Source organism: Lysobacterales bacterium, assembly GCA_019634735.1.
Classification (GTDB): domain Bacteria; phylum Pseudomonadota; class Gammaproteobacteria; order Xanthomonadales; family UBA2363; genus Pseudofulvimonas.
Map to the genome: position 1 here is coordinate 57672 of JAHCAT010000003.1, position 230686 is coordinate 288357.

The window sequence follows — 230686 nt, forward strand, 5'->3', positions numbered from 1 at the left end:
CGGGCGCTGCGCAGGGCGGGTTAACCTGCCTGACCGAACCGCTGACCGCGAGGATCCGATGCGCGCCTACCTGTCCCTGCTCCTGCTGGCCGCCACGGCTTCCGTGCAGGCGAACGGCCCGCTGCACGCCGACCCCCGCCACCTGCAGCCGCAGGACGTGTTCCAGCTCGAATGGGCGGACAACCCGGCGATCTCGCCGGACGGCCGGCGCATCGTCTACCAGCGCAACCACTTCGACCTGATGAAGGACCGCCGGCGCAGCCATCTTTGGCTGCTCGACGCCGACGGCGGCCGGCACCGGCCGCTGACCACCGGCCAGGGCAGCGACGGCGCGCCGTTATGGTCGCCGCAGGGCGACCGGATCGCCTGGACCAGTGCCCGCGAGGGCGGCAGCCAGGTCTGGGTGCGCTGGCTGGACAGCGGCGAGCAGGCGGTGCTCAGCCAGCTCACCGAATCGCCCGGCGGCCTGGCCTGGTCGCCGGACGGCAAGTGGCTGGCCTTCACCATGCGCGTGCCGGCCGATACCCGGCCGCTTGCCACCGTGCCGGGCAAGCCGCGTGGTGCCGAATGGGCCGAGCCGGCGCGCCTCATCGACCGCCTTGGCTATCGCGCCGACGGTGCCGGCTTCCTGCAGGCCGGCTACGGCCACGTGTTCGTGTTGCCCGCCGAGGGCGGCACGCCGCGCCAGGTCACCCGCGGCGACTTCCAGCACCGTGGCCGGCCGGTATGGAGCCGCGACGGCCGGCACCTGTACGTGGTCAGCAACTACGCCGACGACTGGGAATACCAGCCGCGCGAGAGCGAGATCTACCGCATCGACGTCGCCACCGGCGAACACCGGGCGATCACCGACCGGCGCGGTCCGGACGGCAGCCCGGCGCTGTCGCCGGACGGCCGGCGCCTGGCCTACGTGGGCTACGACGACGATCGCCGCGGCTGGCAGGTCAGCCACCTGTACGTGCTCGACCTCGACGGCGGCACGCCGCGGCGCCTGACCGCCGGGCTCGACCAGGCCGTGGATTCGCCGGTCTGGGACCGCGCCGGCCGCGGCATCTACTTCAGCTACGAGAAGGAAGGGCAGGGCCGGATCGCCTGGATCGCCGCCACCGGCGGCGCCATCACCGAACTCACCGACGCCATGGACGGCACCGCCATGGGCCGTCCCTACGGCGGTGGCAGCTTCTCGGTGGCCGGCGACCGCATCGCCTATACGCACGGCACCGCGCTGCGCCCGGCCGAGGTCGCCGTGGTCGAGCGCCGGCGCGCGCCGCGCGTGCTGACCGCGCTCAACGAGGACGCGCTCGGCCACAAGACCCTGGGCGAGGTCGAGGCGTTCTGGTTCAAGTCCTCGGCCGACGGCCTGGACATCCAGGCCTGGCTGGTCAAGCCGCCCGGCTTCGATCCGGCGAAGAAATACCCGCTGCTGCTGGAGATCCACGGCGGCCCGTTCGCCAACTACGGGCCGCGCTTCGCGCCCGAGACCCAGCTCTACGCCAGCGCCGGCCACCTGGTCCTGTACGTCAACCCGCGTGGCAGCACCAGCTACGGCCAGGCCTTCGCCGACCACATCCATCACAACTATCCAAGCCAGGACCACGACGACCTGATGAGCGCGGTCGACACCGTGCTGGCGCGCGGCTATGTCGATGCCGACCGCCTGTACATCACCGGCGGCTCCGGTGGCGGCGTGCTGACCGCCTGGGCGATCGGCCATACCGACCGCTTCCGTGCCGCGGTGGTCGCCAAGCCGGTGATCAACTGGACCAGCTTCGTGCTGACCGCCGACGGCTATCCGTTCTTTGCCGGCTACTGGTTCCCGATGCTGCCCTGGGAACCCGGCGGCAACGAGCACTACTGGCGGCGTTCGCCGCTGGCCTACGTCGGCAACGTCAGCACGCCGACCCTGCTGGTCACCGGCGAGGAGGACTGGCGCACGCCGATTTCCGAGACCGAGCAGTACTACCAGGCGCTCAAGCTGCGTCGGGTCGAGGCCGCGATGCTGCGCCTGCCCGGCGCCTCGCACGGCATCAACGCCCGGCCCAGCCAGATGCTGGCCCAGGTGCTCAACACCCTGGCCTGGTTCGAACGCCATGGCGGGCAGGGCGGAGAGGCGGTGCCAGCAGAAGGAACCCGTTGATTTTCAACATCTTGAATCGTTGATGTAACAGGGGCTTGGAAAGGCGCGACTTCACCTTTGCCCCGCAGGTGCCGGGAAAGCAAGGAAAAACCCTTGCCAACCCGGAAAAGGCTGGCGTAGAGTCGCGGGCATGCTCCGGCTCCTGCGCCCGCTGCCCCTGGTCTGTCTGCTGATCGGCCTGCTGTCGGCACCGCAGGCGTTCGCCACCGAGCTGCGCCGCATGCAGACCCAGGTCCAGGAGGGCGGCACCCGCGCCGTGCTGCACCTGGGTGGCCAGCCGGACTACAAGGTGTTCACCCTGGCCGATCCGCACCGCGTCGTCGTCGACATCCGTGGCGGCCGGCTCGGCAACGGCTTCCGGCCGCAGCCCGGCGGCGTGATCGGCAATGTCCGCCATGGCCGCCAGGACAGCGACCTGCGCCTGGTGTTCGACCTCGACGGTCCGGCGGCGCCGCGCAGCTTCGTGCTCAGTCCTTCGCAGCGCGACGGCCACCGCCTGGTGATCGAGCTGGATGGCGTCGCCGCGGCCAGCGCCGCGCCGGTGCCGGTACGCTCGGTGGCCGACGCCGCCGTCGCCGGCGGCGAGCGCGACATCGTCATCGCCATCGATGCCGGCCATGGTGGCCGCGATCCCGGCGCGATTGGCCCGGGTGGCGCGCGCGAGAAGGACATCACCTTGCAGGTCGCGCGCGAACTCAAGCGGGCGATCGATGCCGAGCGCGGCCTCAGCGCCGTGCTGGTGCGCGACAGCGACGTCTACCTGCCGCACGCGCAGCGCTACCAGATCGCCCGCGAGCAGCAGGCCGACCTGTTCGTATCCATCCACGCCGACGCCTTCATCCGGCCCGGCGCGCGCGGTTCCTCGGTGTACGTGATGTCGACCCGTGGCGCCAGCTCGGAATCGGCGCGCTGGCTGGCCGACCGCGAGAACGCCGCCGATCTGGTCGGCGGCGTGCGCCTCAACGACAAGGACAACCTGCTCGCCACCGTGCTGCTCGACCTGTCGCAGAGCGCCACCCTGGAGGCCAGCAACGCGGTCGCCGAGAACGTGCTGCGCTCGCTGGCGCGGGTCGGCAACGTCCACAAGAACGAGGTGCAGCGCGCCAACTTCATGGTGCTGCGCTCGCCCGACGTGCCCTCGTTGCTGGTCGAGACCGCATTCATCTCCAATCCTGAGGAGGAGCGCCGGCTGGGCGATCCGCAGCATCGCCGCCGCCTGGCGGTGGCGATCCGCGACGGCATCAAGGACTACTTCTCGGTGTCGCCGCCGCATGGCACCTGGTACGCCAACAACGTCAAGGCCAACGAACGCCATCATGTGGTCAGCCGCGGCGAGACGCTGAGTCTCATCGCCCGCCGCCACGGCGTCACCGTGCAGTCGATCCGCAGCGCCAACGGATTGGCGAGCGACGCCATCAACGCCGGACGCGTGCTGAGGATTCCCTTGTCCTCATGAATCAGGCCGGCGGGCCCGCCTTGCAGCGGTCCGTCGGACAGACATTGCAACCGGGGGAAAGGGCCAAGGGCGCGTCGAAAGACGCGCCCTTGGCCTTTCTGGCGGGCGACACGATGCGCGTGCGCGCCGCCTGGTCCTGGGCGCCTGCGCAGGCGCGCCGGTCAGCGCTCGAATCCGTCGTCGAACAGGCAATCGGAAATCGCGGACTGGATGCGGCTGATCCGCGCGCCGGTGTAGTGCGAGAGGTAGAGCTGGCGGTCCGGTCCGAACTTGATGTCGTAGGGAAAGTCGGTGAAGCCGGTGCCGACGTCGACCACCTGGCCATCGGCGTCGACCCGGTGCAGGGTTCCAGCCGACTGGTGCAGGACCCACAGGTCGCGCCCGAAGCCGCAGCCAGTCCCGAAATCCATGGCCACCCGCGAGGGGAACTGGGCATGAGTCAGCGCCAGCAGGCTGCCGTCGGCGGCGTACACGGAGATCCGGCCATTGCCGTCGCCGACGAAGACGCGATTGTCGGGGGCGATGGCGAGATGAAACGCGGTGCGATTGTCGGGCAGGGTCGCGAACACCGTGGGAGCTTCCCCCGCTACGCTGATCCAGACCTGTCGCGAGCCGACATCGGCGAACAGTAGACGACCCTGGCGGTCGAAGCGCATCTCCGACGGGTTGGTCCAGACGGTCGAGGTCCACAGGGTCGCCACGCCCTGGTCCGGCCGGATGGCGCTGATCGTGCCGCGCGTGGGAGACACCGAGTTGCCGCCGGTGAGGACGCTGCCCGCCACGCCGGAGACCACGCCCGAGACGTCGACGACCACCGGATCGGGGTCCGGCGTGGTCGCGTTGCCATAGTCGCCGATCGGCGCGCCGCCCGGTCCGATCCGCGTGAGAAAGGCAGGCACGATGCTGCCCGTGGGCGGTGCCGTGTCGCGGCCCGCGTACAGCGTGCCGTCCGGTGCGAAGGCCAGGAACACCGGCCCGGTCACCGGCTGCGCATAGGTGGTCACGTCGAAGCCCGGCACGGTCTGCGCAAACACCGGCGGCGATGCCAGCAGCAAGGCGCCGCCGAACGCGGCGAGCCTGCGGGTGCCTCGGCGAGGTGTGGTGCTCATGGGCGTCTCCATGTCGATGGTGGGGTCGGTCCCGTCCTCCACGGAAATCCGTCGACGCCGGGGCCACTGCCTTCGGGACTCGGGACTCGGCAACCGGGACTCGGGACTCGGGACCCGGGACTCGGGACCCGGGACTCGGTACCCGGGAAGCGGAGCGCGATCTGCTCCCCTCTCCCCCTGGGAGAGGGGCCGGGGGAGAGGGTGGTGCGGAGCGCGGTCGTCGCACATGCGCGAAGCGCGAGCGGAGGAGATCGCAGGCTGATGCGCGACGCGCTGTCCGGGACGGCCCTCTCCCCCGGCCCCTCCCCCGCAGGCGGGGGAGGGGAGAAGTGCGGTGCCGCGGCCAGTGCAAGAGAAGTGCGGTGCCGCGGCCAGTGCAGGAGAAATGCAGTGCCGCGGCCAGTGCAGGAGAGATGCGGCGCCGGGGCGCGTCGGGCTGACGGCCGGCCCGGCGCTCCGCTACGCTGGCGGCAGCCCTGCCGGAGTACGCCATGACCCGACTGTTCGCATTCGTCCTCGCCCTCGTACCGCTGGCTGTCGCGGCAGAGGATCGCCACTTCGACAGCGAGAAGGGTCGCCTGCAGGTGACCCGCATCGCCGGCGACCTCGCCCATCCCTGGGGCATGGCCTTCCTGCCCGACGGCCGCATGCTGGTCACCGAGCGGCCCGGCCGTCTGCGCATCGTGACCGCCGATGGCCAGGTGTCCGAGCCGGTCGCCGGCGTGCCCGAGGTGCATGCCCGTGGCCAGGGCGGCCTGCTCGACGTCGCGCTCGATCCTGGCTTCGCAGGCAACGGCCTGGTGTACCTGTCCTACGCGATGCCCGAGGGTCGCGGCGCCGCGACCGCGGTGGCGCGCGGCCGGCTGGATGGCGAAGCCCTGGTCGACGTGCAGCGCGTGTGGGTGCAGCAGCCGGCGGTGTCCGGCGTCGACGTGCACTTCGGCTCGCGCCTGGTGTTCGCCCGCGACGGCCGGCTGTTCGTCACCACCGGCGACCGCAACCAGCGCGCCGACGCCCAGCGCCTGGACCGCGGCCAGGGCAAGGTGGTGCGCATCGAGTCCTCGGGCATGGTGCCCGCCGACAACCCCTTCGCCAGCCGCCGCGATGCCCTGGCCGAGGTCTGGTCCTACGGCCACCGCAACATCCAGGGCGCCGCCCTGCATCCGGCCACCGGCGAGCTGTGGACGCACGAGCACGGCCCGCGAGGCGGCGACGAGATCAACATCGCGCGCGCCGGTCGCAACTACGGCTGGCCCGTGATCGGCGCCGGCATCAACTATTCCGGCCGGCCGATCCCGGAGACCGAGGGCACCGAACGCGAGGGCATGGAACAGCCGCTGCACCTGTGGAATCCCTCGATCGCGCCCAGCGGCATGGCCTTCTACGAGCACGACCGCTTCCCGGCCTGGCGCGGCAACCTGTTCGTCGGCGCCCTGGCCTTCCAGCTGGTGGCGCGGCTGGAGCTGGACGGCGAGCGGGTGGTCCACGAGGAACGCATCCTGCTCGACCTCAGGCAGCGCATCCGCGACGTGCGCGTCGGCCCGGACGGCTACCTCTATCTGCTGACCGACGCGCCGCGCGGCGAGCTGCTGCGCGTCGGGCTGGTCGCCGGGCGCGAGGGCGAATGAGGCCGGTGCCCGGGCCGTGTCGTCGGCGCCAGAATGCCCGCCCGCGGCGTCGACGCAGCCGCGCGCCGGGTGAGGCGCTGGCGCCGCGCTGTCTGGCCCCTCCTGCGCCGGCCTGAGTCGTCGGGCACCGGCCTCCGCGCCGCCCATGACCACGCCTGAGGTTCACGCCGAAGCGGCACCATCCGGTCCGGAACGGGTCGGTCTCGCCGCCGCCGCTGCTGTCTGGCTGAAGATCGGCCTGCTCGGTTTCGGCGGGCCGGCCGGCCAGATCGCGCTGATGCACCGCGAGCTGGTCGAGCGGCGCGGCTGGCTGGGCGAGCGCCGCTTCCTGCATGCGCTCAACTACTGCATGCTGCTGCCCGGACCCGAGGCCATGCAGCTCGCCACCTACGTCGGCTGGCTGATGCACCGCACCCTGGGCGGCGTGATCGCCGGCGCGCTGTTCGTGCTGCCCGGCCTGCTGGTGATGCTCGCCCTCGCCGTGCTGTACGTCCAGCACGGCCAGCTGGCGCCGGTCGCTGCGGTGTTCGATGGCCTGAAGGCCGCGGTGCTGGCGATCGTCGTGCAGGCCCTGCTGCGCATCGGCGGTCGCGTGCTGCACGGGCCGCGCGCCTGGCTGCTGGCGGCCGCGGCGTTCCTGGCCCTGGCGGTGTTCTCGCTGCCGTTTCCGCTGGTGGTGGCGGGCGCCGCCCTGGTCGGTCTGGCCGGCTGGCTGCCGAACCGGCTGTCCGCGCATGGCGAGCCTGCGGGCGATCGCGAGGGCCTGGTCGACCGCGCCCTGCGCGAAGGGCGGCTCGGCCACGTCGTGCCCTCTCGAGGGCGTGCGCTGCGCACCCTGGCGCTCTGGCTGGCGCTGTGGTGGATGCCAGTGCTGGCCATGGTCGCGATGACCGGCAGCGACAGCGTGCTCACGCAGATGGGCCTGCTGTTCAGCCAGATCGCCGTGCTCGGTTTCGGCGGCGCCTACGCGGTGCTGGCCTGGGTCGGCCAGGCGATGGTGGAGACCTGGGGCTGGCTGACCACCGGGCAGATGCTGGACGGCCTGGCGCTGGCCGAGACCACGCCTGGCCCCCTGGTGCTGGTGCTGCCCTTCGTCGGTTTCCTGGCCGCCCACGGCCACGAGGCGGCGCTGGCCTCGCCCCTGCTCGCCGGCCTGGCCGGCGCCCTCCTGGTCGCCTGGGTGACCTTCGTGCCGTGCTTCCTGTGGATCTTCCTGGGCGCGCCCTGGGTCGAGGCGATCCGCGGCAACGCCCGCGTCTCCGCGGCCCTGGCCGCGGTCACCGCCGCGGTGGTCGGCGTCATCCTCAACCTGGCCGTGTGGTTCGCGCTCAACGTGCTGTTCGCCCGGCAGGGCACGGTCGCGCTGGCCGGCCTGGAGATCGCCGTGCCTGTGCCGGCCAGCCTCGACCCGGTCGCCGCAGGCCTGATCGCACTGGCCTTCGCGCTGGTGTTCGCGCTGCGCGCCAGCCTGCTGGTGGTGCTTGCGGTCATGGCCCTGGCCGGCCTGCTCGCCGGAACGCTGCTCTAGGCGCCTTGCTCACGCGTTGCACTGAGAGACCCGCTCAGCGTCGCTTCCCTTCTAGCGTTGCACGCAAGGCGGCGGTCTGGCGACGGCACCTCACTTCTCCCCTCCCCCGCCTGCGGGGGAGGGGCGGGGGAGAGGGCCCGGGCTTGCCCTGACCTGAGCCGCGTCAGCCGCCCGCGGCGGACCAGCCGCAGTCGCGGCCGGCGTTGCGTTCCTGCAGCCAGGCCATCAGCGGCGCGAAGTAGTCGAGGATGGCGCTGGCGTCCATCTCGCGGGTGCCGGTCAGCTCGAACAGGGTGTCCTGCCAGGGCTGGCTGTTGCCCTTGGCCAGCATCGCCCAGAAGCGCTCGCCGGCCTCCTTGCTGCCGTAGATCGAGCATTCGTGCAGCGGGCCTTCGTGGCCGGCGGCGTCGCAGAGGGCGCGCTGGAACTGGAACTGCAGGATGTGCGCCAGGAAGTAGCGGGTGTAGGGCGTGTTGCCGGGCACGTGGTACTTGGCGCCCGGGTCGAAGTCCTCCTCGCTGCGCGGCATCGGCGCCGACACACCCTGGTAGCGCTGGCGCAGTTCCCACCAGGCGGCGTTGTAGCGCTCCTGGGGCACCCGGCCGTCGAACACCGCCCAGCGCCACTGGTCGATCAGCTTGCCGAACGGCAGGAACACGACCTTGCTGAGCGCCATCTTCATCTGGGCGTTGAGGGTGGCCTGATCGCCGGCACCGGCATCGCCGGCCAGGCCGATCTGCGCCAGGTACTGCGGCGTCAGCGACAGCACCACGGTGTCGCCGATCGCCTCGTGGAAGCCGTCGTGGGCGCCGGCCTGGAACAGCGGCGGCAGCGGGTTGTAGGCCAGGTAGTAATAGATGTGGCCCAGCTCGTGGTAGATGGTGGTGAACTCTTCCTCCGTGGGCTGGATGCACATCTTGATGCGCACGTCACCCTCCAGGTTCATGTCCCAGGCCGAGGCATGGCAGACGACCTCCCGGTCCGCCGGCTTGGTGAACTGCGAGCGCTGGTAGAACGATTCCGGCAGCGCCGGCATGCCCAGCGAGGTGTAGAAATCCTCGGCAAGGCGGGTCATCGCCCTGGCGTCCATGCCGCTGGCCGCGAGCGCCGCGTCGACGTCAAGGCTCGAGGCGCCCGGGAAGGGCTCGAGCATCGGATACAGGGCGCTCCAGTCCTGCGCCCACATGTTGCCGGTGATGTGCGCGGGGATGGTGCCGTCGCCCGGCATGCGCGCGCCGTACTGGCTGCGCAGGGTCTCGCGGACGTGGCAGTGCAACTGCTCGTAGAGCGGCTTGACCTGGTCCCACAGGCGATCGGTCTCGGCCTCGAAGTCGGCCGCCGGCATGTCGTAGCCGGCGCGCCACATCTCGCCGGCGTTGGCGTAGCCCAGCTCGCCCGCGCCCTCGTTGACCAGTGCGGCGAAACGCACGTAGTCGGCACGCATCGGCCGGGAGATGGTGTGCCAGCCGGCCCAGGCATCGAGCTGGGCGTCCCAGTCGCGGTCGCGCGCCAGCACCTGGGACAGGGCGCCCAGGTCGCGGCAGGTGGCCGGGTCGGCCTCGTCGCGGCAATGCTTGCCGCTGCCGTAGGTGGCTTCCAGGCGCGCGGCGATCTCGGTCAGCTCGCTGCGGCGCGCCGGGTCAGAGGGCGCCGGCATGGCGGTGGCCAGGCGCAGCAGGTCCAGGCTGCGCCGCACCGCGGGCGCCAGGCTTTCGGCCTGGCCGGCGTAGCGGCGCGCCTTGGCATTGGCCTCGTTGAGCCAGGCCAGGTGGCGCTCGTTGGCGCGCGAGGCGACCAGCTGCGAGTCCTCGTTGATGTAGGTACTGGCGATCCACTGTGCCGCCGAGATCTCGGGGAAGGCGGCTCGATACTCGTCGTTGAGGCGCTCGACCAGGGCGGCCGCCGAAGTCGCATCGGCCCGGGCGGTGGGTGCCTCGACCACGGGGGGAGGCGTGGTGCCGCTGCCGCACCCGGCCAGCAGCACGGTGGCGAGGGTCAGGCCGGACGCGGCCAGGGGGTGGAGAAGGGTGCGGGACATGGCGTGGCTCGGCGAAGGCGTGGCCGGGCAGCATAGCCGCGCCATGGTAGAAAGACGACTCGCCCAAGACTCGGAGACCGCGCCCATGCGCCACTGCCTGTCGATCCTCGCGCTGCTGCTGGGCGCCCTGGCGTCGGGCTGCGCACGGGCGCCGGCCGAGCAGCGCCTGCGCGACACCATCGCCGCCATGGAGACGGCGATCGAGGCCAACCGCGTCAACGATTTTCTGGACGGCGTCAGTAGCGAGTTCACCGGCAACGCCGGCGAGTACGACCGGCGCAGCCTGCACGCGCTGCTGCGGGCGATGGCGCTGCGCCACCAGCGCGTCTCGGTGGTGCTGGGGCCGCTGGACATCACTGTGCACGAAGGCGGCCGCGCCAGCGTGCGCGTCGACGTGCTGGCCACCGGCAGCGCCGGCGGCCTGCTGCCCGAGGCCGGTCGCCGTTTCCGCATCGACAGCGGCTGGCGCGAGGAAGACGGCCAGTGGCGCTGCATCAGCGCGACCTGGAACGAATGAGCGGATCGACCCGACCATGGCCATGAACGACGCTGTCTCGGCGGCCAGCCCGGACGACAAGGCAGGACAGGACGAGGTCTCGGGCGCGCCGTCGGCGCCCGCGCTCGGCCTCAGCCATGGCCTGGCCGGAGAGCTGCCCGAATTGCAGGCGCGAGCCCGTCCGATGCCGGTGCCGGCGCCGCGCCTGCTGGCCTGGAATGCCCCGCTGGCGCGCGAGTTGGGGCTGGCCCCGGCGCTCGACGACGATCCCGGGCTGCTGGCGCAGCTGTTCAGCGGCGCGCTGCTGCCCGCCGACGCCCGCCCGGTCGCCCTGGCCTATGCCGGCCACCAGTTCGGCCACTTCGTACCCCAGCTCGGCGACGGCCGGGCCCTGCTGCTGGGCGAACGCGTGCTGCCGGACGGCCGGCGCTTCGACCTGCAACTCAAGGGCGCCGGCCATACCGTGTTCTCCCGCGGCGGCGACGGCCGCGCCGCGCTTGGCCCGGTGCTGCGCGAATACCTGGTCAGCGAGGTGATGGCGGCACTGGGCGTACCGACCACCCGCGCGCTGGCCGCGGCGGCGACCGGCGAGGGCGTCTGGCGCGAACGCCCGTTGCCGGGCGCCGTGCTGACCCGCGTCGCCGCCAGCCACCTGCGCATCGGCAGCTTCGAATACCTGGCCGCGCGCGGCCAGGTCGATGCGCTGGCGCGCCTGGTCGATCACGCGCTGGCGCGTCACTACCCGGCGCAGGACGGCGACCAGCCGCCGGCCCTGCGCCTGCTGGCCGCGGTGGCGGACGCTCAGGCGCGCCTGGTCGCGCACTGGCTGGCGGTCGGCTTCGTGCACGGTGTGATGAACACCGACAACGTCGCGATCTCGGGCGAGACCCTGGACTACGGCCCCTGCGCCTTCATGGACGCCTACCATCCGGACACCGTGTTCAGCTCCATCGACCGCCATGGCCGCTACGCCTGGGGCCGGCAGCCGGCCATCGCGCACTGGAACCTCGGCTGCCTGGCGATGGCCCTGCGCCCGCTGCTGGACCTCGAGGAGGACCGCAACCTGGACGACGCGCAGGCCGTGCTCGACGGCTTCCCGGCGCGCATCGACGCGTTGTGGCAGGCGCGTCTGCTCGGCAAGCTGGGCTTGTCGCCGGCCACGGCATCCGACTCGAAGCCAGCGGGCGAGGGCGCAGACCCGCTGCACGATTCGCGCGCCGTCGTCCCGGAGCACGACCGGGCCCTGGCGACCGACCTGCTGGCACTCATGCAGGCCGCCGGCGCCGACTGGACCGCCAGCTTCCGCCACCTGGGCCAGTCCCTGCTGGAAGCGCCGGACTGGCCCGGCCTGCGCGCGCAGTTCGACGGCCACGGCGACGGCCTCACCGCCTGGCTGTCGCGCTGGCACGCGCGACTGGCGCTGGACGGCATCGGCCCCGACGTCCGCGCCGCGGCGATGCACGCCGTCAACCCGGCCCGCATCCCGCGCAACCATCTCGTCGAGGCCGCCCTGGCCGCCGCCCACGACGGCGATTTCGCACCCTTTCGGCGACTGCAGGCGGCGCTTGCCAGCCCCTACGACGAAGCCCCCGCCTTCGCCGACCTCGCCGCCCCGCCGCCCGCGCCCGAGCAGCCCTACCGCACCTTCTGCGGCACCTGAGCGACCGCCACCCTGCCATCGGTGTCACGGCACCCACGTCCCCTTCCCAGGCCTGGCGGGGAGGGGGATTCGGCCGCCCCCGGCCAGCGCGCGCCGTCGGGCCGGCAACGATGCAGATCATGGCCAGCCCCGACCCTCTCCCCCCGGCCCCTCTCCCAGGGGGAGAGGGGAGTGGATCGCGCTCCGCTTCCCGAGTCCCGAGTCCGAGTCCGAGTCCGAGTCCCAGTCCGAGTCCCAGTCCGAGTCCCAGTCCGAGTCCCAGTCCGAGTCCCAGTCCGAGTCCCAGTCCGAGTCCCAGTCCGAGTCCGAGTCCGAGTCCGAGTCCCGAGTCCCGAGTCCCGAGTCCCGAGTCCCGAGTCCCGAGTCCCGAGGTTGCCGAGCTAGCCGCGGCACCGCACTTCTCCCCTCCCCCGCCTGCGGGGGAGGGGCGGGGGAGAGGGCCGCCCCGGCCAGCGCGCGGCCAGCAAGCTTGCGGCAAGGACCCCGGCACGACGCGGCACCGGTCATCGCCACCGCGGCGCTGAATCCAAACGCCCACCTGCCCGCATCCAAGCCCCCGAAGCGCTGCGATCCGCCAGCGCAAGACAGGAGTTGCAGGATGCATGCGAGAACACGAACCCGGGGCGGCCTGATCGCGCTCGCCCTGGCGCTGGCCGGAAGCCTGGCGAACGCCACCGGCGCCCCCGGTGCCGACGCCGCCGAAGGCGGCAATCCGGATGCGGTGCTGGCCCAGGCCTCCGTCTTCTGGCAAACCGTGGCCGCCGATGCACCGGCGCGTCCGGCCCTGCTGGAACGCCACTTCAGTGCAGGCATCCGCGCGCGCAACGGCGACGACAAGCTGCTGGAGACCTTCGCCATGCTGGCCGAGTCGCTGGCGCCGGAACTTGCCACCCTGCCGCCCCCCGAGCGGGCTGGCGAGGACCAGGCCCTGGCCGGCGAGCTGCACTACACCCTGGCCAGCGGCCGCCGCGTGGCGCTGACGCTGGCACTGACCGACACCGATCCGCCGCAGATCGAGCGCTTTTCCCTGCGGCCGCTGCCGCCCAAGGTCGAGGCGGTCGGCCCGTCGGAGTTGCCCGGTGTGATCGACGCGCGGCTGACCGCCGAGGCCGCCGCCGGCCGCTTCTCGGGCGCGGTGCTGGTGGCCCGCGGCGAAGAGGTGATCTTCGAACGCGCGGTCGGCCTGGCGGACCGCGCGACCGGCCGCGCCAACACCCTGGATACGCCGATCAACCTGGGCTCGATCAACAAGATGTTCACCGGCATCGCCATCGCCCAGTTGCAGGAGTCCGGCAAGCTGGACTGGCAGGACACCGTCGGCCGCCACCTGCCGGACTTCCCGAACGCGACGGTCCGCGACACGGTGACCCTGCACCAGCTGCTCACCCACACCTCCGGCGTCGGCTCCTACTGGAACGAAGCCCACGACGCGCGCCTGCCTGCCCTGGACAGCCAGCAGGCCTTCCTGGACACCTTCATCGATCAGCCGCTGCTGTTCGAGCCCGGCCAGGGCCTGGAATACAGCAATGGCGGGCCGGTCGTCCTGGGCCTGGTGATCGAGGCACTGAGCGGCAGCGACTACTACCAGTACATCCGCGAACACATCTACACGCCCGCCGGCATGAAGCACGCCGACCACTACCGGCGCGACGATGCCGACGCAAGCTTCGCGGTGGGCTACGCGCGCGCCGAGGATGGCAGCTGGCGCGACCACCGCGATGGGCTCAGCCTGCGCGGCTCGGCGGCCGGTGGCGGCTATGCCTCCGCCCGCGACCTGCACGGGTTCTCGAAGGCGTTGGCGGACGGCCGCCTGCTGCCGCGCGAGAAGCTGGAAACACTCTGGCAGCCCCATGTCCAGACCGGACCCATGGGCTACGGCTACCTGTTCAGCGTCGGCGGCCGGCCCGGACGGCGATTCATTGGCCACAACGGCGGCGCGTCGGGCATATCCGCGGCATTCATGCATTATCCCGACGACGGTCTGGCGATCGTGGTCCTGGCCAACCAGGACCAGGGCGCCGAGGCGATCAGCGAATGGCTGCAGGCCCAGGTCGAGGCCGCGCTGTTCGGACCCGACAACCCCTGAACGGAGCAGGCCTCATGGAAACCTTCTTCATCCCGCTGGCGCTGGTCCTGCCGCCGATCCTGATCACCGCCATGGTGCTGCGCCATCGGCGCAGCCGCGCCGAGATGCGCTATCGCCTGCTGCTGCAGCTGGCCGAGGCCGGCGTGCCGCTGCCGACGACCTTGCCCGGCGAGGCGGCGCCGCAGCAGTGCGACCGCCGCCGTGCCCTGGTCCTGCTCGCCGGGGGCCTCGGACTGAGCCTCACCCTGCTGGCGCTGCCGCTCGACTACCACGCCGGCCACCGCCTGGCCGAGCTGTGGGGCCTGGGCATCCTGCCGGTCGCGCTGGGCCTGGGCTACCTCGGCAACTGGTACCTGACCCGGCGCGGTCGTGGCCACGGATGACCGCGATGCGCAGGCGCGCATCGACCGCGCCCTGGTCGCCAGGGCCCTGCAGGACGACGGCGCGCGCGCGTTCGAGGCCCTGGTGCGCCGGCACCAGGGCCGTGTGCGCGCGCAACTGCGCCGCCTGCTGGGCGACGATCCGGCGCTGGCCGACGATCTCGCGCAGGACAGCTTCGTGCTGGCCTGGCGCAAGCTGGCGCAGTTCCGCGGCGACTCGCAGTTCGCCACCTGGCTGCACCGCATCGCCCATGCCCGTTTCCTGCAGCACCTGCGCAGCCGGGCAGGGCGGGCAGGGCAGTCGATCGGGCTGGACGGGGACGAGCCCCCGGCCGCCGACCGCGGCGGCCCCGAGGCCGGGCTCGACCTGGAGGCCGCCCTGCGCTGTCTGTCCGCCAACCAGCGCGCGGCGCTGCTGTACTGCGTGCAACTGGATTTCACCCACGAAGAAGCCGCCGAGGTGCTGGACATGCCGCTGGGCACCGTGAAGACGCACGTGGCGCGGGGCAAGGCCAGGCTGCGCACGCTGCTCAGGGACTGGGCGCCGGGAGACAGCAACGATGAATGAACCGGACGAACTCACCGACCGCACGCTGGACGACCTGCTGCGCAAGGGCTTCAAGGGCGAGGTGGCGGACGACGGCTTCTCGACCCGGGTGATGCGCGCCCTGCCGCCGCGTCGCCGCCAGCGACCCTGGCTGCTGCCGGGCGCGGCCCTGGCCGGCGGCCTGCTGGCCTGGCTGGCCGTACTGCCCGCCCAGGCCTGGCAGGACATCGCCCGCGAGTGGCTGGCCGGCGACGTCGGTCCGGTCACCGTCGGCACCGGCATGCTGCTGCTCGTGGTCTCGATGCTCGGCTGCGCCTGGGCGCTGGACGAGGCCTAGGCCCCGGCCTTGGCCCCACCCAGAGCACAAAAAGGTGTCAGGGACAATTGGAAAAAGTGCCAGGGAAAAGGTGCCAGGGACATTTTCCTCGGGCGGGAACCAATTCGAAAAAGGTGCCAGGGACAATCTACTCGGACGGGAACAGGTGCCGGGTAGAGTTTCCCCCGGGGGGCGGCTGTCCGCGGCCGCGTCCGCATCGACGTGGCAAGCGGCACCTTCGCAGTGGCTGTCCGATCATCGTAAAAATTGTCCCCGACACCTTTTCGCCTTCTCGCACGACGAGGTTCCGACGGCCTCGCTACGCGTCGTCATGAGGCATCCAGGCCAGGCGGTGGCCGGGTACCCGCCAGCTGGTCACGGTCGCGAGCACGCTCGGCAGCAATTTGCTGCGTCCTGTGGGCTCACGCAAGCCCTCGCCGACGCCACAGCTCTGCCTGGGCGCGTCGCCATCGCAAAGGTGTCCAAAAAATGGGTGGCGAAAGAATGTAGGGCACGATTGGCGCTGACACAGCGCCAAGCTGCTTTGCTGTCCGCATAGGGTTGCTTGACGATAGTAACGCCTGGCGATAGTATTTTCCGGGGCCATCCGATCCTTTCGATGCAAGGACACTGAAGCCCTGTTCGGTGGCGTACGGGTGCGGCGCTTTGGTGCCATCGAGGCGGTGGCGATGCGCAAGCTGGCGATGCTGAACCGGGCTGCAGCGCTTTCCGATCTCCGGGTTCCGCCAGGCAATCGACTGGAGGCACTCCGGGGCGACAGGCAAGGGCAGCACAGCATCAGGATCAACGATCAGTGGCGGGTTTGCTTCGTCTGGTCGCAGGCTGGTGCCGTTGCGGTCGAGATAGTCGACTATCACTGAGGAACACTCGCATGCGTTGCGTCCCCTATCCACATCCCGGCGAGATCCTGCTTGAAGAGTTCCTCAAGCCGATGGGCATCACGCAGTACCGTCTGGCCAAGGAGATCGGCGTGCCGCAGCGGCGGATCGGAGAGATCGTTGCGGGCAAGCGCGCAGTCACGGCCGATACCGGCCTGCGTCTGTCGCGCTTCTTTGGCATGTCGGAGGGCTTCTGGATTGGCCTGCAGGCCGACTTCGATGCCGCCTTGGCGAAGGACGCCCTCGCAGATGTGCTCGCTGGCATCCGGCCCTGGCCGGTTGACCATGCGGCCTGACCGGTGCGGGGGGCGCTGGATCCGGAAAATTGGGTTCATCGAGGAATCGTGTGGGTAGCTCCGGGGTGGCGTCCCAGGCCGTGGTGCAACAGCAAGCGGAATCGTGAGTGTCCGCCAGCGCTGGGTTGCGGGGATTACCCGGCTACGGCGCGAAGATCGGCGGCCGAAGTAGCAGTCTCATGAAATGCCCAGGCCAGGTGGTATCAGTTCTCGGGCGAAAAGGTGCCCGGGCGGAAAGGTGCCAGGGACGAATTGTTCGGGCGCGACCAGGTGGCGGGGGCAGTTCCCCCGGGGGCGGCTGTCCGCGGCCGCTTCCGCATCGACGTGGCAAGCGGCACCTTCGCAGTGGCCGTCCGAGCACCGTGAAAAATTGTCCCTGACACCTTTTCGCCATGGCATCCCTTGGCTAGGCGCCGGGGGTCGTTGGCGGGCGGGCAGCTGAGGGGAAGTGCCGCGCATGCTCGGTGCGCAGCCGCAGCAGCCAGGCCAGGGGCAGCAGCACGGGCGGGCCGGTCAGCAGCAGGTGGCTGGAGACCTTGGTGTCCGCAGCGGCCGGCTCGCAGGCGCCGATCACGACCAGTAGTCCGAGGAAAAAAGGCACGCACGCCAGCACGACACCGAGCCCAAGCATCACGTGCCAGATCGCCGGCCGATCCGGCAGCGGATCGCGCCGCGCATGGCACAGGTCCAGCAGCAGAACCCAGTAGGCGGTCAGCGCCGCAGCCGCCACCACGAACGCCAGGCTCAGCAGCGGGAACGGCAGTTCGCGCAAGTGAAGACCGACGAGCAGGTACAGGCCAGCCCAGAGCAGGACCGCCACGCTGGTGGGCGCCACGATCAGCACCGAGAGCAGGACCAGAAGGTGTTTTCGGGTTTCCAGGGACACTGCTGAGGACTCCTCTTTGGCATCGCAGGCGAACTCTGACAGTCGAGCACGCCCTCCATCACGCCACACCTCGCCCGCTGTAGAGACTTCCAGGCACGTGCACGAAGCGCGTTGTTGCACACCGTCCTGCCGAAACGCAGGCAAGTTCGTGGCAAATTCAGGGCAGGGGGTCGGTAGGTGCAGGTGCCAGGAAGAAAGTGCCGGGGACAACTCCCTGATGGCAGCATAGGTTTTGCCGCGGAAAGGATGCCGGGGCGAACCTCCCGGAACGGTTGTCCAGGTCCGGTTCCGTGCCCGCGAGTCTGGCGCGGCCGCGCCCCGTGGTTGCGCAGCTTCCTTGCAGTTGTTCCCTTGGCTCTTCTTCGGGGGGCATCCTGCTTGGTGGCGCCGGTTCTCGGCTAACCTTGCCGTCAGCCTGATGTCTGTGCGGCCGGTCTGCGTCGGGGCCTCCCGCGCGTCCGGGTTCCGGTCTGCCATGCAATGCTGACGCGCAGGTGTGTTGCAACCGCTTTGGGTGCGGTACTGTCCGACCCCGGGTGCAACCAACGGCCGCTTGCGCGGCGCTGCGGGAGCGCCGACCAAAGTTCAGCAGCCTGTGTGCCAGGCAGCAGCGGGGGGGCATCGATGTCGGAGTCGGCTGCAATGGATGAGGGCGCGCAGATCACCCTGCTGCTTGCGCGGGTGGCAGAGGGCGACCATGACGCCGACGCGCCGCTGGCCAACGCGGTCGTCCGGCGACTGGAGCGGATCGCGGCACGCGAGCTGGCACCCTACCAGGGCGACGGCGCGCTGCTGACGCTGGAGCCGGGGATGCTCGCCCATGACGCCCTGCTCAAGCTGCTCGACTCGCCGCGCAACTTCGAGAACCGCAGGCACTTCTTCGCCTACGCGACCCAGATCATCGCTCGCGCCCTGATTGACTACCAGCGACGCTGCAACGCCAACAAGCGCGGCGGCGACCAGGCCCGGGTGAGCCTGTCGGTCGCGGCCGAGGAGTCCACCATCGATGTCGAACAGGTCCCGGAGATCCTGGACGAGCTCGAGACGCTGGATGCGCGAAAGGCCGACCTGGTCCGGCTTCGGGTGTTCTGGGGTGCGACCATGCCCGAGATCGCCGAGTTGCTGGGCATCTCATTGGCGACTGCCGAGCGCGACTGGGGCTTCGCCCGTCGCTGGCTGATGGCTCGCCTGCTGCGAGACCAGGGCGGCTGAGGTCCACGCCCGGCTCCAATCCTCGTCTTCCCGCCGGCGACCGACGGACCGATCCGTTTGCGCCAGCGCCTGCCGCCCGAACCTGCCCTGCGTTGCGCCTCCCACGGCAGGACCCTGAAGGGCTTTGCGGTCGCGAATCCGTATCCGTCTGGTAACGGCGATCGCGCAGCGGTGCGACTGCCGTCCAGCCCGGGCGATCCGCGGCACCGTCGGCGAGAACGTCGAGCACGCGCAGGAGCGCAGTGATCGGCGGTTGGCGCCGCGGGCCACGGTGGCTGCCCGGCCAACAGAAGAACGGGAGATTCACCATGTCACGATCCCTGACCGCCCTTGTCGTCGCGCTGGTCCTCATGCCCCAGGCCTGCGCGGCTTCCGTCGAGGCTGCCGGCGATGGCCAGCAGGCCGACGATCCGCCGATGCGCTCGGGCACGTGGGTCATCCGCAACCACACCTGTCCCGGCGGCAACCGCACCGACGCCCTGCATCGGGATGACGACGGCCGTCTGTGGGTGGGTTGCGGTACCGCAGCCGCCGGTTACGGGCTCTACTCAAGCCAGGACGGCGGCCACGCCTGGTCGCGGGTGACGGTCGCGCCGGCCAGCCTGCTCAGCCAGCAGTTCCGGGTGAGCTCGATCTCGCGGGGGCATGACGGCGCGCTCTACGTCGCCGGGTTCGAGTCGACCACCTGGAACATGGTGCTGCGCCTGGACACCGCGGCGACCCCGATCGCCGCCAGCGTGGTGCTCGAGGGCGCCAGCCAGGTCGGCCGGCTGTTCCATGTCGGCGGCTACCGCGAACTCTCCGACGGTCGCGCCATCGCCGAGGCGCTGAACAGCGCCGACCTGCTGTATCGACCGAATGCCTCGACCGGCCCGTCGGCGTCGTCCTGGACCGTGCCCGGCGGCCCGCTCTTCCAGATCCTCGACCTGATGGTGCGCAACGACCAGTTCTTCGGCGTTGGCAGCACGATCGCCGAGCCGCCGCGCGTGTTCCTGCCGCCGACACTGCCGGGCGCCCAGCCCTACGAATGGTCGGTCATGCACTTGCCGACGACCGGCTGGACTGGCGAGATGTGGGGGGTCGCCACCAATGCATCGCGCCTGGTTGCGGTCGGCGTCGACCAGGACGCCAACATCGGCAAGATCTATATCAGCGTCGGCAACCCTTACAACAACAGCTGGTTCGTTCGCGATCTGCCAGATATCGTGGGCAGCGGTGGCGCCGGCACCTGGGCCAGGGGAGTGTGCATGCGCGGACAGAACGTGGTCGTGGTCGGCGAACGCCAGCCGCTCGGTGCCGGAAGCGGCCTGGTCGTGCTTTCCGTCGATGGCGGTCAGACCTTCAGCAACATCACGCCGCCTGGCGTGAGCTCCACCGTCAGTCGTTGCGTGATCGAGCCCGATGGCACCCTGATCGTGGCCGGCTCGTCCGGCTTCATCGGCATACGGCTCGGCGAAGCGATCTTCCGCCATGGCTTCGAGGGCTGATCGCGCTTCCTCCGTGTTCGTGCCGGCGCGCCTGGGAAGGCCGCCGGCGGCAGGGGCCTTGTCGTCGGCAGGGCCCGGAGCGGTTGGATGAGCGATCGCGAGCGCTTCCAGCGCGTCGAGCAGCTGTATCACGAGCTCCTGGGGCTTGGCGAGGACGCGCGCCGGAAGCGACTGGAAGCGCTTGCCATCAGCGACCCCGAGGTGCACGCCGAACTGGCACCGCTGCTGAAGGCCAGTGGCCGGACCCAGGCCAACGAACGGGCCCTGGACGAGCTGGCCGCCATGGCCGGCACGCTGGCCCCCCCATCGCAGGCCAAGGCGCCGGGGCAGATCGGTCCGTACCGCCTGATCCGCCTGCTTGGCGAGGGCGGCATGGGGCAGGTCTACCTGGCCGAACAGGAACAGCCGGTCAGGCGCCAGGTCGCCCTCAAGCTGGTCAGGCAAGGCCTGGGCGGCGAGCAGGTCCGCTCGCGCTTCCGCGCAGAACGCCAGGCCCTGGCGCTGCTCGACCACCCCAACGTCGCACGCGTGTACGACGCCGGAACGCTCGACGATGGCCGGCCCTGGCTGGCCATGGAATTCATCGATGGCGAGCCGATCACGCGCTGGGCGCAGCGGCACGCACTGGACCTCGAGCAGCGCATCCGCCTGCTCCTGCCGGTCTGCGAGGCGGTCCAGCATGCGCACCGCAAGGGATTGATCCACCGCGACCTGAAGCCCTCGAACATTCTCGTGGTGGCCGAGGGCGGGCTGGCGCAGCCCAAGGTCATCGACTTCGGCATCGCCCGGCCGGTCGAACTGGCCGACGATGGCCGGTCGTTCGCCACCTCGTTCGGCGAACTGCTGGGCACGCCGGAGTACATGAGTCCGGAGCAGGCCTCGCTGGGCGAGCTGGATGTCGATACCCGGTCCGACGTCTATGCCTTGGGACTGGTGATGTACGAGCTGCTGGTCGGCGCCTTGCCGTTCAGCAGCGGCGAGCTCCGCAGCATGGGCTTCCAGGCCATGTGCCGGGCGATCCGCGAAGTCGAGCCGCCCAGGCCGAGCAGCGTTGCCGGCGGCGACGCGTCGACCCAGCGCTGGCGGCACCGGCTGCGCGGCGATATCGACTCCGTGCTGCTAAAGGCGCTGGCCAAGGATCGCGAGCAACGCTACGGTACGGTCTCCGCCCTGGCCGACGACCTGCGCCGCTACCTCGGCAACGAGCCGGTCCTGGCGCAGCCGCCCAGTCTTCGCTACCGCGCCGGCAAGTTCGTCCGTCGCCATCGGCTGCCGGTGATCGCCGGCACGGTGGTCGCGGTCGGCCTGGTCGTCAGCGGCATCGTGGCGACGCTCGGCCTGGTGCAGGCGCGCAAGTCGGAGGCCCGTGCGATCGTCGCCGCCGAGCATGCCCGGACCGCGCAGCGCAGCGCGCAGACCTCGGCCGCCTTCCTGGTCGAACTGTTCCAGTCCTCCGATCCGCGCCTGAATCCGGGCCTCGACCTGACCGCAGGCGAACTGCTCGCCCGCGGCGAGGAACGCATCGACGCCCTACGCGGTGAGCCGGGCATCCAGGCCGACCTGCTGGCCAACCTCGGCGATGTCTATCGCGTGCTGGGTCGGGCCGATCGCGCCGAGCCTCTGCTGGTGCGCGCCTTCGGGCTGCGAAGCGAGGGACCCGCCGCCGACGTCCGCCGTCGCGCCGAGCTGGCCAGCAGCCTTGCGGCACTGCTGCGCGACCGCCGCGAGTTCGACCAGGCCGAGGCGCTTTACCGCACCGCCCTGGACGAGCTGCACGACGGCCCGCCGGAGCACCGGCTGGTCGAGGCCACCGTGCTGAACGAGCTGGGCATCCTGCTGGGTCGTACCCGGCGTCTGGACGAGTCCGCCGAGGCCTACCGGCAGGCGCACGCGATCATGCTCGCGCTTCGCCCCGACGCGGACGCTTTCGACCTGGACTGGACGCGCCGGATGAGCGCCCTGCTCGGCAACCTGGCCACCTCGCACAATGCCCGGGGCGACCCGGTCGCCGCCGCCCAGGCGACGCGGCAGGCGCTGGAACTGGCTGCCGGACACCTGCCCGAGGCCGATCCCCGACGCGCGGTCTGGCACAACAACCTGGGCCTGTACGCAGCCCGCCAGGGCGACCTGGTCGAGGCCATCGAGGAGATCGGTCGGGCCGTCGCCATCAACGAGCGAAGCCTGCCGCCGGGGCATCCGGTGGCGGCCCTGCATCGCCTCAACCTGGGCGGCTTCCTGGTCCGCGCCGGCCAGGTGGTGGCGGGCCGCGCGCACCTGACACAAGCCCTGCAGGACGCCAGCGCGCAGCATGGCGTGGACAGCCTGGAGGCGGGTCGGGTGTATCGGTGGCTGGGCAATGCCGCCTGGGCCGAGGGCGACCTCGAGCAGGCTTACGCCTACCTGGATCGTTCCGCGCGGATCGTGCGTGCGGCCGGCGACGCCCAGTCCACCGAGCAGTTGCCCCGCCTGTTGGCCCGGAACGCCGAGCTCGCCCTGGCCCTGGGACGGACGGGGCAGGCCGCCGGGCTGGTGGCCGAAGCGCGGGCACTCAGTGGCGAGCGCGAAGAAGACGCGCCGGTGCTGGCGCTGCTGGCCGCCCTGGTCGAGCGCCAGGCGGTCAGCGACGAGGGCGTACGGGCAGACTTGCCCCAGGTGACCTGCGCGCCGGATCGCCCCTGCTGGCGGCATCGAACCGACGAGCTGGTGCTGCAGGCGCAGTGGTGGGCCCTGCAAGGCGATGCCGAGGTGGCTTTCGCCGCGCTCGAGGAGGCGATCGCCCAGCCGGGCTGGTACGCCTGGATGCTCGATGCGCCCGCGCTGCGGCCACTGCGTTCCAGTCCGCAGTGGCCCCCTCTCGAGCGCCGGTTGCGACAACGTCAGGGCATGCACTGAGCGCCTGCGGAATCTTCAGGCCCGAAAGCCGGTCAAGGCTGGCCGGCGCCGGCTTCGGCATCCGGGTGATCGACCCCGTTGAGCGAATCCCGGCGTCGGTCGGACCCGCGCAACAACACGTGCGCGAGACGCGCGCGTCTTCACAGGCCATGGGCGCACGGTGAGGACCCGATGGCTGCGGTGGCCGTCCGCAGGCACCGCTGTCTGGCGTCGTGGTCGGGCGCATCCGGTTCGCGCAGCGCCCGGCGGTTCATGCGGCGCGCTCCAGCCAGGGTTCCCGGCGGCCGGGGAAGGATCGACTGTGCAGGTCGCCGAGCCCGCAGGCGATTGCGCTTTCGCCCGGTGGCGCAGCCAGGCACGGTCGCAGGGTCCGCATGCCGGCGGTCCGCCAGGGCCGCGACCGGCACCGGCATGCGGGGTCCGCTGTTGTCCGGTGCGTATTCCCCAGTGGGGACGCGCGTCGCGTCGCGCAGATCTCGGCCGGAGGACGCCCCTGTCCGTTCCGTCGCCCGCTCAAGGAATCCACGCCCATGAACCACACCGCGCCGATTCCGGCTCAACGACGAATCCTGCTGGCCTGCCTGCTGGCCTGCCTGGTTGCCGGCCCGGCACTGGCGGGGGTCGGGTGTCCTGCCACCTCGGTCTACGAGGGCGACGAGATGCCCTACCAGGACTGCGTGCCGCAGGTTGCGCAGACCCAGCGTTTCGGCGTCGGCGCGACCCAGGTCCGCATTGCCGCGGAGTGCACGGATCCGGCCGTTCGCGCGGTGCCCCAGAAGCTGCACATGGTCATCGTGCCGGACCAGGTCACCCGTCCGCAGCTCTGGCTGCATCTGGGCGGCACCGGGACCGGTGTGGTCAGCGGCAATCCCGGCAACAGCCAGAACATCGGCACCGCGGCGGCCAGCCTGGGCTACCGGTTCATCAGCCTCGCCTACCCGAACCGGCGCAGCGTCGCCGACCGCTGCTTCTGTCCAGGCCTTGGCCCACGATCACCCGCCTGCGCTGGCGAAATCCGTGCCGAGCTGCTCTATGGCGTGGACCTGACCGACGACTTCGTGATGGTGGCAAGCGAGTCGGTCGTGCACCGGCTGCGCGCCTTGTTGCAATGGCTGCACGCAAGCGACCCTGGTGGCGGCTGGCAGGCCTACCTGGATGCCGATGGCGATCCGAACTGGCCGATGATCGCCGTGTCCGGTTTTTCCCAGGGGGGCGGCATGACCGGCGTCCTCGCCCGCGATCAGCCGCTGGCCCGGGCCGTGTACTTCTCCAAGGCCGCCGATGCCGTCGCCACGGTCGAGCTCGACCCTTACAGCGCCCAGGCCTGCACCGTGCATGAGGAGTGCAGTTCCCTGCGGTGCTGCAGTCTTGCCGAGCCGGACTGCGCGGTGCCGCCTGCCGGTGGCGGCATCTGCATGATCCCGGTGCCGGCGCCCTGGGCGCACCAGGGCCGCGACATCGACGGCGATGGCATCGGCGATGGCGGAGTGGAAACCAGGGCGGTGCCGGGATCGCGGCAGTTCATGCTGGTGCATCGCTGCGAGGATGCGTGGCTGTCCAGTCCGGCCGTGTCCGCGCTCTGGCGGATGGGCGACCGCAGCCGGTTCGAACTGGTCGGGCACGGCCTTGCAGAGGGCGACGGAGGCCGGCTTTTTGCGACCGACATCCAGCCCGGCCCCGGGTGTTCGGCGCACCAGTCGATCGCGGTGGATGCCTGTCAGCCGACCCTGGCGAACGGACTGCCGGTCATGTGGACGGCGTGGCGCCTGATGATGGCCAGCGACTGGCTGGCCGGCGACGACTTCGAGGTGCATGTCGAGCCACCCGCGCCGACGGGCTGCCCGGTGCCGTAGCTCAGCTCTCCCGGAGGGATCTGATCGGCGTCGGGTTTCAGCCCGCTGCCAGTCGGTTTTTCGCCAGTGCGACGGCGCCGCACTTGTCCGCGCCGCCGCCTGTGGGGGAGGGCGGGCAGATGGCCGCCCGGGCCAGCGCACGCTGCTGGGCCGGCGACGATGCAGATCATGGCAAGTGCCGGCCCTCTCCCCCGGCCCCTCTCCCACAGGGAGAGGGGAGCACAGCACGCTCCGCTTACCGAACACCGGGTCATGGCCCTTGGTCCCCGATCCTGAGCTGAGACACGACGCCAAGCAGGTCCGACGGAGAGGGGATCGCGGCTCGTCGCTGCGTATTCCAGATCGACAGTCCAAGCACTGGAGCAACCGATGCCACGTTCATCCCTCGCCGTCCTGGCCGCGATCCTGCTTTGTGCGGGCCAGACTTCCGTCCTTGCCGAAGCGGATCGAGCGCTGCCCCTGGCGGCGCTGCTCGACGAGCACGGCTACCTAAGCCGAGACGTCGACCACGAGGGCCCGATCGACCTGGCGGGCTGGACCCTCGTCTCCGACCCCGGGCAGGCCCTGCGCTTCGGCCGCGGCGACGAGGAGATCGACGGGCAGTGGCTGCCCGGGTACCACGCGCATCGGGGCTGCGCCTTCGACAACGTGTATGCGCTGGCCAGGGACGCCGGCGGCACCGTCTACGTCGCCGGCACCCTGGACCATTGCGACGAGGTGGTGTCCGGAAACATCTTCGCCTTCGATCCGGTCACCCAGCAGTTCTCGGCGCTCGGCGCGGGCGTCAACGGGCCGGTCCGTGCGCTGGCCGTGCACCAGGGGCAGCTGGTCGTCGGCGGCCGGTTCGACCGCGCCGGCGAGGTGCCGGTCAACAACCTGGCGCGTTGGACGGGCAGCCAGTGGCAGGGCCTGGCGGGCGGGGTCCAGCGCGCCAGCGGCACGCCATGGGTGCACGCGCTGGCCAGCGTCGGGGGCGACCTGTATGTCGGCGGCAATTTCGACCAGGCCGGATCGATAGACGCAAGCAACATCGCCCGGTTCAGTGCCGGACAGTGGCACGCACTCGGCGCCGGCACCGACAACGAGGTCCGCGCGATCGAGGCGGCCGGGTCCCTGCTGTTCGTCGGCGGGGCGTTCAGCGCGGCGGGCGGCATGCCGGCAGCGCGCCTGGCGCGCTGGAACGGCAGCGTCTGGTCCGCCGTCGGCAGCAGCGCCGGCCTGCCTTCGATATCCGGCAGCGCCTCCGTCTACACCCTGCACATCGTCGGCTCCGATCTGTGGGTGGGCGGCCGGTTCGCGATCGACGCCGGTGGCCAGCCGGCCCACGCCCTGGCGCGTTGGAACAGCACGACCGACACCTGGACGCCGCTGTGGGGCACCGAGATGCCGGTCTTGCTCACGACAGTCCACGACCTGGCCCAGGTCGGGAGTACGATCTACGTCGCCGGCCTTTTCTACTCGCAGACCGATACCGCAAGGCGGGCGGTCGTGGGCTGGAACAACGGCCAATGGCTGGCCATGCACAGCGGCGAGATCAGCGGCGTGGGCTATTCGCTGCTACCGGTTGGCAACCAGTTGCTGTTCGGTGGCCGCTTCAACCGCATCGACGGCCTGGTCGTCACCAACCTGGCGCGCTGGGACGGCCTGTCCTGGCATGCCGTCTCCCAGTCGTCCGGCCTTGGCCTGGGCGCACCGGTCTACAGCCTGGTCCTGCACCAGGGCGAACTGATCGCGAGCGGCGTGTTCACCAGTGCAGGCGGCACGTTCGCGCGAGGCGTCGCCCGCCGCACGGCCGACGGCTGGCAGGCAATGGACCAGGGGCTGCCCGGCTGGGTGGTCGATCTTGTCAGCCATGGTGGCCAGCTTTTCGCCGCGGTCAGCGAGTACGACGTGGCACCCCGGGTCATGCGCTGGAACGGCAGCACCTGGCAACAGCTGGGTGGCCTGTTCGAGCCCGACCATGCCGGCCAGGCCGATCTGGTGGTCCTGGCCAGTCATGGCGGTTCGCTGTACGCGGGTGGCAGCTTCGACCGGGTCGGCGCGGTGGCGGCGAACAACATCGCGCGCTGGAACGGCAGCGGCTGGGAACCCCTGCTGGACATCGGCGGCAACGGCGTCGGCGGTTCGGTGTGGGCGCTGCGCCCGGCCCCGGACGGACTGCTGGTCGGCGGCGCCTTCACCACGGCGGGCGGCCTGCCCGCGCAGCGCGTCGCCCGGTGGAGCGGCAGCAACTGGTTCACCTATGGCGAGGGGTTCAACGGCGCCGTGCGCGACCTCGCGGTACACCAGGGCACGGTGTACGCGGCCGGGTCGTTTTCCGCGTCCGGCAGCACCCAGGCCCGTGGCATCGCCGTCTGGACCGGCTCGGCATGGGCCGAGCTCGGCGGCGGCCTGACCAGTCCCACTTTCGACGGCACCGGCACGCTGTCCAGCACGGGCCACGTGCTGCGCTCCGGGATCGATGGGCTGTGGGTGGGCGGCAGTTTCGTCGACGCCGGTGCGGTCAGGGCCAACAGGCTTGCCTTGTGGACCGGCAGCGGGTGGCAGGCGGTCGGGCAGGGCGCTGCCCGGGGCGTGCAGACCAGCGGCGGATCCTCGGCCAACGTGGTCGCCATGCTGGTCGAGGACGGCCGTCTGCACGTCGGCGGCGCCTTCGCGCGGGCCGGCGACCAGGGTGCCTGGAACTACGCGGTCTTCCAGTTCGCCGAGGACGACCGGCTGTTCGTTAACGGTTTCGAGCCGGTAAACAACTGAACGCAACTGGAGGCTGATTGCCATGCGATACAACCGAGCGAACCTGATTCTTGCCCTCGCGGCCGCCGCAACGTTCGGAGGCGGCCAGGCATCGGCGCAGGGCAGGGCGCCAGTGGCCACCGAGCCACCCGCCCGCGCCGCGCAGCCGACCGAGCGCAGCCCTGCGCCGGCGCGACCGCTGCGCTTCGACGGCAGGCGGATGAACCAGGCGCTGGCCAACGCCATCGCCGGCGAGCGGCCGCTGGCGCAGTGGAGCGACTGCACGTTCCGCATGAACGCCGACGGGAGACCGGAGCTTCTCCAGCCCGGCGCGACGACATCCGGGCTTACGGCCCCGCTGGCCTGCCTCTACCTGGCGTTCCAGGTCGGCGACCGGATCGACGAGTACTTCCTCACCGACCTGGCCTGCGGCGACCTGCCCGAACGCTTCTGCCTGGGCGGCTACCGGATCGACACCTGGATCGAGACCCGGCTGCACCGCAACAACCAGCGTTCGGCGGACTGGCACCTGGTGGTCGACGCCACGGTACGGACCCTGGTCGATCCCCGCCTGGCGCGGCAACCGGGCCCGGCGACGATCGCATCGCGACCCGGTGCGTCCACCGCTCCCGGTGCAGGCGCGCGGGCAGCGAACCTGGATGCGGCGGTGTCCGCTCGCGGCGGCGGCGAGGCGGCCCGCTGGCATGGCCACCTCCGCATCGAACAACGGCATCGCTTCGCTGGCAGCAGCCACTATTGGGAATACGAGATCCGGGACCGCACCAACCGGCTCATCGAGGGTCCGCTCTCGGGCGGGACCAACGCGAGCGAGGGCGGTGGCGGTGGCGACGGCTGCGCCACCCTGGGCAATAGCGTGACGCATGTCGGTAGTGCCGCAACGACCCTGGTCGCCGGTCTGTTCCTGGCCGGTTCCGTGGCCACCGGCGCGATGATCGGCGGCGTGGTCGGTGGCAGCGAGGGCGCCGTGGCTGGCGGCGTCGTCGGGAGTGCGCCGGGTGCAGTCGGCGGCATGGGCGGCGCCGCTGTCGCCGGCGCGGGATTCGGCGCAATGGTGGGCGGGCTTGGCGGGACAGCCGGGGCTGCGATGATCACCGCATCGGGCATGCTCGCATCGCAGGCTGCGGGATCCGTCGCCACGGCCGTGTGCCGCCTGGTCACCAGCGTCGGCGGACCCGCGGCGCGGCCGACCTTTCCCCCGCTCACCCCGGACGAGCGCCTGGAATTGGACATGCCGCCCTGGAGCTGCCTGGTGTGCAAGCGATGGGCCGGCAGCACCTCGTACATCGACGACAAGACCGGCGAGGTGATCGTCGAGCAGCACCGGAACCCGGTCTGCATGGAATGGGAATTGAACACCAACGGCACCGACAGCAACGACGACGGCTGGTGCGACTGAGTTGCCTGCAAGGCCCCAGCGCCGGCGACCGCACGTGCCGGCAACCGGCCCGGCGGCTGCGCGGCCCCTGGCCCGCAGCCGCGGGGCGATCTCAGCGACGCACCGTCGCGGTCGGCCTGCAGGTCAAGACGTGCCAAAGAAAAAGGTGCCAGGGACATTTTTCCCAGGGGAATGAAAAGGTGCCAGGGACATTTTTCCCGGCGACCTGTCCGTTGCCAGGGAGGCGCCCCGACCGTCCTTCCGATGCGGTAGCGGTCCTCGACGATCGCCGGAGGCTCTGTTTTTCAGGAGTCTGCTCGACGGGAAAGCTTGCGCTTGCACGGATCAGTTATCCCGCAGGCTCACGGCCGGGTCGACGCGCACGGCCTTCCAGGCCGGCGCCAGGGTCGCAAGCGCGCCGGCGACGACGATCAGCAGGGCCACGGCTGCGAAGGTCAGAGGATCGAACGCCGAGACGTTGAACAGGAGGCTGTCGAGGGCGCGACCGAGCGCAACAGCGACCAGCAGACCGATTGCGGCACCGGCAAGCAGGAGGCGGGCGACGCTGCGACCGACCAGACGCAGCACCTGCGAGGGCGGTGCACCCAGGGCCATGCGCAGCCCATACTCCCGCCGCCGCTGCTGCACGGTGTAGGCAAGCACGCCGAACACGCCGATCATCGCCAGCACCAGGACCAGGGCGGCGAAGCTGCCGACCAGGACGGCACGAAAGCGGTGCCGAGCGGTGGCATCGAGGGCGATCTGTTCGAGCGTGCTGACCTCGCGAAGGCCGACCAGTTGCTCGGTGTCGATGCGACGCACGGCATCGAACGCCGGTTGCGCCAGCCAACCGGCCTTGCCCGACTGCGGGCGAACCAGCAGGAAGATGTCGCCGATCGGATGCTGCGCCAACGGTACGTAGAGCTGCACGAAGTCCTCGGCTTCGTCCGGTCGAGCCTTGACCTGGCCGGCGACACCGATCACTTCGCGAATCACGCGCGGGGCGTCGGCGGCTGCCGAGGTCTGCACCTCGATGCGTCGGCCCAGGACGCTGCTGAAATCGCGCGCCGCCCCGCCCTGCCCATCAGCCTGCGGCAGCAGGTGCCGGCGCGCGAAGGCCTCGCTGACCACGGCCACCGGCGGCGCTTCGGCATCGTCGTGCGCGTCGAAGCCGCGGCCGGCCAGGATCGGCACTTCGACGGTGTCGAAGTAGTCTTCGCTGACGATCTGGTAGTCGCTGATCGCACGCCGGTCCGGGTCCGGAACGTCCGCACCTTCGACGGCGATGAAGGCGTCGCCAAAACTGGACGCCCCCATCGGCAGGGTCGTCGCCCATGCGGCATTGCGCACACCCGGCAGGTCGCGCACCTCGCGGCCGACCTCGTCGTAGAAGCGCACCAGGTCGGCGCGCGTCGGATAGCGGTTTCCGAGTGGATCGACCATCACGGTCAGCACGTTGTCGGCACCGTAACCGCGCTGAACGTTGTCCAGCGCATTCAGCGAGCGCATCAACAGGCCGCCGGCAAACAGCAGCGCGACCGCAATCGCCACCTGACCGACGGCCAGGGCGCCGCGCAGCCGCCCGCCGCTGGAAACCAGTCCGCGGCCGTTGCCGCCCATCGCCTGCGCCGGTGCCACATGGCCGGCCTGCCACGCCGGTGCAAGACCGAACAGCACGCCGGTGGCCAAGGCCGCGAACAGGCAGAAACCAGCCAGGCGCAGATCCATCTGCAAGCTCACCGCGTTCGGCAGCAGGCCTTGCGGCAGCAGCGCCGGCGCCACGGCCAGGATCGCCGCGCCGATCAGCAGGCCAAGGGCACCGCCCAGCACGGCCAGCAGCAGGCTCTCGGTCAGCAGTTGCCGGATCACCCGGCCGCGCGAGGCGCCGAGTGCGGTGCGAATCGCCAGTTCGCGCGTACGGGCGCTGGCCCGTGCCAGCAACAGATTCGCGATGTTCGCGCAGCACACCAGCAGCACGAGACCGACGACGGCCAGGAGCAGCATCGACGTGCGGCGCAGATCGCCGCCGACCAGGTGCGCACGCAGTGGCTCGACGCGGACGCCGCGGCCGGCATTGCTGTCCGGGTGCTGCCGGGCAAGACGGCCCGCGATCGCTTCGAGATCGGTGCGCGCCGCGTCGATCGTCACACCGGGTGCGAGCAGGCCGACGACATGCAGGAAGTAGGCTCTGCGGGCACCGTCGGGCATGGCTGCGATCGGCATCAGCGCCCAGACTTCGCTGCGGCCGATCAGTTCGGCCGAGTGCGGCATCACGCCAATGACCGTGTACGGCTCGCCATCCAGGCTGAGGCTCTGACCGATGACGCCAGGGTCGGCGCCGAAGCGGTTGCGCCAGTAGCGCTCGCTGAGCACCAGGACGTTCTCGCCGCGGCGGTCGTCCTCCGCGGTGAATGCGCGGCCGCGCAGCGCCGGCAACCCCATGGCGTCGAAGATGCCGGCGGTCACCCACTGCCGGGCGACGTTCTCGCCACTGCCATCGGGGCGCGTCATCACCATGCTGTTGACGTTGGGCGTGTAGCCGCCCAGGGCCGCGAAGCCCCGGCTCTGCTCGCTCCAGTCGCGCAGGTTGACCGGCGAGACGTTGCTGCGCGGTACGACGTCGGTTCGTTCGGACACGAACAGCACACGCTCGGGCTCGGGCAAGGGCAGCGGTCGCAGCACGGTTGCATCGACCAGGGCGAAGATCGCGGCATTGACGCCGATGCCCAGGGCCAGGGTCAGGATCGCGATGACGGCAAAGCCCGGTTGCCGGCGCAGGGTGTAGGCGGCGTAGCGCAGATCACGCACGACGTCCCGCCACCAGGCGCGCGGTGCGGGCGCTGGCTCCGGTGCCTGCAGCTGACGTGCCTGGCGCAGGCCTTTCAGACGCTCGGGCAGCTCCAGCGCCTCGGCCTCACGACGCACCGCGTGTTCGGCCTCGGCGGCATCCAGGCCGGTGGCACACAGTTCGTCGAAGCGCGCGTCGAGGTGTTGGGAGAGCTCCTCGACCATGTCGGCCAGACGCTCCGCACGCAGGTCCAGTCCGCCCAGCCGATTGCGCAACACGGGTTTCCAGTCAGGCATGGTGGGCTCCGGTGATCAAATCCATGGCCTCGACGAAGTTGCGCCAGGTGTCGCGCTGGCGGACCAGGACCTTGGCCCCTAGCGGGGTCAAGGTGTAGAAGCGGCGCCGGCGCTCACCCGGCTTTTCGACCCAGCGTCCCTGCAACCAGCCGCGCTCTTCCAGCCGGTACAGCAGCGGATACAGAGAGGCGATGTGGAACGCCAGCCGCCCGCCCGAACGCTGTTCGATCAGCTTGCTGATCTCATAGCCGTGCCGGGCGCGGCCCTCGACGATCGACAGGATGATCAGCTCGGCCGAGCCCTTCTTCATCTCGCGGTCGAGGGTGCGGGTGTCCATATCTGCCATAGCCACCTATGGTACTGGCAGGTGCACAACCGGCATGTGCCGGAGGTCATGCCTGCACGGGCCTGAAAGGGCCGGTCTGGAGGCAAAGGTGTCAGGGACATTTTTCCCGTCCACGAAGCGGCCTGAAACGGGTTCCCGAAGGCGCAGGGCCCCCAAGCGTTCAGCTTGACGGCATCGGACAGGCCAGGTCGTCGCAGTCGCCATCCGGGCCAGGCGCAGCGCCCCCACCGGGTTCCTGGCGGCCATGCCCTGGCCTGCCTGCCCCCGTCTCGCCCAGCAACCCGCCCAGCAGCGCCCCCAGGCGCAGGTCGTCGACCTGGCCGAAGGCGCGCAGGCGCAGCCGGCCCTCGGCGTCCAGCACCAGCAGGCTGGGCGTGCCGGCCAGTTGCCAGGCGCGGAAGGTCGCCGGGCGCGGATCGTCGCCGTCGTGGGCGTCGACCGCCACGGGGAAGTCGATGCGGTACTCGTGCAGGAAGGCGGCCAGCGCCACCGGCGTCATCGCCGCGTGGTGCTCGAAGACGCTGTGCAGGCCGATCACCGCGACCCGTTCGGGCGCGAATGACGCGCGCACGCGCTGCACCTGCGGCAGGCCATGGCTGACGCAGCCCGGGCACAGCATCTGGAACGCCTCGACCACCACCACCTTGCCGCGCAGGCCGGCCAGCGTGGGCGCCGCGTCGGTGTTGAACCACGTCGCGACCAGCCACTCCCGCAGCCGCTCGCCACTTGCCGTTCCAGTCATCTCGATCTCCTCCTGACCCGATGAAGGGCAGGGCGCCCCGCATCGCCTCTTCCTCGCACGACCGATGCCTGCCGGAATCCCAGCCCCCGACCGGGAATCCCGCGCTGCACAAAAGGCGCTCCCTGTCCCGACCGCGCCGCGGCACCCCACTTCTCCCCTCCCCCGCCTGCGGGGGAGGGGCCGGCGCGATGAGTCTTCAGGGAAGAGGGCCGCCCCAGCGGCTCCATCCTCCCCCGACCGGAATCGCCACGCCGCAGAAGGCGAGCTTCCTGTTCCGACCGCGCCGCGGCACCCCACTTCTCCCCTTCCCCGCCTGCGGGGGAGGGGCCGGGGGAGAGGGCCGGCACATCCAGCGCGCGCGGATCCACGGCCCCCCCGCGCATCACGCCACCCGCCGAAGCGGCACCGCCGGGAAATCCACCGGCACGTCCAGCGCCACGTTGACGTAGTTGGTGTACAGGTTCAGCGCGACATGGGCGATCACTTCGACGATGGCGCCGTCGTCGAAGCCCTGGGCGCGCAGCGCGGCGATGCGCGCCGGGTCGACCTGGCCGCGCCGCTCGACCAGCTCCAGCGCGAAGGCCAGGGCCGCCGCCGTGGCCGGGTCGTCGGACTCGCCGGCCTGGGCGCGCGCCATCTCGGCGGCGCTGGCGCCGGCCTTGCGGCCCAGGGCGGTGTGCGCGGCCAGGCAGTAGTTGCAGCGGTTGCGGTCGGCGATCGCCACCGCCAGCTTCTCGCCCAGCACCGCGGGCAGGCTGCCCGCGCCGAGGGCGCCGAAGCCGGCCCACATCGAGGCCAGCGCGGCAGGGGAGTTGGCGACCGCGGCGAACATCGCCGGCACGGTGCCGAACGCGCCCTGGATCTGCGCCAGGGTGGCGCGGCTGTCGGCGGGGGCGGTGCTGGCGGTGAGCAGGGGAACCTGGGACATGACGGACTCCTTGGGTTGCTGAAGGTTGGGATACGCCGCTCGGGGCGTGCCGCCATCTTCCCGGCCCGGTCCGGAAGAAAGGTATGCTTTCGTCCATGAAAGTTGACCATCCGTCCGAACCCCCGCCCGACCGCCTGGACGCCCTGCTGCGCCACTTCCGCCTGTCCGCGCGCCTGTTCCACGCCGGCGCCCTGTGCGGCCTGCACGACTTCCCGGGCGACGGCGCCAGCGGCCAGCTGCACCTGGTGCGCGCCGGCGCCGTGCAGGTGCGCCACGCCGGCCAGCCGCCGCTGACCGTCGACCAGCCCAGCCTGCTGTTCTACCCGCGCCCCTGCGCGCACCGCTTCGAGACCGACCCCGAACGCGGCGCCGACATGGCCTGCGCCGACATCGCCTTCGGCGACGGCCCCGACAACCTGCTGGCGCGCGCCCTGCCGCCGTTCGTCGCGATGCCGCTGGCGCAGCTGCCCGCCGCCGGCACCCTGCTGGACACCCTGTTCGAGGAGGCCTTCGCCGCCCGCTGCGGCCGCGCCCTGGTGGTCGACCGCCTGTTCGAGGTGGTGGTGGTGATGCTGCTGCGCCGCCTGCTCGATGCCGGCGTCATCGGCCAGGGCGCCTTCGCCGGCCTGGCCCACCCCGGCCTGGCGCGCGCCCTGGTCGCCCTGCACGCCGCCCCGCAGCGCGACTGGGACCTGCCCGCCCTGGCCGGTACCGCCGGCATGTCGCGCAGCCGCTTCGCCGAGCTGTTCGCGCGCATCGTCGGCCAGACCCCGGCCGCCTACCTGGCCGCCTACCGCATCGAGCTGGCCTGCGCCGCCCTGCAGCGCGGCCGACCCCTGGCCCTGGTCGCCGACGAGGTCGGCTACGGCAGCGCCGCGGCGCTGTCGCGGGCGTTCACGGCGAGGATGGCGATGTCGCCGCGGGCATGGCTTCGACAGGCACAGCCGCAACGCTGATCCCGCCGGCCGGCACCGCCGACTCGTCCGACGCCTGGCGCTCAACCTCCCGCTGCAGCGCCCACACCCAGGCCGGCGGCAGGTTGCCGGCCACGAAGGCCACCCGCCGCGCCCGCAGCCCCAGCCGCCGGCGCAGCGGCGCCGCCACCGGACAGCGCAGCCCGTAGGTGAACTGCACCAGGCGCAGCGCCGGCGCCGAACAGGCCAGCACCGCCGCGACGATGCGCTCCACCTGCGCCGCCGGCATCGCCCGCAGCGGCAGCCCCGACAGCACCACCGCCGGCGGCGCCGGCAGGGCGTCCGCCGTCAGCGCCCCGGCATCGCCCTCGATCACCCGCGCCTGCGGCCAGCGTGCCCGCAGCAGCGCCGCGAACGCCGGCAGCCGCTCGACCAGCACCAGCGCCGCCGGGTCCACCCCGGCCTCGACCAGCGCCCGCGTGAACACACCGGTGCCGGCGCCCAGTTCCAGCACCGGCCCGTCCAGCGGCCCCGCCGCCGCGCACATCGCCCGCGCCAGCGCCCGGCTGGACGGCGCGATCGCGCCGACCGTGCGCGGCGCGGTGAGCCAGTGGCGGAGGAAGGAGAGGAGGTCGGCGGGTGGGCCGGGAGTGTCGTGGTGCACGTGGGGGCTCCGCACAGGCGCCGAAGGGGCGCGGTGGCGGAAGGGTGGGGTGGGGGGATCATACGGAGGTCAAATCGCGGATTTCCGTTCCGGACTACCGTTGCTCATGGCGCGACTTCCTCAAGGCTTGAAGCCCCCGCGACGACGGGGGCGGTGCGCAAGAGTCATTGCCCCAGCGCGTACCGCAGCCCCGCGCACAACGGGACGGGGTTCAGTAGTGTTCATTTGCTGCGTAAAACCGAAAAGCATTGAATTAAGAATCGTACGTCGGCACAATCCGACGTTATGAGGGGGCGCTAGGGTGGTCCGCTTTGGCGAACTGGGTTTCCATCACAGCAGTTCAAATTTTGGGCAATCGATTTCGGTGCTTTCGATTGGCTGAAGGCATGCATAAGGAAAGGGTTCGATGTGGACAGATAACGAGACTGAGCGCGATTTTCTTAACTTTTCCGGTGTTGCCGACACCATCGCCGAGATCATTGCACAGGCCCGGGGGCGACCTATATCAATTGGGGTATCGGGCCAATGGGGGAGGGGCAAGTCCTCACTAATTAAGTTGACTCGGACTTCGCTGGCGGGCCGCGCGAAACAGGATGGCGATCGGGATTTTGTGTTTGTTGAGTTCAACGCTTGGCTCTATCAAGGCTATGACGACGCGCGTGCGGCATTGATGGATGTTATAGCCGAAAAGTTGCAAGAAGAAGCCAGCAAGCGGGGGAAGGGCCAGAGTAAGGTCCGAGAGTTCATTGGGCGAATAAAATGGTTTCGTGCTGCAAAGCTGGTCGCAGGTGATGTGATTGCGCTCTCGCTGGGGCTAGTCCCAACCGGACTTCTTGGAGGGCTCTGGCGCACGGGCAAGGGAATTACTGATGGAGTGAGCCAGCAAGAGTTCGAGCAAGGCAAGGAGCAAGTCAAAGCAGCAGCAGACGAAGCAGGCGCCTTGCTGGGGCCAAAGCCCGACGACTCTCCCCCAAAGGAAATTCAAGCGCTTCGCCACAGTTTTGAAGATGCCCTGGAAGAGCTTGGTGTCACTCTGGTCGTATTGATCGATGACTTAGACCGTTGTTTGCCCCCCACCACTATCTCGACCCTTGAGGCCATCCGGCTCTTTCTGTTCTTGAAGCACACCGCGTTTGTGATCGCTGCCGATGATGCGATGATCAAGCACGCAGTTCGAAAGCACTTTGAGGGGCTCGATGATGACGCACTGGTCACCAACTATTTTGACAAGCTGATACAGGTGCCCATTCGTGTGCCCGCGCTTGGAACGCAGGAAGTTCGGGCTTACATGATGATGTTGTTCGTTGATAACAGCGAACTTGAGGCGCCAGTTAAGGACACAGTTCATCAGAGGGTCGGCGAGCGCCTTCGCCAGAGTTGGCAGGGAAAACGCGTGGATCGTGCTTTCATACAGTCCTTGGATCTGGATCTGCCTTCTAGCTTGTTAGGCCAGTTGGATACCGCCGATCGGCTGGCGCCCCTGATGGTCGCCGCATCGCATATTTCAGGCAACCCGCGCCTCATCAAGCGGTTCCTCAATGCACTTTCGATCCGCATGACTATATCGAAAGCCCAAGGCGTGGGCGTTGATGAAGCCGTTCTCGCCAAGTTGCTGCTTTTTGAACGCCTGGGCGACCCCAACGCTTACGCCGAGTTGATTGCCTCGGTGAGCGCACATGAGAGGGGTTACCCGATCCTGCTTGCGGAATGGGAAGAAAAGGCAATCGGCGGCGCTCCCGTCGAGTTGTCCGCACCCTGGCAAGGATCCTTCGTGCAAGAGTGGTTGAGGTTGCCACCTGCGTTGGCGAAAGAGGATCTTCGCGGTGCGCTTTATGTTGGGCGGGAGCACGCGCCACTGATCACGCCCGAGGACAGGCTGTCGTCGGATGCGGCAGATGTGTTGACAGCATTGCTGGAGAATCCAGAAATGGCGGACGCATTGAAGCCGCGCTTCTCTGCCATCAGCCGTTCCGAGCTGGCCGTCATAATGGATCGCCTTCTGGATCGGGCGCGGCAGGAGCAGCAGTGGGGTGTTCCCGATATCTTGGAGGCTTGCTTGGTTGTCGGGGAGCACGATCCTGCCCAAGGTCTTCGATTGGCCTCCTTCTTACGTGAACGGCCGGTGGCGCAAATACAGCCAAGTATCGTGCCGAAGATAATGAGCCAACCGTGGGTGGACAGCCTTTTCGATCACTGGTTGAAGCAAGGCGTCACTGGGCCGGCGAAGAAAGCAATCCAGCAAAGGAGGAGCTGATGGGCACCTCTCAGAGCAGCAAAGGACCAGGGCCTGGCGTTCCGATGATTCCACCGTGGGCGGATGGTGCGGCGGCAGGCGGCCAAGATGGCGAAGACGGTCAAGGCGGGCAGGACGGAAAAGACGGGCATCCGGGTGACGCACTTGCTCCTGGTCCCACGCCGATAGCGCCACGGGGTAGGTGGACGACTACCCGCAGGAATCTGGGGGACTACGCCCATACGGGCGACAGCAGGGCAATGCGTAGAGCGCTAAAAGGGTATGTGCGCAGTGGGTATGGTGGCTCCCGCATGGCATCTCGTCGGATGGGCAGCACGGCCACAACTGCTGGAACCCTCTCCGCAGCCCTCAGCGGCTTGGCCGGAGGAACAACCCCCGATCCAACTGCGTTGTTGGATCGCGCGTTGCTGGTTGGCCGCAATGCCGACGAGATCATGGACGCGGTCGTCGAGGCCGTGCGACCAGTGGATGGCACCCAAGATGCTGAAGCATCCCGGGCAGCGATTCGAGACGCCTTGTCCGAGCTCTTGGCGCGCTACGAGAACGCCAATCTGCTGCAGCTAACGGACGAACAGCGGGAGTTCGCGATTGAGCGATTTGCCGCAAACGATGTCGTTCGTCGGTTCGAGCTCGACACTGGCCAAGTCATCATCGAGAAAGCGCCCACCACCACTATGGGTTTGGGAAGGCTGAAGGAGATCCGCAGTTACATCAAGCAAACGGTTGCGGCTTCTTTTCGAACGTTGAAGCAGGCGGGACGTCGCCTCAACTCCGACAAGGTCACCCAAGTGGTGAGAGCGGCCCTGCGAGAGACATTTGCGGTGTTCGAGGAGTATGTTTCATGAAGATTTTCTGCGCACCGAAGGGTTGTCCGGCTCCGCCCGGGCAAGACTTAGAGGTTCTGCTCTATGGCCAACGTAACCGTGCTGACAAGCGGCAGGGGAGTGCGGGAGAAGCGGTCCAGCGGAAAATCTACCGCGCTGGACTATTGCCCGATCAGCGAGCTTGGGACTTTCTCTCCCTGGCGTTGGCCGTGGTGACGGCGGATGTCTCAGTGACGCGTAAAGACAGCGCCGATGGATGGACTCGCCAGATTGAGCTGGTCGTTGCCGTTTCAGACCCGGTTTTCTGGTCTACGCAATCCGATGCCATCGAAGCGATGATGGGCTTTCTTTCCACGGATCGTTGGCGGCTCAATTTTGTCGGAGGAGGGCATAAGCCGAAGGCGCCATCGAAGCTGGTGCGGCCCAAGGAAGACTGTGTGGTATTGCTCTCCGGTGGACTGGACAGCTTGGTTGGTGCGATCGACTTGGTGGAAGAGGGCTACTCGCCCTTGGTTGTGAGCAACGTAGTCAGAGGCGACGCGGACAACCAGAGCATGTTCGCTGAACGCATCGGCGGAGGACTCAACCACCTGGCACTCAGTCACAACGCCACTCCGCCGTGGGGCAAGGAAAGCTCGCAGCGCGCTCGATCCATCATCTTCCTAGCATTTGCCGTCGTGGCGGCGACCACGCTCGAACGTTACCAGGCAGGCGAGGAAGTGCCTGTGTTCGTCTGCGAAAATGGCTTCATAGCGCTCAATCCAGCTCTCACCCATATGCGGTTAGGCAGCTTGAGCACGCGCACGGCCCATCCTGAGTTCTTGAGCAGGCTGCGCGACCTTCTGGGCAGCGCAGGGCTGAGAATTCGGCTCGATAACCCGTACGAGAACAAGACCAAGGGGCAGATGCTGAACGAATGTAAGGACCAAGCGTTGCTCGAAGAGCTGGCCCTCTCGTCAGTCAGCTGCGGGCGCTACCGAGTATTCCGTTACACACACTGTGGGCGTTGCGTGCCCTGTCAGGTTCGCCGGGCGGCCATCAACGCTTGGGAACATGTGGACGACACGCGCTACGTTTACAAGAACCTAGGCAAGAAGGACGTTGATCACGCGAAGTTCGATGACGTTAGATCCATCGCGATGGCCATCGCTGAAGTAAAGATAGATGGGATCGATGCCTGGCTGTCTTCCTCCTTGTCCTACCAGCGGATGGGCGACCGGGCACAGCGCCGAGAGCTCGTGGAGCGCGGGTTGGCCGAGCTCGAAAGTTTGCATGCGGAACTTGGTGTGACGTGATTGATTTCCACTGTCACCTGGACCTGTACCCCGATCCGCATGCTGTCGCTACAGCCTGTTTGGAGCGTGGGCTCTATGTCCTTTCGGTCACGACTACGCCTTCCGCCTGGAAAGGCACATCGACACTGGCGTTGGGGAAAAGCCGGATAAAAACCGCACTAGGTCTTCATCCCCAAGTGGCACATCAACGCAAGTCAGAGCTTGAGCTATTTGAACAGCTCGTAGCACAAACGAGCTACGTGGGCGAAATAGGCTTAGATGGGGCGCCCGAGTTCAAGTGCCATTGGGCAGACCAAGTGGAGGTTTTCGAGCGGATCCTTATGGCGTGCGCCAACGCCGGTGGCAAGGTCCTCTCATTACATAGCCGCCGGGCGAGTAAGGAAGTCCTGAGGCGGTTGGCCGACCATCCGCGGGCGGGAATACCAATCCTTCATTGGTTTAGCGGCACTAAAAAGGAGGTCGACAGAGCTGTAGAGCAGGGGTGTTGGTTTAGTGTGGGCCCAGCTATGCTCGCAAGCTCGAAGGGGCGAGCTCTAGTTGAGCGCATGCCCCGGGAGCGGGTGCTAACCGAATCAGATGGACCATTTTCGAAGATGAAAGGTCGCTCGATCTTTCCGTGGGAAACTTCGCTTGCTGTACACGCCCTAAGCGCGTTATGGAAAGTGCCTTGCGCTGAGGTGGACAAACAACTCCTGTTAAACCTTAAGCGGTTAGGATCAGTTTTATTCTACGGGCGGAATGGGTGACGGTCGCAAGGATTGATTGAGGGAGCGCTATTCTCTTGTGGAGATGAGTGTAAAGTGCTGGGTGATGCCTAGCGAAAGGGCTTACGGTGTGCTGCGGGCAGCCTGGATGTGCATGTCCGGGCTGCGCCCACTGCTTCAATCAAACCCATCCGCAAACACCCCATCGATCACCGCCCCCACCTCCACCGCCCCGCTGTCGCAGTTGCCGCCGGCTGGACGCAGGCCGCCGCGCTGGTCGTCGGGGAACAGGGCCAGGGTGCAGTTGGCGACCGGGATGCGGTTGATGGCCGGGCTGCCGGCCGGCGGCGGGCGGGTCGGGGTGGGGCCGCCGTAGTCGCCGTAGGGCTGCAGGGGCAGGGCGATGGCGTTGGCGTCGCCGGTGGCGGTGAAGGCGCCGCCGCAGTTGGTGTCGTCGCTCAGGTTCCAGCCGGTGGAGGACAGCACGCCGGCACAGTTGCCGCCGGGGTTGCCGGCCAGCAGGGAGCCGAACACCTGGACGCTGGAGCTGCCGGCGCCCTCGCTGGCGATGCCGGCGCCGTAGCCGGCGCTGTTGCCGCTCAGGGTGGAATAGAACACGAAGCCGGACGGCGTGCCGGCCTGGGCGATGGCGCCGCCGCCGCTGGCCGGGCCGCTGGCGGTGTTGGCGTGGAAAGTGCTGTTGCCGGTCAGCATCGAGGCCAGGCTGTACAGGGCGCCGCCGTGGCTGCCGGACTGGTTGCCGGTGAAGGCGCTGTTGTAGACGTTGACGACGTTGCCGTAGGCGCTGATCGCGCCGCCGGTGGTGGCCGCGGTATTGGCGGTGAACTGGCTGGACTGCACGAACAGCGTGCCCTCCAGCGACCAGATCGCGCCGCCGTCGCCGACCTGCGCCTGGTTGCCCTGGAAGCGTCCGCGCGCCACCGTGGTGGCGATGCCGCGGCTCTCGATGGCGCCGCCGTAGCCGGCCAGGTTGCCGGTGAACTCGCAGTGCTCCAGGCGCACGCCGGTGCTGCCGCCGCCGATGTACACGGCGCCGCCGTCGAAGGCGCGGTTGCCCTGGAAGCGGCTGTGGCGGATCGACGCCTGGCCGGCCGCGGTGCCGTTGCTGTGGACGGCGCCGCCGGTGCCGGGGAAGTTGCCGGCGTTGACCACGTTGTCCTGGAAGTCGCTGTCCAGCACCAGCAGGCTGCCGCCGTCGTTGTCGATGGCCGCGCCGCGCGCCGGCGCGCGGTTGCCGATGAAGCGGCCGCGGGTGATGGTCGCGGTGCCGTAGTTCAGCACCACGCTGGCCAGGTTGTCCTCGGCGGTGACGGCGGTCAGCCGCAACTGCCCGAAGTTCTCCAGCGGATGCGCGCCGTTGGCGGTGCCGCGGCGCAGGGTCAGCCGGCGCAGGTCCAGGCTGGCGCCGTTGAACACCTGGAAGAAGCCCTGGGTGTTTCCGCCATCGAAGACGATGCGGTCGGCGCCGTCGATCGTCACCGACGAGGAGATCTGCCGGTAGGCACTGAACTCAATGGTCACCGGCGCCGCGCCACAGTTGAAGGTGATCGTGCCGCCGCCGGTGCTCTGCACCTGGCCCAGCGCCGCCACGAAGCCGGCCTCGTTGCAGTTGGCCGGCCCGACCACGGCGTCGGCCGCGGCGGCGGGCGAATGCCAGGGCAGGGCGAGTGCCAGCGCCAGGGCCGGCGCCAGCGGCCAGGCTGCGGCTGACGGCGCGCGGCGATTGGCGCCGGCGCGTGTGAGGACGTGAGCGGGGCGGGGCAGGTCCATGGCGGGGCTCCGAAGCGGATCGGGCAGGAAAGTGACAGGTGGGCGCTGGTCGACTACCGCGCCAGCGCCGGCCGGTTACAGGCCTTACGACACGAATGCCGGAAACGGGCCAGGGCGAACAGGACACCCGCCGGGAGACAGGCCGCGCGTCCTGGGCCTGCAACGGGCGCCCGGATCGCCCGGGCCTGCTGTTCGTTTACGCGGGAGCAGTGCCGGACCCGACAGGGGGTTGGGTGTTGCGCCGCCTCTCGGCCACGGGTCAGCGCTCGCGGATGCGGGCGCCGAGCGTATTCAGGTTGCCGACCATGGACCGGCCAGCGCAGGGCAGGGCGGGACGTCCTTGTTCTTCGCAGGGCCGCCCCGGGCTAGACTTGCCAGGCAGCCAGGAGTGCACGTCATGCAACTCACCGCCGTGATCGTTCCAGCCGAGGAAGGCGGCTACATCGCAATCAATCCGGAAACCGGCACCACCTCGCAGGGCGATTCGGTCGAGGCGGCCTTGGCCAACCTCACGGAGGCGACCGAGCTCTACCTTGAGGAATTTCCAGCCAAGTCTTTTGGCAAGCCGATCCTGACCACCTTCGAGGTGGCGGCACGTGCCGCCTGAGCTTCCCGTCGTTTCGGGGGAGGAGCTGGCAAGGGCACTGCAGAACCTGGGATTCGCTAGGCTCAGGCAGAGTGGCAGCCACGTCATTCTGCGCAGCGGATCAACTGGCCGCGTCGTGCCGCTTCAAGATCTCGGTTAAGAGTCTGCTTCTTTTGAATGGTGTTGTGCAAAAGGTATTCTGGCCCCGTTTTTCCATGTGTTCTGCAATCGGCATGAGGTGCGGAATATCGAGCCTATCCCAGCCATTGTCCTTGGATTTTCTGAAGGCTAGAAGTGAGTCTTCGCTCAGCGCTGCCGAAAAGTGGTTTCAGTCGTGCAGCATCCTGGCGCGTTTCCGAAACAAGTATTCAATTGGCTCTTTGCCCTGGACTCGGCCTCTTCACGGCTCCCCCCGCACTGCGGTTCAAGCGTTATTGGTGAGAAGTATTGCGACGGGCTTCCATCAAGATTGCGGCACCCCGTGACGCGAGTGTACGCGACCACATTGCAAGCACCCGGAGCGGGGGAACTTGGCGGACGCGACGGGATCGGGGGCTGGCCTGGCTGAAATGTTGAGCGTGCAGTCTGCCCTGGCAGCAATGTCCTCGTGCACGCCCAGTTGGATTGCACTTGCGAAACGCAGCCTTGGGTCCCGCTACCGGTTCGGGCTCGCATTGCGAAGCAATAGCGTGAATTGGGTGCCAAGTTCTTGAAAGCGCGACGAGAACGAAGCCCGTAAACCAAACCTTCTCGCCTGGTGCCTCCCGTGATGTCGCGTCCTATTGCGTTGCCGTTCGCGTCTCGAACAGAAATATCGAAGTACATCGTGTGAGGCTGGTCTCCCCAGCCGATCGATCCAGAGCGATTCATGCCCTTACCCGTTGTATTTCTCCAGCTAAGTTCGATGTGTGTATCGGAAAGAGCCTGAGCAACCAGTTGGTTTGGAGTTCCGGGTCTATTGCTACACGATGCCATAGCATCGAGGGTGGGCACGAAAGTGCCAAGCACACAAGCTGCGGCAGCCCTGATCGTCGCCGCAGCGCCGACATTGCGGGAAAAAGAGTAACGTGGGGCGCAGTGCATGCTCTTCATGTCATCTCCGATATAGGTCGATGTTGCTGCAATCCAATCTACACAGGGTGCGTATCGCTGCCGCCACAGCCAACCCTGCTGCGCTGTGCGAGGCGGCTTGTACCCATACTAGGCAGCCTTGGTGCTCATTTGGGCGTTAGAAAGAGGACAACGAGTTCACAGATGGTGGACAATGCCGGCATGGAACTGCCCGACGTCTCGCTGGATCGTCTGAGAGTCTTCCTAACCGTCATGAGTACCGGAGGGTTCACTCTCGCCGCACGGCGACTGCGCGTTGGAAAGAGCGCCGTCAGTCAGCAAATCGCAAAGTTGGAAGCTGAGTTAGGCCATCCTCTGTTCACGCGCACTACCCGCCACGTTGTTCCGACCGAGGCGGCCGCCAGACTCAACGATGTGTGCATGCCGCTGTTGCGCGATCTGGAAACAGCGATTGGATCGATGGGGAGTTCAGGGCTTTCGGGCAACCTTCGGGTCACCGCCCCGTCCGACTATGCAAACATCGTCCTGTGTCGTGCCTTGGCTGAGTTCTCTTCACTGCATTCGCAATTGCGTATCGAGCTGATTGCTGACAGCAAGCCACTTGACCTGGTCGAGCAAGGGCTGGACCTAGGCATACGCCTGGGCTGGCCACGGGATTCAACACTTCGCGCAATCAAGGTGGGCGATTTCGGCCTGACCGTCGTCGCAGCACCCTCATATCTGGCAAAGTGGGGGCCACCCAGGCATCCAGGTGATCTCGCAGGGCGCGATTTCATAGCTCTGAGTGTGTTGCGACAACCGCTTGTTTGGAACTTCTCCAACTTGGTGGGCGAAACTCACAGGGTGCGCGTGCTTGCGCGCTTCAGCGTCAATACGGTTGAGTGCATGCTCGGGTTTGCCCGTTGCGGTCTGGGTATTTCCATCGCAACGGACTTCTCTGTGGGAAGTGACCTGAAGCAGGGTTCCCTTGTGCAGGTGCTATCGGAGTGGAACCTGCCTCGTGCAGGTATCTATCTCACCTGGCCGAACACTCGCGTGGAGTCTCCGAAGGTCCGGACTCTGATCAACTTCCTGCGCGGCTGGTTCAAGCAGAACGGGGCGGCAATCGACCAGCGCTGGCTGAGCATAGGTGGAGAACGTGGGTGAGAGGGGATTTTCCTCAGGCGCGGAGGCATGCAGTGCGCAGTTATCCCGGATTTCCTCAGAGCTGAGCGACGACAACAGGGTGCCAGGCACGCAGCCCACGTCCAACCAATCAAGCCATCTGGCCGCAGAGGCGTCTCGATCTTCCGGGTTGCCTTTGCCTTCGCCGAGGGCGCCCCGGGCGAGTTCGAGCGCGCGGTCTAGTGCTCGATCGGCCGGGACTTCGACGTCGGGCTGGACGCCCACCCCTTGCCAGTTGCCCTGCGTGATCGGGTTGATCGAGCGGCCTTCCGGCAGGTCGAGGGCGAAGTGGGCATGTACGCGGCGGAACTCGTATGGATGGGCGCCGCCGCCGGTCGTTTCGCCGACGATCACCGCCCGGCCCAGCGCCTGCAGGTTGTAGGCAACGGCTTCCGCTGCGGAGAACGTGCGGCGGGAGGTCAGGACGAACAGGGGCTTGGTGCCGCCAAAGCGGCGTCCAGGCACCCAGACGGGCGAGGTGTTGGCGCGCAACGTCTGGGTGGGTCGGTCGTAGGTTCCGCTCAGCGGCTGGTTGGGCTCGTCCAGCAGGTAGCCCGTCACCAGGTTTGCGGCGTCGCCGCCTCCGCCGTTGCGGCGCAGGTCGAGGATCAGCGCATCGCCCTGCGCGACGACGTTCATGGCGGCTGCGATCACGTCGCCGCCCATGTCCGTGGGCGGAAACACGCTCAACTCGAGCAGCATGATGTTCCCGTCCAGGCGCTCGATCCGTTGCACGCCGTGGTTGACGCCCGCGCCATACCAGCGCTCCATCTCGCTGCCGCCGAAGTCGGTTTCGCCCCCGTCCTCGGCGATCGGCGTCTCGCTGTAGCTCAGGCCCAGGTGGCCGTCGCCGGACTGTTCACGCAACCACTCGGTCACCTTGGCCGCATAGGCGTGTGGATCGCCTATGGCGCGCCAGGCCTGAGATGCCCGGGGCAAGGCCCGTGCCAGCCGTCGACCCAGTTCGGGATCGACGTAGCGCTGTTCGAGAAGGACCGCGGCGTTGCGAAGGATCTGGGCCTGGTCCTCCGGATGCAGTGTCTGCGCGTGCAGGTTGCCGGCGAACAGGAGACATACGCACATCGGCAGCAGCGGACGGATCATCGTTGTTCCTCGATACGTGCACGGAAGGGCTTTCGTTCCAGCGCTGCGCAGGCGGCATCGACCGCCTGATACAGGGACACGGGCAGCTCCCGGTCGAGTGCGGCCGCTGCTTCGGCGACGGCCCGCCAGGTCGGTGCAATGCGTCCGACCAGGGCCCGCCCCGCGGCACTGATCTCAACCTCACGCGAACGCCGGTCAGTGCCAGTCCTGACCTTCACCCACCCGGCCGTGGCCATTTCCCGGATGGTCTGGGTGGCCGCGGGTTGGGAGACCTGGGCGATCGCAGCCAGGTCGCCGATGCACAGGGCCTTGCCGTGTGCGAGCTCGATCAGGAAGGGATAGAACCGCGGCCTGAAGTTCTCTCCGGCGTCGTCGTAGATCTGCTGGACGTCGCCGTCGAGCAACAGCAGCAGGCGGCGCAACCGTGTGCCGAGTCCAGGCCGATCGATATCCATAAGCCCTTATATACCGACCCCAGGGTTGGCGGCAAGCGAAAACCGGGGTCGGAGTCGATTCTTTTCAGACGATGACGCGCAGGTGCACTCTGACCCCACCTTCCGCACCCCGGTTTCCGGCTGCGGACGATGAGGCGCGGCTGCCGGAGCGGGTCCAAGCAAAGGCGCGGGCGGGCAGGGCAGGTCCATGCCGTGGCGCCGGATTTGATCGGACAGGAAAGTGCCAGGTCGGCGCTGCGGACTACCGCGCCAGCGCCAACCGGTTACAGGCCTTACGACACGAATGCCGGAAACGGGCCAGGGCGAACAGGACACCCGCCGGGAGACAGGCCGCGCGTCCCGGGCCTGCGGCGCTCGCCCGGCGACGTGATCCCTGGCCGACCCCGCTTCCGTACCCATGGGCGACGGCGCACTGCGCCAGCCGATCCTGTCCCCTGGAAGCCAACGCCATGCGCCACTCGCGTCTGTCCATCCTGCTCGGCCTGCTGGTGCTGGCGCCGCAGGCTCTCGCCGCCACGTTCACCGCCAACAGTTCCGTCGATGCGCCGGACAACAACCCCGGCGATGGCCTGTGCCGCTCGGACATGCTGCCCGCCAGCACCTGCACCCTGCGGGCGGCGATCATGGAGGCCAATGCGCTGGCCGGTAGCCACATCATCAACCTGCAGTCCGGGCGCACCTACACGCTGAGCCGCGCCGGGGTCGACAACACCGCGGTCAACGGCGACCTGGACATCACCAAGTCGCTGATCGTGTGGTGCCTGAACTGCGAGCAGCGACCCGTGCTCGACGTCAACGGCCTGGATCGCGGCTTCGACATCCATGCCGGCGAGGTGCTGCTGTCGGGCTTCGACATCACCGGGGGCATCGCCTCGTCGGGTGGCGAGAACCGCGGCGGCGCGGTTCGGGTCCGTGCCGGCGCCGGCACCACCACCCTGAGCCAGATGCGGCTGTACGACAACCAGTCCACCGGGCCGGGCGGCGCCTTCTACAACGAAGGGCCCGACACCGTGATCTCGACCAGCGAGCTGTTCGACAACGAGGTCACCGGCGACGCCGGCGGCACGGCCATCCTCAATTTCAACGTGCTGACCGTGCGCCGCAGCGCCGTCTTCGGCAATGCCGGCAATGCGCTGTCCCGGGCCGCCATTGCGACCTCGGCTTTCGATGGCATGCCAGGGCGGTTGACGCTGGAGAACACCACCGTCAGCAGCAACATCGGCGTCGGCGTGGCGGTCAACAACTCCGGTTTCACCCGCATCTTCAACAGCACCATCGCCGGGAACACCCTGCGTGGCCTGGAGGTGGTCGGCGCGACGCCGGCGGTGACCACCAACAACAGCCTGATCGCCCGCAACGGCAATCCGCAATGCGCCGTGAGCGCGCCCAACGGCGCCTTCGCCGGCGAGTACAACCTGTTCTCCGACAGCAGTTGCGCGGTGTTCGCCAACGCCAGCCTGCAGGGTGTCGCGCCGCTGCTGACGCCCCTTAAGCGGCGCAGCGGCGGCACCACGGTGACCCACCTGCACTGGCCGCGCTCGGACAGCCCGGCCCTGAGCGCCGGTTCCGTGATGCAGGTGGGCGGTTGCCTGGACGTCGACCAGCTCGGCATCAGCCGGCCGCAGGGCCACAACGGCATCGTGCGCTGCGACATCGGCGCCGCCGAGGTGCCCGACGACGCCCTCTTCTTCGATTCGCTGGAAACCCTGTAGGCACCGCAGGCGCCGTCATGCCCCACGGTCGCCGGCGGACCGGCCGGGTAGGCGCCTCGAACGGGTAGCCCTCACGCCCGCGACCATCGGGATCGATGACGAAGCGCAACGGATCGTCGCCATCGATGCTTGCGCCCCGGTGCATCTCCCGGGCGACGATCCGGCCCGGCACGGCGTCGAGCATGCGCGCGAGCACGCAGAGGGCGTCCGGACCGCGCAGCAGGCGACCTTCGGCGCCCGCCATCGCTGCTTCACCCTCGACAGGATCGGCCTGACGCAGCTAACCCAGGGCCAGGCCCAAGGAGAGACGCGATGGCGCGCGTCCGTCGCAGGCATCGGTTGCCAGGTGGCGCAGGCGCCGGGGCCCGGTAACCACCGGATCGACCCTCGACCGGGTCGCACCGGCATCGACCATCGCCGGGACGAGCAGGGTCAGCACCAGGGTTGGCCAACTGGCGGCTGGGCGCATCCGATGCTTGCGGCCGGCATCGTCGGTTTCGGTGCCGACCCGGGCCGGCGGCGCAGCCCTGGGTCCGCCGCGCATCCGCTACCACCCGGCCTGGATCGGGTACCCGCGCTGCGTCCACACGATTATCCCTTCGTCGATGATCGCGGTGTTCGGGACATCGTTCGCCCGCAGCGCGTCAACCACCCGGCCGGAAGCGGCGTGCGGGCAGGCGCAATAGACGATGATCCAGGTGCCGTCGCCAGGAAGGTCGGCGATGATGCGTTCGGGCTCGGTGTAGTAGGGCATGGGCACCGCGCCGGGAATGTGGGCGCGCTGCCAGTCCGACATCGCACGGGCGTCGAGAAGGACCATCCGCCGCCCTTCCCGCAGCGCCCGCTCGACCGCTTCGGCCGCTACGAACCGGCCCTCCCGAAGCGCGAAGTCCGGATTCTCGCCGGTGGGGTTGAGCACGTACGCGTCGGGTTCCGGCGGCGCACGCAGGGCGACATTGGGCGCATCCCAGCCCGGGGCCCGGCTGCGCAGGAAGGCGGTGAGCGCGTTGATCTGCATTTCGTCCAGGCTGTCGCGGTAGCCGGTCATGGGCGTCCCGTCGCGGCCCTCGGCGATGGCATGGCGGATGAAGGCGTCGGACGCCGAGGCCAGGAACATCGGATGGGCCAGGGCGGGCGCCTCCTTGCCCTCGCCGCGGTCGCCGTGGCAGCTCGCGCAATGGCTTGCATACAGCGCTGCGCCGGCGGCGATGTCGCCCTTGACGGGTTCCCGGGGAAGCGCCAGGAGTTCGTCGACGCCGCTCTGTTCGACCAGCCATCGGGCGAGCTTGAAGATTGTCGCCGGGTCCATGGGTCCGCCGAACGCCTGGCCATAGGCCGCCATGGCGGTGCCGGGACGCCCGTAGTGCGTGGCTGCGTACAGATACCCCGGTCCGCCGCTGGCGATCAGCGCGTGCGAGCGCAGCGAGGGCGCGTTGTCGGCTGCATAGCCCTGACGGTCGTCGCCGTGGCACAGGGCGCAGTAGCGCTGGTAGTCCGCCGCGGCCGTTGCCCGCTCCTCGGCGTCCAGCGGCTCCGGCAGGGAGGCTGAAGCCCGCCCGCTGGTGAGCGCGAGCGCGGCAAGGCCCAGTGAAACGATCCAGGCGAGTGGGGGGAACGTGTTCACGGGCTGTTTCCTCCATCTTCCGTCATCGGCAGGTGCCGCACGCTGGGTCGGGCCTGGCTGTGGTGCAGGCGTTCCGTGGCCGGGCGCGCGTCCGCCATTCTCTCGAATCCGATCCGGCCGCGGATGGGCAGGTTGCGCCTGCGCCGAGCGGCCATCCATGCACGCCGCCAGCAGGCTGTTCCTCAACAGTCTGCCACTCGCGCCTGCGTCGCAGGCGGTTCGGGCCGGCCGCGACACGATCAGTGCCGCCGGGTTTCGCCGACGGCACGGAATTCGCTGTCCTGGCCCCATTGCGGCCACATGTGGCCGTCGGCAAGCGCGCGGATCACACGGTGATGCAGTTCGACATCCTGCAGCAGCGCCCCGAAAGCCCAGTCGTCGCTGAAGGTGTCGTCGGGCGTGTGATAGCGCGCGGCCAGGGCATCGCGCGCTTGCGCTGCCGTGGTCGGATCGCCTTCCAGGGGCTGGTCGCCGGGACCCATGAACAGGCCCGGGACGCCGACCTGGGCGAAGGCGAACTGGTCGGACCGGTAGAACAGGCCGGCGGCCAGGCGCGGGTTCGGCGCCACGGTCCGGCCCAGGGCCTGCGCCTGTTCGCGCACGATATCGTCCAGCTCGGATTGCCCGTAGCCGATGATGAACACGTTGCCGGTGGCGGCGATCGGCAGCAGCCCGTCGATATTGACGTTGGCGACCGTCTGCCGCAGCGGCAGCACGGGGTTGGCGGCGTAGTGGCGCGAGCCCAGCAGCCCGGACTCCTCCAGCGTCACGGCCAGGAACAGCACGGAGCGGGCGGCGCCGCCCTCGGCATGGAGTGCGCCGGCGATCTCGATCATGACTGCCAGGCCGCTGGCGTTGTCGATTGCGCCGTTGTAGATGTCGGTGCCGCCATCGGCGCGCTGCGCGGTGCCCAGGTGGTCCCAGTGGCCGGTCACCACCACCCACTCGTCCGGTCGGCTGTTGCCTGGCAGCGCCGCCAGGACATTGTCCGAGCGGCCGCGTTCGATCGCGCTGTTCACGGTGGCGTCGAGCTTCAGGTCGCCCAGGGGAACGGCCCGGAACCCCGGCGCATGCGCGGCCGCCTTGAGCGTGTCGAAATCCTGGCCGGCGCGGGCGAACAGGTCGCGCGCGGCCGCGGTCGTGAGCCAGCCCACCACCGGCACCGAAGGGAGACCGCCGGCATCGCCGTGATCCAGGACGAACTGGGCCCGGGCGCCGAAGCTGGTCTCCACGACGTTCCAGCCATAGCTGGCGGCCTCGTCCTCGTGCACGATCAGGCAGGCCGCCGCGCCACGGCGGGCGCACTCCTCGTACTTGTAGGTCCAGCGGCCGTAGTAGGTCATCTCGGTGCCCTTGAAGCGGTCGGTCCGGCCGCTGCCAAAGCCGGGGTCGTTGACCAGGACGACGACCGCCTTGTCGGTGGCATCCCAGCCGGCGTAGTCGTCCCACTGCTGCTCGGGGGCGGTGACGCCGTAGCCGGCGAATACCAGGGCGGCATCGGTGATCGACACCGTTTCCAGGCCGGTGCGCGAACCGACCACGAAGTCGGCCGGAACCGCCGGCGCAAGACTGCCATCGGCGCCATGGATGCGCAGCGTCGGCGCGCCGGCCGGGGTGATCTGCACATAAGGCACCGATTGCGTCCAGGACTCGCCGTTGCCGGCTACCAGGCCGATGTCCTTGAAGGCCTGGGTGAGGTAGCCGACGGTGCGGGCTTCGCCCTCGCTGCCAGGCTGGCGACCGCCGAAATCGTCACTGGCCAGGATGCGGATGTGCCGGGCCAGTTCGTCGCGGGTGAAACCGGAGGGCGTCGGGGAATCGGCAGCAGGCATCGGCGGGGCCGGTGCGGCGACGACATCCGCCGTTGGCGCTACGACCTGCTGCGAGGCGGGCGGGCCGCATGCGACCAGCAGCCAGGGCAGCAGGGCAAGCGACAAGGCGGTGGGCTTGTGGGCTGACATCGACTTGCTCCGGTCGGGTGGTGGTGGTCTTCGGCGGCGGGAGAGGCGGTCGGTGCCCGGGCTCAGGCGGCGTCGCGCTGCTGGCGGCGCCAGGGCGGGAACGGGTCGGCATAGGCCTGCCAGGCGACTGGACCCTCGGCGAGTTCGGCGTCGTCGAGCAGGCAGGCGTCCAGGCGCGCGCGCATCGCAGCCTCGTCCAGGCCGAGGCCGATCACCGCCAGTTCCTGGCGCCGGTCCCCCCACAGGGGGTTCCAGTGGCGGCTGAGCGCGGCGTGCTCGTCCGGGTCGGAAAGGTCCTGGGCCAGGGGAATCGGCGCGGTCCACTGGGCCGCCCGGGCCAGTCGCCAGCCATCGGCGCTGTAGGGCGGGCGTGGGAACGGCGAAGCGGGTTGCAAGGGCGCGCCGACCAGGTCTGCATCGACGCGATGCCGAGCGGCGAACCAGAAGCCGGCCGCCTGGTGCAGCACCGAACCGCCGACGGTCGACAGTTCGCCGACCCAGTCCATGCGCGAGGCCAGCCAGAAAAAGCCCTTGCTGCGGATGACGCCGTCCAGGCCGCCATCGAGCAGTGCATGGAAGCGCTGCGGATGGAACGGTCGGCGCGCCCGATACGCGAAGCTGGCGATGCCGTAGGTTTCGGTTTCCGGCGTGTGTTCGCCGCGCAACTCCTTCATCCAGCCCGGCGCCAGCTGGGCGGCGATGAAATCGAACCGGCCGGTGTCCACGATCTCTTCCAGCGGCAACACACCGTGCGTGGCCTCGACGATCCGGGCGTCGCGGTTGAGGCCACGCAGGACGGCACGGATCTGGGTCAGTGCCGCAGGGCTGGTCCGGTCGATCTTGCTGAGCACGATCACGTCGGCGAACTCGACCTGATCGGCAAGCAGGTTCACCAGGCCGCGCTCATCGTCCGGCCCCGACGCCTGGCCGCGGTCGCGCAGCCGCTCGGCCGAGCAGAAGTCCCGGACGAAGGTCTCGGCGTCGACCACGGTCACCATGGTGTCCAGGCGGGCGACGTCGGACAACGCGAATCCGTCCTCGTCGCGGACCGAAAAGGTGGCAGCCACCGGCATCGGTTCGGAGATGCCGGTGGACTCGATCAGCAGGTAGTCGAAGCGCTGCTCCTCGGCCAGCCGCCGTACTTCCCGTCGCAGGTCTTCGCGCAGCGTGCAGCAGATGCAGCCGTTGCTGAACTCGACCAGTTGTTCTTCCGTGCGCGACAGCTCGGCGCCGCCCTCGCGCACCAGGGCGGTATCGACGTTGATCTCGCTCATGTCGTTGACGATCACCGCCACCCGCTTGCCTTCGCGGTTGCGCAGCACATGGTTGAGCAGCGTGGTCTTGCCGGCGCCTAGGAAGCCGGAGAGCACGGTGACGGGCAGGCGGTTGTCGGTACGCGAAGGGTTCATGGGGGCAGTGGACGGGGCGCGGAAGGGGATGGGCACGGCAGGCGTGGGCGCCTGGGGCTGACGTGCGATGGGTATGTTATATCGTAACGTCCAGGTGACTGACCAGAGACGGCCTCCGAGTGCTTTGGCAGGCACCCGGCAGCCCAGGTCATGCGACTCACTGCAGCGGGGAAATGGTGTCAGGGGGAAATGGTGTCAGGGACATTTCGCGCGTCGGGTAGTCCGCGATCGCTTTCGTCCGAGCCGTTCGTTCTGCACGGCTGTGTTCGGTCAACGGGCGATCAACCGGGGAAATTGTCCCTGACACCTTTTTTCGGACACCTTTTCCGGACACCTCTTCCGACGGCCGGTAACTCGCCTTGGGCGAAATGGTGTCGGCGAAATGGTGTCAGGGACATTTCGCGCATCGGGTAGTCCGCGAGCGCTTTCGTCCGAGCCGTTCGTTCTGCACGGCTGTGTTCGGTCAACGGGCGATCAACCGGAGAAATGGTCCCTGACACCCTGTCCGCCTTTTCCGACGGCGGTTACTCGCCGTACGACACCAATGCCGGAAGCGGGCCAGGGCGAACAGGACGGCCGCCGGGAGACAGGCCGCGCGTCCTGGGCCTGCAACGGGTGCCCGGATCGCCCGGGCCTGCCTTTCCGCTACGCGGAACGGGCCCGCGGCCCTGAACGGCGAAAGCCGGGGGTCAGCTTCTTCTTCAGACGATGACGCCCAAGTGCTCTCTGACCCTAGTTTCCAGACACGGGCTTTCGGCTATCCTTCACGCCCTTTTCACCCCGCCCTGTCCGGTCCGGACAGGGCCCCTTGCCCCGCCGGAGATCCCACGTGAAGTTCATCCTCTTCCTGCTCGTCGTCGCGGCTGCCTGGTTCGGCTGGCAGAAGTACGAGGAAAAGCGCCTTGAGGCCGCCAGCCCCGCGCAGATCAACGCGCCGGTGTATGCCGAGGTGCGCCTGAACGCCCAGATCGAGTCGCGCGAGATCGAGCAGGTCTGGTTCGTGGCGACCGCCAACGAGACCGAGTGCGAGCGGGCCAACAGCACCCTGCTGGGCAAGGTGCTCGCGGAGATCGGACCGCGGGCGCGGATCACCACCTCGACCTGCAAGCGCGAGCTGGAGCCGCGCTACCAGCGCTTCTTCCGCAACGAACCCAGCCACGTCACCTACCTCAGCATGGGCCGGGGCGATCCCGCCGAGCGCGAGATGCGAATGATCACCTGGGGCGTCACCGCCGAGGAGAGCGCCCGGATCTGCGAGGTCGTGCTGCGCAAGCCCAGGACCTGGAAGGGTCCCGTGCAGTGCGTGCCGGCGCGCGCGAGCTGAGGATCGGTGCTGTGGCCAGGTCTGCCGGGTAGCGAGGCCATCGAGCCGGCGGTCGCTCCGCCCAGCTTGAACGCTGGCGCATCGCAGGGGAAATGGTGTCAGGGGCATTTCGCGCGTCGGGTAGTCCGCGATCGCTGTCGTCCAAGCAGTCCCGCACCGCTGTGTTCCATCAGCTGGCGACCAACTCGAGAAAATGTCCCTGACACCTTTTTGCACCCCTTTCCCGACCCCTTTCGATTTCCAAGGCAAGGCGTGAGGTTTGTGCAACACGCGGGCTATAGTCCACACTCCAACGGAGGAGTGAGGTTCTCGCCATGGTCCGTACCGCCGCTTGTCTGCTGCTGGCCCTGTGCGGGCTGGCCCATGCCCAGACCGTGCATCTCAATGACACCGGGCAGACGCGCTGCTACGCACTGGACCAGTCGGTCATCCCCTGCAGTGCGGCCAACGTGGGGGACAGCGGCATCCTGCCGCATCAGGACGCGCGCTACGGGCGCGATGCGGCGCAGCTGCTCGGTCAGCTGCCCAAGCTCGGCAGCGGTGCGGCGGGCTTCGACTTTTCCTGTGTGCTGTGGGACGGCACGGTCATCGATGGCCCCGACTGTCATCTCGGCCTTGTCGCCAACCTCGGCAACAGCCCCAGCGCTGACCCTGCCACCGACTGGGCCTGCACCCTCGACAACGTCACCGGCCTGGTGTGGAGCCTGCGCACACCCGAGTGGGTGGACTGGCACGTTGCCACCTCCGCCAGCTACGCAGCGCCGGGCCACAATGCCGCGTCCCGCTGCGGGCTCAGTACCGGCTGGCGCGCTCCGTCCCGGCGGGAAGTGCTGGGCTTGCTCGACTTTGATCGTGCATCGGGCTTGGCCATCGATATCGCGCGCTTCCCGGGGATGCAGGGTACGACCGACTGCTGGGGAGCCGAGCCTGCGGTAGTGCCTCCGGAGGTTCCGGAAACCGAGGCCTATTCGGTCTCGCTCGGGAATGGCGTTGTTTCTCGCCGCGACAAAGAGGGGTGGTTTGGTATTCACGGTTGCCTCGTCCACGGCGCCATGACGCCGACCTCACCCAGTTTCACCATCCATCCAGACGGGACCGCGACCGACAACGCCACCGGGCTGATGTGGGATCGCTGCCTTGTCAGCCCGCCCGGGTCGCCGGGACCGGGCCTGTGCGACTTCGTGCCGCTGACTAGCCAAAGTGAGCTCCCAACAAGTGTGGTGCCCCTGCTGCAGGCTGTGAGCGCCCTCAACGCAGCCAAGCACCGCGGCTACAACGACTGGCGGATTCCGAACATCAAGGAACTGGATTCCGTGCTGGACCTCACTTTGCCCACCAATCCGAATGTTAATTTTCCGGGCCAAGTCATGAACACCACCGTGTTTCCCAACTTGGGTGGTTTTCTTCATGCGCGTTACGACATGATTTCTGCAACCCAGACCACCCAAGCCGTCGGTGGCACAAGTTTCTTCCGAGTGGAACCGCAAGCTGGCGGCGTGGTCCGCGTCGGCCTTGGAGGACCCTTTGCGACGGGGTTTACCGTGGCTCTCCGACTGGTCCGCGGCGGCCATCCGCCGGCCGGCGTTGATCGTCTCAATCCCGGCGACAGGCTGTTCGCCAACGGTTTCGAGTAGCGGCGTTCGGGCCGGATCGGGCAGCTTTGCGCTGCTTCAGGGCGCAGGAACCGACGGAGCATCGACAAGCTGAAGGATGCCGAGCGTGAGATGGACGGCCGGGGGCTGGCATGGTCGGCTGCCGCTGCGGGCCAGCCTGGACAGTTCATCGGAAAGGGTGTCAGAGACATTCTCCCGCATCGGGTCGTCCGCGATCGCTGTCGAATGCGCCGTTCTGCACGGCTGCGTTCCCTCAACGGGTGATCAACTCGAGCATTTGTCCCTGACACGATTGGCTCGATGGAGAAAATGTCCCTGCAGGGTAGCGTGCGCATCGGGGCGTCGCTCGGGGCCGATCCGGTCCGCAGGGCTGCACCCGTGGCCATCCCCGCCGCCGGGGAATTCCGCTGCGATGGCCGCACCCACTGTTCCCAGATGCGGTCTTGCGCGGAGGCGACCTACTTCCTGCGCAACTGCCTGGGGACGCAGATGGATGGCGACGGCGACGGGGTTCCGTGCGAGCGGCAGTGGTGCGGTTGAGCTGCTGAAGCCCGCAGCGCGCGGCGGGCCGACCGGCGGGGCGGGGACTCCGGCCCCTGCCACTCGACAATCCTCACGATGGGCAGAGCGATTCCGCAGCGAATGCCCGTCAGTGCCCCAGGCCGACACCCGCCGGCTTGACCAGCATCCACACTGCCATCCCGATCATCATCAGGTTCTCGGTGAGGGACACGAAGCCCAGGGGCACCTTGCTGTCGCCGCCGACGCAGGCGCACTTCAGTTCGCGGCGGTCGATGTAGACCGCCTTGAACACCGACACCGCGCCCACCGTGCCGATCAGCAGGGCGATGGGAATGGACAGCCACATCAGGGCGCCGGCGGCCATCAGCACGCCGGCGGTGGCCTCGCCGAAGGGGTAGAGATAGGCGTAGCGCACCCAGCGCTGCGCGAGCAGGTCGTAGCCCAGGAACATGGTGGCGAAGGCTTCGATGTCGCGCAGCTTCTGCAGGGCCAGCAGGCACATGGCCAGGGCGATGAACCACTCGGCCGCGGCGACGGTGGCGACCGTGCCGTAGGCGGCCCAGCTCAGTGCCGCGGCCAGCGACGCGGCCATCGCGAACAGGGCGATGACGGGGGCGTAGGTGGCCCCGTCCTTGTCGGGCGGCGGCTTGCCCAGGAAGCGCAGGGTGTCGTCGTGGCCGCCGATGCGCCGGCCGTTGATGAACACCTGGGGTGTGGTGTCGACGCCGTGCCGTGCCTTGAAAGCGTCGGTCTGTTCGCGGGATTCCAGGTGACGGTCGTCGACCTCGTAGCCGGCGCGCTTGAGGGCGTCGACCACCTTCAGGCCCCAAGGGCAGGTGTGCTCCGGGGTGACCATGCGGTAGACGGTGGCGTGCCTGGGGGTGGCTTCGGGCATGGTGGTGCCTCGCTGTATTGCGGGATCCTTCGGGGCCACTGTGCGCCGGCAGGGCGGCTCGGGCAACGGCCTGCACGGGATGAGGATTTCCGGCCAGCCCTGGCCCTCTCCCCCGCCCCTCCCCCGCAGGCGGGGGAGGGGAGAAGTGCGGTGTCCCGGCACGATTGAGGCCGTCGTTCCGGCATCTCCTTGGCTCGATCTGTGGCTGAGGAAAATCCGAGATGGGACTCGGGACTCGGGACTCGGGAATCGGGAATCGGGAATCGGGAATCGGGAATCGGGAATCGGGAATCGGGAATCGGGAATCGGGACCAGGGGCCAGGGACCAGGGACCAGGGACCAGGGACCAGGGGCCAGGGACCAGGGACTTGGGCCTTGGACTCGAGATCGAGGCTTGGGAGACGGAAGTCGGTAGCGAAGCGGGAATCGGAGCGGGATCAGCTCCCCTCTCCCGCGGCGCGGGAGAGGGGCTGGGGGAGAGGGCCGGCGCTACGCAGCGGTATGCCTGGCGGGCCTCGGTCCATGTCCGGTGCAGCGCCGACACTGCGCAGCAGAAACGCCTGTAAGTCCGGCTACCGCTCAGGGCAGGTCGACCTCGGCCTTCTTGTCGCGGTAGGCCGCCTTGGGATCGACGCCGAGCAGCAGCTTGACGCCGGCCAGCAGGCTGGAGTCGTTCTCCCAGATGTGCGCGTGGTCGGGCGCGAAGCGCAGCAGGCGCAGCTTGGGGTCGGTCTTGCCGCCTTCGTACCAGGTGGCGACGAAGCGGTTCCACAGGCGATCGACCATCACCGGATCGGTGTCGACCTTGAGGCTGCCCTCGATGCAGGCGAACAGGTCGTGGCCCTTGCCGGTGAAGCACATCCGCGCGGACGCGGGGAACTGGCCGAGCTGCTGCACCAGGGTGGTGTCGGCGGCGGTGAAGATCCACAGCGTGCGGTCGTCGCCGTCGCGCAGGGCGGTCATCGGGCGCATCGGGTCGTCGCCTTCGACGAGGCCGAGCATCACCGTGCGGTCGCTGTCGATGCCCTTCCAGAGGGCGGCTTCGAGTTCCTGGGGGGTCGGCATCGCGGGTCTCCGTGCTGGGCTCGATGGGAACCTCAGGCTTCGCAATGGCCGTGCCATCGGTCAGGCACCGCGGCCGCGACGCCCGCAGGCCGGCCGCATCAAGCCCTGCCAGCCTGATGCGGCGATGGGGCGGCGCGCAGGCGCAGGCGCGGCCGCCTGCGCGATGCACGGCGGCGCGTGCAGGCTGCGCGATCCGCCCTGCCGGCCGGGGCAGCGGCACAGGACATCGCCAGGATCGTCTCCGGACCGACAGCAGGTCGTGGGCGGGGTGTAGCCACCGGTTGCCGGAGATCGCCGGAACCGCCCGCAGCCTTGCACCGCACAACACCACTTCGTGAATTCCGTGTGAGAATCGGTCGCGTCGTGGTGTCCCCCCGGACGCCCGTGACGGGAGAAGCGCATGCCGCCATCCGCCACCGCCGACGGCGCCGGCCGCCGCCGTGAACTGGGCGCCTTCCTTTTCCTGACCGTGGTGCTGTTCCCGGTGCTGGCCGTGCTGCTGGTGTCGGCCTTCGGCTTCGCGGTGTGGACCTGGCAGATGATCTTCGGTCCGCCCGGGGTGTGAGGCGATGACGGCGGACTCTGCAGCCCTTGCCTCGCGACGCGCCTTCCTGAAAGGCCGACGCCCAGCGCCGATGCTGCCCAGGCCGCCGGGTTCGGTGGCGCCGGGCGAGTTCGAAGCGCTGTGCACGCGCTGCGGCGACTGCCTGGGCGCCTGTCCCGACGGCCTGCTGGCCGCCGGCGAAGGCGGCTTCCCGGTCTATGAGGCGAGGCGCGGCGAGTGCAGCTTCTGCGGCGACTGCGCGCGCGCCTGCAGCACCGGCGCGCTGCTGCCAATACACATCGCCGACTGGCCCTGGCGGGCGCGCGTCGATGCCACCTGCCTGTCGGCGGCCGGGGTTGTGTGCCTGGCCTGCCGGGATGCCTGCGCGCCGGCGGCGATCCGCTTTCCGCCCGGCGCCGGCCTGGGCGCGCCGGCCATCGATACCGTGCGCTGCACCGGCTGCGGCGCCTGCGTGGCGGCCTGTCCGGCGGGCGCCCTGGCCCTGCGCCAGCCCGCGGCGGGCGCCGCGCCATGACCGCCATGCTGCACATCGCCAGCCTGCTGGTACAGCACCAGCCCGACGCGGCGCAGGCCCTGGACGGCCTGCTGGATTCCCTGCCCGGCGCCGAGCTGGCGCTGCGCGAAGGCAGCCGCAGCGTGGTGCTGTGCGAGGGGCCGGACGAGGCCGGTCTGCTGGCCTCGATGGACGCCCTGGCCGCGCTGCCCGGCGTGGTCGGGGTCAGCCTGGTCCACCACCACGCCGAGCCGCTGCACGAGATGCTCAAGGAGATCGACCATGACCACGCGCCGTGACTTCATCCGCCAGTCGGCGGTCGCCAGCGCCGCGGCGGCGGCCGGCCTGCCGGTGACCGCCGCGGCGCAGAACTTACTGCTGGAACGCCCGGCCACCGAGATGAAATGGGCCAAGGCGGCCTGCCGTTTCTGCGGCACCGGTTGCGGCATCAATGTCGCGGTCAAGGACGGCCGGGTGGTGGCCACCCACGGCGACATCCACAACGAGGTCAACCGCGGCCTGAACTGCGTCAAGGGCTATTTCCTGTCCAAGATCATGTACGGCAGCGACCGCCTGACGCGGCCGCTGCTGCGCAAGCGCGACGGCGTCTACGCCAAGGACGGCGAGTTCGAGCCGGTGTCCTGGGACGAGGCCTTCGAGGTGATGGCCGGCCAGTTCAAGCGCGTGCTGCGCGAGAAGGGCCCGGGCGCGGTCGGCATGTTCGGCTCCGGGCAATGGACGATCTGGGAGGGCTACGCCGCCAACAAGCTGTTCAAGGCCGGCTTCCGCAGCAACAACATCGACCCCAACGCGCGGCACTGCATGGCCTCGGCGGTGATGGGCTTCATGCGCACCTTCGGCATGGACGAGCCGATGGGCGTCTACGACGACATCGAGCACGCCGACGCCTTCGTGCTGTGGGGCTCGAACATGGCTGAGATGCACCCGATCCTGTGGACGCGGATCGCCGACCGCCGGCTCTCGCATCCGCACGTCAAGGTGGCGGTGATGTCGACCTTCGAGCACCGCAGCTTCGACCTGGCCGACATCCCGATCATCTTCAAGCCGCAGACCGACCTGGTCATCCTCAACTACATCGCCAACCACATCATCCAGAGCGGTCGGGTGAACCGCGACTTCGTCGATCGCCACACCCGCTTCATGCGCGGCAAGACCGACATCGGCTACGGCCTGCGCCCGGAACACCCGCTGCAGCAGGCCGCCGCCAACGCCGACGACCCGGGCGGTGGCGAGGCCATCGACTTCGACGCCTTCGCGGCCTTCGTGCGCCCCTACACGCTGGCGCACACGGTGGAGATGACCGGCGTCGACCGCGGCTGGCTGGAGAAGCTGGCCGAGTTGTACGCCGATCCGGCGGTCAAGGTGACCAGCTTCTGGACCATGGGCTTCAACCAGCACACCCGCGGCGTGTGGGCCAACAACATGGTCTACAACATCCACCTGCTGACCGGGAAGATCGCCACCCCGGGCAACAGCCCGTTCTCGCTGACCGGCCAGCCCTCGGCCTGCGGCACCGCGCGCGAGGTCGGCACCTTCTCGCACCGCCTGCCTGCCGACATGCTGGTCGCCAATCCCGAGCACCGGGCCAAGGCCGAGGAGATCTGGAAGCTGCCGCCCGGCACCATCCAGGCGCAGCCGGGCTTCCACGCGGTCGACCAGAACCGCGCGCTGCACGACGGCCGGCTCAACGCCTACTGGGTGCAGGTCAACAACAACATGCAGGCGGCCGCAAACATCAACGGCGAGGGCCTGCCCGGCTACCGCAACCCGGACAACTTCATCGTCGTCTCCGACGCCTACCCGACCGTCACCGCCCAGGCCGCCGACCTGATCCTGCCGGCGGCGATGTGGGTGGAGAAGGAGGGCGCCTACGGCAACGCCGAGCGGCGCACGCAGTTCTGGCACCAGATGGTGCGCGCGCCCGGCGAGGCGCGCTCGGACCTGTGGCAGCTCATGGAGTTCGCCAAGCGCTTCACCACCGAGGAATGCTGGGGCGAGGAACTGCTGGCGGCCAACCCCGAATACCGCGGCAAGACCCTGTTCGAGGTGCTGTTCGCCAACGGCCAGGTCGACGCCCACCCGGTCGACCAGATCGAGGACGGCTACGACAACGACGAGTCGGCGGCGTTCGGCTTCTACGTGCAGAAGGGCCTGTTCAACGAGTACGCGCGCTTCGGCCGCGGCAAGGGCAAGGACTTCGCGGACTTCGACACCTACCACCAGGTGCGTGGCCTGCGCTGGCCGGTGGTCGACGGCCGCGAGACGCTGTGGCGCTACCGCGAGGGCAGCGATCCCTACGTGCCGGCCGGCGAGGGCTTCCGCTTCTATGGCCAGCCCGACGGCCGCGCGGTGATCTGGGCCTTGCCCTACGAGCCGCCGCACGAATCGCCGAACGAGGAGTTCGACCTGTGGCTGGTCACCGGGCGGGTGCTGGAGCACTGGCACTCGGGCTCGATGACCATGCGCGTGCCCGAGCTGTACCGCAGCTTCCCGCAGGCGCCGGTGTTCATGCATCCGGACGACGCCAGCGATCGCGGCCTGCGTCGCGGCCAGGTCGCGCGCCTGCAGTCGCCGCGCGGCGAGATCGTCGCCCGGGTCGAGACCCGGGGCCGCAACCGGCCGCCGCGCGGCATGGTGTTCGTGCCCTGGTTCGACGCCGGCGTGCTGGTCAACAAGCTGCTGCTCGATGCCAACGATCCGATCTCCCGGCAGACCGACTTCAAGAAGTGCGCCTGCCGGATCGTCGCCGCCGAGGGGAGGGCCTGACATGCGCGCACTGCTCCGCCTCGCCGTCCTGCTCGCGCTGCTGCTGGGCGCCTTCGTCCTGCCTGCCCAGGACCCCGAGTCCAGCGCGCCGGCGCCGGCGCCCACCGAGTACCGGTCGCTGGATGCCCTGCGCCGCGGCGCACCGCTGCAGGTCGAGCCGCCGGCGCCGCCGATGGCGCGGGTGGAGAACCGCGACCTGCGTCGGCAGCGCGGCTGGCCCGAGCAGCCGCCGACCATCCCGCACGCCATCGACGGCTACCAGGTGACCACCCACGTCAACCGCTGCATGGTCTGCCATTCGCGTGCCGGCGCCGAGCAGTTCCAGGCGCCGATGGTCAGCGTCACCCACTTCATGGACCGCGATGGCCAGGTGCTGGCCCAGGTCTCGCCGCGGCGCTACTTCTGCAACCAGTGCCATGTCGTGCAGACCGATGCGCCGGCCCTGGTCGGCAACGAGTTCCTGGACGTCGACGCGGTGATCAGCCGCCAGCGGGAGCGCTGAGATGGCAGGTGGATTGCGTCGGCGCGTGCGGTCGCTGTGGACCACGCTGCGTTCGCCCAGCGTGCATTTCAGCCTGGGCTTCCTGACCCTGGGCGGCTTCATCGCCGGCATCATCTTCTGGGGCGGCTTCAATACCGCCCTGGAGGCGACCAACACCGAGCGCTTCTGCGTGTCCTGCCACGAGATGTACGACAACGTCTTCGAGGAGCTCAAGCCGACCATCCACTACACCAACCGCTCCGGTGTGCGCGCCACCTGCCCGGACTGCCATGTGCCGCACGACTGGACCGACAAGATCGCCCGCAAGATGCAGGCGTCCAAGGAAGTCTGGGGCAAGATCTTCGGCACCATCAGCACCCGTGAGCGCTTCCTGGATCAGCGCCTGCGCCTGGCCCAGCACGAATGGGCGCGGCTGAAGGCCAACGATTCGCTGGAATGCCGCAACTGCCACAACTACGACTACATGGACTTCACCCGGCAGAGCCCGCGTGCCGGGGCCATTCACGAGCGCTGGCTGGGCAGCGGCGAACGCACCTGCATCGACTGCCACAAGGGCATCGCCCACGGCCTGCCGGACATGGCGGGCGTGCCGCAGGGCTGACCGCCCCGGACAGCGCGCGCCCGGGCAGGGCGCGATGAGGATCATGGCCAGCCCCGGCCCTCTCCCCCGGCCCCTCCCCCGCAGGCGGGGGAGGGGAGAAGTGCGGTGCCGCGGCAGGGAGAATGTTCGGTGCTCCGGATGTTGGGACGTGCGGTGCCGCGGGTGCCCGGAAGTGCGGTGCCGCGGGTGTCGGGGAGCGGGGTGAAGGATTCGGGCAGGCGCGCGTCGGCCGGTTCCGGAGGGTTTGCGCGCTGCATGCGGCAGCCCTACCCGGGAAACTTCTTGGAATCCGTGGCTTGGCGACGCGTTTTTGGGGCTGCAAAGCGCCCTGACGGTCGACAGGCCGCCCCGGTTCCGGGGAACAAGCGGGCAGCGCAGCGAGCTGCAGAGGTCTCTCCCCCGGCCCCTCCCCCGCACGCGGGGGAGGGGAGAAGTGCGGGTGCCGCGGCCCGTTCGGGAAGTGGGGTTGGTGGATCGGCGCGTGATCAGCTCCCCTCTCCCCCGGGGAGAGGGGCTGGGGGAGAGGGTCGGGGCTGGCCATGATCTGCATCGTTGTCGGCGCGTCGGTGCGCGCTTGCCAAGGTGGTGCTTGCGGGGCAACCCATCGGTGCCGTCGGCTGGCTGCATGCTGGCCGGGGCGGCCCTGGCGGCTGCTCGGTGCCGGGACTGGCTGAGCAGGGCGGCGGCGACGGTGAATGACAGGAAGGGATCAGTCGCGGACCTCGAGGTGGCCGTGTTCGCCCGGGTCAGTGGGGCCCTCGCCGGTGATGGCCTGCATCAGGCGCAGGGCCTGGCCGGTCATGCCGGTGGTCGGGCGCCAGTACTCGGCCGACTCGACCTCGACGCACAGGACGCGCAGGTCGGGATCGTCCGGGCCGCCGGGGAAGAACGCCCGGGCCTGCGGGAACCACAGCTCGGCGGCGCGCTCACGGTCGTGGATGACCCGTGCGCGACCGGTGACCGACACGTAGGTGTTCGCGCCAGGGTCGGCATAGGCCAGGTTGACCCGAGGCTGGCGTTCGATGTCGTCGATCTTGCCGCTGGCGGCGCTGGTGAGGAACCACAGCCGGTCATCGCCATCGGCCTTCAGGGTGGCCAGGGGCCTGCTGACCAGGCTGCCGTCGGGAGCGACCGACACCAGCATGGCGATGTCGATCTCGGCGATCAGCGCGCCCAGCAGGTCGATGTCGGCGTGGTGCTCGGATGGCATGTTCATGGGGCTCTCCTTGCGGTGGCTGCGCGGTGCGCGCGCGGGTTGCATGGCGTCCATGCGGGGATTTCGGAGGCGACGGGCGTGGATTGCACGGGTCCGCGCCGGTGCCCGGGCTCAGGCCAGGTCGGTCCACTCCAGGGCGGCGCCCTGCTGCCGGGTCAGCGTCTCGATCGCCACCCGGAGGTCCTGGGCGGCGTCCTCGTCGGCCAGTTCGATCTCCAGGTCGGCGGGCTCGCCGGTCGCGTTCTCGGCCAGGCCCGCGGAACTGGAATCCGGATCGTCCATGTGCGGCACCAGCCCGGCCATCACCGTGGCGCGTTCCACGCCCTCGATGTCGGCGACCAGTTCGGCGATGCGGTCGGCGAGGTCGGGGGCGCCGGTGATGCGGCAACGAAGGATCTGCATGCGGTCTCTCCTTGACGGGCGGCGCTCAGCCGGCGATGTGGCCGCCGCCGTTGATGTGGATGATCTGGCCGGTGATGTAGCTGGCATCGGCGCTGGCGAGGAACACGTACGCCGGCGCCACCTCGGACGGCTGGCCGGGCCGGCCCATCAAGGTGTCGGCGCCGAACCTGGCGACATGGTCGGCATCGAAGCTGGCCGGGATCAGCGGCGTCCAGATCGGTCCGGGCGCCACCGCGTTGACGCGGATGCCGCGTTCGGCCAGCGATTGCGCCAGCGAGAAGGTCAGCGCGTGGATGGCGCCCTTGGTCGCGGCGTAGTCGATCAGGGTCTTGTGCCCGCGGCTGCCGGTCACCGACCCGGTGTTGATGATGCAGGCGCCCTTGCCCAGGTGCGGCAGGGCGGCGCGCACCAGGTGGAAGCAGGCGTAGAGGTTGGTGCGCACGGTGCGCTCGACCTGCGCCGGCTCGAGCTGGGCCGGGTCGTCGACTTCGTGCTGCTCGGCGGCGTTGTTGACCAGGATGTCCAGGCCGCCCAGTTCGGCCACCGTGCGCGCCACGGCGGTATCGGCCTGGTCGCGCCGGCCGAGGTCACCGCGCACCAGCAAGCAGCGCCTTCCCTCGGCCTCCACTGCCTTGGCCGTCGAGCGGGCGTCCCCGTCCTCTTCCAGGTAGGCGATGGCGACGTCGGCGCCCTCGCGCGCGTAGTGCAGCGCGACCGCGCGGCCGATGCCGCTGTCGCCGCCGCTGATCAATGCGACCTTGCCCTGCAGCTTGCCGCTGCCGGCATAGTCGTCGCGGATCGATTCCGGCTTCGGGCGCATCGCGCTGCGCCGGCCGGGTTGGCGCTTCTGGGTCTGCGGCGGGTTGGGACGTTTCGATGTGCGGGCGCTCATCGTGGGCTCCTGCTGGGACCGTGTGCCCAAGGGCCCGGCAAGACCCGTGCCATCCGCGGTGCGCTCCCGATCGTCGGCCTGGCGTGCGCGCAGGTCAGTGCAGGCTGCGCGACGCCTCGCGGCCCATCGTGCACCTCGCAGGGCCGCTCAAGACGCCGGAGGCGAGGGCGGAACCCATCATCCCGGCGCGCGCCGCACGCTTCGGATCAACCGGAGCGCAGCAGGGTCGCGACCAGGGCAAGCAGCACCAGCACGGCGGTGCCGAGCAAGGCAGCACGGCGGGCGTGGCGGTGCATCACAGGAAGGCGTCTCCCGGATGGGTCGCATCCAGGCCAAGCGCTGCACGCAGGAACAACGTCGGCGTGGCGGGCCCGCGACAATGGGGCGGTATTGCGTCGACGGTCACCGCAGGGCCCTCATACCAGGTCGAACCGTTCGGCGTAGAGATTGCGCGCCGGCAGGCCCAGGCCGAGCAGCACCGGCCCTGCGGCGTCGGCCAGGGCCGGCGGACCGCAAATGAAGCCGGCCATTCGCGACAGGTCGGCGGGCAGGTGCCGTCGCAGCAGGTCGGCGTCGATGTGGCCGGTTTCGCCCTGCCAGCCCTCATGGCCTTCCTCCAGGACGTGCACCAGGGTCAGCGGCAACGCCGCGGCCAGGTCGTCCAGTTCCTCGCGGAACAGCACCTCGTCCCAGGCACCGTTGCCGTAGACCAGCAACAGCGGCTCGCGGCCGCCGCGCGCCCGTGCGGTGCGCAGCATGCTCATGATCGGCGTGATGCCGACGCCGCCGGCGATGAACACCGCGCCGCCCGGGCAGGCGCCGGGATGCCAGGTGAACACGCCGTAGGGTCCTTCCAGCCAGGCCGGCGTGCCCGGCTCGAGGTCGGCAAGCGCGTCGGTGAAGTCGCCCTGCGCCTTGATGGTGAATGCGATATTGCGTTGGCCGGCCGGCGAGGCCATCGAGAACGGATGCTGCTGCAGGCGCAGGGGCCGCTCGCCCAGGGTCAGCCAGGCGTACTGGCCGGGCGCGAAGCGCAGCCCGGCGTGTCCTTCGGGCGCCAATTCCAGGGTCGTGCAGCCGGCCCGCTCGGGTCGCACCGCGACCACCCGCCAGGGCCGCCGGCGCAGGCGCCAGGGGCGCAGCAGACGCGTTTCCAGCACCAGGGCGATGCTGGCCAGGGCCAGGATCGCGAGGCTCGCCTGCTTCCAGGCCGGGCCGGTGTAGTGGCCGGCCATCAACGCATGGCCGAGCCCACCGGCCACCACCGCCACCGCCAGCACGCCGTGCAGCAGCCGCCAATGCTCGTAGGACAGGCGCAGCGCCAGCCGCCACAGCGAGGACGTCACCAGCGCCAGCAACGCCAGCCCCAGGCCGGCCAGGGTGCTGGCACGCAGCAGGCCGGCGCGCGGATCCAGCCAGGCCAGGAAGGCGCGGTCGCCCGCGAACATCATCAGCGGGTGGCACAGCAGCAGCACCACGGCGGCGATGCCGACCACGCGATGGAATTGCAGCAGGTCGTCCTGGCCCAGGCCGGGCGCGAACCAGCGCTGCCGTCCGGAGATCGCCGCCTGGGCGATCAGCACGCCCAGGCCGAGCAGGCCGAGCATCCGGCCCAGCTCCTCGATCGCGCCGGCCGCGATCGGCCGCGGCGGCGCCAGCGCGATCGCCAGCGGCAGCGCCGCCAGCGCCAGCCAGGCCAGCCACCACATCGTTGCGCGCAACCAGCCCAGGTTCACGGCCGGCGCGCCTGTTCTGCGTCGCGGTCCAGCCAGCGCAGTCCCAGCACCGCCAGCCACAGGCCGCCGGCCAGATAGGGCAGGGCCGAGGGGATCCACATCACCAGGCCGGCGAGCTGCTGGTCGGCCAGCGCGTCGAGGCCCAGCATCGGGGCGCGCTCGACGTAGACCGGATACAGCGGCCGCGGCGCGAACACCAGCAGGGCGCCGAGCAGGCCCATCGCCATCATCACCGCGACGATCGACACCAGGCCGGGCCCGACGCTGACCTGGCGATCGCGGATGCCGTGCAGCAGCACCGACCAGTACCACAGCCCGGCCAGCAGGAAACTGCCATGCATGGCCCAGTGCAGGCCCTCATGGGCCAGCGCCGCCGCGGTGGCGGCGGGCAGGTGCCAGGCCAGCATCACCGCGCAATGCGCAGCCGTCGCCAGGGCAAGGTGCAGGTGCAGGTGGCGCACGGCGGGCGCGCTGGCGCGATGCAGGCGACCGGGCCAGGGGCCGGGCAGGGCCTGGGCCCAGATCGCCAGCGGCCGGCCCAGCAACAGCAGCGGTGGCGCCAGCGCCAGCAGCAGCATGTGCTGGCCCATGTGCGCGGCCAGCGACCAGGCGCCGAGGGCGTCGAGCGGCCAGACCAGGGCCAGGAACAGCACGCCGACTCCGGCCAGGAAGGCGGCGACCCGCCAACCGTCGATGCCGCGCCCGAACCCGGCACGCCGCCACAGCCGCACCAGGCCGGTCGCATACAGCGCCAGCAGCACCACACCCGGCAGCAGCAGCCATGGCGACAGGGTCCATGCGCCGATCGGCGCATCGCCGGACGGTGCGTGTGCGAGTGCGCCGGTGGCCACCATGAGTCCGGCGCCTGCCACGACGCCCTGGAGGATCGGGCGGTTTCTCGCACGGACGATGCGGCGGGCACCGGTGCCGGGCATTGGCATCGGCAGCGCCCGCGCAGCGCGGCGACGGGAGGGAGGGGCGCATTGAGAGGCTGCACGCAACGCGCGCCCACGCGGTTCCCTGGACCCGGTTCGATCGTATCCGCCCGCGCCGCACAGCGCTACGCCGGAGCGCAGCTTGCGGTGGCCCGGACTTGCATGGCCGGCGCCCGCAGTCCACGCTGGCGGCCGGCAAGGCGAACCCGGCGGACCATGCATTTCTGGTTGAAGTTCTTTCATATCGTGGCGATGACGGTCTGGTTCGCCGGGTTGTTCTTCCTGCCGCGCCTGTTCGTGGCGCACCGTCGCGGTGAGCCCGACGCCGAGCCGGACTATTTCCTGCCGGTGGCGAAGACGCTGTTCTTCTGGATCATGGGCCCGGCCGCGGTGCTGACCATTGCCCTGGGCATGGTGCTGATCGTCTGGGCGCAGCCGGGCGCCTGGCTGGTGATGAAGCTGGCGGTGGTGGCGATGGCCGTGCTGCTGCACCTGTACCTCGGCGTCGTGCTCTACGACATGGGCCGCGACCGCGATCGCCACGGACCGATGTTCCACCGCGTCCTGGCCATGGTGCCCCTGGTCCTGCTGCTGGCACTGGCGGCGCTCACCGGCGGCAAGCCGGCCACCGCGCCGCCGCTGCCGGCACCGCCGGGCATCGAGGCCGCTCAAGCGCCCGGCGGCCTGCGGTCGGCGGTGGTGCCGACCGGTTCCTGGCCGCCGTAGACCCCGATGCCGTGGCGGAACGACAAGGTGCCGCCCAGCCAGCCCGCCACCATCACCAGCAGCAGGGTGACGCCCGACAGCGCCAGGCCCCAGGGCCAGATCGCGGCCGCCGGATCCGGCCAGCGCAGCCACAGGCCGGCCGCGGCCAGGGCCAGCACCATCACCGCGGCGATGAAGTGGCTCCAGGCCGAGACGTGCCGGCGCACGGCGCGGATGCCGAGCAGGTCGACCATACCGACCAGGCCGGCGAGCACGCCCAGCCCCAGGCCGGCGGCATTCAGCCAGAACGAGGCCTCGGCCCAGAATGCGCCGCCGCGCCAGGCGTGCAGGGCGTCGGTGACCGGCAGCATGCTGAGGAAGGCGATCGGGTAGACCACCAGCATCGGATGCACGGGGTGCTTGCGCACCGCCATCCGGCTGGGCACGGTCTGCGCGGTCTCGGTCTCGCCGTCGATCGCAGTGTCGGGTTTGGTGGGCATCGGGCACGGGTCCTTGCGGGCTCAGGTCGCGCAGGGCGGCAGCAGCAGCGCCGGCGTCGCGGTGAAGACGATGGCGATCGCGGCCAGTGCCGCCAGCGCCGTGGCGGCCATGGCGATCAGGGCGTGGCGGCGCTGCCGCGGATCGCCGGCCTGGTTGGCGGCGTGGCGTCGCCAGGCGCGGCGGGCGCGCAGGCCCAATGCTGCGACCACCACCAGGAACGCCGCGGTCAGCGCGATCAGCAGCACGCTGAGCAGGTTGCCGCCGGCCAACGACCGCGACGGCCAGTCGTGTTCGCAGCCCAGCCCGACCAGGCTGTACACCACCACGAAGTGCAGCGCCCACAGCGCCATCGGCAAGACCATGCCCGTCAACCGGCCGGGCGCCAGCGGCGACAGCGCGCTCATGCCAGCCTCGGGAACAGGTGGATGACCAGCCAGGCGACCACGCCCTGGCCGACCGTGTAGCGCCACAGTGCGACCGCGACGCGTGCGTCCAGTCGCCGTTGCGCATCGACCAGGCCGTGCCGGGAGCGCAGCCAGGTGAAGCCCGAGCCGAGCAGGGCGACCAGCACGTGCACGCCATGGAAGCCGGCCAGGGTCCAGACCACCGAGGCGTAGGCGTGCTGCTGCGGCGCGGCGACCACCGCCGCCAGCGCCGCACCGTGCGCGATCAGGAAGCCGCCGCCGAGCACGGCCGCCGTCAGCAGGCCGCCACGCAGCTGCGCAGGACGATCGCGGTCGTTGCCGCGCAGCGCCAGGCGCGCCGCCAGTCCGGCGCCGATCAGCAGGACCAGTGCGAGCACCGGAAGCGCCAGTGCGCCGGTCTCGCTGCCGGGGCCGGGCCAGGTCTCGGCGCCCAGCCACAGGTAGAAGTAGGCGAACACCAGGGAGGCGAACAGCGAGCCGTCGATCAGCAGCGAGATGACCAGTCCCCACCAGCCGGGCGCCTGGCTGCAGGCGGCCTGGCTGGGCAGGGCGACGCCCGGTGCCGCCTCGATGCGCAGCGGCGCGTGGCGGTCGCCGGTGGTCCAGGCCCAGCGCAGGAACACCGCGACCAGCGGCACCAGCAAGGTGGCGGCGAGCAGGTACAGCTTGGCGATGAAGCAGGCCAGCAGGACCGCGATGTTGGCCGCCGCGACCAGGGGCAGCCAGGTCGAGCCGGAGATCCGGACCACCTGCTCGGGTGCGCCGGAGATCATGCCGGTGCCGAGCAGTTCGCGGCGGCCGCCGGCCGGATCGCCGAGCAGGCCGGTGGTGCCGGCGCTGGCCTGTGCCAGGCCGGGGTCGCGCCACAGGGGCTCGCGGTCGTCGACCACCGGGATCGAGGCGAAGTTGTAGGTCGGCGGCGGCAGCGGCAGCGCCCATTCCAGGGTGCCGGCCTGCCAAGGGTTGGCGGCGCTGCGCCGGCCGTGCCGGAAGTGCAGCCAGACATCGACGGCCACCGCCATCATGCCGACGGTCAGCACGAAGCCGGCCGCGGTCGACAGCAGGTTCAGCCACTCCACGCCCAGCGCCGCGTCGTAGGTGTAGGCGCGCCGCGGCATGCCCAGCATGCCGGTCAGGTGCATCGGCAGGAAGGTCAGGTTGAAGCCGATGAAGACCAGCCAGAACGCCGTCCGGCCCAGGCTCTCGGCGGGCTGCCGACCGGTCACCAGGGGCAGCCAGTAGTACAGGCCGGCGAACAGCGGGAACAGCATGCCGCCGATGGTGACGTAGTGCAGGTGGGCGACCACGAAGTGGGTGTCGTGCACCTGCCAGTCGAACGGCACCAGGGCCAGCATCACGCCGGTCAGGCCGCCCAGCACGAAGATGAAGAAGAAGCCCATCAGCCAGACCATCGGCAGGCGCAGCCAGGGCTTGCCCGACCACAGGGTGGCGATCCAGGCGAACAGTTGCACGCCCATCGGGATCGCCACCGCCATGCTGGCGGCACTGAAGAAGCTCAGCGCCAGCAGCGGGATGCCGACCGCGAACATGTGGTGCACCCACAGCCCGAAGCTGAGGAAGCCGGTCGCGACGATGGCGACCACGATCCAGCGATAGCCGACCATGGTGCGGCGCGAGAAGGTCACCACCAGGGTCGAGACCATGCCCGCCGCGGGCAGGAAGATGATGTAGACCTCGGGGTGGCCGAACAGCCAGAACAGGTGCTGCCAGAGCAGCGGGTCGCCGCCACGGGCGACCTCGAAGAAGGCGAAGCCGAACGCCCGCTCGATCTCCAGCAGGATGCTGGCCAGGATCAGCGGCGGGAAGCCGAAGGCGATCATGAAGGCGGTGACCAGGATCGCCCAGGCCATCAGCGGCATGCGCTGGATCGACATCCCCGGCGCCCGGGTCTTGAGCACGGTGACCACCAGCTCGACCGCGGCGGTGACCGCGGCGATCTCCGCGAAGGTCACGCCGATCAGCCAGAAATCGGCGCTCGGGCCGGGCGTGTAGGTGGCGTCGGTGAGCGGCACGTACATGAACCAGCCGCCGTCCGGCGCGGCGCCGAACAGGAAGCTGGAATACAGGAACAGGCCGCCGAATAGGTAGCACCAGTAGCCGAACGCGCTCAGCCGCGGCATCGGCAGGTCGCGGGTGCCCAGCATCTTGGGCAGCAGGTACATCGCGAAGCCTTCCAGGATCGGCACCGCGAACAGGAACATCATGGTCGTGCCGTGCATGGTCACGAACTGGTTGTAGCGGTCCGGGTCGAGCACCTCGTTGCCGAACCAGGCCAGCTGCAACCGGATGAACATCGACAGCATGCCGCCGATCGCCAGGAAGGCGAAGCCGGTGGCGATGAAGCGCAGGCCGACCGTGCTGTGGTTGACCGCGGTGAGCTGGCCGACCAGGCCCGGGCCGTTCGCCCAGATCCGCTGCAGGGCGCCCAGGCGGCGCTGCTGCTCGGCGGCGTCGGGCGCCGGCGCCGCTGCGTTGGCTTCGCTCATGGCGTGCTCCTGGCGTCGCCTTCGGCGCGCTGCCCGTCCAGCCAGCCGGCGAAGGCGGCCGGCGCCAGCACCTCGACCGAGAACGCCATGTGGGCATGCTCGCGCCCGCAGAATTCGGCGCACTGGCCACGCATCGCGCCGGTGATGTCGGCGCGCAGGCGCAGCCGGTTGCTGCGCCCGGGGATGGCGTCGACCTTGCCGCCCAGGCGCGGGATCCAGAAGCTGTGGATGACGTCCTCGCTGCCCACCTGGAACTCCACCATCTCGCCCTGCGGCAGCACCAGGCGGTCGAGACTGCGGGCCACCACGCTGCCGTCCGGGGCCAGGTGCTCGAACTGCCACTGCCACTGCCTGGCGGTGACCCGCACGACGCGGTCGGTGTCGACGCCGACGCCGATCACGGTGCGCCCGGCGAGCGTGCCGTAGACCAGCAGGGCGAACAGCGCGACCGTCGGCAGCACCAGGCCGCCCAGGACGATGAAGCGTTCCGGTCGGGCCATCGGCGGCGCCGGTTGCCGGCGCAGCATCGCTCGCGCCAGCAGGCCGAGCACCAGGAGCAGCACCGCCAGTGCCGCACCGGCCATCAGCCACCAGGTACGGGCTATCGCGGCGGCTGCCGGCCCGGCCGGGTCCAGCATCGACTGCGGGCCGCGGCAAGCGGCCGCCAGGACAGCGCCGACCAGCAGCGCCACCAGGCGCGGCATCGTGACGGCCGGGACCGCCCGAATCCGCGCTGCCGTCGCTGGCCTCATTCGCCGGCCACGGGCAGGGCGAAGGCCACCACGCTGTCGCCGGCGCGGGTCTCCAGCCGGGCATGGCCGCCGGCGGCGATCACCACGTACTGGCGGCCACCGTGCTCGTAGGTCATCGGCCCGGCCTGGGCGCCGGCCGGCAGGCGGCCATCCCAGCGCAGTGTCCCTGTGGCGGTCTCGAAGGCGCGCAGGAAGTCGTCCTGGGCGGCGGCGATGAAGGTCAGCCCGCCGGCGGTGGTCACCGCGCCGCCGATGTTCGGCGTGCCGATGCGGATCTTCAGGCGGGTCGGGATGCCCAGCGGGCCGGTGTCGTAACCGGTGCCCAGCGGCTGGCTCCACAGCAGGGCGCCGCTGCGCAGGTCGGTGGCGGCCAGGTAGCCCCAGGGCGGCGACAGGCACGGCACGCCCAGCGGTGACAGCCACATCGGCCGGTCGACGCCGTACGGCGAGCCGGCCTGGGGAGCGATCACCTGGTCGGGGCGCGCGCCGCCATCGCCGATCGGCAGATCGTCGACCGCCTCGCGCGGGTACAGCTGCACCCGGTTGGGCAGGCGGCTGTGATTGGTGACCATGATCTGCCGCAGCGGGTCGACCGAGATGCCGCCCCAGTTGGGACCGCCGATGGTGCCCGGGAACAGCAGCATGCCCAGGCCCTGGTCGGTGGGCGGCGTGAAGACGCCTTCGTAGCGCATGCGCCTGAACTGCAGGCGGCAGTACAGGGCGTCCAGCGGCGTCAGGCCGAAGGCATGGCGCTCGTCGATGCGCTCCGGCGCCGGACCGGGGGCGCCGGCGAAGTTCGGGTAGTACGGGCTGAGCGGCTGGTCGGGCGCGGTCCAGTCGCCGTCGATGGCGCCCTGCGGCGCCGGGACGCGTTCCACCGGACGCAGCGGTTCGCCGGTCGCGGCGTCGAGCACGAAGATCGCGCCGGTCTTGGTGGCCTGCACGACGACGCGGCGGGTCGCGCCGTCGATGTCCAGGTCCATGACCGTCGGCTGCGCGCCCAGGTCGTAGTCCCACAGGTCGTGGTCCATGGTGCGGAAGTGCCAGCGCAGTGCACCGGTGGCGGCGTCGACCGCGACCACGGCCGCGGTGAACTCCTCCTCGGCGGGACTGCGGTCGCCGCCATGGTGGTCGTTGGCGGGGTTGCCGGTGGCCAGGTAGACCAGTCCCAGCGACTCGTCCGCGGAGACCACGGTCCAGACGTTGGGCGTGCCGCGCGGCCAGATCTCGCCGGGTGCCAGCGGCTCGCCGGGGCGGTCGGCGCGCTCGGCATCGAAGGCCCAGCGCAGGCGGCCGTCGACGGCATCGTAGGCGCGCACCACGCCCGACGGCGCATCGCGGCGCTGGTTGTCGCTGACCTGCTGGCCGATCACCACCAGGTCGCCGACCACGGCCGGCCCCGAGGTCGACGAGGAAAAACCGGGGGCCTGGTTGGCCATGCCCTCGCCAAGGTCGACGGTGCCCTCATCGCCGAATCCCGCGCAGGGCCGGCCGGTGCCGGCATCGAGGGCGATCAGGCGGGCATCGGGGGTGGTGACCAGCACGCGGCGAGGACAGGCGCCGCCATCGTCGTCGCGCTGGTGCCAGCCCACCGCGCGGCAGGCGACGGAGAACAGCGGTTCCATGGCGATCGCCGGGACCTGCGGGTCGAAGTGCCATTGCTGCGCGCCGGTGGCCGGGTCGAGCGCGAACACCTGGCTGCTGGGCGAGCAGACGTAGAGGCTGTCGTCGATCTTCAGCGGCGTGTTCTGGAAAGCGTAGAACACGCGGTCCGATGGGGGTTCGTCGCCGGTGCGGAATTCCCAGGCGCGTTCCAGGGAGGCGACATTGTCCGTGGTGATGAGCGCCGCCGGCGACCAGCGCTGGCCGAGGTTCGAACCGCCGAAGGCGGTCCATTCGCCGGCGTCGCGCAGCAGGCCGGCACGACCGATGGTGGCAGGGGCAGGCTCGGCGTTCGCCTCGTCGTCGGAACCGGCTTCGCTGTCACGATCCGTTTCCGTTGCCGCGGCGGCGGCAAGCGCGGCTTCCGCCTGCGGGCCTTGCGCCGGGGGCTCGACCGCGGGCATCCCGGCACGCGTCCCTGCCGCGCGGTCGGCCTCCTCGATGCCGCCTTGCGCCGGCGTGGGCGCCGGTGCGTTTCCAAGAGAGGCACCGGTCCCCGGGCCGCTGGCCAGACGCGCCATCGGCACCAGGGTCGCGGCGACCGCCAGGCTCGCCAGCGCCAGCAGCGCGCCGCCGCGGCCGGGCCGGCGAGGGGCAGACGCGCGGCGATCGCGGAGGCCGGTCGCCGCCAGCGCCATCGCCAGCACCAGGCCGGCCAGCAGGCCCGCACGCCCGGCCAGGTCGAAGCCCCAGGACGGCATCCAGCCCTTGCCATGGATCTCCATCAGCGACCAGGCAGCGGTCAGCACGACGACCAGCCCGGCCATCAGCAGGCCGCCGGTGATCCGGCCACGCAGCAGGGCCACGCCTGCGGCGAACAGGAGGATGCCCGCTCCCAGGTAATAGGCGGTGCCGCCCAGGGCGACCAGCCAGACGCCGCCGACCGCCATCCACGCACCAAGGACGGCGGATATCACCGCCAGCGCGACGAGCAGCCACCACGCAATCCCTTTGCGCGACAGCGATGCGGAGCCCGGGTCTGGGGCATTCACCATGTCGATCCCTTCTGCAGCGAAATGGATTGGTCGCACGGCGCGCGGCCGCGGTCAGTCTGGACGCCCGCTTCACCGATGGCAAATGGGGGAGGAGGGAGGAGGGAGGAGGGAGGAGGGAGCACGGAGCACGGAGCACGGAGCACGGAGCTGGAAGCAGGGAGCAGCGACCGAAGATAGGGGTGCGGTGAGCGAAGCGTGCTCTGCACCCCTCTCCCTCTGGGAGAGGGGCCGGGGGAGAGGGTCGGGGCTGGCCATGATCTGCATCGTCGCCGGCCCGGCGGCGCGCGCCGGGCGGGGCGGCCCTCTCCCCCGCCCCTCCCCCGCAGGCGGGGGAGGGGAGAAGTGCGGTGTCGCGGCCTTTTCATGCTACATGTCCAGTGGCATGCCGCGCGCCCGCGAAGGCCGGCCGCCTGCCAGCGGCCGGCGGGGCTTCCGCCCCTGCAGGTTGCCTCAGACCTCGCGGCCGCGGGCCAGTTGGCGGAGGACGTAGTGCAGGATGCCGCCGTGGCGGAAGTACTCCACCTCCTTCGGCGTCAGCAGCAGCACGCGGGCCTGGAAGCGGCGGACATCGCCGTTGGCGGCGGTGGCGGTGACCTGGGCGACCTTGCCGCGGCCGTCGTCCAGCCCGGTGATGTCGAACTGCTCGCCACCGGTCAGGCCCAGGGTCGCGGCGTTCTCTCCGTCCATGAAGGACAGCGGCAGCACGCCCATGCCGACCAGGTTGGAGCGGTGGATGCGCTCGTAGCTCTCGGCGATCACCGCCTTGACGCCCAGCAGGTTGGTGCCCTTGGCCGCCCAGTCGCGCGACGAGCCGGTGCCGTACTCCTTGCCGGCGAGCACCACCAGCGGTGTGCCCTCGGCCTGGTAGCGCATGGCGGCGTCGTAGATGGCCAGTTGCTCGCCGCTCGGCACGTGGCGGGTGTAGCCGCCCTCGACGCCGTCCAGCATCTGGTTGCGGATGCGGATGTTGGCGAAGGTGCCGCGCACCATCACGTCGTCGTTGCCGCGCCGGCTGCCGTAGCTGTTGAAGTCGGCCGGCTGCACGCCACGCTCCACCAGGAAGCGCCCGGCCGGGGAGTCCTTCTTGATGTTTCCGGCCGGCGAGATGTGGTCGGTGGTGATCGAGTCGCCGAGCAGGGCCAGGCAGCGGGCGCCGTGGATGTCGGCGATCGCGCCGACCTCCATGGTCATGCCGTCGAAGTAGGGCGGGTTCTTGATGTAGGTGGAAGCGCCATCCCACTCGAACTTCTCGCCCTCGGGCGAGGCGATCTGGTTCCAGCGGCTGTCGCCGCGGAACACGTCGGCGTAGTTGGCGGCGAACATCTCCGGGCCGATGGTGGCCGCGATGGTGTCGCCGATCTCCTTGTTGCTCGGCCAGATGTCGCGCAGGAACACGTCCTGCCCGGCGCTGTCCTGGCCGATCGGCTCGCGGCTGAGGTCGATGTCGACGCTGCCGGCCAGGGCATAGGCCACGACCAGGGGCGGCGAGGCCAGGTAATTCATCTTGACCTCGGCGTGCACGCGACCCTCGAAGTTGCGGTTGCCCGACAGCACCGAGGCGACCACCAGGTCGCCCTGGGCGACGCCGGCGCTGACCTCGGTGGGCAGCGGGCCGGAGTTGCCGATGCAGGTGGTGCAGCCGTAGCCGACCACGTGGAAGCCCAGCGCCTCCAGGTCGTCCATGACGCCGGCCTTCTTCAGGTAATCGGTGACTACCAGGGAGCCCGGCCCCAGCGAGGTCTTCACCCAGGGCTTGACCTTGAGGCCGCGCTTGACGGCGTTGCGGGCGAGCAGGCCGGCGCCCAGCATCACCGCCGGGTTCGAGGTGTTGGTGCAGGAGGTGATCGCCGCGATCACCACCGCGCCGTCGCGCAGCTGGACCTTCTGGCCGGCGATCTCGATCTCGGTGCAGCCCGAGGACAGCACGGTCTCGCGGTTGCCGACCGCGGCGCCGCCGCCTTCGTCCACGAAGCGCGCCTCCTCGGTGGTGCGCTTCTCGCGCACGGTGGTCAGCGGCCCCAGGTTCTCGCGGAAGTTGTCCTTGACGTCGGACAGCAGCACCCGGTCCTGCGGCCGCTTGGGACCGGCCAGGGAGGGCAGGACGCTGCCCATGTCGAGGTGCAGGACGCTGCTGTAGCTGGCCTCGGCGGCGGTGCGCCACAGCCCCTGGGCCTTGGCGTAGGCCTCGACCAGCGCGATCTGGTGCTCGTCGCGACCTGACAGGCGCAGATAACCCAGCGCCTCGTCGTCGATCGGGAAGATGCCGCAGGTGGCGCCGTATTCGGGCGCCATGTTGGCGATGGTGGCGCGGTCGGCCAGCGGCAGATGGTCCAGGCCGTCGCCGAAGAACTCGACGAACTTGCCGACCACGCCGTGCTTGCGCAGCATCTGGGTGACGGTCAGCACCAGGTCGGTGGCGGTGGCGCCTTCCGGCAGGCGGCCGGTCAGCTTGAAGCCGACCACCTGCGGGATCAGCATCGAGCTGGGCTGGCCGAGCATGGCGGCCTCGGCCTCGATGCCGCCGACGCCCCAGCCGAGCACGCCGATGCCGTTGATCATCGTGGTGTGGCTGTCGGTGCCGAACACGGTGTCCGGGAACGCCATCAGCGTGCCGTCGACCTCGCGGGTCATCACCACCCGCGCCAGGTGCTCGAGGTTGACCTGGTGGACGATGCCGGTGTTCGGCGGCACCACCTTGAAGTTGTCGAACGCCTTCTGGCCCCAGCGCAGGAAGCTGTAGCGCTCGGCGTTGCGCTCGAACTCGATGCGGCCGTTGATGTCCAGCGCCTGCGGCGTGCCGAAGGCGTCGACCTGCACGGAGTGGTCGATGACCAGCTCGGAGGGGATCAGCGGGTTGATCTGGCTGGCCTTGCCGCCGAGGCGGACCACGGCGTCGCGCATGGCGGCGAGGTCGACCACGCAGGGAACGCCGGTGAAGTCCTGCAGGACCACGCGCGCCGGCATGAAGGCGATCTCGGTGTCGGGCTCGCGCGCCGGGTCCCACTTCGCCACCGCCTCGATGTGCTCGGGACCGACGGTCATGCCGCCGTCCTCGTTGCGCAGCAGGTTCTCGAGCAGGATCTTCATCGAGAACGGCAGCCGGGAGATGTCGAATCGCTCGCCCAGCCTGGCCAGCGAATGGAAGGTGTAGGTCTTGCCGGCGACGTCGAGGGTGGCGCGCGTGGCGAAGGAATCGGTCATGTCGGACTCCTGGCGGGAGGCGGGGAGGGCGGCAGGCCGGCACCGGCGGGACCGGACGGCGTTGCGCGGGTGGGCCGGCGGACCGGCTCGGGAAAGCGCGCCATTATCGCCGATCGGGCGCCCTGCCGTCAGCCGCCCGGGCGCGTTGCAGGCGCGGGTGGTGGAGTCTGATGCCGGTGCTGGGTCGCCTGGCACGGCTTCCGCGTTGCGTCAGCGCAGCGCCGTCCTGGCCGGTCGAGGTGCCGATGGGCACGACTGGCCCCGGGCCAGGGCGGCCCGCGGAAACATCGGCTGGGGGATGGCCCTGGGACGACGACGGGTGTCGCCGTCGGGCAGCCGCCTACTTCATGCGGTAGGTGATGCGACCCTTGCTGAGGTCGTAGGGGGTCATCTCGATCTTGACGCGGTCGCCAGTCAGGATGCGGATGTAGTGCTTGCGCATGCGGCCGGAGATGTGGGCGGTCACCACATGGCCGTTGTCGAGCTTCACGCGGAAGGTGGTGTTGGGCAAGGTCTCGATGACCTGGCCTTCCATTTCGATCTGATCGTCTTTCGACATCCGGGATTGTTCGCGTAGGGTACGGGGGGCGCAAGGGCGGCGATTCTGGCACGTCGACGCTGCCTTGGCAAAAAAGCGGCCAGGGTGGGCCGGCGGCTGCGCGCCGGGACGGCGTGGTGTCTCCGCGGATTCCGGCGGCCGCCGGCCGCGCGCTCCCGGGCACCCGGGCCGATCCGCGGCGCCCTCCGCAGACGCCTGGCGCCGGCACCACCTCGACAGCACAGCGGCGCCTGCGACGGGCCGCCCGCGCCTTCCTGGGGGCCTGATTGGCGTCGTGTCTCAGCCCGTTGCCAGGCGGCTTTACGTGTGTGCGACGACACCGCACTTCTCCCCTCCCCCGCGTGCGGGGGAGGGGCGGGGGAGAGGGCCGCCCCGGCCAGCGCACGCCGCTGGGCCGGCAACGATGCAGATCATGGCCAGCCCCGACCCTCTCCCCCGGCCCCTCTCCCACAGGGAGAGGGGAGCACAGCGCGCTCTGCGCACCGAACACTCCGCTTACCGGGCTCCGGTCGCTGGCGCTTCGTGCCCGCTCATGAGCTGAGACACGGCGCCAATCAGGTCCTGGGGGGGGGCGCTACGCCGTCAGCAGGGCTTCCAGCCGTTCCCGCAGCACCTGCTCGCGCCAGCCGGACAGCTCGCCGGGCCAGCCGCCGCCGGCGGCCAGTGCATCGATGGCACGGCGCGGGCAGAGCAGGCCCGGGGGCAGGTCCAGGGACGTGGCGATGGTCTCGGCCTCGTCGCGCAGCCGGCGCGCCAATACCTTGGCCTCACCCTCGAGGGGGCCGGGAATGGGTTCGGTGGTGTCGATCTCCTCGCCATCGGGCGGACGGGCGACCAGATCGAGCAGCGCCTGCAGGCTTCGCCGTCGTCCGGCGGGCGCCGCGGCCAGCCGGGCGGCCAGCCGGGCGGCGCTGTGATCGGGCTCGATGGCCGCGGCCAGCGCGGTCTCATCGTCGATCACCCAGCGCTTGGGCAGGTTGCGCTCGCGCGCGTTCTCCTCCCGCCACCTGAGGATGCGGCGCAACTGCGCCTGGGCCGCTGGTGGCCAGCGCCACGCGCCGCGCAAAGCCCGCTGCGGCTGCGGGTCGGGTTCTGCCGCGAACGCCGCCCTGGCCTGTTCCCGGCAGTCCGCAAGCAGCCATTCGCGGTAGCCGCGTGCGGCCAGCCGGGCGTCCAGCTCGGCATGCAGCGGGGCCAGGTGGCGGACATCGTCCAGCGCGTACTCGATCTGCCGTGGGGTCAGCGGCCGGGCCAGCCAGTCCGATCGCGTCTCCTGCTTTTCCAGGTGGACGCCCAGCAGCTGCCCGACGGCGGCCTGGTAGCCCAGGCCCAGGCCCAGGCCGGCGAAGGCGCAGGCGACCTGGGTGTCGTACAGGCCGAGCATGGGCGCGGGCAGCAGGGGTTGCAGGGCGACCAGGTCCTCGCTGGCGCTGTGCATCAGCACGGTGCCGCGCGGATCGGCGAGCAGGTCGCCCAGGCCGGGCAGGCCGGGATGGCGCAGCGGGTCGAGCAGGCCGCAGCGGCCGTTCCAGGCAACCTGCACCAGGGCCAGGTTCGGCCAGTAGGTGCGTTCCCGCATGAACTCGGTGTCGACCGCCAGCGGCATCGCCGTGCCGGCGAAGTCGGCGAGATCGTCGGGCAGGCGCAGCCAGGGGCCGTCGCCGGTCGCGGGTTCCATCCCCTGATTGGTTACCATGCGGTCATGAGCGTGCTGCGAAACGGCCCGGCATGATACGCCGGGTGCTCTCCATCGTGATCGGCCTGGCCGGCGCCCTGTTGCTGTGGAGCTGGTGGCAGCGCGGCCATGAGCCGCCGACCGCGCCGCTGTCGGCACCGGAAACCGTGTTGGCGACCACCGATGCGGACGAGCCCGTCGCTGCCGGGCAGCCCGAGGTGGCCGCTGCCACGGAGCCGGAACCGGCGCAGCCGCAACCCGACGAGGTCGTCCTGGAACCGGCAGTCCTGGCCCAGGTCGCCGCCGGCTGGACGCCCACGCGGGTCGAGTTCGACCAGTCCGACCGCAATGGCCACATCATCCTCCTGCAGCGGGCCGACGCCGCCCTGGCCGAGGGCAGGCTCTACCTGCCGCCGGGCGACAGCGCGGTCGACCTGTACTGGTCCGTGCTCGAGGCAGCGCCGGGCAATACCCGTGCCCGCGACGGCCTGGCACGGGTGACGGACCGCCTGCTTGCCGACGCCGAACGCGAGGCGGGGCGGGGCGACTGGCCCGAGCTGGCCCGCTTGCTGCCGGTGCTGGAGCAGTTGCGGCCCGATGCCGCAAACCTGCCGGCGCTGCGCGACCGCTTTTCCGCGGCCGCCGCGCCACGGCTGGCGCTGGAGCGCGCCCGCCGCGCGCTAGCCCGGGACCGCCTCGACGAAGGCGAGCGCAATGCCCTGGGTTATCTGCGCCAGGTGCTGGCCGTGGAGCCCGACAGCCTGGCCGCGCAGGAGGGCGTCGCGGAGATCCGCACGCGCTTGCTCGCGCAGTCCGCCGAAGCCGCCCAGGCCGGGGAGTTCGAGCAGGCCGAGGCGCTGCTGGCCCGGGCCAGCGCGGCCGACCCGGCGGCCCTGCAGGCGCTCGCCGATGCCGCCTCGACGATCGCTGGCGCGCGCAGTGCGGCGGCAGGTCGGCTGCTCGTGCAGGCGCACGCCCGTCTCGACGCCGGCGATGCCGATGCCGCCGAAGCGCTGCTTGGGCAGGCGCTGGCCATCGATGCCGAAGTGGTCGGGCCCGGACTGGTGCGCGAACGGATCCGCAACACCCGTCTGTATGGCGGCTTCGCCGAGGGCGAGCGCTTCAGCGAAGCCCTGGCCGACGGCGGCGAGGGGCCGGTGATGGTGGTCATCCCGCTGGGCAGCTTCCTGATGGGCTCCCCGGACGGCGAATCCGGCCGCCGGGCCAACGAGGGGCCACGCTTCCGGGTCAACTTCGCCCGGGCCTTCGCGCTGGCCGAGGCCGAGGTCACGGTGGCGGAGTTCGGCCGTTTCGTGGCGGCCACCGGCCACCGCACGCGCGCGGAACGGCGCGGCAGCTCGACCATCTACGACGAGCGCACCGGCAGCATGCGCGAGCGTGCCAGCGTGCACTGGCGCCACGACGAAGGCGGCCGGCCCGCCGATCCCGCCCAGCCGGTGGTGCATGTCGCCTGGGCGGATGCCGCGGCCTATGCCCTGTGGCTTGCCGAACAGACCGGCCGCCCCTACCGGCTGCCTTCCGAGGCGGAGTTCGAGTACGGGCTGCGTGCCGGCAGCAATGCCCGTTATCCATGGGGCGACGGACCGCCGCCCGTGCCGCTGGCTAATGTCTCCTCGACCGGTGACCGCTCGCGTTTGCGCCGGGAATGGAGCAACGCGTTTCCGGGCGAGAGCGACGGCTGGTTCGGCATCGCGCCGGTACGCAGTTTCCCCGCCAATGCCCTGGGGCTTCACGACATGCCGGGCAACGCCTCGGAGTGGGTCGAGGACTGCTGGCACAGCACCTATTCGCGGGCGCCCAGCGACGGCCGCGCCTGGGTCAATCCCGGCTGCACGCGTCGCGTCGTGCGCGGCGGCTCCTGGGCCAGCGGTCCCGACCAGGTGCGTTCGGCCTACCGCCTGAACATCCCTGCCGATACGACCAGTCCGCGGGTGGGCTTCCGGGTCGCGCGAACGCTGTAGGGGGTGAGGCCGGGACTCGGGACCCGGGACCGGGGTCCCGGGACCGGGGACTGGGGACTGGGGACTGGGGACCGGGGACCGGGGACCGGGGACCGGGGACCGGGGACTGGGGACTGGGGACTGGGGACTGGGGACTGGGGACCGGGGACTGGGGACCGGGGACTGGGGACTGGGGACTGGGGACTGGGGACTGGGGACTGGGGACTGGGGACTGGGGACTGGGGGCTGGGACACTCCCCAGGCCTTCCCCCGAGCGGTCGGGGCGGAGGGAGGGCCGGTGCCGTGGCACGGGCGGCACGCACTTCGAACGGCGGGATGCGGCGGGGTCCGCCCGGCGCGCCTGCCGGAGCGGATCGTCGCTACCATGGTGCGGTCGACCGGTTGGAGGCGTGCACATGGCGGGCTTGCGTATCGGGACGGGCGGAGGCCTGCGCTGGTGGCCGATCATGCTGTTCGTGCTCTACCTGGGCTACTACTGGGTGAGCAACCAGCACGAGGTGCCGATCAGCGGCCGCACGCAACTGGTCGACCTCAGCCGCGAACAGGAATCCGCGCTGGGCCTGCAGTCGTACCGGCAGATCCTGGCCCAGGAGCGGGTCGTGCAAACCGGCCCCGAAGTCCAGGCGGTGCGCGAGATCGGCCGGAGGCTGGTCGCGGCGGCCCGCGAGATCGCCCCCGACGTGCCCTGGCAGCACTTCGACTGGGAATTCAACCTGGTGGAATCGCCCCAGGCGAATGCCTTCGCGCTGCCCGGTGGCAAGGTCGCCATCTACACCGGCATCCTGCCGATCACCGCCAATGCCGACGGACTGGCCGCGGTGATGGGCCACGAGATCGCCCACGCCATCGCCCGCCACGGCGCCGAGCGCATGGCGACCCAGCGCCTGGTGCAGATGGGCAGCATGGCCGCCGGCATGTCGATCTCCGACATGGACCCCTCGACGCAGCGCACCGTGATGGCGGCGATCGGTGCGGGCGCCCAGTACGGCGTACTGCTGCCGTTCTCGCGCGACCATGAGAACGAGGCCGACAGCATCGGCCTGCTGCTCGCGGCGCGCGCCTGCTTCGACCCGCGCGAGGCGCCGCGGCTGTGGCAGCGCATGGCGCAGGCCGGTGGTGGCCGGCAGCCGGCCGAGTTCATGTCCACCCACCCCAGCCACGACACCCGGATCCGGCGCCTGGAGGCGGAGATGGACCGCGCCCTGGCGTTGCGCCGGCAGCACTGCGGAGCGGGCTGAGGCACTGGCGATCGCTTGCCGCGCCCGGCACGGGCGGCTGCCGTTTGAGAACCGGCCCGGACCCCTGCCGGGTCCTCGGACGCGCCGTTCAGCGGGGGCAGGGGGCGCGACCCCGTATCATCGGCGCCGATCCCGGGCCCCGGCCCGGAACCAAATGGCGCGCAGGGGGTCTGCCCCCGGTCGCGGCACGGCAGCCGCAGGGGCGGGAATGAGCGAGCGGGACGTCGACCAGCAACTTGTCGAGCGCGTGCAACGGGGCGAGCAGGCCGCGTTCGACCTGCTCGTGCGCAAGTACCAGCACCGCATCCTCGCGGTGATCAACCGGTATCTCAACGATTTCGCCGAGGCCCAGGATGTCGCCCAGGAGACCTTCCTCAGGGCGTACCGGGCGCTCGGGAACTTTCGGGGTGACAGCGCGTTCTACACGTGGGTGTACAAGATCGCCGTCAACACCGCCAAGAACCATCTGGTCTCCCAGGGCCGCCGGCCGCCGACCGACGATGTCGCCGTCGACGACGCCATGCATTTCAACGGCGAGTCCCAGCTGAAGGACCGGGCGACCCCGGAAAACGAGCTGCTCCGCCAGGAGATCGAGCGCAACGTCACCGCGGCGGTCGAGGAATTGCCGGAGGAGCTGCGCACGGCGATCACCCTGCGCGAAGTCGACGGCCTGAGCTACGAAGAGATCTCCGAAGTCATGGCCTGCCCGATCGGCACGGTGCGTTCGCGCATCTTCCGTGCACGCGAGGCCATCGACCGGCGCATCCGTCCCCTGTTGTCCGACACCTGAGCGTCCCCATGAGCACCGAGCACGCCAACGCCACGGTCCACGAAGACCTGTCCGCCCTGGTCGACGGGGAGCTGGATCGCAGCCGCACCGCCTTCCTGATGCGTCGCCTCGAGCACGACACGCCCTTGCGTGCCTGTTTCGGCCGATACCAGCTGATCGGCGACTGCCTGCGTGGCCGGTCCGGTCTGCCGGCGTACGGCGACACGCTCGCCGCGCGCATCGCCCACGCGGTGGCCGCCGAGGCCCGGCCCGCCCGGCCGCTGCCGTGGCGCGCCGGCGTCCAGTGGGCCGCGGGGTTCTTCACCGCCGCCCTGGTCGCGGCCGGCGCGTTCTGGTACGTGCAGCCGTCGCCCGGCGCAGCGGACCTGGCGGCAGCCGGCACCATCGATGCCTCCAGCGTGACAAGCTCGGGTGTGCGCGCCGACGATCTGCGCCGGCAACTGCCGCTGCTGCCGGTCTCGGCGAGGCAGTCGCAGCCGGTGCAGGGCCAGTTCGCGCCGCGCCCCGACCCGGAGGCCTGGCAGCGCGCGCCGGTGCTTCCGATGCAGCTGCCCTCGACGCATTACATCATCCTGGTCCCCGGCCCGGCGCCCGCCGCGCCGCCCGCCGCGGAGTCGCCGCGCTGAGGCCGACCATGGCGTCCTGCGGCCGGCCGGACTGCTGCCTGCAGCCGACGGGCGCGCCGCCCGTGTCCGGTCTGCTGGCTGCCTTCGCGGCGCCCATGGGCGGCCTGCTGGCCGGTGCCGGCCTGGCCGCCTGGGCCGGGTTGCCGGCCGGCCTGGCCGCGCTTTCGGCGCTGGCCGGCATGCTCCTGGCGACGGCACTGGCCGGCGCACGGCAACGCCGCGCACACGCACCGCACGACATGATTGCCCCCTGACTTCCGAGGAGTCGCGATGAACCGCTACACCATCCCGTTCGCCAAGCTTCTGCTGCTGGCATCGCTGGTGCCCTTCAGCCAGTCCGCCTGCGCAAGGCAGCCGGCGCCAGCTGCCGCCCAGCTGCCGGCGGCCGTGCAGGCCGTGGCGCCCGCGCAGGTCACCGGGCTACCGGATTTCACCGCTCTGGTCGAGCGCAATGCGCCGGCGGTGGTCAACATCCGGGCCACCACCACCGCCAGCAGCGCCCGCGCGCAGCGCGGCATGCCGCCCCAGGAAGAGGTTCCCGAGTTCTTCCGCCGCTTCTTCGGACCCGAGTTCGGCGTGCCCGGCGACCGCGACCGCGAGTCGGGCGGCTCCGGTTTCATCATCAGCGACGACGGCTACCTGCTCACCAACAACCACGTGGTGCGCGGCGCCGACCAGGTCACCGTCCGGCTCACCGATCGGAGGGAGTTCGTTGCCGAGGTGGTCGGTACCGACCCGGCCACCGACATCGCCCTGCTCAAGATCGACTCGACCGGGCTGCCGACGGTCCGGATGGGCGACTCCAACGCGCTGCGCCCGGGCCAGTGGGTGGTGGCGATCGGCTCGCCGTTCGGCTTCGACTACTCGGTGACCGCCGGCGTGGTCAGCGCCACCGGACGCAGCGTCGGTGGCGGCAACCAGCAGTACGTGCCGTTCATCCAGACCGACGTGGCGATCAACCCGGGCAACTCGGGCGGGCCGCTGTTCAACCTGGCCGGCGAGGTGGTCGGCATCAACTCCCAGATCTTCAGCGGCACCGGCGGCTACATGGGCATCAGCTTCGCGATCCCGTCCGACGTCGCCCAGGACATCGTCGACCAGATCAAGTCCGACGGCCGGGTCCGGCGCGGCCTGATCGGCGTCCAGGTCCAGGAGGTCACCCGCGAGTTCGCCCAGTCTCTGGGCCTGGAGCGTCCGGCCGGCGCCCTGGTCGGGCAGGTTGTCGCCGACGGCGCCGCCGAGAAGGCCGGCATCCAGGTCGGCGACGTCATCCTCAGCTTCAACGGCCGGCCGATCGAGTCGCAGGCGGACCTGCCGCCGGTGGTCGGTACCACCCGGCCGGGCACCCGCGCCGAGGTCGAGCTGTTCCGCGACGGCCGCCGCCGCACGGTCACGGTGACGGTCGGCGAGGCGCCGGCGGACGCCGATGCCGTCGCCGCCGGCGGCCCGGAGCCGCGCGCCGCCGGGGCCGGCCGCCTGGGCATGGCGCTCCAGGATCTCGAGGCGCAGGAGCGCAGCGAGCTCGGTCTCGGCCGCGGCGAAGGCGTCCGCGTCACCCAGGTCGCCGGCGGCGCCGCGCGCCGCGCCGGGCTGCAGCGGGGCGACGTGATCCTGCGCGTCGGCCGCACCACGGTCGGCAGCGTCGCCGACTTCGACCGCGCCGTGGCCGGCGTCGCCGCCGGCGACTCGGTGATGCTGCTGGTTCGGCGCGGCGCCAGCACCCAGTTCATCGCCCTCAGCGTCCGCGAGGGCGACTGACGGGCGGCGGGGCGCCGGCGGCCGCCGGCGCCCCGGTCCCGACCGGGCGGGCGAGGAATCTGCGATAATCCGGAGTCTTTGCCTGCCCACCCGCGGGCCGACCGCCCGAGCGCATGAAACTGATCCGCAACTTTTCCATCATCGCCCACGTCGACCACGGCAAGTCGACCCTGGCCGACCGCATCATCCAGCTGTGCGGCGGCCTCCAGGATCGCGAGATGGAGGCGCAGGTGCTCGACTCCAACCCGATCGAGCGCGAGCGCGGCATCACCATCAAGGCGCAGTCGGTCTCGCTGCCGTACAAGTCCAGGGACGGCAACACCTACCAGCTCAACTTCATCGACACCCCGGGGCACGTCGACTTCAGCTACGAGGTCAGCCGTTCGCTGGCCGCCTGCGAAGGCGCGCTGCTGGTGGTCGACGCCGCCCAGGGCGTCGAGGCGCAGTCGGTGGCGAACTGCTACACGGCGGTCGAGCAGGGCCTGGAGGTGATCCCGGTCCTCAACAAGATCGACCTGCCGACCGCCGACCCGGAGCGCGTCAAGAAGGAGATCGAGGCGGTGATCGGCCTGCCCGCCGACGACGCCGTGCTGATCTCGGCCAAGACCGGCGTCGGCATCGCCGACGTGCTGGAGGCGATCGTCGCGCGCATCCCGCCGCCGCAGCCGCGCGACACCGACCGCCTGCAGGCGCTGATCATCGATTCCTGGTTCGACAACTACCTGGGCGTGGTGTCGCTGGTGCGCGTCATGCAGGGCGAGATCCGCAAGGGCGACAAGATCCTGGTGATGTCCACCGGTCGCGCCCACGAGGTCGACCAGGTCGGCGTGTTCACGCCCAAGCGGCTGGTCAAGGACCGCCTGGGGCCCGGCGAGGTCGGTTTCCTGTGCGCCTCCATCAAGGACGTCCACGGCGCGCCGGTCGGCGACACCCTGACCCTGGCCGCGCAACCGGCGCCCGGTCCGCTGCCCGGTTTCCAGGAGATGCAGCCGCGGGTCTTCGCCGGCCTGTTCCCGGTCGACGCCGAGGACTATCCGGACCTGCGCGAGGCCCTGGAGAAGCTGCGCCTCAACGACGCCGCGCTGCGCTTCGAGCCGGAGAGCTCCGAGGCGATGGGTTTCGGCTTCCGCTGCGGCTTCCTCGGCCTGCTGCACATGGAGATCGTCCAGGAGCGGCTGGAGCGCGAGTACGACCTCGACCTGGTGACCACGGCGCCGACCGTGATCTACGAGGTGGCCACCACAGACGGCGAAATCCTGACCCTGGACAACCCGGCCAAGCTGCCGCCGTCGCCGTCGATCGACGAGATCCGCGAGCCGATCATCCAGGCCAACATCCTGACCCCGCCGGACTACGTGGGCAACGTCATCACGTTGTGCGAGGAGAAGCGCGGCGTCCAGGTCGGCATCAACTACCTGGGCTCGCAGGTGCAGATCAGCTACGAGCTGCCACTGGCCGAGGTGGTGCTGGACTTCTTCGACAAGCTGAAGTCGGTGTCGCGCGGCTACGCCTCGCTTGACTACCACTTCCTGCGCTTCCAGGGCGGCAGCTTCGTGCGTGTCGACATCCTGATCAACGGCGAACGCGTCGACGCGCTCAGCCTGATCGTGCACCGCAGCTTCGCCGACCGCCGCGGCCGCGACCTGGTCGACAAGATGAAGGAGCTGATCCCGCGGCAGATGTTCGACGTCGCCATCCAGGCGGCGATCGGCTCGCAGGTGATCGCCCGCTCGACGGTCAAGGCGCTGCGCAAGAACGTGCTCGCCAAATGCTACGGCGGCGATGCCTCGCGCAAGCGCAAGCTGCTGGAGAAGCAGAAGGAAGGCAAGAAGAGAATGAAGTCCGTCGGCCGCGTCGACATCCCCCAGGAGGCCTTCCTGGCGGTGCTGCGGATGGACAAGTAGGGCCGGTGCCGGAAGCCGGTCGACAGACACGGACAATGACGAGATGAGAATGGACTTTGCCCTGCTGCTGGTCGCCCTGACCGCCCTGACCGGACTGGTCTGGCTGTTCGACCGCCTGTTGTTCGCGCGCCGTCGCGCCGCCGCTGGCGGCAAGGTGCCGGTGGTGGTCGACTACGCCCGGTCGTTCTTCCCGGTGATCCTTCTGGTGCTGGTGTTCCGCAGCTTCCTTTTCGAGCCGTTCAAGATCCCGTCCAGCTCGATGATGCCGACCCTGCTGATCGGCGACTTCATCCTGGTCAACAAGTTCGCCTACGGCGTGCGCCTGCCGGTCACCAACAGCAAGGTGCTCGCGGTGGGCGAGCCGGCGCGCGGCGACGTGGTGGTGTTCCGCTACCCGCAGGACCCCCGCATCGACTACATCAAGCGCGTGGTCGGCCTGCCCGGCGACACCGTCAGCTACCGGGACAAGGCGCTCTACATCAACGGCGAAGCGGTGCCCCAGGAGGTCGTCGGCCGTTTCATCGGCGCCGGACGCGGCGCCGACATGACCGGCGCCGAGGAGCGCCGCGAGCGGCTCGCCGGCGACCAGCCCCACCACCTGCTGGTTCGCGCCGCGCCGATGTACCAGCAGCCCGGCGAGGCGCGCTGGCAGGTCCCGGAGGGCCACTACTTCGTGATGGGCGACAACCGGGACAACAGCCAGGACAGCCGCGCCTGGGGATTCGTGCCGGAAGCCAACCTGGTCGGCCGCGCTTCGGTGATCTGGTGGAGTTGGGATACGCAGAAAGACGGTATCATCGATTTCCGGCGGCTCGGGAATGTGATCCGCTAGTCAGAACCAGCTTGGGGAGCACGCGCCATGCGCAAGGGGCAGCACGGCATCACGTTGATCGGTTTCCTGTTCGTCCTGGCCATCGCCGGCCTGTTCGCCTACGTCGGCATGCGCCTGTTCCCGGTCTATTCGGAGTGGTACAGCGTGTCCACGGCGATGAAGGGCCTGGCCAAGGAGCCCGGCATCGCCAACATGTCGCCGGACCAGATCCGGACCCTGTTCGACCGCCGCCTCTACACCAGCTACGTCGAGTCGGTGAAGCCCAACAATGTGCGCATCACCACCCAGGGCGGCCCGCAGATCCACGTCAAGTACGAGGTCAGGCGGCCGCTGTTCGGCAACCTTGAATTCATCGCCACCTTTGAGCGCGTCGAGCGGCTCAGCGGCAGCTGACAGCCTGCCCGGGCTGGGCCACCGGTTCGCCGATCCGGCCCTGCTGGCCCAGGCGCTGAGCCACCGCAGCGCCGGCCAGCCGCACAACGAGCGGCTGGAGTTCCTGGGCGACGGCCTGGTCGGCGCGGTGGTCGCCGAGATGCTCTACCAGGCGCATCCGAAGGCCTCCGAGGGCGACCTGACGCGGCTGCGCGCGCGCCTGGTGCGGCGCGAGAGCCTGGCCGAGCAGGCGCGCCTGCTCGAGCTTGGCGAGCACCTGCGCCTGGGCCAGGGCGAGTTGCGCAGCGGCGGCTTCCGGCGCGATTCGATCCTGTCCGATGCCTTCGAGGCGCTGGTCGCCGCCATCTATCTCGATGCCGGCTGGGCGGTGTGCCGCGACTGGCTGCGCGCGCGCTTCGCCGGCCCGGTGGCGGCGCTCGACCTGCGCGAGCTGTCCGATGCCAAGTCGCGTCTGCAGGAGTGGCTGCAGTCGCGGGGCCGGCCGCTGCCCGACTACCGGGTGCTGGAACGCAGCGGCGCCGAGCATGCCCAGCAGTTCACGGTCGCCTGCCGGATCGAAGGCCGCGAACAGCCGGCCCTGGGCCAGGCGGGCTCGCGCAAGCTGGCCGAACAGCGCGCCGCCGAGGCGATGCTGGCCCTTCTACAGGATCCAGGACGATGACCAACGAAACCTTCCGCAGCGGCCACGTCGCCCTGGTCGGCCGACCCAACGTCGGCAAGTCCTCCCTGCTCAATGCCCTGGTCGGGCAACGGCTGTGCATCGTCTCGCCGAAGCCGCAGACCACCCGGCACCGCATCCTGGGCGTGGTGACCCGAGCCGGGGGACAGATCGGGTACCTGGACACGCCGGGCCTGCACGGCGGCGGCGGGTCGGCGCTGAACCGCCAGCTCAACCGTACCGCCCAGGCCACCCTGGCCGGCGCCGACGTCTGCGTGCACGTGGTCGAGGCGGGACGCTGGACGGCCGAGGACCAGACGGTCGCGCGGTCGCTGGCCGAGGCCGGCGTGCCCTGCCTGCTGGCGGTCAACAAGATCGACCTGGTCAAGGACAAGTCGACGCTGCTGCCCTGGCTGGCCGAGGTCGGTGCGGCCGCGCACCTGGCCGGGGTCTTCCTGGTCTCGGCGCGACGTCGGGACGGACTGGACCGGCTGGAGTCGGCCATCGTCCAGGCCCTGCCCGAACAGGCGGCGCTGTACGACGACGACACCCTGACCGATCGCAGCGAACGCTTCCTGGCCGCCGAGCTGGTCCGCGAGCAGGTCATGCGGCAGCTCGGCCAGGAGCTGCCCTACGCGACCACGGTCGAGATCGAGCAGTTCGCGCTGGAGGGCCGGCTGCGGCGCATCCACGCGGCGATCTGGGTCGAGCGCGACGGCCAGAAGGCGATCGTGATCGGCGACAAGGGCAGCCGCCTGAAGGAGATCGGCACCCGGGCCCGGCTGGCCATGGAGCAGCTGTTCGACGGCAAGGTGCACCTGGAGCTGTGGGTCAAGGTCCGGCGCGGCTGGTCCGACGACGAACGCGCGCTGCGCGACCTCGGCTACGGCGACTGACGGCGGCAGCTGCGGCCGGCGATGGCCTTGCGCCTGGACAACGAGGCCGCCTGGCTGCTCGAGGCCCGGCCGTACCGGGAAACCAGCCTGCTGGTCGAGGTGCTGACCGCCCGCCATGGCCGCCTCGGCCTGGTCGCGCAGGGCGCGCGCGGCGGCAGCCGCGGCCAGGCCCTGCGCCGCGCCCTGCTGGAGCCGTTCCGGCCGCTGCGGCTGTCCGCGGCCGGGGCCGGCGAGCTGCTGACCCTGGCCACGGTCGAGGCCGACGGTGTGCCGCTGCGGCCCGTCGGCGATCCCCTGTTCGCGGCCCTGTACGTCAACGAGCTGGTCCAGCGCCTGACCGGGCGTGGCGATCCGGTGCCCGAGCTGTTCCGGCGCTACCGCGACTGGCTGGCCGAGCTGGCGCGGCTGCCGGCGACGCCGCCCGCGGCACTGGCCTGGTCCCTGCGCCGCTTCGAACGCGACCTGCTGGCCCTGGCCGGCTACGCCCTGGTGTTGGCGCATGACGAGGACGGCGTCGCCCTGGACCCGGAATCCGACTACGCCTTCGATCCCGATCAGGGCGCCCGGGCCTGGTCGCCGGCCAGTCCCTGGCCGCGCGTGCGCGGCGAGGTGCTGCTGGCCTGGGCCGGCGACCGGCAGCCAGCGCCGGCGCAACTCTCGGCCCTGCGCGCCTTGTCGCGGCGGGTGATCGGCCACCGTCTCGACGGCGCGCCGCTACGCAGCCTGCGCCTGGCGGCGCAGTGGCGCCTGCAGCCGGGGGGCGGCGAGGATCCCGGGGACTGAAGCACGGCCACTGGGGTCAGGCCGCGGTTGCGCCGGCCACCGGAGGCATTACGATCCGGTCCGCGGGGCATCCGGAGACCATCCTCCCGGCGTCCTGCGTCCGCCTGCCTGCCCCGGCCTTCCCTGCAACCGGGTCGCACGACCATGCCGTTCATCCGCGCTGCCGCCGACGCGCCCACGCTTCCGGTACGCCTGGCCAGTGCCGTCCTGGCGCTGCTGGCCTGGGCGGCGCTGCTGCTGCAACTGCTGCTGTCGGTTCGGCTGGCCCTCGCCAATGGCCATGGAATCGGCCATGGCCTGCTGGTCTACACCGGCTTCTTCACGATCCTGTCCAACCTGCTGGTCGCGCTGGTCCTGACCGCCTGGGCCGGGGCAGGGCGGCGCGGTCGCCCGGGCTGGCTGCGGCGACCGGGCACCGCCGCCGTGGCCGCGGCAGGCATCGCCGTGGTTGCGATCGCCTACCACCTGCTGTTGCGGCAGGTCTGGGAGCCCCGCGGCTGGCAACTGCTGGCCGACCAGTTGCTGCACTACCTGGTGCCGGCCGGCTACCTGCTGTGGTGGTGGCTGGTGCCGGGCAGGGCGCGCCTGCGCTGGCGGCAGTGGCCGTGGTGGCTGGCCTGGCCGCTGGCCTACCTGGTCTACGCGCTGGCCCGGGGCGAGCTCACCGGGCTGTATCCGTACCCCTTCATCGACGTGCCGCAGCTGGGCTACGGCGCGGCTCTGTCCAACGCCGGGGCCATCCTGGTCGGCTATGGGCTGATCGCGGCGGCCCTGCTGCAGCTCACGCGCTGGCGGAGAAGGGGCTGAGGCGGGCACGGGGGATGCGTGGCAGCGGGTGCAGGCCCGCTTGCACCAAGGGTTCGCCGAGTGCCCGCCTCAGGCGCCGCCGGCGTCCAGCCAGTCGTCGATCGCCGCGCGCAGGCGCTGCAGTTGCGCCAGCAGGCCGGGCCGCAGGCGGTCGGGATCCGGATCCCGGACCAGCCGGGGCCGCAGCCAGTCCAGGTGCCGGGCCAGGGCCAGGGCCCCGCACCAGCGCGCGGCCGCCGCCAGCCGGTGCAGCTCGTCGTCGACGGCGTCGCGGCTGTCCGGCGTCCAGGGCCCGCCCAGGCGGTCCGGCAGCGCGCGCAGCTCCGCCGCCAGCAGTTCGCGCAGGGCCCTGACGGTAGCGGTGTCGCCGCAGCTGCGCAGGGCCATGTCGTCATCGAGCGGCTGCTCACCGGCGTCGTGCCGCCGGACGGCAGGCTGAACCGGGGAGGCCGGGGCGGACCTTGCGGCGGGGAGCAGCCGGGCCAGGGTGGCGAGCAGCGCGTCCGGCGCGCAGGGCTTGGCCAGCACCGCGTCGAAGCCCGCCGCGGCCAGTTGCCGCCGGACCGTTTCGTCCAGGTCCGCGGTAAGGACGACGGCGGGCGGCCGGCCCGGCCTGTCCAGTAGCTCCGTGGCGCGTCCGTCGGGCAGGTGCAGGTCGCACAGCCACAGGTCGAAGCGCCGGGTGTCCAGGTGCCGGCGCGCCTGCTCGAGGTCGCCTGCCAGGGTGGTGCGGCAACCGGCGGCGGACAGCACGCTGGTCAGCCAGGTGGCGATCATCGTATGGTCTTCGACGATGAGGACGCTGCCTCCGTCCATGCCTGCCTCCCGGGGTGGCCGCAAGCGTGCGCACGCAGCTGCCGCAGGTCAAGTCGCGGCGGTTCGCCTGCGCCTGCTGCGCGCGACGATGCCGGCCCTGCTCTGGGTGCTGCCGGGACTTGCCCCTGCACCCGCGCATGCCGAACTGCCGCGCCACGCCGTGCAGTTGCGCGTGGAGCGCATCGCCCACGAGCAGCTGCGCATCGAGGGCCTGCGCCTGGCGCAGGTGCCGGGCGAGGGCACAGCCGGGCACCTGGCGCTGACGGCGCGCCGCCTGGTGCTGCCCGGCGCCGGCCTGGACCTGACCGGCGTGGCGTTCGCCTGCGAGCTCTCGCAGGTGGCCGACGCAAGCGATCCTCCTTTGTGGCAGTGCCAGGGCCCGCTGCAGTGGCAGGGTGGAGAGACCGGCTGGCAACTTGCCTGGCGCGGCGACCTGGCGCTGGCCCAGGGGCAGCTGCGTCTGGGTCGCGGCATCGCCGAGGTGCAGGTCGACCTGCCCCTGGCGGGACGGGCACTGGCCGTGCAGGCCCGACGGATGCCGGCGTCCTGGCTGTCGACCCTGCTGCCGGCGGTCGCCTGGCGGGACGGGCGCATCGGCGGTCGGGTCGAGCTGGGGCGCGCCGGTGGCCAGACCGCCTGGCGCGGTCATGTCCAGGCCAGCGGCCTGGCGGCGGAGACTGCGGAAGGCACGGTCGCGGTGGAGGGCGTCGAGCTGTCCGGTGGGCTGGAGGTCAGGCTGGCGGTCGACGGCACGCTGTCGCTGGCCGGCCGGCCCACCGTGACTGCCGGCGACGTGCTGGTGGGCCCGGTCTTCGCAAGCTGGCCGGCCGGCAGCGAAATCGCCCTGGGCGTGGACCTGCGCAGCGGACCCGCCGGCATCGAGCTCAAACAATTGCGTCTGGAGGACGGCGACACCCGCATCGAGGTGGCCGCGGCCCCGGCGCCGGACGCGGCGGGATGGCCGGGACGGCTGCAGGTGTCCGGCAAGGTCGACCTGGACCGCCAGCGCGAACGGCTGGTCGAGGGCACGCTGGCGGGACTGGGCATGGCCGACCTGGAGCTTTCCGGGCAGGTCGCCGGCAGCGTCGACTGGGTCTCCGGGCCGGGGCTGACGTCCCTAGATGCCGATCTTGCCGGGGTGGGCCTTCGCCACCGCGGCGGCGCCTATGGCGTCGAGGGTCTGGCAGGCGTGGTGGCGATGCGGCCCCCCGGCCAGCCGGCGGCGCCGGTCGAACTGGCCTGGCAGGGACTGTCCCTGTACGGCTTGGCGCTCGGTCCGGGTCGCCTGCAGGCGCAGGCGGCCGACGGCGCGATCCAGGCGCTCGCCCCGGTGCGGCTTGCGCCGGCCGGCGGCGAGCTGCAGCTGCTGGACCTGCGTCTGGCCCTGGTTCCCGGACAGCCGGTGCGGCTGACCGGCGACATCGAGCTGTCGAACGCGCGCATCGACCGTCTGGCGGCGGGATTCGGCTGGCCGGCGTTTCCGGGACGGATGGACGGCAGCCTGCCGGGCCTGCGGCTCGACCGCGAGCGACTGGCCACCGGCGGCGGCATCCGGATCGAGGCCTTCGACGGCGAGGCCCGGATCGAAGGTCTGACCATCGAGCGGCCGTTCGGTCTGGCGCCGGCCCTGGCGGCCGACGTGCACCTGCGCGGCCTCGACCTGACGCCGCTCACCGAGGTGTTCGGCTTCGGGCGCATCGAGGGTCGACTCGACGGCGACATCGAGCGCCTGCGCCTGCTCGGCTGGCGGCCGGTCGCCTTCGACGCCCGCCTGCGGACCCGCGACAGCGGGCGGCGGCGCATCAGCCAGCTGGCGGTCGACCAGCTCACCCGGCTGGGCGGTGGCGGTACAGGACTGCAGGGTCGGCTGCTGGGCACCTTCGACAGCTTCGGTTACCGACGGATCGCCCTGGGCTGCCGGCTGGCGAACGAAGTCTGCACCATGTCCGGCCTCGACGAGGCGGCAGGCGGATTCACCATCCTGCAGGGCTCGGGCCTGCCGCTGATCACCATTCGCGGTTTCCAGCGGCAGGTCGACTGGCCGGTGCTGCTGGAGCGCATCCGGGCGGCGATGGCGGGGCAGGCCCCGGAGGTCCGGTGAGCGCGGAAGGAGGCTTCCACGGGGCGGCCGACTCGCCCCTGGGCGCCGGGCGCGTGTCGGACCCGGCCGACCACTGCGCGTCCCGGGACAGCCGCCGCTCATCAAGCTGACGTAACCTAGCGCGGTCCGTTCGCCCGTGCCGCGCGCGGATCGGCCGCCGCCCAGGCGCGGCGCCGTCCCGCCAGCACTGGAGCCTGCCATGACCCGACCGATCCGCTGGATCCTGCCCGCCGCCGCGCTGCTGCTGCTCGCCGCCTGCGTGACCATCAACGTCTACTTCCCGGCGGCACAGGCCGAACAGGCCGCACGCGAGTTCGTCAACGATGTCATCGGCAACGGCCAGGGCGACGCGGATCCGCCGCCGCGCGGAAACCCGGGTGCCGGCCTGCACCTGCGCACCTTGTTCCTGCCGGTCTCCAGCGCCCATGCGCAGGCGGACATCAATGTCCGGACGCCGGCGATCACCACGATCCGCGAGCGCATGCGGCAGCGCTTCGAGACCCTGCGTCCGCACTTCGAGGCCGGCGTGCTGGGCATGACCCGCGATGGCCGGATCGCGGTACGCGATGCCTCCTCGCTGGCGCTGCGCGATCGCAATGCCGTCAACCAGGCGGTCGCCGACGACAACCGCGACCGCGATGCCGTGTACCGGGAGATCGCCCTGGCCAACGGCCAGCCCGGCTGGGAGGACGAGATCCGCGCCACCTTCGCCCGGCAGTGGATCGACCAGGCGCGCCCGGGCTGGTACTACCAGGACGCCAGCGGCGCCTGGACGCGCAAGTAGCGCGCCGGCACGGTCCGTCCGGCCGCCGTCGCGGCCGGGCTCCCGGCATCTGCGACAATGGCGGCCCGGCGCCCGGTCCGCCCCGCGATCGAGCCCGCAGCAGGAACGCCACCATGCGCACGGACGCGCCGCCGTTCGAGACCCTGATCGACGACCTCAGCCACGAGGGTCGCGGCGTTGCGCGCGTCGACGGCAAGGTGGTGTTCGTCGACGGCGCGCTGCCGGGCGAGCGGGTGCGCGCCCGGCGCAGCCGGCGCGGCCGCGACTACGACGAGGCGGTCCTGGTGGAGGTGATCGAGGCCTCGCCGGATCGGGTCGAGCCGCGCTGCGAGCATTTCGGGGTGTGCGGGGGCTGCGTCCTGCAGCACCTGGCGCCGGCTGCCCAGATCGCCGCCAAGCAGAAGCAGCTCCTGGAGAACCTGCGCCGTATCGGGGGCCTGCAGCCGGCACGCGTGCTGCCCCCGCTGGTCGCCGATACCTGGGGCTATCGGCGCAAGGCCCGGCTCTCGGTCAAGGACGTGCCGAAAAAGGGCAGGGTGCTGGTCGGCTTCCGGGAGCGCCAGCCGCGCTTCATCGCCGACATCCGGCGCTGCGAGGTTCTCGATCCACGGGTCGGACCCCTGGTGGGCGCGCTGGGCGAGCTGATCGGTCGCCTGCAGTCGGCCAGCCGCATCGCCCAGATCGAGGTCGCCGCGGGCGACGGCATGCCCGCGCTGGTGTTCCGCAATCTCGTCGACCTGGGCGAAACCGACCGGGACCAGTTGTCCGGGTTCGGCCGCGAGCACGGCCTGGCCATCTACCTGCAGCCCGGCGGTGCCGACAGCGTCCACCTGCTGTGGCCGCAACAGCACGAACTGGCGTTCTCGCTGGCCGACGAGGGCCTGCGCTACCGGTTCGCGCCGCTGGACTTCATCCAGGTCAACGCCGCCCTCAACGAGGCGATGATCGGCCAGGCGCTGGAACTGCTGGCGCCGGGTCCGGACCAGCACGTACTGGACCTGTTCTGCGGACTCGGCAACTTCAGCCTGCCGATCGCCCGCCGCGCCGGGCGTGTCACCGGCATCGAGGGCGAGGCCGGCCTGGTCGCCCGGGCGCGCGAGAACGCCACGGCCAACGGCATCGGCAACGCGCAGTTCCTGGCGGTCGACCTGGCCGGCCACCTGCGCGACGCGCCCTGGGCGGGGCGCGGCGTCGATGCCGTGCTGGTCGACCCGCCGCGGACCGGTGCCCAGGCGGTGCTGGAGCAGTTGCGCTTCCCGGACGCCGCGCGGCTGGTCTACGTCTCCTGCCATCCGGGCAGCCTGGCCCGCGACGCCCGCCTGCTGGTGGAGCGGCACGGATACCGGCTGGCCGCCGCCGGCGTCATGGACATGTTCCCGCACACGGCGCACGTGGAATCCATCGCGCTGTTCGAGCGCGCCTGAGCCATGGCGACCGAGATCGAACGCAAGTTCCTGCCGGCCGGCGAAGACTGGCGGCACGGGGTCGAACGCAGCCTGGCCATAGTCCAGGGCTGGCTGGGCGGCGACGGCTGTTCCGTCCGCGTGCGCCTGACCGATGGCGTGGGCAGCCTGAACATCAAGTCGCGCACGCTGGGTCCGGTGCGCAGCGAGTACGAGTACCCGATCCCCGCCGCCGATGCCCGGGAACTGCTGGCCCTGTGCGGCGCGCAGGTGCTGGCCAAGACCCGGCACTTGGTGAACGTCGATGGGCACTGTTTCGAGATCGACGAGTTCCAGGGCGACAACGACGGGCTGGTCGTGATCGAGATCGAGCTGCAGGCTGCAGATTCCGGGTTTCCGCATCCGGACTGGCTGGGCCGCGAAGTCACCGACGATCCGCGCTTCTACAACGTCAATCTCGTCCGGGAGCCCTACTCCCGCTGGAGCACACCAACATGCTGATCATCGGCATCGAGTCGACCGCCCTGGCGCCGCACGAACGGCGCTGGCTGGAGCATCCGGTGGTCGCCGGCGTCATCCTGTTCGCCCGCAACATCGTCGACCGCGAACAGTCGGCCGGACTGGTCGCGCAGTTGCGCGAAGTGCGCGAGGCGCCGCTGCTGGTCTGCGTCGACCAGGAAGGCGGCCCGGTGCAACGGTTCCGCGAAGGTTTCGGGCCGCTGCCGGCGCTGGCCCGGATCGGCGCGCTGTGGTCGTCGGACGCGGAGCAGGCCTGCAGCCTGGCCCGGGAACACGCCTGGCTGATGGCCTCGCAGATGCGGGCGCTGGACATCGACCTGAGTTTCGCGCCGGTGCTCGACCTGCGCTGCGGCAACCGGGCGATCGGCGAGCGGGCCTTCGATGCCGACCCGGAGGCCTGCGCGGCGCTGGCCGCGGCCTACATCGAGGGCATGCACGCGGCAGGGATGGCCGCCACCGGCAAGCACTTCCCCGGCCATGGCTCGGTGCTCGAGGACACCCACCACGATGCCGCCATCGATCGCCGGCCATGGGCGACCCTTGCGGCCTGCGACCTGGTGCCGTTCCGCGCGGCGGTACGTGCCGGCGTCGACGCGATGATGATGGCGCACGTCACCTACCCGCAGGTCGACGCGCTGCCGGCGGGCTACTCCGAGCGCTGGATCCGCCATGTGCTGCGCGACGAGATGGGTTTCGACGGCATCGTGTTCAGCGACGACATCGCCATGGTCGCCGCCGAGGGCGTCGGTGCGGTCGGCCATCGCGTCCGCCAGCACCTGGAGGCCGGTTGCGATGTCGTCCTGGCCTGCCAGCCAGGCCAGGTCGAAGCCGCCATCGACGCCGTTCCGCACGACCATGTCGAGGAGACCAGCGAGCGGCTGGCCAGCCTGGCCGGTCGGCAACCTGCGACCGGCGCGGACGCGCTGGCGACGCGCCAGGACGAGATCGTCGGGCGACTGTCCCGGCTGATGGCCTGAGCGGCGGGGCAGAGCCCCGTGCTCCTCGTCGCCGGGGCCGTTCCAACATGCGCCGGACGCCTGCGGCCGACATGCCGGTACAGTGCCGGATAGCCCGAGGCGGGGGCAGCAATCACTTTCCATGGAGGCCAGCATGACCCCATCAACGACGTTCACCGAGGTGCTGGCGGCGGCCGACTGCATCCATGACGGCGCCGCCGTCGACGCGGCCATCGCCTCCATGGCCAGGCGCATCGACGCCGACTACGGATCGGCGGTCCGACCGGTGTTCCTGACGGTGATGCATGGCGGGCAGTTCTTCGCCTCCAGCCTCGCGCTGACCTGCGCCACCGACTTCGACTTCGACTACGTGCACGCCAGCCGCTACCGCGGCACCGAGGGCGCCGCGCTCAACTGGCTGCGTCGCCCGGTGGTGGCGATGGGCGGCAGGCACGTGCTGCTGGTCGACGACATCCTCGACGAGGGACATACCCTGCTGGCGATCCGGGAGCACTGCCTGGCACAGGGCGCCGCGACGGTGCGCGTGGCGGTGCTCACCGAGAAGCATCACGAACGGCGGGCCCCGGGCATCGAGGCCGATTACGTCGGACTGGTGGTGCCCGATCGTTACGTCTTCGGCTACGGCATGGACTGGCATGGCCACGGCCGCAACCTGGCCGCGATCCATGCCATGGCGGAGGAGAGCGCATGAGCACGGTCGACCTGGCGATCATCGGTGGCACCGGCGTGTACCGCCTGGCCCGCCTGCAGGACGCGCAAAGGCACCTGGTGGAGACGCCCTACGGCCCGCCCAGCGACGCCGTGGTGGCCGGAACGCTGCATGGCCGGCGCGTGCTGTTCCTGGCGCGTCATGGCGAGAACCACGTGCTCGCGCCGCACGAGATCAACTACCGCGGCAATCTCTGGGCCCTGCATTCCCTCGGCGCGCGCCGGGTGCTGGCGGTCAACTCGGTGGGTGGCATCAGCGCGCGCATGGCGCCGCGTGCGCTGGTCGTTCCCGACCAGCTGGTCGACTACACCTGGGGCAGGGCGCACACCTACGCGGGCAACGGAAACCGCGTCGAGCATGTCGACCTGTCCTGGCCCTACGACGCCGGTCTGCGAGGCGCCGTGCTGGATGCCGGCCGCGCTGCCGGGCTCGACCTCGTCGATGGCGGCACCTACGGCGCAACCCAGGGTCCGCGCCTGGAGACGCGCGCCGAGATCCGCCGGCTGGCCGGCGACGGGTGCGATCTGGTCGGCATGACCGGCATGCCCGAGGCGGCGCTGGCCAAGGAGCTGGGGCTTGCCTACGCCTGCGTGGCGGTGGTGGCGAACTGGGCGGCGGGCTGCGGCGACGAGGCGGAGATCACCATGGCCGACGTGCTCGGCAACATGGAACAGGCCACCGCCCGCCTGCCGGCACTGATCGACGAACTGCTGGCCTCATTCTGAGAACTGCATCACGCAAATAGTCTCGCCGGCGGTCGATTTCCCGACACACATGTAAAACCGGACCTGCTAATGTCCGGCTCGACACGGTTGCGCGACCCGCTCTTGGGACGGTCGCGCCGGTGCTGGAGGGCGCCGGTCGCCGTGTCGGGTCAGGAATGGCCCAGCCCCGCCCGGGCGTCCCGGTCGGGGACCATCACGACACATCACCGGAGGGAGTCACCGATGCATTCCAACCCCGCCCGCGGCCCCGGCCGCGTGCTCGCCCTTGCCTTCTTCCTCGGCACAGCGCTCAGCGCTTCCGCCCTGGCCAGCCCGCTCGCCTCGCGCATCAACACCAGCGCGCTGGCGCCAGGACAGCAGTACGAGGGCTTCATCGTCCATTTCCACAGTGGTTCCCGCGCCGCCACCGACCCGGCGGCGGTACAGGCGCTGGCCGACCGCGTCGGCGCGCGTCTCGGCACCCGCGGCAGCCATGTCCGGCCGGTTGCGGCGGGCGGCGAGCTGATCGATTTCGGCGGCAACGGCAGCCGCCTCGATGCCGTTTCGGTGATGGAGCTGATCGCTGCCGATCCCGACGTCGCCTACGTCGAGCCGAACGCCATCATGCAGCGGGCGCTGACGCCCAACGACACCCGCTACGGCGAGCAGTGGCACTACTTCGAGGCGGCGGGCGGCCTCAACCTCCCGCAGGCCTGGGACATCGCGACCGGCGCGGGCGTGGTGGTCGCGGTGCTCGACACCGGCAGCACCAGCCACCCGGACCTCAACGGCAATACCGTGGCCGGCTACGACTTCATCAGCAGCGCGACCACGGCGCGCGACGGCAACGGCCGCGACGCCAACCCGCAGGACGAGGGCGACTGGATCACCGCCAACCAGTGCGGTACGCCGCACGCGGCGCAGAACTCCAGCTGGCATGGCACCCATGTCGCCGGTACCGTCGCCGCCGTCACCAACAATTCGACCGGCGTCGCCGGCGTCGCCTTCGGCGCCAAGGTCCAGCACCTGCGCGTGCTCGGCGCCTGCGGCGGCACCCTGGCCGACATCGCCGACGCCATCGTCTGGGCGTCCGGCGGCAGCGTCTCCGGCGTGCCTGCCAACGCCACGCCGGCCAAGGTCATCAACATGAGCCTGGGTGGCGGCGGCAGCTGCGGCACCACCTACCAGAACGCCATCAATTCCGCGGTCGGCCGCGGTTCGGTGGTGGTGGTGGCGGCCGGCAACGAGAACCAGAACGCCAGCAACTCGCGCCCGGCCAATTGCAACAACGTGGTGGCGGTGGCGGCGGTCGGCCGTAACGGCGGCAAGGCCTCGTATTCGAACTTCGGCACCGTGGTCGACGTGGCCGCACCGGGCGGCGGCGGCACCGGCGTGCTGTCGACGCTCAACACCGGAACAACCACGCCGGGCAGCGCCAGCTACGCCTTCTACCAGGGCACCAGCATGGCCACCCCGCACGTCGCCGGCGCGGCCGCGCTGATGCTGCAGGTCAACCCGTCGATGACGCCGGCGCAGATCGAGTCGACCCTGAAGTCGACCGCACGCGCCTTTCCGGCCACCTGCTCGGGTTGCGGCACCGGCATCGTCAACGCCCTGGCCGCCGTGCAGGCAGCGGGCGGCGGCACGCCACCCCCGCCGCCGCCGTCCAACGTGCTGAGCAACGGCGTGCCGGTCACCGGCCTGTCCGGCAGCACCGGCACCGAACTGCGCTTCACCATGGAGGTGCCTTCCGGCGCCAGCAACCTGGTGTTCCAGATGAGCGGCGGTTCTGGCGATGCCGATCTGTATGTCCGCCAGGGCGCCGCGCCGACCACCAGCACCTACACCTGTCGTCCGTACCTGTCCGGCAACAACGAGAGCTGCACCATCGCCTCGCCGGCGGCCGGGACGTGGCACGTCATGGTGCGCGGCTATTCGGCCTTCTCCGGTGTGTCCCTGGTCGGCAGCTTCACCGCCAGCGGTGGCGGCCAGCAGAGCTTCTTCGAGAACACCGCCGACTATCAGATCCGCGACCTGCAGACCACCGAGAGTCCGATCGCGGTCAACCGCACCGGCAACGGCCCGGCGTCGCTGACCGTCAACGTTCGCATCATCCATACTTACATCGGCGACCTGCGCGTCGACGTGGTGGCGCCGAACGGCACCAGCTGGCGCGTGCACAACCGCACCGGCGGCAGCGCTCAGAACATCATCACCAGCTACACGATCAATGCCTCCTCGGTGCCTGCCAACGGCACCTGGCGGCTGCGCGTCTACGATGCCGCCAACGGCGACATCGGCTACATCGACAGCTGGAGCCTGCAGTTCTAGCGGGCGGCAGGTCGTCCCGGGCGGCGCGGTCGCCGCCCGGGTATTTGCGTTCGGCCGCTGGCGGACCTCGACCCGCCGTCGGTTCAACCAGGCCACCGGGATCCGTCCCGGTGGCCTTCTTGTTGGCGCGGGACACGCGGACTCGAGGTCGGTGGATCGCCCGCCAGGCTGCGCAGCAGGTCTGTCATGCCTCGACGAAGGGTGCGCTGCGCGACACCGCTCGGGGGTGACCGCCGCCTGCGGCCACGGCGCCTGCCGCGTCGCCGGCGGGCCTGGCGCGACTCAGCCGGACACGCGCAGCAGGGCGTGCTGCTTGCGGCCCTTGCGAAGCAGGACATGGCCGCCAGCCAGCAGGTCCGCGGCGGTGACCCGGCGATCGGACGCCTGGCAGCGGACGTTGTTCACATAGACGCCGCCGCCCTCGATGTCCTTGCGCGCCTGGCCGCGCGACGGACACAGTCCGGCCTGAACCAGCAGGTCGACCAGGGCCGCGCCCTCGCCGTCCACGGCGGCTCGGTCCAGGGACACCGTGTCGATTTCGCCGGCGAGATCCGCGAACACCGATTCGCCGGCGTCCTCGATCGGCGCGCCGAACAGAATGCGGCCGGCCCTCAGCGCCGAGTCCAGCGCACCTTGGCCATGCACCAGGGCGGTGACCTCGTCGGCCAGCGCCCGCTGCGCCTGGCGGGCACCCGGGTCGTGCGCATGCTCGGCTTCCAGGGCCTCGATCCGCTCGCGCGGCAGGAAGGTGAACTTGCGCAGGTACTCGCCCACCTTCGCGTCCTCGGTGTTGAGGAAGAACTGGTGGAAGCGATAGGGGCTGGTGCGCGCCGGGTCCAGCCAGACCGCGCCGGATTCGGTCTTGCCGAACTTGCTGCCGTCGGACTTGGTGATCAGGGGGAAGGTCCAGCCCCACACCGTGGCACCCAGCTTGCGGCGCACGAACTCGGTGCCGGCAGTGATGTTGCCCCACTGGTCGGAGCCGCCGATCTGCAGTTCGCAGCCGAGCGTGCTGCGCAGGTGGAAGAAGTCGTTGGCCTGCAGCAGCTGGTAGCTGAATTCGGTGTAGCTGATGCCGGCTTCGCTGCCCATCCGCGTGCGCACCGACTCCTTGGCCAGCATGGTGGTCAACGGAAAGTGCTTGCCGACCTCGCGCAGGAACTCCAGGAAGCCCATTGGCGCGGTCCAGTCGGCGTTGTCGACCAGTCGCGCCGGGTTGGCTTCGGCCTCGAAGTCGAGCAGGCGGGCAAGCTGGACCTTGATCGCCGCGACGTTGTGGTCGAGCTGTTCGCGGGTCAGCAGATTGCGCTCTGCGGACTTGCCGGACGGGTCGCCGATCATGCCGGTGGCGCCGCCGGCCAGGGCGATCGGGTGGTGGCCGGCGCGCTGGAAGCGGCGCAGCATGAGCTGCCCCATGAGGTGGCCGACGTGCAGGGAGTCGCCGGTCGGGTCGAAGCCGCAGTAGACCGCGATCGGCCCTTCGCGCAGGCGGGCGGCCAGTCCGTCCAGGTCGGTGCAATCGGCCAGCAGGCCGCGCCACTTGAGGTCGTCGATCAGGTCCATGGGTGTGCGCTGCGGCGGTGGGCCGGTCCGGGGGACCGCGAAGCTTAACAGCGTCAGGCAGGCGCCGATCCGGCGCGACGGGTCGTCCGCTTGCATCCGGCCAACCACTGCGGAGCGATGAGCGGGCAGGGCCCGCGGCGCGCGCCGGGCGGGGCGGCCCTCTCCCCCGCCCCTCCCGCACTGGTGGGGGAGGGGAGAAGTGCGGTGCCTTCGCACCGGCGGTGCCCGCTTGGCAGGAAGGGGCGGACCCGTCTGTGGCGGTCGCTGAGAGACGACGCCAACCCGGTTCGGGAGCGGGGAGCGGGCCGGCACTTGCGATGATCTGCACCGTTGCTGGCCCAGCAGCGCGCGCTGGGCGGGGCGGAACTCTGCCCCGCCTCCCCGCAGGCGGGGCAGAAGTGCAGTGCCGCTGCAAGCACGCGCCTGGCAGTGGGCGAACTGGCTGGGAGGTGCGGATACGGCACCGATCAGGTCGGCCGGGGAGCGGCCCGCGCAGCGGCGCGGCCAGGGGACGCTCACTCGATGACGCGGAAGCGCGCGCTGGCGTATCGACCGGCGGCGTCGAGCACCACCAGCCGGTGTCGACCGGGAGGCGCCAGGCGCAGGTCCAGGGGCAGGCCGCCGGGATGCTCGGCCACCAGGCGATCGTCCAGCAGCCACCACAGGCGGCCCTCGCCGCCGTCGGCGACCAGGCGCAGGTTCACCGAGCCGTCGCCGCCGGGCGCCGGCTTCAGGGTCGCGCCGTCCACCACACCGGCAAGCCGCAGCGTTCCGACGGCCAGATGCGGAGCCGGACCGCAGGCACCGGCCCAGGGGGGGGGTCGAGCGGCGCGCTGGCGCTGCGGGTCCAGCCAGGGCTGCGCCAGCAGCGGCCAGCGGGGCAGGCGCAGGACCGACAGGATCTGGCCGCCGGCGCAATCCGGTCTGCGTCGCCGCCCGTCGGCGTCCAGGAGGACGGTCAGCTCGGCGCCGGCACCCGGTGCCAGGCGATCCGGCAGCGGCGGCGGTCGCAGACCCTCGAGCAGCAGGGATGGATGGCGTTCCGGGCAGGGCGCGGCGGGGTCGGCGCCAACAGGCTGTCCGGACGGCCAGCAGACCTCGACGGACTCGACGCCCGCGGGTTCCTGCCAGCGCGAACCCGCCCGGCGAGGCAGGGCCGCGGCCACCGATTCGAGCAGGGGCAGGGCGGTTATGGCGCCGAACTGGCCGGGCTGTGGCGTGCCGTCGGGTCGCCCGATCCACACGCCGAGGGTGTACTCGGGCAGGATGCCGATCGCCCAGGCGTCGCGGTAGCCCCAACTGGTCCCGGTCTTGGCGACCAGGCCTGTCGCACTGGACCCCGTGCTCCCGGCCGGGCCCGGCACGAGCAGCATCGAGCGCACCAGGCCCGCGGCGCCCGGGCTGAGCAGGCGGCGCTCCTCGAGCGGGTCCTGGGGGCGCAGGCGCGGCCGTCCGGCCAGGCCATCGCGTGCCAGCGCGCGGTAGGCGCCGACCAGTTCCTGCAGCGAAGTCGCCGTACCGCCCAGCACCATGGCCAGGTTCGGTGTCGCCGCCCGCGGCAGGTCCAGGCCGAGACCGCCGTGGCGCAGGCGCGCCGCGAAGCGCGCCGGCCCGACCCGGTCGAGCAGGTCCACCGCCGGCACGTTCAGGGACAGCCGCAAGGCCTGGGCCGCCGAGACCGGGCCGCGGAAGGCGCTGTCGAAGTTGCCGGGTCGATAGCCGTCGAAGGCGAATGGCGCATCGACCAGCAGGCTGCCGGTGTGGATCAGTCCGTCGTCGATGGCGAGACCGTAGAGAAAAGGCTTGAGCGTCGAACCCGGCGAGCGCCGCGCCCGCACCATGTCGACATGACCCAGGCGATCGAGGTCGGCGAAGGCGCCTGAGCCGACATAGGCGCGCACCGCGAGGTCGTCGTTGCCGACCACCAGAAGCGCCGCCGAGGTGCGTGGCGGCAGGGGACGCAGCCACTGCCGCACCCGCTCCTCAAGGGCGGCCTGCAGGTCGGCGTCGACCAGGGTCTGGATGACCGGCGTGCCGGGCGCCTGGCTGCGCAGGCGCTGGGCCAGCAGTGCCGCATCCTGGGGCGCGCGCAGGCGGCGCGCCAGCACCGGCTCCTGGCGCGCCTCGGCGACCACCTCGACCGGCCAGATGCCGGTGTCGGCCATGCGTGCCAGCACCTTGTCGCGGGCGGCGCGGGCCCGCTCGGGATGGCGGTCGGGTCGGTTGCGGCCGGGCGCCTGCGGCAGCACCACCAGCAGCGCCGCCTCGGCATGGCTGAGCTGGCCGGGATCCTTGCCGAGCCATGCCCAGCTGGCCGCGCCGACGCCTTCCACGGGGCCGCCGAACGGCGCGTGGTCCAGGTACAGGGCGAGGATCTGCGATTTGTCCAATCGCCGTTCCAGCTGCAGCGCGCGCAGCGACTGGCGCAGCTTGGCGGCGAGTGTCCGGCGCCGCTGCGGCGGCTCCAGGATGCGCGCCACCTGCATGGTCAGCGTCGAGCCGCCCGACACCGGCCGGCCGGCGCGCACCGCCTGCCAGCTGGCGCGGGCCAGGGCCAGGGGATCGATGCCGGGGTGCCAGTGGAAGCGCTGGTCCTCGTAGGCGAGCAGCGCCTCCAGGTAACGCGGCGACACCGATGCGGCATCCACCGGCCGCCGCCATACGCCGTCGCGGCCGGCGAAGGCGCGCAGCGGCCGGCCGTCGGCGGCCAGCACCACGGCACCGCCGTCGTCGCCCGGCAGCGGCGGCGGCAACGCCTGGTCGAGCGCGGCCAGTGGCGCAAGCAGCCAGGCGCCGCGCATCAGCCAGCGCGGCAATCGCGTGCTGCCGGCAGGGGCAGCTGGGGGCGCAACCGCCATCAGCCGCTTTCCGGCAGTGCCGCGGGCGGTCGGTGGCCACCGGTCGATGGCCGTACCGGTCCGCAGACCGCGCGCGCCTCCGCCTGCGCGGAGGCGCGGCTCACGGCTCCGCCTGGCGGAGGCCCTGCGGCGGCAACACGCGCAGCCGGGCCCGGGCGGCGCCGACCGCCCGCAGCCAGGGCCGGTACATGTCTTCGGCCTGAACCGGCGGCACCGCGTACTCGCCCGGCGATACCGCGCGCACCACGTACCAGAGCTGGCCGGTCTGCCCGGACCACAGGCGAAGCACCGCGCTGTAGCGATCGTCGCGGTATTCCTCGTTGCGGATCAGCTCGCTGCCGCCGCGCTGGCCCAGGGCTTCGCCTTCGATCACCAGGGACTGCAGCAGGCGGGCGTCGAGCAGGTTGAGGTTTTCCACTTCCAGCCCACCGGGCAGGGGGTCGACCACCACCAGGTCCTCGACCTGCTCGCGCGCCTCCACGGTGAGCCGGACCACCAGGCTGTCGCCTTCGCGCAGGGCATCGCCGCGGAACGGCCGGCCGTCCGGCGTGAACCAGTCGCGTCGCACGGCGATGCCGGCGGCGTCCGCGGCCGGGGGCGACAACGGCGTGCCGACCCGTTCGCGCAGCAGCCACAGCGGCGTGTCGCCCTCGTTGTGCAGTTCGACCCCGGCCGCCAGGTCGCCCTCGTCGTACAGCGCCGTCCACAGGCCACCGCCGGAGACGGCCACGGCCTCGTCGCCGCGCATCGCCCGGGCACGCATCGGCGCGGCCTCGGCGGCGAGCATCTGCCGGCCAAGCCGGAACAAGGCGAGCTGTTCCTGCGTGGTCAGCGCCATCCCGCCCTGCCGGCCGTCGCGGGCCGCCAGCTCACGCGCCAGCGCCAGCAACTCGCCCTCGGCCCCTTCCACCGCCAGGCCATGACGGGCGATGAGTGCCAGGGCCAGGGCCCGGTCGCGCAGCTCGCTGCCGTAGTCGCCCAGCCAGGCCGGCCGGCGCGGCGGCCCGGCGAGCGCCGCCTGCACGGTGCCCAGGCCACGGCGCTGGTCGCCCTGCAGGTGCAGGGCCAGGCCCAGGTGCACCAGCGACATCAGGCTGGCCGCCTGCTCCCGTTCGTGGTCGAGCATGGCCCGCAAGGTGCCCAGGGGCGCACGACCCAGGCGGGCCAGCACGTACCCGGCATGGGCACGCACCGCGAAGCGCAATGCCGGTCCGTTCTGGTAGGCGTAGTAGCGCTCGCCACCGGCGAGCAGGTCCTCGGTGAGGCGCGTCAGCGCGCGTTCCAGCACCGGCTCGGGAATCGCTTCGCCTGCCTCGCGCGCCTCCAGCAGGAACTCGGCGACGAACGGCGTCAGCTGGGTCTGCGCCTGGCCCTCGCCCGCCCACAGTCCGAAGTGGCCGTTGCCGAGCTGCATCGCGCCGACCCGCGCGAAGGCATCGTCCAGCGCCCGCCGGCGCGCGTCCGGCGCCAGCGCCGGCAGCGCCATGCGCTGGGCAGTCTGCGCGTCGAGAAGGGCCAGCGGGAAGGCGCGGGACACGGTCTGCTCGAGGCAGCCGTAGGGGTAGCCGAGCAGGCCGTCGACCGCACTCGCGAACGGCACCGGCGGCCGCGACGAGACGGCCAGCCCGATCCGCCCGCTGCCATCGAACAGGCCGGCCAGCGCGCTGCGGTCCAGGCGCACATGGCTGCCCGGCGCCAGTCGTTCCAGGCTGCCGTCGCGCAACGGCGCCCAGCCGGGACGCACCACCAGTTCGAAGTTGCGGTCCAGCGCGATGCCCTCGCCGCGGACCGCCAGTGCGATGCGGCCGACCCCTTCGCCGCTCAGGGCCCGCAGCGGCAGCGACAGGGTGCGCCGGGCACCGTCCTCCAGCACCAGGCGCTGGTTGCCTTCGGCGAGTGCCAGCGGCGGTTCGGCGCGCACGGTCAGGGCCAGGGACTGCCGCTGGCCGCTGAGGTTGTGCAGGTCGACGCTGAGCACGGCGCTGTCGCCAGGTGCCATCACCCGCGGACTGGAGACCTCGGCGACCAGGGGCGCGCGCACCTCGATGGCGCCCTCGGCATGGCCATGGCGATGGTCGTCGTAGACCAGCACCGCCAGGCGCAGGCGACCGTTGAAGTCGGGCAGTTCGATGCCGACCTCGGCATTGCCCTGGGCATCCAGCTCGACGGGACCGTCGAACAGATCGACCGTGGCGACCTTGGCGGTCGGCCGCCGGGCCTGGGCGAGCACCGCCAGGGCAAGGTCGCCGCCATAGCGCTGACGGGCCTGATGGCCGTCCAGGTGCTCGATCACCCGGCCGTACAGGTCGTAGGCGTCGACCGCGTAACGGCGCGGCGCGAAGAACTGCGCGCCGGCGTCGGGGACCCCGTAGCGGGTGATGTTGATGATGCCCTGGTCGACCAGGGAGACGGTGGCGCGCGCCGTGCTGCCGGCCAGGGCGGGCGCCGACACGCGGACCGGCACGGTGTCGCCGGGCCGGGCCCGCTCGGGCGCGCTGGCGGCGACCTCGACGCGACGGTCCTCACGGGCGATCGGCAGATGCACCACGCCCAGGGCGCGGTTCGGGGTGATCTTCTCGCGCGCCGAGCCGGGCCGGAACACCAGGGCGGTCAGGTAGACATCGTGGCGCTCCCATGCTGGCGCGACGGTGAGGCGGACCTGGCCGCCGGCGGTGGCCTCGATCGGCTGGCTGTGCAGCAGGGTGCCGCCGGCCTCGACTAGCAGCAGGCCAGGGCCCGGGTGCGGCGGTGTCAGGGTGAGCACCAGGTCGTCGCCGGCCCGGTAGCCGGTGCGGTCCAGCGCCATGCGGATGCGGTCAGGGCGCGCGGCCTCGCCGCGGTTGTCGTCGTCGGCGCGCCAGCCGGCATGGAAGGACAGGCGGGTGGCGGGCGCGCTTGCGCCGTCGGGGGTCAACTCCAGCCGGTAATCGCCCCAGTCGACCTCGGACTCGATGCGCACCGGCGCCTGGGCCGACAGCGTCACCGTGCGCGCCGGTCCGACCGGCCGCCAGTTCGAGGTGTACTCCGCGCGCCAGCCCAGCGCCAGATCATGAGTCCAGACCACCTCGCGATCGTCGCGCAGGACCTGCACCTGCACGCGGCCGTCGCTGAGGCGGCCGTCGGCATCGGCCATGGCCACCTCGAAGGCGACGGTGGCCCGCGCCGGGGCGCCCTCGTCGATGTCGAACAGGGGTCGGATGCCGGGCAGCGGCTGCGCCGGCCAGCGCAGCTGCCGGACGGTACGGCTGACCGCCCGCCCGCCCGGCTCGAAGACGCTGCCGCGCGCGAACACCGCGACCGGGGTCTGGACCGGCAGCGTTTCGGGAAGCGCCAGCGACAGTTCGGCGCGGCCGGCGGCATCCAGCGGGCCGTCGAAGGCGGCGTCGCCAGGGCCGGGCAGGGCCAGGCCCGGGTCCCCGAAGTGGAAGCCGGGCAGGCCCGGCAGGCCGGCCGGGGCGTGCTCGAAGCTGAGCTCGGCGAGGAAGCGCAGCCCCGCCGCCGGCGCGCCGTACAGCCAGGCCGAATCGGCGCTCAGCGCCAGCGTCGGGCCGCTGCCGGACTCCGGTGTCGCCAGGTCCAGCTTCAGGCGTTCGGGCAGGAACTCCTCGACGCGCAGCGGCATCGCGCCGATCGCATCGCCATCGGGTGTGCGCGCCGCCTCCAGGCGCCAGCGACCGGTCGCGGCCTCCGGCGGCAGTTCGCGCACCAGGCTGGTGTAGCCCAGCGCATCGGGCATCACCGACTGTTCCAGGAAGGTGCGGCCGTCGGGCTGGCGCAGGCGCAGGAACAGCGGTGCCGGTGCCATCGCCCGGCCGTCGGCGTCGCGCGCCAGCGCGTGCACGCGCAGCGTTTCGCCCGGCCGGAAAAGGTCGCGACCGGCCCACAGGAACACCGAGGCCGGCGCGCTGGCGCTGCCGGCCGGCAGGTCGAAGGCGGCCAGGTCCAGGGCCGGCTGGCCGAACGGCAGCAGGGACAGGTCGCCGCCGCGGCGCGCCAGCAGCACGTGCTCGCGCGCCGGCCTGACCGGCAGGTTGGCGGTGCCGCTGCGGTCGCTCTGCACGGTGGCCACGGCCGTGCCGCCGGCATCGAGCAGGCGCAGCTCGACGCCCGCAAGCGGGCGGCCGGTGGCCAGCGAGGCGACATGCACGAACAGCCCATCGCTGTGCTGGCGCGCATGCACGCCGATGTCGCTCACGAAGAACAGCGCGGTCGCGTAGGTGTCCTGGAAGCGGCCGGCCGGTCGCATCACCGCGAAGTAGGCGCCGGGTTCGGCGAGGTTGGCGTGGTCGACCGGGATATGGTTGAGCGTGCGCCGGTTGGCCTCGGCGCGCAGCGCGAAGCGGCTGGCCCAGACGCTGTCGGCCAGCTCGGCGATCTGTTCCAGCTCCCAGCTTCCCCGCTGGCCGTTGCGGTGCCAGCTCGACAGGAAGGCCGGCAGGGACGATTCCCGGACCCGCAGGAACTCGACGTCGGCCTCCGCGACGTTCACCGTCACCACCGGCAGGCCGGCGCTGTCGCGGCCCGGCAGGACATGGCCCTGGCTGGCGAAACCGAGCAAGGGGGTCTGCGGCCCGGAGTAGACCTCGACTGCCAGCGGTTCCGGCAGGCTGGCACCGCTGGCGGCAGCCAGGGCCGCATCGACGCGCAGGCGGTAGCGGCGGTCGGCCTCCAGCCAGGGAAAGCTGAGCGTGCGGTTGTCGGACTCGAGCTGCCAGCTGCCATTGGGTCGCGCACCGTCACCGTCGGTGAGGTCGAGCAGGCTGTCGAAGTCCTGCGCCGGGGCCAGCGGTTCGGCGGCGACCAGGCGCAGCGAAGGACGGCCCCAGCGCGTGTAGCCCTCGATCCGTGCGATGTGGAAGCCGCTGCTGTCTTCGGGCGCCTGCCATCGCGTGGCGGCCTCGGCGGCAGGGAGGGCGTCCTCGCCCCGGTCTCCGGCGCCACCGCCGCAGGCGGTCAGCAGCAGGAGCAGGAGCGCGGTCCAGGCCAGGTGCGCCAATCTCATCGCGACTCTCCGGGGGCTGCGGGTGGTGGCGGCATCATAGCGGCGGGCGATGCCGCTTCCCTGCCTGCACGCGCGCACCACGGCTCCGGGTGCAGCCTGCGCCGATGACCGCCTCCCGGACCCATCCCGGCCGCCTGTTCCTGCTGCTGGGCGACCAGCTCGATCCCGATGCCGGCTGGCTGGCCGATTTCGATCCCGCCCGCGACGCCGTGTGGATGGCCGAGGCGGTGGGCGAGGCGACGCGCGTGTGGTCGCACAAGGCACGCATCGCGCTGTTCCTTGCCGCCATGCGGCACTGCCGGGACGCGCTGCGTTCGCGCGGCTGGACCGTGCACTACCGGGACCTGGACGCCGGCCACCAGGATCTCGCGGACGCGCTGGTCGACGACATCGGCGCGCTGGCCCCGGCGCGCGTGGTCGGTTGCCGGCCCGGCGAGCACGGCGTGATGGTGGCCCTGGCGGCGAGCTGTGCGCAGGCCGGCGTGGAACTGGCCTGGCGCGAGGACGACCACTTCCTGGTCGATCCCGGCGAGTTCGCCGACTGGGCGCGCGGTCGGCGCTCCCTGGTCATGGAGCACTTCTACCGCTGGCAACGTCGGCGCCTGGGCATCCTGGTCGATGCCGCCGGCGTGCCCGAGGGCGGCCGCTGGAACTACGACGCCGACAACCGCCGCAGCTTTGGACGCGAGGGCCCGGGCCTGCTGCCCGCGCCCTTGGCCTTCCCGCCAGATGCCCTGACCCGGGAAGTGCTGGAAGAGGTGGCACGGCGCTTCCCCGACCATCCCGGCGAACTTGCCGGTTTCGACTGGCCGGTGACCCGCGCGCAGGCCGCTCAGGCACTGGACGACTTCGTGCGCCATCGACTGGCGGCGTTCGGGCCGTACCAGGATGCCCTTTGGCAGGGCGAACCCTGGCTCTACCACGCGCGCCTGTCGGCGGCGATGAACCTCAAGCTGCTCGATCCGCGCACCGTGGTGGACGCGGCCCTGGCGGCCTGGCGGGAAGGCTCGGCGCCCCTGGCCTCGGTGGAGGGCTTCGTGCGCCAGGTGATCGGCTGGCGCGAGTACGTGCGAGGCATCTACTGGCTGCGCATGCCCGACTACGTCGGGCTCAACGGGCTGGGCGCCGATGCCGACCTGCCGGCCTTCTACTGGACCGGCGACACCGACATGGCCTGTCTGCGCGACGCGCTGGGGCAATTGCTGCGGCACGGATACAACCACCACATCCAGCGCCTGATGCTGACCGGCCTGTTCGCGCTCCTGCTCGGGGTACGGCCGCAGCAGGTCCACGAGTGGTTCCTGGCCATGCACGTCGACGCCGTGGAGTGGGTCGAGCTGCCCAACACCCTGGGCATGGGCCAGCACGCCGATGGCGGCCTGCTGGGCTCGAAGCCCTACGTCGCCAGCGGCCGGTACATCGAGCGCATGGGCAATCATTGCCGGGATTGCCGGTACCGCCCCGGAACCGCGCTGGGCGAGGACGCCTGTCCTTTCACCACGCTCTACTGGGATTTCCTGGACCGTCACCGCGGGCGTTTCGGCAAGCATCCGCGCACGGCCCTGCAATGGCGGTCCCTGGACCGGATGGATCCGGATGCACGGGCAGCAATCCGCATCGCGGCGGTGCAGCTGCGGGCATCGCTGGCCCCGCGCGGGAGCGCGCAGACCGGCGATGCGCGGTGAGCGCGCCGGACGTCCGGGGCCTGGGCGTACGTGGCTCGCTCGCCAGCAGGCTGTTGAAAAACAGCTGCTGGCGGCGGCCATGGATGGCCGCTCGGCGAAGCAAGTGCGTAAGCAGTTGATTCGACGGGAGCCCGTCCGGACCTGCGCCGGACGGGCGACTTGAAAATCGACCAGGAAGGTCGTTTTTCAACAAGCTGCTAGCCCGGATGCTTCATGCGGACGGGGCAGCAGCCTTGCGGGGCATTTGGGCCAGGTCTGCGGCGCAAGTCAGTTTTCGAAGCCGAAGCGCAGGATCGTCTTGGTCCGCCAGTTGGCGACCGTCGGACCGACGTTGCGCATGTTGCGCGCGTTGTCGCGCTCGTCGACGACTCCGGTCGGGACACCCATGTAATTGATCTCCGGGCTGGACCAGTAGGGCCGTCGGGTGCAGCCGCCGACGCAGGGATTGGCGTACGACATCACCGTGCGGAAGCGCTCGCTGGCGGGGGTGTCGGCCAGGCCGTTCCAATGTCCGTAAGAGTAGGGATAGGCGGCGGTGCCCGCGTTTTCGGGATTGTGCGCCATGCCCATGTTGTGGCCGTGCTCGTGGGCATAGGTCAGGTTGCCGACCGCGCAGGTCCGGGCCGTGACCTGAAAGGCATTGGGGGCGAAGCCCGGCCCGACGACGGTCATCAGGTAGCCGATGCCGCAGCCGCCGCCGCCGTTCTCGACCAGCAGGCCGGCCTGGTCGGCGAGGTAGGCGTTGCGCGCCGCATTGGCGGTGGCGTTGGCGCGGAATGCCGACAGGTCGGTGCTGGCATTGCCGCTCTCGTTGAACGCCAGTTCCAGCGCCGCAACCAGCCGGAAGCGATGCGGCAGCGCGCTCTGCGAGAACGCCGTATTGGCGTTGTCGACGGCCGCCTGTGCGGTGGCCTGGATCTGCGCCTCGCCACCGGCACCGGTGCGGGCCGCTGCGGTGTAGAAGATGATCACGTCGATGTCGTCGAAGCGGTCCAGGAACGGCGAGGGGCCGCCCAGGACGGCGGTCGGCGCCAGGGTGTCGATGGTCGGCGCGGGATGGTCGCCGGCGCATTCCGGGAAACCGGCATGGTCGATCGCCAGCAGGTCGGCGCCGCCGTCGCCGGCGGGCATGATCTCCCAGGTGGCGCCGGGCAGCGTGACCAGTCCGGCAAGCTGTCCGGCATGCAGGGTGAAGGTGGCGACATGGTCGGGGTCGCCCTCGACGTGGCCACGCCACAGGGCGCCGTCGGCGCGCTGCTGGTGGTCGACCCGCCGCACCACGACATCGCCGCCGGGCAGCGGCAGCCGCAGCCGGTCGGCCGCCAGCGCGCCGTCGGCCAGCTCGATGCGATGGCCATGGCGGGCGGCCGGCGAACCCAGCTCGGTGGACGCCAGGGCGCTGCCCAGTTGCCAGGCCTGGACGGGTGTCTGGTCGGCGACGGCCGGCGCCGCAGCCAGCGCCAGCAGGGCGGACAGATGAATTCTTGTGGACATGTACCCCTCCTCCAGGGAAACGCGATACCGGAGGGTAATACAGTCAGGCCCCGATGTCCGTGCACGGTGCGCCGACATGCCTGCCCCGAGCATTCCCGGAATGCCCCACGACCTTCCCACGCGTACCGCCCTGATCTGGTTCCGCCGCGACCTGCGGCTGGACGACCATCCCGCCCTGGATGCCGCATTGCGGGCCGGCTATGCCATCGTGCCCGTGTACGTCCATGCGCCTGGCGAGGAGGCGCCCTGGGCGCCCGGTGCGGCGTCGCGCTGGTGGTTGCATCACGCGTTGCTGGCGCTGGATGCCAGCCTCCGGCGACTCGGATCCGGCCTGGTGGTGCGCGCGGGCGCAAGCCTGGAGACGCTGCTCTCGATCGCCCGCGAGTGCGGGGCGAGCGCGGTGTACTGGCACCGGCGCTACGAGCCCGCCGTGGTCGCGCGCGACACCCTGATCAAGCGCGAACTGCGCGCCGCCGGCCTGCATGCCGAGAGCCTCAACGGGGCGTTGCTCGCCGAGCCCTGGCAGATCGCGACCGGACAGGGCGATCCCTACCGTGTGTTCACGCCTTACTGGCGCAGGTTGCTCGCAAGCCTGGACACGGTGACGGCCGTGTCGCCGCCGCCCAGTCTGCCGACGCCCATGCGGATGCCCGCAGGAGATGAGGTCGCCGCGCTCGGCCTGTTGCCTCGCATCGCCTGGGACGGGGGGCTGGCGCAGGCCTGGACGCCGGGCGAGGCCGGCGCCCAGGCCCGCCTGCGCGCATTCCTGTCGGACGCGGCCGCGGACTATGCGCACGGCCGCGACCGCCCGGATCGCGACGGCACCTCGCGGCTGTCGGCACACCTGCACTTCGGCGAGATCTCGCCGCGCCGTGCGCTGCTCGAGGCCCGGGCGCGGGGCGCGGATTGCGAAGGCGCCGCGGCCTTCATCCGCGAGCTGGGCTGGCGGGAGTTCTCCCACCACCTGCTGCATCACTTTCCGGAAACCCCACAGGCGCCGCTCAACCCCAGGTACGAGGCGTTTCCCTGGCGCGAGGACGCCGGCGACCTGGTCGCCTGGCAGCGCGGGCGTACCGGCATCCCGCTGGTCGACGCCGGCATGCGCCAGCTCTGGCGCACCGGCTGGATGCACAACCGCGTGCGCATGGTGGTGGCTTCCTTGCTGACCAAGAACCTGCGCATCCACTGGCTGGCGGGCGCGCGCTGGTTCTGGGACACCCTCGTCGATGCCGATCTGGCCAACAACACCCAGGGTTGGCAATGGACGGCCGGCTCGGGTGCCGATGCCGCACCCTATTTCCGGGTGTTCAATCCGGCGGCGCAGGGCGAGCGCTTCGATCCCGACGGATGCTACGTGCGGCACTGGTTGCCGGAACTGGCGCGGCTTCCCTCGCGCTGGCTGCACCGGCCGTGGCAGGCGCCCGTCGCGGTACTCGATGCTGCGGGGGTGGACGACGACAGCGTCTACCGGCGCCCGATCGTCGACCTTCAGCGCAGCCGCGAGGATGCGCTGGCAGCCTGGCGCACGATCTGAGATCGGCGAGGTAGCATCGCCCGCCAGCCCACCTGCGCGGCCGCGTTCGCCGCGGCCACGCCCGGGGCAGCCGGTTCAGCGCTTGCGTGGCGCGCTGCTGCGCACGGTCGGCGACTTCTTCGCGGCAGTCTTGCCCGCCTTCTTCGCCGCAGTCCTGCCGCCTGCCTTCTTCGCCGCCGGCTTGCCGGCAGCGCGCCTTGCCGGGGTCCGGCCGGCGGGCTTGGCAGCCGGACTGCTGGCCGTGTGCTTGCCCGGGCCGGTCCGGGCATCGCCGTGACCGGTCAAGGTCGCCAGCATCTGGGCACGCATCGACTCCATCTGCGCCATCAGCGTCTCGAAGTCCTCGCGCGAGGGCACGGCCATGCGCTCCACGGCCTGCGCAACGCGGGCATCGACCAGGCCCTGGATCTTCTTCATGCTGGCCTGGCCGGTATCGCGCAGGCGCTGGACGGTGCCTTCCATGTGGTCGCGCAGGCTGGCCAGGTGCTCGTGGGTGTACTTTCGGGTCTGCTTCTCAAGCTCCGCACCATCGACGATGAGCTGGTCGAACAGCCGCGACCCTTCCTCCTGCGCCTTGGCGAAGGCGCCCAGACCGGCAAGCCAGATCTGCTGGGCGGAATCGGCGATGGCCTTGGCGGCGGACTTGCGTTCCTGCTTGCTCATTGCGGGCTCCTGGCAAGGTGACGCCACGAGTCTAGCCGGAATCGGCATTGCCCCCAACGCCCGCGCCAGGACAGTCCGGGACCGCCGGACCGTCCCGGCAGCGGCGCCGATCGCGGCCTGGGGCCGGTTTTCCGTTACCCTGCGCGCGATGATCGAACAGCTTCGACTCGCCGACGGCACCCGGCTGCCGCTGCCAGCACCGGGGCAGCGGCTGGCGCTTGCCGGCGGGCCGGAGGGGTCAACGGCACCGGGCGGGGCGAGCGCCGTCGCCGAGGTGGAGTCGGACCCCCCGGGCGCCTGGCTGTTCGTGCACGACCCCTCGGTGGGTGCCGTGGTCAATGGTCGACCGGTCCAGTCGCTGGCCTGGCTGCATGCCGGCGATCGGGTCTGCCTGGGCAACCTCGCTTTCGACCTGCTCGGACGTCCGCCAGCCACCGAGGTGCCGCCGGTGCGCAGTTTCGTTCTGCGCCGGCGCGGCGGCAGCGGCGCGGGCAGTGTCCTGGAGGGCCCGCTGCAGAGCTTCGATCCCGAAGGGCAGCCGGTCTCGGCCGCCGCGGCGGCATTGAGCGTGAGCTTTTCGGGCGGCTGCGTCGCCGTGCAGCCCGGTGCGGTCCAGGCCTGGCTCAACGGCCACCCCTTGGCCGGCCAGGCGGCGCTTGCGCCCGGGGACCAGTTGCAGGTCGCGCGTGCGCGCTATCTGGTCGAGGTCCTCCCGGAACCGGTCCCCGAGCCGGTCACGCGGCGCCTGCCCGCAGCCGAGGCGATGCCGGAACCGGCGCCGGCGGGCAGCGCCTCGGGCCTGGGCTGGCTGGTTCTGCTGGCGGCCCTGCTGGCAGCCGTGATCGCCGCACTCATCTATATCTGAGCGTCCGGCGAAACGCCCACCCCCGTCGACCTGCCGGTCGATGATCGATTCCTGGAGCACCAGGACAAGGGAACGTGCCCTGGCCCTGGTGCCCGGACCGCGCTCGCTTTCCGCCTCAGCCCGGATGTTTCGCGAGGACGCGTAGCGAGGCCGTCGAGACCGCGCCACGGCGCGAAGATCGGCGGCCGCAGCAGCGGTCTCATGAAATGTCGGGGTCAGGCAGCCGGACCGTCCCTGGCGGTGTGCCGCGTAAGGACGCGCGCCAGTGGGGGCAGGCGCAGCGCCAGCAGCAACAGGGCGATGCCCAGGTGGATCGCCGGCTCTCGCCAGTCCGCCTTGACCAGCCAGAGGAAGTGCAGGCAGGCCAGCAGCACGGCCGGGTAGACCAGCCGGTGCAGCGGTCGCCAGCGGCGGCCGAGCCGACGCTGCATGGCGCGGGTCGAGGTGAGCGCCAGCGGGACCAGCAGGACCAGGGCGGCGGCGCCGACGGTGATGAACGGCCGCTTCACCAGGTCCTCGAGCAGTTGCGGCCAGTAGGCCTGCAGGTCGAGCGCCACGTACACCAGCAGGTGCAGCAGCGCGTAGGCGAACGCGAACAGGCCGATCATCCGACGCAGGCGCAGCGGCCAGGGCGAGCCGGTGAGCCTGCGCAGCGGCGTCATCGCCAGCGATAGCAGCAGCAGCCGCAATGCCCAGATGCCGGTTTCATGGGTCAGCCGGGCGACCGGATCCGGCCCCAGGTCGCCGCGGGCAACCTGCAGCGCCATCCACAGCATCGGCGACAGGCAGGCCAGGAAGACGGCGCTGCGGACCGCCGTCCCAGGCCGGCGGCCGGCATTCGTTGCCGGTGCCGGCATCAGTAGTTCCGGCGCAGGTCTAGACCGGCATAGAGGTGGCCGACCTGCTCGGCGTAGCCGTTGAACAGCAGGGTCGGGATACGCCTGGCGAACACGCTGGTGCTGCTGCCGGCGATCCGGCGTTCGCTGCGCTGGCTCCAGCGGGGATGGTCGACCTGCGGGTTGACGTTCGCGTAGAAGCCGTACTCGTGGGGCGCCGAGCGCTCCCAGCTGGTCAGCGGCCGGTCGGCGAGGAATTCGATACGGACGATCGACTTGATGCTCTTGAAGCCGTACTTCCAGGGCACGACCAGGCGCAGCGGCGCGCCGTTCTGGTTGGGCAGGACCTGGCCGTACAGCCCGGTGGCGATGAACGACAGCGGATGCATCGCCTCCTCGATGGTCAGCGCCTCGACATAGGGCCAGTCGAGGATGCGCCGTCGCTGGCCAGGCATCCGCTCGGGATCGAGAAGGGTGTGGAAGGCGACGTAGCGCGCCTGGGAGGCGGGCTCGAAGCGCTTGAGCAGATCGGCCAGCGGAAAGCCGATCCACGGGATCACCATCGACCATCCTTCGACGCAGCGCAGCCGGTAGACGCGCTCCTCCAGCGGATGCGGCGCCAGCACGTCCTCCAGGTCGAGGCGGCCGGTCCGCTCGGCGGCACCGGCCACCTCCAGCGACCAGGGACGCGGCCTGAGCGTGTGCGCGTACCGGGCGGGGTCGTCCTTGCCGGTGCCGAACTCGTAGAAGTTGTTGTAGCCGGTGACGTCGGCGAAGCGGGTCATGTCCTCGCCGCCGGTGGTGTCGGTGCGACGAATGATCGACAGCGGCTCGCCGGCCGGCGGCGCAGCGGCCGGTCCCGGTTCGCGGCAGGCAGCCAGCAAGGGCAGGGCGGCCAGACCACCGAAGGCGGCGAGCAGGCGTCGGCGTTCGCGCCAGACCGGTTCCGGGGTGATCTCGCTGGCTGGCGGCTGCGGAAACCGATGGCGGGGCATGACGGACTCCAGACTTGGCCAGGCCATGGTGCCACCTCGACGGTCAACGCCAGGTCTGTTCGGCCGCCCCGGATCGGCGATCCGGTCCCGGCACCCGGTGCTGCGCTGCGGCATAATCGATGCCCCGTCCGCCCCCGCCCAGTACCGGTACCTGCATGTCCAGAGCCTACAATTTCAGCGCCGGTCCGGCCGCCCTTCCCGACGCCGTGCTCGAGCGGGCACAGGCCGAGTTCCTGGAGTGGGGCGGCGAGCGCGCGTCGGTGATGGAGGTTTCGCACCGCGGCAAGGCCTTCGAGGCCATGGCCGCCCGCGCCGAGGCCGACCTGCGCTCCCTGCTGGCAGTACCCGAAGACTACGCCGTGCTGTTCCTCCAGGGTGGCGCCACCCAGCATTTCGCCCAGGTGCCGATGAACATCGCCGCGGGCGGGCGGGCCGACTTCGTGCTGACCGGGCACTGGGGCGTGCGCGCGATGGCAGAGGCGGGCAAGGCCTGTGCGGTCCGGGTCGCCGCGAGCAGCGAGCAGGGCGGCTTCCGTGATCTGCCGGCGGGCTACGACTTCGACCCGGGCGCCGCCTACGTGCACATGACGCCCAACGAGACCATCCATGGCGTCGAGTTCCACGCGCCGCCCGACACCGGCGACGTGCCCCTGGTCGCCGACATGTCCTCGACCCTGCTGTCGCGACCGATCGACGTGGCCCGCTACGGCATCGTCTACGCCTGCGCGCAGAAGAACATCGGACCGTCCGGCCTGGTCGTCCTGCTGGTACGCCGCGACTTGCTGGCGCGGGCACCGGCCACCCTGCCGGACATCTTTCGCTACGACCGTCATGCCGCCAATGGCTCGATGCTGAACACGCCGCCGACCTTCGCCTGGTACCTGGCGGGTCTGGTGTTCCAGTGGCTGCAGGAGCAAGGTGGCCTGGCCGCCATGGCCCGGCTCAACCAGGCCAAGGCGGCGCGCCTGTATTCGGCCATCGACGGGTCGGACGGCTTCTACCGCAACAGCGTCGCCGGTGCCGCCCGGTCCTGGATGAACGTGCCGTTCCAGTTGCACGACGAGGGCCTGGACACCGCCTTCCTGGCGGGCGCCACGGCGGCGGGGCTGGTCGGCCTGAAGGGCCACCGTGCGGTCGGCGGCATGCGGGCGAGCCTGTACAACGCCATGCCGATGGCCGGCGTCGAGGCGCTGGTCGAGTTCATGGCGGCGTTCCAGCGCGAACACGGCTGAGCCGGCCGGGAACCGGCGGCGGTCCGGACGCCTGGTCGACGCGTCGACCGGCCGCGCAATACCGGACCGTTCTGGTACGATTTCGCCATGATCCATGTCGACCCACGCGCCCAGGCCTACTTTCGCACCCTGCTGGAACGGCAGGGCGACGACATCATCGGCATCCACCTCAGTGCCGTGGCGCCGGGCACGGCCCGTGCCGATGTCGCCCTGCGCTACTGCGAACGCGCCGACCTGCGCGGCGACGAATGGCTGGTCGACGTCTGCGACGGACTGACCTTCTATATCGATGCCGACTCCGCACCCTTTCTCGACCAGGCCGAGATCGCGCTGCGCACGGAGGGCACGGCCGAACAGCTGAGCATCCGTGCGCCGGCCCTGCGTGCGGCCGCGCCCGCGGCCGACGCCGGCCTGGTGGAGCGGATCCGCTGGCTGTTGGAAAGCGAGATCAATCCCCAGCTCGCCGGTCATGGCGGCCGGGTAGCGCTCGAGGAGGTCACCGCGCAGGGCGAGGTGGTGCTGCGCTTCGGGGGCGGCTGCCAGGGCTGTGGCATGGTCAGCGTGACGCTGCGCGAGGGCATCGAGCGGACCTTGCGGGAACGCATCCCCGAGGTGACCGCAGTGCGCGACGCGACCGACCACGCAAGTGGACGGACGCCGTATTTCGCCTGAGCGGCGCTGCGCGTCCCTTCCCAGGGCTTGCAAGCAAGGCACGTCATTGCGACACGGGGCGCGACGGGTGTCGCGCCGCCGCATGCGGCGGGGAAGCCTGCGCCGAGGTTCGGCTACTTCAGGTCGCGCAGATCGCCGAGGGGACCGGACTGGGCGGCATAGAAGGCCGACAGGTCGCGGATGTCCTGCTCGCTCAGGGTTGCCACGAATCCCTGCATGATGACGTTCTGGCGCTCGCCGTTGAGGTAGGAGCGCAGGGCATGCGCCAGGTAGTCGGCGTACTGGCCCGCCAGGACCGGGTACTGCGGGTCGCCGACGCCGTTGCCGTCAGGGCCGTGGCAAGCCTGGCAGACCACCGACTTCTCGCGGCCGCGCTCGACATTGCCGGCCTGGCCGAGGGCAGGGACCAGGGCGGCGAGCATCGCCAGGCTGGTGAGAATGCGGGTCATCGACGCGTGCTCCCGTGGTTGGCCAGGAAGGTCGCGATCTGCTCGATCTCCGCCTCGCTCAGGCTCTCGCCCTGGGCGCGCATGGTCGGGTGGGCACGTTCGCCGGCCTGGTAGGCGCGCAGGGCGGCAACCAGGTATTCCCGGGTCTGGCCGGCGATGCGCGGGACGTGGTAGTGAGGGTACACGTTCTTGTAGCCGGGAATGCCGTGGCAGCCGGTGCAGGTGTAGGCAAGCAGCCGACCCTCGTCGGTCTCGGCGGCCAGGGCGTTGCCGGCCGCCAGCGCGGCAAGGGCGGAAAGGATGAGCGGAATGGGCTTCATGCTCCGGAACCAGGGGCGAAACGAAGGGCGCGAGTATAGCAGCCGTCGCCTGCGCGCCCAGCCCCCGGTCCGCCGGCGTCTGGCGTCACCGTGGCTCGCATCGGGTCGGCATGCGGCGTCGATGCAGTGACGGCGGCTGCACATTCGTGCAGGGCGCCTGCACCTTGCGCAGACGCCGGGGCGACGGTCGACGCACCACCCTGCGCTCGTCCCGGACTTCCCCGGGCACCACCCCCCCTGGAGACAGCCGACTCATGAACGCGCTTCGCATCCTGTCCATCGCCCTTGCCTCGTCGCTCGCCACCGCTACCCTCGCTCCGATCGCCCACGCCGGCGACTATGCGGGCAGCAAGCAGACCCAGGCCGCCGGCGACATCGTCGCGGTCGCCTCCGGCGCCGGCCAGTTCGGCACCCTGGTCGCCGCGGTGCAGGCCGCCGGCCTGGTCGAGACCCTGCAGGGTCCCGGGCCGTTCACCGTGTTCGCACCAACCGACGCGGCATTCGCCGCGCTCCCGGCCGGTACCGTCGAGGACCTGCTCAAGCCCGAGAACCGGGACCGCCTGGTCGCAGTGCTGACCTACCACGTCGTGCCCGGCAAGGTCACGGCCGAGCAGGTGGTCGGGCTCGACAGGGCGACCACCGTCAACGGTGCCGACGTCAGCATCGCCACCCGCGGCGACACCGTGACCGTCAATGGCGCGCGCGTGGTCAGCGCCGATGTCATGGCCAGCAACGGCGTCATCCACGTGATCGACCAGGTGATCCTGCCGCCGGCCGGCTGACCGGTTCGCCACGCATCGCCCGCCCGTGCGGAGCAACGGCCGCGCTGCTATGCTGCGCGGCCGTTTTCCATCATCACACCGAGGAGTCCCGGCCATGGGCAAGGGCGACAAGAAATCCCGCCGCGGCAAGATCTTCCGCGGCAGCTACGGCAACGTCCGTCCCCAGGGCAGTGCCACTGCCGTTGCCGCTGCGCCGGCCCCGGCCGCAGCCAAGCCGGCCAAGCCGGCCGCCAAGACTGCGGCGCGCAAGAAGGCTTGAGGCGCTGGCGTCTCCCCCTGTCCGGGGGGAACGACGTCATGCAGGCTGGTCGTGACCCCACAGGGCGCCGGAAGCCGGCGCCCTGTGCGTTTCCGGCAGGGCTGGGCGCAGCCGGCGCCGGCCCGCATCCGGCTCAGTCGTCCGACACCCCGGCGCGCAGCAGTCGCGGGCGCGGGTAGGGGCCGATCCAGTAGGGCAGTTCGGCCGGGTCGCGCACTGCCCAGTGCAGCAGGTCGGCGCGCATGCCGGGTTCCAGGCGGCCGCGTTCGTGGCCCAGGCCCAGAGCCCGGGCGGCGTTGATGCAGGCGCCGCGCAGCGCCTCGGCGGGACTCAGGCGGAACAGGGTGCAGGCCATGTTGAGCGCCAGACGCAGCGAGGGCATCGGCGACGTTCCGGGATTCAGGTCGGTCGCCACCGCCATCGGCACGCCGGCATCGCGCAGCGCCTGGATCGGCGGCAGCCGGGTTTCCCGCAAGGCGTAGAAGGCGCCCGGCAGCAGCACCGCCACGGTACCGGCGTCGGCCATCGCGGCGATGCCCTCCGGGCCCAGCCACTCCAGGTGGTCGGCCGACAGGCCGCGACGCGCCGCGACCAGCGCGGCGCCGCCCTGGTCGCTGAGCTGCTCGGCGTGCAGCTTGACCGGCAGGTCCAGCTTCGCAGCGGCGTCGAGACAGCGCGCCGACTCCGCCGGAGAGAACCCGATGCCCTCGCAGAAGGCATCCACGGCATCGACCAGGCCCTCGGCGGCCAGCGCCGGCAGCCAGCGGTCGCAGACCATCGCGACATATTCCCCGCGACGATCCGCGAACTCGGCCGGTACGGCATGCAGACCCAGGAAGGTCGTGCGCACCTCGATGTTCAGGCGTTCGCCGATGCGCCGGGCCACGCGCAGCATGCGGCGCTCGGTGTCCAGCTCCAGGCCGTAGCCGGACTTCACCTCGATGCAGGTCACGCCCTCTTCGAGCAGGGCCCGCGCGCGCGGCAACGAGGCGGCCAGCAGCTCCTGCTCGCTGGCCGCCCGGGTGGCGCGGACGGTCGAGGCGATGCCGCCGCCGGCCCTGGCGATCGCTTCATAGCTGGCGCCCTCGAGGCGCGCCTCGAACTCGTTGCCACGGTGCCCGGCAAACACGAGGTGGGTGTGGCAATCGATCAGCGCCGGCGTCAGCAGGCCGCCATCGAAGCGCTCGACCGACCTGGCCAGGTACTCGGGTGGCCGGGGCAGCGCAGCCGCAGGCCCGACGTGGACGATCCGCCCGTCGCGCACGCCCAGGGCGCCATCCTCGATCAGCCCCCAGCCGCTTTCGCCTGCCAGGGTGACCAGGTCGGCGCCGATCAGCACGGTGTCCCAGGGAGCTTGCGTGGCCATGGCGCAAGCATAGCGGCGCGCCGCCCTGGCGACGCTGCTGGCGGTGGCCGGCGTATCGTTCCCGGGCGGCATCGCCCGGGGTCAGGAACGATGCGGGAGACTGCCGGCGCCGGAGAGCGCTGGGCCGATGGCGGGGCAACGATCGGACCGGTCGCCCATTCGACAGCCTGCTACATGCCGAGCGCGAACAGGCCCAGGCAGAGCACCAGGCCGACCAGCGGCACGACCACGGTGAGCGCGGCCATGGCACCGTACGCGGCGCGGTGGCTCTCGCCGCAGATCGCACGGATGGTGGTCACCACGTAGCCGTTGTGCGGCAGCGAGTCCAGGCAGCCCGACGAGATCGCCACGACCCGGTGCAGCTGTTCCGGGTTGACGCCCTGGGCCAGGAAATGGGGCGCCAGGATGGGCAGCGCGATCGCCTGGCCGCCGGACGCCGAGCCGGTCATGCCGGCGATCAGACTGACCGCAACCGCGGCGCTGACCAGGCCGCCGCCGGGCAGGTGGGTGACGAAGTCGACCACCTGCCCAAAGCCGGGAACGACCCGCGCCACCGCGCCGAAACCGACCACCGCGGCCGTGTTGCCGATCGCCACCAGGGCGCCGACGCTGCCGGCGGTGAAGGCGGCGCCGGCATCGCGGACGTGGCGCCATTGCAACAGCCATGCGGCCAGGCAGCCGCCGCCCAGTGCGACGATCAGTGCCGCCGTGCCCAGACGGTCGTGAAAGGCGAAGGCCAGCGCCAGCACCACCACCAGGGGCAGGCTGGACAGCAGCGGCGAGGGCAGGGCGCGGTCCGGCACCGCCGGGTCGTTCGCGCGGGCCTCGAACCGCTCGCCGCGCGCGCGGGCGCGACGCAGCATCCAGGCCAGCCAGGCATAGCCGCTGACCGCCATGAACACCGCGACCACGGCACTGGCCTGCCAGGCCGCAAGGTGGGTGGTGCCCAGGTGCTCGACCGGGATCCAGTTCTGGATTTCCGGCGAACCGGCCGAGGTCATCGTGAAGGTCACCGACCCGAACGCGAGGGTCGCCGGGATGAACCGGCGCGGCAAGTCGGCCTGCCGGAACAGGCTGAGCGCCATCGGATACACCGAGAAGGCGACCACGAACAGGCTGACGCCGCCGTAGGTCAGCACCGCACAGGCGGCGACGATGGCCAACGCGGCACGCTGCACCCCGAGATGGCCGGTGATCCAGCGCGCGACGCTGTCGGCGGCCCCGGAATCCTCCATCAGCTTGCCGAACACCGCGCCCAGCAGGAACATGAAGAACCAGTTCGCGATGAAGCCCGAGAACCCCTGCATATAGGCATTCAGGGCGTTCGGGGCGCCGTCCGCGGCGAGCGCCGGCAGCAGGGCGACGCCGCCGGTCAGCGCGACCAGCACCGCGCACAGCGCGCTGGCCAGGAACAGGTTCATGCCGCGCATGGTCAGGACCATGAGCAGGGCCAGGCCGAGCAGCAGGCCGAGCAGGCTCATCGCCGGGGCGCCGGGGTCGGGGAGCGGGGCAGGGACATGCGGCCTCCAGGAACGGCAGGCGGCCATTGGGCCCGCGGCGAGCAGCGCCTGGACACTGTACGAAGGTACGAGTGCCGGCCGGACGCGCCCCGCCTACGCTTGCCGGGAGCCATAACCAGAACGCCCCGGGAGGGCCGCGCCGCCATGTCCACGCCCCGCTTGAACCGCCTGTCCGCCGCCCTGCTGATCGCCCTGTTCGCCACGCCGATGGCCGTGGTCGCCCAGGAGGACACGTCCGAGGAGCGCAGCCCGCAGGCGCGCGACGCGACCCGCCTCGACGCGGTCACCGTCACCGCCCGGCGGCGCGCCGAGGACATCCAGAAGATCCCGGTCTCGGTCACCGCTTTCGACCGCGAGGACCTGCGCGAGCTGCAGGCGCGCAACCTGGACGGGCTGCAGGGCGCGGTGCCCAACGCCAACATCGTGCAGGGACGCGGTTCCGCGTCCAGCGTCAACGCCTTCATCCGCGGCATCGGCCAGCCCGACGCCCTGCAGACCTTCGACCCGGGCGTCGGCATCTACGTCGACGACGTCTACTACTCGCGCATCCAGGGCGGCCTGTTCAGCCTGTACGACATCGAGCGGATCGAGGTGCTGCGCGGACCCCAGGGCACGCTGTACGGGAAGAACTCCACCGGTGGAGCGATCAAGCTGGTGACCCGGCAGCCCTCGGATACCCCGATGTTCGACGCCGAGTTCACCGCCGGCGACTTCGGCCGCCTGGAGGGCCGCTACTACGGCTCGACCCCCCTCAGCGACACCGTCGGTGCCAGCGTCGCGGCGGTGCTTGGACGCAACCACGGCTACGTCCGGGACGAGGTCAGCAACGCCCGCTACAACGACGACGACAACCGCGCGATCCGCTTCAAGCTCGCCGGCACGCCGTCGGAACGCTTCCGGTGGACGGCGAGCTTCGATTTCACCAAGCAGGACAACGAGCTCAGCCTGGGCAACCCCGAGGCGCCGCTGGTGCAGTCCGACCTGGTGCTGGGACCGGTGATCCTGCGCCTGCCCGATGCCGGCGAGTACGATTTCCGCTCGCGCACCTCGTTCCAGCCGGGTCAGCGCCAGCAGCTCGAACACACCGGAGGGTCGTTCTCGTTCGACTGGCGCCTGTCCGATGCCTGGACGCTCAAGAGCATCTCTGCGGCGCGCCAGCTGGAGACTTCGTTCTTCATCGACATCGATGCGTCCGAGTTCCAGCTGGGCGACGTGCTGGTGCAGCTCGACCAGGACCAGCACAGCCAGGAGCTGCAGTTCCAGTACGACGCCGGCGGCGACCTGCAGGCGGTGTTCGGCCTGTACTACCTGAAGGAGAACGTACCCTCCCACCAGGAGGCCTATGCCAACGACTTCCTGGCGTTGGCCGGTGCGCCGATCGATTTCCTGCGCACCATCGACGACGACCTCAGCACCACCAGCCAGGCGGTGTTCGGTCAGGCGACCTGGCAGTTCGCGCCGACCTGGTCGCTGAGCGCCGGCCTGCGCTACACCCGCGAAAGCAAGGACTATTTCCGGACCACCAGCACGTTCTCCCGCGTGCTGCCGGTCCTGAACGGCACCTTCGCCTTCGAGATCGACGACTCCTGGTCGGCGCTGACGCCCTCGCTGAGCCTGGAGAAGTCGTTCACCGAGAACATGCTCGGCTACATGTCGGCCAGCCGCGGCTTCAAGTCCGGCGGCTTCAACGGCCGCGCCAATTCGGCCAGCGAGGTCAGCACCTTCGATCCGGAGTACGTGTGGACCTACGAGGCTGGCCTCAAGACCAGCACGGCCGATCGCCGGCTGGTCGGCAACGTGTCGGTGTTCCAGAGCGACTACAAGGATTTCCAGGCGCGCGTGTCCGAAGTGCAGAATCCCGGCGCGCCGATCCCGACCTTCGCGTTCCCGGTGCTCAACGCCGCCGAGCTGACCATCCGCGGCATCGAGTTCGAGGGCGTCGCCGTGATCGGCGAAGGCACCCGCCTGAGCGCCCAGGTCGGCTGGCTGGACGCCAAGTACGACCGCTTCGACGATCCGCGCGTGGACCTCAACCCGGCGCTCGCCGACCTGCACGCCAACGTGCCGTTCTCGCCGGACTGGACGGCGCGCCTGGCCGCCACCCAGACCTTCTTCCTGGGCAACGGCAGCAGCTTCACGCTGGGCGGGGACGTCTCCTACCGTGGCGAGACCTGGCTCAGCGTCGACAACCGCGAGGTGCTCAGCCAGCGCGCCTACACCCTGGTCGGCCTGTCCGGTACCTGGGACTCGCCCGAAGGCCGCTGGCAGCTCCGCAGCGGCGTGCGCAACCTGACCGACAAGGTCTACAAGGTCGACGGCCAGGAATTCTCAAGCGTCGGCAACATCCAGACCGCCTACTACGGCTGGCCCCGGCACTGGTACGTGGCGGCGCGCTACAGCTTCTTCTGAGGCCGGGGGCAACAGCCGGTGGGCACAGCTGCCGCCGGCCGTCATGGGATCAAGTCGCCGCGCGGGCGCGCTGCCCACCTCCGTCAGGCGGCAGCGCCGGTGCCGAGGTCGACTGCCGCCACGGCCTGGCGTACCGGCAGCAGGGCCGAGGGGTGCATTGAGAGTTCCCGGATGCCCAGCCGCAGCAGGTGCCCGGTGAAATCCGGGTCGCCGGCCATCTCGCCACATACGGCGACCGCCTTGCCGGCGCCGCGGGCAGCCACCGCCACCCGCTCGATCAGGAAGGCCAGCGCCGGGTGGCCGGGGTCGTAGAGCCCGGCAACGTTGTCGTTGTTCCGGTCCGCCGCCAGCAGGTACTGGGTCAGGTCGTTGGTGCCGATCGACACGAAGTCGGCTTCCGTCAGCAGGGTGTCGATGGCGATCGCCGCGGATGGCACCTCGACCATGGCACCCAGGCTGATCCGCTCGCCCAGCTCGTAGCCGGCGCTGGCCAGTTCGCGTACCGCGGTGGCCAGCATGGTGCGAACCGCACGCAACTCGCGCACATTGGCGACCATCGGCACCAGCACCCGCACCGGTCCCAGTGCCGCCGCCCGGACGATGGCGCGCAGCTGTATGGCGAACACCTCGGGACGCGCCAGCGACAGGCGGACACCGCGCAGGCCCAGGGCGGGATTGGGCTCCTGGGACAACGCCAGGCCGCTTCGATCGGCCTTGTCGGCGCCGATGTCCAGTGTCCTGAAGGTGACCGGCCGGCCGCGCATCGCCCGTACCGCGGCGGCATAGGCACGGTACTGCTCTTCCTCGTCGGGAAGGCCCGCCCGCTGCAGGAACAGGAACTCGGTACGGTACAGGCCGACTCCGGCAGCGCCCAGCTTCCAGGCCTCGCGGATGTCCTCCTCGCGCTCGGCGTTGACCCACAGGGAAACGTCGGTGCCGTCGCGGCTGCGGGTCGGCGCCTTGCGAAGCCGGCCCAGGCGCTGGGTCTCCCGGGCGACCTGCGCCTGCCAGGCCTCGAAGCGCGCCTGGTCGTTCTGGTCGGGATGCAGGACCAGCCGTGGCGGCTCGCCCTCGATCAGGATGACGTCGCCGTCGTGCACCTGCGACAGCGCATCCTGGCAGCCGCACAGCATCGGCAACTGCAGGTTGCGGGCAAGGATCGCCGAGTGCGACAGCGGATTTCCGCCGGTGATGACCACGCCGAGGATGCCGTGCTCGTGCCAGCTGGCCAGGTCGGCCGGCGACACCTGGTCGGTGACGATGATCTCTCCGGCCAGGCTGGCCGGGTCGATGCGTTCCTCGGCGTCGCGGTAGAGCGCGGCGATCACGCGGCCGATGACCTGCTCGATGTCTTCGCCGCGGCTGCGCAGGTACGGATCGTCGATCGCCTCGAACTCGGCCATCAGGCGATCCCGCTCGCGCTTCAGCGCCGCGTGCGCGCCGACCCGTTCGCCGCTGATCCGCTCGCGCACGGCGTCGATGAACGCCGGGTCTTCGAGCAGCAGGGCATGGGCGTCCAGCATCTCGCCCAGTTCCATCACCAGCGATCCGCTGAGCTGGCCGCGCAGGGCGGCCAGTTCGGCACGGGCATCGGCGAGGGCCTGCTCGAAGCGGCGTGTCTCCGGCGCCACCCTGCGCGGCCCGATCGGCCGCTCGTCGACCACGAAGTGCGCCGGGTGCACCAGCCGGGCCCTGCCCAGTGCCATCGCCCGGCTGCACAGCTGACCTTCGAGGACGATGCGCCGGCTGGCCATCACGCGCCCCGATGAGCGCCGGCGCCGGCGTCGGTCGGGCCGCGCAGCCGGCGCGGCGACCGCGGTGCGGCGGGGTGCCGGCGGGCCGGCCCGGTGCAGCGCAACCCAAGCGCCTGGTCCGCGCACGCGAGGGGGCTTGCGGCGCGGTGCACTACTGGCCCTCGTCGAAACGTCGGGCGAACAACTCGACGGCGGCGGCCATCGCCGCCTCCTCGTCCGGTCCGTCCAGGCGCAGCACGACCGAGCTGCCGACGCCTGCAGCGAGCATCATCACGCCCATGATGCTCTTGCCGTTGATCTCGCGGCCACGGTAGGCGAGCACCGCGGCCGAACGGAAACCGCCCAGCAGCTGGACCAGCTTGGCGGCGGCCCGGGCATGCAGGCCCAGGCGGTTGACGATCTCGATCTCGCGCTCGATCACGCGGCCTCCGGGTCCAGGATGATGCCGCCTCGGCCCCCGGCGAGCGCCGTGCGGGCGAGCTCGGGCAGGGGCTGGCCGGCGTAGTTGAGCACGCGCAGCAGCATCGGCAGGTTCAGGCCGGACACCCGCACCGTGTGGCCGCCGAGATCCTCGATCCGGCCGCAGATGTTGCTCGGTGTCGCGCCGTACAGGTCGGTCATCACCAGCACCCCGTCGCCCTGGTCGAGTTCGCCGACCAGGCGGCGCACCTGTGCCAGGGCGGCGCCGTCGTCGCAGTCGTTGGGCATGGACACCGACTCGGCCCGCAGCGACAGCTCGCCGACCAGGCTGCGGGCGACCCGGATCAGCTCGGCGCCCATGTCGCCGTGCGCGACCAGCAGCAGGCCGACGCTCACGACAGCTCCCGGTGGAACACCAGCACGCCGTCGCGGCCGCCGGTACGGAAGTGCTCGGCCAGCCTCTCGACGATGTGCACCGAGCGATGGCGGCCCCCGGTGCAACCGACCGCGATGGTCAGGAAGGCGCGGTCGTCGGCATCGAAGCGCGGCACGAAGTCGTCGAGCAGGCCGCGCACGCGCTCGATGAAGCTGCCGACCTGGAGATCGGACTCCAGCCAGTCGCGGACTTCCGGATCGCGTCCCGACAGGGGCCGCAGGTGCGGCACCCAGTGCGGGTTCGGCAGGCAGCGGGCGTCGAAGACGAAGTCCGCGTCGCCGGGGACGCCGCGCTTGAAGCCGAACGACTGCAACAGCAGGATCAGGCGCAGGCCGTGCCGGCCGACCTCGGCGCTGACCAGCCGGCGCAGCTGGTGCACGTTCATCTCGCCGGTGTCGATGGTGAGATCGGCGATCGCCAGGAGGGGACGCAGCAGCTGGCGTTCCAGGGCGATGGCGTCGGCCAGCGCCCGGTCGTCGCCGGCCAGCGGGTGCCGGCGGCGGGTGTCGGAGAAGCGCTTGATGAGGACGGCGTCGGGGGTGTCCAGGAACACCAGCTGGACCTCGGTGCCGGCGCTGACCAGTCCGGACAGGATGCGCGGCAGCTCGGCCAGGTCCTCCGGGCGGTTGCGGGCATCGACGCCGACCGCGACGCGCGGGTAGTCGGCGCGGCCGCCGCGGGCCGACGCCAGCAGGTCGGGAATCAGGGCCACGGGCAGGTTGTCGACGCAGTAGAAGTCCAGGTCCTCGAGGGCGCGCAGCGCCACCGTCTTGCCGGCACCGGACAGGCCGGTGAGCACGACCAGGCGCGCCGCCTGGCTGGGCGGTCCGGCGATCCCGGACGTGTCGGGGGAGGGCGGATTCACCATGGTCGCTGATGCTTGAGCTGATGGGCCTGGCGGTCGATGAAGGTCTGCGCCGGGTCGTAGCCCTTCAGGCGCAGGATGTGGTTGCGTGCCGCCGCCTCGACCAGGACCGCGAGGTTGCGGCCCGGCGCCACCGGCAGGGTGAGCATCGGCACCTCGACGCCCAGGACCTCCCGCGAAGAGGCGTCGCCGCGCAGGCGGTCGATCGGCTGGCTGTTGATGTCGCCGTCCAGGCGCTGCAGGTGCACGACCAGGCGCAGGTACTTGTTGCGCTTGATGGCGGTGTCGCCGAACATCTCGCGGACGTTGAGGATGCCCAGGCCGCGCACCTCCAGGCAGTCCTGCAGCAGTTCCGGGCAGGTGCCGTCGATCACGTCGGGGGCGATCAGGGTGAATTCGGGGGCGTCGTCGGCGATCAGCCGGTGGCCGCGGGTGATCAGCTCCAGCGCCAGCTCGCTCTTGCCCGACCCGGAATCGCCGGTGATCAGCACGCCGATCGAATAGACCTCCATGAACACGCCATGCAGGGTGGTGCGCCTGGCCAGTGCGCGCGCCAGGTGGTACTGCAGGTAGGTGAGCAGCTCGTGGCCGCGCAGCGGCGACTGCCACAGGGGCGTGTCGGTCTCGTTGGCCGCCTCGCGCAGGTCGGTCGGCATCGGCTGGTCCTTGGTGACGACCAGGGCCGCGGGGCGGTAGTTGACGATCTTCTCGATGATCTCCCAGCGTTGGCGGGGATCCAGGCCGTCGAGGAACTGCAGCTCCTCGGTGCCGATGATCTGCACCTTGTTGGGAAAGATCACGTTGAGGTAGCCGGCCAGCGACGGCCGGCGGGTCAGGTTCTCGCCCGGCTCGATGACCCGCTGTTCGCCGCGCTGGCCGGCGATCCAGCGCAGCTTCATGCGCTCGCCGACCTGGTCGAACAGCTCGCGGACGGTCAGCCGGGGAATCATGGCCGTGCCCTGCAGGGGCGACGACGCGGTCGGCCCGCCGCCGGAAGCGGGGCGGCGGGCGTTCGGCCGGGAGGCATGCGTCGTGTCCCGGCCGTCACGATCAGTCCGCGTGCGCGCGGCGCGCCTCGGCGCGATGGTGGTCGGTGAGCTTGCTCTTGTACTTGCGCACCTGCACCTCCATGCGCTCGACCATGCCGTCGATGGCTGCATACAGGTCCGGCGCCTCGGCGTCGGCGAACAGCTGCTTGCCGGGCACGTTGACCTGGCATTCGGCCTTGTGCACCAGCTTGGTGTCCACGGAGAGGATGATGTGCGCGCCGGTGGCCTGCTCGAACAGGCGGGTCAGCCGCTCGACCTTGCCGGTCGCGTAGTCGCGGAGCGCGGGGGTGACCTCAAGCTGGTGGCCGGTGACCTGGATCTGCATGGGTTGCTCCTCGCGTCGGTGGCCATTCGGCCGGGAATCCATTGTAGCCATCCCCCGCGTGACCGCCAGATGTCCGGTGCCGGCCCGCAGGCCCCGGGGGCCTTGACTTTCCTCGGGGCGCACCTATCTGGGCGGCATGGGCGGCCGAGTCGGTCCGCCCGGATCAAGCCAAGGAGCGAACCATGAGTCTGAGCCGTTACCACTGGAACCTGGCCCCGGCCATCCGGGACGAGTTCAAACAGGCGTTCGACGCCTTCAACAAGCTCGCCACGCTGGACGAGTCGGACCAGTCCGACGTCGTCACCAGCCAGTGGGCGCCCCGGGTGGACATCAAGGAGGAGACCGGCCGATTCGTGATTCTGGCCGACATCCCCGGCGTCGACCCCAAGGACATCGAGATCTCGATGGAAAAGGGCATCCTGTCGATCAGGGGCGAGCGCGGCAGCGAAAAGGTCGAGGAGACCGAGCGCTTCACCCGGATGGAGCGCTCGCGTGGCCTGTTCTACCGCCGGTTCGCACTGCCCGACTCGGCCGATGCCGAGGGCATCCGCGCCACCGGCCGCCACGGCGTGCTGGAGATCGTCATCCCCAAGCGCCCGGAGACCACGCCGCGCCGCATCTCGGTGGAGTGACCGCGCCGGGCCGGTGCCGCCCCGGCTTCCCGCTGGCCTGCCCGCCGCTGACCCAAGCAGCGGCGGGCAGGGTGTCGCCCGCCGCCCGTCGACGCATGTGAGACCATCCCGCCATGCAGTTCCATGACTACTACCGGGAGCTGGGCGTCAAGCCCGACGACAGCGAGGCCACCATCAAGCAGGCCTATCGCCGGCTCGCCCGCAAGTACCACCCGGACGTCAGCAAGGAAGCCGACGCGGAGACCCGGTTCAAGGCCATCAACGAGGCCTGGGAGGTGCTGCGCGACAAGGATCGCAGGGCCGCCTACGACGACCTGCGCGCCGGCTACCGCGATGGCCAGCAGTTCCGCCCGCCGCCGGACTGGAACGGTGGCGGTTTCGGCGCGCCGGGCGAGGGTGCCGGGGATTTCAGCGACTTCTTCGAAAGCCTTTTCGGGCGCGGTCAGGGCCGCACGGGTGGCGCCCGTGGTCGGCCGCGCAAGCCAGCGGCCCTGCGGGCGACGCTGGAGTTGCCGCTCGAGCAGGTCGCCCAGGGCGGCAGCCAGCGCATCACCCTGGCCGGCCGGACCCTTGATGTGCGCATCCCGGCCGGTATCGCCGCCGGCCAGACCATCCGCCTCTCCGGACAGGGTCCGGACGGTGCGGATGTCCTGCTGGAGATCGCGCTGGCACCGCATCCTCAGTTCGAGGTCGACGGTCGCGACCTGCTCGGCCGGGTCGCGGTGCGGCCCTGGCAGGCGGCCCTTGGTGCCGAGGTTCCGGTGCCCACCCTGGCCGGAATCGTCAGGCTGCGCGTCCCGGCCGGCACACCCAGCGGCCGCCGCCTGCGACTCAAGGGTCGCGGTCTGCCCGGCGATCCGCCCGGCGACCACTTCGTCCGCATCGAGATCGACGCGCCGGCCGCGGCCAGCGCCGAGCAGCGCCAGGCCTGGCAGGCGCTGGCACAGGCCTACGGCGAACCGGTCGACGCCTGAGAGGCGGTCACGGGCGGCACGCCGGTGGCTGTCACTTTGCGCACGTCCAGGCGGCGGACGCTGCCATCGGTGACCTGCCACTGGATCGACTGGCCGACGCGCAGCCCGATCAGGGCGGCACCGATCGGCGTCAGCACGGAAATCCGGCCCAGGTCGATGTCCGCCTCGGACGGCCAGACCAGGTCGATGCACCGGCTGCGCCCGGCGTGATGGTCGAAGTACTCGATCCGCCGGCCGACCGCCACGACATCGTCGGGCAGCAGATCGTCGTCCGCGAGGCTGGCACGGGCCAGTTCCACCAGCAGGGACTGGGCGAACTCGGGTTGGCGGTCGGCGGCGGCGTCGGCGAGGGCGACCAGGCGGCGGTGCGCGAGTCGGCCCAGCAGCAACGGTGGGCGGGAACCTCCCAGGGCGGGCAGGGTGTCGGTCATGGTGGAGTTTCCGTCTCGTCCGGTCGCGCGCGATGGGGCGTCGGTGCCGGCGGGGTGATTCGGGAATCGGCGTCGATGACGCCTGCTGGCGCGGTCCCCGGGGCCAGCCGGCCCGGTTGGGGGGGCGGCGCCCGGGGTCAGGCGCGTACGGCCAGCGCGCCTGCGTGCAGGTGGAATCGGGTGAAGGTGGCGCGCTGGACCATGGCCCGGCCATCATCGGCCGGGTCGGACCGGCAAGTCAAATGGCGGCCTCGGTCCCGGACTCGGCCTCGCCGATCCGCACCACCGTGCGGCCGAACGAATCGCCAGCCAGCATCCGGTCGAACACGGCCGGCAACCCGTCGAGCCCGGTCTCCTGGGTGACGATCCGGTCCAGTTGCGTGGGCTTCCAGGTGCCGGCCAGGCGCTGCCAGATCTCCCGGCGGATGCCGTAGTCGGTGCCCGCCGAGGCGATGCCCAGCAGGCTGACGCCGCGGATGATGAAGGGCATCACCGTGGTGTGCAGTTCGGCGCCGCCCGCCAGGCCGCAGCTGGCGACATTGCCGTAGGGCTGCACCACCCGGGTCAGCCAGGCCAGGGTCTCGTCGCCGACGTTGTCGATGGCGCCTGCCCAGTGCGTGGACTCCAGGGGGCGCTGGCCCATCGGCAGGGTGCGCCGGTCGAGCACCGACGTCGCGCCCAGCGCGGTCAGCGTATCCAGGCGTTCGAACTTGCCGGTGAGGGCGTGCGGCTGGTAACCGGCACGGGCCAGGATGGCGATCGCGAGCATGCCGACACCGCCGGTGGCGCCGGTCACCAGCACCGGCCCCTGGTCGGGGGACTGGCCGTTCTGCTCCATGCGGAACAACGCCAGTGCGGCGGTGAACCCGGCGGTGCCCAGCGCCATCGCTTCGCGCAGGTCCAGGCCGGCCGGCAGTGGCACCACCTGGTCGGCGGGCAGGCGCAGGTACTGCGCGTAGCCGCCGTCGCGGGTTTCCGAGAGCCCGCCGCCGGTCATCAACACGGCGTCGCCGTCCCGGTGGCGCGGGTCGGTCGAGGCGGCCACGTGGCCGGCGACGTCGATGCCGCCGACCAGGGGGAAGCGGCGCAGGATCCGGCCCTTGCCGGTGCCGGCCAGGGCGTCCTTGTAGTTCACCGACGACCAGGCGACCCGGACCGTCACCTCACCGGGACTGAGCTGGTCGAGGGCGAGTTGTTCGATGCCGGCGCGGTAGCCGGCTTCGTCGTCGTGGATGCGGAAGGCGCTGAACTGCTCGGGTACGGTCATGGCGTGCTCCTGGCCGGTCGGCGGTCGGCCGCGCGGGCCTCAGGTGCCCGGAGGGCCACGGCCATCCGGGCGGCGGTCCCGATCAGTTGCCCTTGTGGATGGCGCGCTTGTCGACCGCCAGGGCGGCCTCGTGCACGGCCTCGGACAGCGTCGGGTGGGCATGGACGATGCGCGCCAGGTCCTCCGACGACCCTTTGAATTCCATGGCGACCACGCACTCGGCGATCAGCTCGGAGACGTTCGGGCCGACCATGTGCACGCCCAGGATGCGGTCGGTCTCCGCATGGGCGATCATCTTGACCATGCCGTGCGGCTCGTTCATCGCCACCGCGCGGCCGATCGCGGCGAACGGGAAGGTGCCGACCCGGTAGGGCACGCCGGCGTCCTTGAGCTCCTTCTCGGTGCGGCCGACCCAGGCGACCTCCGGCTCGGTGTAGATCACCCAGGGCACGGTGTCGAGGTTGACGTGCCCGGGCAGCCCGGCGATCAGCTCGGCCACGGCGATGCCTTCCTCGCTGGCCTTGTGCGCCAGCATCGGGCCACGCACGCAGTCGCCGACCGCCCAGACGCCGTCGACGCCGGTCCAGCAGTGGCCGTCGACCTCGATGCGGCCGCGCTCGTCGCGCTTGACGCCGGTGTCGTCGGCCAGCACGCCGTCGGTGGCGGCGCGTCGGCCGACGCTGACCAGCAGCCGGTCGAACTCCAGGGTGTGCTCGCCGTCCTTGTCGGCATAGACCACCTCGACCACGGCCTTGCCCTTCTTCTTCTTCACCTCGGCGCGGGCGACCTTGGCGCCCAGCCGGATGTCGAGCAGCTTGTCGAACTCGCGCTTGGCGGCCTTGGCGATGTCGGCGTCGGCGGCGGCCAGGAAGCTGTCCATCGCTTCCAGCACGACCACCTCGGCGCCCAGGCGGCGCCACACGCTGCCGAGCTCGAGGCCGATCACGCCGGCGCCGATCACGCCCAGGCGCGCCGGCACCTCGCTGAAGTCCAGGGCGCCGACGTTGTCGACGATGTGCTCGCCATCGAACGGGATGCCGGGCAGCTCGAAGGGCACCGAGCCGGTGGCGATGATGACGTTGGTGGCGGCCAGTTCGCTGACCTTGCCGTCGTGACCGGTCACCTCGACCCTGCGGCCGGGCAGCAGGCGGCCGGTGCCGGCCACCGGGGTGACCTTGTTGGCCTTGAACAGCTGCGCGATGCCGCCGGTGAATTGCTTGACGATCTTGTCCTTGCGGCCAACCATCGTGGCGACGTCGATCGCCGGCTTGGCGGCGCTGATGCCGTGGTCCTTGAAGCCATGCAGCAGGTTGTGGAACTGCCGGGAGGAGTCGAGCAGCGCCTTGGACGGGATGCAGCCGACATTGAGGCAGGTGCCGCCCAGGGCCGGCTTGCCGTCCTTGCCCTTGAAGTTGTCGACGCAGGCGGTCTTCAGGCCGAGCTGGGCGGCGCGGATCGCGGCGACATAGCCGGCCGGTCCGGCTCCGAGGATGACGACGTCGTAGGTTTCGCTCATGGGGCTCTCAGGGGCGGTTCGAGATCGGAAGGCGCCGTTGGCGCGCCGCACCATTGTCCCATAGCCGGCCGGGGCGCGCCCGGACGCCGACCGGCCGCGGCGGATCGTGCGCCACGGCACTGGCGCTGGCCGAGGGTCGGCGTAGTGTTGGACTGCGGTCCGGGCACGGGTCGTGGCCGGTCCGCAGCCGTTTCCTTGATCGCCAAGGAGTCCATCATGCGCACCCTCATCGCACGGCTCGCCCTTGCCCCGGCCGTCCTCCTGCTCGTCGCCTGTGCCGGCAATCCGGTGCAGACCGGCCAGGCGTCGCTGCGGCCCAGCCAGTACGAGATCGACCATGCCCGCATCGCCCAGGTCGAACGTTCGGCCCGGATGAACTGGGGTCGGGTCTATTGGCTGAGCCTGCCGACCCGAAAGGTCGAACCGGCACCGCCCGGCGACCTCCCGCCCTAGCAGCTTGTTGAAAAACGACCTTCCTGGTCGTTTTTCAAGTCGCCCGTCCGGCGCAGGTCCGGACGGGCTCCCGTCGAATCAACTGCTTACGCACTTGCTTCGCCGAGCGGCCATCCATGGCCGCCGCCAGCGGGCTGTTTTTCAACAGCCTGCCAGGCCAGGCCCTGCGCCTCTGTGCAGCTTCAGCGGGCGCGCAGCAGGACCAGCACCGCGCCGGTGCCGCCTTGGGCGGCCGGTGCCGAGGCGAACGCCAGCACGTCGCCGTGCTGACGCAGCAGGCGGTCGACCAGGGCCTTGATCACCGGACCCTGCGGGGAGCGCAGACCCTTGCCGTGGATGATCCGCACGCAGCGCCGGTGCGAGGCCAGCGCCTCGGCCAGGAATTCGCGCACCATCGAGCGCGCCATCTCGGTGCCGACGCAGTGCAGGTCGATCTCGTCCTGCACCGCGAACTGTCCGCCACGCAGACGCCGCAGCAGGCGCGGGTCGTGGCCGTCGCGAAGAAACGACAAGGCCTCGCCGGCCTGCATGGCCAGGGCATCGGGCGACGCGGCGAGCAATTCGTCGCGCACCCGGGCCTCGTCAGCCAGGAACTGCACAGGCTCGTCGCTGGGCGGCGGTCGCGGCACCGGCGCCCGGACGTCTCCGGACAGCGGACGCACGTGGCCTACCGCCTCGCGGAACAGTCGGGCATCGTCGGCCGAAGCCGGCGGCGCGGGCGGCACCGGTGTTCTGCGTCGGTTCACGGCTGCGGCCATCGGCGGTTCATCGGCTTGTTATAGTGACGCACAGCGCATGCGTCGACCCCCCGTTCGCCGCTGCCGGTGCCGTGCCGGCCATCGGCAGCCGATGCCGCGACCCCGTCCCCTCTGCCAAGCAAGCCACGCATGCACGTCCTGATCAGCAACGATGACGGCGTCGACGCCCCGGGCATCCGGATCCTCGCCGAAGCGCTGGGACGGCTGGGCCGCGTCACCCTCGTGGCGCCCGACCGCGACCGCTCCGGGGCAAGCAATTCGCTGACCCTCGACCAGCCGATCCGCGTCGCACGCCTGGAGGAGGGCATCTACCGGGTCGCCGGAACGCCCACCGACTGCGTGCACCTGGCGCTCTGCGGCCTGCTCGACGATGATCCCGACATCGTCGTCTCGGGCATCAACAACGCCGCCAACCTCGGTGACGACGTGATCTATTCGGGCACCGTGGCGGCCGCCATGGAGGGCCGCTACCTCGGCCTGCCGGCGATCGCCGTGTCGCTGTGCAGCCGCGACCACCGGCCCCGGCACTTCCCCACGGCGGCGCGTGCGGTCGCCCTGATCATGGATCGCCTGCTGGTCGATCCGCTGCCGGCCGACACCATCCTCAACGTCAACGTCCCGGACCTGCCCTGGGACGAACTGCGCGGCTTCGAGACCACGCGCCTGGGCCACCGCCACCGCGCCGAGCCCTGCGTGCCGATGACCGATCCGCGGGGCCGCAAGGTCTACTGGATCGGACCGGCCGGGCCGGAACAGGACGCCGGTCCGGGCACCGATTTCGACGCGGTGCGGCGCGGCTTCGTTTCGATCACGCCGATCCACGTCGACCTGACCCGGTACCAGGCCCTGGACAAGGTTGCCGGCTGGGTGCAGTCGCTGGCCGCGAGCGCCGGGACCGGCGTGGCATGAGCGGCCTGACCTTGCGTCATCCGGTCGACGGGGCCGGTCTTGGCCTGACCGGCCAGCGCGTCCGGGAGCGGCTGATCGACCGTCTGGTCGCCGAGGGCGTTTCCGATGCGCGCGTGCTCGAGGCGGTGCGCAATGTGCCCAGGCACCTGTTCGTCGACGAGGCGATCGCCGGACGCGCCTACGAGGACACCGCCTTGCCGATCGGCAACGGTCAGACCATCTCGCAGCCGCTGATCGTCGCCCGCATGACCGAGGCGGTGCTGGCCGCCGGCCGGCCGTCCCGCGTGCTGGAGATCGGCACGGGTTCCGGGTACCAGGCCGCGGTCCTGGCCGGTCTGGTCGATCAGGTGTACACGGTGGAGCGGATCGGGCCGCTGCTGCGCCAGGCGCGCCGGCGCTTTCGCCAGCTCGGCCTGGCCAACATCCGTACCCGTCATGACGATGGCCGCGCCGGCTGGCCGGAAGAGTCGCCGTTCGACGCCGTGATGGTGACCGCCGCGGCGCGCCGCATCGAGCCGGCCTGGCTCGACCAGCTTGCCGTCGACGGTGTCCTGGTCGCCCCGGTGGGCGAGCCGGGCGCGGTGCAACGGCTGCTGCGCATCAGTCGCAGCGACGGCCAGCAGCGCGAGGACGACCTGGGCGCGGTCGCGTTCGTGCCGATCCTGCCGGGAGTCGACCAGTGAGGGGGGGCTGGCGGTTGTGGCTGGTCCTGCTGCCAGTCCTGGCCGGCTGCATGGAAACCCGTGTGGCGGTGGTCCGCACCGGCGCGGCGACCGGCGCCACGCCCTCCGCATCCCAGCCGCCAGCGCCCGTGCCCGCCGGCAGCCACCAGGTGGCGCGCGGCGAGACGCTGTACAGCATCGCCTTCCGGAATGGCCTGGACTGGCGTGACCTCGCGGCATGGAACGGTCTGGCCGCGCCCTACACGATCTATCCCGGACAGCGCCTGCGTCTGTCCTCGCCGGGCGGGGTCTCCGCCGTCGCTGCGATACCCTCCCGGCCGGGGGCGCCGCCCGGCGCCACTGCGCCGGACCGGGCACTGGAGCCGCCGCCGGGCGCGGCGCCGCCCGCAGCCGCGGCGCCGATCGCCACGGCTCCGGCCGACCCGGACCGGATCGTGCCGGTGACCGCGGATACGCCGCCGCCGCGCGCGAGCGACGCCACTCCGCCGACCTCGGCGGCTTCGCCGCCTGCCGCCCCGCCACCTTCGGCGGCGGCACCCCCCGTCGCGTCGCCGGTTGTTGCGCCGTCACCGTCGCCGCCACGGGCCAGCGTCGGTCCGCCGCCGGCTGAAGCGACCCAGGCGCCGGTCCCCGGCGCAAGCGCCAATGTCGCCGGCATCCGCTGGCGCTGGCCGACCCAGGGCGAGGTCATCAAGCGCTTTTCGGATGGCGACCTGGCCCGCCAGGGCATCCACATCGCCGGCCGCAGCGGCCAGGCCGTGGTCGCGGCGGCCGATGGCGAAGTGGTGTATTCAGGGTCAGGCCTGCGCGGCTATGGCGAGCTGATCATCATCAAGCATTCGGCCGAGTTCCTGAGCGCCTACGGGCACAACCGGGTGCGCCTGGTCAACGAGGGCCAGCGGGTTCAGGCGGGCCAGCCGATCGCCGAGATGGGCCGCACCGGCGCCGACCGCGACAAATTGCATTTCGAGATCCGCCGCAACGGACGGCCGGTCGATCCGCAGCAGTTCCTGCCCAGGCGCTGACCGTCGGATGGGTGCGTCGGCCTGCCTGGACGCGTGCTGCCGGGCGGCCGGCCTGACCCTGCTGGACTGGCCGGACGGGCCGTTCTACTGGGCACCGGCGTTCTGGACCGGCGCGCAGGCGGACGCCCTGCTGACGGCGCTGGACGACGAGCCGGCCTGGACGCGGCATCGCGTCCGGCTGTTCGGCAGGGAGCACCTCGCGCCGCGCCTGTCCGCCTGGCACGGCGAGGCGGGAGCCCGGTATCGCTACTCGGGCAGCTGGCACGAACCCCATCCCTGGACGCCAGCCCTCATCGCAGTCCGCGACCGCCTCGTCGAGGCGCTCGGCCTGCCTTTCAATTCCGTGCTTGCGAACCGCTACCGGGACGGAGGCGACGCCATGGGCTGGCACCGCGACGACGAGCCCGAGCTGGGTGGCCGGCCGGTGATCGCCTCGGCCAGCTTCGGCGCGCCCCGCCGCTTCGCGCTGCGTCATGACAGCGGGCGCCGCGAGGCACTGGCACTGGGTCATGGCAGCCTGCTGGTGATGGCCGGCGACAGCCAGTCGCGCTGGCGCCACGCCTTGCCCCGGACCGCGCGACCGGTTGGGGGACGCATCAACCTGACCTTCCGGCAGGTGCGCAACGCCGCGCTGCCGCCCGTGCCGCCGCCGGGCCGGTAGGCGCCCCGGATTCGCGCTCTCTCCCGGCGCGTCGGCCGGTCGCCGGGTCGAGGTCCCGGCAGGCTGTGCCACCATGGCGCCCTGCACACGTGCCACCCCTCACCGATCCATGTCCCGACCCGAACACTCAAGCCTGGGCCTGCCGGTCGACTATCCCACCCGGGTCGACGCCGGCCTGCTGTTTCCGATCGAACGCGAGCGGCAGCGTCGCGAACTGTTCGCCGAGTCGCAGCCCCTGCCGTTCCACGGCGCCGACCTGTGGACCGCCTGGGAGCTGTCCTGGCTGGACCGCCGCGGCAGGCCCCGGGTGGCGGTGGCCCGGATCGAGGTGCCGGCCGGATCGCCGGCGATCTGCGAATCCAAGTCGCTGAAGCTCTATCTCAACGGCTATGCCCACGAGCGCTTCGACGACGCCGACGAGGTGCGCGTGCGCATCGAGACCGATCTGATCGCCGTCTGCGGCGCGCCGGTGCGGGTCGAACTGGTGGTTGGCGATGCCATCGAGTCCCTTCAGGTGGCGGCGCTCCCGGGACGTTCGCTGGATGGCCTGGAGATCGACATTGCGCCCGCCGTTGGACCGGATGCCGACCTGCTTGGGGTGTTGCAGGGGGTCGCCGAGGTCGACGACGCCCTGGTCACCCGTCTGTTCCGCTCGCGATGCCCGGTCACTGGGCAGCCCGACTGGGCCGATGTCCTGGTCGCCTGGCGGGGGGCTGCGATGGACCCGGCCGGCCTGCTGCGCTACCTGGTCTCGTTTCGCGAGCACCAGGGCTTCCACGAGCAGTGTGTGGAGCGCATCTTCCGCGATGTCCTGGCCCGCTGCCGCCCGGTCGCGCTGACCGTGCTGGCCTGCTTCACGCGGCGTGGTGGCATCGACATCGCCCCCTGGCGCAGCAACGATCCGCGCCACCTGCGCCTGCCGTTCGCGCGCTGCCCGCGCGCCTGACCCCGGCCCGCGTCGACCAAGGCCTGGGCGCCCGCGACCCTCAGTCGCTGCCGCGTGCCGCCAGCGCCGCGTCGCCGGCGCCCAGCACCCAGGCGACCAGTTGGGGGTTGAGTTCGGCCATCCCCTGTTCGAACGCCGCGACCACGGCAGGGATTTCGTTGTCGGCGGCAGCGGCTTCGGCGCGGAACACCTGGCGGCCTCGGATTCGGCGGTCGCGCGGATCGACCAGGCGGACGTGCAGCTCGATCTCGACGGTCGGCATGCCGCCGCGATAGCTGGCCTGGAACCGGGTCAGGTCGGAGGCCAGGATCAGGTCGGCGCGCACGCCGGTGCCGGCACGCGCCGCCCCGGGCAGGCGGCCGTCGGCCTCGAAGGCGCGGATCCACAGGCCCTGCAGCATCGCCGGCGTGCGTTCCGTCCAGCGGGCGCCCTGGTAGACCTGCAGCTCGTTGCCGCCGGGCGCCACGACCAGCCGGAAGCCGTCCAGCAGTTCGCCGACATGCGGCTCCTCGACCAGCAGCTGCCAGTCGCGGGCGGTACCCTCGCCGCGCGCCATCGGCGGGTCCAGGGCGTACAGGGTGAAATCCTTGCGTGGCCCGGTCAGGGCGGTGCAGCCGGCCAGCAGCAGGACGGTGGCAAGCAGGGGCAGGGTACGTGCCTTCATCGCGGTCGGTACTCCCGGGGCTGGTCGCGTCCAAGCAGGAAGCCGGACGGATCGGATTCGAGGCGCCGGCTCAACGACTGCACGCTGATCAGCAGGGTGCGCAGTTCGGTGAGCACCTGGCCGAGCTCGACCAGGCCCTCCTGGGCGAACTGGTCGATCGCGCCGCGGTTGTCGCCGAGGATGCCCTGGATGTCCTGGCTGGCCTGGCGCAGCGCCGCCATCGCCTCGCTGACGTCCTCGCTGAGCAGGCGGTCTGCGGTACCGACCGTCGATTCCAGGCGGGCGACCGTCGCGCGGATGCCTTCCAGGGTGCTGGTGAGCTCCTGGCTTGCGCGGGCGCCGTCGCGCAGGATGCCCTGGATCGAATCGGTCTCGGCACCGACGGCGGCGGTGATGCGGCCGAAGTCCGCGATCGCCGTCGCCAGACGCTCCGCGTTCTCGTCGCTGAGGATGGCGGCGACCCGCTCGAGCACGTCGTTGACGGTAACGACGATGTCGGCGCCGGATTCGAACAGCCGTGCAAGGTCGGACGGCTGGGCCCGGATCACCGCCACCTCGCGGCCGTCACGCGGCAGCAGCCGGGGCGCCTCGGCGCTGCCGCCGGAAAGCTGGATGAAGGCCACACCGGTCAGGCCGAGGTAGCCCAGCTTGGCCTGGGTGTCCTCCTTGACCGGCGTCCCGCCGGCGATCCGGATGCGGGCGATCACCCGGCCCGGGTCGACCCGGCTCAGGCGCAGGGCAGTGACGTCGCCCACCTGGATGCCGCTGTACTGGACCGGGCTGCCCTTGGAAAGGCCGGTCACCGCCTCCCTGAAGTACACGTCGTAATGGTCGTACTCCCGTTCCAGGCTCAGCTTGCCGGCCCACAGCACCGACATCAGCATCGCAGCGGACAGCAGGATCACGAAGGCGCCGACGGCGACGTGCTTGGCTCTGGTTTCCATCGCCGCAGTCTAACGGGGATGCCGGCAGGGTTTGCCGGGACCCGCGAGGCACGGACGCCCAGGATTCACCCGGCGTGCGGCCAGTGCTATGGTGCGGCGCACAACCGGAGTCCTCGCGCATGTACCGCATCCTCACGCTCAACAACATCTCGCCGCAGGGGCTGGCGCGGTTCCCGGCAGGCCATTACCGGGTCGGTGCCGACATCGAGCAGCCCGATGCCGTGCTGGTGCGGTCTGCGGACATGCATGCGCTCGAGGTGCCTGCCAGCGTCAAGGCCGTGGCCCGCGCCGGCGCAGGGACCAACAACATCCCGGTGCCGGCGCTGTCGGCCCGCGGGGTGCCGGTGTTCAACGCGCCCGGCGCCAATGCCAACGCCGTCAAGGAGCTGGTCCTGGCCGGCATGCTGATGGCGGTGCGCAACCTGCCCGAGGCGCTCGGCTTCCTCGCCGAGCATCGCGATGCCGAGGGGCTGGGTCCGCTCATCGAGCGGGAGAAGAAGCGCTTCGTGGGCCAGGAACTGGCCGGCCGCACCCTCGGCGTGGTCGGCCTGGGCGCGATCGGGGTCAAGGTCGCCAACGCCGCGCGCGCCCTGGGCATGCGCGTGCTCGGCCTGGATCCGCACATGACCGTGGAGGGCGCCTGGCAGCTTTCCGCCGACGTCATCAAGGCCGGATCGCTCAACGAGCTCTATGCCGGATCCGACTTCGTCAGCTTTCACGTGCCGCTCACCGACGGCACCCGCAACCTGTTCGACCAGGGTTCCCTTCAGCACGTCCGCAACGGTGTGGTGCTGCTCAATTTCGCGCGCGGCGGCATCGTCGACGGCATGGCGCTGCGCGCCGGTCTCGAACAGGGCCGGATCGCGCGCTACGTGACCGACTTCCCGGTGCCCGGGCTGGCCGGCAACGAGCGGGTGATCGCCCTGCCGCACCTGGGCGCCTCGACCCGCGAGGCCGAGGAGAACTCGGCGGTGATGGTGGTCGAGCAGCTCCGCGACTTCCTGGAGAACGGCAACATCGGCAACGCCGTGAACTTCCCGGCGCTGCGCATGGCGCGCGAGGGCAGCGCCCGGATCTGCGTGGCCAACCGCAACCGGCCCAACATGATCGGCCAGCTCTCGCACGTGCTCGGCGACTCCCAGCTCAACATCGCCCAGATGCACAACGCCTCGCGGGGCGACATGGCCTATACGGTCATCGATGTCGACGCCGCGGTGCCGGAAAGCGTCGCGCTGGCGATCGCCGGGATCGACGGCATCCTGTCGGTAAGGGTGGTCTGAGATGGCCGCGCCAGCCGATCCGCCCGGCACCGCGGCCGGATCCGGGGACGCCACGTCCCTGGCCGAGGTGCGCAGCCGCATCGACGCCATCGATCGGCAGATCCAGGACCTGATCGCCGAGCGGGCGCGCTTCGCCCACCAGGTCGGCCGGGCCAAGGGCCCCTTGCTGGCCGCGGTCGACTACTACCGGCCCGAGCGCGAGGCGCAGGTGCTGCGCAGGGTGGTCGATCGCAACGACGGTCCGCTTTCCGACGCAGAGATGGTGCGCCTGTTCCGCGAGATCATGTCGGCCTGCCTGGCGCAGCAGGAGCCGCTGAAGATCGGCTTCCTGGGCCCGCAGGGGACATTTTCCGAGCAGGCGGTGCGCAAACACTTCGGCCACTCCGCGCACGGCCTGCCGCTGGCCAGCATCGAGGAGGTCTTCAACGAAGTGGCCGCCGGCAACGCCGACTTCGGCGTGGTGCCGGTTGAGAACTCGGGGCAGGGGACCATCCAGTCCACCCTCGACATGTTCCTCACCTCGGACCTGCGCATCTGCGGCGAGGTCGAGCTGCGCGTCCACCAGCACCTGCTGTCGCGGACCGGCAACCTGGCCGAGGTCGAGCGCGTGTACTCGCACCCGATGTCGCTGGCCCAGTGCCAGGCCTGGCTTCGCCAGCATCTGCCGGGTGCCGAGCGCATCCCGGTCAGCAGCAACGCCGAGGCGGCGCGCAGGGCGCGCCTGGCCGACGATGCCGCGGCGATCGCCGGCGAGTGGGCCGGCCACGTCTACCACCTGCGCCGGATCGCCGGGCCGATCGAGGACCGGCCCGACAACACCACCCGTTTCCTGGTGATCGGCCGCGAGCTGCTGCCGCCCTCCGGCAACGACCGGACCTCGCTGCTGGTGTCGGTGAAGGACCAGCCGGGTGCCCTCTACCAGGTACTCAGTCCGCTGGCGCGGCATGGCGTCAGCATGGCCCGCATCGAGTCCCGGCCCTCCCACGAGGGCCTGTGGCAGTACGCCTTTTTCATCGACATCCAGGGCCATGTCGAGGAACCCGCCATGCGCGCGGCGCTCGACGAACTGGCCGGATGCGCCGCACGGGTCAAGGTGCTGGGTTCCTATCCGCTGGCGATCGCCTGAGGCTCGCGGCATGCCCCTGCATCCCTGGTCCGATGCCCGCCTGCCGCCGGCCATCGCCGCCCTGCGCGCCTACGACCCTGGCCATGACCTGGTCGCGTTCCGGGTGCGCTTCGGCGACCGCCTGATCGAGGTCGGCAGCAACGAGAACCTGCTCGGCCCGGCCCCCGCCGCGCTGGCTGCACTGGCCGACCCCCGGCAGGCCGCCTGGCGCTACCCGGATCCACGTGGCGGCGCGCTGCGCGCCGCGCTGGCGCGCCTGCACGGCCTGGAGCCGGACGGCATCGTCCTGGGCAATGGCAGCCACGAGATCCTGATGCGCATCGCCCTGGCGTTCGCGCCGGCCGGAGCGCCGGTGGTGTTCTCGCGGTACGGGTTCGCGGTGTTCGCGATCGCCACGGCGGCCGCCGGCGCCCGGGCCGTGGCGGTGCCCGCGCTGCCGGCCGACCACCCGCAGATGCCCCTGGGCCACGACCTGGAGAAGCTGGCCGGCGCCTGCAGCGCCGACACCCGCGTCCTCTACCTGGCCAATCCCAACAATCCGACCGGCACCTGGTTCGAGCCTGATGCGCTGGCGCGCCTGCTCGACGAAGTGCCGTCGACGACCCTGGTGGTCGTCGACGAGGCCTACCAGGAGTATCAGCCCGAGGCCGCGGCGCGCAGCGCGCTGCGCCTGCTCGCCCGGCACCGCAACCTGCTGGTGACGCGCACGTTCTCCAAGGCCTATGGCCTGGCCGGCCTGCGCGTCGGCTGGGCGGCGGGCGATGCCGCAGTGATCGCGGTGTTGGACCGGGTGCGCGAGTCGTTCAATGTCAACGGGCTGGCCCAGGCCGCGGCCACCGCGGCCCTCGGCGATGCCGGCCATGTCGCTGCCGAGTGCGCGGCGGCCGCCGCCGCCAGGTCCAGGCTGGCCGGTGTGCTGGCCGGCCTGGGCGTTGCGTCGCTGCCGTCGCGCTGCAATTTCCTGCTCGCCGACTTCGGCTCGGCCGGCCGCGCCGCCTCGGTGGAGCAGGCGCTGGGCAGCACCGGCGTGGTGGTGCGTCCGATGGCAGGCTATGGCCTGGGCGAGCGTCTGCGGATCAGCCTGGCGCCGCCGGCGCGCGAGGCGGCGCTGGCAGCGGCGCTGGCCGAAGCCGTGGCGACCCCTGGATGAGCCGGCGGCTGCATTGGATTGCCGGACCCGGCCGGCCGCTGCGCGGCCGCATCGCGGTACCTGGCGACAAGTCGGTCTCGCACCGGTCCGTGATGCTGGCGGCGATCGCCGAGGGCAGCACCCGCATCAAGGGCTTCCTCGAGGGCGAGGATACCCGCGCCACCGCCGCCATCCTGGAGCGCCTGGGGGTGCGCATCGACGCCCCCGACGCCGGCACCCGGATCGTCCATGGCGTCGGTCTGCACGGCCTGCGCGCCGCGCAGGGGCCGCTGGACTGCGGCAATGCCGGCACCGGCATGCGACTGCTGGCCGGCCTGTTGGCCGGGCAGTCCTTCGACAGCGAGCTGGTCGGCGATGCCTCGCTGAGCGGCCGGCCCATGCAGCGGGTCACCGCGCCCCTGGCGCGCATGGGTGCGCGGATCGCCACCGCCCCGGACGGCACGGCGCCGTTGCGCATCAGCGGCGGGCAGCCGCTGGTCGGCCTTGAACATGAACTGGCCGTGGCCAGCGCCCAGGTGAAGTCCGCCCTGCTGCTGGCCGGGCTCTACGCAGTGGGTCCGACCCGGGTGCGCGAACCCCACCCCACGCGCGACTACACCGAGCGACTGCTCGCGGCGTTCGGCGCCGAGGTTGCGCTTGTCGGCGATACCGTCGAGCTGCGCCCGGGCCGGCCCCTGGTGTCGCCGGGCCTGATCCAGGTTCCCGGCGACTTCTCTTCGGCGGCCTTCCTGATCGTCGCTGCGACCGTGGTGCCGGGCTCGGACCTGGAGCTGACCGGAATCGGTCTGGATGCCCGCCGCACCGGCCTGCTCGACTGCCTGCGCGAAATGGGCGCCGGGATCGAGGTGGGATCCGTGCGGATCGGGCAGGCCGGCCCGGTCGGCGACCTGCGCGTCCGCCACTCGCCCTTGCGCGGCATCGAGGTGCCGCAGGCACGGGTGCCGGACATGATCGACGAGTTCCCGGCGCTGTTCGTGGCCGCCGCGCTGGCCGATGGCGAGACGCGGGTGAGCGGCGCCGGCGAACTGCGCGTCAAGGAGTCCGACCGCATCGCGGTGATGGCCGACGCCCTGGTCCGGCTCGGCGCCGCGGTGGAGACCTCCCCCGACGGGGTGCGAATCCGGGGCGGCGGACTGACCGGCGGCCGGGTCGACAGTGCCGGCGACCACCGCTGCGCGATGGCGCTGGCGGTGGCGGCGCAGCGCGCAGACGGCCTGGTGCGCATCGAAGACTGCGCCAATGTCGCCACCTCGTTCCCGGGCTTTGCCGCTCTGGCACAATCGACAGGTTTCAGCCTGGCCGAGGAAACCGAGTGAGCGAGCGATCCGACCCGAGCGTCCCGGTACTGACCATCGATGGTCCCAGCGGTTCCGGCAAGGGCACGGTGGCCCGCCTGGTCGCCCAGGCCCTGGGCTGGCACCTGCTCGATTCCGGGGCCCTGTACCGGGCGGTCGGATTGCTGGCAGGGGAGCGGGGCATCGATCTGGCGGATGCCGAGGCGCTGGCGGAGCTGGCCCGCGACCTGCCGATCGCCTTCGCCGCCGCCGACCAGGGCGTTTCGGTGTGCCTGGACGGGCGCCCCCGCGATGCCGACCTGCGCACCGAGGAGGCTGGCGCCGCGGCCTCCGCCGTGGCCGCGTTGCCCCCCGTCCGGGACGCCCTGCTGGCCCGCCAGCGGGCTTTCCGCCAGGTGCCGGGACTGGTCGCCGACGGCCGCGACATGGGCACCGTGGTGTTTCCGGACGCCCCTTGCAAGGTGTTCCTGACCGCCAGTGCCGGGGAGCGCGCGCAGCGCCGCCTTAAGCAGTTGATGGAAAAGGGTGTTGCCGCTACACTTGACGCCCTTTTGGCGGACATCCGGTTGCGGGACGCGCGCGACAGCGAGCGCAGCGTGGCCCCGCTGAGGGCGGCGGAAGGTGCCTTGCGCATCGATTCCACCGGGATGTCCGTCGGGCAGGTGGTCGGGCAGGTGCTCGACTTCGTCCATCTGCAAGGATTGCAGTCCTGACCTGACGCCCGGCTCCGGCCGGACGTCCCGCCAGGCGAACTGGACCGGCACAGGCGCTCCCCCACCCGGGGCGTGCGCGCGTTGCCGGTCCGGCGCGGCAGCATGCGGCGGGCCCGGCGACGGGCCGGCCTTCGTTCCCTGGCGGCGCCACGGTGCCGCCAGGGGTTTTCGTAACGGTGCCGGAAGGCGCCTCCTACCGGTGGACCGCGTCCTGCGGTCCGTGGATCAACTGGAATCTTTATGTCCGAGAGTTTTGCCGAGCTGTTTGAGCAGAGCCAGGCCTTTGCCAAGCTCAAGCCGGGTGCCATCGTGTCCGGCGTGGTCGTCGACATCAAGTCCGATGTCGTCATCGTCAATGCCGGCCTCAAGTCCGAGGGCGTCATTCCGATCGACCAGTTCCGAAACGATGATGGCGACCTCGACGTCAATGTCGGCGACGAGGTCCAGGTTGCCCTGGAGTTCATCGAGAACGGCTTCGGCGAGACCATGCTCTCGCGCGAGAAGGCCAAGCGCGCCATGGTGTGGGACGAGCTCGAGCACGCCATGACCGACAACGCCACCGTGACCGGCCGCATCAGCGGCAAGGTCAAGGGCGGCTTCACCGTCGACATCAAGGACGTCCGCGCCTTCCTGCCGGGCTCCCTGGTCGACGTCCGGCCGGTGCGCGAGCCGACCTACCTCGAGGGCAAGGACCTCGAGTTCAAGATCATCAAGCTGGACCGCAAGCGCAACAACATCGTCGTTTCGCGCCGCGCGGTGGTCGAGAGCGAGTTCTCGGTCGAGCGCGAGCAGCTGATCGAGCGACTGATCGAAGGCGCCAAGCTGAAGGGCGTGGTCAAGAACCTCACCGACTACGGCGCGTTCGTCGACCTCGGCGGAATCGACGGCCTGCTGCACATCACCGACATGGCCTGGAAGCGCGTCCGCCACCCGTCCGAGGTGGTCGAGGTCGGCCAGGAAATGGACGTGATCGTCCTCAAGTACGACAAGGAGCGCAACCGCGTCTCCCTGGGCCTCAAGCAGCTGGGCGACGACCCGTGGGTCAGCATCGGCCGCCGCTACCAGGCCAACAGCCGCTTCTTCGGCAAGGTCTCCAACGTCACCGATTACGGCTGCTTCGTCGAGCTTGAGCCGGGCGTCGAGGGCCTGGTGCACGTGTCCGAGATGGACTGGACCAACAAGAACGTCAATCCGGCCAAGATGGTCCAGGTCGGCGACGAGGTCGAGGTCATGGTCCTGGACGTCGACGAGGAGCGCCGCCGCATCTCGCTGGGCATGAAGCAGTGCTCGGCGAACCCGTGGGAGACCTTCGCCGCCATCTACAAGAAGGGCGACAAGGTGTCCGGCCCGGTCAAGTCGATCACCGACTTCGGCGTGTTCATCGGTCTGGACGGCGGCATCGACGGCCTGGTGCACACCTCCGACATCTCCTGGCAGGGCGCCACCGAGGATCTGGTGCGTCGCTTCAAGAAGGGCGACGACATCGAGGCCGTGGTGCTGGCTGTCGATCCGGAGCGCGAGCGCATCTCGCTGGGCATCAAGCAACTCGAGCAGGATCCGTTCGGAAGCTACATGGTCAGCCACCCGAAGGGCTCGGTGATCACCGGTACCGTCAAGGAAGTCGACGCCAAGGGCGCCCTGATCGACCTCGGCGAAGGCATCGAGGGTTACGTGCGCGCCGCCGACATCGCCAAGCAGCGGGTCGACGACGCCACCCAGCACCTCAAGGTCGGCGACTCGGTCGAGGCGAAGTTCATCGGCATGGACCGCAAGGGCCGGCTGCTGCAGCTGTCGATCAAGGCCAAGGACGAGGCCGAGCTGGCCGAAGTGCTGGAGGAGTACCAGAACGCCTCGGCGGGCACCACCAACCTGGGTGCCCTGCTCAAGGAGCAGATGCGCAAGGGCGATTGACCGTCCTGTGCTAAGGAAGCCGCGCCGGACGGCAACGTCCGGCGCGGTCGCGGCGGCCCGGCATGGGGAATGCCGGACCGTCGTCCCGGTGCGGCGCCGCGTCGTCTGAGCGTGCCGCGACCGTCGGAGCGAAGGAGTCGCGATGACCAAGTCGGAACTGATTAACAGCCTTGCGGACCAGCTCCGGCACCTCGAGCAGGCCGACGTCGAGCTGGCCGTCAAGCAGGTTCTCGAGCAGATGGCGGGTACCCTCGCCGGCGGCGGCCGCATCGAGATCCGCGGCTTCGGCAGCTTCTCCCTGCACTACCGGCCGCCGCGCGTCGGTCGCAACCCGAAGACCGGCGAGGCCGTTGCCCTGCCCGGCAAGCACGTGCCCCACTTCAAGCCCGGAAAGGAATTGCGCGAGCGCGTCAACGCCTCCGAGGCGACCATCGTTTCCGCGTCGGGTGCCGACCAGGACGACGTCGACGAAGGCTGAACGACAGCCGCCGTGTCGAAGACCGGCGACCCACGTCCGGTCGCAAGGCGCTGTGCATGGCCCGGATCGCCCGGCGATGCGTCGCGCCGTGGTGATGTCCGCAGCCGCGGACTGCTAGCATTGCCATCCCTCTCCGCTCCAACGCTCCGCGCGCGTGGTGCCCTGAATGTCCGAGCTAGGTCTGTTCTGGCTGCTGCTGCCGGTGGTCGCCGCCGCGAGCTGGTATTTCGCGCGGCGCGGCACCGAACTGGTCAGTGGCGCGCGCGTCGACCGCCTCTCCAGCGGCTATTTCAAGGGTCTGAGCCACCTGCTCAACGAGGAGCCGGACAAGGCCATCGAGGTGTTCCTGTCGATCGCCGAGCTTGATCAGGAGGCCGTCGAGACGCAGCTCGCGCTGGGCAGCCTGTTCCGGCGCCGCGGCGAGGTCGGACGGGCCATCCGCCTCCACCAGGACCTGCTCAAGCGCGACACCCTCAGCCGCCGGCAGCGCACCGACGCGCTGTTCGAGCTGGGCGAGGACTACATGCGTGCCGGCCTGCTCGATCGCGCCGAGGGTCTGTTCGCCGACCTGGTCGCTGCCGAGGTGGAGGTCGCGGAGGCGCTGCGCCGTCTGGTCACCATCGCCGAATCCGAGCGCGACTGGAACAAGGCGATCGCCCACGCCGAACGTCTGGAGCAGGTCTCAGGACGCCCGCAGGGATCGACGGTCGCGCACTACCGTTGCGAACTGGCAGAGAGCGCGCGCGGCCGCGGCCACCTGGAAGTCGCCCGCGACGAGCTGCAGCAGGCGCTCAAGGCGGATCCGAACTGCGCGCGCGCCGAGCTGCTGATGGGTGGCGTGGAGCTGCGCGCTGGCGACCACACCCGCGCAGCCCGGGCCTTCGAGCGTGCCGCACGCATCGACCTCGACACCTTGCCGCTGCTGCTGGAGCCGCTGCTCACCTGCTACCAGGCGCTCGACGACGGCCGTCGCGCGCGCGAGTTCCTTGCCGAGATGGGCGCCCGGTTCCCCGGCGTGGCGCCCGTGCTTGCGCTGTCCCGCCTGGTCGAGCGCGAAGAGGGCGAGGCGGCCGCCGAAGCGATGCTGACCAAGGAACTGCGCCGGCATCCGACCGTCCCGGGTCTGCGCCACCTGGCCCAGATCGGCCTGCGGCGTGCCGACGACAGCATGCGGCCGCTGCTCACCGGCATCGCCGAACTGGCGGAGCGCATGCTGGACCAGGGGGCCGGCTACCGCTGCCGGCGCTGCGGCTTCGGAGCGCGCAACCACCACTGGCAGTGTCCGAGCTGCAAGGGCTGGGACAGTCTGCGACCGCAACACCGGCTGCTCGCCGAATGACCCTGACCAGCCTGCCGGTCTGGTTGCCGCCTCTGCTGGCGCTGTCGCTGGCGGCGTCCGTCGCCGCCCTGGTCGCCTGGTCGCAGATCCGGCACCGGCTTGGACCGCTGGATCATCCCGGCCCGCGCAGCTCCCATCGCGTGCCGGTGCCGCGCATGGGTGGCCTGGGCATCGTCGTCATCGGCCTGGCCGGGGTCGGCGCCCTGGTGGTGGCCGGTGCCTGGCCGGTGCCCTGGCTGCTCACCTTGCCTGGGCTTGCCCTGGTCGCCGGCGTCGGGCTGCTGGACGATGCCCGGCCGCGTCCGGCGCTGCCCAGGCTGCTTGCGCATCTGCTCGCCGCCGCGTTGCTGGCCGGGTCCCTGCTGATGGGCGCCGATGGCCTGCGTGTGGCGCCGTGGCTGGCAGGGGCCGCCGTTCTGGCGATGGCCTGGAGCATCAACCTGCACAACTTCATGGACGGCATCGATGGCCTGCTCGCCCTGCAGACCCTCTGGTACGGCGTCTTCTACGCGGCAGCGCTGGGCATGGCGGGCGAGTATGGGGCCGCGATGTTCGCGGCCTTGCTGGCCGCCGCGGCACTGGGCTTTCTGCCTTTCAACTTTCCGCGCGCGCGCGCCTTCCTGGGCGACGGCGCGTCAGGCTTTCTCGGTGTCGCCGTGGCCTGGCTGGCGCTGTTCGCCGCGGTGCATGCGATCGTGCCGTTCCCCATGGCGCTGGTGCTGATGTCGGCCTTCCTGGTCGACAGCGGCCTCACCCTGGTCGGCCGCATCCTGCGGGGCGACCGCTTCTGGCAACCCCATCGCGAGCATCTGTACCAGTGGCTGGTCCGGGCCGGTGCCAGCCATGCCATGGTCAGCCTGGGCTACCTGGCCTGGAACCTTCTGGTGGCGTTGCCCGCGCTGCTGGTCGGCCAGCACCTGGCCCGTGACCGGCAGTGGTTGCTCGCCGGCGCCGTGCTGATCGCGGCGGGACTGCTCTGGCTGCTGCTGCGTCTGCTGCTGGCGCGGCGCCTGGCCCCGGAGGTCGGCGATGGCCAGGTTGCGTAGCCTGATGGCCAGCCTGCATCCGCGCCTGGCGGTGGTCTTGCACGACCTTCTCATGGTCTGCATGGCCTGGTACCTGGCGCAGTGGCTGCGCTACTGGATGTCGGACATCGGCTACGTGGCGCCGGCGCTGCTGTCGCGCGAGCTGCCCTGGGTGGTGCTGGCGCAGGGCCTGGTGCTGTGGTGGACCGGCCTATACCGCGGCCTCTGGCGCTTCGCCAGCCTTCCCGACCTCTCCAACATCCTGCGCGCCACCGTGGTCGGTGCATTGGCGGTCACGCTGATCCTGTTCGTGGTGTACAGGCTCGATGGCGTGCCGCGCAGCGTACTGCTCGTGTACCCGTTCGTCGCCGCCCTGGCGCTGGCGGCGCCGCGCCTGGCCTATCGCTACTGGAAGGACAGCAGGCTCGACCTGATGCGGCGCGCCGGCTCGACCCGGGTGCTGGTGCTGGGCGCCGGCCGGGCCGGCGAGGCGCTGCTGCGCGAACTGCAGAACGACCGGGCCTGGCGTCCGGTCGGCCTGCTCGACGACAACCCGGCGCTGCGCGGCGCCCGCATCCGCGGGTTGCCGGTGCTTGGCGAGCTGGGCCAGGTCGGCCGGATCGCTCGGGAGGTCGCCGCCGACCTGCTGGTGATCGCCATCCCCACCGCCAGTACGGCCCAGATGAAGCGTGTGGTCGAGCTGTGCGAGGACGCCGGCGTGCCGTTCCGGACGGTGCCCCGCCTGAAGGACGTGATCGCCGGTCGCGCGCAGGCCGGGCAGCTCAAGGAGGTGGCGATCGAGGACCTGCTCGGCCGCGAGGAGATCGAGCTGGACTGGCAGGCGATCGGCGCCGGGCTGGCCGGACACCGTGTTCTGGTCACCGGCGGCGGCGGCTCGATCGGCGCCGAGCTGTGCCGGCAGCTCGCGCGCCTGGGCGTCGCCCGGCTGATCATCCTCGAGCAGGGCGAGTACAACCTGTACCGGATCGAACAGGAGCTGGTCGGCGCCTGGCCGGACCTGCACATCGATGCCGTGCTCGGCGATTGCTCGGACCCGGGGACAGCCCGCCACGTGGTCGAACGGTTCCGTCCCCAGCAGGTGTTCCATGCCGCCGCCTACAAGCACGTGCACCTGCTGGAGCAGCAGATGCGCGAGGCCCTGCGCAACAACGTGCTGGGAACGCGGGCGATGGCCGAGGCCGCGGCGGCCGGGGGTGTCGAGGGCTTCGTCCTGATCAGCACCGACAAGGCGGTCAATCCCGGCAATGTGATGGGCGCGAGCAAGCGCATCGCCGAGCTGTATTGCCAGGCCCTGGCCGGACGCACCGGCATGCGCGTGACCACGGTCCGGTTCGGCAACGTGCTGGGCTCCGCCGGGTCGGTGGTGCCGTTGTTCCGCGAGCAGATCGCCCGCGGCGGCCCGGTCACGGTCACCCACCCGGAGGTGGAGCGCTGGTTCATGACCATTCCGGAGGCCTGCCAGCTGATCCTGCAGGCCAGCGTGCTGGGCCGGGGCGGCGAGATCTTCGCCCTGGACATGGGCGAGCCGGTCCGCATCGGCTACCTGGCCGAGCAGATGATTCGCCTGGCCGGCAAGACGCCCGGCGCCGACATCCAGATCGCCTACACCGGCCTGCGCCCGGGCGAGAAGCTGTCGGAGGAGCTGTTCCACCCGCAGGAGCGCTACGTCGAGACCGCCCACCCGAAGATCAGGCAGGCACGCTCGCGCGGCGCCGACTGGCCGTTGCTCGTGCAGCGCCTCGACCTGATCGCCGCGGCCGTGCACGATCACGACACCCTGCGCCTGTCGCGCCTGATCCACGAACTGGTTCCGGAGTTCGTGCGCGACGAGTCCCATGAAGACAGGCATATCGCATGACATACAAGGTCCGCACCGCCGTGTTCCCCGTGGCCGGCCTGGGTACCCGCTTCCTGCCGGCCTCCAAGGTCGTGCCCAAGGAAATGCTGCCCGTGGTCGACATGCCGCTGATCCAGTACGCCGCCAACGAGGCCGTCGAGGCCGGATGCCGGACCCTGGTATTCGTGGTGAACCGTTACAAGCATGCGATCGCCGACTACTTCGACACCGCCTACGAGCTCGAGCACCGCCTCGAAATGAAGGGACGCGACGATCTGCTCGATCGTGTGCGCAGCACCCTGCCGGACGGCGTGCGCTGCGTGTTCGTCACGCAGAGCGAGGCGCGCGGCCTGGGCCATGCGGTCCTGTGCGCGCGTCCGGTGGTCGGCGACGAGCCGTTCGCGGTTCTGCTGCCCGACGACCTGATCTGGAGCCGAGGCAAGGGTGCTCTGGCGCAGATGGTCGAGGTCGCCGAGCGCGAGCGCGGCAGCGTGGTGGCGGTCGAGGACGTGCCGCGCGAGAAGACCGGCAGCTACGGCATCGTCTCCCTGGCCGACGCCGGGCAGGCGCATGGCGATGCCCTGCGGATGAGCGCGATCGTCGAAAAGCCGGCACCCGATCGGGCGCCCTCCACGCTGGGCGTGGTCGGCCGCTACGTGCTGTCCGGGCAGGTCTTCGGGGCGCTGGCCGCGACCCCACCGGGTGCCGGCAACGAAATCCAGCTCACCGACGCCATCGAGGCCCTGATCGAGGCCGGCGATCCGGTCTGGGCATACCGGTTCGCGGGCACCCGGTACGACTGCGGCAACAAGCTGGGCCTGGTGCAGGCGACGCTGCGCTACGCGCTGGACGACGCCGAACTGCGCGCACCGACCCTGGCGCACCTGCGCGAGGTGCTCGATGGCGGTTCCTGAGCCGGTTCCGGAGATCTCCTGGTCGGACTTCGAGCGGGTCCTGCTGGTCGCCGGCACGGTGACCCGCGCCGAGCCGTTCCCCGAGGCGCGCAAGCCGGCGCTGAAGGTCTGGGTCGATTTCGGGCCCTATGGCGAGCGCAAGACCAGCGCGCAGGTGGCCGCCCTGTACCGGCCGGAGGACCTGGTCGGCAGGCAGGTCGTCGGCGTCCTGAACTTTCCTCCGAAGCAGGTGGGGCCGGTGCGTTCGACCTTTCTGCTGACCGGCTTCCCGACCGAGGAAGGCGTGGTGCTTACCGCAATCGAGCGGCCAGTGCCGAACGGAACGCGGCTGGCCTGAGAGCGATGTCCGAAGAACGCGCGGTCCACCAAGTGGAAACGCCCGAACAGCTGCGCTCGGTGCGGTTCGGGGGGATAGACCGGCTGTATGGCAGCGGTGCGGTGGCGCGACTGGCCGGTCGCCAGGTGTGCGTGGTGGGCACCGGCGGGGTCGGCTCCTGGGCGGTCGAGGCGCTGGCCCGTTCCGGCGTCGGCCATCTGGTGCTTATCGATGGCGACGATGTCTGCCTGAGCAACACCAACCGCCAGTTGCCGGCGTTGATGGGCGCCTACGGCCGCGCCAAGGTCGAGGTGCTCGCCGAGCGCGCCCGGGCCATCAATCCGGACCTGCGCGTGCAGGCGCTCGAGCGCTTCCTGACGCCGGCGACCATCCCCGAGCTGCTCGGCGCCGGTCATGACCTGGTGCTGGACTGCTGCGACGCCTTCCGGGTCAAGGTCGAGACCATCGCCTGGTGCCGGCGCAACCGGGTACCCCTGGTGACCTGCGGTTCCGCCGGTGGTCGCGCCGATGCGTCCCTGGTGCGGGTGCGCGACCTGTCCGGCACCGAGCACGACGCCCTGCTTGCCCTGGTCCGCAAGAAGCTGCGCCAGGATTTCAACTTCCCACGCAATCCGCGGCGCAGCTTCGGCATTCCGGCCGTGTACTCGCTGGAGAACGTCCGCTATCCGCAGCCGGACGGCAGTGTCTGCGGCACACGGCCCGCACCGGGCGGCGCTGCCCGCCTGGATTGCGACGCCAGCCTGGGTGCCGCCATGCACGTCACCGCGACCTTCGGCATGGTGGCCGTGGGCCGGGTGCTCGAGCGACTGCTGACGATGCCATCAGGAACCGGCGTCGCCTGATTCCAGAAGCCCCTGCCCAAGCCTGCGACCGGTGCTTTCCGGGCAATGGCACATGTGGGACGATACCAATTTGCAGGGATTACGGGGGGCTTCGATGACAGCCAGGGCGCGTTGGCTCGTCCCGGGCAGGCTGCTGATCCTGGCCTTCCTGCTGATCGCAGGCCCATCGCTGTCGGCGCGCGTGCTGCCCGAAGGGCCCCTGCCGCCGCTGACGGGCGACGACGGTTACCTGGTGGTGGCGGTCCACAGCAACCGCTTCCTCGACCGCCTGCGGATGGCGCCGGCCGGCGCGGTATTCGGGCGGCAGGAAATCAGGGCGCTTCCCCTGGGCCGCAGCGTCCATGTGCTGCGGGTTCCGGCCGGCCCCCTGCGCTGGGACCGGGTCGTGATGCCGGGCGGGACCTACTATTTCGACCTGACGCGCTACACCCACCTGCCGCAGGTGACGGTGGCGGCAGGCAGGCTCAACTACGCGGGAGAGCTGCACCTCCGGTTCTTCGGGCGCCGGATGTCCGCCGATCTGCTCAACCACTTCGAGCTGGGCATGCAGCTCGCGGCGCAACGGCACCCCGGCGTCGACGCCCTGCCTGCGGTCCAGGCGGTCCGCGCATTCGATGACGCCTGGCCGGCGCTGCGCGCCAGCCTGAACGACAGCGAGGGCCTGCGTCCCGACGCGTGCCCGCCGCCGGCAGACCTGCCTCAGGGCCGTCCGGATGTCGCCAGCCTGTTCCGCAGGGAGGAGGTCGATCGCCTGACGCTCTCGCCGACCGGCCAACTGGCACTGGAAGTGGCCCACCGCAGTGGCCGCTTCGAGGCAAGCGTGCTCGATCCCGTGCGCGGAGAGGCGTTGTTGTTGTACGGCGGGGACTTCGAGGTCATGGCGGCAGCCTGGGCCGGCCCCAGGCGGATCGTCCTGGGACTGGATTTCGGTGCCTCGGAGGGCGTGCTGCGCACGGTGGTCTTCTCCCTGCAGGAGGGCAGCCTCACCGGCCAGCAGCCCGTCGTGCTGGAACTGCCCTTGCCCGGTGTGGTGGTCGATGCGCTGCCCGGACAACCCGACCAGATGCTCTATGGCGTCTTCCGCCCGGACCACAAGGATCGCTTCCAGGTGTTCCGGATCGACCTGCGGGCACGCCAGATGATCCGCACCCGGCTGGACGCCCGCAACCGCATCGACCCGGACGTGCAGGGCGACCTCGCCTGGCTTGCCGATCGACGCGGCGAACTGCGTGTTGCCCTGGTCAGCGAGGACGAGCGGATGCGGATCGTCCATCGACCGCCCGACCAGGACCGGTTCGAGACCCTGGTCGAAGTCGAGGCCGGCAACATGCTGCTCGAGCCGGTGGCGCTCGAGGACGACGGCAGCCTGCTGGTCCTGAGCAACATCGGACGGGAGCAGACCGAACTGGTTCGTATCCGGCCGGATTCGCCCGGCCACATGGAAACGGTGCATGCCATCCCGGGGATCGATCTTTCCGGCGTGGTGTTCGAATCGGATGGCCGCACCGTGGTCGGCGTCAGGCACTACCAGGACGGGCAGCCGCGCAGCGAGTTCTTCGACTCCGCGGTCGCCGGCTGGGCGGCCCGATTGCAGGCGGCCTTCCCGGATCGCCACGCCGAGCTGGTCGAGGTCGATCGCAGGCAGGGTCGGGCGATCGTCAGGGTCAGCAGCGACACCCGCACCCCCGTCTGGTACCTGTTCGATCAGGCCAGCAATACGGCGATGGAGCTCGCCGTGGCGACGCCCTGGCTGGATGACGTGTCATTCGTTCCGCGGCGGGTGGAGGAGGTGCGGGCCCGGGATGGCCACCGGGTGCAGTCGCTACTGGCCGTGCCGCCGGGGCAGGGTCCCCATCCCTTGCTGGTGATGCCGCACGGCGGCCCCTTCTACGTGCAGGACAACCTGCGCTTCGATCGCGAGGTGCAGTTCTGGGCGACCCGTGGCTTCGCGGTCCTGCAGGTGAACTTCCGTGGCTCCTATGGATTCGGCGTGCAACACCTGCTCGATGGTTTCGGCGGCTTCGGAAGCCAGATAGAGGACGACATCGAAGCCGCGGTCGACGCCGTGCTCGACAGCCATGCAGGCCTGGACCGCGACGCCGTCTGCGCCGTCGGGGCAAGCTACGGCGGCTACTCGGCCCTGATGCTGGCGATCCGCAATCCGGGCCGCTACCGCTGCGCGGTCGCCCGCGCCGCGCCGGCCGATCTGCCGCTGCTGTTCACCACCAGCGACTGGAGTTCCTCGCCCCGGACCCGCGGCATCGTCGTGGAAGCCATCGGCGACCCCAGGGACCCGGCGATGCAGGAGAATTCGCCGCTCTACCGCGCCGATCGCCTGGAGGTTCCGGTGTTGCTCCAGCACGGCGGCAGGGATCGGCGGGTCAGCTACGAGCACGCCGCCCGATTCGCGCGCAGGCTCGATCCGCGCAAGGGTCACCGACTGCTGCATGTCCCCGAGATGGGCCATGGCGCGACCCGGCTGCAGGAGCACGTCTGCCTGCTGGGTACCGCGGAACGCTTCGTCCGAGGCCAGATCCATGGCGAGGGCGCCGGCACCAGCGCGCCGCCTGGCGCATCCGTGCCGGATGAGTCGACGGACGACGGCGGTGCCGAGCTCGGTATGCGCTGACCGGCGCGCACAGCAACCGATTCCCCCACGCATAGGTGGCACCCGGCTCGTGCGGCCGGTCACCATGCGATTGCGCTTGCGATCCGGGCCGCTTGGGTGCGCAACACCCATGCCCGCCATTCGGCCTGCTTCTTCTCCGACCGGCGCCAGCGCTAAGCTGCGGTCCCCGGCAAGGCACTGGATGCCAACATGACCAGCGCATACGATTTCAAGGCCACTCTGCTCGACGGGCGCGAGAAGGCGCTTTCGGACTGGCGCGGCCAGGTCCTGCTGGTGGTCAACGTTGCCTCGCGCTGCGGCTTCACGCCGCAGTACGCTGGCCTGGAGGCGCTCTGGCAGGGATACCGGGAGCGGGGCCTGGTGGTGCTCGGCTTTCCCTGCGACCAGTTCGGCCACCAGGAACCGGGCGACGCGGCCGAGATCGCGCAGTTCTGCAGCCTCAACTTCGACGTCAGTTTCCCGATGTTCGCCAAGATCGAGGTCAACGGCAGCAAGGCGCACCCGCTGTACCGCTGGCTGAAGGCGCAGCGCGGCGGCCTCCTCGGCCTGCGCATGATCAAGTGGAACTTCACCAAGTTCCTGGTCGGCAGGGACGGCCGGGTCCTGTCCCGGCACGCACCCACCACGACGCCGGAGGCGCTGCGCAGCGAGATCGAGCGAGCTTTGGGCTGACCTGGATCTTTCCTGAGTCCGCTACTGCGGCCGCCGATCTTCGCGCCGCGGCGCGGTCTGCCCCGGTCGGCCAGCTCGATCGAGTCTCGGCTGCGCCTTCACTGTCCAACGGTCCGCTGCCCGCACCACGACGCGATCTCGACGGCCTCCGGCGTGCGTCCTCATGAAAAATCCAGGCTGAGCCGGGATGGCGCCGTCGGCGCTCAGCGCCAGCCGGCCTCGGCCAGCGCCGCGGCCAGGCGGTTGGCCCAGGCGTCGGTCTGCTCGAGCGTGCCCAGCAGGTCGTTGCGCAGTTCCAGCAGGACGTGCCGCAGTCCGCGCCGCTCGCCGTGCTGCTCGAGGGTATAGCCCATGGCGACATGACCGTCGTAGGGCTCGTTGTCGCCCACGTCCAGTCCCTGCGCCTGCAGGGCCCCGATCAGCGCCGCGACCCGCTGGCGGTCGTGCTTCCAAAGCACGCCCACCGGCCAGGGGCGTTCGCGGCCGCAGAGCACGGGCGTGAAGCTGTGCACGGCGACCAGGGCGGGGCGGATGCCGGATCGTGCCAGCCGGTCCAGGTGGCGATCGACCGCCTGGTGATAGGGCGAGTGCCAGTCGGCGATCCGCTGCGCGCGCTCGGCGTCGCTCACCCGCAGGTTGCCAGGCACCATGCGGTTGTCGCTCTCGGCCAGGATCAGCTCGGACGAGGTGGGCGAACGGTTCAGGTCGACCACCAGGCGCGAGACCCCTCCCAGCAGGGCAGGGCAGTCCAGGCGCGTGGCCAGGGCCAGGGCGACCTCGCGCGCACCGGGGTCCCAGGCGATATGTTCCCGGCGGTCGACCGGGGTCAGGCCGAGTTCGCCGAGCGCGTCGGGGATGGCGTGGCTGGCGTGGCAGCACAGCACCAGCAGGTCCTCGCGGCTGCCGGCAATGGCCTGGAACGGGGCGGCATAGGGCTCGAATCGCATGCCGACAGTCTGCCCGGGGCGGGCCGCCCATCTCAATCCCGGCGGCGCCGTGTGGAGGGCGGCAGTAGCGCGCGGTTCAGCGCGCGAGCGCCTACCATGGCGGCATGGACCCGGATCATCCGCAGCCGCACACCGAACCAGCCGCCAGCAGCAAGGCCGAGCGCGCCGCCTTCCTGGCGCTGCAGGCGCGCCTGCCCGGCCTGTTCCGCGAGGTGTTCCGCGATCCCGGCGCACCGCGCACGGTGGTGGTGGTGCCGGGCCTGAGTCTGGACGCGGAGGTCCTGGCCAAGGTCGCCGGCGCCCGCCACTACGAGGAGCGCCTGCTCAGCATGCTGATGCTGCTACGCCTGCCGCGCACCCGCATCGTCTACGTCACCAGCGTTCCGATCGCGCCGGTGGTGGTCGACTACTACCTGAGCCTGCTGTCCGGCGTTCCCGCAGACCATGCGCGTCGTCGCCTGGTACTGCTCAGCGCCCACGATGCAGGTCCGGGCAGTCTGACCGCCAAGCTGCTGGCGCGGCCTCGCCTGCTGGAGCGCATCCGCATGGAGCTTGGCGACCCGGACAGCGCCCACCTGTCGGTGTTCAACGCGACCGCCGACGAGGTCAGCCTTGCCGTTCGACTGGGCATCCCGATGTACGCCTGCGATCCCGTGCATGGTCGCTGGGGCGGCAAGTCGGGCTCCCGGGAGGCCTTCCGCCGGGCGGGCATCGAGCTGTCCGACGGCGTCGAGGATCTGGCGGACCTGGCCGCTGCCGCCGAGGGGGCCGCCGCCCTGTTCGCGCGCGACGTCGGCCTGCGCCGGGTGGTGTTCAAGCTCAACGAGGGCTTTTCCGGCGACGGCAACGCGGTCCTCGACCGCAAGGACGTGGTCGATCCGACCCGGACAGCGAGCGTCCTGGAGGCCCTTCCGGCGGCCCTGCGCATGGAGGCCGACGACCTGCCGCTGGAGCGCTACGGCGAGCTGTTCCGCCGCCACGGCGGCATCGTCGAGGCCTGGCTGGACGGCGAGGGCAAGCGTTCGCCGTCGGTCCAGGTGCGGATCAACCCGCTGGGCGGCCTGGAGCTCATCTCCAGCCACGACCAGGTGCTGGCGGGGCGCAGCGGCCAGGTCTTCCAGGGCAGCACCTTCCCGGCCGACCCGGCCTATGCCGTGGCGATCCAGGAGCGCGCCCTGGCGGTGGCGGGTGTCCTGCGCGACGAAGGCGTGCTCGGCCGTTTCGCAGTGGATTTCGTGTCGGTTCCGGACGGCGACGGGTGGCGCCACCGGGCGATCGAGATCAATCTGCGCAAGGGCGGCACCACGCTGCCGTTCCAGATGTTGCAGTTCCTCACCAACGGCGTCTACGACGCCGCCAGGGCCACCTTCATGACGCCCCTGGGCCAGCATCGCCACTACTACGCCACCGACAATCTCGTGCATCCGCGCTACCGGCGCCTGGTGCCGGAGGACCTCATCGACATCCTGGTGTGCAACCGCCTGCAGTTCGACGAGACGCGCCTGGAGGGCGTGGTCTTCAACCTGATCGGGGCGATGTCGGAGTTCGGCAAGCTCGGCCTGGTGTGCATCGCCGATCGGCCTGCGCGCGCCCAGGCGCTGTATCGCCAGACCGTCGACGTGCTTGATCGAGAAGCCGCCGCCGACGACGCCCGGCCCTGCGCCTGAGCGCGGTACCCCTGGCGATCGGGGCGCAATGGCGGCGCACTGCGCGGCAATTCCGCCCCGGTGCGGGTCGTGCGGTCCGGGTCCCACCGCAGCCGCGTGGCGAGGAGCGATCGCCGATCAGCGCTCGACGAAGGCGCGCTCGAACACGTAGTGCCCGGCCTGGCCGATCTTCTGCGAGGCGCTGAAGCCCCGTTCGTCGAGCAGGCTGCGGAAATCGGCCAGCATTGCGGGGCTGCCGCAGATCATCGCCCGGTCGCGCGCCGGGTCCAGGGGCGGCAGGCCGAGGTCGCTCTGCATCCGCCCGCTGGCCATGAGCTCGGTCAACCGTCCCTGGTGCGTGAACGGCTGGCGGCTGACCGCGGGGTAGTAGCGTAGCTTGGCGGCGATCTCCTCGCCCAGGTAGGGATGACGCGGCAGCTCGTTCTCGATCCAGTCGCGGTATGCGAGGTCGCGTGCCTCGCGCACGCCGTGAGTGAGCACCACGGTGTCGAAGCGCTCGTAGGTCGCCGGGTCCCGGACGATCGCCAGGAACGGTGCCAGCCCGGTGCCGGTCGCCAGCAGGTAGAGGGTGCCGCCAGGATGGACATCGGAGATCAGCAGGGTGCCGGTCGGCTTGCGGCTGAGCAGTAGCGTGTCGCCGGGCCGGATGTGCTGCAGCCGCGACGTGAGCGGGCCGTCGGGCACCTTGATGGAGAAGAACTCGAGCTGCTCTTCCCAGTTCGGGCTGGCGATCGAATAGGCGCGCATCAGCGGCCGGCCGTCGACCTCAAGGCCGATCATGACGAACTGGCCGTTGTCGAACCGGAAGCCGTCGTCGCGGCTGCAGGTGAAGCTGAAATAGCTGTCGGTCCAGTGGCGGACGTCCAGGATCGTCTCCTGGATGAAGGCGGATAGGGCCATTGGCGCTCGGGAGGGAAGGGGTACGGCAGGCCTATTGTCGCACCGCAGCAGAAGCTGCGCTTGATACAGGTCAAGCCTGATCCGGTACCGGCAGCCCGAACAGGCGACAGGCGTTTGCCGTGGTTGTGGCGGCCAGTGCATCCGGTGGTTCGTTGCGAAGCATCGCCACTTCGAGCACCACCTGTGCAAGCCGCGCCGGCTCGTTGCGGCGCCCCTGGCAACCGCACGGCGGCTGGTCCGGGCTGTCGGTTTCCAGCAGCAGCCAGTTCGCCGGCATGTCGGCCACCAGCGCCCGCAGGCGGCGTGCACGCGGGTAAGTGACCGGACCTCCGATGCCGAGGTGGAAGCCCAGATCCCACAACTGCCGGGCCTGCTGCGGACTGCCGGAAAAACTGTGCACCACGCCGCGCAGGCCGCCGGTGCGGCGCAGCGCGGCGATCACTGCGTCCAGGGCCTTGCGGGCATGCAGAACGACCGGCAGGTCGAACTCGCGCGCCAGCCGCAACTGGCCCTCGAACAGTGCCATCTGCGCCGGCGCGTCGTCATTGCCGGTCCAGAAGTCAAGTCCGCATTCGCCCACGGCCACCGGCCGCTCGCGCTGCAGCCAGTCGCGCAGCGCTTTGAGATGCGCCGGCCGGTGCCGGTCCATGAACAGGGGGTGCAGGCCAAAGGCCGGATGCAGGCCGGGGGTCGCCGCGCACAGGTCGCGAAGTGCCGGCCAGCCGGCCGCGTCGATGGCCGGCAGCAGCTGAAGACACACGCCCGCGGCGCGCGCCCGTGCCAGCACCGCATCGCGGTCCGCGTTGAACTCGGCGACATCCAGATGGCAATGGCTGTCGAACAACAGCGGCATGCCGGGCATGGTGCCATTCCTCGCGTCCGGTTGCGCGCCCGCGCAGGCGGAGTGGCCCGGTGCGCGGCAAGGTGCCCGTGCACGTGCCGTTGCGCCGGCTCCGACTAGACTGTGGGCTGGAACGGCAAGGAGGCGCCCATGCGGGGACTGGTGATCGGACGCTACCTGGCGCTGCCGCTCAGCGTCGCGCTGTCGGTGCTGGGCACCTGGCTGGCGCTGCGCGGCGGCGGCTGGGGCTGGTGGCTGCTGGCGGCATTGGGCTTGTCCCTGCTGGCCGTGGGTCTGCGCGACCTGAGCCAGGCACCGCGGGCGATCCTGCGCAATTACCCGGTGTTCGGCAGGCTGCGCTACCTGTTCGAGCATTTCCGTCCAGAAATCCGCCAGTACCTGATCGAGGGCGACAACGACGAGGTGCCGTTTTCACGGCAGCAACGCGCCCTGGTCTACCAGCGTGCCAAGAGCCAGATCGACACCCGGCCGTTCGGCACCCAGCAGGACGTCTACGGCGACGACTACGAGTGGATCAATCACTCGCTGGCCCCGGCCGGCATCGAAGGCCACGACTTCCGCATCACCATCGGTCCGTCCTGTTCGCAGCCCTATTCGGCGAGCGTGTTCAACATCTCGGCGATGAGCTTCGGCTCGTTGTCGGCGGCAGCGATCCTGGCGCTCAACGAGGGCGCCCGGCGCGGCGGCTTCTACCACGACACCGGTGAGGGCTCGATCTCGCGCCACCACCGCGTGCACGGCGGCGACCTGGTCTGGGAGATCGGCTCGGGCTACTTCGGCTGCCGCACGGCCGATGGCCGCTTCGATCCGGCGCGATTCGCCGCGCAGGCCGCCGACCCGCAGGTGAAGATGATCGAACTCAAGCTGAGCCAGGGCGCCAAGCCCGGCCAGGGCGGCATCCTGCCCGGCGCCAAGGTGACCGCCGAGATCGCCGAGGCGCGCGGCGTGCCGGAGGGCGTCGACTGCCTGTCGCCGGCCCGGCACAGCGCGTTCGAGTCGCCGATCGGCCTGCTCGAGTTCGTCGCCCGGCTGCGCGAGCTGTCCGGCGGCAAGCCGACCGGGTTCAAGCTGGCCATCGGCCATCCCTGGGAATGGTTCGCGATCGCCAAGGCGATGGTGCAGACCGGCCTGCGCCCCGACTTCATCGTCGTCGACGGTGGCGAGGGCGGCACCGGTGCCGCGCCGCTGGAATTCACCGACCATGTCGGCGTGCCGATGCGCGAGGGCCTGATGCTGGTCCACAACACCCTGGTCGGCCTCGGGCTGCGCGAGCGCATCCATGTCGCCGCCGCGGGCAAGATCATCACCGGCTTCGACCTGGCGCGCGCGCTGGCGCTCGGCGCCGACTGGTGCAACGCGGCGCGCGGCTTCATGTTCGCGCTCGGCTGCATACAGTCGCAGACCTGCCACACCGGCAAGTGTCCGACCGGGGTCGCCACCCAGGACCCGCTGCGCCAGCGCGGCCTGGTGGTGGCCGACAAGGCCGAGCGCGTGCAACGCTTCCACGCCCAGACCCTGAGTGCGCTGAAGTCCCTCCTGGCGGCCGCCGGCCTGAGCCATCCGGACGAACTGGGCCCCGAGCACATCATCCGCCGCGTTTCGCCTTTCCAGGTGCGCTCCATGGCGCTCAACTACCGCTGGGTGGAGCCCGGTGCCCTGCTCGATGGCATCCCCGAGCACGCAGTGTTCAAGCGATTCTGGCCGCTTGCGCGTCCGGACACCTTCGCGCCGGGGCAGCGGCTGGGTGTCGGGTTCGCCGCCGGGCGTTGACGAGCGGGCGTTGACCCGCATGCTTCATGAGGTCGCCGATCTTCTTGCCGTGCCGCGGTCTGCTCCCGTGGGTGAGTTCAAGGTGGAGTCGACTTCGTCTTCACTGTCCAACGGTCGGCTACCCGCACCGCAACGCGATCCCGAGAGGCTCGCTTTGCGGCCCCATCAAGGATCCAGGCTGGGCGGCGGGTCGGGCGCAGGGCGGCTGCTGCCGGACAGCGCGGCGGTCACCTGGCTGTCCTCAACCTGACGGAAGTCGAGGTAGAACTGTCCCACCCCTTCGAACCATTCAGGTGCGGCCAGACAGACCAGCGAGTCGACGTGTGGCGAAATGGCGCCCATTGCCAAGGGAGCGGCCACCGGCACCGCGCAGGTCAGGCCGGCCGGATCCTGTCTGCGCAAGGCGTGAATCGCTGCCCGCATGGTGGCGCCGGTGGCCATGCCGTCGTCGACGACGATGACGTCGCGGCCGCGCGCGTCGACGGGCCCCCGTCCGGGGGTGTACCGGGCGCGCCGTTCGCGGATCAGCGCGAGTTGCCGCGAAGATTCGCGCCGCAAGTAATCCTGGTCGGCCCCGACCCGACCCGCGTGCGGTGTGACATACAACCAGCCCGATTCGTCGATGGCGCCCACGGCGAACTCGGGATTGCCCGGCGCGCCGATCTTGCGCACCAGAACCACGTCGAGCTGCCCGTCAAGGCGGTCGGCGATCACCCGTGCCATGGGCACCGCGCCTCGCGGGATGGCCATGACCAGGGGATGGCGGCCACGGTGGGCGGACAGGGCACGGGCCAGCTGTTCGGCCGCATCGATCCGGTCGGAGAAGGGCAGGGCCTGGGCAATGGGCGTGGGCATGCGTAGGGCTCCCCATGGCGCGGGTCGGGACGGATGAGGACCGTTCTGCCCATCGAGCGCCCAAGCTGGCCTCCGAAGGCGATCGTCCCTGAGGTTCCTGCAATCGCCCTCCGGCGCTTGTCCGAGCGGACCCCCGGCCCGTTCGACCGCTTGCACGGCGAGGTCCTCGCGTGGCGCCTCAGGGCCGAAGCACAGGTTGCCTTCGATCGACCCGCCGGTCCAGTCCGCGGCGACACACAGCGCCGGGCTTCAAGGGGGGGGCGCCCAAGGCGCTGGGGCAGCGGATGCCACCGAATGTCAGGTGGCGGCCATGAAGCCCAGATCCGCGCTGCTGAAGTGGCCGATGTTCGGGAACACGGTGGCCAGGTCGCCGGGCGCCACGCCATACCAGCGGGCCAGCGTGGCGGCGTACTGGTCGACTGCCAGGGTGGGGATGATCTGACCCCAGCCGGCATCGTCCGGACCGTTGACGGCAAGGTTGGGCATCCGGCCGTAGATGCGCCGGCCGACGACACTGCCGCCCAGCACGAAGTGGTGTCCGCCCCAGCCGTGGTCGGTCCCGTCGCCGTTGATCGTCGAGGTGCGGCCGAATTCCGACGCCGTGAAGGTGGTCACGTGGTTCGCCAGGCCCATTTCCACCGTGGCCGCGTGGAAGGCCGCCAGCGCGCCGTCCAGTTCGGTGAGCTGGGTGGCGTGGTCGCTGAGTTGCGTGTCGTGGGTGTCGAAACCGCCAAGACCGACGAAGAAGATCTGCCGCTGCATCTGCAGCGCGCTTCGCGCGTTGATCAGGCGCGCCACCATGCGCAACTGCCGGCCGAGGTGGCTGTCGGGAAACGCGGTCGCCAGGGGTGTCGCCCCGGCCAGCGCGCTGTTGATCTGCACGCCGTTGTTCATCGAGCGACGCATGACCGTCGCATACTGCCGTTGCATGGGGTGAGGGTGCGCCGCGTCGCGCAGGGCGACGAAGACGTTCCGTCGATTGGCGTTCCACGGCTGCGAGTCGACGAAGGGAATGCTCTCCGCACCATTGGTGCCGACGAAGTAGGGCACGATCTCGTTACCGGCCTGGAAGACGTTCTCGCCGTCCACCGAGATGTTCATCGACAGGTCGGGATTCGGGTTGGCGGTATGGAACAGGTCGGCCAGCCGGCCACCCCAGCCACGGCGCGAGGGATGGTCGGCAGCGGGTTTCTGCCAGGTGACGGTCTGGTCGCTGTGCGAGAACAGCTGCGCGGGGACCGGCACCGAACCGGCCAGGTACTGCGCCCGGGTGATCGGATGGAGCAGCGCGCCCACGTTGGCGACGATGGCGAGCGGCGAGTTCGCCTGGTTGAACAGCGCGCGCAGCTGCGGCAATTGCGGTGCCAGACCGAAGCTGCCGCCGCCCAGCGGGGGGGCGCTCGGGTTGAGCGGCAGCAGCGAGGCCTGGCTGAGCGCCAGGGCGCCGCGCACGCCCTGGTACTGGCCGTACTCCGGGCCGCTGGTGGGCACCACCGTGTTGAAGGAATCGTTGCCGCCGTAGAGGTAGACGCACACCAGGGCGCGGTAGCCGCTGCCGCGAAGGTACGGGGAGACCCCCGCAGCGGCGTGGGCAAGGTCCAGTTTCCCGCCCAGGCTGGTGAACAACGCCGAACCCGCGGTAGCGCACAGGGCACTGCGTATCAGATCGCGTCGCTTCATGGCATCACCGTTCGATGGCGTATTCGGGCGAGGACTGGATCAACCAGACGGCTTCCTGCACGCGCTGGCGCCTGCCCGACGCGGTGTTCGGGAAGGTGGACAGGTAGGCGACCAGCGTGTCGAACATGAAGTCGCTCATGGTGCGGTTCATGAACAGCAGGTCGTAGCGATCGACCAGGCGCACGACGTTCCGTGCGACCTCCGCCTCAGGACCCAGGTCGACCACGACGTCCTCGGGGTCCTGGCCGGGCTGGCCGCGCCAGGCCCAGAACACCTTGGCGCCCAGGCCGGTGGCGACGCTGGCGATCGTCGTGTCGGTGGTGATCTGGAATTCCGGCGCGTCCAGGCCGAGCTGGTAGAGCTCGCCGGGCGGCCGATAGTCGGGCTGGAAGAAATTGAACACCGTCGGCGAGCGCAAGGCGGCCTGACCGAGCCAGAACTCGGTGTTCCACTCGCGATAGCGGCCATCGTCCGCGCGAGCGTCGAGCGCGCGCCACAGATGGGTGAGCCTCAGCAAAGGCTCCCGAAGTTTGCCCGCGGCGCTGGTGGGCGCGGGCTGGTTGCGTGCCTCGGGATCGAGCAGGAGGGCGGTGACCGTCGCGCCAAGATCGCCGCGCACGCCAGCGCCGTTGTTGGCGAAGACCGCGGCGATGCGGCCAACGTAGGCCGGGCTGGGATTGCTGGTCACCAGCCGCTTGATGAGGTGCCGCGCGATGAATGGCGGCACGTTGGGATGGTTGAAGATGTTGTCGAGCGCCGCGGTCATGTCGCCGCGCGCCGTGCCGCCCTCCGGAAGCTGCCCGGAAGGCAGGGTGACGCCCGGGTAGGCGAGCAGTTGCTTGCCACCCTCGCTGGCGTGGTACTGCTCCCACTCCTCCATGGGCAGGAACCAGGAAGCGTCCCAGCCGGGGTTCGGCCAGTCGACCGGGCCGGAGGGGCACCACTGCCACTGCCAGGGCTGGCCACCATTGGTGCGCGGACAGTTGGCCCAGTTCCAGCCGGTGAACACGTGCGCGAAGCCACGGATGGTGTGCTGGTCGTAGGTGGGCACGGGCTGGCCGCCGACCAGAATCTGGGTGCCGTCCGCGTTCAACCTGACCAGGCCGACTGAGAACAGCTGCAGGATCTCCCGGGCGTAATTCTCATCGGGCCGGATGTTCTCCGCGGGGTCGGGCTTGCGGTTCTTGAACATCGACAGGTAGTGGCCCATCACCGGGCTGAGCGTCACCTGCTCGAGGAGCATTCGGTAGTTGCCGAAGGCGCCGTTCACCAGCTGGTCGTAGTAAAGCGCCATCGGCATGGGGTGGCCCTCGATGGCGCCGCCCTGGTCCGACACCACCAGGAGCTCGCTGAGCGCGAAGGCGACCCGCTGCCTCAGCTGGTCCTGGCCGCGCAGACTGCGCAGCCACCAGGCTTCCTGCCGGCTGTTCTGGTAGATGTCCATGCCGCCGGCCGCCTGGCCCTGCAGGTAGGGAAGGTGCAGGCCGGGGGGAAGCGCGCGCTGCTCCGCCAGCCAGCCGTGGTAGCCCAGGCCGCGAAGGCGGGCGATCTCCGCCAGCGTCGGGCCGAAGGTTGCCTGGGTCAGGAACCGGGCCGCCTGGGCGTCGGAGTGCGGGCCTTCGGGTCGTTCGCTGAAATTGGCGTCGAAAAGGTGGTCGCCCGCCTGCGCCGTCCCGGCAAGCAGCGCCATCGCCGCCAGGCAGCCGGCGGCTCGTCGTGTGCGTATCCCCATGTCCTCCCCCTTTGGAGGTCGTCCAGCACATTGCCTACAATCGGGCGCAGTGCGGCGCTGAGTTTACAAGTGTTACGCCGCGAAGGTTAACGACTGCTGCCGGACTCGAACTGTGATGGAACGCACGCTTTCCAGCGGGACCCGCGGACGCCGCGGATTTTCCCGGCGGGCAGTGCTGGCCGGGCTCGTGCTGCTCGCCGCCGGCCTGTCCTGCCGCTCGGCGTTCGCCTTGAACGGCTGCACGGACGGGGCCTTTGTCGACCGGCGGGGCCAGGCGATGGTGGAGATCGCCAACGACGACCCGACCAACCCGTTCCGCTACCGGCCGCGCTGCGTGACCGTCAGCGAAGGCACCGTGGTCCGTTTCAGGGCCGTGCCGAACTTCGGCATGCACCCGCTCTATGGGGGGACGGTGAACGGCGGCCAGGCCGTGATCGACCCGGGCAGCCCGATCGGTTCGATCACCAGCGGCAAGCAGGCGGAGCGCCTGCTGGTCGGTCCTGGAGAGCATCCGTACTTCTGCGATTTCCATTTCGCCCAGGGCATGATGGGCTCCATCCGCGTCGTGCCGGAGCTGTTCGCCGATGACTTCGAGGGGGCGCCCGAGGTTGCCGGGCAGCCTTTCGGCGGATCCGGCGGGGACTAGGGAAGGTCTGATCAAGCCCGTCCCGGCATTGATCAGAGTCGCCGGGCGCGGCACATGTCCGTGCCCGGCTCCGATGAACAACGCACATGCGTGCTTGATTCGCGCCGGCCCGTCCATGGGCCGGAGGCAAGGTCTGAAATTGATCAGACCTCACCTGGCAGGCTGTTGAAGCACAGGGTGCTGGCTGCGGCCATGGATGGCCGCTCGGCGAAGCCATTGCGCAAGCGGTTGGCTCGACGGGAGCGTGTCCGGACCCGCGCCGGACGGACGCCTTGGAAAACGACCAGGACGGTCGTTTTCCAACAAGCTGCCAGCGCCACCGAACGTCGAGCGCGCGGGTCGGCTTTCGGCGCTCGGTCGGAACCTGTCCGGAGGCACCCGGACAACGGCTGCTTGCCGGGCGCAGGTTCGTTGCGAGAGCCAGACTGCCGTGGGCCGGGCAATCGGGAGCGGACTGGGGCGGTCAGACCCAGACGTCGTTGCGTGCCGTGAGCGTCCCGCCGGCGTCGCCGGTGTTGACGACGCCGCGCGGTTCGACGAGCAGAACGCAGCATTCCCCTGCTGCCACGGGCCGATGCTCGACACCCCGAGGCACGACGTACAGCTCGCCTGGCGCCATCGCCACGGCCCGGTCCCTGAACTCCAGGATCATGTGGCCTTCGAGGACGATGAACGTCTCGTCGGTGTCGGCGTGGGCATGCCAGACGAATTCACCCTGCAGGCGCACCAGCTTGAACTGGTAGTCGTTCATTTCCGCGACCACGCGCGGCGACCACTGCTCGGAGATCAGGGCCAGCTTGTCGCGCAGGTTGATGGCACGGTCGGACATGAGGCCCCGCGGGCACGACGACGTCGAGTGTCGGCGAGTCGGAGCGACCCGGCAAGTGCCGGCGGGGAGGGGCGGTCCGAGGCGATACCGTCGCAGCGGTCGGGCAACTGTTGTCGCCGGTCAGGGCGTGGGCAGCGCCCCGATTGCCTCGATGGCCAGATCGCCCAGCACCTCGACACCGCCGTAGAAGCGCCACGGATCGCCATCGCCGGCATGGACGGCGATGCGCAGTTGCGCCTGCCCGGGCAGGGCGGCATCGAAGGCCTGCCAGGACTTGCCGGTCCAGGCCGCGACCCAGGCGTGGGGGACGAAGGCCGGTCCGCCGAACTCGGTGCTGTAGGCCAGGCCGGTGACGACCCGTGCCGGGATGCCGGCGGCGCGGGCGAGGGCGGCCAGCAGGACCGCGTGCTCGGTGCAGTCGCCCTCCCGAAGCCGTGCCGCGTCGCTGGCGCTGGCGTAGCCGACTGCCAGCGTCTTGTGCTGGATGTGTCGACCGACCAGGCCGGTCAGGCGTTCCATGGCGGCCTTGGGCGAGCCGTCCAGGTCGCTGGGCAGCAGGGCACGGACATCGGGGTCGTCGTGGTCCAGCCAATCGGTGCGGGCAAGATCGGCAGCCACCGGCGGCGGTACCGGATCGCCGCCGGCCGGGTCGCGCAGGTGCAGGGCCCAGCGCTCGGCATCGATGGCCAGCACGCGCTGGCCATCGATGCCCGGCCAGTCGCGCGGCTGACGTTCGCTGCGCAGGGCCAGGCGCATCGGGCGGCTGCGGTCTCCGGCGGTAAGCGGGCGCGGCAACGTCAGCAGGGCGGTCTCCAGGATCTCGGCCGGCTGGTTGGCGGCGGTGGCGCAGGCCTGGTCGCACTCGATCATCTCCAGTTCCTGTCCCAGCATGTCCATGGTCATCCGGCGCAGGCGCAGGCGCTCGTCCAGCCAGCCACGGCTGACCATTTCGCCGTCGGGCAGGGCCAGCACCTGGCGCACCTCGGTCAGCCGCAGCCGGCCCTCGGGAAGGTCGACCCAGGTCGGGCCGATGACCGTGTGGTCCATCGCCACGGCTTCCTGCAACAGACTCTGGAAAAGCTGGATGCGCGTGCTGGCGGCAGGGCGCGTGCCCAGGTTCCGCAGGCGCAGTTCGGCGCCATGGGCGAGCAGGGCGCCGCTCGGCCAGTCGATCTCGCGCACTGCACCCTGCTCGCCGTCGCCCCGCCCGGAGCGCACCTCGAAGCGGCCATCGGCCCGGCGCCTGCCGGACACCGACATGGTCAGGCCGCTGAGCGTGCTGGTCGCGAAGAACGCCAGCGGCTCACCCGCAGCGGTTTCTTCATGGCGCTCCTCGATGCGCATCAGCACCGGTACGCCGGCGCGGCCGAGCGACAGTTCGATGACCTGGCTGGTGTGAACCTCGCCGCCGGTGCGCAGCGTCCGGAAATGGGCATGCCCCACCTTGCGGCCTTCCAGCACCACGCGCAGCCACTGCTCGTCGGCCTCGTCCGCCCGGGCTGGAGTTGCCAGGCCGGTCTGCGGCAGCAGGAGCAGGGCAGCCAGCAGGAGGACCTGGAAAGCGACACTCATCGGGCAGGTGGGTCGGCGCATGGCGCCATGATGGCATCCCGGGCGCGGCGCCCGCACCTGCCGGCCCGGTGCTTTGGCGGGGCGAGGCGCAGCCGCGGCCGAGGGGAGGACACCCGGGGCGCGCCCGATGACAACGGCAGGATTCGACGCCTCGTCGAGCCATCGCGCCGCGCCAGCCGGCGACCGCGGAGGCCTCCCGTTCAAGGGGTTCATCCTGCGTGGCGGCGCAGGTCTGCGCACTACAATGACCCGCCCTGCCGGAGCCCGCCATGGTCCAGATCGGAACGCCGCTCACCGATACCGCCACCCGCCTGCTGCTGCTCGGTTCGGGAGAGCTGGGTCGGGAGGTGGCGATCGAAGCGATGCGATACGGTGTCGAGGTGGTGGCCGTGGACCGGTACGACAACGCGCCGGCCATGCAGGTCGCCCATCGCAGCCATGTCGTCGACATGCTGGATGCCGCCGCGCTGCGCGCGGTGATCGAGGCCGAACGCCCGAACCTGGTGGTACCCGAGATCGAGGCCATCCACACCGCGACCCTGGTGGCGATGGAGGCGCAGGGGCTGCGCGTGGTGCCCACCGCGCGCGCCACCGCGCTGACCATGGACCGAGAGGGTATCCGAAGGCTGGCTGCGGAAAGCCTGGGCGTGCCGACCTCGCCCTACCGTTTCGTCGACGACGAGGTCGCCTATCGTGCCGCGGTCGAGGCCCTGGGCCTGCCCTGCGTGGTCAAGCCGATCATGAGCTCCTCCGGAAAGGGACAGAGCCTGGTGCGCAGCGCCGACGACATCGGCCTGGCCTGGGAGCATGCGCAGCGCGGCGGCCGCGCGGGCGCCGGCCGGGTCATCGTCGAAGGTTTCGTGCCGTTCGACTACGAGATCACCCTGCTGACGGTGCGCCATGCCGGCGGTACCGCCTTCTGCGCGCCGATCGGACACCTGCAGATCGACGGCGACTATCGGGAGAGCTGGCAGCCGCATCCGATGTCGGACACCGCACTGGCGCGGTCCCAGGAGATCGCCCGCGCGGTCACCGATGCCCTGGGCGGCCAGGGCGTGTTCGGCGTCGAGCTGTTCGTGCGTGGCGACGAGGTGTTGTTTTCCGAGGTCTCGCCGCGCCCGCACGACACCGGCCTGGTCACCCTGGCCAGCCAGGACCTGAGCGAATTCGCCCTGCACGTCCGCGCGATACTCGACCTGCCCATACCGGGCATCGGGCAGCGTGGTCCTGCCGCCTCGGTGGCGATCCTGGCGGAGGGCCAGGGTCGTCCTCGTTTTTCCGGGCTGGACGCCGCACTGGCGGACGCGGACACCGAGCTGCGTCTGTTCGGAAAGCCCGTGGTGCAGGGCAAGCGCCGGGTGGGCGTGGCGCTGGCTCGCGGCGACGATCTCGAACAGGCGCGCTCGAAGGCGCGCGCGGCGGCTGCCGCCTTGACCATCGCGCTGGATTGACCCTGGCCCAGGCCACGGGGCGCCGGCATTGCGGCATCCCGTGGCCGAATCGCCGCTGCGGACGGTCCGCGGCGAGGCGGGCAGGGGAGGATCGGTCGGTCGCCGCCCTTGACCGGGCCGGTTCGCAGCGTAGACTGCCCCGGGGAGGGCGGATACCCGTCCTGGGGGCGCGTCGGCGCGGGACTGCCGGGCATCCGCCGACCGGCGCGTGCCATGGCTGCGGCCTCGAGGGGTATCGCACGCAGTGATAGGAAACTGGGTACTGCTGCTGGTCTCGGTGGCCTACGTCGGGCTGCTGTTCGCCGTGGCCTACTTCGGCGATCGCCGACCGCTGTACCCGAACCGCGTCTGGTTGCGTCCGATCGTCTACAGCCTCGCCCTGGCGGTCTACTGCTCGTCCTGGACGTTCTACGGCGCCGTCGGCAGTGCGATCAGCAGCGGCTGGGGCTATTTCGCGATCTACCTGGGTCCGATCCTGCTCTTCCTGTTCGGCCCTCGCCTGATCGAGCGCCTGGTGCTGATCGCCAAGGACCAGAACATCACCTCGATAGGCGACTTCATCGCCTCCCGTTTCGGGAAGTCGCAGGGCCTGGCGGTGACCGTCGCGCTGATCGCGCTGACGGCGGCGATCCCCTACCTCGCATTGCAGTTCAAGGCGGTCGCGATGAGCATCGAGGTGCTCTCGGCGACGTCGGAGGCCGAAGGCGCCGCGCCCGCGGTGCTGGCCGACACGGCGTTCTGGATCGCGGCCCTGCTGGCGCTGTTCGCGATCCTGTTCGGCACGCGCCAGATCGACGCCACCGAGCACCACCACGGGATGATGCTGGCCATCGCCCTTGAGTCGCTGGTCAAGCTCCTCGCCTTCGTCGCGGTTGGCCTGTATGCCCTGTGGTTGCTGCTGACCCCGGGCGGCGCGACGGCGCTGCCTCCGTCCGGGCAGCCCTTGCCCATCCAGCGCCTGCAGTGGCCCAGCGCTTTCCTGGCGCAGACCTTGCTGGCCTTCTGCGCCATGCTGTGCCTGCCGAGGCAGTTCCAGGTGGGCGTCGTCGAGTGCGAGGACGTCGGCGACGTGCGCAAGGCCCGCTGGTGGTTTCCGGCGTATCTGCTGGTCTTCAGTCTTCTGGTGCCGCCGATCGCGCTGGCGGCCTGGCCGCTCCTGCAGGGGTCCGGGCTGAGCGCCGATGCCGCCGTACTGTGGCTGCCCCTATCCCAGGGCCAGCACGGCCTGGCATTGCTGGCCTACATCGGAGGATTCAGCGCCGCCACCGGCATGGTCATCGTCGCCAGCGTCGCGCTGAGCATCATGATCAGCAACGACCTGGTGATGCCCCTGCTGTTGCGCCTGCGCAAGCTGCACCTTGAACAGCGAGGCGACCTTTCGCGGCTGGTGCTGTGGGTGCGCCGCTTCGCCATCGTCGCACTGGCGACGCTCGGCTATGCCTACTACCGGATAACGGCGCAGAGCGACAGTCTTGCCGCGACCGGCCTGCTTGCCTTCGTCGCCGTCGCGCAGTTCATGCCGGCGATGCTCGCCGGTCTCTACTGGGGAGGTGCGACCCGTCAGGGCGTGCTTGCCGGGCTGCTGGGCGGCTATGCCGTCTGGCTTTACACGCTGTTGCTGCCGACCGTGGCCCGTGCCGGATGGCTGCCCGAGGCTTGGCTGCTCACAGGTCCGCTGGAGCTGTCCCTGCTGCGCCCGGAAGCCCTGTTCGGGCTCAGCGGTTGGCATCCGATCACGCATGGCGTGTTCTGGTCGCTGTCGGTCAACGCCCTGACCCTGGTCCTGGTGTCCTTGCGGTGGCGGATCGGCCTGCGCGAACGACTGCAGGCGACCCGATTCCTGGATCCCTACCGCCAGCAGCCGACCGAGTCCCCGGACCTGGCGGTCGGGCGCCTCACCGTCGGCGATCTTCGTGAGCTCGCCGCGCGCATTCTCGGCGAGCCCTTCGTCCGCCGTGCCTTCGACGAACACCTGGCCGAGCGCGATGTGCCGCTGGGCCTCGAAGGGCGTCCGGACCGCGCACTCTTGCAGTTCACAGAGCGTCTGCTTGCCGGTGCGATCGGTGCCGCAACCGCCCGCCATGTCCTGGCGGGCGCCCTGAGCGGCAGCGGCCTAGACCTGGCCCAGGTCGTCGACCTGCTGGACACGGCATCGCAAGAGCTGCGATTCAACCGCGAGCTGCTCGGGGTCACCTTCGAGCACATGGCGCAGGGCATCAGCGTCGTCGACGACCGGATGCGCCTGGTGGCCTGGAACCGACGCTACATCGAGCTGTTCGACTATCCCGACGGAATCGTCGCCGTGGGAACGCCGATCGCCCAGTTGATCGCCCTGAACGCCGAGCGTGGGCTGCTGGGTCCGGGCAGCGTCGCCGAGCATGTCGAGAAGCGGCTGGCCTACCTGCAGCAGGGCAGCGCCCATGTCCATATTCGCGACTGGCCGGACGGCCGGGTCATCGAGAGCCGGGGCGAGCCGTTGCCGGGCGGTGGGTACCTGATGACGTTCGCCGACATCACCGAGTACAAGCTCGCCGAGCAGGCGCTGCGCGAGGCCAACGAGACCCTGGAACTGCGGGTCAGCGAACGCACCCGAGCGCTGACCCGCTCGCTGGACGCCGAAGCCAGGGCCAAACGCGAGGCGGAGTCCGCCAATCTCAGCAAGACGCGCTTTCTCGCCGCGGCAAGCCACGACCTGCTGCAACCGTTGAATGCCGCCCGTCTGTTCACTTCCTCCCTTCGCGAGCATCCCTTCGAGGACGAGGAGGCGGAGCGGTTGTCCGAGCGCATCGACACTTCGTTGCGTGCCGCCGAAGAGCTGCTCGACGGGCTCCTCGACGTCTCCCGTCTGGACACGGGCCGGCTGCGGCCGCAGGTCGTCGACCTCGCCGCCGACGACCTCCTGGTCTCGCTGCGCGAACAGTTCTCCGGCCTCGCCGCGGCGCGGGGCATCGGCTTGCGCATCCATTCGTGCTCGTGCGGCGTGCACAGCGACCGGCGGCTCCTGCGTCGCGTCCTCCAGAACATGATCGCGAACGCCCTGCGCTACACCGCCAGTGGCCGGATCGTGGTGGGTTGCCGTCGCCGTCGGGGGGATGTGGAATTCCAGGTCCTCGACACCGGGCCAGGCATTCCAGCCGAGCACCAGGAGCACATATTCGACGAGTTCCTCCGGCTCGGCGCGGACTCCCCCTGGGGCGAGCAGGGGCTTGGCCTCGGCCTTTCCATCTGCCAGCGCATCTGCCGCCTGCTCGGCGCCCACCTGACCGTCCATTCCGTGCCAGGGCGGGGCAGCCGGTTCAGTGTGCGGGTGCCGGGCGCGAAGGCCCCGGTCAGGCGTACCGAGCGTCCGGCTGCCGGTCATTCGTTCGGCTCACTGGCCGGCTTGCGCGTGCTTTGCCTGGACAACGACCAGTCGATTCTCGAGGGCATGCACTCGCTGCTCCTGCGCTGGGGTGCGGAGCCCATGCTTGCCGATCGGGTCGACAGGGCCTTGATCCTGTGCCGTGATCGCAAACCGGATGTCCTGCTGGTCGACTTCCACCTCCACGACCGTGTCGACGGGATCGATGCGCTCCGCGAGTTGCTCGGGTGCTGGCCCGAATCCCCGCCGCAATCGGCCCTGATCACGGCCGATACCAGCGAGGCGCTCGCCCAGCGCGCGCGCGACGAGGGGATCGTGGTCATGCGAAAGCCGCTGAAACCTGCGGTGCTGCGTGCCCAGCTCGCGGCCGTATCGACACTCAAGGTCCGGCGACACCCACGATAGGCCGCCAACCGCCGGTCCGTTCAGGGAAGGCTGGCGCCTCCGTCCGACGCGGAGTCCAGCGACAGGCGCCTGACCATGAGGATCGCCTGGGTCCGGTTGGTCGCGCCGAGCTTCCGGAGCACCGCCGTCATATGGGCCTTGATGGTCGCTTCGGAAACGCCGAGCTGCCAGGCGATCTGTTTGTTCAGGAGCCCTTCGCCGAGCATGGCCAGAACCCGGAACTGCTGTGGGGTCAGCTCGGCGATCCGGGCGGCGAGGTCGTTCTCCCGGACGTCCGCCTCGCCATCCTCGACCAGGTCGCCTGGCAGCCAGACCGCTCCTTCGAGCACTTCCGTCAGCGCCTGTGCGATGGTCTCGAGCGAGGCCGACTTCGGGATGAAGCCGCTTGCCCCGAGACGGATGGCACGCTGCATGGTCGATGACTCCTCCCGGGCCGAAACCACGACGACCGGCAGCTGCGGGTAATGGCTGCGGAAATGGACCAGCGCACTGAAACCCTGCGCGCCCGGTATGTTGAGGTCGAGAAGGAGGAGGTCGGCGTGGGGATGCGCCTCGGCGAGATCCTGGAGGCCCGGCACACTGTCGGTCTCGTGCAGGGCCGCCTGAGGCAGCACCCGCGAGACGGCTCGCTTCAGGGCGTCCCTGAACAGCGGATGGTCGTCGGCGATCAGAATGTCCATGTTCGGCGCAGGGCAGGGTGGCGGATCGCGCTCAGCGCTGGTCTGCCCGGGTCAGCGTACCATCCGCTCCCGGACCAGGCTGTCGATCACTGCTGGATCGGCCAAGGTGCTGGTGTCGCCGAGCTGATCGTGCTCGTTGGCGGCGATCTTGCGAAGGATCCGGCGCATGATCTTTCCTGAGCGCGTCTTGGGCAGTCCCGGCGCCCACTGGATGTGGTCGGGCGTGGCGATCGGGCCGATCGCCGCACGCACTGTCCGGACCAGCTGGTTGCGCAACTCGTCGGATGGTTGCGCGTCGGCGACCAGGGTGACGTAGGCGTAGATGCCCTGTCCCTTTATGTCGTGGGGAAACCCGACCACCGCCGCTTCGGCGACGTCGGCATGGGCGACCAGCGCACTTTCGACCTCGGCGGTGCCGATGCGGTGGCCGGAGACGTTGATCACGTCGTCGACCCGCCCGGTGATCCAGTAGTAGTCGTCCTCGTCGCGGCGGCAACCGTCTCCGGTGAAGTACATGCCCGGGTAGGTGCGGAAATAGGTGTCGATGAAGCGCTGGTGGTCGCCGTACACGGTGCGCATCTGGCCCGGCCAGGAATCGAGCAGCACCAGGTTTCCGGAAACGGCGCCCTCGAGAATCGCGCCCTCGGCGTCGACCAGGGCGGGCCGCACGCCGAACAGCGGTTGGGTGGCCGACCCGGGCTTCAGGGCGGTCGCGCCGGGCAGGGGCGAGATCAGCATTCCGCCGGTCTCGGTCTGCCACCAGGTGTCGACGATCGGGCAGCGTTCCTCGCCGACGACACGGTGGTACCAGAGCCAGGCTTCCGGATTGATGGGTTCGCCGACCGTGCCGAGCAGGCGGATCGAGGCGCGCGAGCAACGCTTCACCGGTGCATCGCCCTCCCGCATCAGGGCGCGGATCGCCGTGGGTGCGGTGTAGAAGATGGTGACCTGGTGCTTGTCGCAGACCTGCCAGAAGCGGCTGAAATCCGGGAAGTTCGGGACGCCCTCGAACATCACCGTCGTTCCGCCATTGGCGAGCGGCCCATACACGACATAGCTGTGGCCGGTGATCCAGCCGACGTCGGCGGTGCACCAGAAGACATCGTCCTCGCGCAGATCGAAAACCAGCTCGTGCGTCAGGGAAACGTAGACCAGGTAGCCGCCGCTGGTGTGCAGCACGCCCTTGGGCTTGCCCGTCGAACCCGAGGTGTACAGGATGAACAGCGGATCCTCGGCATTCATGGGCTCTGCCGGACAGTCGCCGGCCGCGCCTGCAACGGCCTCGTGGTACCAGACGTCGCGTTCGTCGAGCCAGTTGACGTCGGCGCCGGTGTGACGCACCACCAGCACCTTGTCCACGTCACCGACGCTGGGATTGGCCAGGGCTTCGTCGACGTTGGCCTTCAAGGGGACGCGCTTGCCGCCGCGCAGGGCCTCGTCTGCGGTGATCACCACGCGCGACCCGCAATCGACGATCCGGCTTGCCAGGGAGTCCGGTGAGAAGCCGCCGAACACCACCGAGTGCACGGCCCCGATTCGCGCGCAGGCGAGCATGGCCTCCGCCGCCGCGGGGATCATCGGCAGATAGATCGTGACCCGGTCGCCCTTGCCGACACCAAGGGTCTTGAGTGCGTTGGCCAGGCGGCAGACCCGCGCATGCAGCTCGCGGTAGGTGATCCGCTCGGCCGGGGTGCCAGGATCGTCCGGCTCGAAGACGATCGCGGTCTTGTCGCCGCGTTCGGCCAGATGGCGGTCCAGACAGTTCGCAGAAACGTTCAGGACGCCGTCGGCGTACCAGCGGATGTGCAGGTCGGATGCGTCGAAGGAGACATCCTTGACCACGGTGTAGGGCTCGATCCAGTCCAGGCGCTGCCCTTCGCGACGCCAGAAGCCTTCGTTGTCGTCGACGGACTCCTGGTAGAGGCGGCGATAGGCGCTGCCGTCGATCCGGCAGGTACGGGCGAAATCCGGCCGTACGGGAAACAAGGTCTCGGAACTCATGGTGCACTCCGTGGCGTCCGCTGCGGGAGAGAGCAGGGTGGTTCACACCATGCGGCTAGCCGAACCTGGCATCCAATTAGACTTTGGTCGCACCGCGCCGGGCGTGTCGCGTCGCAGCACCACGCCATCGGAGGCGGCCGGATTTTCCAGCTGAAAACCGGAGCCTGCCGAACCGAGTGTGATACGCATCGCATGCTGCGCTGCCGTATCGACCCTGCCATGGCCAAGCCGGTCTCCTGCCGCTACGACCAAAGGTGAATGGGCGAAGTGGGGCGCTTCGCGATACACCTCGCAGTGCCGCATACAAACCCTGGGGAGGACTGGCTGATGAACCCGAATCGCAGTGGCACTCCGAAACGACTGGCCTTGGCCGCCACGCTGAGCACTGTGCTCGCGGGCGGAGGCGCCTGGGCCCAGACCGACCGAGAGCGCGACCTGGAGGCGCGTGTCGCGCAACTGGAGTCCATGGTGCAGCAGTTGCTGTCCCAGCAACAGAGCCTGCAAGGGGAGCAGGAGGCTGTGCGCAGCGAGCAGCAGGTCCAGGCTGCGCGGCTCGACCGGCTGCCGGCGGCCCCCGAAGGCGCACAGCCGGTGCAGGCCACCACGATCGTGCCCGGCTCGACGCCGCGGGCCAACTTCACGTTCGGCGGCTTCATCAAGCTCGACGCGATGCTCACCGACACCAACGACGGGCAGATCGCGGATGGCAGCGCGGGTCGCCTGTTCTATCTTCCCCAGGCCATCCCGGTGGGCGGTCAGGGCGACAGCAACCCCTACCTCGATGTCCATGCGCAGTTCTCGCGCATTTGGTTCGCCGCGGACACGACGCTCGACTCGGGCGACAAGCTGCGTGGCTACCTGGAGTTCGACCTGTTCGGCGGTGCGCTTGGCAACGAGGCGGCGACCAACACCTACGGTGTCACCGTCCGTCACGCGTTCGCCACCTGGCGCAGCTGGCTGGCCGGTCAGACCTGGTCCAACTTCCAGGACGTGGCGGCCCTGCCGGATGCAGTCGACTTCGTCGGGCCCACTGACGCCACCACCTTCGTACGGCAGTCGCAGTTGCGCTACACGAAGGGGCCATGGTCGTTCTCGTTCGAGAATCCGGAGACCGTGCTGACGCCCTACCAGGGCAATGCGACTCGGCTGCTCACCGGCGACAACGTGCTGCCCGACTTCACCGCCCGCTACCAGATGCGTGGCAGCTGGGGACACTTCAGCGCAGCCGCCCTGCTGCGCTCGCTCCGCTACGAGAATCCCGCGGCCGGCATCGACGACAGTGCGCCGGGTTACGGCATCAGCGTTTCGGGCCGCTACAACCTGGGCACCAGCGACAATCTCCGTTACATGATAACGGGCGGGCGCGGAATCAACCGCTACATCGGGCTATCCGCCACCACGGATGCCGTGATCGACCAGAATGGTCAGCTCGAGCCCATCGACAGCCTCGCCGGCTTTGTTGCATGGCAGCATGTGTTCAACCCGAAGTTCCGCAGCAACGTTTTCTACTCGCGCGCGGAGTACGACAACGATGCGAACCTCACCGGTCTGGGCATCACCAAGCGCCTTGAGAGCTGGCATGCCAACCTGATCTGGACCATCCTGCCCAGGCTGGATCTGGGCATCGAGGGGATCTGGGGCAAGCGCACGCTCGAACGCGGCGATTCAGGCGAGTTGAATCGCCTGCATTTCCACGCCCGCTACAGCTTCTAGGGGGAAGGCCGACGGCTGGCGATGCGGATGCATCGCCAGCCGGTTGCCAAGAGGGCGTACCCTCCCGCCCCGCCATCTCCCCATCCCCCTCTGCCCCAGTCCCTACGCCGCGACCCGGGGGCGGCCCCTCACTCGTCAGGGGGGTCTGTGATCCGGATCGCGTTTGCGACACACTGGGAGCCAGCAGGTGAGCTGGGAGGGCTCCTATGGCATTGGCACCGGGTACCGTGCTCGGCAAGACCGAACTTGGCCGGGAGGCCATGCAGCGACGGACCTTGCCGCTCACGCCGCGACAGCGCGCGATTCTGATCTCGATCAACGGCAGGCTGACGGTCGGCGAGTTGTGCAAGCGTTTCGGTGCGGGCGGTGCCGAGGCCCAGATCGCCGAGCTGATCGATGACCTGGCCACCAGGGGACTGGTCGAGTCGCTGGGCCAGGGCGCGCAATCCTCGGCAGCGGCGGCGACAGCGGCTTCCCCCGCGGCCACGGGCCTGCCGGCGGCTGGGGGGCTTGCCGGGGGTGCGGACTGGCGCGAGCTGAGGGTCCGGGCCAGTCAACTCCTGCACGACTTCATGGGGCCGGATGCCGACATGCTGACGATGCGGCTGGAGAGCGCCCCGAACGAGCAGGAATTCATGACCCAACTGCAACGCGCCTTCGACCTGGTGGCTGCCATGCACGGACCGGGCGCGGCGGAACGGATGCGCAACCGTATGATGCAAGCCGATCAGGGCTGACCTGGCTAACCCATGCGGCCGCCACTGCGGTCGCCGGTCTTCGCGCCATGGTGCGGACCGCCCCCGTTGGCCTGTTCGACGTGGCGTCGGCTGCGCCTTCACCGTCCAACGGTCCGCCGCCCGCATCACGAAGCGATCTCGACGGCCTGGCTGCGCGCACACAGGACATGCCCGGGCCGGCCCAGACCGTCCAGGCGGGTACTGACGGTGGCGCACACTGGTGCGGCAACCGCAAGCTGCGGGGTGCCGGCATGCTCGTCCTGGCCGCGGCAGCAGAGTCCGGACGGCTGGACCGTCTCCGGGGGTTTGCCCGCAACGCCATGACCCTTTTGGGACCCCGGCCTGTCTGGCGGTGGCGATCCGGTTGCGAGGGTGAGCCGAGCATCGACCCCGTCGGGCGGGCATGCCGGATCCAGGCGCCCATGCTGGCCTGACGCGACCAAAGTCGAATTGTCGGCCCCGTGCCCGCGCGCGATCCTCGAACGCGCGCCAGTCCGGCCCCAGTTCGCCGGCGCGCCGATGGCTGCCTGACGCATCCGTCGAATCCGGCACGAGGGAGGCCAGCGGCCAGCCATGGGCAGCACACTTGTATCCACGTCGCCCGTTGTCCGGACGGGCGATCCCGGGGCGATCCATCGCAGGGAGGAGCACCTCACATGACCACCAACTTCGCCGAACACTGGCGTCAGACGCGCAACCTGATGCTCGGCCATCTGGTCGTCTGGTTCATCTTTTCGTTCGTGATCCACTGGTTCGCGACCGACTTGAACCGGATCAGCTTCTTTGGCTGGCCTCTGGGCTACTACTTCGCCGCGCAAGGCTCGTTGATCGTCTTCGTCGTGCAACTGTTCCTGTTCAACAGGCAGCAGCACGCGATCGATGTGAAGCATGGCGTTCAGGAAGACTAGCAGGAGACCGTCATGGCTATGCAATGGGAAGGGAAATCCTTTATCGAGAATCTGCCCAAGATCTACGGGGTCTACACGGGCGGGTTCCTGCTGTTCTTCGGACTGATGGCGCTTGGCGAGCGCATGGGCATGAGTGCCAGCGCGATCGGCATCTCGTTCGTGGCGTTCACCGTGGCCATCTACGCCTTCATCGGCATCCTGTCGCGAACGATGGCGGTCGAGGCGTACTACGTCGCCGGCCGCAGCGTGCCGCCCGTCTTCAACGGCATGGCGACGGCTGCGGACTGGATGTCCGGTGCCTCGTTCGTGGCGATGGCCGGCGGCGTGTTCATGGCCGGCTACCCCTATCTGGCCTTCGTGGTGGGCTGGACAGGCGGATACATCCTGGTCGCGACGCTGATGGCGCCGTACCTGCGCAAATTCGGCTGCTACACCGTGCCGGACTTCATCGGTACCCGGTACGGGGGCAAGCTGACGCGGTTCTGCGCCATCGTCGTGCTGATCGTGGCGTCGTTCACCTACGTAACCGCGCAGATCACCGCAACGGGAACCATCGCCGCGCGCGCATTCCTGATCCCGTTCGAGGTGGGCGTGTGGTTCGGTCTGCTGGGCATCCTTGTTTGTTCCATGCTCGGCGGCATGCGCGCCGTGACCTGGACCCAGGTCGCGCAGTACATCGTGCTGATCATCGCCTACCTGTTGCCGATCGTCTGGATGTCGGGTGTACAGGGCTTCGGCTGGTTCCCGCAGTTCCAGTACGGCCCGGCGGTGGCGCGCATCACGGAGCTCGAGCCGCTGCTCGGCGTCGGCGCGAGGGCGGCCGAAGCGGTGCCGGGCCTGGGCGTGCTGACCACTCTGCACGCTGCACCCCGCGAGGGCGCGCTTGCGGCCTGGCAGTTCGCCACCCTGGCCTTCTGCATGATGGTCGGCACGGCTTCGCTTCCGCACATCCTGATGCGCTACTTCACCACGCCTTCGGTGAAGGCGGCGCGCAACTCGGTGGCGTGGTCCCTGTTCTTCATCTTCCTGCTCTACTTCTCCGCGCCCGCCCTGGCGACGCTGAGCAAGCTGTCCCTGTTCGACCCGAACCTGGCGACCTCGATCTTCGGCAAGGCGATCGCCGACGTGCAGTCACTGGCCTGGGTGCAGAACTGGAGCGAGATCGGCCTGCTGGCCATCCGAGATTCCAACGCGGACGGCATCCTGCAGGTCAACGAGTTCTTCCTGAACCCGGACATCATCGTCCTGGCGACGCCGGAATTCGCCGGTCTTCCCTACGTGATCTCGGGCCTGGTCGCCGCCGGCGGCATGGCGGCTGCGATGTCGACGGCCGATGGCCTGCTGCTGGCCATGGCCAACGCGCTTTCGCACGATCTGTACTACAAGATCATCGATCCCAAGGCCGAGACCCGCAAGCGTCTGATGACGGCGCGCGTCCTGCTGCTGGTTATCGGTGCCGCCGGTGCGGCGGTGGCGAGCATGAAGCTGACCGGCATCCTCGGCGCCGTCGCCTGGGCCTTCTGCTTTGCGATGTCGGGCTTGTTCGCGCCCTTGGTGCTCGGGGTCTGGTGGAAGCGGGCGAACCGGGCCGGCGCCGTCGCCGGCATGGTGGTCGGTCTGGCAGCGGGCTGGCTGTACCTGATCGCGGTCCGCAATGGCATGACTCCCTGGCTGGGGTTGGACGATCTGCGCTTCGGTGTGGTCGGCGTGGCTGCCAGTTTCGCCGCGATGATCGTGGTGACCCTGATGACGCCCGAACCGAGCCCGGAGATCCAGCGGATGGTCGATGAGGTCCGCATTCCCAGAGGCGAGACCATCATCGGATCGAAGATGGGCTGAGGTTCTCCAACACGCCCCACCCCCGTCTCCTGGGTGGGGCACTCTTCGATGCCGGGGCGGCTTTGCTGTCCCGGCATCTTTTCTTCGCTGGCCTGGGGTTGTGAGAGCATGGCGGAACTTGGCCTGAGACCGGGGTGGGCAGGATGGTGACTGGGGTTCCGCTTTACGCTGTGGCGATCGACTACGTGCTGGGCATGGTCATGTGGACCCTGATCGGCCGCTTCGGCATGCGACTGTTCCTGCCCGAGGAAAGCCGCTTCTTCTTCAGCCGGTTCTTCATCAAGGTCACCGATCCCCTGATCAAGCTGTTCAAGCCGATCACGCCCGAGTTCCTGATCCAGCCCATGGTGCCCCTGTACGTGGCCTGGTTCTTCTTCATCACGCGTTTTTACGTCATGCCCTGGCTGCTCGGCTATTCGGTGATGGGCATGTTGTCGTTCCCCCTCGAGGGGCAGATCGCGCAGGGTATGTATTACCTGCTGGGTCTGCTGCGCGGGGGCGGCTGACGCGCGGCGGTGCCGGGACGCTGTGCCCGGTTCGGGTGCGCGGGCCGGCGTCCCCGAGCCACTGCTGTGGCTGCAGGTGGCGCGCAGGTGCGCGAAGCCAGCCAGCGCGGGCACGTCCCGCGCTCGACGAAGCGCCTGCCACTGCGCAGGTGGCCTGGAGGGGCGGTCGGAGACGGCAACAGGGTGTCCGGCCGATCCCCGTCGAAGGAAGCCTTGCCAACCGGTGTGGTGAACCCAGGATCGGGTCAGCCCAGGGCGGCAGCGATCGAGTGGGCGTCCAGGTGCTTGCGCAGGTCCCCCCGGACCTCCTGCCAATGGAACCGGACCGAGTTCCGGACGATCGACTCGTCCAGTTGCATGAATTCCTTGACCACCGGAGCCCAGCGCACCAGTGCCTCGGGACTGGCCTGGAAGCAGTCCTCGTCGTCCGCGACCCGCCGCCAGTCGGTCAGTGCGATCCGGGTGCGGACCCGGCGCGCATGTTCCGGAAACTCGGCATCGGCGTCGGTGGGGTGGCCGGTTTCGTCCAGGGTCCGGTCGAGCAGGGCGAGCATCAGTTCGCGGACCTGTTCGGGCGACAGCGCGGTGCGTCGGGCGATGAGTCCGCCGGCATAGACGGACAGGTCGGAAAGGCAGGCCAGAAACATGTGCCACTTGGCGAGATTGATCGAGACGAGGAACGGATCGCTCTCGAACAGGTCGGGATAGCGCTGACCGGCACGCGTGCGCAAGTAGCCGTACAGGCTGGTCTGGGCGATGAAGCTGGCGCGCGAGGACACGAACGCGCGCAGGGCATCCGTATCGGTGATCGGCTCCGGCCGGACCTTGCCGCCCAGGCCGAAGTAGCTGCGAAACTGGCCCAGAAGTTCGTGCGCGCCGTCCCGAAGGCGGACGAAGAGACGGTTGGCCTGGGTCATGGGGTGGCCGGGTTTCCCAGCGGATGGGCCACTACTTTGACCGATGCCGCGGCTTCCGGCAATTTTCCGAAAGACTCTCACACCAGGGTCCGGAGCCGCACGCGCGCGTGCCCTCCCAGGTTCTCCACCTGGGCGAGCAGCAACTCCGCGCAGGCCAACGCGTCGCTGCCGGCCGAGTGCTGGCTGTGCGCTGGGAGCTGGTGACGCGCGCGGGCCCTGGCCAGGGTGAGCGCGTCGCCCCGCTCCTCGATGCGCTCGCCACGACCTTCGAGCAGCATGCGTTCAAGTTTCATCGTATCGATGAAGGGATTCGGCAAAGCGACGCCGCCGTGCCGATGCAGCATGGCGCGCAGGAAGCCCCGTTCGATGGCGGCCGCGTGCGCGGCGACGACCCGCCCCGCCAGGATCGGCAACAGGATCTGCAGCAGGCCCAGCTCGTCGCAGGCATCGGCCAGATCGCTGTCCAGCAGGCCGTGGATGATGGCGCTCTGCCCGACGCCGGCTTCGCCGTGCGGGCGCACCGGGACTTCCTGCGCGCTGGAGAGCTCGATCCGACCGGAACTGACACAGACCCAGCCGGCGGACAGCACCTGATCGCGCCGCGGGTCCAGACCGGTGGTTTCGAGATCGAGCACGACGATGTCCAGTTCGTCGAAGCCGGTCGAAGCGGTCGGAGGCCTCGCGGTCAGCGTCTCTTGCTGGATCGGCAGCCTGCACTGGCGACGCGACCAGGCCAGTCGCGCCGAGCGCCACAGGCTCACGCCGGAAAATCCTGCGTCAATGCGCGCTGCGCCTCGCGTACGACCACGAAGGCATCGCGCAGCGCGACGCGCTCGGCATGGCTGAGGCGGCGGACGTCGAGGTGATTGTGAGGTGCCTCGCCTCGGCGATGCAGGTCGGCATGCAGGCGGACGCGCAGCCCGCTGAGCAGCCGGTAGGCGCCCTCCAGCCGGTCCGCGTCGCTGCGGGCCAGGGCGCCGCGCGAGACCAGGGCGGTCAGCCGCTCCAGTGTGGACGCCGCGGTGACGCCCGACTGCAGCGCGCGCACGCGCACCAGGTCGGTCAGCGGCATCAGTCCGGCGGCCTTGATCTCCAGCGTTTCCCTGTGCTCGCCCCGGCTTTCCAGGACGAAGCGTCTGAAGAAGCCCAGGGGCACGTCGTGCTCGGTCGCGCCACGCGCCAGCGCACTGAGGAACACGGCCTTGCCGGTCCCGGTCGCGCAATCGGCCATTGCCTGGCGGATGCCGGCGACCAGGTCGCGATCGCCCTGGATGCCCCGGAGGTCGAAGAAGATGCTTATGCCCAGCACCGCCTGGGGATCGGGCAGTCGCGACCACTCGGCGAACTGGCGCTGCCAGCCGGCCAACGGTTGCCGCCAGGAAGGTGTGGTCGCCATGATGTCGCCGGGACAGTAGGCGTAGCCACAGGCGGCCAGGCCGTCGCAGACGAATCGGGCCATGGCGGCGAACCAGCCATAGGCATCGGGCGGCGCCGCGTCGTCATAGACGATGCCGTTGTCCTGGTCGGTCTTGAGGCTCTGCTCCTCCCGTGCCTGCGATCCGAAGGCCAGCCAGGCCCACGCGGCCGGGGCCGGTCCAAGTTCGGCTTCGGCAAGCCGGATCAGGCGTCGCGTGACGGTGTCGGTGATCGTCGTCATCACCTTGGGCACTTCCTCGGCGCGAATGCCAGAGGCCAGCAGCAGATCGAACAGCTTCGGGATCCGTCGACAGGCGTCGACCACGCCAGCCACCGTGTCCTGTTTCTGGATCTGTGCGGCGAGGTAGAGCGGGTGATGGGTCTGCAGACTGAGCAGGTCGCGCGTCGTCACCATGCCGACGACACGGCCCTCGCGCGTCAGGGGAAGGTGGTGGATGCCGCGTCCGGCCATCGCGACGATCGCGGCAAGGACCGGGCTGGCGGCATCGACGGTCAGCGGCTCCGGCGTCATCACGGCCGCCACCGGCTCATCGGGGCTGCGCCCCTTGGCCAGCACGCGGTTGCGCAGGTCCCGGTCGGTGACGATGCCCTGCACCGAGCCCTCGCTGCCGATCAGCAGGGAGGAGATGCCATGCTCGGCCATGGTCCGCGCCGCCTGCGCGATCGGGGTGTCAGGCGACGCGAGCACCGGCTCGCGTCGCGTCAGTTCGCTCAGCGGTGTCATGAAGAGCGCCGCGGCCCCACCCGCGCCTTCGTGTTCGCGCAGTGCGCTGACCAGCCGCTCTTCAAGGCTGCGGATGTAGAAATCGTCGAAGGCGGGCGAGGCGGCGCGCAATGCGTCGAATGCCGCCTTCGGCATGCGCCAGATCAGCCCGTCTTCGATCAGCGAGATCCGGAAGCGCACCGGTTTCCCGCTGAGCAGGGACTGCAGGCCGAAGCTGTCGCCTTCCCCATAGCGGCCGACCAGGGTGCCGTGCCGATCATGCGCCTCGACGGCGCCACGGCGGATCAGGAACAGGGTGTGGTTCGCCTCGCCGATCTCCAGCAGCACGGAGCCGCTCCGGCGGTAGACCACCTCGAACGCGGCGGCAGCGCGGCGCCGCATAGCTGGCTCCAGGCTGTCGAAGGGCGGCGTCTGCGCCAGGAACCGGTCGACATCGGTGAGCGGGTCGTTCATGGCTGGATGATAGGTTCAATGGCCGGGGACCGGGGACTGGGGACCGGGGACCGGGGAGCAGCGGGCGGGGGGTGGGTGATAGGGAGCGGAGCGGCAGCGGGAGCAAAGGGGGAGGTAACGGCGGGGGCGCGGTGCGCCTGGCCGCCAATGGTCCGGGGCGTGCTGATCGCTGCAGGGGGGTCGTGGCGGCCAGGCGTCAGTGTCGGTTCGCGGCGCTGCGGTCCCGGTGCCGGCCGTTCCGGCTTCTTCCAGCGACCTGGCCGGTGCCCGGGGGCGACAACGCCGGTCGCGGCCTCAGAGCACCTGGCCGGCGGCGTGGCCACTGGCCCAGGCCCACTGGAAGTTGTAGCCGCCCAGCCATCCGGTGACGTCGACCACCTCGCCGATGAAGTGCAGGCCGGGCACGTGGCGCGAGGCCATCGTGGCGGAGTCCAGGCCCGCGGTGTCGACGCCGCCCAGGGTCACCTCGGCGGTGCGGTAGCCTTCTGTGCCGCTCGGCGGAACCGGCCAGTCGGCCAGCACTGCCCCGGCCCGGCGCAGGTCGGGCGGCTGCAGCTGCCGCATTGGCCGATCCGTCAGCCAGGCCTCGCACAGGCGTTGCGCCAGGCGCCGGGGCAGCGCCTCTGCGAGCACGCCGGACAGCAGGGCGTCCGGTCGCGCCTGCCGGCGCTGCGCCAGCCACTCGGCGGCGTCACGGCCCGGCAGCAGGTCGATGCGCAGGCGCTCGCCAGGTTGCCAATACGAGGAGATCTGCAGGATCGCCGGGCCGCTCAAGCCACGATGGGTGATCAGCATCTGGTTGTGGAAGCTGGTCTTGCCACAGTGCGCCTCGATCGGCGTGGCGACGCCGGCGAGGTCGGCCAGGTGTTCCAGTGGCCGCCCGCTGAGGGTCAGCGGCACCAGTCCGGCCCGGGTCGGCACCACGGTGTGGCCGAACTGCCGGGCCAGGTCCAGGCCGAAGCCGGTCGCGCCCATGCGCGGGATCGACAGACCACCCGTGGCGACCACCAGGGAGGGTGCGTGGAACTGGCCGCGTGCCGTGTCGACCTGGAAACCGCCGCCCTGCTGGCGAACCCCATGGATCGTGCAGCCGGTTTCGATGCGGACCCGGGCATCGGCGCACTCGGCCAGCAGCATGGCGACGATCTGTTTGCTGGACTGGTCGCAGAACAGCTGGCCCAGCTCCTTCTCGTGCCAGGCGATGCCGTGACGGTCGACAAGTGCGAGGAAGTCGGCGGGAACGTACCGCGCCAGCGCCGACTTGCAGTAGTGGGGGTTGGCCGACAGGAACTGCGCCGGCGTGGTGCCGGTGTTGGTGAAGTTGCAGCGGCCGCCGCCGGACATGAGGATCTTCTTGCCGACCCGTTCGGCATGCTCGACCACCAGCACGCGGCGACCGCGCCGGCCCGCGGCCAGGGCGCACATCAGGCCCGCGGCGCCTCCGCCCAGGATGATTGCGTCCAGTGGCGGGGGCGGGCTCATCGCCCTGGCTCCGGCGCCTGTTGCCTGCGCAGCGCGCCGGCCCGGCCCGTTCGGGATCGGGCCGGCACCCGGCCGAGCCTGCCGCTGATCAGCGCAGCCACCACCACAGGCCACCGCCCAGGGCGATCAGCGCCAGCAGGCTCCAGCCGATCAGGTCGATCCAGCGCAGCAGGCGGGTCTCGAACACCGGGCCCAGCATCCGGCACAGCCAGGCGACCAGGTAGAAGCGGCCACCGCGGCCCGCTATCGAGCCGACCAGGAAGACCGGCAGCGACATGCCCATGGCACCGGCAGCGATGGTGAACACCTTGTAGGGGATCGGCGTGAAGCCCGCCAGCAGGATCGCCCAGAAACCGTAGTTCCCGAACCAGTCGACCGCACGTTGGTAGGCCGGCAGATAGCCGGCTCGCTCGACCAGCGGCAGGGCGGCGTCGATCAGGAACCAGCCGATCAGGTAGCCGAGCAGGCCGCCCAGCACCGAGGTCACCGTGGTCAGGGTCGCCAGTCGCCACGCGCGTTCCGGCCGGGCCAGCACCATCGGCGCCAGCATCACATCGGGCGGCACCGGAAAGAACGACGACTCGGCGAAGCTCAGGCCGCCCAGCCAGGCCTCGGCGTGGCGATGCCGGGCCAGGCGGATGACCCGGTCGTAGAGGGCGGAGAACACGCGCATGCGGATGGCGGGAAGGGCGGGGCGGCGCAGTTTAGCCCGGATGCCCCGCATGTCACCGGCGCCGCGAACCCTGGCCGCACGGCATCCGGGATCGGCAGCGCCCTCCGGGGTTCGGTTCGGAATTCTCCCAGGCGGGCGCGCGCCCGGTTCTGACGACGTCCGGCAGTGTGACGCGCAAGCATGCGCCATGCCCGCCGTCGCCACCGCAGCGTCCGCACCGGACTCGGCGCCCGCCGCACGCACGCCGTGGGCGGCCACCGTTACCAACTTGCTGGCGTTCGCCACAGGTGCCGGTCTGCCCTTGATGCTGACAGCGGTGCCGACCGTCAGGGTCGTGGCGATTCTGGCGGCTTCCGCCGCGGCAATGGCCTTGTACATCGACCGATGGCTGGCATTGCAGGGTCGCCTCTGGCGGGCGACCCTCTGTCTGCTGGCCGGGCTGTGCTGGTCGTCCTGGCACGCCAGCCAGGCGCTGGCCCTGCGACTGCCGTCGCACCTGCAGGGCGTCGACCTGGTCGCGCAGGGGCGAATCGACGGGTTGCCCGCGCGTACCGCCGACGGACTGCGCTTCCGGTTCTGCCCCGAGCGGGCCTGGAACGGGGCCGAGCCCGTCGCAGTGGGCGGCTGCTGGCGGCTGGCCTGGTATCCGCGACGGGATTTCAGCGGTCTGCGCGAAGCCGATGCCCCCGCCCTGGGCGAGCTTCCGGAACTGGCGCCGGGTGCCCGCTGGCAACTGCAGGTCCGGCTGAGGCGTCCGCGCGGCCTTGGCAACCCTGGCGCCTTCGACCTGGAACGCACCGCACTGCAGCAGGGCATCGCCGCGGTCGGCCATGTCCGCAACCATGCCGACAATGCCGCGCTGACGCCAGGCGGGGGCATGGACGCCTGGCGCGACCGCGTTTCCCTGCGCCTGCGCAATGCGGTCGCGGCGCCCCGTCCGGCGGCGCTGCTGGCCGGGCTGGCGGTCGGCGACCGACGCGGCTTCAGCGAACACGATTGGACGACCTTGTGCCGTACCGGCACCAGCCACCTGTTCGCCATCTCCGGTCTGCATGTCGGCATGGTCGCCGGCCTGGCCGGTGGCCTGGCGCTGCTGCTGGTGCGGCGCTGGCCGGCTCTGCTGCGACGCGCGCCGGCGCGCCTGTGGGCGCTGCCGCCGGCCCTGCTGGCAGCCGCCGTGTACGCGGCGCTGGCGGGCTTCCAGACGCCGACCCGGCGCAGCCTGGCGATGCTGGCAGTGGCCGCCCTCGCGCTGGCCCTGCGCCGAGGCGCCGGTCCCTGGCAGGCATTCGCCCTGGCGCTGGCCGTGGTTCTGATCCTGGAGCCGCTCGCGCTGCTCTCCACGGGTGCCTGGCTGTCCTTCCTTGGGGTCGCCTTCCTGCTGCTGGCCGCAGGGGGTCGGGCGCCGTGGTGGCAGGCCTTGCCGCGCGCGCAGTGGGCGGTGGCGGTCGGCCTGCTCCCGGCAGGGGTCGCTTTTTTCGGCCAGGCGAGCTGGGTTGCGCCCCTGGTCAACCTGGTGGCGGTGCCCTGGGTGGGCCTCACCGTGGTGCCGCCCCTGCTGGCCGGGGTGGGGCTCCAGGCGCTGGCCCCGGGGCTGGCGACGCCCCTGCTGGCGATCGCCAGCACCAGCCTGGCCTGGCTGATGGCCCTGCTCGACCGCCTGGCCGCCGCGCCGCTGGCGGCCAGCCCCCTGCCCGAGGTCGGTCCGATGGCACTGCTGGCTGCGGTTCTGGCCGCCCTGCTGTGCCTGCTGCCCGTACCTGCCCGGATGCGCTGGCTGGCGCCCTTGCTGGTGTTGCCCTTGCTCCTGCCGGTGCGGGCCAGCCCCGCCCATGGCGAGTTCCGCCTGGACGCCCTGGACGTCGGCCAGGGCACGGCGGTGCTGGTGCGCACCCGCCATCACGCCCTGCTGTTCGACACCGGCGCCCGCTTTCCCAGCGGCTACGACCTGGGCGAAGCGGTCGTGGTGCCGGCCCTGGAAGCGCTGGCCGTGCGTCGTCTGGACCTGCTGGTGCTGAGCCACGCCGACATCGACCATGCCGGTGGCGCGGCTGCCGTGCTGCGCGCCGTGGCGGTCGAGTCGGTGCTGGGCGGCGAGCCGGTGCCGGGCATTCCACTTTCGCCCTGTCACGAGTCGCTGCACTGGACCTGGGACGGCGTGCGTTTCGAGCTGCTGCATCCGCCGTCCCGCTACCCGGTGCGCGGCAACGAGCTGTCCTGCGTGCTGCGCATCCAGGGTCGCGGCGGCAGTGCCCTGATCACCGGCGACGCCGGCGAGGTCGCCGAACTGCGCATGCTGGCCCTGCATCGCGAACGTCTGGCCAGCGATGTCCTAGTGCTGGGCCACCACGGCAGCCAGGGTTCCAGCATCGCCGCCTTCCTCGACGCGGTGGCGCCCCGCCTGGCGATCGCCACCGCCGGCCATCGCAACCGTTTCGGCCACCCGCACCGGGACGTCGTGCAGCGGCTGGCAATGCGCGACATCGCCCTGGCCAACACCGCCGAGCAGGGCGCGGTGTCCGTTTGGTTCGGCCGGCGGGGGCCACAGTGGCAGGGCTGGCGGGATCGGCACCGGCGCATCTGGCGGGAGTAGGGGGCGGGGGTAGGGAGCAGGGAGCAGGGAGCAGGGAGCAGGGAGCAGGGAGCAGGGAGCAGGGAGCGGGGTTTCGTTCCGACTCCGCGCGGCATCGGCGCCTCTCGAGCGGTGTCGGCAGCGGGAAAGTCGCGGCGTCCGTGACCGAGGTCGCAGTACGGCATCCACTGCCCCGCCTGGACGGACGGGCCCCGGCGCACTGATATGATCCGGCCCGTCCATTCAGGGGTGGCTCACCGTGTTCGAACTGTTTGTCGCTGGCGGCTTCACGATGTGGCCGTTGCTGTTGCTGTCGGCCGCCATGCTCGGCATCGTGCTTGAGCGATTCTGGTCGCTGCGCCGCACCACGGTGCTGCCCTCCGGCCTGACCGGAGAGGTGGTGACCCTGGTGCGGGGGCGTCGCATCGAGGCCGACCACATCGAGGCCCTGCGCCGGCATTCGCCGCTCGGCCGCGTGCTCGGCACGGTGCTGGCCGAGCGCCACCGGCCCCATGAATACCTGGTGGCGCGCGTCGAGGACGCCGGGCGCCAGGTGGTGCACGGCCTGTCGCGCTGGCTCAACAGCCTGGGCACGATCGCCATCATCGCACCGATGCTGGGCCTGCTCGGCACCGTATCCGGCATGATCCGGATGTTCCTGGTGATCACCGAGGTCGGCGTCGGCGACGCCAACCGCCTGGCCGGCGGCATCGGCGAGGCCCTGCTGTCGACGGCGTTCGGGCTGATCGTCGCGATCCCCGCCTACATCTTCCACCGCTATCTTCGCGGCCGGGTGCACGACTATGCGCTCGACCTGGCCCGGGAGGCCAATCAGGTGATGGAGGCGCTGGAGGCCGGCACCACCACCGCGGCGCCGTCCACCCCGGCGACGAGGGCGCCGCGGTGAATTTCACGCCCGCCCAGGACGCCGACGAGATCGAGTTCAACCTGGTCCCGTTGATCGACGTGATCCTGACCCTGCTGATCTTCTTCATGATCAGCACCACCTTCGAACAGCGCTCCCTGTTGCGGGTCGATCTGCCCGAGGCCAGCGCCGAGCCGACGCCGGCCGCCAACCAGGGTCTGGTGATCGTCGTCGATGCCGAGGGCCGCTACTTCGTCGATGGTCGCGAGGTGCTGGGCGGCAGCGCGGCGGCACTGCGCGCCGCGCTGGAAAGCCACGCCGGCGACGACCGCGGACAGGCGGTGGTGGTCCGCGCCGATGCCGCCAGCAGCCACCAGTCGGTGGTGACCGCGCTCGACGTGCTGGGGCAGCTTGGTTTCGTCCGCATCGCGCTCGCCACGGTGCAGGCCGGGGAGGACGGTTGACCGGCACCGGACCGCGGGACGCCGCCGGCGGCAGCCCGGTACTGCGCGCCTACCGGCGCCTGCTGGGCTACACGCGCCGGTTCTGGCCGGTGCTGGCAGCCGCGGTGCTTGGCATGCTGATCGAGGCCGCCGCCGCCGGCGCCTTCACCTGGCTGATGCGGCCGCTGATCGACGGCACCTTCGTCGACCGCGACCCCACGGTCCTTAAATGGATGCCGCTGGTCGTGGTGCTGCTGTTCCTGGTGCGCGGCATCGGCGTGTTCATGGCCAACTACGGGATGGCCTACGTCGGGCGACGCGTGGTCGAGACGCTGCGCGGCGAGGCCTTCGCCCATCTGCTGCGGCTGCCGGCGGCGTTCCACGCCCGCGAGAGCAGCGCGCACATGGTCTCGCGGCTGACCTACAACGCCGAGCAGGTCGGCGAGGCCAGCGCCGAGTCGCTGAAGATCATCGTCACCGACGCGCTGACCGTGCTGGCGCTGGTCGTGGTGATGCTGCTGCAGAGCGTCAAGCTGACCCTGACGCTGATGTTCATGATGCCGCTGATCGCGCTCACCGTCTGGGTCGCCGGCCGGCGCTTCCGCAAGCTCAGCCAGCGCATGCTGGGCACCGTGAGCGATGCCACGCGGGTCGCCGGCGAAACCCTGGCCGGGCTCGACACCGTCAAGGTGTACGGCGGCGAGCAGGCCGCCGAGGCGCGCTACAGACAGCTCTCGGTGCTGCGCCGGCGCCTGCACCTGAAGGGCAGCGCCGCCAAGTCGCTGAGCACTTCGCTGGTGCAGTTGACCGCCGCGATCGGCCTGGCGGTGCTGATCCTGGTGGCAGGTCGCGAAGCCGGGCAGGGCACGCTCACCGCCGGCACCTTCATCTCGATGATGATCGCGATGTCGGCGATGCTGCCGTCCCTGAAGCGGCTGACCTCGGTGCAGGACATGCTGCAGCGCGGACTGACCGCCGCCGAGAGCCTGTTCGAGATCCTCGACGCGCCGCTGGAAGCCGATGGTGGCAACCTGCGGCCGCAAAGGGTGCGCGGCGAGGTGGTCTATCGCGACGTGCGCCTGCGCTATCCGGGTGCCGAGCGCGAGGCCTTGTCGGGGGTGACCCTGGAGGCGCATCCGGGCACCGTGACCGCCATCGTCGGGCGCTCCGGCAGCGGCAAGACCAGCCTGGTGCGCCTGCTGCCCCGCCTGGTCGAACCGGAAGCCGGCAGCATCCTGCTGGACGGTCGGCCGCTGGCCGACTACGCGCTGGCCGACCTGCGCCGGCAGGTGGCCTGGGTGTCCCAGCACATCGTCCTGTTCGACGACACGGTGTGCGCCAACATCGCATTCGGCGCACTGGCCGGCGCCGATCGCGAGGCGGTGCGTGCGGCCGCGGCGGCGGCCAATGCCCTGGAGTTCATCGAGGCCCTGCCGCAAGGCTTCGACACGCCGATCGGGGAAGGCGGCAACCGCCTTTCCGGCGGCCAGCGGCAACGACTGGCGATCGCCCGGGCAATTCTCAAGGATGCTCCGATCCTGATCCTGGACGAGGCGACCAGTGCGCTCGACAGCGAGTCCGAGCGACTCATCCAGGACGCCCTGGCGCGGGTCATGCGCAACCGCACCACCTTCGTGATCGCCCACCGCCTGAGCACCATCGAGCACGCCGACTGCGTGCTGGTGATGGCCGACGGCGCGATCGTCGAGCGTGGCCGGCACGCCGAACTGCTTGCCGCCGGGGGTGCCTACGCGCAGTTGCACCGGCTGCAGTTCGCGGAGGGCTGAGCGACCGTGGATGGCCTGGTGGCCCGTTCGACATGCCCTCCGGGGCCCGCCTCGTGGCCGGGGCAGGGCAGACGGGCGCCGGGGCGCAGCCGGGCAAGGCGCACCCTGCCGTTGCCAGGGTGCGCCGCGATACACGGCGCACGGTCGGGGCCCCGGGCGATGGCATGAGCGCCGCCCCGCAACGCTGGCTGGAGGCGCGCTGGTGGCGGCAGGCGCCGGTGCCCGTCTGGCTGGCAGGGCTTTCGCACGTGTATGCCTGGCTCGCGGGCCGTCGAGCGCGGCGCGACGCCGCGCGCGCGGTGGCGCTGCCCGTGCCCGTGCTCGTGGTGGGGAACCTGACGGTCGGCGGCAGCGGCAAGACGCCGGTGGTTATCGCCCTGGCGGAAGGCCTGCGCGCCCTGGGCTGGCGGCCCGGCGTGGTCAGTCGCGGCTACGGCGGTCGCGGGCGGGGTTGTCGCGAGGTGCCCGTCGATGGCGATCCGGCGCTCTTTGGAGACGAGCCGGTGCTGATCGCCCGGCGCACCGGTGTGCCGGTGGTGGTCGGGCGCGACCGGGTCGCCGCGGGCCGTCACCTGCTGGCGCGCCACCCTGTCGACGTCGTGCTCGCCGACGATGGCCTGCAGCATCGTCGCCTGACGCGCGATGTCGAGGTCTGCGTGGTCGATGGCCGGCGCCGCTTCGGCAATGGCCGCCTGCTGCCGGCCGGGCCCCTGCGCGAGCCGCTGGCGCGCCTGGCCGAGGTCGACCTGGTGCTGGCCAACGGTGCGGCGCAGGCGGGCGAAACCGCCTTTTCGCTGGTGCCCGACGAGCCCTGGAGGCTGGCCGATGGCAAGCGGCGGCCGCTGGCGGGATTCGTCGACAGGGCCGTGCACGCGGTGGCCGGCATCGGCGATCCGGCACGGTTCTTCGAGACCCTGCGCGGCCAGGGCCTGCGCGTGATCGAACATCCGTTCCCCGACCATCATCGCCATCGGCCCGAGGACCTTGCCTTCGGCGACGGCCTGCCGGTGCTGATGACCGAGAAGGACGCAGTGAAGTGCCTGGCCTTCGCGGGACCGGACTGGTACGCCCTGCCGGTGGCCGCCAGCCTGCCCGAGGGCGTCGTGTCCGACCTGCACGCCAGGCTGACGGCCTGCCGCCGGTCGTGATCGCGCCAACGGTCGCGCGGCGCTCAGGGCCGCCGGGCTAGACTTCCGCCATGACCCTGCGCATCGCCATCCCCGCCCGCCATGCCGCCACCCGCCTGCCGGGCAAGCCGTTGCGCCTGATCGCCGGCGAGCCGCTGATCGTGCACACGGTGCGCCGGGCGCTGGCCTGCGGCGCCGACGAGGTGGTGGTTGCCACCGACCATGACGGCATCGCCGAGGCGGTGGCCGGCCTGCCGGTCCGGGTGGCGATGACGCCGTCCGGACTGGCCACCGGCTCCGACCGCCTGGCCTGGTGCGCGCGCGCGCTGGGCTGGCGCGACGACGACCGGATCGTCAACCTGCAGGGCGACGAGCCGCTGGTGCCGGTGGCCGCGGTGCATCGGCTGGTCGAGACCCTGGCCGGCAGCGACGCGCCGGTGGCGACCCTGGCGACGCCGATCGTCGACATTGCCGAAGTGTTCGAGCCCAGCGTGGTCAAGGTCGTCTGCGACCGCCGTGGCCGCGCCCTGTACTTCAGCCGTGCGCCGATTCCCTGGCAGCGCGACGCCTTCGCCCGCGACCGCGGCGCGCTGCCGCCCGACGCCGGATTCCTGCGCCACCTCGGCCTGTACGGCTATCGCGCCGGCTTCCTGCGCGAATTCCCGGACCTGCCGGCCAGCAGCCTCGAGCAGGCCGAGTCCCTCGAGCAGCTGCGCATCCTCGCGGCCGGCATCGCCATCGCCGTGGCGGTGATCCCGCAGCGGCTGCCACCCGGCGTCGACACCGAGGCCGACCTGGCCGCCGTCGAGGCCGCCCTGCTGGCCGGGGGCTGAGCGATGTCGCGGGCGTCCGCACCCTCGCCGATGATCGCCTTCGTGTGCACCGGCAACATCTGCCGCTCGCCGCTGGCCGAGGCCCTGGCGCGCCACCATGCCGGACTGGCGGGCCTGGCCGGGCGCGTGCGCTTCGAATCCTTCGGCACCCACGACTACCACGTCGGCCAGGGCGCCGATCCGCGCACGGTGGCAACCGCCCGCGGCTTCGGGATCGACCTGTCCGATCATCGCGCCCGCCAGGTCGATGCCGGGCACTGCCAGCGGGCGCGGCTGGTGTTCGCCATGGACGCCGGCCACCAGCGCCACCTGCACCGGTTGGCGCCGGCGCTGCGCGGACGCATCGAGCCCTACCTGCCCTGGCTGGGCCTGGACGGCGACGACGTGCCCGATCCCTACTACGGCGACGCCGACGGCTTCGTCCAGGTCCACCGCCTGCTCGACGATGCCTCGCGTCGCCTGGTCGAACGCCTGCCGCGCCTGCTCTCCGGCGCCAATGACTGAATCGGATCCCGGCAGCGCCTCCCAGGCCCCGGCCCTCGGCAGCCGCCAGGAGATCGCCGCCTTCCTGCGCAGCCTGCCCGGCGGCCCCGGTGTCTACCGGATGCTGGGCAACGACGGCGAGGTGCTCTACGTGGGCAAGGCCGGCAGCCTGCGCCGGCGCGTCGCGAGCTATTTCAGCCGGCCGCGCCTGGATCCGCGGCTGGCGGCGATGATCGCCCAGATCGCCCGCATCGAGGTGACGGTGACCCGCACCGAGGGCGAGGCCCTGCTGCTGGAGAACCAGCTCATCAAGTCGCTGCGGCCGCGCTACAACATCCAGTTGCGCGACGACAAGAGCCATCCCTACATCCACCTCGGTGGTGGCGACTGGCCGCGGATCGGTTTCCACCGCGGCGCCCGGCGGGAACCGGGCCGCTATTTCGGGCCCTATCCCGGGGCTGGCGCGGTGCGCGAGACGCTCGACCTCCTGCACAAGCTGTTCCGCCTGCGCGGCTGTCGCGACAGCGTGTTCAACAACCGCACGCGACCCTGCCTGCAGTACCAGATCCGTCGCTGCAGCGGCCCCTGCGTGGGCCTGGTGTCCGAGCAGGAGTACGCCGACAGCGTGCGCCTGGCCGGCCTGTTCCTGGACGGCCGCAGTGGCGAGCTGGTCGATGCCCTGGTTGCCGAGATGGAGGGCGCCAGCCGCGAGCTGGCCTTCGAGCGCGCCGCGCGCCTGCGCGACCAGGTCGCCCTGCTCAAGAAGATGCAGGCCCGCCACGCCGTCAACGCCGCCAGCGGCGACACCGACGTGCTCGCCTGCCGGGTCGAGCAGGGCCTGGCCTGCGTGTTCCTGGTCGCCTTCCGGGGCGGCGTCGGCATGGGCTCGCGCGGCTACTTCCCGGCGCTGCCGCCGGGACGCGCCGAGCCTGCCGAGGTGCTCGCCGCCTTCCTGCCGCAGTACTACCTGGAGCGCCAGGCGCCCGCCGAGCTGGTGCTCAGCCATGCGATCCCGGACCAGGCGCTGATCGCCGAGGTGCTGTCGTCGCGGGCCGGGCGCAAGGTCGAGATCCGCAGCCAGGTGCGCGGCGAGCGCGCGCGCCTGGTCGAGCTGGCCGACGAGAACGCCCGCCAGGCCCTGGCGATGCGCCGGGCCAGCCGCAGCACCGCCCTGCAGCGGCGCGCCGACCTGGCCGAACTGCTCGGCCTGGACGAGCCGCCGGCCCGCATCGAGTGCTTCGACATCAGCCACACCCTGGGCGAGGCCACCGTGGCCTCGTGCGTGGTGTTCGGGCCGGACGGCCCGAACAAGGCCCTGTACCGGCGCTACAACATCGCCGGCATCGAGCCCGGCGACGACTACGCGGCCATGCACCAGGCGCTGTCACGGCGCTTCCGGCGGGCCCTCGAGCATCCCGACGAGGCCGCCTCGGCGCTGCCCGACCTGCTGCTGATCGACGGTGGCCAGGGCCAGCTCGCCCAGGCGCGCGCCGCGCTGGACGAACTCGGCGTAACCGGACTGCGCCTGGTCGGCGTCGCCAAGGGGCCGGAACGAAAGGCCGGCGAGGAGACCCTGTGGCTGGAGGACAGCGGCCGATCGCTGCAGCCCGGCCCCGCCTCGCCGGCCCTGCAGCTGATCCAGCAGGTCCGCGACGAGGCGCACCGGTTCGCCCTGACCGGCCACCGCGGCCGTCGCGAGAAGGCGCGCCAGACCAGCCGGCTGGAGGAGATCCCCGGCATCGGCGCCAGCCGCCGTGCCGCCCTGTTGCGGCAGTTCGGCGGCTGGCAGGGTGTCGCCGCGGCCGGCATCGAGGACCTCATGCAGGTCAAGGGCATCTCGCGCGAACTCGCCGAACGCATCTACGCGGCCCTGCACGCCTGAGCCGCTGCGCGGCCGCCCGCGGCCTGCACTGTTACCATCCCGGTCATGGCCATCACCCTGCCGACCTGGCTGACCCTGGCGCGCATCGCGATGATGCCGGTGCTGGTCGCCTGCTTCTACCTGCCGGCCAAGGGTGGCAACGTGATCGCCGCCTTCCTGTTCGTGGCGATCGCCCTGACCGACTGGCTGGACGGCTGGCTGGCACGTCGCTACGGCCTCACCTCGGCGTTCGGCGCCTTCCTCGACCCGGTCGCCGACAAGCTCACCGTCACCGTCGTGCTGTTCCTGATCGTCCAGCAGGACCCCACCGCACTGATGGCGATCCTCGGCGCGATCATCGTCGGCCGCGAGATCTCGATCACCGCCCTGCGCGAGTGGATGGCGACGATCGGCCGGCACACCCACATCCGGGTCGCCGGCCTGGGCAAGTTCAAGACCATCGTGCAGATGGTCGCCCTGACCCTGCTGCTCTACCAGCACGACCTGTGGGGAATCCCGATCTACGAGATCGGCCGCTGGCTGCTGGTGGTCGCGGCGGCGCTCACCCTGTGGTCGGGCGGCATCTACCTGCGCGCGGCGTGGCCGCACATGCGCGGCGATGCCCTGGTGGCAGGGCCGGCCGATGCGCAGTCCGGACCGCCCCAGGCGCAGCGACCGGAGCTGCCGGCCATCGCCGCGACCCGGACCGCCCGCGCCGACGGACCTTGACAGTCGCGTGGCAATCCGTATGATGCGCGCTCCCAGGCGGGAATAGCTCAGTTGGTAGAGCACGACCTTGCCAAGGTCGGGGTCGCGAGTTCGAGTCTCGTTTCCCGCTCCAGATTCTCGGCACGGCCCCGGTCACCCGGGGCCGCGTCGTTTCCGGAGCCAGCCTGGGTCGGGAAGGGCGTCCGCGCCTTTCCCCTGGGGCCGTCGGCGCGCTAAGCTTGCCGGCCCCGGCGACGCGACGTCGCCGATGCCTCCGGCCTGGTGGCAGAGTGGTCATGCAGCGGCCTGCAAAGCCGTGTACGCCGGTTCGATTCCGACCCAGGCCTCCAATTGCACGACGACGCCGCGGACTTCCGCGGCGTCGTCGTATCCGGCGTCGGCACGCCGTCGCCGCCGCCTTCGTTGTCGAACGGGCGACCTCCGACCGGCACGACGATGTCGCCGTACCGGTCCCCGGCTAACATGCCCCGACACCCGCCCGGGTGGCGAAACCGGTAGACGCAGGAGACTTAAAATCTTCCGGCCGCAAGGCCATGCGGGTTCGAGTCCCGCCCCGGGCACCAGCGCGCGCCGCCGATCCGGCAGGCGCCGCTCAGTCCTCGAAGCCCCACGCGAACAGCACGTCGTCCTGCGGGCAGTCGCCCAGGTGCAGGCAGGCGACCCAGTGCGGGTGGTCGATGAAGGGATTGCGGTTGCCCTGGAAGCTGAAGACGACCGCGTTGCGCAGGCGTTCGTGTTCGTCGACCGGGTCGGCCTCGTGCCATGCGATCAGCACGCTTAGCCGGCCCATGTAGGCGCGGCCGGTGGTGTTGCCGCCGGTGGTCTGCACCAGCGACATCTCGTCGGTCAGCACCAGGTCGGGCTCGGCGTGGCCAGTGACGCCGTGCTGGCCACCCTCGTAGCGGATGTCGAGGTAGAGCAGGGCGCGCGCGATGTCGCCCTGGCGGCCGCGCCAGACCTGCCAGAGCTGCGGGTTGGCCCAGTTGCTGTTGCCGGGAAAGGCCTGGCTGCCGCCACCGCTGCCGTTGGTGGCGTCGGTGACGTATTCGGTGCAGCCCGGCGCGCAGGTGCCGAACGGCTTGTTGCCGCGCGCGCTGTTGTAGCTGCTGTTGGACAGCATCAATCCGTGGGCGTCGGTGTAGGGGTAGTTGCCGGCGTTGTCGTTGGGATAGCCGTAGCTGTTCGGCCAGGTGTGTTCGCGGTTGTAGAAGCTGTTGCCGCCGCCCTGCTTGGCGTAGCTGGCGTTGCGGTAGACATCGACGATTCGACCGGGATCGGCCGGGTCCTGGTCGGCGAGTTCGAGGATGTCCCAGGTGTCGGTGGCGGTGCTGGTGTAGGGAAAGCGACGGTGATCCTTGATCGCTGCGTGCAGGGTGCTGCGCAGCGTGCCGGGCGTGCTGGCGTCGACGCCGGCGTAATAGTCGCCGGTACCCAGGGCGGCGGCGGGCAAGGGCAGGGCGGCCAGCACGACGGCCAGCCGCCGGATCCACGGGGCAGGGAGCATGGCTATCGGCGGGACGACGCAAGACGCGCCGGAATGGCGCGCAGCATAGCCGGGGAATGTTTCACCAGGACGTGTCGGCGCGGGTGCCCGTCCCGGCAGGCATCGGTGGCGTGTCGACCGGGAGGCTGCGGTGCGGTCGACGCCCGCAGCAGGTCAACGGCAGCGTGCCGGTGGCGTGGGCCAATCCTGGGGCGTATTCAGGTTGTCGAACTGGCCGGGATCGAGGTCCGCCGACGCCAGGGTTCGAGCGACCAGTGCAGCCTGCAGCGCGACCACCGACCGCGGTCCGGCCGGATCGGCCAGCCAGCCGGCCAGCAGTTCGCGCAGGGCAGCGTCCACGCGCAGGTGCATCGGCATGGGTTGTCCGAAGAAGTGCAGGCAGGCCGCCTGCGGAGACGCCCGCAGCAGGTCCACCAGCCGCGCCGGCGCCAGCCTCGGCATGTCCACCGGCACCACCAGCAGGCGGCAGTCGGGCAGGACGGCAACGGCTGTCGCCAGGCCGCCCAGCGGTCCCTGGCCGGGATACCGGTCGGGCAGGCCATGGTGATCGGGTCGGTCGCCGCTGACCACGCTGCGCTCGACGCCGGCCGCGGCCAACAGGGCCAGCATGTGGTCGAGCAGGGGCCGGCCCTGCCAGGGCAGCAAGGCCTTGTCGCGGCCCATGCGCCGGCTGGCACCGCCGGCCAGCACCAGGCCGATGGCGGGCAGATGGCCGGCCGGCGGCTGCGGGGTCACGCCGGTCCGGCGGGCACCGGGGCGGCGTGGTCGTGGCCGCCGCACAGCGAGCAGCCCTCGCTCCAGGCGCTGTCGCCGTCGGCGTAGTGCTCCTGCTTCCAGATCGGCGCCTGGTGCTTGACCGCCTCGATGACCGCCCGGCAGGCGCGGAATGCCTCGTCGCGGTGCGGCGTGCCGGCCGCCACCACGACCGCGACCTCGCCGACCGCCAGCCGCCCGCGGGCGTGCGCCACGTACAGCCGGATTGCCGGGCCGAACGCCGCGGCAGCCTCCTCGCAGGCGCGCCGGAACACGTTCAGGGCCAGCGCGTCGTACAGGTCGTAGCTGACCCCGACCACGGTGCGGCCGTGGTTGAGGTCGCGGATGGCGCCGACGAACAGGGCGGTGCCGCCGAAGCCGGGTGCGGCGACGTGGCGCAGGGCGACGGCCGGGTCGGGCAGGGCGCCGGCACCGGCGTCGGCGATCGCGCAGGCGAGTGCGTCAGCCATGCTCAGCCGCCGCTGACCGGCGGCAGCACCGCCAGTTCGCCGTCGCGCGGTACCGGCTCGTGTTCGCGCAGCACGCGCTCGGCGCTGGCGAACACCGAGACCGCCAGCAGGCCGGGCTTGAAGGCCGGCCAGTGGCTGCGGCCGTGGGTGTCCAGGGCGGCGCGCAGCGTAGCGATGCTGGCGTCCCGCGGAACGGGCAGTTCGACCAAGGCCCCCGGGGCCAGGTCGCGGAAGGCGCCGAACAGGCGCACGGAGACGGTCGTGGTCATGGGCGGGTGTCGGGTGGAGACGGATCCGGCCAGGCATCGGCGGGCGACAGCGGGTACACCGCCACCGGCGTGCCGGCCGCCAGCGACTCGCCGTCCTCGGGCAGCACCGCCCAGGCGTTGGCGCGCGCCAGGGGCGCGATGCGGAAGGACTCCTGGCCGGGCAGCAGGTCGACGGCCAGCGTGCCGTCCGGCTGCTGGAACACGCGCGCCTTCTGGAACAGGGTCAGTCCGGGCTTCTTGCGCGCGTCCTGGCTGAGGCGGGCCTGCAGGGCCCGCTCCGCGGGCAGTCCGAGCAGCGCATGCAGCGCCGGCAGCACGAAGAAGCGAAGGCCGACCGCGCTCGACACCGGATTGCCGGGCAGGCCGAAGAACAGTGCGCCGCCGGGCAGCAGCGCGAACAGCAGCGGTTTGCCAGGGCGCATGCGCAGGCGGTGGAACACGGTCTGCGCCGGAAGCACGGCCAGCACCTCGGGGATGAAGTCGTAGCGGCCCATCGATACCGCGCCGGTGGAGACCACCAGGTCGGCACCGTCGGCCAGCGCCTGCGCCAGGGCCGTGCGGAACGCAGCGGGGTCGTCCGGCACGCTGGCCGGGCCGGGCAGGACCCGGGCGCCTGCCGTGGCCAGGGCAGCGCGCAGGAACGGTCCGTTGCTGTTGCGGATCTCCCCGGAGGCAAGCGGTTGCCGGGGGTCGTCGACCAGTTCCCGGCCGGTGCACAGCACCGCCACGGCCGGTCTGCGGCGCACCGGCGCAGCCTCGACACCCAGGGCGGCCAGCAGCATGAGCTGGGCCGGGCCGATGCGGGTGCCCGCGGGCAGGGCCGGCGCGCCGCGCACGATGTCCTCGCCGGCCCGGCGCACGTGCTGCCCGGGGCGCGCGGCTGCGGTCAGGGCGATGCGTGCCGGGCCGTCGTCGGTCCCGGGGTCCTGGGACCGGGTTTCCTCGACGGGCACCACGGTGTCCAGGCCCTCCGGCAGCCGGGCGCCGGTCATGATCGCGCAGGCGGTGGCGCTGGCACGCGCCGGGTCGCCCGCCGCCTGCTCGCCGGCGACTTCGAACGCCTCGCCCGCGTGGGCCGACCGGTCGCCGAGTGCGAGGGCATAGCCGTCCATGGCGGCGTTGTCGAAGCCGGGCAGGTCGCAGGGCGCCAGGACGTCGGCGGCCAGCACGCGCCCGGACAGGGTTTCCAGGGCGGCCGGTTCGGCCGGCAGCGGAGCGCAGCGGGCCAGGACCTCGGCCAGCGCCTGGTCAACCCGCACCGGGCACCTCCATGTGGCCGTGCGCACCGCCCGCCGGCTGCGGCGACTGCGGCTGGTAGCGCGCGCGCTCGTCGCCGTCCATGCCGTCCGGGTGCAGCCACAGGCCCTTCTTGCCGCCTTCCTTGAACAGCAGGCGGATGCCGGAGATCGCCAGGGCCGGCTGCACCGGCTTGGTCAGGTCGTACAGGGTGAGCAGGGCGGCGCTGACCCCGGCCAGCGCCTCCATCTCGACGCCGGTGCGCGCAGTGGTGGCGACCTCGCAGTACAGGCGCACCGCCTGGCGCTCCGGCAGCAGCCGCCAGTGCAGGTCGACGAAGTCCAGCGGCAGCGGATGGCACAGGGGCATCAGCTGGCTGGCCGACTTGGCGCCCTGCAGGCCGGCGACCTGGGCCATCAGCAGGGCGTCGCCCTTGGGCAGGCGGCGCGCGGCGATGTCGTCGAAGGCATCGCCGGCCAGCAGTTCGCCCGTCGCCACCGCGCGCCGCCGGGTCGCCGGCTTTCCGCGCACGTCGGCCATCTGGAAGCCTGGTGTCTGGCTCATGGTCAGCCTCCGATCGACGCCAGATGGGGCACCAGGCCGGTGCGGCCTTCGTGCAGTGCGTGGCTGGCGGCCTTCAGGCCGAGTTGCGCGACCAGGGTCGCCTGCAGCTCGGCGGCCTGGTGGTCCGACTGCAGCAGGGGGCGCAGCGGAATGCCGGTCTCGCCGAACAGGCACAGGCGCAGGTCGCCGCTCGCAGTGACCCGCAGGCGATTGCAGCCGGCGCAGAAATCCGGCGCGTAGGGCGCGATGATGCCGATCCGGCCCTGGTAGTCCGGGTGCCCCCAGTCCACCGAGGGGCCGGCATCGAAGGCGCGCGGCTGCGGCAGCCAGCCACGTTCGCGCAACTGCGCCTCCAGGACCGTGGCGCGCACGTGGTGGCGGGCGAAATGGTCGCCGTTGTCGCCAGTGCGCATCAGCTCGATGAAGCGGACGTCGAGCGGCCGCTCGCGCACGAAGTCGATGAACGCCGGCAGCTGGTCGTCGTTGAGGCCGCGCAGCAGCACGGCATTGAGCTTGACCGCGCGCAGGCCGGCCGCCAGCGCGCGTTCGACGCCGTCGAGGACCTGCGGCAGCCGGTCGCGACCGGTGATCGCCGCGAAGCGCGCGCGATCCAGGGCGTCGACGCTGACGTTGAGGTGGCTCAGGCCGGCCGCGCGCCAGGCGTCGATGCGGCGCGCCAGCAGTTCGCCGTTGGTGGTCATCGCCACCTTGGCGATGCCCGGCACCGCCGCGGCGAGCGCGATCACCTCGGGCAGGTCGCGGCGCAGGCTGGGTTCGCCGCCGGTCAGGCGCAGCTTGCGCATGCCCAGGCGTGCGAACGCGCGCAGCAGTCGGCCGATCTCGTCCAGGCGCAGGTCGGCGGGCTTTCCGGGTAGCGGCCGATGGCCGTCCGGCAGGCAGTAGCCGCAACGGAAGTTGCAGGCCTCCAGCAGCGAAAGCCGCAGATAGGGGAAGCTCCGACCGTGGCGGTCGGCGAGGGACGGCATCGCACACTCCTTTCCGAAAAGCGGGAGGCCGCCGGGTTTCCCCGTCGACCCAGGTGGCGCACCGGGCGCCACGGTCGGCCGCCGTTTCCGTTGCGGGAGGCAGGCGGTTCGACTTCGGAGTGCCGCGGCTGTGGCCGCGACAGTGGGGACTATAGCCCAGCGTGGCCTCGTCGCGCCGGGGGCGCCGGGGCGTTCAGCCGGCCGCCGCGGCCCGTTTCTCGTGTTCCTCGCGCAGCTCCCGGCGCAGGATCTTGCCGACGTTGGTCTTCGGCAGGGCGTCGCGGAACTCGATCTCGCGCGGCCGCTTGTAGCCGGTCAGGTTCTCGCGGCAATAGTCGAGCAGGGTCTCCTCGTCGAGCGCCGGGTCCTTGCGCACCACGACCAGCTTGACCACCTCGCCGGCGCGCTCGTCGGGGATGCCGATCGCCGCCACCTCGAGCACGCCCGGGTGGGCGGCGACCACGTCCTCGATCTCGTTCGGATAGACGTTGAAGCCGGACACCAGGATCATGTCCTTCTTGCGGTCGACGATGTAGACGAAGCCGCGCGCGTCCATGCGCGCCATGTCGCCGGTGCGCAGCCAGCCGCTGCCGCCCAGCACCTTGTCGGTCTCGTCGGCGCGCTGCCAGTAGCCCTTCATGACCTGCGGGCCGCGCAGGCACAGCTCGCCGACCTGGTCGAGGCCGAGGTCGCGGCCCTCCTCGTCGCGGATCGCCGCCTCGGTGGAGCAGATCGGCAGGCCGATCGAGCCGTTGTACTCGGGCAGGTTCATCGGGTTGATGCAGGCCGCAGGCGAGGTCTCGGTGAGCCCGTAGGCCTCGATCAGCGTGCAGCCGGTGGTCTTCTTCCAGCGCTCGGCGACCGCGCGCTGCACCGCCATGCCGCCGCCCAGGCTCAGGTGCAGGCCGGAAAAGTCGAGCTGGTCGAAGCCCTCGGTGTGCAGCAGGCCGTTGAACAGCGTGTTCACGCCGGTGATCACCGTGAAGCGCCAGGGCTTGAGCTCCTTCACGAAGCCCTTCATGTCGCGCGGGTTGAGGATCAGCAGGTTGCGGCCGCCGATCTGCATGAACACCAGGCAGTTCGCTGTCAGCGCGAAGATGTGGTACAGCGGCAGCGCGGTGACGATGATCTCGACGCCGGGCTTGCAGTGCCCGCCGATCCAGGTCTTCACCTGCAGCATGTTGGCGACCATGTTGCGGTGGGTCAGCATGGCGCCCTTGGCGACGCCGGTGGTGCCGCCGGTGTACTGCAGGAAGGCGACCTCGTCGCCGGTGATCGACGGCTCGTCGAGGTGCAGCCCGGCGCCCTTGCGCAGCGCCTCCCGGAAGCGGACGGTGTCGCGCAGGCCGTGCCGCGGCACCATGCGCTTGACGTGCTTGACCACGAAATCGACCAGGCGGCCCTTGAAGCCGGGCACCATCTCGGCCACGGTGGTGAGGATCACCTTCTCGACCTTGGTGTCCGGCAGCACCTTCTCGACCGTGTCGGCGAAGTTCTCCAGCACCACGATCGCCCTGGCCCCGGAGTCGACCAGCTGGTGGCGCAGCTCGCGCGCGGTGTAGAGCGGGTTGGTGTTGACCACGGTGAGGCCGGCGCGCAGCACCCCGAAGATGGCGATCGGGTACTGGTGCACGTTCGGCATCATCAGGGCGACGCGGTCGCCGCGGCGCAGGCCCAGGGTGCCGGTCAGGAAGGCGGCGAAGTCGCGGCTGAGACGGTCGATGTCGCCGTAGCTGAAGGTGTGCCCGAACTGGGTGAACGCGGGCCGGTCGGCGAAGGTCCGGCAGGCCTCCTCGAGCACGGCGGGAATGGAGGGGTAGGCATCGGCGTCGATCTGCGCCGGCATGCCAGGCGGATAGCTGGCGAGCCAGGGGCGGGCGGCGTCGGTCATGGGTCCCTCCATTCGCTATCGAATGGCCGATTCCAGCACACGCCCGAAGCAAGCGGCAAGGCGCGCCGCACCACGGCCGCCGCCGCACCGGACGGGGTGGCGCGGAGGTTGCGTGAAGACTCAGTGCGCGCCCGGGGACGGGATCGCCGCAGCGCCGGTGTCGTCCAGCAGGCCGCGTTCGGTCAGCCAGTCGCGGGCGTCGCCGGCATCCTGCTCGAACCACGCGCGGGCGCTGCCCAGCCGGAAGCTGTAGCCCCAGGCGTCCATGTCGGCCATCAGCCGGTCGCGGCCGACATCGGCCAGGCGGTCGGCCAGCACGATCTGCAGGAAGCAGGCGGCGTCCTCCTCGGCGATCGAGTCGGTGGCGTCGGTGTGGACCTCGGCACGGCGCGCCGGCGGCAGCACGATCAGGTGGCAGGCCTCGTGCAGGACCGAATGCACCGGCGTGTCGGCGCGGGCGTGAACGCAGCAACCGATCAGGCCCGCCTCGTCGTCGCCCCAGTAGCTGCCCGGGATCGCCTCGCCGTCGGCGACCGGCACCAGGCGCAGGCCGTATCCGGAGAGCAGGGCGGCCAATGCGCCGGCGTCGATCTCGCGCAGGCGCAGCACGCCCGCCGGCTGCGGCAGGTCAGGGGTCGCCGGCACCCTGGCGCTCGGGCAGGATCACGTTCATCTCCAGCACCTCGTGGTCGCCTTCGGTGGCCAGGCTGACCTCGACCGCGTCGGGATCGACGTGCACGTACTTGCGGATCACCTCGAGCAGCTCGCGCTTGAGCATCGGCAGGTAATCCGGACCGCCGCGTTCGGCGCGGCCCTGGGCGATGATGATCTGCAGGCGCTGCTTGGCCAGCGACGCGGTGTTCTTCTGCTTGCTTCGGAACAGGTCCAGCAATCCCATGGCTCAGCCTCCGAACAGGCGCTTGAGCAGACCCTTCCGCTCGGCCTCCGTGAAACGCAGCGGGCGGTCCTCGCCCAGCAGGCGGGCGACGGCATCGTCGTAGGCCTGGCCGGCCGGCGACTCGGCATCCAGGATCACCGGATTGCCCGAGTTCGAGGACTGCAGCACCTCCTCGGACTCCGGGATCACGCCGAGCACCGGAATGCCCAGGATGTCCTCGACGTCCTTCAGGCTCAGCATGTCGCCATCGGCGACCCGGCGCGGGCTGTAGCGGGTCAGCAACAGGTGTTCGCGCACCTTGCCCTCGCCGGTCTCGGCGCGCCGGGTCTTGCTGGCGAGCAGGCCCAGGATGCGGTCGGAATCGCGCACCGAGGAGACCTCCGGGTTGACCACCACCACGGCGCGGTCGGCGAAGTACATGGCGAGGAAGGCGCCCTTCTCGATACCCGCCGGGCTGTCGCAGACGATGTATTCGAACTCCTCGCGCATCTCGCCGAGGACGCGCTCGACGCCCTCGCGGGTCAGGGCATCCTTGTCGCGGGTCTGCGAGGCGGCCAGGATCGACAGGTTCTCCTGGCGCTTGTCCTTGATCAGCGCCTGCTTGAGCGTGCACTCGCCGTTGATGACGTTGACGAAATCGTAGACCACCCGGCGCTCGCAGCCCATGATCAGGTCCAGATTGCGCAGGCCGACATCGAAGTCGATGACCGCGACCTTGTGCCCGCGGCGGGCCAGGCCCATGGCGATCGAGGCCGAGGTCGTGGTCTTGCCCACGCCCCCCTTGCCTGAAGTGACGACGATGACTTCGCTCAACGGAATGCTCCTGGTGCGGGGCGGGCATGAGCCCGCCGTAGGCTTGCGATCATAGCGGCTCGAACAGCAGGCGCTCGCCGTCGAGGCGGACCTGGACGGCCTTGCCGCGCAGCGCGGCGGGGGCATCGTCGAGAACGCGGTAGTGGCCGGCCACGGCGACCAGTTCCGCAGAGAACTCCCGGCAGAACACGCGTGCCGCGGTGTCGCCTGCGGCGCCGGCCAGGGCGCGGCCGCGCAGGGCCCCGTAGATGTGGATGTTGCCGTCGGCGATCACCTCGGCGCCGGCGCCGACGCTGCCGACCACGGTGAGGTCCTGGCCACGCGCGTAGACCTGCTGGCCGGACCGGACATGCCCCTCGTGCAGACGGATACCGCCGGCCGGCGCGGCGGTGGCCGGGCGGGCGGGTTCGGGGGCGGGAGATGCCGGCGGGGGCGGCGCCGCGGCGGCAGCAGGGGCGGCGTCGCCCGGCTCGAAATTGGCCCGGAACCGGCTCAGCAAGGGCAGATCCAGGCTGCGCGCCAGGGCCTCGATATCGGGTGCGCCATAAGTCAGGGCGACCGGCAGCAGGCCGGCCTCGCGGACCGTGGCCAGCAGCTCGCGCACCTGCTGCAGCGACGGGGCGCCGGTGAAGGCATTCAGGTCGACGATCACGGCGGCCCGGCCGAGCAGCTGCGGCGCCGCCTCGACCTTGGCGCGCAGTTCCGCTGCGATCGCGGCGCCGTCGAGCCGGCGCAGCTTGAGGGTGGCAACGCCGACCTGGCCGACGCGCAGGTCGCAGGCGGCGTCGTTGCCGGCCGCCACGTCAGCCGCCCACCGCGGCGCGCCGACCCGGGTCGGCGTCGGGCAGGCTGCGGTCGCGCAGCCAGGGCAGGGCCGGCAGGGCGGCCGCGCCGGTCGCCAGCCAGGTCTCCTGGACCCAGGGGTAGCTGCACAGCTCGCGGGCCATGACGCAGGCGCGACCCTGGCCGGGCAAGGCGACTTGCCCGGTCTCCCGGAAGCCCAGCGAGGCATGGAACAGCAAGGCGGCGTCGTCGCGCGGCTCGAGGGCGACCTGGCAGCCCAGCACCGGCACCCTGACCTCGGCGAAACTGATCAGGTCGGCGTACAGCACCCGGCCCAGGCCCAGGCCCCGGAATCCGGAGGCGACCACGATGCGGTCCACGAAGAGGAATCGCGGGTGGCGGGCCCGGAACCAGTGGTAGCCGGCGTTGCCGTCTCCGGATCCGGCGTCCAGCGCGACCAGAAAGCCCGCGACGGCGCCGTCGACCTCGGCGATCCGGAAGTAGGGAGCCCGCCGGAAGCGCCACTGGAGGTCGGCGGCGCCGAGCGGCGCGACGGCCCGGCCTGCCTCTTCGTTGAGGGCGGCGACCGTGGCAAGGTCGTCCGCCAGTGCGTCGCGCAGGCGCAGGGTCATCGTCTCTCCAGGTCGGCCCCGTCCGTCCGGGGCGGGGCAAGGCGGGCATTATCCCGGAGCGCGCGGCATTGCGCGACACCGGCCCCAGTCGTGACTTTAGGCGGCTGCGCCGTCGCGTCGCCCCCTCTAGCATGGCGGCCATGCCCACGGTCCGCCTCAGCTCCGCCCTCATGCTCCGCTATGCCGGGCTGTTCACCTGGGCCTGGGTCGGGCTGCCGTTGTTCTTCGCCGGCGCAGCTCCGCACAGCTTTCCCTACCTGGCCTGGTGGGCGTGCTACCTGGCCTTCGGTGGCGCCTACTGGCTGGTCTCGCGGGACCTGGGGCGCGCCCCGGGCCTGTTCCGGCTGGCGGCCCTGGTGGTGATGAGCGCCGCGCCCGCCGCGATCAGCCACTTCAGCGAGACCGGGCTGGGTGGCGCCCTGCTGCTGGTCAGCGCCGGGGTGTTGCCTTGGCTGCTGTCGCCGGTGGTCGGCCTGGCCTGGCTGATCGCCCAGAACCTGGCCATGGTGCCGGTGTTCGCCGTGCGCGAAGACTTCACCGTGCTCGACGCCCTGCTCCAGGTCGGGCTCTTCTTCGGGTACACCAGCTTCACCTTCGTCACCTCGATGGTCGCCAAGCGCCAGGCCGAGGCCCGCGACGAGCAACGCCGCCTCAATTCCGAATTGCGCGCGACCCGCGCCCTGCTGGCCGAATCCAGTCGCGCCAACGAGCGCGTGCGCATCTCCCGCGAACTGCACGATCTGCTCGGCCACCACCTGACCGCCCTGTCGCTCAACCTCGAGGTCGCCGCGCACCGCACCGAGGGCGATGCCCGCGCCCATGTTCGCCAGGCGCAGTCGCTGACCCGCCTGCTGCTGGCGGACGTCCGCGAGGTGGTCAGCGTGCTGCGCGCCGACACCGCCATCGACCTTCGCGAGGCGCTGGAGCGGCTGGTCGAGGGCGTGCCGGGCATTCAGGTGCATCTGGAGCTGCCCGGCGACCTCGCGGTGGAGGACGCCGAGCGCGCCCAGGTGCTGCTGCGCGTCGCCCAGGAGTCGATCACCAACGCCGTGCGCCACGGCCGGGCCGGCCACCTGTGGCTGCGCTTCACGCGCGACGATGCGGGCCGCATCGAGGTGGTCGCCCGCGACGATGGTGTCGGATGCGATGCGGTGGCGGCCGGCAATGGCCTGCGCGGCATGGCCGAGCGCCTGCGCCGCTACGGCGGGGAGTTGAGTTTCGAGTCCACGGCAGGGCAGGGTTTCCGCCTGCGCGCCCTGCTGCCAACAGGAGACCTTCCATGATTTCCGTGATGCTGGTGGATGACCAGACCCTGGTCCGTCAGGGTGTCCGCAGCCTGCTGGCGCTGTCCGACGACATCGACGTGGTCGCCGAGGCCGCCGACGGCGACCAGGCCATCGAGATGGTGCCCAAGGTCCGGCCCGACGTCGTCCTGCTCGACATGCGCATGCCGGGCAAGTCGGGGCTGGACGTGTTGCGCGCACTGTCGGCCAGCGGCGAGCTGCCGCCGACCATCATCCTGACCACCTTCGACGACGACGAGCTGGTGCTCGCCGGCCTGAAGGCCGGTGCGCGCGGCTATCTGCTCAAGGACGTCAGTCTGGAGCAGCTGGTCGAGGCGGTGCAGACCGTGGCGGGCGGCGGATCGCTGGTCCGTCCGGCGGTGACCGAGCGACTGCTGACCGGGCTGGACCGCATGCAGAACAGCTTCGCGAGCCTGGACCAGCCCGATCCGCTGACCGACCGCGAAACCGAGATCCTGCGCCTGATGGCGGGTGGCTACAGCAACAAGGAGATCGCCAACTCCCTCAATGTCGCCGAGGGTACGGTCAAGAACCACGTGTCGAACATCCTCTCCAAGCTGGGTGTCCGTGACCGCACCCGCGCCGTGCTCAAGGCCTTTGAGCTGGGCCTGGTCTGAGGCGGGGACGGCGTTCGGCGCCTGCCCGGTGCGGCGCGCGGGACCGGTCGCTCTGCGCGCCGGAAACCACCCGCGAACGCGTGCAGCATGCGCATCGAGTCGGCGCCGGCCCACGCCCACGAGGTCGTTATCGAAGCCTGGTCCAGGCGAGTTGGCGCCGTTTCCGTCCTGGCGCGCGCGTGGTCCTGTGGCCGACCGTGTGAAAAGGCCATCAGGTATTGCCTTCGAAACGATGCGCAACCCATTGATTCATGGATTCCAGGTCCCCTGTGAGCCGTGGGTGATCCGGGGCCGGTGCCGGTCCACGGGCCAGTGGGGCAGCGGGGCCGCACCGGCCCGGGTCGCGCAGCCGTGGCACGCGTGCCCGCGGCGGCGTCCAGTCGCGATCGCCAGGACGGCGCCCCATCGTCCCGGCACCTGCGCGTGCAACAACGCGAACGCTGCGACGGGGCGATCCGGCACCGCGTTCAGCGGCCGTTGGCAATCGACCCCCCGCGCCGCTACCATTCCGGGTCGCTCGATCCAACGCACCCGGAGAAGACCTCAATGCGTTTCATCAAGGAGTTGCTGCTGGCCGCGATCTTCACCGCGGTCTTCTTCGTGGTGCTGATGGCCCTGCTGCCCAGCAAGGCGAGGGTGGAACGTTCGCTGGACATCCACCACCCGCCGGTGCAGGTCTACGACATGGTCAAGTCGTTCCGGCAGTTCCCCACCTGGTCGCCGTGGCGCAAGCGCGATCCCGCCATCAACTACACCTTCAGCGAGCGCAGCAGCGGCCCGGGTGCGCGGGCCGAGTGGGCGAGCAGCCGTGACGCCTACATCGGCAACGGCAGCATGGAAGTGGTCGAGCAGGTCGATGGCGAACGTATCCGTTACCGCCTCGAAGCGCCGTTCCGTGGCGAGTCCAAGACCCTCGACCTTCGCCTGCGCGAGAACGATACCGGCGGCGTGCTGGCGACCATGATCATGGAGGTCGATTACGGTTGGGACCTGATCGGCCGCGTGCACGGCATGTACCTTGAAAGCCACGTCGGCGACGACCTGCTGTTCGCGCTCGCCCAGGTCAAGACCCGGGTCGAGTCGCTGCCCGACGTCGATTACTCCGACGAGTACGACGACCGGCCGCCGGTGCTGGTCACCATGCACCCGAAGAACGTCATCGCGATCAACGGCCAGGCCGCCACCAACCAGCCCTATTCGATCCAGCCGACGGTCCGGCAGTTCACCCAGACGCTGGTCGCCCTGATCGACATCCAGCGGCTGACCAGGACCGGCCCCCGGATCGCCGTGCTCAACCGCTACGGCCAGAACTACGACTTCACCGCCGCGATCCCGATCCTCGAGACCGAGGCCAACCTGCCGGAGAACGTCTCGTTCGGGGTCATTCCTGGCGGCAACTACCTCAAGGTCGCCCACGTCGGCGCCCGATGGGACCTGCCCCGTCAGCGCGACATGCTGATGGCCTGGGCCGGTGCCAACGGGTACCGCATGAACGGCAACCTGTTCGAGGAGTTCCTCAACGACTCCGGTGGCGAGGGCGACAACGGCATCCGCGAGGCCGACCTCGAAACCAACCTGTACCTGCCGGTCCACTGACCGGCCGCGGCGTCGCCCCGTGGGCGGCGCCGCGCAGTGCGACACGTGGCATTCCTGCCGGGCCGTGGGGCGATCCGGCAGGGCCGGGCGCCCCGCACCTGCAGGCCGCCGGCCGCGTCGGCCCCAAGGCAGAGCGGTTCCGGGAACTTTTCCCGCCTGTCGCGTTCATTGCCGGTCGCGTTCGCCGTACAGCGCCCGCGTTCCACCACGCACATCGCGTTCCGTCCGCGCCCAGGGGTGGTCCGGACCGGCGGCCAGGGCCGCCCTCCGAACCGCGTCCGCCAGCCAGGCGGGACCGCAAGGTTCCACCGCATTGCCCACCATCGGGATCAGCGCATGATCGAGATCAGCAACCTAAGCAAGCGATACGGTCCACTGCTGGCCGTCGACGACATCAGCTTCAGGGTGGAGCCCGGCCAGGTGCTGGGTTTCCTCGGCCCGAACGGCGCCGGCAAGTCCACCACCATGAAGATGATCGCCGGTTTCCTGGCGCCCAGCGCCGGCACCATCCGCGTCGCCGGCCTGGACATCCAGGCCGAGCCGCTCGCCACCAAGCGGCTCATCGGCTATCTCCCCGAGGGCGCGCCGGCCTGGGGCGAGATGACGCCCCGCCAGTTCCTCGGATTCATCGCCGACATCCGCGGCCTCGACGGCGCCCTGCGCGCGCGCCGACTGGCCGAGGTGGTCGAGCGACTGAACCTGCAGCGCGTGCTGGACCAGTCCATCGAGACCCTGTCCAAGGGCTTCAAGCGCCGGGTCGGCCTGGCGCAGGCGATCCTGCACGATCCCCAGGTGCTGATCCTGGACGAGCCCACCGATGGCCTGGACCCCAACCAGAAGCACGAGGTGCGCTCCCTGATCCAGGCGATGGCCAAGGACAAGATCATCGTCATCTCCACCCACATCCTGGAGGAGGTGCATGCGGTGTGCACGCGCGCCATCGTGATCGCCGGTGGCCGCCTGCTGGCCGACGCCACGCCGGCCGAGCTGGAGCGGCGTTCCCGCTTCCACGGGGCGGTTTCGGTCAGTTGCGCCGACACGCCGGCCCTGGTCGCCGCGCTGCGCGGACTCGACGAGGTCGCCCAGGTCGAGGTCGACGCCCAGGACGGCCGCGTCACCGCCTTCCCGAAGCCCGGTCGCCCGCTGTTCCCCGCGGTCAGCGCCCTGCTGCGCGACCGCGGCTTCGCGGTCGACGAGCTGGCCCTGGAGTCGGGCCGTCTGGACGAGGTGTTCCGGCAGATCACCCTGCCGGTGCACAAGGAGGGAGTGCGCCGATGAGATCGCCCGTCATGAGCCTTTTCCGGCGCGAGCTGGCCGGCTACTTCGCGACCCCCGTCGCCTATGTGTTCATCCTGATCTTCCTGGTCCTCGCGGCCGCCATGGCGTTCTACCTGGGCGGTTTCTTCGAGCGCGGCCAGGCCGACCTCGGCGCGTTCTTCACCTTCCACCCCTGGCTCTATCTGTTCCTTGTCCCTGCGGTGTCCATGCGGCTGTGGGCCGAGGAGCGCAAGTCGGGAACCATCGAGCTGCTGCTCACCCTGCCGGTGACCATGGGCCAGGCGGTGCTCGGCAAGTTCCTCGCGGCCTGGGCCTTCATCGCCATCGCCCTGGCGCTGACCTTCCCGGTCTGGATCACGGTCAATTACCTCGGCAACCCGGACAACGGCGCGATCCTGGCCGGTTACATCGGCAGCCTGCTGATGGCCGGTGCCTTCCTGGCGATCGGCTCCTGCCTGTCGGCGGCGACCCGCAACCAGGTGATCGCCTTCATCCTGACCGTGGTGGTGTGCTTCCTGCTGCTGCTGGCGGGCTATCCGCTGGTCCTGGATGCATTCAGCGGCTGGGCACCGCAGGCGCTGGTCGACGGCATCGCCTCGATCAGCTTCCTGACCCACTTCAATGCCATCAGCAAGGGCGTCATCGACCTGCGCGATCTCGTCTATTTCGGTCTGATGATCGGCGCATGGCTGTACGCCTGCGCCATCGTCGTCGAAATGAAGAAGGCCGACTGAGGACACCGACGCCATGAATCCCGCCAACCGCCGTTCCGCCACCGTCGGCACCCTGGTGCTGCTGGGCATCGCGCTGGTCGCCGTGCTGCTGGTCAGCAACCTGCTGCTGCGCGGCCTGCGCATCGACCTGACCCAGAACCGCCTGTTCACGGTTTCCGAGGGCACCCGCGAGATCGTCCGCGGCATCGACGAGCCGATCACCCTGTACTACTTCTTCTCGGACCGCGTAAGCGCCGACCTGCCGCAGGGGCAGCCGCTGCGGGCCTACGCGACCCGCGTGCGCGAACTGCTCGAGGAGCTCGCCGGACTGTCGCGCGGCAAGCTGGTGCTGCGCGTCATCGATCCCTTGCCGTTCTCCGAGGAAGAGGACCGGGCGACCAGCTTCGGGCTGACCCCCGTGCCGGTCGGCCGCAGCGGCGAGAACCTGTACTTCGGCCTGGCCGGAACCAACGCCACCGATGGCCAGGCCGCGATCCCGTTCTTCCAGATGGACAAGGAGGCGTTCCTGGAATACGACCTCGCCAAGCTCGTCCACGAGCTGGACCAGGTCCGCAAGCCGGTGGTCGGCCTGATCAGTGCGCTGCCGATGTCGGGCAGTTTCGATCCGGCCATGCGCACCCTGCCCGAGCCCTGGGTCGCGCTGTCCGAGCTGCGCCAGCTGTTCGACGTCCGGGAGCTCACCGCCACAGGCCTGTCCGCCATCGACCCCGACATCGGCGTGCTGCTGCTCGTCCATCCCAAGGAGCTGTCGGACGACACGCTGTACGCGATCGACCAGTTCGTGCTGCGCGGTGGCCGGCTGGTGGTGTTCGTCGATCCGCTGTCCGACGCCGACGAGTCCGGCAACGATCCGCAGAACCCCAGCGCGGCGATGTTCGCGAACCGCAGCTCCGACCTGGCGCGGCTGTTCCGCGCCTGGGGCGTGGAGTACGACCCGGGCAAGGTGGTCCTGGACGCGCGCTACGCCGCCCAGGTGAGCATGCAGGCCGGTCGGCCACCGGTCCGGCACCTGGCCATCCTGGCCCTGGGCCAGGAGGCCCTGAACGACGCCGAGGCGATCACCGGCGTGCTGTCGACGGTCAATGTCTCCGCGGCGGGCGCCATCGGGCTTGCCGAGGGCAGCCCGCTGCAACTGGTGCCGTTGATCCAGTCCAGCGGCGAGTCGGCGCTGGCCGATGCCGAACGACTGAAGTTCATGCCCGATCCTTCCGGTCTGTTCGCCGACTTCCAGCCCAGTGGCGAGCGGCATGTGCTGGCCGGGCGGCTGCACGGGGTGTTCCCCACCGCCTTTCCCGAACGCGCCGGAGAGGGCCACCTGGCCGAGTCCGCCGAACCCGGCAACGTCGTGGTGTTCGCCGACACCGACCTGCTCACCGACCGGCTCTGGGTCCAGGTCCAGAACTTCCTGGGACAGCGCCTGGTCAATGCCTTCGCCAACAACGGCGACCTGTTCATCAACACCGTCGATACCCTGGGCGGGTCGAGCGCGCTCATCGGCGTACGCGGCCGGGCCACGTCGGCACGCCCGTTCACCACGGTGGAGGCGATCCAGCGGCGTGCCGAGGAACGGTTCCGGGATACCGAGCGGCAGCTGCAGGACGAGCTTGGCGAGACCGAGCGCCGGCTCAACGAGCTGCAGACCCGCCAGGAGCCCGGACAGGCGCTGATCCTGAGCGCCGAGCAGCGCACCGAGCTGGAGCGGTTCCGCAGCCGTCAGCTGGAGATCCGCCGCGAGCTGCGCCAGGTCCGCCGGCAGCTGGACGCCGACATCGACCGGCTGGGCAGCTGGCTCAAGTTCATCAACGTCTGGCTGCTGCCGGTGTTGCTGACCCTGGCCGTGGCCGGCCTGGTCTACTGGCGCCGCCGCCGCCGCCGCGAGGCCACAGCGGCCGCGGTCTGACCGGAGGAAACACGACATGTCTTCATCCCGCTTCTCCGTGATTGCCGCGGTCGCGCTCGCCGCCGTGCTGGCCGCGGTGCTGCTGGTCTCGCAGCGTGCCCCCGAGTCGGAAGGCAGCCTGCTCGGCGAACCCGTGCTGCCCGGCCTGTCGGAGCGCCTGAACGATGTCACCGCACTGCGCTTCAGTGGCGCCGGCGGCGCGCCCCTGGTCGGCCTGGTGCGTTCCGGCACGGTCTGGACCGTGGTCGAGCGCCATGGCCATCCCGCCGCGGCCGACAAGGTCCGCCTGGCGCTGATCAATCTGGCCGAGTCCAGGGTCCTTGAGCCGAAGACCGCCAATCCCGATCGTCATGCCCAGCTGGGTGTCGAATCGCTGGAGGGCGAGGGCGCAAGCGGCGTGCTGGTCGAGGTCGAATCGCCCGGCCAGGCCGATCGGATGATCATCGGCAACTACGCCGGCCAGCAGGGTGAGGGCACCTATGTCCGTCGCCCGGACGAGGCGCGCAGTCTCATGGCCAGCGGCAACCTGGTGCCCGAGCGCGAGCCCGCGGCCTGGCTGCAGCGCGAGCTGCTCGACATTCCGTCCAGCCAGATCCGCGAGGTCGAACTGAGCGGAGCGGCCGGTGGGGCGGTGCGCGTGTTCAAGGAGTCGGCCGCCCAGGAGAACTTCACGGTTGCGGACCTGCCGCGCGGCCGGACCGTGCAGTCCGCCTTCGTCGCCAACGGTCTGGCCTCGACCCTGTCCGGCCTGAGCCTTGAGGATGTCGCGCGCGACCAGGGCGAAGCCGGCCCGCCCAGCCACTCGGCACGGTACCGGCTGTTCGACGGCCGGGTCGTGATTGTGGAGGGCTGGCACGGCGGCACCGATGACGCCGGCAATGCGGCGCCGTCCTGGGCGACGCTGAAGGTCGAGGTCGACGACCAGCTCGCCCGGGCCGCGATCGTCGAGCAGCTGCAGGCGGAAGCGGCCGCGGCGGCGGACCAGCAGGGCGCAACGGGCGAGCAGGGCCAGGAGACGGCGGCAGACGGCCCCGACGAGGTATCCGACGCTGCTCTCGTCTTGGACGAAGCGGCGGTGGCTGCGCGCCTGGACACGCTGCACCAGGAGGTGGCTGTCCTGTCGGAGCGCTTCGCGGGCTGGCGCTACCAGTTGCCGGCGTTCAAGTTCGCCAACCTCGACAAGGGGCTTGAGGACATGCTGCAGCCCCGCGACTGAGGCGTGCGTGCCGCCGCGGGGCTGCCGCGGCGGCACGTCGGATCAGGCCTCCGCGACCAGGGCGGCGAAGTCCGCCGCCGGTTGCGGGCGGCCGATCAGGTAACCCTGGGCTTCGTCGAAGCCCAGGCCCCTGAGCAGCGCGAGCTGGCGGGCGCTTTCCACGCCCTCGGCGACCAGCCGCAGTCCCAGCCGATGGCCCAGGCCGACCACGGCCGCGGCGATCGCGGTGGCGCGCTCGTCGTCGAGCAGGCTGGCCACGAACAGGTGGTCGATCTTCAGGCGCTCCACCGGGAAGCGCATCAGGTAGGAAAGGCTCGAGTAGCCGGTGCCGAAGTCGTCCAGGGCCGCACCGACGCCGCGCTCGCGCAGGCCGGCCAGGACCTCGACGGCTTTTTCGGGACGGTCGAACAGCACCGTTTCGGTCAGCTCGACCTCCAGGCGGTGTGGCGCCAGGCCGTGCCGGGCCAGGGCCGCTTCGATGGTGCCGGCCAGGTCGTCGTCGTAGAACTGGGCTGCCGAGACGTTGACGGACACGGGCAGGGCGACCAGGCCGGCGTCGTCCCAGGCGCGCATCTGCCGGCAGGCCTCATCGACCAGCCAGCGGCCGATCGGCACGATCAGGCCGATCGCCTCGGCCAGCCGCACGACCTCGCCGGTCGGCAGCAGGCCGCCCTCGCCATCATCGACCCGGAGCAGCGCCTCGGCGCCGTTGAGGCGGCTGTCGGCGAGCGCCAGGCGCGGCTGGTAATGCAGTGCGAGGTTTCCGCGGGCCAGCGCGTCGCGCAACCTTCGCTCCAGGTGCAGGGTGTGCTGCACGCTCTGCGCCATCTCTTCGGTGTACAGGAACACCCGGTCCCGACCCGATTGCTTGGCGCGGTACATCGCCAGGTCCGCCTCGCGGACCAGCGATTCCGCATCCTCCCCGTGTTCGGGGTAGAGGCTGATGCCGACGCTGGCGGAGACGTGGACGGCGCCGCCGGGGCGGTCGATCGGCGGTCGCAGGCGCTCGCACAGGTCACGCGCCACCGCGACGGCCTCCTCGGCGCCCTGGATGCCCTCAAGCAGCACCAGGAATTCGTCGCCGCCATAGCGGGCCAGCAGGTCCTCGCCACGCAGCCGGCCGCGCAGCCGGCCGACCACCTCGGCCAGTACCTCGTCGCCGACCGGGTGGCCCAGGCTGTCGTTGATGTTCTTGAAACGGTCCAGGTCGATGAACAGCACCGCGACCCGGCTGCCGGCGCCTCGGGCGCGGTCGACGGCCTCGGCCAGCGCACGTTGGGCGCGGCGGCGGTTGGGCAGGCGGGTCAGGCTGTCGTGGTGGGCCAGGAAGTCGAGCCGCGACTCGGACTCCTTGAGCGCACTGATGTCGGTGGCGACCGCGACGAACTGCCCCTGGCCACCGGCGTCGCCGGGAATCAGGCTGGCACTCAGCCACTGCGGGACGTTGCGACCGTCGGCGCGGCGGATCAGGCACTCGCCCTGCCAGTGGCCATGGCTGCGCAGGGCGGCGGCGACGCGATTCTCCAGGTTGGGCCGGGGCTGCTGGTCGGCCAGCAGGATGCGCCAGGCCCGGCCCAGCAGGGCCCCCCGGTCGTAGCCGGTGACGCGCTGCAAGGCGGGATTGACGTCGATCAGGGTGCCGTCGAGCTGGGCCACCACGATGCCGTCGCGGGTGCTCTCGAACACGCGTGCCGCGCGACGCAGCCCGGCGTCGGCACGGCGGCGCTGCACGGCGGCGCCCAGGCTGGCTGCCAGGAGCTTGAGCACGGCCTCCTCGACAGCGGTCCAGTTCCGTTTGCTGC

General features: G+C 70.7%; 195 protein-coding genes, 3 tRNA genes, 1 pseudogene and 1 riboswitch (1 of these 200 running past the window's edge). Of the genes and pseudogenes, 118 read left to right on the forward strand and 81 right to left on the reverse strand.

All coding sequences use genetic code 11. The features are described 5' to 3' along the window. Nucleotides 1-58: 58 nt before the first annotated feature. Nucleotides 59-2137 carry a S9 family peptidase gene (locus KF823_04195; GenBank protein MBX3725098.1) on the forward strand — a complete coding sequence of 693 codons (2079 nt, stop codon included), beginning with the start codon at nt 59-61 and terminating at the stop codon, nt 2135-2137. Nucleotides 2138-2267: 130 nt separating this feature from the next. Beyond that, the gene (locus KF823_04200) at nt 2268-3593 is read left to right on the forward strand and encodes an N-acetylmuramoyl-L-alanine amidase (GenBank protein ID MBX3725099.1); all 1326 of its coding nucleotides are present in this window, start codon (nt 2268-2270) and stop codon (nt 3591-3593) included. A 161-nt stretch (nt 3594-3754) separates the two neighbouring features. Here KF823_04200 and KF823_04205 read toward each other — a convergent pair whose 3' ends face one another. Continuing rightward, nucleotides 3755-4702 (reverse strand): hypothetical protein, encoded by a 948-nt coding sequence (locus tag KF823_04205; GenBank protein MBX3725100.1) that lies wholly within the window; start codon nt 4700-4702, stop codon nt 3755-3757. 491 nt (nt 4703-5193) lie between these two features. Here KF823_04205 and KF823_04210 point away from each other — a divergent pair, with 491 nt between their 5' ends. Further along, nucleotides 5194-6330, forward strand: coding sequence for a PQQ-dependent sugar dehydrogenase (locus KF823_04210; protein ID MBX3725101.1), 1137 nt, complete (start codon nt 5194-5196; stop codon nt 6328-6330). A gap of 145 nt (nt 6331-6475) precedes the next feature. Next, the gene (chrA, locus tag KF823_04215) at nt 6476-7858 is read left to right on the forward strand and encodes a chromate efflux transporter (protein ID MBX3725102.1); all 1383 of its coding nucleotides are present in this window, start codon (nt 6476-6478) and stop codon (nt 7856-7858) included. A 163-nt stretch (nt 7859-8021) separates the two neighbouring features. Here the strand turns inward: chrA and KF823_04220 are convergent, their stop codons facing one another. Continuing rightward, nucleotides 8022-9896 carry a M2 family metallopeptidase gene (locus KF823_04220; protein ID MBX3725103.1) on the reverse strand — a complete coding sequence of 625 codons (1875 nt, stop codon included), beginning with the start codon at nt 9894-9896 and terminating at the stop codon, nt 8022-8024. A gap of 85 nt (nt 9897-9981) precedes the next feature. Here KF823_04220 and KF823_04225 point away from each other — a divergent pair, with 85 nt between their 5' ends. The 8 genes from KF823_04225 (at nt 9982) to KF823_04260 (ending at nt 16576) form a co-directional block, all read left to right on the forward strand. Further along, nucleotides 9982-10413, forward strand: a complete 432-nt coding sequence (locus tag KF823_04225) for a hypothetical protein (GenBank protein MBX3725104.1) — start codon at nt 9982-9984, stop codon at nt 10411-10413. 22 nt (nt 10414-10435) lie between these two features. Continuing rightward, nucleotides 10436-12052, forward strand: a complete 1617-nt coding sequence (locus KF823_04230; protein MBX3725105.1) for a YdiU family protein — start codon at nt 10436-10438, stop codon at nt 12050-12052. Between the two features lie 598 nt (nt 12053-12650). Next, entirely contained in the window at nt 12651-14138 is a 1488-nt protein-coding gene (locus KF823_04235; protein MBX3725106.1) for a beta-lactamase family protein, read from the forward strand. Between the two features lie 14 nt (nt 14139-14152). Beyond that, nucleotides 14153-14521, forward strand: a complete 369-nt coding sequence (locus KF823_04240; protein ID MBX3725107.1) for a hypothetical protein — start codon at nt 14153-14155, stop codon at nt 14519-14521. Continuing rightward, nucleotides 14508-15086 (forward strand): sigma-70 family RNA polymerase sigma factor, encoded by a 579-nt coding sequence (locus tag KF823_04245; GenBank protein ID MBX3725108.1) that lies wholly within the window; start codon nt 14508-14510, stop codon nt 15084-15086. The genes KF823_04240 and KF823_04245 overlap by 14 nt, the downstream gene beginning before the upstream one ends. After that, the gene (locus tag KF823_04250; GenBank protein ID MBX3725109.1) at nt 15079-15402 is read left to right on the forward strand and encodes a DUF5056 domain-containing protein; all 324 of its coding nucleotides are present in this window, start codon (nt 15079-15081) and stop codon (nt 15400-15402) included. Before KF823_04245 ends, KF823_04250 begins: the two co-directional genes overlap by 8 nt. A 560-nt stretch (nt 15403-15962) precedes the next feature. Further along, nucleotides 15963-16262 (forward strand): type II toxin-antitoxin system RelE/ParE family toxin, encoded by a 300-nt coding sequence (locus KF823_04255; GenBank protein ID MBX3725110.1) that lies wholly within the window; start codon nt 15963-15965, stop codon nt 16260-16262. A gap of 11 nt (nt 16263-16273) precedes the next feature. Next, nucleotides 16274-16576 (forward strand): HigA family addiction module antidote protein, encoded by a 303-nt coding sequence (locus tag KF823_04260; GenBank protein ID MBX3725111.1) that lies wholly within the window; start codon nt 16274-16276, stop codon nt 16574-16576. Between the two features lie 406 nt (nt 16577-16982). Here the strand turns inward: KF823_04260 and KF823_04265 are convergent, their stop codons facing one another. Then, nucleotides 16983-17462: a hypothetical protein gene (locus tag KF823_04265; protein ID MBX3725112.1), complete on the reverse strand. Its 480-nt coding sequence runs from the start codon at nt 17460-17462 to the stop codon at nt 16983-16985. 642 nt (nt 17463-18104) lie between these two features. On the opposite strand from KF823_04265, the gene KF823_04270 reads away from it, so the two are divergent. The 6 genes from KF823_04270 (at nt 18105) to KF823_04295 (ending at nt 29056) form a co-directional block, all read left to right on the forward strand. Further along, the gene (locus KF823_04270) at nt 18105-18674 is read left to right on the forward strand and encodes a sigma-70 family RNA polymerase sigma factor (GenBank protein MBX3725113.1); all 570 of its coding nucleotides are present in this window, start codon (nt 18105-18107) and stop codon (nt 18672-18674) included. A 308-nt stretch (nt 18675-18982) separates the two neighbouring features. Beyond that, nucleotides 18983-20161, forward strand: a complete 1179-nt coding sequence (locus KF823_04275) for a hypothetical protein (GenBank protein MBX3725114.1) — start codon at nt 18983-18985, stop codon at nt 20159-20161. 87 nt (nt 20162-20248) lie between these two features. Continuing rightward, a complete protein-coding gene (locus KF823_04280) occupies nt 20249-23053 on the forward strand; it encodes a protein kinase (protein MBX3725115.1) in 2805 nt (934 codons plus the stop codon). A gap of 530 nt (nt 23054-23583) precedes the next feature. Then, nucleotides 23584-24906: a hypothetical protein gene (locus KF823_04285; GenBank protein MBX3725116.1), complete on the forward strand. Its 1323-nt coding sequence runs from the start codon at nt 23584-23586 to the stop codon at nt 24904-24906. A 369-nt stretch (nt 24907-25275) separates the two neighbouring features. Then, the gene (locus tag KF823_04290; GenBank protein MBX3725117.1) at nt 25276-27660 is read left to right on the forward strand and encodes a hypothetical protein; all 2385 of its coding nucleotides are present in this window, start codon (nt 25276-25278) and stop codon (nt 27658-27660) included. A 22-nt stretch (nt 27661-27682) separates the two neighbouring features. Beyond that, the gene (locus tag KF823_04295) at nt 27683-29056 is read left to right on the forward strand and encodes a hypothetical protein (GenBank protein ID MBX3725118.1); all 1374 of its coding nucleotides are present in this window, start codon (nt 27683-27685) and stop codon (nt 29054-29056) included. A gap of 324 nt (nt 29057-29380) precedes the next feature. Here the strand turns inward: KF823_04295 and KF823_04300 are convergent, their stop codons facing one another. The 4 genes and pseudogenes from KF823_04300 to KF823_04315 all read right to left on the reverse strand — a co-directional run bounded on the left by KF823_04300 (nt 29381) and on the right by KF823_04315 (nt 34135). Beyond that, a complete protein-coding gene (locus KF823_04300) occupies nt 29381-32119 on the reverse strand; it encodes an ABC transporter permease (protein ID MBX3725119.1) in 2739 nt (912 codons plus the stop codon). Continuing rightward, nucleotides 32112-32456, reverse strand: a complete 345-nt coding sequence (locus KF823_04305) for a PadR family transcriptional regulator (GenBank protein MBX3725120.1) — start codon at nt 32454-32456, stop codon at nt 32112-32114. Before KF823_04305 ends, KF823_04300 begins: the two co-directional genes overlap by 8 nt. A gap of 277 nt (nt 32457-32733) precedes the next feature. Beyond that, nucleotides 32734-33207: pseudogene (locus KF823_04310) on the reverse strand (redoxin domain-containing protein). Nucleotides 33208-33589: 382 nt separating this feature from the next. After that, a complete protein-coding gene (locus tag KF823_04315; protein ID MBX3725121.1) occupies nt 33590-34135 on the reverse strand; it encodes a carboxymuconolactone decarboxylase family protein in 546 nt (181 codons plus the stop codon). Nucleotides 34136-34230: 95 nt separating this feature from the next. Between KF823_04315 and KF823_04320 the strand changes: the two genes are divergently transcribed. Then, nucleotides 34231-35091, forward strand: a complete 861-nt coding sequence (locus tag KF823_04320) for an AraC family transcriptional regulator (protein ID MBX3725122.1) — start codon at nt 34231-34233, stop codon at nt 35089-35091. Here KF823_04320 and KF823_04325 read toward each other — a convergent pair. Continuing rightward, the gene (locus KF823_04325; protein MBX3725123.1) at nt 35030-35713 is read right to left on the reverse strand and encodes a phospholipid methyltransferase; all 684 of its coding nucleotides are present in this window, start codon (nt 35711-35713) and stop codon (nt 35030-35032) included. The two genes, KF823_04320 and KF823_04325, sit on opposite strands and share 62 nt — an antisense overlap. A 406-nt stretch (nt 35714-36119) precedes the next feature. Between KF823_04325 and KF823_04330 the strand changes: the two genes are divergently transcribed. From KF823_04330 to KF823_04345, 4 genes are all read left to right on the forward strand, one after another. Continuing rightward, the gene (locus KF823_04330) at nt 36120-37967 is read left to right on the forward strand and encodes an ATPase (GenBank protein ID MBX3725124.1); all 1848 of its coding nucleotides are present in this window, start codon (nt 36120-36122) and stop codon (nt 37965-37967) included. A gap of 554 nt (nt 37968-38521) precedes the next feature. Next, the gene (locus KF823_04335) at nt 38522-38812 is read left to right on the forward strand and encodes a hypothetical protein (protein ID MBX3725125.1); all 291 of its coding nucleotides are present in this window, start codon (nt 38522-38524) and stop codon (nt 38810-38812) included. Continuing rightward, nucleotides 38809-40086 carry a hypothetical protein gene (locus tag KF823_04340; protein ID MBX3725126.1) on the forward strand — a complete coding sequence of 426 codons (1278 nt, stop codon included), beginning with the start codon at nt 38809-38811 and terminating at the stop codon, nt 40084-40086. The genes KF823_04335 and KF823_04340 overlap by 4 nt, the downstream gene beginning before the upstream one ends. Then, nucleotides 40083-40832, forward strand: coding sequence for a TatD family hydrolase (locus tag KF823_04345; GenBank protein ID MBX3725127.1), 750 nt, complete (start codon nt 40083-40085; stop codon nt 40830-40832). The genes KF823_04340 and KF823_04345 overlap by 4 nt, the downstream gene beginning before the upstream one ends. Before the next feature lie 135 nt (nt 40833-40967). Here KF823_04345 and KF823_04350 read toward each other — a convergent pair whose 3' ends face one another. Continuing rightward, nucleotides 40968-42581 (reverse strand): hypothetical protein, encoded by a 1614-nt coding sequence (locus tag KF823_04350; GenBank protein ID MBX3725128.1) that lies wholly within the window; start codon nt 42579-42581, stop codon nt 40968-40970. A 397-nt stretch (nt 42582-42978) separates the two neighbouring features. On the opposite strand from KF823_04350, the gene KF823_04355 reads away from it, so the two are divergent. The 3 genes from KF823_04355 (at nt 42979) to KF823_04365 (ending at nt 45384) form a co-directional block, all read left to right on the forward strand. Beyond that, nucleotides 42979-43188, forward strand: a complete 210-nt coding sequence (locus KF823_04355) for a type II toxin-antitoxin system HicB family antitoxin (GenBank protein MBX3725129.1) — start codon at nt 42979-42981, stop codon at nt 43186-43188. Further along, nucleotides 43178-43327: a type II toxin-antitoxin system HicA family toxin gene (locus KF823_04360; protein ID MBX3725130.1), complete on the forward strand. Its 150-nt coding sequence runs from the start codon at nt 43178-43180 to the stop codon at nt 43325-43327. Before KF823_04355 ends, KF823_04360 begins: the two co-directional genes overlap by 11 nt. Nucleotides 43328-44439: 1112 nt before the next feature. Continuing rightward, nucleotides 44440-45384: a LysR family transcriptional regulator gene (locus KF823_04365; protein MBX3725131.1), complete on the forward strand. Its 945-nt coding sequence runs from the start codon at nt 44440-44442 to the stop codon at nt 45382-45384. 1118 nt (nt 45385-46502) lie between these two features. Here KF823_04365 and KF823_04370 read toward each other — a convergent pair. Then, entirely contained in the window at nt 46503-46928 is a 426-nt protein-coding gene (locus KF823_04370; protein ID MBX3725132.1) for a winged helix-turn-helix transcriptional regulator, read from the reverse strand. A gap of 482 nt (nt 46929-47410) precedes the next feature. On the opposite strand from KF823_04370, the gene KF823_04375 reads away from it, so the two are divergent. After that, nucleotides 47411-48673, forward strand: coding sequence for a hypothetical protein (locus KF823_04375; protein ID MBX3725133.1), 1263 nt, complete (start codon nt 47411-47413; stop codon nt 48671-48673). A gap of 280 nt (nt 48674-48953) precedes the next feature. Here KF823_04375 and KF823_04380 read toward each other — a convergent pair whose 3' ends face one another. From KF823_04380 to KF823_04395, 4 genes are all read right to left on the reverse strand, one after another. Continuing rightward, on the reverse strand, nt 48954-49217 hold the full coding sequence (locus tag KF823_04380; protein ID MBX3725134.1) for a hypothetical protein: 264 nt from the start codon (nt 49215-49217) through the stop codon (nt 48954-48956). Nucleotides 49218-49220: 3 nt separating this feature from the next. Beyond that, entirely contained in the window at nt 49221-50297 is a 1077-nt protein-coding gene (locus tag KF823_04385) for a c-type cytochrome (GenBank protein ID MBX3725135.1), read from the reverse strand. Nucleotides 50298-50536: 239 nt separating this feature from the next. Then, complete coding sequence (locus KF823_04390; GenBank protein ID MBX3725136.1) at nt 50537-52258, reverse strand: M28 family peptidase; 1722 nt, start codon at nt 52256-52258, stop codon at nt 50537-50539. Nucleotides 52259-52320: 62 nt separating this feature from the next. Further along, nucleotides 52321-53667, reverse strand: a complete 1347-nt coding sequence (locus KF823_04395; GenBank protein ID MBX3725137.1) for a GTP-binding protein — start codon at nt 53665-53667, stop codon at nt 52321-52323. A gap of 829 nt (nt 53668-54496) precedes the next feature. Between KF823_04395 and KF823_04400 the strand changes: the two genes are divergently transcribed. The 3 genes from KF823_04400 (at nt 54497) to KF823_04410 (ending at nt 57144) form a co-directional block, all read left to right on the forward strand. Beyond that, complete coding sequence (locus KF823_04400) at nt 54497-54991, forward strand: hypothetical protein (protein ID MBX3725138.1); 495 nt, start codon at nt 54497-54499, stop codon at nt 54989-54991. A 314-nt stretch (nt 54992-55305) separates the two neighbouring features. Beyond that, complete coding sequence (locus KF823_04405; protein MBX3725139.1) at nt 55306-56625, forward strand: DUF1566 domain-containing protein; 1320 nt, start codon at nt 55306-55308, stop codon at nt 56623-56625. Between the two features lie 279 nt (nt 56626-56904). Beyond that, nucleotides 56905-57144 carry an excalibur calcium-binding domain-containing protein gene (locus KF823_04410; protein MBX3725140.1) on the forward strand — a complete coding sequence of 80 codons (240 nt, stop codon included), beginning with the start codon at nt 56905-56907 and terminating at the stop codon, nt 57142-57144. A gap of 109 nt (nt 57145-57253) precedes the next feature. Here KF823_04410 and KF823_04415 read toward each other — a convergent pair whose 3' ends face one another. Then, on the reverse strand, nt 57254-58021 hold the full coding sequence (locus KF823_04415; protein ID MBX3725141.1) for a glutaredoxin: 768 nt from the start codon (nt 58019-58021) through the stop codon (nt 57254-57256). Nucleotides 58022-58600: 579 nt separating this feature from the next. Continuing rightward, nucleotides 58601-59086: a pyridoxamine 5'-phosphate oxidase family protein gene (locus tag KF823_04420; GenBank protein ID MBX3725142.1), complete on the reverse strand. Its 486-nt coding sequence runs from the start codon at nt 59084-59086 to the stop codon at nt 58601-58603. A gap of 400 nt (nt 59087-59486) precedes the next feature. Between KF823_04420 and napE the strand changes: the two genes are divergently transcribed. From napE to KF823_04450, 6 genes are all read left to right on the forward strand, one after another. After that, nucleotides 59487-59651 carry a periplasmic nitrate reductase, NapE protein gene (gene napE, locus KF823_04425; protein MBX3725143.1) on the forward strand — a complete coding sequence of 55 codons (165 nt, stop codon included), beginning with the start codon at nt 59487-59489 and terminating at the stop codon, nt 59649-59651. Between the two features lie 70 nt (nt 59652-59721). Next, nucleotides 59722-60165, forward strand: a complete 444-nt coding sequence (gene napF / locus KF823_04430; GenBank protein MBX3725144.1) for a ferredoxin-type protein NapF — start codon at nt 59722-59724, stop codon at nt 60163-60165. Beyond that, the gene (locus KF823_04435; GenBank protein MBX3725145.1) at nt 60162-60443 is read left to right on the forward strand and encodes a chaperone NapD; all 282 of its coding nucleotides are present in this window, start codon (nt 60162-60164) and stop codon (nt 60441-60443) included. The genes napF and KF823_04435 overlap by 4 nt, the downstream gene beginning before the upstream one ends. Continuing rightward, on the forward strand, nt 60427-62931 hold the full coding sequence (gene napA / locus KF823_04440) for a periplasmic nitrate reductase subunit alpha (GenBank protein MBX3725146.1): 2505 nt from the start codon (nt 60427-60429) through the stop codon (nt 62929-62931). Before KF823_04435 ends, napA begins: the two co-directional genes overlap by 17 nt. 1 nt (nt 62932) lies before the next feature. Next, on the forward strand, nt 62933-63433 hold the full coding sequence (locus KF823_04445) for a nitrate reductase cytochrome c-type subunit (GenBank protein ID MBX3725147.1): 501 nt from the start codon (nt 62933-62935) through the stop codon (nt 63431-63433). A gap of 1 nt (nt 63434) precedes the next feature. After that, nucleotides 63435-64034: a cytochrome c3 family protein gene (locus KF823_04450; protein MBX3725148.1), complete on the forward strand. Its 600-nt coding sequence runs from the start codon at nt 63435-63437 to the stop codon at nt 64032-64034. Between the two features lie 709 nt (nt 64035-64743). Here the strand turns inward: KF823_04450 and KF823_04455 are convergent. The 5 genes from KF823_04455 to KF823_04475 form a co-directional block, all read right to left on the reverse strand. Next, complete coding sequence (locus KF823_04455; protein ID MBX3725149.1) at nt 64744-65244, reverse strand: pyridoxamine 5'-phosphate oxidase family protein; 501 nt, start codon at nt 65242-65244, stop codon at nt 64744-64746. Nucleotides 65245-65361: 117 nt separating this feature from the next. Then, entirely contained in the window at nt 65362-65652 is a 291-nt protein-coding gene (locus KF823_04460) for a hypothetical protein (GenBank protein MBX3725150.1), read from the reverse strand. Between the two features lie 25 nt (nt 65653-65677). Further along, nucleotides 65678-66544, reverse strand: coding sequence for an SDR family oxidoreductase (locus tag KF823_04465; protein ID MBX3725151.1), 867 nt, complete (start codon nt 66542-66544; stop codon nt 65678-65680). 416 nt (nt 66545-66960) lie between these two features. Then, nucleotides 66961-68280, reverse strand: a complete 1320-nt coding sequence (locus KF823_04470; GenBank protein MBX3725152.1) for a ferric reductase-like transmembrane domain-containing protein — start codon at nt 68278-68280, stop codon at nt 66961-66963. Beyond that, nucleotides 68277-69134, reverse strand: coding sequence for a cytochrome c oxidase assembly protein (locus tag KF823_04475; protein MBX3725153.1), 858 nt, complete (start codon nt 69132-69134; stop codon nt 68277-68279). The genes KF823_04470 and KF823_04475 overlap by 4 nt, the downstream gene beginning before the upstream one ends. 297 nt (nt 69135-69431) lie before the next feature. On the opposite strand from KF823_04475, the gene KF823_04480 reads away from it, so the two are divergent. Further along, a complete protein-coding gene (locus KF823_04480; GenBank protein MBX3725154.1) occupies nt 69432-69941 on the forward strand; it encodes a CopD family protein in 510 nt (169 codons plus the stop codon). Here KF823_04480 and KF823_04485 read toward each other — a convergent pair. The 8 genes from KF823_04485 to KF823_04520 form a co-directional block, all read right to left on the reverse strand. After that, nucleotides 69884-70420 carry a DUF2231 domain-containing protein gene (locus KF823_04485; GenBank protein ID MBX3725155.1) on the reverse strand — a complete coding sequence of 179 codons (537 nt, stop codon included), beginning with the start codon at nt 70418-70420 and terminating at the stop codon, nt 69884-69886. The two genes, KF823_04480 and KF823_04485, sit on opposite strands and share 58 nt — an antisense overlap. 21 nt (nt 70421-70441) lie before the next feature. Beyond that, entirely contained in the window at nt 70442-70825 is a 384-nt protein-coding gene (locus KF823_04490) for a hypothetical protein (GenBank protein ID MBX3725156.1), read from the reverse strand. Beyond that, nucleotides 70822-73353: a cytochrome c oxidase subunit I gene (ctaD, locus tag KF823_04495; protein MBX3725157.1), complete on the reverse strand. Its 2532-nt coding sequence runs from the start codon at nt 73351-73353 to the stop codon at nt 70822-70824. Before ctaD ends, KF823_04490 begins: the two co-directional genes overlap by 4 nt. Then, complete coding sequence (coxB, locus tag KF823_04500; protein MBX3725158.1) at nt 73350-74057, reverse strand: cytochrome c oxidase subunit II; 708 nt, start codon at nt 74055-74057, stop codon at nt 73350-73352. Before coxB ends, ctaD begins: the two co-directional genes overlap by 4 nt. Before the next feature lie 44 nt (nt 74058-74101). Beyond that, on the reverse strand, nt 74102-76534 hold the full coding sequence (locus tag KF823_04505) for a pyrroloquinoline quinone-dependent dehydrogenase (protein ID MBX3725159.1): 2433 nt from the start codon (nt 76532-76534) through the stop codon (nt 74102-74104). A gap of 678 nt (nt 76535-77212) precedes the next feature. Then, nucleotides 77213-79963: an aconitate hydratase AcnA gene (acnA, locus tag KF823_04510; GenBank protein ID MBX3725160.1), complete on the reverse strand. Its 2751-nt coding sequence runs from the start codon at nt 79961-79963 to the stop codon at nt 77213-77215. A 340-nt stretch (nt 79964-80303) separates the two neighbouring features. Beyond that, nucleotides 80304-80522 (reverse strand): translation initiation factor IF-1, encoded by a 219-nt coding sequence (gene infA / locus KF823_04515; GenBank protein MBX3725161.1) that lies wholly within the window; start codon nt 80520-80522, stop codon nt 80304-80306. 574 nt (nt 80523-81096) lie between these two features. Further along, nucleotides 81097-82200: a ribonuclease D gene (locus tag KF823_04520; GenBank protein MBX3725162.1), complete on the reverse strand. Its 1104-nt coding sequence runs from the start codon at nt 82198-82200 to the stop codon at nt 81097-81099. A gap of 50 nt (nt 82201-82250) precedes the next feature. Between KF823_04520 and KF823_04525 the strand changes: the two genes are divergently transcribed. The 13 genes from KF823_04525 (at nt 82251) to KF823_04585 (ending at nt 94864) form a co-directional block, all read left to right on the forward strand. Continuing rightward, on the forward strand, nt 82251-84179 hold the full coding sequence (locus tag KF823_04525) for an SUMF1/EgtB/PvdO family nonheme iron enzyme (GenBank protein ID MBX3725163.1): 1929 nt from the start codon (nt 82251-82253) through the stop codon (nt 84177-84179). A gap of 395 nt (nt 84180-84574) precedes the next feature. Further along, nucleotides 84575-85417 (forward strand): M48 family metallopeptidase, encoded by an 843-nt coding sequence (locus tag KF823_04530; protein ID MBX3725164.1) that lies wholly within the window; start codon nt 84575-84577, stop codon nt 85415-85417. A 208-nt stretch (nt 85418-85625) separates the two neighbouring features. Continuing rightward, a complete protein-coding gene (rpoE, locus tag KF823_04535; protein ID MBX3725165.1) occupies nt 85626-86207 on the forward strand; it encodes an RNA polymerase sigma factor RpoE in 582 nt (193 codons plus the stop codon). A gap of 8 nt (nt 86208-86215) precedes the next feature. After that, nucleotides 86216-86833 (forward strand): hypothetical protein, encoded by a 618-nt coding sequence (locus tag KF823_04540; GenBank protein ID MBX3725166.1) that lies wholly within the window; start codon nt 86216-86218, stop codon nt 86831-86833. 8 nt (nt 86834-86841) lie between these two features. Continuing rightward, nucleotides 86842-87087, forward strand: coding sequence for a hypothetical protein (locus KF823_04545; GenBank protein MBX3725167.1), 246 nt, complete (start codon nt 86842-86844; stop codon nt 87085-87087). A 16-nt stretch (nt 87088-87103) separates the two neighbouring features. After that, nucleotides 87104-88591: a DegQ family serine endoprotease gene (locus KF823_04550; GenBank protein MBX3725168.1), complete on the forward strand. Its 1488-nt coding sequence runs from the start codon at nt 87104-87106 to the stop codon at nt 88589-88591. Between the two features lie 113 nt (nt 88592-88704). Further along, entirely contained in the window at nt 88705-90495 is a 1791-nt protein-coding gene (gene lepA / locus KF823_04555) for a translation elongation factor 4 (GenBank protein ID MBX3725169.1), read from the forward strand. Nucleotides 90496-90538: 43 nt separating this feature from the next. Next, entirely contained in the window at nt 90539-91327 is a 789-nt protein-coding gene (gene lepB / locus KF823_04560) for a signal peptidase I (GenBank protein ID MBX3725170.1), read from the forward strand. Nucleotides 91328-91354: 27 nt separating this feature from the next. Further along, complete coding sequence (locus tag KF823_04565) at nt 91355-91720, forward strand: DUF4845 domain-containing protein (GenBank protein ID MBX3725171.1); 366 nt, start codon at nt 91355-91357, stop codon at nt 91718-91720. A 4-nt stretch (nt 91721-91724) separates the two neighbouring features. Further along, nucleotides 91725-92381 (forward strand): ribonuclease III, encoded by a 657-nt coding sequence (gene rnc, locus KF823_04570; GenBank protein ID MBX3725172.1) that lies wholly within the window; start codon nt 91725-91727, stop codon nt 92379-92381. Beyond that, entirely contained in the window at nt 92378-93274 is an 897-nt protein-coding gene (gene era / locus KF823_04575; GenBank protein ID MBX3725173.1) for a GTPase Era, read from the forward strand. The genes rnc and era overlap by 4 nt, the downstream gene beginning before the upstream one ends. Nucleotides 93275-93301: 27 nt before the next feature. Then, a complete protein-coding gene (locus KF823_04580) occupies nt 93302-94057 on the forward strand; it encodes a DNA repair protein RecO (GenBank protein MBX3725174.1) in 756 nt (251 codons plus the stop codon). Between the two features lie 144 nt (nt 94058-94201). After that, nucleotides 94202-94864: a Pr6Pr family membrane protein gene (locus tag KF823_04585; protein ID MBX3725175.1), complete on the forward strand. Its 663-nt coding sequence runs from the start codon at nt 94202-94204 to the stop codon at nt 94862-94864. A gap of 69 nt (nt 94865-94933) precedes the next feature. Here KF823_04585 and KF823_04590 read toward each other — a convergent pair whose 3' ends face one another. Beyond that, the gene (locus KF823_04590; protein ID MBX3725176.1) at nt 94934-95680 is read right to left on the reverse strand and encodes a response regulator; all 747 of its coding nucleotides are present in this window, start codon (nt 95678-95680) and stop codon (nt 94934-94936) included. Here KF823_04590 and KF823_04595 point away from each other — a divergent pair. From KF823_04595 to KF823_04630, 8 genes are all read left to right on the forward strand, one after another. Continuing rightward, entirely contained in the window at nt 95679-97781 is a 2103-nt protein-coding gene (locus KF823_04595) for a hypothetical protein (protein ID MBX3725177.1), read from the forward strand. The two genes, KF823_04590 and KF823_04595, sit on opposite strands and share 2 nt — an antisense overlap. Before the next feature lie 199 nt (nt 97782-97980). Further along, nucleotides 97981-98565, forward strand: a complete 585-nt coding sequence (locus tag KF823_04600) for a YdbL family protein (protein MBX3725178.1) — start codon at nt 97981-97983, stop codon at nt 98563-98565. Nucleotides 98566-98678: 113 nt separating this feature from the next. Then, entirely contained in the window at nt 98679-99989 is a 1311-nt protein-coding gene (gene rlmD, locus KF823_04605; GenBank protein ID MBX3725179.1) for a 23S rRNA (uracil(1939)-C(5))-methyltransferase RlmD, read from the forward strand. A gap of 3 nt (nt 99990-99992) precedes the next feature. Beyond that, nucleotides 99993-100469: a CYTH domain-containing protein gene (locus KF823_04610; GenBank protein ID MBX3725180.1), complete on the forward strand. Its 477-nt coding sequence runs from the start codon at nt 99993-99995 to the stop codon at nt 100467-100469. After that, nucleotides 100463-101464: a beta-N-acetylhexosaminidase gene (gene nagZ / locus KF823_04615; protein ID MBX3725181.1), complete on the forward strand. Its 1002-nt coding sequence runs from the start codon at nt 100463-100465 to the stop codon at nt 101462-101464. The genes KF823_04610 and nagZ overlap by 7 nt, the downstream gene beginning before the upstream one ends. 133 nt (nt 101465-101597) lie before the next feature. Beyond that, nucleotides 101598-102155: a hypoxanthine-guanine phosphoribosyltransferase gene (locus tag KF823_04620; protein ID MBX3725182.1), complete on the forward strand. Its 558-nt coding sequence runs from the start codon at nt 101598-101600 to the stop codon at nt 102153-102155. Continuing rightward, nucleotides 102152-102898: an S-methyl-5'-thioinosine phosphorylase gene (locus KF823_04625; GenBank protein ID MBX3725183.1), complete on the forward strand. Its 747-nt coding sequence runs from the start codon at nt 102152-102154 to the stop codon at nt 102896-102898. The genes KF823_04620 and KF823_04625 overlap by 4 nt, the downstream gene beginning before the upstream one ends. A gap of 222 nt (nt 102899-103120) precedes the next feature. Continuing rightward, nucleotides 103121-105208 carry a S8 family serine peptidase gene (locus KF823_04630; protein MBX3725184.1) on the forward strand — a complete coding sequence of 696 codons (2088 nt, stop codon included), beginning with the start codon at nt 103121-103123 and terminating at the stop codon, nt 105206-105208. A 282-nt stretch (nt 105209-105490) separates the two neighbouring features. Here the strand turns inward: KF823_04630 and KF823_04635 are convergent, their stop codons facing one another. The 3 genes from KF823_04635 to KF823_04645 all read right to left on the reverse strand — a co-directional run bounded on the left by KF823_04635 (nt 105491) and on the right by KF823_04645 (nt 114631). Further along, nucleotides 105491-106771, reverse strand: a complete 1281-nt coding sequence (locus KF823_04635) for a tyrosine--tRNA ligase (protein ID MBX3725185.1) — start codon at nt 106769-106771, stop codon at nt 105491-105493. 515 nt (nt 106772-107286) lie between these two features. Next, nucleotides 107287-109629: a penicillin-binding protein 1C gene (gene pbpC, locus KF823_04640; GenBank protein ID MBX3725186.1), complete on the reverse strand. Its 2343-nt coding sequence runs from the start codon at nt 109627-109629 to the stop codon at nt 107287-107289. A gap of 100 nt (nt 109630-109729) precedes the next feature. Beyond that, entirely contained in the window at nt 109730-114631 is a 4902-nt protein-coding gene (locus KF823_04645) for an alpha-2-macroglobulin family protein (protein MBX3725187.1), read from the reverse strand. 104 nt (nt 114632-114735) lie between these two features. On the opposite strand from KF823_04645, the gene KF823_04650 reads away from it, so the two are divergent. After that, nucleotides 114736-116316 carry a cryptochrome/photolyase family protein gene (locus KF823_04650; GenBank protein MBX3725188.1) on the forward strand — a complete coding sequence of 527 codons (1581 nt, stop codon included), beginning with the start codon at nt 114736-114738 and terminating at the stop codon, nt 116314-116316. A 267-nt stretch (nt 116317-116583) separates the two neighbouring features. On the opposite strand, the gene KF823_04655 is transcribed toward KF823_04650, so the two are convergent. Then, on the reverse strand, nt 116584-117810 hold the full coding sequence (locus tag KF823_04655) for a hypothetical protein (protein ID MBX3725189.1): 1227 nt from the start codon (nt 117808-117810) through the stop codon (nt 116584-116586). Between the two features lie 100 nt (nt 117811-117910). Between KF823_04655 and KF823_04660 the strand changes: the two genes are divergently transcribed. Beyond that, nucleotides 117911-119344, forward strand: coding sequence for a deoxyribodipyrimidine photo-lyase (locus KF823_04660; protein MBX3725190.1), 1434 nt, complete (start codon nt 117911-117913; stop codon nt 119342-119344). Nucleotides 119345-119419: 75 nt separating this feature from the next. Here the strand turns inward: KF823_04660 and KF823_04665 are convergent, their stop codons facing one another. Then, nucleotides 119420-120007, reverse strand: a complete 588-nt coding sequence (locus KF823_04665) for a phasin family protein (protein MBX3725191.1) — start codon at nt 120005-120007, stop codon at nt 119420-119422. Nucleotides 120008-120155: 148 nt separating this feature from the next. On the opposite strand from KF823_04665, the gene KF823_04670 reads away from it, so the two are divergent. Then, nucleotides 120156-120872 carry a hypothetical protein gene (locus KF823_04670; protein MBX3725192.1) on the forward strand — a complete coding sequence of 239 codons (717 nt, stop codon included), beginning with the start codon at nt 120156-120158 and terminating at the stop codon, nt 120870-120872. A 215-nt stretch (nt 120873-121087) separates the two neighbouring features. Here KF823_04670 and KF823_04675 read toward each other — a convergent pair whose 3' ends face one another. Both KF823_04675 and msrP read right to left on the reverse strand, forming a co-directional pair. Continuing rightward, nucleotides 121088-121729, reverse strand: coding sequence for a sulfoxide reductase heme-binding subunit YedZ (locus KF823_04675; protein ID MBX3725193.1), 642 nt, complete (start codon nt 121727-121729; stop codon nt 121088-121090). Continuing rightward, nucleotides 121729-122703: a protein-methionine-sulfoxide reductase catalytic subunit MsrP gene (gene msrP / locus KF823_04680; GenBank protein ID MBX3725194.1), complete on the reverse strand. Its 975-nt coding sequence runs from the start codon at nt 122701-122703 to the stop codon at nt 121729-121731. Before msrP ends, KF823_04675 begins: the two co-directional genes overlap by 1 nt. 155 nt (nt 122704-122858) lie before the next feature. Here msrP and serC point away from each other — a divergent pair, with 155 nt between their 5' ends. Further along, entirely contained in the window at nt 122859-123935 is a 1077-nt protein-coding gene (serC, locus tag KF823_04685) for a 3-phosphoserine/phosphohydroxythreonine transaminase (protein MBX3725195.1), read from the forward strand. A gap of 87 nt (nt 123936-124022) precedes the next feature. After that, complete coding sequence (locus tag KF823_04690; GenBank protein MBX3725196.1) at nt 124023-124607, forward strand: NfuA family Fe-S biogenesis protein; 585 nt, start codon at nt 124023-124025, stop codon at nt 124605-124607. A 113-nt stretch (nt 124608-124720) separates the two neighbouring features. Here the strand turns inward: KF823_04690 and KF823_04695 are convergent, their stop codons facing one another. Both KF823_04695 and KF823_04700 read right to left on the reverse strand, forming a co-directional pair. After that, entirely contained in the window at nt 124721-125056 is a 336-nt protein-coding gene (locus KF823_04695; GenBank protein MBX3725197.1) for a cytochrome c, read from the reverse strand. Then, nucleotides 125053-125376: a c-type cytochrome gene (locus tag KF823_04700; GenBank protein MBX3725198.1), complete on the reverse strand. Its 324-nt coding sequence runs from the start codon at nt 125374-125376 to the stop codon at nt 125053-125055. Before KF823_04700 ends, KF823_04695 begins: the two co-directional genes overlap by 4 nt. Before the next feature lie 254 nt (nt 125377-125630). Here KF823_04700 and KF823_04705 point away from each other — a divergent pair, with 254 nt between their 5' ends. Both KF823_04705 and KF823_04710 read left to right on the forward strand, forming a co-directional pair. Then, a complete protein-coding gene (locus KF823_04705; protein MBX3725199.1) occupies nt 125631-126158 on the forward strand; it encodes a fasciclin domain-containing protein in 528 nt (175 codons plus the stop codon). A gap of 94 nt (nt 126159-126252) precedes the next feature. After that, nucleotides 126253-126417, forward strand: a complete 165-nt coding sequence (locus KF823_04710) for a 30S ribosomal protein THX (GenBank protein ID MBX3725200.1) — start codon at nt 126253-126255, stop codon at nt 126415-126417. Between the two features lie 133 nt (nt 126418-126550). Here the strand turns inward: KF823_04710 and hutI are convergent, their stop codons facing one another. Together hutI and KF823_04720 are read right to left on the reverse strand one after the other, a co-directional pair. Beyond that, nucleotides 126551-127783 (reverse strand): imidazolonepropionase, encoded by a 1233-nt coding sequence (gene hutI / locus KF823_04715; GenBank protein ID MBX3725201.1) that lies wholly within the window; start codon nt 127781-127783, stop codon nt 126551-126553. 170 nt (nt 127784-127953) lie between these two features. Continuing rightward, nucleotides 127954-129264: a GntP family permease gene (locus tag KF823_04720; protein MBX3725202.1), complete on the reverse strand. Its 1311-nt coding sequence runs from the start codon at nt 129262-129264 to the stop codon at nt 127954-127956. Nucleotides 129265-129447: 183 nt separating this feature from the next. On the opposite strand from KF823_04720, the gene KF823_04725 reads away from it, so the two are divergent. Further along, complete coding sequence (locus KF823_04725; protein ID MBX3725203.1) at nt 129448-131712, forward strand: TonB-dependent receptor; 2265 nt, start codon at nt 129448-129450, stop codon at nt 131710-131712. 83 nt (nt 131713-131795) lie between these two features. Here the strand turns inward: KF823_04725 and ptsP are convergent, their stop codons facing one another. From ptsP to raiA, 6 genes are all read right to left on the reverse strand, one after another. Then, the gene (gene ptsP, locus KF823_04730; protein MBX3725204.1) at nt 131796-133466 is read right to left on the reverse strand and encodes a phosphoenolpyruvate--protein phosphotransferase; all 1671 of its coding nucleotides are present in this window, start codon (nt 133464-133466) and stop codon (nt 131796-131798) included. A gap of 151 nt (nt 133467-133617) precedes the next feature. Beyond that, a complete protein-coding gene (locus KF823_04735) occupies nt 133618-133887 on the reverse strand; it encodes an HPr family phosphocarrier protein (protein MBX3725205.1) in 270 nt (89 codons plus the stop codon). Beyond that, entirely contained in the window at nt 133884-134282 is a 399-nt protein-coding gene (locus tag KF823_04740; GenBank protein ID MBX3725206.1) for a PTS fructose IIA subunit family protein, read from the reverse strand. The genes KF823_04735 and KF823_04740 overlap by 4 nt, the downstream gene beginning before the upstream one ends. Next, the gene (gene rapZ, locus KF823_04745; GenBank protein ID MBX3725207.1) at nt 134279-135190 is read right to left on the reverse strand and encodes an RNase adapter RapZ; all 912 of its coding nucleotides are present in this window, start codon (nt 135188-135190) and stop codon (nt 134279-134281) included. Before rapZ ends, KF823_04740 begins: the two co-directional genes overlap by 4 nt. Beyond that, nucleotides 135184-136137, reverse strand: coding sequence for an HPr(Ser) kinase/phosphatase (hprK, locus tag KF823_04750; protein ID MBX3725208.1), 954 nt, complete (start codon nt 136135-136137; stop codon nt 135184-135186). Before hprK ends, rapZ begins: the two co-directional genes overlap by 7 nt. A gap of 100 nt (nt 136138-136237) precedes the next feature. After that, nucleotides 136238-136561, reverse strand: a complete 324-nt coding sequence (raiA, locus tag KF823_04755) for a ribosome-associated translation inhibitor RaiA (protein MBX3725209.1) — start codon at nt 136559-136561, stop codon at nt 136238-136240. Between the two features lie 182 nt (nt 136562-136743). On the opposite strand from raiA, the gene KF823_04760 reads away from it, so the two are divergent. Both KF823_04760 and KF823_04765 read left to right on the forward strand, forming a co-directional pair. Then, on the forward strand, nt 136744-137193 hold the full coding sequence (locus KF823_04760; GenBank protein ID MBX3725210.1) for an Hsp20/alpha crystallin family protein: 450 nt from the start codon (nt 136744-136746) through the stop codon (nt 137191-137193). 113 nt (nt 137194-137306) lie between these two features. Next, nucleotides 137307-138167: a DnaJ domain-containing protein gene (locus KF823_04765; protein ID MBX3725211.1), complete on the forward strand. Its 861-nt coding sequence runs from the start codon at nt 137307-137309 to the stop codon at nt 138165-138167. On the opposite strand, the gene rnk is transcribed toward KF823_04765, so the two are convergent. The 3 genes from rnk to lpdA form a co-directional block, all read right to left on the reverse strand. After that, on the reverse strand, nt 138143-138598 hold the full coding sequence (rnk, locus tag KF823_04770; protein MBX3725212.1) for a nucleoside diphosphate kinase regulator: 456 nt from the start codon (nt 138596-138598) through the stop codon (nt 138143-138145). The two genes, KF823_04765 and rnk, sit on opposite strands and share 25 nt — an antisense overlap. A gap of 238 nt (nt 138599-138836) precedes the next feature. Next, nucleotides 138837-139865: an oxidoreductase gene (locus tag KF823_04775; protein MBX3725213.1), complete on the reverse strand. Its 1029-nt coding sequence runs from the start codon at nt 139863-139865 to the stop codon at nt 138837-138839. Nucleotides 139866-139947: 82 nt separating this feature from the next. After that, nucleotides 139948-141381 (reverse strand): dihydrolipoyl dehydrogenase, encoded by a 1434-nt coding sequence (gene lpdA / locus KF823_04780; protein MBX3725214.1) that lies wholly within the window; start codon nt 141379-141381, stop codon nt 139948-139950. Nucleotides 141382-141597: 216 nt separating this feature from the next. On the opposite strand from lpdA, the gene KF823_04785 reads away from it, so the two are divergent. Further along, entirely contained in the window at nt 141598-141834 is a 237-nt protein-coding gene (locus tag KF823_04785) for a hypothetical protein (protein ID MBX3725215.1), read from the forward strand. A gap of 182 nt (nt 141835-142016) precedes the next feature. Here KF823_04785 and KF823_04790 read toward each other — a convergent pair whose 3' ends face one another. After that, a complete protein-coding gene (locus KF823_04790) occupies nt 142017-142592 on the reverse strand; it encodes a Smr/MutS family protein (protein ID MBX3725216.1) in 576 nt (191 codons plus the stop codon). A gap of 129 nt (nt 142593-142721) precedes the next feature. On the opposite strand from KF823_04790, the gene surE reads away from it, so the two are divergent. The 5 genes from surE (at nt 142722) to queF (ending at nt 146816) form a co-directional block, all read left to right on the forward strand. Then, on the forward strand, nt 142722-143501 hold the full coding sequence (gene surE, locus KF823_04795) for a 5'/3'-nucleotidase SurE (GenBank protein MBX3725217.1): 780 nt from the start codon (nt 142722-142724) through the stop codon (nt 143499-143501). Next, nucleotides 143498-144184, forward strand: coding sequence for a protein-L-isoaspartate(D-aspartate) O-methyltransferase (locus KF823_04800; GenBank protein MBX3725218.1), 687 nt, complete (start codon nt 143498-143500; stop codon nt 144182-144184). Before surE ends, KF823_04800 begins: the two co-directional genes overlap by 4 nt. Nucleotides 144185-144411: 227 nt before the next feature. Next, entirely contained in the window at nt 144412-145209 is a 798-nt protein-coding gene (locus KF823_04805) for a peptidoglycan DD-metalloendopeptidase family protein (GenBank protein MBX3725219.1), read from the forward strand. 7 nt (nt 145210-145216) lie between these two features. Further along, nucleotides 145217-145870, forward strand: coding sequence for an alpha-ketoglutarate-dependent dioxygenase AlkB (locus KF823_04810; protein MBX3725220.1), 654 nt, complete (start codon nt 145217-145219; stop codon nt 145868-145870). 109 nt (nt 145871-145979) lie between these two features. Then, entirely contained in the window at nt 145980-146816 is an 837-nt protein-coding gene (gene queF, locus KF823_04815; GenBank protein ID MBX3725221.1) for an NADPH-dependent 7-cyano-7-deazaguanine reductase QueF, read from the forward strand. A 40-nt stretch (nt 146817-146856) separates the two neighbouring features. On the opposite strand, the gene KF823_04820 is transcribed toward queF, so the two are convergent. Together KF823_04820 and KF823_04825 are read right to left on the reverse strand one after the other, a co-directional pair. Beyond that, nucleotides 146857-147480, reverse strand: a complete 624-nt coding sequence (locus KF823_04820) for a membrane integrity-associated transporter subunit PqiC (protein ID MBX3725222.1) — start codon at nt 147478-147480, stop codon at nt 146857-146859. Continuing rightward, entirely contained in the window at nt 147477-148424 is a 948-nt protein-coding gene (locus tag KF823_04825) for an MCE family protein (protein ID MBX3725223.1), read from the reverse strand. Before KF823_04825 ends, KF823_04820 begins: the two co-directional genes overlap by 4 nt. A gap of 119 nt (nt 148425-148543) precedes the next feature. On the opposite strand from KF823_04825, the gene KF823_04830 reads away from it, so the two are divergent. The 15 genes from KF823_04830 (at nt 148544) to KF823_04900 (ending at nt 165993) form a co-directional block, all read left to right on the forward strand. Next, nucleotides 148544-149704 carry a phosphoglycerate dehydrogenase gene (locus tag KF823_04830; GenBank protein MBX3725224.1) on the forward strand — a complete coding sequence of 387 codons (1161 nt, stop codon included), beginning with the start codon at nt 148544-148546 and terminating at the stop codon, nt 149702-149704. A 1-nt stretch (nt 149705) separates the two neighbouring features. After that, nucleotides 149706-150830, forward strand: coding sequence for a prephenate dehydratase (gene pheA, locus KF823_04835; protein ID MBX3725225.1), 1125 nt, complete (start codon nt 149706-149708; stop codon nt 150828-150830). Between the two features lie 10 nt (nt 150831-150840). Next, entirely contained in the window at nt 150841-151980 is a 1140-nt protein-coding gene (locus tag KF823_04840; GenBank protein MBX3725226.1) for an aminotransferase class I/II-fold pyridoxal phosphate-dependent enzyme, read from the forward strand. Further along, nucleotides 151977-153296: a 3-phosphoshikimate 1-carboxyvinyltransferase gene (aroA, locus tag KF823_04845; GenBank protein ID MBX3725227.1), complete on the forward strand. Its 1320-nt coding sequence runs from the start codon at nt 151977-151979 to the stop codon at nt 153294-153296. The genes KF823_04840 and aroA overlap by 4 nt, the downstream gene beginning before the upstream one ends. Next, entirely contained in the window at nt 153293-153988 is a 696-nt protein-coding gene (gene cmk, locus KF823_04850) for a (d)CMP kinase (protein MBX3725228.1), read from the forward strand. Before aroA ends, cmk begins: the two co-directional genes overlap by 4 nt. Before the next feature lie 240 nt (nt 153989-154228). After that, complete coding sequence (gene rpsA, locus KF823_04855; GenBank protein ID MBX3725229.1) at nt 154229-155899, forward strand: 30S ribosomal protein S1; 1671 nt, start codon at nt 154229-154231, stop codon at nt 155897-155899. Between the two features lie 142 nt (nt 155900-156041). Next, nucleotides 156042-156377 carry an integration host factor subunit beta gene (locus tag KF823_04860; GenBank protein ID MBX3725230.1) on the forward strand — a complete coding sequence of 112 codons (336 nt, stop codon included), beginning with the start codon at nt 156042-156044 and terminating at the stop codon, nt 156375-156377. A 166-nt stretch (nt 156378-156543) separates the two neighbouring features. Further along, on the forward strand, nt 156544-157716 hold the full coding sequence (gene lapB / locus KF823_04865; GenBank protein MBX3725231.1) for a lipopolysaccharide assembly protein LapB: 1173 nt from the start codon (nt 156544-156546) through the stop codon (nt 157714-157716). Further along, nucleotides 157713-158762 (forward strand): hypothetical protein, encoded by a 1050-nt coding sequence (locus KF823_04870; GenBank protein MBX3725232.1) that lies wholly within the window; start codon nt 157713-157715, stop codon nt 158760-158762. The genes lapB and KF823_04870 overlap by 4 nt, the downstream gene beginning before the upstream one ends. Further along, nucleotides 158746-160620: a polysaccharide biosynthesis protein gene (locus KF823_04875; protein ID MBX3725233.1), complete on the forward strand. Its 1875-nt coding sequence runs from the start codon at nt 158746-158748 to the stop codon at nt 160618-160620. Before KF823_04870 ends, KF823_04875 begins: the two co-directional genes overlap by 17 nt. Next, a complete protein-coding gene (locus tag KF823_04880; GenBank protein MBX3725234.1) occupies nt 160617-161513 on the forward strand; it encodes a UTP--glucose-1-phosphate uridylyltransferase in 897 nt (298 codons plus the stop codon). The genes KF823_04875 and KF823_04880 overlap by 4 nt, the downstream gene beginning before the upstream one ends. After that, nucleotides 161500-161850: a tRNA-binding protein gene (locus KF823_04885; GenBank protein ID MBX3725235.1), complete on the forward strand. Its 351-nt coding sequence runs from the start codon at nt 161500-161502 to the stop codon at nt 161848-161850. The genes KF823_04880 and KF823_04885 overlap by 14 nt, the downstream gene beginning before the upstream one ends. Before the next feature lie 5 nt (nt 161851-161855). After that, a complete protein-coding gene (locus KF823_04890) occupies nt 161856-162692 on the forward strand; it encodes a tRNA threonylcarbamoyladenosine dehydratase (GenBank protein ID MBX3725236.1) in 837 nt (278 codons plus the stop codon). A gap of 94 nt (nt 162693-162786) precedes the next feature. Further along, entirely contained in the window at nt 162787-165321 is a 2535-nt protein-coding gene (locus tag KF823_04895) for a S9 family peptidase (protein MBX3725237.1), read from the forward strand. 189 nt (nt 165322-165510) lie between these two features. Next, nucleotides 165511-165993: a glutathione peroxidase gene (locus KF823_04900; GenBank protein MBX3725238.1), complete on the forward strand. Its 483-nt coding sequence runs from the start codon at nt 165511-165513 to the stop codon at nt 165991-165993. Between the two features lie 203 nt (nt 165994-166196). Here the strand turns inward: KF823_04900 and KF823_04905 are convergent, their stop codons facing one another. Beyond that, nucleotides 166197-166940, reverse strand: coding sequence for an N-formylglutamate amidohydrolase (locus tag KF823_04905; GenBank protein ID MBX3725239.1), 744 nt, complete (start codon nt 166938-166940; stop codon nt 166197-166199). 104 nt (nt 166941-167044) lie between these two features. On the opposite strand from KF823_04905, the gene KF823_04910 reads away from it, so the two are divergent. After that, nucleotides 167045-168607: a hypothetical protein gene (locus tag KF823_04910; protein ID MBX3725240.1), complete on the forward strand. Its 1563-nt coding sequence runs from the start codon at nt 167045-167047 to the stop codon at nt 168605-168607. Nucleotides 168608-168724: 117 nt separating this feature from the next. Here the strand turns inward: KF823_04910 and KF823_04915 are convergent, their stop codons facing one another. Further along, entirely contained in the window at nt 168725-169507 is a 783-nt protein-coding gene (locus tag KF823_04915; GenBank protein MBX3725241.1) for a ferredoxin--NADP reductase, read from the reverse strand. Between the two features lie 70 nt (nt 169508-169577). Further along, the gene (locus KF823_04920; GenBank protein MBX3725242.1) at nt 169578-170360 is read right to left on the reverse strand and encodes a TatD family hydrolase; all 783 of its coding nucleotides are present in this window, start codon (nt 170358-170360) and stop codon (nt 169578-169580) included. A gap of 138 nt (nt 170361-170498) precedes the next feature. Between KF823_04920 and KF823_04925 the strand changes: the two genes are divergently transcribed. Further along, on the forward strand, nt 170499-172139 hold the full coding sequence (locus KF823_04925; protein ID MBX3725243.1) for an FMN-binding glutamate synthase family protein: 1641 nt from the start codon (nt 170499-170501) through the stop codon (nt 172137-172139). A 165-nt stretch (nt 172140-172304) separates the two neighbouring features. Here KF823_04925 and KF823_04930 read toward each other — a convergent pair whose 3' ends face one another. The 3 genes from KF823_04930 to KF823_04940 form a co-directional block, all read right to left on the reverse strand. Then, nucleotides 172305-172994, reverse strand: a complete 690-nt coding sequence (locus KF823_04930) for a phosphoribosyltransferase (protein MBX3725244.1) — start codon at nt 172992-172994, stop codon at nt 172305-172307. Between the two features lie 297 nt (nt 172995-173291). Continuing rightward, nucleotides 173292-174674, reverse strand: coding sequence for a DUF1501 domain-containing protein (locus tag KF823_04935; GenBank protein ID MBX3725245.1), 1383 nt, complete (start codon nt 174672-174674; stop codon nt 173292-173294). Nucleotides 174675-174678: 4 nt separating this feature from the next. Next, nucleotides 174679-176406 carry a DUF1800 family protein gene (locus KF823_04940; protein ID MBX3725246.1) on the reverse strand — a complete coding sequence of 576 codons (1728 nt, stop codon included), beginning with the start codon at nt 176404-176406 and terminating at the stop codon, nt 174679-174681. Nucleotides 176407-176521: 115 nt separating this feature from the next. On the opposite strand from KF823_04940, the gene KF823_04945 reads away from it, so the two are divergent. Beyond that, complete coding sequence (locus KF823_04945; GenBank protein MBX3725247.1) at nt 176522-177052, forward strand: hypothetical protein; 531 nt, start codon at nt 176522-176524, stop codon at nt 177050-177052. 463 nt (nt 177053-177515) lie between these two features. On the opposite strand, the gene KF823_04950 is transcribed toward KF823_04945, so the two are convergent. Continuing rightward, nucleotides 177516-177881 (reverse strand): cupin domain-containing protein, encoded by a 366-nt coding sequence (locus KF823_04950; protein ID MBX3725248.1) that lies wholly within the window; start codon nt 177879-177881, stop codon nt 177516-177518. Between the two features lie 120 nt (nt 177882-178001). Beyond that, complete coding sequence (locus KF823_04955) at nt 178002-179474, reverse strand: transglutaminase domain-containing protein (protein ID MBX3725249.1); 1473 nt, start codon at nt 179472-179474, stop codon at nt 178002-178004. Between the two features lie 248 nt (nt 179475-179722). On the opposite strand from KF823_04955, the gene purT reads away from it, so the two are divergent. Together purT and KF823_04965 are read left to right on the forward strand one after the other, a co-directional pair. Further along, complete coding sequence (gene purT, locus KF823_04960; GenBank protein MBX3725250.1) at nt 179723-180904, forward strand: formate-dependent phosphoribosylglycinamide formyltransferase; 1182 nt, start codon at nt 179723-179725, stop codon at nt 180902-180904. Nucleotides 180905-181148: 244 nt separating this feature from the next. Next, nucleotides 181149-184670, forward strand: a complete 3522-nt coding sequence (locus KF823_04965; GenBank protein ID MBX3725251.1) for a hybrid sensor histidine kinase/response regulator — start codon at nt 181149-181151, stop codon at nt 184668-184670. Nucleotides 184671-184690: 20 nt separating this feature from the next. Here the strand turns inward: KF823_04965 and KF823_04970 are convergent, their stop codons facing one another. Both KF823_04970 and acs read right to left on the reverse strand, forming a co-directional pair. Continuing rightward, on the reverse strand, nt 184691-185350 hold the full coding sequence (locus KF823_04970) for a response regulator transcription factor (protein ID MBX3725252.1): 660 nt from the start codon (nt 185348-185350) through the stop codon (nt 184691-184693). Between the two features lie 51 nt (nt 185351-185401). Further along, complete coding sequence (acs, locus tag KF823_04975; GenBank protein ID MBX3725253.1) at nt 185402-187351, reverse strand: acetate--CoA ligase; 1950 nt, start codon at nt 187349-187351, stop codon at nt 185402-185404. 378 nt (nt 187352-187729) lie between these two features. On the opposite strand from acs, the gene KF823_04980 reads away from it, so the two are divergent. The 5 genes from KF823_04980 to KF823_05000 all read left to right on the forward strand — a co-directional run bounded on the left by KF823_04980 (nt 187730) and on the right by KF823_05000 (nt 193054). Beyond that, complete coding sequence (locus KF823_04980) at nt 187730-189064, forward strand: hypothetical protein (protein ID MBX3725254.1); 1335 nt, start codon at nt 187730-187732, stop codon at nt 189062-189064. A gap of 206 nt (nt 189065-189270) precedes the next feature. Then, nucleotides 189271-189801 (forward strand): hypothetical protein, encoded by a 531-nt coding sequence (locus KF823_04985; GenBank protein MBX3725255.1) that lies wholly within the window; start codon nt 189271-189273, stop codon nt 189799-189801. 656 nt (nt 189802-190457) lie between these two features. Then, a complete protein-coding gene (locus KF823_04990; protein ID MBX3725256.1) occupies nt 190458-190709 on the forward strand; it encodes a DUF4212 domain-containing protein in 252 nt (83 codons plus the stop codon). 12 nt (nt 190710-190721) lie between these two features. Beyond that, nucleotides 190722-192548 carry a cation acetate symporter gene (locus KF823_04995; protein MBX3725257.1) on the forward strand — a complete coding sequence of 609 codons (1827 nt, stop codon included), beginning with the start codon at nt 190722-190724 and terminating at the stop codon, nt 192546-192548. 143 nt (nt 192549-192691) lie between these two features. Next, nucleotides 192692-193054 (forward strand): hypothetical protein, encoded by a 363-nt coding sequence (locus KF823_05000; protein MBX3725258.1) that lies wholly within the window; start codon nt 192692-192694, stop codon nt 193052-193054. A 245-nt stretch (nt 193055-193299) separates the two neighbouring features. On the opposite strand, the gene KF823_05005 is transcribed toward KF823_05000, so the two are convergent. The 5 genes from KF823_05005 to KF823_05025 all read right to left on the reverse strand — a co-directional run bounded on the left by KF823_05005 (nt 193300) and on the right by KF823_05025 (nt 198740). Then, nucleotides 193300-193971 (reverse strand): hypothetical protein, encoded by a 672-nt coding sequence (locus tag KF823_05005; protein ID MBX3725259.1) that lies wholly within the window; start codon nt 193969-193971, stop codon nt 193300-193302. Nucleotides 193972-194048: 77 nt separating this feature from the next. Then, nucleotides 194049-194732 (reverse strand): 3'-5' exonuclease, encoded by a 684-nt coding sequence (locus tag KF823_05010; protein ID MBX3725260.1) that lies wholly within the window; start codon nt 194730-194732, stop codon nt 194049-194051. Beyond that, entirely contained in the window at nt 194729-196585 is a 1857-nt protein-coding gene (locus KF823_05015) for a cyclic nucleotide-binding/CBS domain-containing protein (GenBank protein MBX3725261.1), read from the reverse strand. Before KF823_05015 ends, KF823_05010 begins: the two co-directional genes overlap by 4 nt. A 294-nt stretch (nt 196586-196879) precedes the next feature. Continuing rightward, the gene (locus KF823_05020) at nt 196880-198067 is read right to left on the reverse strand and encodes an NAD(P)/FAD-dependent oxidoreductase (protein MBX3725262.1); all 1188 of its coding nucleotides are present in this window, start codon (nt 198065-198067) and stop codon (nt 196880-196882) included. Between the two features lie 88 nt (nt 198068-198155). Beyond that, nucleotides 198156-198740, reverse strand: a complete 585-nt coding sequence (locus KF823_05025) for a DedA family protein (GenBank protein ID MBX3725263.1) — start codon at nt 198738-198740, stop codon at nt 198156-198158. 187 nt (nt 198741-198927) lie between these two features. On the opposite strand from KF823_05025, the gene KF823_05030 reads away from it, so the two are divergent. From KF823_05030 to KF823_05085, 12 genes are all read left to right on the forward strand, one after another. After that, nucleotides 198928-201333 carry a DNA internalization-related competence protein ComEC/Rec2 gene (locus KF823_05030; protein MBX3725264.1) on the forward strand — a complete coding sequence of 802 codons (2406 nt, stop codon included), beginning with the start codon at nt 198928-198930 and terminating at the stop codon, nt 201331-201333. Nucleotides 201334-201571: 238 nt separating this feature from the next. Continuing rightward, nucleotides 201572-202219, forward strand: coding sequence for a MotA/TolQ/ExbB proton channel family protein (locus KF823_05035; protein ID MBX3725265.1), 648 nt, complete (start codon nt 201572-201574; stop codon nt 202217-202219). Next, nucleotides 202216-202641, forward strand: coding sequence for a biopolymer transporter ExbD (locus tag KF823_05040; GenBank protein ID MBX3725266.1), 426 nt, complete (start codon nt 202216-202218; stop codon nt 202639-202641). Before KF823_05035 ends, KF823_05040 begins: the two co-directional genes overlap by 4 nt. Then, nucleotides 202638-204407, forward strand: a complete 1770-nt coding sequence (msbA, locus tag KF823_05045; GenBank protein MBX3725267.1) for a lipid A export permease/ATP-binding protein MsbA — start codon at nt 202638-202640, stop codon at nt 204405-204407. Before KF823_05040 ends, msbA begins: the two co-directional genes overlap by 4 nt. Before the next feature lie 164 nt (nt 204408-204571). Next, nucleotides 204572-205555, forward strand: a complete 984-nt coding sequence (locus tag KF823_05050; protein MBX3725268.1) for a tetraacyldisaccharide 4'-kinase — start codon at nt 204572-204574, stop codon at nt 205553-205555. Between the two features lie 50 nt (nt 205556-205605). Further along, nucleotides 205606-206367, forward strand: a complete 762-nt coding sequence (gene kdsB, locus KF823_05055) for a 3-deoxy-manno-octulosonate cytidylyltransferase (protein MBX3725269.1) — start codon at nt 205606-205608, stop codon at nt 206365-206367. 3 nt (nt 206368-206370) lie between these two features. After that, the gene (locus KF823_05060; GenBank protein ID MBX3725270.1) at nt 206371-206871 is read left to right on the forward strand and encodes a low molecular weight phosphotyrosine protein phosphatase; all 501 of its coding nucleotides are present in this window, start codon (nt 206371-206373) and stop codon (nt 206869-206871) included. Then, nucleotides 206864-208732: an excinuclease ABC subunit UvrC gene (uvrC, locus tag KF823_05065; protein ID MBX3725271.1), complete on the forward strand. Its 1869-nt coding sequence runs from the start codon at nt 206864-206866 to the stop codon at nt 208730-208732. The genes KF823_05060 and uvrC overlap by 8 nt, the downstream gene beginning before the upstream one ends. 45 nt (nt 208733-208777) lie before the next feature. Next, the gene (gene pgsA, locus KF823_05070; GenBank protein MBX3725272.1) at nt 208778-209440 is read left to right on the forward strand and encodes a CDP-diacylglycerol--glycerol-3-phosphate 3-phosphatidyltransferase; all 663 of its coding nucleotides are present in this window, start codon (nt 208778-208780) and stop codon (nt 209438-209440) included. A gap of 36 nt (nt 209441-209476) precedes the next feature. Beyond that, nucleotides 209477-209552: transfer RNA gene (locus tag KF823_05075), tRNA-Gly, on the forward strand. A gap of 143 nt (nt 209553-209695) precedes the next feature. Continuing rightward, nucleotides 209696-209769: transfer RNA gene (locus KF823_05080), tRNA-Cys, on the forward strand. A gap of 147 nt (nt 209770-209916) precedes the next feature. Next, nucleotides 209917-210003 (forward strand) — tRNA-Leu (locus KF823_05085). Nucleotides 210004-210032: 29 nt separating this feature from the next. Here KF823_05085 and KF823_05090 read toward each other — a convergent pair. The 12 genes from KF823_05090 to minC all read right to left on the reverse strand — a co-directional run bounded on the left by KF823_05090 (nt 210033) and on the right by minC (nt 219836). After that, nucleotides 210033-210944, reverse strand: coding sequence for an endonuclease (locus tag KF823_05090; protein MBX3725273.1), 912 nt, complete (start codon nt 210942-210944; stop codon nt 210033-210035). A 153-nt stretch (nt 210945-211097) separates the two neighbouring features. Then, nucleotides 211098-211607: a molybdenum cofactor guanylyltransferase gene (locus tag KF823_05095; GenBank protein MBX3725274.1), complete on the reverse strand. Its 510-nt coding sequence runs from the start codon at nt 211605-211607 to the stop codon at nt 211098-211100. A gap of 68 nt (nt 211608-211675) precedes the next feature. After that, the gene (locus KF823_05100) at nt 211676-212167 is read right to left on the reverse strand and encodes a molybdenum cofactor biosynthesis protein MoaE (GenBank protein MBX3725275.1); all 492 of its coding nucleotides are present in this window, start codon (nt 212165-212167) and stop codon (nt 211676-211678) included. Between the two features lie 2 nt (nt 212168-212169). Beyond that, nucleotides 212170-212436, reverse strand: a complete 267-nt coding sequence (locus KF823_05105; protein MBX3725276.1) for a MoaD/ThiS family protein — start codon at nt 212434-212436, stop codon at nt 212170-212172. After that, nucleotides 212433-213695 carry a molybdopterin molybdotransferase MoeA gene (locus tag KF823_05110; protein ID MBX3725277.1) on the reverse strand — a complete coding sequence of 421 codons (1263 nt, stop codon included), beginning with the start codon at nt 213693-213695 and terminating at the stop codon, nt 212433-212435. Before KF823_05110 ends, KF823_05105 begins: the two co-directional genes overlap by 4 nt. After that, complete coding sequence (locus KF823_05115; GenBank protein ID MBX3725278.1) at nt 213685-214212, reverse strand: hypothetical protein; 528 nt, start codon at nt 214210-214212, stop codon at nt 213685-213687. The genes KF823_05110 and KF823_05115 overlap by 11 nt, the downstream gene beginning before the upstream one ends. A gap of 26 nt (nt 214213-214238) precedes the next feature. Continuing rightward, the gene (moaA, locus tag KF823_05120) at nt 214239-215222 is read right to left on the reverse strand and encodes a GTP 3',8-cyclase MoaA (GenBank protein MBX3725279.1); all 984 of its coding nucleotides are present in this window, start codon (nt 215220-215222) and stop codon (nt 214239-214241) included. 3 nt (nt 215223-215225) lie between these two features. Next, nucleotides 215226-215344: riboswitch (molybdenum cofactor riboswitch) on the reverse strand. Nucleotides 215345-215415: 71 nt separating this feature from the next. Continuing rightward, nucleotides 215416-217113 carry an AMP-binding protein gene (locus KF823_05125; protein MBX3725280.1) on the reverse strand — a complete coding sequence of 566 codons (1698 nt, stop codon included), beginning with the start codon at nt 217111-217113 and terminating at the stop codon, nt 215416-215418. 120 nt (nt 217114-217233) lie between these two features. Continuing rightward, nucleotides 217234-217722, reverse strand: coding sequence for a hypothetical protein (locus KF823_05130; protein MBX3725281.1), 489 nt, complete (start codon nt 217720-217722; stop codon nt 217234-217236). 19 nt (nt 217723-217741) lie between these two features. After that, entirely contained in the window at nt 217742-218011 is a 270-nt protein-coding gene (gene minE, locus KF823_05135; GenBank protein MBX3725282.1) for a cell division topological specificity factor MinE, read from the reverse strand. A gap of 3 nt (nt 218012-218014) precedes the next feature. Further along, entirely contained in the window at nt 218015-218824 is an 810-nt protein-coding gene (gene minD / locus KF823_05140; protein MBX3725283.1) for a septum site-determining protein MinD, read from the reverse strand. 49 nt (nt 218825-218873) lie between these two features. Next, the gene (gene minC, locus KF823_05145) at nt 218874-219836 is read right to left on the reverse strand and encodes a septum site-determining protein MinC (GenBank protein ID MBX3725284.1); all 963 of its coding nucleotides are present in this window, start codon (nt 219834-219836) and stop codon (nt 218874-218876) included. Nucleotides 219837-220379: 543 nt separating this feature from the next. On the opposite strand from minC, the gene KF823_05150 reads away from it, so the two are divergent. The 7 genes from KF823_05150 (at nt 220380) to KF823_05180 (ending at nt 228884) form a co-directional block, all read left to right on the forward strand. Continuing rightward, a complete protein-coding gene (locus KF823_05150) occupies nt 220380-221522 on the forward strand; it encodes a sensor histidine kinase (protein ID MBX3725285.1) in 1143 nt (380 codons plus the stop codon). Further along, nucleotides 221519-222160: a response regulator transcription factor gene (locus KF823_05155; GenBank protein ID MBX3725286.1), complete on the forward strand. Its 642-nt coding sequence runs from the start codon at nt 221519-221521 to the stop codon at nt 222158-222160. The genes KF823_05150 and KF823_05155 overlap by 4 nt, the downstream gene beginning before the upstream one ends. A gap of 546 nt (nt 222161-222706) precedes the next feature. Continuing rightward, the gene (locus KF823_05160; protein ID MBX3725287.1) at nt 222707-223756 is read left to right on the forward strand and encodes an SRPBCC family protein; all 1050 of its coding nucleotides are present in this window, start codon (nt 222707-222709) and stop codon (nt 223754-223756) included. A gap of 336 nt (nt 223757-224092) precedes the next feature. Further along, the gene (locus KF823_05165; GenBank protein ID MBX3725288.1) at nt 224093-225034 is read left to right on the forward strand and encodes an ABC transporter ATP-binding protein; all 942 of its coding nucleotides are present in this window, start codon (nt 224093-224095) and stop codon (nt 225032-225034) included. After that, a complete protein-coding gene (locus KF823_05170) occupies nt 225031-225768 on the forward strand; it encodes an ABC transporter permease subunit (protein MBX3725289.1) in 738 nt (245 codons plus the stop codon). Before KF823_05165 ends, KF823_05170 begins: the two co-directional genes overlap by 4 nt. 13 nt (nt 225769-225781) lie before the next feature. Continuing rightward, entirely contained in the window at nt 225782-227668 is a 1887-nt protein-coding gene (locus KF823_05175; protein MBX3725290.1) for a Gldg family protein, read from the forward strand. A 16-nt stretch (nt 227669-227684) separates the two neighbouring features. After that, complete coding sequence (locus KF823_05180; GenBank protein ID MBX3725291.1) at nt 227685-228884, forward strand: DUF4340 domain-containing protein; 1200 nt, start codon at nt 227685-227687, stop codon at nt 228882-228884. Nucleotides 228885-228926: 42 nt separating this feature from the next. On the opposite strand, the gene KF823_05185 is transcribed toward KF823_05180, so the two are convergent. Continuing rightward, nucleotides 228927-230686, reverse strand: partial view of an EAL domain-containing protein gene (locus tag KF823_05185; protein MBX3725292.1) — the 3' portion only. It continues 502 nt past the right edge of the window; only the last 1760 of its 2262 coding nucleotides appear in the window; the start codon falls outside the window, past its right edge; its stop codon occupies nt 228927-228929.

Excerpts from the sequence above, each read along its gene's own strand:
- KF823_04195 (MBX3725098.1), top strand. The coding sequence starts at position 59 with ATGCGCGCCTACCTGTCCCTGCTCCTGCTGGCCGCCACGGCTTCCGTG.
- KF823_04200 (MBX3725099.1), top strand. The coding sequence starts at position 2,268 with ATGCTCCGGCTCCTGCGCCCGCTGCCCCTGGTCTGTCTGCTGATCGGC.
- KF823_04205 (MBX3725100.1), bottom strand. The coding sequence starts at position 4,702 with ATGAGCACCACACCTCGCCGAGGCACCCGCAGGCTCGCCGCGTTCGGC.
- KF823_04210 (MBX3725101.1), top strand. The coding sequence starts at position 5,194 with ATGACCCGACTGTTCGCATTCGTCCTCGCCCTCGTACCGCTGGCTGTC.
- chrA (MBX3725102.1), top strand. The coding sequence starts at position 6,476 with ATGACCACGCCTGAGGTTCACGCCGAAGCGGCACCATCCGGTCCGGAA.
- KF823_04220 (MBX3725103.1), bottom strand. The coding sequence starts at position 9,896 with ATGTCCCGCACCCTTCTCCACCCCCTGGCCGCGTCCGGCCTGACCCTC.
- KF823_04225 (MBX3725104.1), top strand. The coding sequence starts at position 9,982 with ATGCGCCACTGCCTGTCGATCCTCGCGCTGCTGCTGGGCGCCCTGGCG.
- KF823_04230 (MBX3725105.1), top strand. The coding sequence starts at position 10,436 with ATGAACGACGCTGTCTCGGCGGCCAGCCCGGACGACAAGGCAGGACAG.
- KF823_04235 (MBX3725106.1), top strand. The coding sequence starts at position 12,651 with ATGCATGCGAGAACACGAACCCGGGGCGGCCTGATCGCGCTCGCCCTG.
- KF823_04240 (MBX3725107.1), top strand. The coding sequence starts at position 14,153 with ATGGAAACCTTCTTCATCCCGCTGGCGCTGGTCCTGCCGCCGATCCTG.
- KF823_04250 (MBX3725109.1), top strand. The coding sequence starts at position 15,079 with ATGAATGAACCGGACGAACTCACCGACCGCACGCTGGACGACCTGCTG.
- KF823_04260 (MBX3725111.1), top strand. The coding sequence starts at position 16,274 with ATGCGTTGCGTCCCCTATCCACATCCCGGCGAGATCCTGCTTGAAGAG.
- KF823_04270 (MBX3725113.1), top strand. The coding sequence starts at position 18,105 with ATGGATGAGGGCGCGCAGATCACCCTGCTGCTTGCGCGGGTGGCAGAG.
- KF823_04275 (MBX3725114.1), top strand. The coding sequence starts at position 18,983 with ATGTCACGATCCCTGACCGCCCTTGTCGTCGCGCTGGTCCTCATGCCC.
- KF823_04280 (MBX3725115.1), top strand. The coding sequence starts at position 20,249 with ATGAGCGATCGCGAGCGCTTCCAGCGCGTCGAGCAGCTGTATCACGAG.
- KF823_04285 (MBX3725116.1), top strand. The coding sequence starts at position 23,584 with ATGAACCACACCGCGCCGATTCCGGCTCAACGACGAATCCTGCTGGCC.
- KF823_04290 (MBX3725117.1), top strand. The coding sequence starts at position 25,276 with ATGCCACGTTCATCCCTCGCCGTCCTGGCCGCGATCCTGCTTTGTGCG.
- KF823_04295 (MBX3725118.1), top strand. The coding sequence starts at position 27,683 with ATGCGATACAACCGAGCGAACCTGATTCTTGCCCTCGCGGCCGCCGCA.
- KF823_04300 (MBX3725119.1), bottom strand. The coding sequence starts at position 32,119 with ATGCCTGACTGGAAACCCGTGTTGCGCAATCGGCTGGGCGGACTGGAC.
- KF823_04305 (MBX3725120.1), bottom strand. The coding sequence starts at position 32,456 with ATGGACACCCGCACCCTCGACCGCGAGATGAAGAAGGGCTCGGCCGAG.
- KF823_04315 (MBX3725121.1), bottom strand. The coding sequence starts at position 34,135 with ATGTCCCAGGTTCCCCTGCTCACCGCCAGCACCGCCCCCGCCGACAGC.
- KF823_04320 (MBX3725122.1), top strand. The coding sequence starts at position 34,231 with ATGAAAGTTGACCATCCGTCCGAACCCCCGCCCGACCGCCTGGACGCC.
- KF823_04330 (MBX3725124.1), top strand. The coding sequence starts at position 36,120 with ATGTGGACAGATAACGAGACTGAGCGCGATTTTCTTAACTTTTCCGGT.
- KF823_04340 (MBX3725126.1), top strand. The coding sequence starts at position 38,809 with ATGAAGATTTTCTGCGCACCGAAGGGTTGTCCGGCTCCGCCCGGGCAA.
- KF823_04350 (MBX3725128.1), bottom strand. The coding sequence starts at position 42,581 with ATGGACCTGCCCCGCCCCGCTCACGTCCTCACACGCGCCGGCGCCAAT.
- KF823_04355 (MBX3725129.1), top strand. The coding sequence starts at position 42,979 with ATGCAACTCACCGCCGTGATCGTTCCAGCCGAGGAAGGCGGCTACATC.
- KF823_04365 (MBX3725131.1), top strand. The coding sequence starts at position 44,440 with ATGGAACTGCCCGACGTCTCGCTGGATCGTCTGAGAGTCTTCCTAACC.
- KF823_04375 (MBX3725133.1), top strand. The coding sequence starts at position 47,411 with ATGCGCCACTCGCGTCTGTCCATCCTGCTCGGCCTGCTGGTGCTGGCG.
- KF823_04380 (MBX3725134.1), bottom strand. The coding sequence starts at position 49,217 with ATGCGCGGCGGACCCAGGGCTGCGCCGCCGGCCCGGGTCGGCACCGAA.
- KF823_04390 (MBX3725136.1), bottom strand. The coding sequence starts at position 52,258 with ATGTCAGCCCACAAGCCCACCGCCTTGTCGCTTGCCCTGCTGCCCTGG.
- KF823_04395 (MBX3725137.1), bottom strand. The coding sequence starts at position 53,667 with ATGAACCCTTCGCGTACCGACAACCGCCTGCCCGTCACCGTGCTCTCC.
- KF823_04405 (MBX3725139.1), top strand. The coding sequence starts at position 55,306 with ATGGTCCGTACCGCCGCTTGTCTGCTGCTGGCCCTGTGCGGGCTGGCC.
- KF823_04410 (MBX3725140.1), top strand. The coding sequence starts at position 56,905 with ATGGAGAAAATGTCCCTGCAGGGTAGCGTGCGCATCGGGGCGTCGCTC.
- KF823_04415 (MBX3725141.1), bottom strand. The coding sequence starts at position 58,021 with ATGCCCGAAGCCACCCCCAGGCACGCCACCGTCTACCGCATGGTCACC.
- KF823_04420 (MBX3725142.1), bottom strand. The coding sequence starts at position 59,086 with ATGCCGACCCCCCAGGAACTCGAAGCCGCCCTCTGGAAGGGCATCGAC.
- napE (MBX3725143.1), top strand. The coding sequence starts at position 59,487 with ATGCCGCCATCCGCCACCGCCGACGGCGCCGGCCGCCGCCGTGAACTG.
- napF (MBX3725144.1), top strand. The coding sequence starts at position 59,722 with ATGCTGCCCAGGCCGCCGGGTTCGGTGGCGCCGGGCGAGTTCGAAGCG.
- KF823_04435 (MBX3725145.1), top strand. The coding sequence starts at position 60,162 with ATGACCGCCATGCTGCACATCGCCAGCCTGCTGGTACAGCACCAGCCC.
- napA (MBX3725146.1), top strand. The coding sequence starts at position 60,427 with ATGACCACGCGCCGTGACTTCATCCGCCAGTCGGCGGTCGCCAGCGCC.
- KF823_04445 (MBX3725147.1), top strand. The coding sequence starts at position 62,933 with ATGCGCGCACTGCTCCGCCTCGCCGTCCTGCTCGCGCTGCTGCTGGGC.
- KF823_04450 (MBX3725148.1), top strand. The coding sequence starts at position 63,435 with ATGGCAGGTGGATTGCGTCGGCGCGTGCGGTCGCTGTGGACCACGCTG.
- KF823_04455 (MBX3725149.1), bottom strand. The coding sequence starts at position 65,244 with ATGCCATCCGAGCACCACGCCGACATCGACCTGCTGGGCGCGCTGATC.
- KF823_04460 (MBX3725150.1), bottom strand. The coding sequence starts at position 65,652 with ATGCAGATCCTTCGTTGCCGCATCACCGGCGCCCCCGACCTCGCCGAC.
- KF823_04465 (MBX3725151.1), bottom strand. The coding sequence starts at position 66,544 with ATGAGCGCCCGCACATCGAAACGTCCCAACCCGCCGCAGACCCAGAAG.
- KF823_04475 (MBX3725153.1), bottom strand. The coding sequence starts at position 69,134 with ATGGTGGCCACCGGCGCACTCGCACACGCACCGTCCGGCGATGCGCCG.
- KF823_04480 (MBX3725154.1), top strand. The coding sequence starts at position 69,432 with ATGCATTTCTGGTTGAAGTTCTTTCATATCGTGGCGATGACGGTCTGG.
- KF823_04485 (MBX3725155.1), bottom strand. The coding sequence starts at position 70,420 with ATGCCCACCAAACCCGACACTGCGATCGACGGCGAGACCGAGACCGCG.
- KF823_04490 (MBX3725156.1), bottom strand. The coding sequence starts at position 70,825 with ATGAGCGCGCTGTCGCCGCTGGCGCCCGGCCGGTTGACGGGCATGGTC.
- ctaD (MBX3725157.1), bottom strand. The coding sequence starts at position 73,353 with ATGAGCGAAGCCAACGCAGCGGCGCCGGCGCCCGACGCCGCCGAGCAG.
- coxB (MBX3725158.1), bottom strand. The coding sequence starts at position 74,057 with ATGCCGCGCCTGGTGGCGCTGCTGGTCGGCGCTGTCCTGGCGGCCGCT.
- KF823_04505 (MBX3725159.1), bottom strand. The coding sequence starts at position 76,534 with ATGGCCGGGCTGGTCGTCGTGCTGACCGCTGCCTGGTCGCTGATGGAG.
- acnA (MBX3725160.1), bottom strand. The coding sequence starts at position 79,963 with ATGACCGATTCCTTCGCCACGCGCGCCACCCTCGACGTCGCCGGCAAG.
- infA (MBX3725161.1), bottom strand. The coding sequence starts at position 80,522 with ATGTCGAAAGACGATCAGATCGAAATGGAAGGCCAGGTCATCGAGACC.
- KF823_04520 (MBX3725162.1), bottom strand. The coding sequence starts at position 82,200 with ATGGAACCCGCGACCGGCGACGGCCCCTGGCTGCGCCTGCCCGACGAT.
- KF823_04525 (MBX3725163.1), top strand. The coding sequence starts at position 82,251 with ATGATACGCCGGGTGCTCTCCATCGTGATCGGCCTGGCCGGCGCCCTG.
- KF823_04530 (MBX3725164.1), top strand. The coding sequence starts at position 84,575 with ATGGCGGGCTTGCGTATCGGGACGGGCGGAGGCCTGCGCTGGTGGCCG.
- rpoE (MBX3725165.1), top strand. The coding sequence starts at position 85,626 with ATGAGCGAGCGGGACGTCGACCAGCAACTTGTCGAGCGCGTGCAACGG.
- KF823_04540 (MBX3725166.1), top strand. The coding sequence starts at position 86,216 with ATGAGCACCGAGCACGCCAACGCCACGGTCCACGAAGACCTGTCCGCC.
- KF823_04545 (MBX3725167.1), top strand. The coding sequence starts at position 86,842 with ATGGCGTCCTGCGGCCGGCCGGACTGCTGCCTGCAGCCGACGGGCGCG.
- KF823_04550 (MBX3725168.1), top strand. The coding sequence starts at position 87,104 with ATGAACCGCTACACCATCCCGTTCGCCAAGCTTCTGCTGCTGGCATCG.
- lepA (MBX3725169.1), top strand. The coding sequence starts at position 88,705 with ATGAAACTGATCCGCAACTTTTCCATCATCGCCCACGTCGACCACGGC.
- lepB (MBX3725170.1), top strand. The coding sequence starts at position 90,539 with ATGAGAATGGACTTTGCCCTGCTGCTGGTCGCCCTGACCGCCCTGACC.
- KF823_04565 (MBX3725171.1), top strand. The coding sequence starts at position 91,355 with ATGCGCAAGGGGCAGCACGGCATCACGTTGATCGGTTTCCTGTTCGTC.
- era (MBX3725173.1), top strand. The coding sequence starts at position 92,378 with ATGACCAACGAAACCTTCCGCAGCGGCCACGTCGCCCTGGTCGGCCGA.
- KF823_04585 (MBX3725175.1), top strand. The coding sequence starts at position 94,202 with ATGCCGTTCATCCGCGCTGCCGCCGACGCGCCCACGCTTCCGGTACGC.
- KF823_04595 (MBX3725177.1), top strand. The coding sequence starts at position 95,679 with ATGCCTGCCTCCCGGGGTGGCCGCAAGCGTGCGCACGCAGCTGCCGCA.
- KF823_04590 (MBX3725176.1), bottom strand. The coding sequence starts at position 95,680 with ATGGACGGAGGCAGCGTCCTCATCGTCGAAGACCATACGATGATCGCC.
- KF823_04600 (MBX3725178.1), top strand. The coding sequence starts at position 97,981 with ATGACCCGACCGATCCGCTGGATCCTGCCCGCCGCCGCGCTGCTGCTG.
- rlmD (MBX3725179.1), top strand. The coding sequence starts at position 98,679 with ATGCGCACGGACGCGCCGCCGTTCGAGACCCTGATCGACGACCTCAGC.
- KF823_04610 (MBX3725180.1), top strand. The coding sequence starts at position 99,993 with ATGGCGACCGAGATCGAACGCAAGTTCCTGCCGGCCGGCGAAGACTGG.
- nagZ (MBX3725181.1), top strand. The coding sequence starts at position 100,463 with ATGCTGATCATCGGCATCGAGTCGACCGCCCTGGCGCCGCACGAACGG.
- KF823_04620 (MBX3725182.1), top strand. The coding sequence starts at position 101,598 with ATGACCCCATCAACGACGTTCACCGAGGTGCTGGCGGCGGCCGACTGC.
- KF823_04625 (MBX3725183.1), top strand. The coding sequence starts at position 102,152 with ATGAGCACGGTCGACCTGGCGATCATCGGTGGCACCGGCGTGTACCGC.
- KF823_04630 (MBX3725184.1), top strand. The coding sequence starts at position 103,121 with ATGCATTCCAACCCCGCCCGCGGCCCCGGCCGCGTGCTCGCCCTTGCC.
- KF823_04635 (MBX3725185.1), bottom strand. The coding sequence starts at position 106,771 with ATGGACCTGATCGACGACCTCAAGTGGCGCGGCCTGCTGGCCGATTGC.
- pbpC (MBX3725186.1), bottom strand. The coding sequence starts at position 109,629 with ATGGCGGTTGCGCCCCCAGCTGCCCCTGCCGGCAGCACGCGATTGCCG.
- KF823_04645 (MBX3725187.1), bottom strand. The coding sequence starts at position 114,631 with ATGAGATTGGCGCACCTGGCCTGGACCGCGCTCCTGCTCCTGCTGCTG.
- KF823_04650 (MBX3725188.1), top strand. The coding sequence starts at position 114,736 with ATGACCGCCTCCCGGACCCATCCCGGCCGCCTGTTCCTGCTGCTGGGC.
- KF823_04655 (MBX3725189.1), bottom strand. The coding sequence starts at position 117,810 with ATGTCCACAAGAATTCATCTGTCCGCCCTGCTGGCGCTGGCTGCGGCG.
- KF823_04660 (MBX3725190.1), top strand. The coding sequence starts at position 117,911 with ATGCCCCACGACCTTCCCACGCGTACCGCCCTGATCTGGTTCCGCCGC.
- KF823_04665 (MBX3725191.1), bottom strand. The coding sequence starts at position 120,007 with ATGAGCAAGCAGGAACGCAAGTCCGCCGCCAAGGCCATCGCCGATTCC.
- KF823_04670 (MBX3725192.1), top strand. The coding sequence starts at position 120,156 with ATGATCGAACAGCTTCGACTCGCCGACGGCACCCGGCTGCCGCTGCCA.
- KF823_04675 (MBX3725193.1), bottom strand. The coding sequence starts at position 121,729 with ATGCCGGCACCGGCAACGAATGCCGGCCGCCGGCCTGGGACGGCGGTC.
- msrP (MBX3725194.1), bottom strand. The coding sequence starts at position 122,703 with ATGCCCCGCCATCGGTTTCCGCAGCCGCCAGCCAGCGAGATCACCCCG.
- serC (MBX3725195.1), top strand. The coding sequence starts at position 122,859 with ATGTCCAGAGCCTACAATTTCAGCGCCGGTCCGGCCGCCCTTCCCGAC.
- KF823_04690 (MBX3725196.1), top strand. The coding sequence starts at position 124,023 with ATGATCCATGTCGACCCACGCGCCCAGGCCTACTTTCGCACCCTGCTG.
- KF823_04695 (MBX3725197.1), bottom strand. The coding sequence starts at position 125,056 with ATGACCCGCATTCTCACCAGCCTGGCGATGCTCGCCGCCCTGGTCCCT.
- KF823_04700 (MBX3725198.1), bottom strand. The coding sequence starts at position 125,376 with ATGAAGCCCATTCCGCTCATCCTTTCCGCCCTTGCCGCGCTGGCGGCC.
- KF823_04705 (MBX3725199.1), top strand. The coding sequence starts at position 125,631 with ATGAACGCGCTTCGCATCCTGTCCATCGCCCTTGCCTCGTCGCTCGCC.
- KF823_04710 (MBX3725200.1), top strand. The coding sequence starts at position 126,253 with ATGGGCAAGGGCGACAAGAAATCCCGCCGCGGCAAGATCTTCCGCGGC.
- hutI (MBX3725201.1), bottom strand. The coding sequence starts at position 127,783 with ATGGCCACGCAAGCTCCCTGGGACACCGTGCTGATCGGCGCCGACCTG.
- KF823_04720 (MBX3725202.1), bottom strand. The coding sequence starts at position 129,264 with ATGAGCCTGCTCGGCCTGCTGCTCGGCCTGGCCCTGCTCATGGTCCTG.
- KF823_04725 (MBX3725203.1), top strand. The coding sequence starts at position 129,448 with ATGTCCACGCCCCGCTTGAACCGCCTGTCCGCCGCCCTGCTGATCGCC.
- ptsP (MBX3725204.1), bottom strand. The coding sequence starts at position 133,466 with ATGGCCAGCCGGCGCATCGTCCTCGAAGGTCAGCTGTGCAGCCGGGCG.
- rapZ (MBX3725207.1), bottom strand. The coding sequence starts at position 135,190 with ATGGTGAATCCGCCCTCCCCCGACACGTCCGGGATCGCCGGACCGCCC.
- hprK (MBX3725208.1), bottom strand. The coding sequence starts at position 136,137 with ATGATTCCCCGGCTGACCGTCCGCGAGCTGTTCGACCAGGTCGGCGAG.
- raiA (MBX3725209.1), bottom strand. The coding sequence starts at position 136,561 with ATGCAGATCCAGGTCACCGGCCACCAGCTTGAGGTCACCCCCGCGCTC.
- KF823_04760 (MBX3725210.1), top strand. The coding sequence starts at position 136,744 with ATGAGTCTGAGCCGTTACCACTGGAACCTGGCCCCGGCCATCCGGGAC.
- KF823_04765 (MBX3725211.1), top strand. The coding sequence starts at position 137,307 with ATGCAGTTCCATGACTACTACCGGGAGCTGGGCGTCAAGCCCGACGAC.
- rnk (MBX3725212.1), bottom strand. The coding sequence starts at position 138,598 with ATGACCGACACCCTGCCCGCCCTGGGAGGTTCCCGCCCACCGTTGCTG.
- KF823_04775 (MBX3725213.1), bottom strand. The coding sequence starts at position 139,865 with ATGACCGTACCCGAGCAGTTCAGCGCCTTCCGCATCCACGACGACGAA.
- lpdA (MBX3725214.1), bottom strand. The coding sequence starts at position 141,381 with ATGAGCGAAACCTACGACGTCGTCATCCTCGGAGCCGGACCGGCCGGC.
- KF823_04785 (MBX3725215.1), top strand. The coding sequence starts at position 141,598 with ATGCGCACCCTCATCGCACGGCTCGCCCTTGCCCCGGCCGTCCTCCTG.
- KF823_04790 (MBX3725216.1), bottom strand. The coding sequence starts at position 142,592 with ATGGCCGCAGCCGTGAACCGACGCAGAACACCGGTGCCGCCCGCGCCG.
- surE (MBX3725217.1), top strand. The coding sequence starts at position 142,722 with ATGCACGTCCTGATCAGCAACGATGACGGCGTCGACGCCCCGGGCATC.
- KF823_04800 (MBX3725218.1), top strand. The coding sequence starts at position 143,498 with ATGAGCGGCCTGACCTTGCGTCATCCGGTCGACGGGGCCGGTCTTGGC.
- KF823_04810 (MBX3725220.1), top strand. The coding sequence starts at position 145,217 with ATGGGTGCGTCGGCCTGCCTGGACGCGTGCTGCCGGGCGGCCGGCCTG.
- queF (MBX3725221.1), top strand. The coding sequence starts at position 145,980 with ATGTCCCGACCCGAACACTCAAGCCTGGGCCTGCCGGTCGACTATCCC.
- KF823_04820 (MBX3725222.1), bottom strand. The coding sequence starts at position 147,480 with ATGAAGGCACGTACCCTGCCCCTGCTTGCCACCGTCCTGCTGCTGGCC.
- KF823_04825 (MBX3725223.1), bottom strand. The coding sequence starts at position 148,424 with ATGGAAACCAGAGCCAAGCACGTCGCCGTCGGCGCCTTCGTGATCCTG.
- KF823_04830 (MBX3725224.1), top strand. The coding sequence starts at position 148,544 with ATGTACCGCATCCTCACGCTCAACAACATCTCGCCGCAGGGGCTGGCG.
- pheA (MBX3725225.1), top strand. The coding sequence starts at position 149,706 with ATGGCCGCGCCAGCCGATCCGCCCGGCACCGCGGCCGGATCCGGGGAC.
- KF823_04840 (MBX3725226.1), top strand. The coding sequence starts at position 150,841 with ATGCCCCTGCATCCCTGGTCCGATGCCCGCCTGCCGCCGGCCATCGCC.
- aroA (MBX3725227.1), top strand. The coding sequence starts at position 151,977 with ATGAGCCGGCGGCTGCATTGGATTGCCGGACCCGGCCGGCCGCTGCGC.
- rpsA (MBX3725229.1), top strand. The coding sequence starts at position 154,229 with ATGTCCGAGAGTTTTGCCGAGCTGTTTGAGCAGAGCCAGGCCTTTGCC.
- KF823_04860 (MBX3725230.1), top strand. The coding sequence starts at position 156,042 with ATGACCAAGTCGGAACTGATTAACAGCCTTGCGGACCAGCTCCGGCAC.
- lapB (MBX3725231.1), top strand. The coding sequence starts at position 156,544 with ATGTCCGAGCTAGGTCTGTTCTGGCTGCTGCTGCCGGTGGTCGCCGCC.
- KF823_04870 (MBX3725232.1), top strand. The coding sequence starts at position 157,713 with ATGACCCTGACCAGCCTGCCGGTCTGGTTGCCGCCTCTGCTGGCGCTG.
- KF823_04875 (MBX3725233.1), top strand. The coding sequence starts at position 158,746 with ATGGCCAGGTTGCGTAGCCTGATGGCCAGCCTGCATCCGCGCCTGGCG.
- KF823_04880 (MBX3725234.1), top strand. The coding sequence starts at position 160,617 with ATGACATACAAGGTCCGCACCGCCGTGTTCCCCGTGGCCGGCCTGGGT.
- KF823_04885 (MBX3725235.1), top strand. The coding sequence starts at position 161,500 with ATGGCGGTTCCTGAGCCGGTTCCGGAGATCTCCTGGTCGGACTTCGAG.
- KF823_04890 (MBX3725236.1), top strand. The coding sequence starts at position 161,856 with ATGTCCGAAGAACGCGCGGTCCACCAAGTGGAAACGCCCGAACAGCTG.
- KF823_04895 (MBX3725237.1), top strand. The coding sequence starts at position 162,787 with ATGACAGCCAGGGCGCGTTGGCTCGTCCCGGGCAGGCTGCTGATCCTG.
- KF823_04900 (MBX3725238.1), top strand. The coding sequence starts at position 165,511 with ATGACCAGCGCATACGATTTCAAGGCCACTCTGCTCGACGGGCGCGAG.
- KF823_04905 (MBX3725239.1), bottom strand. The coding sequence starts at position 166,940 with ATGCGATTCGAGCCCTATGCCGCCCCGTTCCAGGCCATTGCCGGCAGC.
- KF823_04910 (MBX3725240.1), top strand. The coding sequence starts at position 167,045 with ATGGACCCGGATCATCCGCAGCCGCACACCGAACCAGCCGCCAGCAGC.
- KF823_04915 (MBX3725241.1), bottom strand. The coding sequence starts at position 169,507 with ATGGCCCTATCCGCCTTCATCCAGGAGACGATCCTGGACGTCCGCCAC.
- KF823_04920 (MBX3725242.1), bottom strand. The coding sequence starts at position 170,360 with ATGCCGCTGTTGTTCGACAGCCATTGCCATCTGGATGTCGCCGAGTTC.
- KF823_04925 (MBX3725243.1), top strand. The coding sequence starts at position 170,499 with ATGCGGGGACTGGTGATCGGACGCTACCTGGCGCTGCCGCTCAGCGTC.
- KF823_04930 (MBX3725244.1), bottom strand. The coding sequence starts at position 172,994 with ATGCCCACGCCCATTGCCCAGGCCCTGCCCTTCTCCGACCGGATCGAT.
- KF823_04935 (MBX3725245.1), bottom strand. The coding sequence starts at position 174,674 with ATGAAGCGACGCGATCTGATACGCAGTGCCCTGTGCGCTACCGCGGGT.
- KF823_04940 (MBX3725246.1), bottom strand. The coding sequence starts at position 176,406 with ATGGGGATACGCACACGACGAGCCGCCGGCTGCCTGGCGGCGATGGCG.
- KF823_04945 (MBX3725247.1), top strand. The coding sequence starts at position 176,522 with ATGGAACGCACGCTTTCCAGCGGGACCCGCGGACGCCGCGGATTTTCC.
- KF823_04950 (MBX3725248.1), bottom strand. The coding sequence starts at position 177,881 with ATGTCCGACCGTGCCATCAACCTGCGCGACAAGCTGGCCCTGATCTCC.
- KF823_04955 (MBX3725249.1), bottom strand. The coding sequence starts at position 179,474 with ATGCGCCGACCCACCTGCCCGATGAGTGTCGCTTTCCAGGTCCTCCTG.
- purT (MBX3725250.1), top strand. The coding sequence starts at position 179,723 with ATGGTCCAGATCGGAACGCCGCTCACCGATACCGCCACCCGCCTGCTG.
- KF823_04970 (MBX3725252.1), bottom strand. The coding sequence starts at position 185,350 with ATGGACATTCTGATCGCCGACGACCATCCGCTGTTCAGGGACGCCCTG.
- acs (MBX3725253.1), bottom strand. The coding sequence starts at position 187,351 with ATGAGTTCCGAGACCTTGTTTCCCGTACGGCCGGATTTCGCCCGTACC.
- KF823_04985 (MBX3725255.1), top strand. The coding sequence starts at position 189,271 with ATGGCATTGGCACCGGGTACCGTGCTCGGCAAGACCGAACTTGGCCGG.
- KF823_04990 (MBX3725256.1), top strand. The coding sequence starts at position 190,458 with ATGACCACCAACTTCGCCGAACACTGGCGTCAGACGCGCAACCTGATG.
- KF823_04995 (MBX3725257.1), top strand. The coding sequence starts at position 190,722 with ATGGCTATGCAATGGGAAGGGAAATCCTTTATCGAGAATCTGCCCAAG.
- KF823_05000 (MBX3725258.1), top strand. The coding sequence starts at position 192,692 with ATGGTGACTGGGGTTCCGCTTTACGCTGTGGCGATCGACTACGTGCTG.
- KF823_05005 (MBX3725259.1), bottom strand. The coding sequence starts at position 193,971 with ATGACCCAGGCCAACCGTCTCTTCGTCCGCCTTCGGGACGGCGCGCAC.
- KF823_05015 (MBX3725261.1), bottom strand. The coding sequence starts at position 196,585 with ATGAACGACCCGCTCACCGATGTCGACCGGTTCCTGGCGCAGACGCCG.
- KF823_05020 (MBX3725262.1), bottom strand. The coding sequence starts at position 198,067 with ATGAGCCCGCCCCCGCCACTGGACGCAATCATCCTGGGCGGAGGCGCC.
- KF823_05025 (MBX3725263.1), bottom strand. The coding sequence starts at position 198,740 with ATGCGCGTGTTCTCCGCCCTCTACGACCGGGTCATCCGCCTGGCCCGG.
- KF823_05030 (MBX3725264.1), top strand. The coding sequence starts at position 198,928 with ATGCCCGCCGTCGCCACCGCAGCGTCCGCACCGGACTCGGCGCCCGCC.
- KF823_05050 (MBX3725268.1), top strand. The coding sequence starts at position 204,572 with ATGAGCGCCGCCCCGCAACGCTGGCTGGAGGCGCGCTGGTGGCGGCAG.
- kdsB (MBX3725269.1), top strand. The coding sequence starts at position 205,606 with ATGACCCTGCGCATCGCCATCCCCGCCCGCCATGCCGCCACCCGCCTG.
- KF823_05060 (MBX3725270.1), top strand. The coding sequence starts at position 206,371 with ATGTCGCGGGCGTCCGCACCCTCGCCGATGATCGCCTTCGTGTGCACC.
- uvrC (MBX3725271.1), top strand. The coding sequence starts at position 206,864 with ATGACTGAATCGGATCCCGGCAGCGCCTCCCAGGCCCCGGCCCTCGGC.
- pgsA (MBX3725272.1), top strand. The coding sequence starts at position 208,778 with ATGGCCATCACCCTGCCGACCTGGCTGACCCTGGCGCGCATCGCGATG.
- KF823_05090 (MBX3725273.1), bottom strand. The coding sequence starts at position 210,944 with ATGCTCCCTGCCCCGTGGATCCGGCGGCTGGCCGTCGTGCTGGCCGCC.
- KF823_05095 (MBX3725274.1), bottom strand. The coding sequence starts at position 211,607 with ATGGGCCGCGACAAGGCCTTGCTGCCCTGGCAGGGCCGGCCCCTGCTC.
- KF823_05100 (MBX3725275.1), bottom strand. The coding sequence starts at position 212,167 with ATGGCTGACGCACTCGCCTGCGCGATCGCCGACGCCGGTGCCGGCGCC.
- KF823_05105 (MBX3725276.1), bottom strand. The coding sequence starts at position 212,436 with ATGACCACGACCGTCTCCGTGCGCCTGTTCGGCGCCTTCCGCGACCTG.
- KF823_05115 (MBX3725278.1), bottom strand. The coding sequence starts at position 214,212 with ATGGCCGACGTGCGCGGAAAGCCGGCGACCCGGCGGCGCGCGGTGGCG.
- moaA (MBX3725279.1), bottom strand. The coding sequence starts at position 215,222 with ATGCCGTCCCTCGCCGACCGCCACGGTCGGAGCTTCCCCTATCTGCGG.
- KF823_05125 (MBX3725280.1), bottom strand. The coding sequence starts at position 217,113 with ATGACCGACGCCGCCCGCCCCTGGCTCGCCAGCTATCCGCCTGGCATG.
- minE (MBX3725282.1), bottom strand. The coding sequence starts at position 218,011 with ATGGGATTGCTGGACCTGTTCCGAAGCAAGCAGAAGAACACCGCGTCG.
- minC (MBX3725284.1), bottom strand. The coding sequence starts at position 219,836 with ATGCCTCGCTGGGCTTCCGGGAGACCGGGCAAGTCGCCTTGCCCGGCC.
- KF823_05150 (MBX3725285.1), top strand. The coding sequence starts at position 220,380 with ATGCCCACGGTCCGCCTCAGCTCCGCCCTCATGCTCCGCTATGCCGGG.
- KF823_05155 (MBX3725286.1), top strand. The coding sequence starts at position 221,519 with ATGATTTCCGTGATGCTGGTGGATGACCAGACCCTGGTCCGTCAGGGT.
- KF823_05160 (MBX3725287.1), top strand. The coding sequence starts at position 222,707 with ATGCGTTTCATCAAGGAGTTGCTGCTGGCCGCGATCTTCACCGCGGTC.
- KF823_05165 (MBX3725288.1), top strand. The coding sequence starts at position 224,093 with ATGATCGAGATCAGCAACCTAAGCAAGCGATACGGTCCACTGCTGGCC.
- KF823_05170 (MBX3725289.1), top strand. The coding sequence starts at position 225,031 with ATGAGATCGCCCGTCATGAGCCTTTTCCGGCGCGAGCTGGCCGGCTAC.
- KF823_05175 (MBX3725290.1), top strand. The coding sequence starts at position 225,782 with ATGAATCCCGCCAACCGCCGTTCCGCCACCGTCGGCACCCTGGTGCTG.
- KF823_05180 (MBX3725291.1), top strand. The coding sequence starts at position 227,685 with ATGTCTTCATCCCGCTTCTCCGTGATTGCCGCGGTCGCGCTCGCCGCC.